Here is a 225,616-nt window from a genome sequence, read left to right as displayed (position 1 = left end):
TGGGGAGTGGCTACGCCGCTGGGTCTGACGTCGCTGATGCCAACGAACAGGTGCAACACGCTGTCCAGGCAGGCGTCCAAGGGATACGTGACGTGAAATTGTTCGACCTCGAATCCGAACTGTTCGATAGTTTCGAGACGGCGGTAGACCGGTACGTCAGCGCCTCGGTTCGGATTCGGCGTAACGCCGAGGCGATGGACAACTTCTATCAGATGATAACGGCGTTTACCGTCTTTGCGCTCATCTATACTGCCGTCACCGTCGCCTCCCTCTCGCTGGCGCGATTGGGTGTGTTCCTCTTCGCCGTCTTTCGACTCGCCCCACGCGTAAACACGCTCAACAACCTCCTGTACGAACTGGACAGTCGTCTCCCGCATCTCGTTCGGACACAGCGCTTCCAGAGACGGCTTGACGCACAACAGGAGGTCGACACAGACGGCATCCACCCGCCGATACCGACATCTGAGATCGCGTTCGAAGATGTATCGTTCGCGTACGACGACGAACGTGTCTTAGATGAGGTGTCGTTCACCGCGAAACGTGACGAGTTCGTGGCGTTCGTCGGCCCGTCTGGTGCTGGGAAGTCGACCGTCGTCTCCTTGGTCGCCCGTCTGTACGAACCAGATACTGGCCGTATCACTGCAGACGGGACGCCGATAACCGAGTTCGATATCGACGCTTGGCGCGACCGTATCGCGGTCGTCAGACAGCAACCACACGTGTTCAACGACACGTTGCGGTACAACGTCACTATCGGGAACCGAGATGCATCACAGGCCGAGGTTGACGAGGCCTGTGAAATCGCGCAGGTATCCGAGTTCCTTGACGACCTTCCGAGTGGGTACGAGACCGAACTCGGCGACGACGGCGTCCGTCTCTCTGGGGGCCAACGCCAGCGCATCGCCATCGCTCGCGCACTGCTGACAGACGCCGATTTCCTCGTGTTCGATGAAGCGACGAGCGACCTCGACACCGCGCTCGAAGCGAGGGTTCATTCAGCCCTCGAAGCGATGGACAGAGAGTGTGGCCTGTTGGTCGTCGCACACCGACTGTCGACAGTTAGCAGTGCCGACACGATACATGCGATGCGCGACGGGCGAATCGTGGAGTCCGGGACCCATACAGAGTTACTCGACCAAGACGGACTCTACACGATGCTCCACGAGAGCTAGGTCCGACTGCACTCCCCCGAACCGGGCGGAAATATCAATCCTGATGGCCGCAGGGATACAGTTACCACCGGGGAACGCAGTATGGATTCACGTTAACAGTGACTGTTCGATTCGATGACCAGCGTCCGGATGGGTATGAGATGAGCGACGCCGTCTCTATCCGCTTCGAGACGCCATCCACCCACAGCCACTTCTTCGGCTACTACGACAAGTCGCCACTCGACGCGACTGGGTCCCGCCTTCTCTGTCACCGGACCGACTTCGACGGCCGATCGATCACCGCCGACGACACGGCGACTGTCGGTTACTGGGACCTCGAAACGGAGCGGTTCGTCGCCCTCGGCGAGACGGCCGCGTTCAACTGGCAACAGGGGGCGATGCTCCAGTGGCTTCCACCTGACTACGAATCCCGTGTGCTATACAACGACCGGGCCGACGACTCGTTCGTCTCTGTGCTGGTCGACACCGAAACCGGAACCGAACGGCGACTTCCACGACCGATATACGCCGTTCACCCCTCCGGAGAGTTCGCCCTCGCTGCGAACTACGAACGTCTCTATCACTGCCGACCCGGCTACAACTATCGGGGTATCGACCGACAGAAGTGGGATCGACCGATGCACGAGGATGACGGAATCTACAGGGTCGACCTGGATACGGGTGCCACCGAACAGATACTGAGTACACCCGAAGTCTGTAACGTCGATTCGAAACCGGTCTTCGAACGTCGTGACAACTGGCTCGAACACATGCTCTGGAATCCGAGCGGCACTCGGTTCGCGTTCTTCCACCGCTGGGCCGACGGGAACGGCTCGCACGGGACGCGATTGTTCACCGCGGCCCCGGACGGCTCGAACCTCTACATGTTCCCCGACACGGAGTTCTACTCGCATATGGGGTGGCACACCGACGACCGGTTCACCATCTGGACGACGAAGCCATCGGTTTCGCAACGGACCGTCGACACGGTACAGCGGTCACCGACGCTCAAACGACTCGTGCGCCCCGTCTATCGCTTCGCTCGGGACCGCGTTCTCGGTGACCGGGCCGAACGCGCACTCCCCCGACAGGTGTTCGTCGAGTTCCGTGATCAGTCCGAGTCGTTCTCGACCGTCGGTGAGGGTGTTATCGAGGAGAACGGCCACAACACGTGGTCGGACGACGGCCGCTGGATGCTGACGGACACGTACGCAGACGAGGACGCCACCCGACGCCTGTTCGTGTGGGACGATAAACGGGACCGACTCCACACGCTCGGCACGTTCGAAACGGAGTACGCTGGGAGTGTGTATCGCTGTGATCTCCACCCTCGGTGGAGTCACGACGACGACCTCGTCGTCGTCGATTCGGCGCACGAACCGAACCGACAGATGCTCGTGTTGGAACCGGACCTCGCTGCGCTCGCTGATAAGTAATCATGGTAGCAAACGTCATTGTAGTCGTCGTCGACGCATTGCGTGCAGACCGTGTCGGCACTGGGTCTGGCCTTACACCGAACATCGACGCCGTCGCGGCCGACGGGACAGCGTTCGAGAACGCGTTCACGTGTTCGCCGAACACGGATCCGTCGCTGACAGCCATAGAGACGGGACGATACCCACTTTCGACGGTGTACCACCACGGAAAACTCGTGACCGACGAGGAGAAACGACGCGTGGAATCCGTGCGGCCGATACAGTCCGTGCTCCGCGACGACGGGTGGCGAACAGTGGTGACTGGCCAACACCTCGGCCGCTGGCACGCCCGAGGGTTCGACCACTACCCCGAAAGCGATCCCGACACCGACACGACCGACTCGCTGGTCCAGACCGCTCACTCTCTGTACCGGGCAGTGGATCGGTACGCCCCGGCCCTCGGAGCGCTTGCTCGTCGATTGTACGACGCCGCGTCCGAGTCGAAACCACAGGCGTTGATACACGAGGACCACTCAGCGACCGACCTCCTGAACCACGTCGACGAGGAACCGTTCTTCGGATTGGTGCATCTCATGGACACCCACATGCCGTATCTCTCGGCCGAGGACGACGTCGAACGACTTCTTAACACGGGGGAGTACGAGTACGGTTCTCTGGACGACCGCTTCGACGACGATGCACTGACTGACGCCCAGCGGACCCGACTCACGAGTATTGCCGAACGCTTCGACGCTCGCGAGGAACTGGGACGAGCGGTCGCTCACTACGACGCCGCTGTCGTGAGCGCGGACCGCAAAATCGGACGGCTAGTTGATGCGCTCCGTGAGCAGAACCGCTGGGAGGAGACTGCGTTGTTTATTACCAGCGACCATGGGGAGTCACTACTGGAACACGGTATCTTCTTCGACCACCACGGGTTGCACGACGCCGTCATGCGGGTTCCGCTCGTCTGTAGTCTCGGGTCCGGCCAGACCCGGAGCGAATTCGTTCAGGAGATAGACCTCGCTCCGACCGTCTACGACGTCCTCGGTGTGGAGAACCGACCGGCGACCGACGGTCAGAGTCTCCGCCCCCTGATCGACGACACGGACGACTGGGACGAACGAGACGCAGTGTATGCCGAGGAGGCCTACACCGAACGTCGGGTTGCAGTCCGGACACCGAGATGGAAGTACATACACCACGTTGAGGACGACGTGCTCGCGTCGGAGCGTGGGTCATCACTTGAGTGCGGTTACTGTGAGACTGTCCACGGTGAGGAAGTGGCTCTCTACGACGTCGAAACGGACCCGTCTGAGACAGCCAATGCCGCCGGTAATCGACCGTCAGTGGTTGCGTCACTGGACGAACGGTACGCGGCGTTCGTCGACGAACTGGAACCTGTCACCGACGAGAACGAACCCGTTGCGTACGCCGACGAGGGCGAAGTCTTGAACCGGCTCCGGTCGCTCGGGTACAAATAGCCGGTCGGTACTGTCGCGACCAGTCACGAACCCCTTGAGGCAGGATTTTTATTGGCCCATGCCGTGGGCCATCTCTATGGGTGTTTTTTCGAGGTTCTACTACAATTTGCCTTCAGGCGTCCGGTCGATTGTCGGGCCCAGATACCGCCAGATTCGGGGTATTTCATCGGCAGAGGAGCGACATGCACAGTTCGTAGACACGTTCTTCGAGGAGCGAGAGTACGCACGATACGTGCGCGAGTTCGATAACGGACCGGTGAGTGAACTGCGTGACGAGGCTCTCGAGGAACTCCAAGAGATGACTGGTTCGGGAGGTCTCGGAAGCATCGGTCTTGACTTTGGCCGTGAGTGCTATGCACTACTGCGGAAACGCAGACCGGAGACCGTTGTCGAGACCGGTGTTTGTAACGGCGTCTCGACACTCTGCCTCCTATTGGCACTACATCAAAACGGACACGGGACACTCCATTCTATCGACTTCCCGTTCTACGCAGACGAATCACTAGCCGAGTTCAAACGGGCGACGTTCGACGAGTACGGCGGTGCCGCGATTCCAAGCGACAAGTCACCCGGCTGGATCGTTCCCGACCGTCTCGAAGACCGCTGGTCACTCACGATTGGAAAGAGTCAGCGGGAACTCCCCGACGTTCTTCAGGAGACGGGTGGCATCGACGTGTTTCTCCACGACTCCGAACACTCGATACCCTGCATGTTCTTCGAGTACGAACTCGCATACGAGTGGCTCGAACCCGGTGGAGTGCTGCTCTCGGACGACATCACCTGGAACGATGCCTTCGAGACGTTCGCTTCCACGCGTGACGTCCAGTCGATGCGCATAACCAACAACACCGGTATCATGCGGAAGTCACAGTGACGTCGCGGCCCCCTGTCCCGCTGTTATTTAGTAGCTTCTCGTTCTCTCCCGATTATGAGCACTGTCCGGCCGTTGCTACTAACGGCGCGTGACGCTGGCGGGGCGGGGACCGCCACCCGTCGAGTCCACGACGCGCTCCAGACCGTCGGCGTCGACTCCCGGATGCTCGTTCGTCGGAAGTCGACGGACGACCCGACTATCGTCGGTCCGAAAGGTCGCTCCGGCAAGGTACTCGCTCGCCTCCGCCCACATCTCGACTCGCTTCCGCTCTCTCTGTACGACCCGTCTCCGGAGTTCTCTTTGAGTTGGCTTCCCGACCGTCTCGACTGCCGAATCGCGGCACTCGACCCGGATCTGCTGCAACTGAACTGGGTGGCTGGCGGGTTCATGGATACCGGCGCTATCGACGAGTTCGACCGCCCACTCGTCTGGCGACTCCCGGACATGTGGCCGCTCACCGGTGGGTGTCACTACGCCGACGGCTGTACACGGTACCGCGACGGTTGTGGCAACTGCCCACAACTCGACAGCGACCACGCAATCGACCCGTCGAGCGTGACCCTTGGCCGGAAGAAACGGGCCGTGGAACGGGCGGACATAACCGTCGTCGCGACCAGTTCGTGGCTCGCGTCCTGTGCCCGTGAGAGTGCCATCTTCGAGGATTGTCCCGTCGAAATCATCCCGAACGCACTCGACACAGCGCGGTTCAAGCCCCGCGATCAGTCCGTCGCCCGAGACCTGTTCGGTCTGCCGCCCGACACACCGCTCGTCCTCTTCGGGTCTGTCGGACCACTCAGCAACGACAGAAAGGGATACGACCTGCTCCGCGACGCCATCGAACAGGTCTCGACACGGTCCGACCAGGCTCCCGAACTGATCGTCTTCGGCGCGAGTGAGCCGGTCGATCCGCCGGATTTCGGCCTCCCGACGCACTACACCGGCTATCTCGACGACGAGGAGAGTCTCGCCCTACTGTACGCTGCGGCCGACGTGATGGTCGTCCCCTCTCGGTACGAAGGGTTCGGACAGACGGTCACGGAGGCGATGGCGTGTGGGACGCCGGTCGTCGCCTTCGACGCGACGGGGCCGTCTGACACTGTCCTCCACGAGGAGACGGGATATCTGGCGGCCCCATACGATCCGACTGATCTCGCACGGGGGATTGAGTGGGTGCTGGCCGACCCGAAGCGTCGGGAGACCCTTGGACAGGCAGCGCGGAACAGGGCGGTCGAACACTATTCGCTGGATGTCGTCGGTGAGCAGTATCGACATCTGTATTCCTCGCTGGTGTGAGGCCACAGTCGGTCACAGATGGCGCTCGACCCACTTCGAAAGCACGACGATAGCCCATGGCTCCTGCCAGTATAGCTCTCCGTTTTCGAAGGATTGGCGAACGTCTCTGGCGGCTGCAGGTTCGAGCTTCGCTCGCTGGAGCAGACAGTCGTCTTCGAACACTGCGTCCAGCACCGGTCGAAGTTCTTCGTTCAACCAGATATCCATCGGGAAGATGAACCCAGTCTTCTCACGGTCGGTTATTGAGGACGGCACTACGTCTTCGACGGCCTCTTTGAGTACTCGCTTCTCGCTGCCGGTCTTCGATTCATCTGGGATGGAGAGAGCGAACTCGGCCAACTGTGTATCGAGAAATGGCACTCGGACTTCCAGTGACTGTGCCATCGACATCGCGTCTGTATCACGGAGTAGTTGATTCTGCATGTACCACGTCAGCTCGGCTGCGGCGACAGCTTTTGTCGTGTTTCTGTCCCACTCGACGTCCTTGCCGATTCGTTCGGACCAGTCGGTCGTCCGCTGTCCACTGGTCAATCGTCGTCGCTGTGCCGTGGTAAACAGTCCCCGGGAGAGGATGTACGCGGCCCCGAACGGGGATTTCGACCTGAGGATGTCGGCAATCTTGTCAGTAGGTTGCTCAGGGAGAAATCGACCAACCCGTTCGACGGTTCGACCCAGGGGGCCTCGGAGTTTGTCCGGAAGCGCCTCAAGCCACCGAAACTGTCGATAGCGTGCGTCGATACCTTCGAACGTCGGGTATCCATACAGTAGTTCGTCGCTTCCGAGTCCCGAGAGAGCGACCTTGATACCGTCTTCGGCCGCGAGTTTCGAGACGAAGTACGTGTTGACACCGTCGACAGATGGCTGGTCCATCGCCGCCACGATGTCCGGCAGTTCGGCCGCCACGTCGTCGGCTGTGACCGACAGTGAGGTGTGCTCCGTTTCGAGGTAGTCAGCCATCTCTTCGGCGAATGTCGTTTCGGAGTACGCGTCCTCCTTGAACCCGATGGAGTACGTTCGGATATCCGCGTCGCTCGGAGCGATCTCACACATGAGGGCAACAATAGACGAGGAATCAAGCCCGCCACTCAGGAAAGCACCTACCGGCACGTCGGACCGCAACCGCAACTGGATACTCTCGGTTAGAAGGGTCCGTAGTCGGCGACTGTACTCCCCATCTGATTCGTCGAACTCCAGTTCGTAATATGACTCTATGTGTGGATCGCTACCGTCACGCTCGTAGGTTAGCGTCGAACCCGGCGGCAGCGAACGAACTCCCTCGATGATCGTCGCCGGAGCAGGCACGTAACCGAACGTCAGGAACCCGTCGACTCCGACCGGGTCGAGCGTCCTTTCTGCTATCCCGCTATCCAGCAACGACGTAACTTCGGAAGCGAACGCTACACCACCCTGCCGCGCCGTGTAGTAGAACGGCTTGATTCCGAATCGGTCGCGTGCAGCGAACATCCGGTCGGCGTCCGAGTCGTAGACCACGAACGCGAACATCCCTCGGAAGTGTTCGACGCAGTCCGTACCGTACTCCTGATAGGCTTTCAGCACGACTTCGGTGTCCGTATCCGATTCGAACGTGTATCCGTCGTCGCGAAGTTCCTCCCTGAGTTCTCGATAGTTGTACACCTCGCCGTTGTACACTATCCAGTGACCGTCATCAGTGCACATCGGCTGGTTGCCCGCGGCGGAGACATCGAGAATACTCAGACGTCTGTTTCCTAACAGTACGGAGTGTGAACCGGATGGGAGGGCCGGTTCGTCGGTGACTTTACCAACGCCGTCGACGTACAGCCCCCAATCGTCTGGCCCCCTGTCGGTCAGCGAGCATAGTCCGTCCCACGCAGCGTCGACTGTCACCGTGTCGTCCCAGCCGACGTATCCCCAGATGCCACACATATCTTTGATTCCCGCTTGTCTCCGCTATCCGCTGATGCCTCGTCTGTCGGTCTTCCGTTGGTCAATGCGCCTTGTACTGTGTATACTTTTCTCCCTCGTCGGCATACTCGTATTCGCCGGTGTAGACCTGCACGAGAATTTTGAAGAAGTTCTCGGCAAGCGCTTCGGCGCTGAACTTCGACATGACCTGTTCGCGACATGCTTCTCCGATTTTCCGACGTTCCTCGGGGTTATCGGCGAGAAACTGTAGATGCTCTTTCAGGGTGCCGACATCCTTTTCTGGGAAGACGAGTCCGGCGTCTCCCACTTGGAACGGTAGTGCACCGGAGTCGGATACCACCGTCGGGACTTCCGTCGCCATCGCCTGTACTGGGGAGAGTGGAAACGTGTCTATCCAGTCGTCGGTCGTGTGTGACCCGAGGACATAGCAGTCCATCGCGCGCATGTACCGAGCAACTTCTTTTTGTTCGACGAAGCCCATCATGTGGGCTCGGTGTTCAAACCCACAGTTTGCGATACGGTCTTCCACTTTCCCTCTCATATCACCGTCTCCGACTATGAGTAACCGCCAATCGGTTTCCTCTAACGGCATTGCCTCTATGAGATCGAAAATGCCTTTCTCCTCGACGAGGCGTCCGGTGAATCCGACGACGAACTCGTCGTCGAACCCGAGTTCCTCACGAACTGCGTTTCGGGCCGCCGTATCTGGGTAAAACAAGTTCTCACTGAGCCCGATCTGCGTCTGCATGAATATTGGTCGCTCGAATCCCGCTTGCCGGAGAGACCGCTTACAGCCAGGATAGTGTCCGAGCGCTGCCTCTGCGTTGCGCTCCAAATGCCACCAACGAAGTTTCTGATGCCACTCGTCTTTCGGTACTCCGAGTGCGTTCATAGAGAAGAATATGAACTTGGCGTCGGGACACCAGATATTTCGATACAGCAACCACTGATGATTAACAAAGATGTGTTCCTCGTGAAGTGAATAGATTACGTCTGGCTCAAGCTCTCGGAGTTCGTTGTCTATCGAGCGGAAGAAGTAGCTGGACCAATCCTCTACATCGGTCGTAGGGAGCGTGATGACTCTGAAATTATCTTCGCGAACGGGTTCTGGAGAGAGGACTTCACGTTCGTTGAACCAATAACTCTCCCATCGCTCTGGAACGACTAACGTCACGCTAACGGGATATTCGTCTGCGAGAATTCGCCACCTGTCCCAGACAAGTTCTCGTGATAGGCCGTGTGCTGTGACTAGTAGCTCGATCATCGTATTCTCTCACGAATCATGGATTCGACTCCTACTTAGCTCGTAGCCACCTCGTCGAAGTACGTTTGAATCATGCTTCATTAGGAACCCTCCTTATTTTCCATCACAGTCGATTCGACGATATTCCTCTCGTCTGGTTCGTAGTGTTTGCGGGAGGTACACAACGTTCCAGAGTACACAGTACGTCACGAGGAAGAAGTTGAAAACGACCCCCCTCGGTCGACGGCGTTGGTTAATTCTGTCGTTCATATCTCCATCAAACCACGGGTGACAACCCACATAATACAGCAACAGAATCTTTCGGAAAACGCCTACGACCGACTCGTGTTTGACAGAGAGTCTGATATGGTTCCTAATAGCGAAGTAACTGGCCTTAGTCGGTATCTCTTCTGTCGTTCCGGATGAATAGTGCCAAACTGGAACGTTAGTCTTCATCCGCTTGTACCCCGCACGTTGCCCACGTATCTCGAAATCCGTTTCGTCGGCATAGAGAAAGTACTCGTCGTCTAGCAGCCCGATATCGGCGAATACCAACGACTTGATGCACAAGGCCATTCCATCAATGAATTCGTCTGTGTAGTGTTGTGATGCTCGTTCCCAATCCTCTACTGCTCGTTCGAACTCTTCGAGTGGGACCGACGAGACCGTCCCGTACACGTCGAAGCCTATGAAACCGACATCGCTGTGGGCTTCGCCGGCTGCTACCGCCGCGGACAACCATTCGGGATGGACTCTGATATCGTTGTTTACGAGTACGATATACTCTGCACCTTTCTTGAGTCCATGCCGGATTCCAACGTTGTTCCCACCGGCCCAGCCACGATTTTGGTCCAATTCAGTAACGGAAATAGAGGGGTAATTCTCGCGTACGTACTCTACAGAGCCATCTGAGGAGTTGTTGTCGACCACTTCGATATCGTAATTTGGGTACGCCGTCTCCCGAATTGAGGGGAGTGCATAGTCCAGATGATCTTTGCCATTGTAATTCACGACTACGACCTGTACCTTTGGTTTCGTCCCGTTCATCTGTCTTCAAAAACTGACTGGCGCGGGCGTTTGTACATCGCTGATTGTGTCTCTTCCAACCGATTGTTCACCGGAGTACTTGAGCGCTACTACGGAACCAGTCAACTATACTGCCTGAAACCACATGTACGTCTCCTGTCCACCGGATCAAGGGTGACACAACAGCCTCCTGTCAGACTAGATAACAGAAAAGATGGAGAATTACCGGCAAGATTTTATTTCGGGTTTATAATATGGTCTGTATGCATCCAGTTTTCCACCTCTCTAACTATCTCCCCGAAGCAATCAAACAAAAATACAAGTCCTCGAACCATCCTCTGTTGCAGAGAATCGAAAATAGTCGCCTCTCTCAGAAAGCTGATGATAGATATGAACCGCTAACGGCCGACTACGATGCTGCCTCTGGTGCACCATCACACATCGTCTGTATCGTCGTTGATGGATTGAGACACGATGCCATCACCAAAAACATCGCACCATCTCTAACGTCTCAATCACCGATGAACGCGATTACCGCTGCGCCGTGGACGTTCCCGTCCGTCACTTCTATTCTGACGGGTAAGTATCCCCACCAGCACGGTGCAATGCGAAACGCTGACGGCTTACACCGTCCCTCACACCCGGTTCCACAACAGATGAGCAAGTCACACACGACGCTGCCACAAGCTTTGGCAGCGGCTGGATACGAGACCTATGGCGGGTTCGGGTTTATTACGCCGTTTTGGGCACTCAGGGGCAAATTTCAGACTCACAAGCTGTACCGCCACGCCGTCCGTGCCGACGAAATACTGGACGACCATCTCTCTTGGCTGTCGAAACACCGGACTTCTAGCACTTTCTCGTATATCCACCTAAACGACGCTCACGAACCGATTGACCCGCCCCAAGCGTATCACGAGAGACACGAGGTTGATGCCGACATCGACGTCTCCGATTGGGACTCATATGAGCCGGAGACAGAGAGCGAAGTCAGACGTTTCAAGACCCACAGAAAGCGGATCTACAGGGCAGCTGTCGATTACGTCACTGATTGTATCAAGTCATACCAGCGCGAAGTCGAAAACGAATTTGCTGACATCTTGTTCGTCGTGACCGCCGACCATGGAAAGGGATTCTGGGAGTGTTCCACGGTTGATGAAGAGCACTTTGACGACACACGCGGGTACTATTGTGTCGGCCATGGCGGTACTCCCTACGAATCTATCACACGTGTCCCCCTCGTCATCGAATCAGACCAAGTTACGCACCAATCGACACCTGTCTCGCTAGTTGACGTTTGTCCGACTATTTTAGACATAGTTGGACTGGAAGGCGCGCTTGCTTGTTCAGGCTATTCGCTCTCGTCCTCGATTCCGGATACGCGTGTTCCTATTGTCGAGGGAGTGAGATACGGCTACGAAAAAAAGGCAGTCTACCACGACGATTGGAAGTTGATCGTTTCCCGTGGTGACGACGCGACGGTTGGATTCTCGTTGCCTTCCGAAACTGTCCAGAGTATACCAGACGACGTAGCGAACCGACTGCACACGGCGGTACCCCGCTGGTTGGGTGAGGGTGACCAGTCTGACGACCGGACTCCTGAGTCTGTTGCTAAGCGGTTGGAGGAACTGGGTTATAAGTAGTCGTCTGTGGGTAGTTTGCCTAACAGAACGCTTTATTGTAAGTCGTCGTTGTATCGACGCCGCTGAGCGATTCAGTCAGGTATCAATGTTTATATTCCCCAGCGCTAAACCGACGCGCGTATCTGCCCAAACGTGACCACAGTCGCCCTTGGACTCGACGGTGCGGGCTTCGAACTCCTCCAGCCGTGGCTCGATGCCGGGAAACTCCCGGCGTTATCCCGCATCGTCGAGGACGGCGTCGCCGCCGACATGGAGAGCTGTCTGCCTCCGGTCACCTGTCCGAACTGGAAGTGCTATGCGACCGGGCGTAACCCGGGAAAACTCGGCGTGTTCTGGTGGGAACGTGTCGACCGATCGAACCGCACCATTACCACGACGAGTGCGGCTCACAACTTCGACGGCACGAACTACTGGGAGTACATGGACGGCCCTGTCGCCTCGCTCAATCTGCCGACGAGTTTCCCGCCCCACGAGGTAAACGGCGTCCACGTCGCCGGCGGGCCGGGCGCGGACCAGACGGGCTACACCGCACCGGCCTCGTTCGAAGCCGAACTCGAAGCGGAGTACGACTACCGCGTTCATCCGGAGCAGTTGTCGCTGCTACAGAGGGACGACCCCGAGAACGCCTGCGTCGAGGAGATATACGACCTCGTCGACACCCGGTTCGACGTTCTCTGTGACCTCGTATCCTCGGGGGAGTACGAGTTCGTCCACCTCTCTGTCTTCTACATCAACATGCTCCAGCACTTCTACTACGACCATCCGGTCGTCGAGGAGGCGTGGACGCGCATCGACGACCGCATCGCAGACCTCCGCTCGCTGGACGAACTCGACCACCTCGTCTTGCTCTCGGACCACGGCTCGAACCGGGTCGAGCGGTGGTTCCGGGTCAACGCGTGGCTGGCCCGCGAGGGGTATCTCGTCACCGAATCCGGTGCGAGTGACTGGCTCTACCGCGCCGGACTCACGAAACAGCGCATCCGGCGCGTGTTGAACGTGCTCCGAGTGGAGTGGTGGGCGCGCCGCGTCGTCCCCGAGCGACTGCAGTCGCTCCTGCCGACCGACGATGGCGTCGTAAAGAAAGCGGCGAAAGCAGGCGTCGTCGACTGGGAGCGATCGACCGCTATCGCCAGCGGACAAGGGCCGATATACGTCCTCGAACCGGACCCCGAAGACCGCCGTCGTGTCAGAGACGAACTCGTCGAGGCACTGGACGGCCTGACTGACGATCACGGGACGCCCATCGTCAGGGCGGCATTGCCTGCGGAGTCGGTCTACTCGGGGCCATACGTCGCCGATGGCCCGGACGTCGTCCTCGACCAGGCCCCACACGTCCACATCGACGGCGGCATCGGTGTCGACACCGTCTTCGACACCCCGCAGGACTGGCAGGGAGAGAATACGAAGACCGGCCTGTTCGCAGCCTGCGGGCCGGCGATAGACGGGGCGGCAGAGCCAGACGACGTTCATATCCTCGATCTGGCACCGACCGTTCTCCACCTGCTCGGCTATCCGGTACGAGAAGACATGGACGGCGAGGTACTGACGGGCGTCTTCGAGGCCGACTCTGAACCGGCGACCCGTTCGGTCGAGACGGTCCCGGGTTCAGCGACCCACGGTACTGGACGCGGCGACGTCTCAGAGGACGCGACTGACCGCCTCGCGGACCTCGGCTACCTATGAGCGACCGCCCGGGCGCGTTCGTCGTCTCGCTGGACACGGAACTCGCGTGGGGGACCTTCGACGTGGGGAAGATAGACCGGTACGAACCGGCCTACCGAGAGGCGCGGGGCGTCGTCGAGGACCTGTGTACGCTGTTCGACGAGTACGAGGTGCCGGCGACGTGGGCCGTGGTGGCCCATCTGCTGGAAGACTGCGGCGGGGTCCACGCAGCGGGGCCAGAACCGACGTACCCGTGGGTCGACGGCTGGCACGACGCCCTACCGTGTCGAACTGGCGTCGACCGTGACCTCTGGTACGCGCCGGATATCGTCGACCGGATACGGTCCTGTACGGTCGACCACGAGATCGGTCTCCACGGCTACACACACGTGTTGCTCGGCGAGTCCGGCTGTCACCGCGAGGCGGCCGAACGAGAGGTTGGCACCGCTATGGCGGTGGCGAACGATCACGGTCTCGACCCGCAGAGCTACGTGTTTCCCCGCAACCGAATCGGTCACAGAGACGTGTTGGCCGACGCGGGAATCGACGTATACCGCGGCCGAGACGCCCGGTGGTTCGAGCGGTGGTCGCTCCCGTCGCTCGCCCGGAAACCGCCACGATATCTCGAAGAGGCACTCCATAGAACGCCACCGTCCGTGTGGCCGCGTGAACGGGAGGGGCTGCTCGAACTCCCCGGGTCGCAGGTGTTCCGCCCGTACCACGACGGGTGGCAGTGGACACACCCCGACTCACAGCGGCGTCGGGCCGTCGCGGGACTGAACAGGGCGGCGGCCACCGGCGGCATCTTCCACCTCCGGTTCCACCCGTTCGACCTCGGGTTCGACCGGGAGAGATTGCTCGGGGTCTTCGAGTCGATTCTCGCCCACGCCGAATCGCTGTCGATCGAGGGGGCGCTCGTCCCGATGACGATGAGCGACGCGGCGACGGAGTACCACGCCGAGCGCTAGTCGGGATGGCCCGCGAGCGCTCGCTGGACCACGCGCACCACTTTTCGTTTCTCTGTCTCCCAGTTGTACCGGGTTTCGAGTGCGTCCCGGCCGTTCGCCCCCAACCGCCGGGCGCGTTCGGGATCGTCGACCAAGGTCTGGAGCGCGTCGGCGAGGGCGTCGACATCGGCCGTATCCACCGCGAGGCCGCACTCGGTCTGGTCGAGTATCTCAGCGAACCCGCCGAAATCCGGACCGACGATCGGGAGGGCGGCGTTCATGTAGTCGGGGATTTTCCGCGTATTCCACCGGGAGAGTTCGAACATCGGGACGGGTTGGTACGGCGCGACGCCGATATCGGCGCGAGCGAGGTGATCGTGGACCTCGTCGTAGTCCACTCGGCCGACGAACTGGACGGCGTCAGTGACGCCGAGTTCGTCCGCCCGACGACGGAGCTGTTCGAGTGTGTCGTCGACCGAGTCGCCGACGAGCAAGAGGGTCGTCTCCGGACGCGTCTCGCGGACCATTGCGAACGCCTCCAGCAGCATCGGGACTCCTTTCCGGTCGTTGATAGTTCCCGCGTACACCACGGTCTCGACGGCCTCGTCTCGCTTCGGGCAGGGCTTCAGCCGAGGGACGTTGTAGACGACTTCGAGATTCCGAGTGAAGCCACTGTATCGTTCCTCGAGTCGGTCGCCGTCAGTGTCGATGACGGTGATACCGTCGACGCTTCGGAGACAGACTCGTTCGAAGGTCGTCACGAGCGACGTAAACACCGGCGCGAGGCGAGTGTCGCGTTCCCCGTACCCCTCGCGGTACGGTTCGACAACGTCGTAGACGACCGGCGTTCGGGTGAGCCACCCGACGACGACGGCGAGGGGGAGCAGCGAGACGTGCGCACAGAAGAGGAGGTCCGGGTCCCGGTAGGCGATGGCGCGGAGAAACCGGACGTAGACCAGCGGGAGAAAGAGGGCGTTCAGAAGCGACGCACCGAATCCGGGGCTCGGGATCGGTTGGGTGGGGACGGCGCTTCCGGCGGCGTTCGAACTGCCGCCGCGACGCCAACAGAGTGCTGAAACGTCGTGGTTAGCCTCGGTCAGAGCCTCGGCGAACAGCTCCATCCGTGGGTTCAGGTGCGACCGGTGGAACAGGACGAGTACCGACGCCATTCGCTCGGAACTCACCGTCGGCGGCTAAGGGCTTTTCGCACCCGCGAACCCATACGAGGAAGTCGGACACCACCATTTATCTCCGTGCCCGGCTTTCTCGCGGCTAATGGCGATGTCGTTCTCCGTCCTGTTGCCGACCTACGCTGGCGACGATGCTGCGGAACTCGACACGGCGCTCGCCAGCTGTTTCGACCAGACGCGGCGACCGGACGAACTTCTCGTCGTCGAGGACGGCCCCCTCACCGACGAACTCGACGCCACGCTCGACGAGTGGGAACGGCGGTATCCGGACACGCTCCGGCGACACGCGCTCACCGAGAACGGCGGACTGGGGAACGCACTCCGCGTCGGCGTCGAGGCCGCTCGCCACCCGTGGGTCGCGCGGTTCGACGCCGACGACCACAACGTTCGGACCCGGTTCGAGACCCAGTGCCGGTACGTCGCCGACAATCCCGACGTGGACGTGCTCGGAGGCTACATCGCGGAGTTCGCCGACGACCCCGAGAACGTCGTCGCCCGCCGCGAGGTTCCGACGACCCACGCCGACATCGAGCGGATGGCGCGGTTCCGGAGTCCGATGAACCACGGGACGGTGTTGATGCGCCGGGCGGCGGTGCTGTCGGCAGGCAACTACCGGCCCGTCACCCGGATGGAGGATTACGACCTCTGGATCAGAATGCTGTGTGACGGCGCGCGGTTCGCGAACGTCCCGGAAGTACTGGTGAACGTTCGGGCGGGGGCCGAACTCGCCGGCCGCCGTGGCGGGCTGGAGTACGCCCGTGCGGAGGTTCGGCGGCAGGTGGAGTTCTATCGCCGAGGGTTCACCTCGCTCCCGGTCTTTCTGTGCAACGTGACGGCACGGACGACGTTGCGACTCGTTCCCGACCGGATGCGCCGTCTGGTGTACGCCCGATTCGCTCGCGAGCAAGGCGACGGCGTGGACCGACGGCAGTCCTGAGACGGCGGACAGAACGACCGAACGATATACGTCGGTGAGTGTTCGAATTGGTACGTATGTCGGGGCCACTGGTGAGTGTGGTGACACCGTCCTACGAGCAGGCCGAGTTCTTGGAGGACAACCTCCGGTCGGTCATGGAGCAGACCGGCCCGTCGGTGGAACACGTCGTGGTCGACGGCGGGTCGACCGATGGGTCCGTCGCCCTCCTCGAATCCTACGAGGACCGATACGACCTCCGCTGGGTGTCTGAACCCGACGACGGCCAATCGGACGCGCTCAATAAGGGCATCGAGATGGCGACCGGCCGCTGGCTCTGCTGGGTCAACTCCGACGACTATCTCCTTCCCGGTGCGCTCGACACCTTCGCCGAGGCTCGCCGCGATAACCCCGATAGCGACGTCATCTACGGCGACTTCGTCTTCGTCGACGCCGATGGAGAGGAGATTGGCCGGAAGTACAACACACGCCCCTCGCGGTTCGTCCACAAACACTACTACCAGTTCACCGGCAACCACAGCACGTTCTTCCGCCGTGGCGTCATAGAGGGCGTCGGTGGCATCGACGAGGACCTGCAGTACACGATGGACACGGAACTGTTCTGGCGACTCCTCGAGGCCGACCTCGAGATGACGCACGTCCCCGGGTTCCTCGGCGCTCGCCGACTCCACGAGGCGGCGAAGACGACGGGGGAGCCACCGGAGGCGCGTCTGGCGGAGATTCGGGCGCTCAAGTCGGGCTACGACCACACCGTCCCCGAACGGGCGCTCCCGGACAAACTGCTCACGGTCGCGGCCTTCGCTTTACAAGGGACGTATCACACGCTCGATGGCCGGCCCGAAGCCATCCGGCACATGCTGGCATGACCGCCCGCGGACCACACGCGCTGTTTCTCCTGTTCGTCCTCAGCGTCGTGTTCTCCGTCCAGTTCCCGCTCCCGCTGGTCGCCTCGCAGTACGCGTCGGTGAACCTGTCCGATCTCGTCTTGCTGGCGATCGCTGTGCTGTTCGTCCTCGAACGGCTCCGTGCCGACGACTGGCGACTCTCCCTCTCGCTGCCGTCGCCGACGGCGTGGTTTCTCGTCGCCGGTGGGTGGATGGTCGTCTCCCTAGCCGCCGCGGTCGTTCGCTCGCCGGACGTCGCCGCGGTCAACGCCCTGTGGACGCTGAAGTGGTTCGAGGTGACCGTCCTGTTCGTTCTCGCGCAGGCCTTCGCTGACCGTGTCGACTGGAACGCGTTGCTCGTCGTCCTTTCGGGAGCCGGCGTCGTCGTCGCGGTCACGACTGTCGTTCGCACCGTGTCGACCTCCGGGTTCACCCGGGTGACGGTGTTCTGGCACAACCCGAACACGCTCGCGGTGTTTCTCGCCCTGCCCGCGCTCCTCTGTCTGGCACACGGTGCCGGCCGGATCAGAGAACGGCCGCTAGAGGCGCTTGTCGCTGCCCTCGGAGGACTCTGCTGCCTTCTCGCTGTCGTCTCGACGGGGTCACGCTCGGGTCTCATCACGCTCGTCGCCGGTGTGGCTGTCACCGTCGTTCTCTCGTACCGTCGTCTCTCCGTCTCGCTACTCGTCGGCGGCGTCGGGACGGGTATCGCCGCCGGCGGCGTCCTCCTCACGACGCGCCCCAAACTGCTCGGGCGGTTCCTGCCGACCATCGCGTTTCGAGACGGAACTATCGTCTTCAGCGGTCCCGGAACCGGTGCAATATACTCCCGGTACGAACTCACACGAAAGGCGCTCGGCCTCTGGACGGATCGTCCGGTGTTCGGCTACGGGTGGTTCGCCTCGCCGGAGAACCCCACAGTTAGTTTTCTCGATGTCTTCTACACGCAGGTACTCGTCGACCTCGGACTCGTTGGGTTCGTCCTCGTCGGCGCGTTCTATCTGGTTTTGCTCCGGGCGTTCGTCGTCCAGCGGACGACGACGTCGCTCGCGGTACCCACTGCCGGGGCGGCGTGGCTGGTCGGTCTCCTCGCGGCGGGTATCGGCGGCGGCCATCCGCGCATTCCCCGCATCATGTTCCTCCTCGTCCTCGTCCTCGTCGCGGCTAACCGTCTCCGGCTACGCGGGATGGCTCCGAGTGGGCGACCGGGACGCCCGTCTCGCGGACGCTCGTTTCGCAACGATTAAACCGTCCCTCCCCGTTCGTTCAGATGCTATCGCACGGGCCGGTGGGGTAGCCTGGTATCCTTCGGCCTTCGGGTGGCCGTAACCGCGATTCGAATTCGCGCCGGCCCATTTTCACCCCACTTCGCAACGACGAGCGTTAGCGAGGAGTCCGTAGTGGCTGTGTGGATCACGCCGCACGAATTCGAGCCAGCAAGCCGCAGCGCGCGAACGAAGTGAGCGCGACCGTCTTGCCCAGTTCGAATTCGCGCCGGCCCACTACCTACAAACCCTTTTTCCGAGATCCTGATAGTTAGCGGCCGCTTTACGGGGTGGTCCGCACGACCCGCTCATATCCCAACGAGCGGCTCATCTGCGATCGCTGCGGAGCGTATCTCGAAGTCCCTGACCAGCCTGTCCAGCCACCGACGACGGCCGGAGGTGCCGCCCACGACGGTTACGCTTGGGCCCATGTCTCGTGTAGGGAACTGGGTCCGCCGATCGACCGACTCCCGAGGCGTCGACTGGTACGACCTCTGTGGCCAGTGTTTCCCCGACGGCTGGGACACCGTCGCCGCTGACGACGTCACTCCGAGCGAGCGGTCAGTCGTCTAGGCGCTCGCTGACGGCGGTCGGATGTACTACGACACGCTGGCCGAGGCGAGTGATACGTCGACGTCGGCGGTCTACCGGACGTTTGCCACGTTCGAGGTGTGCTGGCGTCCGCGAACGGTGTCGTCGATTTCGCCGACGAGGTCATGCGCGAGAAGTTCGAGGATCTGTTCGGGACTCGCCGACGCCGCTGGGCGGGTCGAGACGGCGAGACGGTGCTGGCTGGTGACAGTGCGCTGGCACGGTGGGCACGGCGCTACGGCGCAGCGGAACGTACCGGCCACCACTATGGCGAGACGTTCCTGAACGCGACGTCACGTTCGGCCACGAAAAGGGACACGTCGAGGGACTTGCTGTGTGAGTCCTCTCCGTTACCACTCCTCACGTGGCGGGAACCCCTCACCACAGCGCGGACAATATCGCATCGGGGCGCGCCATTCTTGACCGTCTTTTCCAAACGTGATTTCTCGCCCACAATTCGTGCATGCTATCTTTGGCATCGTAGTCCTCGTAGAGTCGCTGCCACACCGACGACCTATCAGGTACTCCTCGGCCAGCCATGTCAATGATGCACATTGTTGGGCGTTCGCGATAGAGAGTAGGATATGGCTATTCGCTCCGGCCCGCAGTACTAAGGATTTATCTCGTGATCTCTCTGATATGCCTCACGAGACGACTACCCGATTAGGGGAATACGCCCGCAAAAGTGTGGACGACGCTGTGCTCCAGTTCCCCCACGAGGCGTGCCACAGTATCCTCTTGAGCGTTGATCCAACTGTCGGATCCCGACTTCAATCTTTCATCAGCGGCTGTCAAGAGCAACTATGAGCGGCTATGTTGGAACTTCTTGCTACAACTCTTCGAGAAGCCTTTCGGCCCTCTCGTCACCGATACCGTCGGCCTGCTAGAGGTCGTCGACATCGGCCGCGTCGAGGTCGAGTACGACGCCGTCGAGACCGCACCCAGCGAGTTGACCGATACCGGGTCGGAGGTCTACGTCGTCGACGAAGCGGCATCGTTCACCGACCGGTTGGTGGCGGCGAGTACGAACGGCGACGACCCCGACGCCTTCCCGCAACTCGTTGCGACCGCCTTCTCGTGGCCGGGGTTCGAGGCTCAGTGGATCGACGGTGGGAATCTCTCGTTGGTAGCGGTCACCGGTTTCGCATTCAGTCGGTGACTACGAGAGTCCGCCAGCGCTCGAGTGCGGCAACTGACCATCAGCTATCGAGCGTTTCTGTGAGTTCGACTTCGTCGTTGTCTCCGCCACCGATGACCCGCACATGTGGGTACGCGAATCGGAAATCTTCGCCCTCGCGTTCGTTGATTTCAGTCAGCACGTTCGATTTGACGCGGCCGGTCGTTTCGGGTTCGTTCACCCAAAAATACAGACGGAGGCTGATGCCCGAATCAGCGAACGCCCGAATCTGACACGTCGGATCAAACGTTATCCAGAGGTCGTCGTCAATCTCTATTCGGCGTTGCTCGTCGACAACGTAGTCCGGATGTCGGACGGCGTCAACGACATCATCAACAGCTTGAGCCGCAAGTTCGACTTCTCTCTTTGCGGCCTCAACGTCTGAGTCGTATGTCACGAGCATATCGACGGAGATCCGCCTTGCATCACCGTTACGTGAATGATTCACGATATCTTTCGTCCGGATCTTCCAGGTCGGAATTGTCAGGTACTCGTTGTCGAGCGTGATCAGTTTGACGTGAGTCAGTGAGAAGTCGTCGACGATACCACGAACTCCACTGGCCTGCAACTCGATGACGTCACCCTCGTCGAACCGACGACCGTACTGGAGCGCGAGACCATTCATCAGAAGCCCGACGAGGGGCGCTAACACGATACCGAGCAGGAGTGCGACGATACTCGGTGACCCGACGACTGCAAAGAGGTCTACCCCGACGACGACCAGGCCGACAGCGATAGCACCAGTCAGTACTACACAGCGTGCGACGAAGACGAGGTTATGTCCGATCGACCAGGTCCAGAACGGTTCGTCGGCTGCCCGATGCAGGAACCACTCTCCAGCATACCCACTCAGCAGCCAGCTTCCAATATTTATCCCCCCGAAGAAGACAGCCAGTAGTACTGGCTCGGGAATCGCTTGCCCACCGATCTGGAGTACCCTCGTCGTTCCGGTGGCCGCTGCTTGTATGAATATCCCCGTCTCCTCAACTGTGGCCATCGAAATCGTCATAGCGACCACGAATATACCCTACTTACAACGATTACCGCTATTAAAATACCGACCGTAGCTACTGGTTATCGCAATGTGTGAGGCTACCAAAAAGAGTATATGTCATCTCTTACCATATATTGCCATCACGTAGATTGCGGTCGTATGGGGCCATGGACATGACTTGCGGTGGCGTGCAGTGTGAACCCACGAATGAGGATGCCCGAAATACTTCAACGCGTACCCGAGCCAACTGAGTCTGACATCGATGCCGGGGACAGGGCCGAGAGTTACTGGTTAGCCGATGATGCCGCGTATCACCTCAAGTTGGACGTGCGCAAAGACGACTACACTCTCTCATGGGTGACATCGTTCTCGGCTGCCCAGTTCGTGCGATCCGTCATCGACATCGACGGGATGGGAAAAAAGACTGTTCAGGGTGAGTGTACCATCGACGGCGTGACCCGTCACTTCGAGATGGGGGAGTTAGTGTTCGTCATAACTGTCGATGAGTTCCCAGAGCGGTGTAGTTACTGCAAAGCGAAAGACGAATTCGAGGGTCGGAAAGTCGAGATCGACTGGGTAGCAATCGATGAGAACGCACACATCGAACTCACTGCCAACCGTGTACCCGTCGCTGAGTTTCGTGACTTCATTCATACATCCATAGACTCCGACGTGATCGGTGATGGGCGAGTCGAGACAACCATCAAAGAAGCGGGCTCACTTGTCCGTTCGAAACAACAACTGGAATACTGAATCATGGGGCGAGGGTCAAGCGGGTGGGTTCAAAAGTTACTACCCGGCAAACACTCACAGAGTGATAACTGCGTCGACAACGCCGACACAGGTGGTGTCAGGGCAGTCACGTATACGCACAACGGGGTGCAGAAATGTACTATACTGTCCACCCAGCCACGTGCCGAACAGCAGACCGCGATTCGAACCTCCAGAAACCAGGCGTTTTTTATCCATCTCATAGCAAAGCCAGGGCCAAACTTGGGCGTCAAGCGGACTGAACGATGTAATATCGGCTTCAACACCGGTCGATCGCAGGCCCACAGTAAGCACTTCGATCTGCAGGTCCCGAACCCGGGAGCCAGTTCGGGGACAATCGAGATCGAAATTTGGGAAACGCCCGTCCGTATCTCAAATACGTCTTCGAAGCGATTCAAGCAGTTAGCACAGCTTCACGACACACTGGAAGTCGAGGTCGGAATTAACTGAATCGTGGGCAGTCGTTGCGGCTACCTGTCGGCTGTTTCTGCGCCGCACCTCGATAGATGACCTGCGTGTCAGTCTGGCATCACCCTCCGAGCTATTTTCGATGGGAGACAGTTTTGCTTCCACTCTCTGACTACTTACGTTCTTATCATTGCAATTTGGATTTATGTGTGTTGGCCGCTCTATGCTGTGAATGCCCTCTCAAAAACGATCAGAAGTCGACAATCAGTGAACATACAGTTCAAAGAGTGGGTCGGACTTTGAGCTGTTTTCCTGTGGCTACGTCAGATTCGCCGCATCGTCGTCACGTCCCCCTCCTTTCAGTCACCCGCCACTGACAACCAGTCCGGATAGCCTCAACTCGCTCGAAGCTGCCATCCGATCGCGGTTCGGACTCGACCTTTCGCTTCGGGCCACGCACCGGCTCGTAGACGAAACCGTTCGGTTCGGCGACGGCGTCGGTCACGCCTCGACACCTCGCACGAGACCGCCGACCAGAGGTCCACCGACACGTGAGCCCTCGTCCCACCTGCGCTCGTCTCGCGTGTACTCACACCATGCCCAGCATCCGGACGGGCGTCGCGGCCAGTTCGGCCCTCTCGGCGTCGTCGCCTTCCACCACAACGATTGCCTGTTCATAGCTGTCCCAGTCGTGAGCACCGCCGACGCCGCCGACGCGAACTTGTGAACGACCTCGGTTTCGAATCCGACGATGAGTGACACCCGAATCCACAACCCGATTCGACAGCACAGTGAGCACACAAGAATCCGGATTTGTTCTGAATCACGCCGCCCCATCTCAGCTATATGTCACCACGTGAGACGACGGACAGCAGTACCCGACGAAGTGGTATCAAACACGATACTAATCCATAGTTATAGACCGCTTCGTACCCGATGGCTGTACATCGATGAGGTACGAACTGGCGGGTTATCGCCGTGTCTTCGGTATCGCGCTGCTCGCCGCCTGTTACGCTGCTATCGGACTCACGACGTCGTCGACGCTGCTCGTCGAGGTGGGTATGTCGTACCGTGATTCGTCGTATCTCCTTGGCATCCTCGTGCTCACGTACATCTGTCGGCCGTTTCTCGCGGTGCCCGCGACACCGATCAACGTGTTCGTCGCGTACGTGTACGGCCCCGTCGGCTTCGTTCTTATTCAACTCGGGACGGTACTCTCGACGGTGCCCTCGTTCGTCGCCGGCCACGTGTCGAGTTCGTCCACTGGTCTCACCGGTCGCTTCGCCGACGTACAGGCGCGTCTCGGTGGGTTCCGCTCGATGCTCGTCATCACTCTGTTACCGATTCCCCTGGACGTCGTCGGGTACAGCGCCGGATTGGCACGCATTCGGCGGCGTGATTTCCTCGCCGGACTGTTCGTAGGTGCCGTCCCGTGGTCGCTGGGTCAGACTCTCGCGGGCTGGTCGCTCCAGCGCTATCGGGCGGCCACAGGAGACGGACTCGTGTGGCTCGTCGTCGTCTGCACCCTCCTCGCGTTTCTCGTTTTGGCACCGATACTGTACCAGGAGCATTCGTCTGGTTGACCGTTGTACGTCTGGTACACCGCAGTCATTATTGGTTTCTATTCGAAAGGAACGCCAATGTCGATTCTGAACGAGGACGGGACGCCGGTCAGAGCGCTCGTCGTCGCGTTGCTGCTCTCCGTCTCGGCGCTCGCCGTCCGGGCGATATACTTTTTCCGCCGGGGTCGAATTACGCCGCCGGATTCCGGGACGTATCTCGGTCTCTGCGAGGCATCCAAGACGACGCCGCTCGTGCTCCTCACCGGTGATTACGGGATCGAGTACGCGGGGTTTCTGCTCCCGTTCTGTGGGCTGACGAACCTCACCGGGTCGACACTTCCGTGGGTCACCGTACAGATTCTTCTCGGCTCTGTGACCGCTGGACTCCTCTTTTTGAGCGGTCGGCGGTTGTTCTCGTCGCGAGCGGGTATCGTCGCCGGTGGGCTCTGGGTGTTCGTCTGGGACGCCTTCAGATGGGACGTCGCACTGCTCTCCGATTCGGTGTTCGTCTTCGCTGTCGCGCTCTCGATCTACGCGTTGGCGTATTACCGCGACGAGGGGACGCTACGGGCACGAGCGGGCGTGTTCGCCACACTGGCGTTTCTCACGATAACGCGTCCGTTCGGTGGGCCACTACTCGTGGGATGGATGCTGTGGAATCTCTTGCCCGACGACGACTCCCGCCAGATACGGCTCTTCGGCCGTAAAATCGCTATCGGTGGTGCGGTCGTCGCCATCGTCGTGATGGTCGTCGTCTTCTCTACGCGGACGGCGTGGGCGTCGGACCACGTTTTGGACGTCTACCGGAACGGGTGGATCTTCTGGCAAGGACGGAATCAGGCGGTCGTCGGAAGCTACGCGTACACGCCGACGCCCGCCCCGACGCTCCCAGCGTTCGTCGTCGCGAATGCCGCTCCCGTCGCCGTGATGGGCCTCATCAAGACCGTCACGTTGTTCTATCCCGGTCCGCTGTACGTCCGAGCGAGTCCGTTCTGGTTCGCGATGCATCTGGCATCGTTGCTTCCGGCCGTCGTGTTCGGGTGGGTCGGTATCGTCAATCTCGTCCGGAACCGACATCCGAGTGTCGGCGTCGTCGTGACGCCCATCGCCGTCGTCACCGGTATCGTCGCGCTGACGTTCATCGACGCGGGATGGCGATACCGGGCGCCGTTGCTCCCGGCGCTGTTCCTCACAGCGGGGTACGGAGTGGCGACGAACGTGCGACTGATGCGTTGCTGGGATTGGGTCGTTCGACAGGGGATCCGTGTTCTGGGAACGCCGCCGGCACCACGTACGAGTCCCTACCGACCCGACGAGGAGCGCCTGCACGAAACCGTCCGAGGCCTCTCTCACGACGACCTCTCAGAGATAGCGGTGTACGGCTATCTCCACCCGATGCAGGCCGTACGTGAACTGTTCTTCGCACGGGGGCATCTCGTGATGGCGCTCCTAGACGACCCCGACCGGTTCGTCGATGTCGGCTGTGGACCGGGACTCCTCCTGAACAGCGAGTCCGGTGGCATCGGCGTCGACATCCGACCGCACGTCGGTCGGTCGTACCTCGACGCCGTCGGTGACGACTCGCCCATCGTCGCGGGGACCGTCACCTCGATCCCGCTACAGACGGGTTCCGCCGACGCTGTCGTCGCGATGGACATGCTCGAACACATCTCGGATCTGGCGCACGCGAGCGACGAGATTGCCCGCGTCATCGACGAGGACGGACAGTTGCTCGTCTGTGGGCCGACAGAGAACGTCATCTACGAACTCGGTAGACGGTTCGGTGGCTTCAGCGGTGCCGACCACAAGACGACCGTCGGTGACATCGACGATCAATTGCAGGCCAACGGGTGGACACGCGTGAAGAAGCGAGACCTGCGAATCGTGTTCCCGCTGTTCTCGGTGTTCGTCTACGAACGGCGGACCTGATCTCGCCGAGCGGGAAACATTACAAAAGCCCATCGCGGAACACCGTGAGAAAGTACCGCCCGAAGCGCGTCGCCGTCTCCGCGGGCAGCTAGGAGACTGCCGTCGGGAACTCGTGAGCAATCTCGCGTTCGACATCGACGAGTCACGTACTGGAACTCGGAAGCCGAATCGACGCCGGCCAGATCGTCGTCGGCCTCCGCCGCCGTTCGCGGACCGACCGCATCGGCTACGGCAACGTCTCGCACGTGCCCCTCCAGACTGTCACTCGCCCGGTCGCCACGGTACCGCTTCCGGAGTACCAGACGACGGCGGCGTGAAGGTGGCTGGGCAGGCAGTCTGCGGACGCCCGGACACGACACACCTAACAGCCCCGACAGCCACCACCGACTATGCGCCAGTTCGTCGTCGTCGGTCACGACGCTCCCACGACGCCCGACTTCTCGCTCGACGACCTCGCCGGGGCCGCCGGCCGTCTCGACGTGCTCTGTCGCTGTGTCAACAGCGCGTTCTTCCTGAGCCACGACATCCGCGAGGACGTCCGTACGCACCTCGTCCTCGCCGACGAGTACACCGTCACCTTCGAGGGAAGCGACCTCCGTCGGCTGAACCCCGACGAGCGGTCGACGGCGGCGCTCGTCCGCAACGCCCTCGAAGAGCGCGAGGAGGCTATCGGCCACATCCCCGTCGAGACGTCGCCCGGTGTCTCGCTCACCCGTCGCGGATTCGAGGCGACGCTCGACGACGTTGCTCGGGACGGCACCGTCGTCCAACTTCACGAAGACGGCGACTCTGTCGTCGACGTCGAGACGCCGACAGACCCGGTGTTCGTCCTCTCGGACCACCACGACTTCGCTGCGAGCGAGGCCGACCTACTGGCCGAGGCCGCCGACGAGCGCGTCTCACTTGGCCCCGAACGACTGCACGCCGACCACGCCATCACGGTCGCACACAACTACCTCGATACGGCCGGCTTTACGCGGTACTGACCGGCCCCAGAAGACATTTCCCTCGCGCTCCCGACGACGCCGTATGATGCAGGACGGCGCTCCGAACGGCCGGGTTCCGCGAGGCACCGCGGCGCTATACGCACAGTGGGGTGGCTGACCGGATGGCGGAGCCAACACTCGACCGGCGGACGCTGCTGGCGTCGCTGGCGGGTGCCGGCGCGGCGTCGGTCGCCGGTTGTTCGGTCTTCGACGGCGGCGAGGACGGCGACGCGAGCGAGGTAGAGAGCGACCGAGCGAGGGAACTCGCCACCCGCTTTGCGCCGACGCTGTACTTCGACGAGAACGAACCGTGGTTCCCGACCGATCCACGACCCTACACCAGCGAGCGCGACGGCGAGACAGTCGTCGACGGGTTCGACGCCTTCGACGGCTATCACGAGCGGTTCACCGGCGAGCAACCACCGGACCCGACGGTGTTCTATCACGCCGTCGAGTACGAGGACTCGCCGCTGGCGGTCGTCCAGTTCTGGCTGTACTCCGCGTTCGACCAGTTCACGACCAACTTTCACTGGCACGACTGGGAGGTACTGCACGTCTTCGTGGATAGCGAGGGACAAAGTCCCTCGGACAGTCGGACGCAGTCCGACGATACGGAGACCGACGAGCCCCAACTGTACGTCGCCAGTTCCCACTCCCGGAAGGTGCCGAACAACGAGTTCCTCGATCCCGACCCGGAGGGGGTGCCGCGCATTCTCTCGGAACTGGGCTCGCACTCCAGTGCGCTGTCGGTCAACGACTCGCTCGACGAGTTCCAGCGACTCCCGGAGGGGGCCGCCCTCGCCGACATCACCAACAGCGCTATCGAGACGCTGGAGGACGTGGCGGCCATCCCCTTCGCCTACGGGTTGCCGCGCGACGAGGGGTATCGACTGCCGTACGTCGTCCCCGAGTACGAGGGCGCGCCGCTGTACGACCACCCCGACCTCCCGTCCGTCGAGCGCTCGGACCTCGTCAGCGACGCGCTGACGGTGCGCTCGCTGGACTCGCTCTCGTCGCCGCCGACGGACCTGCCCGACCGGTCGACGGGACTCGTCTTCAAACACGCCGAGCGCGAGGGCGGCGACGAGGCCGATATCGAGTACGACCTCGTTCCGACCGGCGAGCTAGAGTCCATCGCGGATTTCACCGGGCCGCAGTTGAGCTTCGAGTTCGCCGTCCCCGAGTTCGGCGAGGACGCCGTCGCGGGCCACATCACGACGACGGGTGCGCCGTGGGGCCAACCCCGCTACGAGAACCCGGCGGCGGACATCACCGAACCGAACCACCGGGCGGCGCTGGCCGAGCGCTACGACGCCATCGGCGAGGCCGCCTCCATCAACACCGTCGTCGCCAGCATCTCCGAGGCCGTCCCGAGCGGCGACGCGCCCGAAGACGAGGGCCTGACCACGCAGTCGTCGACCGTCGAGGCGTTCGCGCTGCTGGAGAGCGACCCCGAGGCCGTCCCGACGTTCAACGGCGTCGCCGCCGTGCGGGACGTGCCGGCGGGCGAGCACCGCCTGACGGTCAACCGCGCGGGGGCGGCCCCGCACAGCGAACCGGTCTCGGTCGCCGACGAGGGCGGCCCGACGCTCGCCGGTGTCGACGGCGAGATACCGACCGTCGCAACCGAACGCGCCCGGAAAGTCGAACTGGACCCGGCCGAGGCCGACAGCGACCTGACCGACCTCGCCGTCGAGGACGACTTCGCGGGCCGACTGTACGACGCGCCGCTCTCCGGCCCGGACGCGGTGTACGTCCACGACGGCGGTGCCTACACGGCGGCGGTCCGGGACGCCGACGACGCCGTCGGCGCGTTCCGCGTGAACCCGGACCCGGCAGCCGACGAGGCCGTCCGCATCGAGCGACCCAACACCGGGAAAGCGTCGCTGTCGACGTTCCTCGCGGACATCTCGGCGGAGACGCAGACCGAAATCCAGGACCTCACGGAGACCGACACCGCGACCGAAGTCGGCGGCGCGGCGGCTATCACCGGCCTCACGCAGGCGCTCGGTGCCGTCGCCGACGCGGCGCGGCGGGCGGCCGAACGGGCCGAGGCCGGCGACGCCGCCGGCGCTGACAAACGACTCCGGGGCCTCCGGACCGCGCTGGAGCAGGTCCGCGACCGACTGGCAGAAGCGCGCGAGGCACTGCCGCCGGCACTCGCGACTGCCGCCGAGAAGCGGCTGAATCAGGCTGACAGGCGAGCCCAACAGGCACTCGACCAAGCGAAGCTCTGAGTCACGCTCGACGCTGCTCCGCGTCGGCGGTCAGGACCCCAGCCAGCGCGCGGCACCGCCGGCCAGCATCACGAGTGCACCGGCGACGAACGTGCCGGGAATCGGGAGCGCGAACAGGAGCGCGCCGCAAACGAGCACTATCGAGGATACTCTCATCGGGATCACGCTACAAGCGCCGCCCGGATACGCACTGGCCTTGCAATCGCCACGGGTTTATCAGTCGCCACCCCAGACCCGCGCATGGCAGACGACCTCGCATGGGAGACGCTAGCGACGAAGACGGCCTACACCTGCCCGGGGTTCGACGTGGTCCACGAGGACGTGCGCCTGCCCGACGGGACCGAGTCGGACTTCGACTTCCTCCGGGAGGGCGACAGCGTCGTGATACTGCCGTTCACCGCCGACGGCGACGTCGTCGTCATCGAGGAGTGGCGGCAGGCGGTCAAGCGGGTCAACCGCGCGCTCCCGGCCGGGAGCGTGGAGGCCGACGACGACGCGCCGCGGGCGGCCGTGTCCCGTGAACTCCGGGAGGAGACGGGCTACGAGGCCGACGAGGTCAGCCACCTCTACACGGCGGAACCGGCCAACGGCTACGCGGACTCGGTGTTCCACTACTTCCTCGCCGAGGGGTGTACGCCGACGGCCGAACAGGACTTAGACTTCAACGAGTCCATCCGCGTCGAGACGACGGCCTTCGAGGCGCTACTGGCGTCGCTGCGAACCGGTGACCTACAGGACGGCCGGTCGGCGGTCGGGGTGATGTACTACGCGCTGTTCGAGCGGTAGCGACGGCCGGAGGCCATGTGTCTCCTTGACGGGGGCGAGCCAAACACTACACTGTTATATTTCTGCGTTTCGAACCGTGAATTAGCTTCCGGGGTGGGGGCCCCAATGTCGGCACCGTCTATCGGGTGAGCGCCCTGCATCGAGCGGCCACTGCCTCGGCACAGCGCCCGCTCGCATGATTCAGGACCCGACGATCGCCCTCGTGATGGGAACGCCGTATCTCTCGCCCAACCCCGCGATTACGGCGTTGACCGTCCTGTTTGGGGTCGTCTGGACGCTGGCGAACTTCTACACGTTCTATCCGCTCGTACAGGCGCTGGTCCTCGCCGTCGCCGACCGCGTCCGCGGGTCGACAGACGACAACGGTGTGCCCGCCGCCGACGGCGGAACGCCGATCATCGACGTGTTGCTCGCGGCCTACGACGAGGCGGCCGTCGTCGAACAGGCAGTCGTCTCGGTACTCGAAGCGAACTATCCGGCCGACTCGCTCCGGCTGACCGTGTTGCTGGAACCGGGCGACGAGGCGACTCACGACGCCGTCGCGGCGTTGCGAGAGCGGTACGACTTCGACGTGCTGACCGTCCCCGAAGGGTACCCCGGCGACCCGAACAAACCCCGGGCGCTGAACTACGGGTTCGAACACACCGACGGCGACGTCGTCGGCGTCGTCGACGCGGAGGACGTCGTCGCGCCGTCGGTGTTCCGGGAGGTAGCGGCGGCCATCGCGGAGGGCGCGGACTACGCACAGGGCCGCCTCGACATGGCCAACGAGGGCGACGGCTGGCTGAACCTCCTCTTTCGCGCCGAGTACGGCTACTGGTACACCCTCGTGACGCCGGCGTTCGCCCGCGTGGACTATCCGATCCCGATGGCCGGGACGACCTGCTTTTTCTGCCGGTCGGTGCTGGAAGCCGCGAGCGAGGCCCGTCTCGAACAGCGCGGCGACCCGTGGGACGAGCGAGCGTGGGCGTGGATGCGCGACCACGGCCTCGCCGGCGTCCGGCCGTGGGACCCGCGGAACGTCACCGAGGACTTCGAACTCGGTCTGTTCCTCTGGGAACTGGGGTACGACTTCGCCTACCTCGACGCCGTGACGACCGAGGAGTCGCCGCCGAGTCTCGACGGGTGGTTGGACCAGCGAACCCGGTGGAAGAAGGGGAAGGTGTACACGTTCCTCGACCGGCGGGCGCACCCTCCGGCGACGACGGGCGACCGGGCACACATCTACTGGCAGTCGGCCCTGCCACATCTCGGACCGCTGAACGTCGCCGGACTGGTGGTCCTGCTGCTCATCTCGAACCTCGCGGAGTACCGGCCCTCGACGCTGGTCGGCGTCGTCTTGAGTCTCGGCGCGACGTTCGCCGTCGTCACCAGCGGCCTGTTCGCGATCGGGTACTGGAGGGCCACGGACGCCCCGTTGTGGACCCGTACTCGACGTGCTCTCCTCTCGACGGCGACCCTGCCGCTGTACTGGTTGCTCCAGTGGGGCGCGGACATCCGGGCGCTGGTCCGCCTCTACGGCGGGAACCTCTCGTGGGAGCACACCGACCACTTCGGCCGGCAGGTAGCGAGCGACGACGGGCCAGCAGAGAGAACGGGTCGACGCGCCGGTCGAATCACGCTCCCCCGGTACCAACGCTGGGGGGCGCTCGTACTCGTCCTCGTCGTCGCCGCGACGCTTCGCCTGTTCGCACTCGGCGGGTGGAGCCTCTGGACCGACGAACTGTACTCCGTCGCCGTCCGCGGTGACCTGCCCGTCTGGGACCTCCTGATACTGCCGAACGATCCGCACCCGCCGCTGTACTACCTCCTGCTCCACTGGTGGATGGACCTCGTCGGCGAGAGTCGCGTCGCCGTCCGCTCGCTGTCGGTGCTGGCGGGGCTGGCGACGACCGTCGCGGTGTACCTCCTCGGGACGGAACTGTTCGACGATCGGACCGGCCTGCTGGCGGCGGTGATGGTCGCTGCGTCGACCTTCTTCATCCACTTCTCGCGGGTCGCTCGGATGTACGCCCTCTTTACATTCCTGACCGCGTTCTCGTGGTACTGGTACGCCCGGTTACGGGACGACACGACGACCAGCGCGACGGGGTACGTCATCACGACGGCGCTGCTGGTCTACACCCACGTCTACGGCCTGTTCGTCCTCTTCGCACAGCACGTCTACACCTCGCTCTCCGAGGTCGACGGGGGTATCCGCCGACGGCGGTGGGCCGGCGTGACCGCTGCCCTCGGCGTCCTCACCCTCCCGTGGGCCGGCCTGTTGACCTATCGCGTCGTCGGCATCCTCTTTGGCACGGGCGGGGCGAACATCGAGTGGATTCCCGAACCCTCGTCGGTGTTGCTCACCCAGACGGCCCTCTCCTACGTCGGATTCCCGGACTTCTACCCGCTCCGGGCGGGGACGACGCTCGTCTACCTCCTCGCGTCGGCGCTCCTGTTCGTCTTCGTCGCCCAACTCGCCGCCGCCGTCGTCCGCGTCGACGAGACGGGCCTGACGCTCGAAGACCCCCAGTCGGTCGGCCAGATGGCCGCACTCCTGTTCGTGCCGACGCTCGTCCCACTGCTCATCTCGCTCGCGGTGCCCATCTACGTCCCTCGCTATGCGGCCCCGGCCGGCGTCGCGTTCGTCGTCCTCGCGGCACGGGGCCTGCGAAACATCCCGACCGAGCGCGTCCGATTCGGGTTGCTCGCCGTCGTCCTGTTGAGTTCGCTCGCGTTCACCGGTGTCTACTACACCGCCGACTCCGTCGAACCGTGGTCGACCGTCTCGACGAGCATCGAGGCCGAGGCCGGCCCGGACGACGTCGTCGTCTACCAACCGGGCGGCGGGTACGTCGAACACTACGCCGAGGGCGCCGCCGTCGAGACGACGACCGTCCCGTATTCGGCGCGCATCACCAAGGACGACCTGCTGTACCTCGGGAACCTCTCGGCCCGGCATGATACGGTGTTCCTGGTCCAGTACTACGGCGAGGACGGCCCCGCCGTGCGGTATCTCGACGCCTGTCACGGCGAGCAGTCCCGGCGGGCGCTTGGCGTCATCACGGTCCACCGGTACGCCGATCGAGCGACCTGCCCGGCCCCGGGCCGGATTCTCAACACGACCGGGACGGTGAGCGAGTGACCCGTCCGGGAACACAACCCTTAGGCGCGCGCCCCGCCGACGACGGACAATGACGAACTTCGAGGTCCGGGCGTACGACGCTGCGGGCCGACTCGGCGACCTGGAAGTCCCGCGGGCCGGCGTCACCGTCCAGACGCCGACCATCCTCCCCGTGGTCAACCCCCACGTCCAGACGGTCGATCCGTCGGCGCTCGAATCCGAGTTCGGCGCGGAGATTCTCATCACGAACAGCTACATCCTCCACGGCTCCGAGGACCTGCGCGAGCCCGCCCTCGAACGGGGTCTGCACGACCTGCTGGACTTCTCGGGGGCCATCATGACCGACTCGGGGTCGTTCCAACTGGCGGAGTACGGCGATATCGACGTGACCACCGAGGAGATTCTGCGGTTCCAGTACGACATCGGGTCCGACATCGGGACGCCGGTGGACATCCCGACGCCGCCGGACGTAGAGCGCGAGCGCGCCGAGTCGGAACTGGCGACCACGCAGGACCGTCTGGGGCGGGCGGCCGAGGTGGACACCGGCGAGATGCTCGTCTCTGCACCCGTCCAGGGGTCGACGTACCCGGACCTCCGCGAACGGGCCGCCAGAGACGCCACGTCGACCGGGCTGGACGTGTTCCCGCTGGGTGCCGTCGTCCCGCTGATGAACGAGTACCGCTATGCCGACCTCGCGGACGTCGTCGCGGCCTGCAAGCGCGGCCTCGGCGAGACGGGACCGGTCCACCTGTTCGGTGCCGGTCACCCGATGATGTTCGCGATGGCGGCGGCGCTGGGCTGTGACCTCTTCGACTCCGCCGCGTACGCGCTGTACGCCCGCGACGACCGCTATCTCACCGTTCGCGGGACGGAACTGCTTGACGACCTCGAACAGTTCCCGTGTCAGTGCCCGATCTGTACCGATCACACGCCCGCGGAACTGCGTTCGATGGCCGACGAGACGCGCGAGGACTTGCTGGCCCGGCACAACCTCCACGTCACCTACGGCGAGATTCGTACCGTCCGGCAGGCCATCCGCTCGGGGAACCTCATGGAACTGGTCGACTCGCGGGCCCGCGGGCACCCGACGATGCTCGACGGCTACCGCGCCCTGCTCTCCCACGCCGAGCAACTCGAACGTACCGACCCCGTCTCGAAGGACGCCTTCTTCTATACGTCCGCCGAGAGCGCCCGCCGGCCGGAAGTCCTGCGTCATCACGAGCGACTCGACCGGTTCGACCTCGACGCCGACTCGGTGTTGCTGACCGAGGGCGGGTCGAACGACCGCTACGACGAGACGTGGGGCGTCGTCCCGCCGTTCGGTCCGTATCCGCGGGACCTCGCGGAGACGTATCCGCTGACGGCGGAGGTTCCTGACCGGACCGACCGGGCGGCCTACGAGGCCGCCGCCGACGGCGTTGCCCGCCTCGTCGGCCTGCATCCCGACGTCGAGTTCACGCTGGTCCACGACGACTGGCCCGCGACGGCGCTGGAGACGGTGCCGGACGGGGTTCGATTACGTGACCTGCACGCGAGGGACTAGCGAGGGGCGCGACGGAGGGAGCGGCCCTCGAAGCGAGACGGCGACAATCGGGAGCCGTAGAGCAGTAGCGAGAGCCCGAACGAAGTGAGGGGTCTCGAAGCGACGCGGTGACCGCAGGGAACCGCGGAGCAGTAGCGAGGGTCTGAGCGACGCGAAGACCCTCGGAGACGAGCGGGGAACGAAGCGATCCGTGAGCAATAGCGAGGGTCTGAGCGACGCGAAGACCCTCGGAGACGAGCGGGGAACGAAGCGATCCGTGAGCAGTAGCGAGGGTCTGAGCGACGCGAAGACCCTCGAAGCGAGACGGCGACCATCGGGAGCCGTAGAGCAGTAGCGAGAGCCCGAACGGAGTGAGGTGGTCTCGAACTGCGAACGGGGAGCGAAGCGACCCGTGAGCAGTAGCGAGAGCCTGCGCGAACCGTGAGAACGGCAGCGTCCTACGAGTGGTGCGAGCGGGTCCGTCGACGCCGAGACGGACGTGGGGGCGATTCAGGTCGTCGGCTCCCGGCGGTCGTCCAGTTGCTCACGCTGGCCCCGATGGACGGCCTCGAAGACCGGGGCCTCGACCACCTCGTCCGCGAACAGTACGACCTCTCACTGATCGCGCACGGCGCGCCGTCGACGGCGGTTCGGCCGAACCCGAAATCTGTCGCTATCGCCCGTCACGATTCGGTTTAGCCGGCGTTAATCCGCGTTAACCGTCGTAAAATCGGCCCGAAACCGGCCGGCAATCGGATTCACGGCCACCCCCCACTTTACACCTGTCCCCGGAAGACCGAGTTGCAATGTTCGAAGCAGACCCGCTCACGATGGCAGCGTTCGCAAACGACGCGGTGCGGATGGCGATGCAGGCCGGCCCGCCCACAGACCTGCCCGCACAGGTACCGGACTTCGTCGGCGACGTCCTCGGCGAAGTCGGGTCGTCGGCCGGCGAGGCCAAAGACGGCCTCGGTGAGACCATCAGTGGTCTGACACCGGGCGGCAGTGAAGCCGCCGAAGGCGCCGACGCGGCCAACGCGACCGACGCGAGCGAGGCCGCGGCCGACGCCGCCGGTACGTAGAGTCCCGTACCCGCTGACGCTCCCACACGCGTCGGCCCCGTAACGACCGGCGCGTGACCCCACTCCACGTACCCACCCCTCTCGTCTCCCTGTCCCCGTTCGATCCCTGCCCTCTCGGATGTCTCTCCCACGGCCCGTCCGCATCCGCGGCGCCTTTCACGCCGCCGTCCGTAGCGGCGGGTATGAAGAAGTCGCTGGACGAACACGCGGACCGCTTCTCCGACCACGCCGTCGACTACGACGAGAGTCAGGACTCTCCGGAGTACCGGGCCTGTGCGGACCTCGTCGTCGCCCACGCCGACCCCGACTCCGGGGACGTGGTGCTGGATTTGGGCACCGGGACGGGCGCTATCGCCTTCGGCGTCGCCGACGAGGCCGCCGAGGTCGTCGGCCGCGACATCAGCGAGGGGATGCTCGAACAGGCCCGCGAGAAGGCTGCCGAGAACGGCGTCGCGAACGTCACGTTCGGCGAGGGCCGCTTTCGCGACCCGCAGGTGCCCGACGGCGTCGACGTGGACGTCGTCACCTCGAACTTCGCGATGCACCACCTCGGCGACGACGAGAAGCGCGAGGCCATCGACGTCATCGCCGAACTGGGGCCGCACCGCATCGTCCTCGGCGACGTGATGTTCTTCGGCGAACCGAACCCCGACGACCCGTTCTACAGCCCCGAGGTGGACGACCCGGCCACCGTCGGCGTCCTCGCCGACGCCTTCACCGACGCGGGCTACGCGCTGACGGCCGTCGAGATGGTCTCAGAGCAAGTCGGCGTCCTCGTCGCCGAACGACCGGACTAGAGCGACTTGGCGTAGACGTAGCCCTCCACGTCGAGGAACTCGTCGTAGTGGTCGTCGACGCGGCGGAACCCCCGCGACTCGTAGAACTCGACGGCGTCGTCGTTGTCGGCCATGACGACCAACCGCAGGCGTCTCCCCCCGCGGTCCCGGACGCCGGACTCGATGGCGTCGAGCAACGCGGTGCCGATGCCCTCGCGCCAGTACTCCGGGTCGACGTAGCAGCGCGCGAGTGACCACGTCCGGTCCGCCTCCGCCGGTCCGGCCTCGGCGAAGGCGACCACGTCGCCGTCGACCATCGCGACGCGGAACACTCGGTCGGCGTCCGTGACGGCGTCGTCGAGTCGCGACGGCGTGTAGTACCGCTGGAGGAACGCGTCGACGGTCGCCGCGCCGACGATGTCGTCGTGGGCGGCGTGCCACGCCCGGTGAGCGACACGCTGGACCGCCGGGACGTCCTCGCACGTCCCCCTTCGAACCCCCGGCATACGCCACCATATCCATCCCCTGCTAATAAGTGCTTGTCAGGAGCGCGTTACCGTTCGGACGCCGGTTCCAGCCGCGTGCCGTCCCGCGGGCAGTAATCGTACGAGTCCACGGTCGCCTGAAACCCGCAGTGGGGACACTCCTGCACGACGGTCGGTTCGCCGTCGCCCAGCCCCCGGAAGAGGAACGGGACGAACGGCAGGAACAGGAAGACGAACAGGCTCTCGAAGTACCACCAGAGCGCCGCGGTGACGAGGAGGCTCACGACGAGGCCGACGACAGCCGTCGCGGTTCGGGACCCGACCATGCCGGGGAGTTACCGTCCGAGGGGCAAAACCCCACGGCCGTCCGGTCGTGTCACGTGTCCACACCGCACGCTTTTGTCGCATGCGGGACGATACTCGATCAGGTATGTCCGACGACGACGGGTACTGGCGGTTCTGTGCCATCGTCGAGCGAGAGGTCATCACGACGCCGACGGTGACGGCGCCGCCACACACCGAACGGGCCGTCCTCGAACAGCACACCGACTCTGGCGAGTACCGCCTCCGACCGCTGGACGACGTCACCGACGGCGCCGAGCGGATAACGTAGTCTGCCGCGTGAGCGCCGTCGACGAGCGCCGCGTCGTGCTCAGCCACCCTGCATCGGTGGATGGACGCTGAGTTCGGCGTCGGCCGGACAGTCGGCTTCTGGGTCCACCGCGGCCCCGTCGACGGACAACCGCACGCTCGATTCGAGGGCGCCGTCGTCGAAGAGATGTCGTTCCGCACGCGGGTACGCTTCGACGAGCGCCGACACCGCCTCCCGGACCGTCCCGCCGTCGAAGTCGACGGTCACCGTCTTCTCGCCGGTGGCACCCCGGAGGTGGCCGTACACTGTGACCTCCATGGGCGGGGTTTCGGATGCCGCGGGGATTACCGTTGCCCGTCTCGGCCCTCGAAGAGCAAGATAGTTACTCGCCCGTGGCCGAGAAGTGGGCATGACCGACTACTTCGAGGTCCACGAGCGCGACGGTGCCGCGCGACTGGGCGAGTTGCGCCTCGCCGAGTCCGTGACGACCCCGGCGCTGGTCGACGACGTGGACGCCGACACGCCCGGGGACGTCCACCGTCTCCTCCGCGACGCCGGCAGTCGCTGGCCCACGGAACAGGCACTGCCGGAAGGCGACGAGTCCCGGGTGACGGTACTTCCACACCGCGGCCTGCCCGCGGGCACGCCCGAGGAAGTCACAGAGGCCTTTGCCCCCGACTACCCCGACGTCGACTTCCCGAGCGGTGCCGTCGTCTCGCCGGACACGGCCGCGGACGTCGGCAGCGACGTGTACGTCCTCGCTGGCGCGCCGGGCTACGTGGGCCACGCGTCGGCGTTCGTCGACGCGGTGACGACGACGCGCGAGGCCATCCCCGCCGACACCGCTCTCTATCTGCCCGGCGTCGCCACGCCCCGGAACGTCGCGACGCTCGTCTATTCGGGCGTCGACGTCGTGGACCCGCACCGCGCCGTGATTCGCGGGACAGAAGGGCGCTACCTGACGACGGACGAGGCGTACTTCCTCGAAGACTTAGACGAACTCCCCTGTTCGTGTCCGGCCTGCCAGACGCCGCGAGAAGCGTTCACGCGCGAAGACTGCGTCGAACACAACGTCAACGCCCTCGCGGCGGAACTCCGCCGGGTCCGCCGCCGCATCCGCGACGGCCGCCTCCGGGACTACGTCGAGGGACAGGCCCGACAGGACAACTGGCTGACCGCGACGTTCCGCCGACTGGACCAGCAGTACGGCTACGTCGAACAGCGAACGCCCCTGATTCGGCGCGCACAGCTATCGGCGGCGAGCGAGGACTCGATTCGCCGCGTCGAGATTCAGCGCTTCGCCGAGCGAGTGACCGACCGCTACGTCCCGCGGTTCGACGACCGGCCGCTCGTCATCGTCCCCTGTTCCGCCCGGAAACCCTACAGCGACTCCCAGAGCCACAAGCAGTACCACGACGCCGTCCACTGGCGCGCCCACATGGTGTCGATGACCTCGCCCATCGGCGTCGTTCCCCAAGAACTCGAACTCACCTACCCCGCCCAGCACTACGACTCGGTGGTGACGGGCCGCTGGACCGCAAACGAGATAGAGTTCGTCTCGCAGGTCCTCGAACGGTATCTCGACGACGCCGACTACCCCGACATCATCGCGCACGTCCCCGGCGAGGGGTACCGCGACATCTGTGAACGCGTCGAGGATTCGCTCGGACTGGACTTTACCTACACCGTCTCCGACCACCCGACGACGGCCGACTCGCTGGGCAACCTCGCGGCCGAACTGGAGGGGTGGGACACCTACCGGAAGTCGACCCGCGAGGCCAACACCATCCGGGCCGTCGCCGACTACCAGTTCGGCGCCGGGGCGGGCGACGAGCTGTTCGCCGACATCGGCACGCAGGGCCGCTATCCACAGTTGCGGGCCGACGACGAGGACGGCGAGCAACTGGCGGCGCTGGCCCAGCAGTACGGCGTCCTCTCGCTGACGCTCGCGGGCGCGCGCCGCTGGGTCGAGAGTAGCGTCCCGACCAAGACGGTCGAGATAGAACCCTTCGTTCCCCACGGGTCGGTCCTCGCGCCGGGCATCGTCGACGCCAGCGACGACATCCGCGTCGGCGACGACGTCGTCGTGCGGGGCGACGCCGCCTTCGGCGTCGGCCGCGCCGAGATGAACGGCTCGGAGATGCAGTCCTCGACGCGGGGCATCGCGGTCCAGATGCGCCACGTCGAGGAGCGGTAGGCCACCCCACCTTTTTGCCACGCCGTCGACTACCGAAACCGGATGGCAGGAGCGCTGACGCTGTATCTGCTGGTCCTCGCCGGGATGGTCGTCTGTCTCGCCGGCGCGTACGTCTACTACGAGGCGGCCGCGATGCCAAACAGCGCACTTCCTGCTGGACTCACACCGCGTGACGGCGCGGCAATCACCGTGGTCACGCTCGTCGTCGTCGTCGCGATGGGGTTTCTCGGCGACGTGACGTTCTTCGACCCCGAGACGGACGTCCGTGGGGTCGGGATGCTCGTCCTCGGGTCGTCGATACCGCTCGTCCTCGGACTGGCCGGCCTCGCCAGTTGTCGGACCTTCGTCCGGCGGTGGCGACGACTCAACCCCGACGGCGACGTGCCGACGGGGTCGCTGTCGCCCGGTGTGGCGGCCTGTACGGGCGAGGTTACCGACGCCGCCGTCGACAGCGCACCGGTCACGGGCCGCGAGGCGTGTTGCTGGTCGTGGAACGTCGAGGTACTGGACCCCCACGGCATCGGTGACGTCGGCCAGCGCGAGCAGTGGGTCGTCCGGGACGGTGGCGTCGGCGGCGTCCGCTTTGCCGTCGACGACGGGAGCGGGCCGGTGTGGGTCGACCCCGACGACGCGACGGTGGACCTCGAAGCGACGCGGACGCTGTCACTCGACGCCGACCAGCGACCGCCCGACGACTTCCCGAACCCCGCGCCGAAGGTCGAACGCAATCACCGAGACAAGCCCCGTCGGTACGAGGAGTCGGTCGTCGGGCCGGGCGACCACGTCGCCGTCGCGGGGACTGCGCGGCCAACCGACCACGGACTCGTCCTCGGCGGGGACGTCCACGTCGCCGTGGGGTCGCTGTCGACAGCGGCATCTCGGTACCGGAACCGCGCGGCAATGTACGGTCTGGCCGGCGTCGTCGGCGTCGTCGTGGGCCTCCGGGCGCTGGCGTTGGTCCTCGGCGTCACGTTACTCTAACGGCCCTATTCGACGCACGCGTTCGCCGCGCTGTGCGGTCCCGACTAGCCCGACGCGGTCGCTTCGCGCTCTGCGGGTTCGGTCGACTCGGGTTCGGTGATACGGACCCGTTCGATGCGGGTCCTGTCGACGGCCTCGACGGTCAGTTCCGCGCCGTCGTAGTCGATGGCCTCGCCGGCCTCGACCAGTCGACCGGCGCGATTGAAGACGAACCCGGCGACCGTCTCGAACTCCTCGCCGTCCGGCAGGTCGACGCCGACCACGTCGTTGACGGCCTCGACGCCGACGGCTCCGTCGACCACCACGGTTCGTTCGTCGACCACGTCGATTGGGTGGTCCTCGCCGACGTCGAGTATCTCGCCGACGACGGATTCGACGATGTCCTCGGTCGTGACGATACCCTCCGTCGTCCCGAACTCGTCGACGACGACCACCTGCTCGACGCGCCGGTCGCGCATCTCGCGAAACAGGTCGTCGACGTGCTTGCTCTCGGGGACGTGGAGCGTCTCTCGCACGTACCCGTCCAGCGAGTCGTCCGCGGCGTCGTCGCGGCCGACGAGGGTACGGAGTTCGACGACGCCGACCACGCTGTCGAGGTCGCTCTCGTAGACGGGTAGGCGGGAGTGGCCGCTCTCGACGCAGGCCGCCACGGCGTCGTCGACGGTCGCCGTCCGGGGGACGGCGGTCACGTCGAGTCGCGGCGTCATCACCTCCTTGGCGATGGTGTCGTCGAAGCGAAACACCCGCTGGAGCATCTCACGCTCTTCGCGCTCGATGACGCCCTCACTCTCGCCGGTCTGAATCAACTCCCGTATCTCGTCGCGAGTCACGTAGGACGTCTCGATGGCGCTGGTGCCGCCGCTCAGGCGGTTGACGACGCGGGTCAGCCTATCGAACGTGACCACCAGCGGATACAGCACGTACTCCGAGAGTTGCAGCGGTCGGCCGACGGCCAGTGCCCACGATTCGGTGTTCTCGATGGCGTAGGATTTGGGCGCGCTCTCGCCGAACAGCAGGACGACGGCCGTCACGCCGAACGTCGCCGCGAGTACCGCCTGCCCCTGTGTGAGGGACATCGCGAGCAGTCCCGTCGCGATGGAGGACATGGCGATGTTGACGAGGTTGTTCCCGACGAGGATAGTCACCAGTAGCCGGTGCGGGTCGTCTTTCAGCGACGCGACGGTCTCCGCGCCGGTGGCGCCGTCGGCCACGAGCGACTCGACGCGGTGCCGGGCCAGCGAGAACATCGCTATCTCCGCCGAGGAGAAGAAGCCCGACAGCGCGAGCAACGCGACGAGCGACGCGACGCCGACGGCAGTCGCGGCGTCCGTCGAGAGGCCCCCGACGACCGACACGACGCTCGTCTCGAACCCTGCCATGGCGTCAGTCGCTCAGCGAGTCGGCGTCGACCGGCGTCTCGAAGCCCCCGTCGCCGGCGGTCCCCTTGGAGGCGGGCGACTCGCTCTCGTCGTCGGGGACGTAACACGCGGCCCGGTGGTCGGCGTCGCCGGCCTCGTCGAGGCCCGGTTCGGCCTCCCAGCACGACTCCTCGGCCTTGGGGCACCGCGGCGCGAACGCACACCCCGAGGGGAGGTCGACCGGGTCCGGCGGTTCCCCGTCGAGGAGGACCCGCGTCCGGTCGGCCGTCGGGTCTTTCTCCGGGGCCGCGGCGAGCAACGACGTCGTGTAGGGATGTTTCGGCTGCGTCGCGATGCGGCCGACGTCGCCCTCCTCGATGATCCGCCCGAGGTACATGATTGCCAGTCGGTCCGACACCTGCACCAGACTCGCGAGGTCGTGGGAGATGTAGACGATGCCGATGTCCTCGGCGTCGGCCAGTCCCCGGAGCAGGTTCAGCAGGTTCACCTTCAGCGAGACGTCGAGCATCGACGCCGGTTCGTCGCAGATGAGGAAGTCCGGGTCCAACACCAGCGCCTTCGCGACGGCGACGCGCTGGCGTTGCCCGCCCGAGAGTTCGTGTGGATACTGGTCTAGGAACTTCTCGGCGGGCGTCAGCCCCACCTTCTCTAAGGTCTCGACGATGGCCCGTTCCCGCTCGTCGGTCCGGTAGTCGTGGATGGTCAGCGGTTCGCCGACCAACTTCCGGACGGTCTGTCTCGGGTTCAGCGAGTCGAACGGGTCCTGGAAGATTATCTGGACCTTCCGGCGGAACTCCTGTAAGTTCCCGTCCTGATAGTACTCGAAGGGTTCGCCGTCGAACACCATCTCGCCGCCAGTGGGGTCCTCCAGCAGGGCGATCGTCTCGCCCAGCGTGGACTTCCCGCACCCGCTCTCGCCGGCGACACCGAGCACCTCCGACCGGCGGACCGACAGCGAGACGCCGTCGACGGCCTTCACGTAGTCGGGGTCCTCGCCGCGGAACTGGCTCACCAGCGACTGGCTCTGCTCGTAGTACTTCTCCAGCCCGTCGGTTTCGAGGACGACCTCCCCGCGGTCGGAGCCGTCGGCGTCCGAGTCGGGGATGTCCCACGTCTCCGGGGCTTTGGCGTCTCGGCGCATCTGGGCTGCTTCCTCGACGTTGTGACAGGCCGACCGGTGGTTCCGGTTGGGGAGGTCCACGAGGTCGGGATGGGACTCGCCGCACTCGTCGGTGGCGAACGGACAGCGGTCCTCGAACACGCAGGCGGTCGGTTCCCGATTCAAGTTCGGCGGCGACCCGGGAATCGCCACCGGGTCGGCGTCGCCGTCCTCGATTTCGGGGAAGGAGTTCTTCAGCCCCATCGTGTACGGGTTCGTGGGGTTGACGAGGACGTTGTCGACGCTGCCCTGTTCCATCACCTTCCCGCCGTAGAGGATTGACAGTTCGTCGCAGGTCTCGGCGATGACGCCGATCTCGTGGGTGATGAGGAGCAGGGAACTGTCCATGCGCTCCTGTATCTCCAGAATCTTGTCGATGATCTTGTCCTGGACGATGACGTCGAGGCCGGTGGTCGGTTCGTCGGCGATGATGAGGTCCGGTTCCAGCGCCAGCGCCATCGCGATGGTGACGCGCTGGCGCATCCCGCCGGAGAACTCGTGTGGGTAGTCGTCGATGCGGTCGGGATCGAGTCCGACGATTTCGAACAGTTCGCGGACGCGGTTCCTCGCCTTCGCATCCGAGACGTTCCGATGGTTGTGGATGGCCTGTGCGATCTGGTCGCCCGTGGACATCACGGGGTCCAGCGAGTCCATCGCGCTCTGTGGGATGTACGCGATGTCCTCCCAGAGGACGTCCCGGCGTTCGGCTTCCGAGAGCGAGGTGAGGTCTTTCCCGTCGAACTGGATAGTTCCGCGTTCGACGGTGCCGTTGCCCGGAAGCAAGCCCAGCAACGCCTCCGCGACGGTGGACTTCCCGGACCCGGACTCGCCTGCGAGGCCGTAGTTGACGCCCTCGTCGATGCTGAACGAGACGTCGTTGACGGCGTGGACGCTCTCGTCGTCGGTCGTGTACGTGACTTTGAGGTCTTCGACTTCGAGTAGGCTCATTGGTCGGTCTGGATTTCGGGGTTGATGACTTCCTCGTAGGCGCGGCCGATGAGGAACACCGAGGTGGTCACGGCGGCGATACCGATGGCGGGCGGGAACACCCACCACCACGCGATGCGCATGTTGCCGGACTCGAACACCTGTCGGAGCATCCGGCCCCAACTGGTCATCGTCGGGTCGCCGAACCCGAGGAACGCGAGGCTGGCCTGCGCGGCGATGGCCCACGCGACGCCGTAGGCGGTGTACAGGAAGCCGATGGGCAGAACGTTCGGGCCGACGTGGTAGAACATCGTCCGGAAGTCGCTGGCGCCGCTCGCGCGCGCGGACTTGACGAACGTCCGTTCGCGCACCGACAGCACCTCAGAGCGGACGACGCGGGCCGGCATCTTCCAGAGGAACCCGGCGATGATGGCGGTCATCAGCCAGATGTTCGGGGTGACGAACGTCAACAGCAGCAGCGCCATCGGCATGAACGGCAGCGAGAACGTCAGGTCGGTCAGGCGCATCAGCACCTCGTCGACCCACCCGCCGTAGTAGCCGCTGACGAGGCCGACGAGGAAGCCGATAGCACCGGTGCCGAGGCCGCCGAACAGGCCGACGATGAGCGTCGGCCGCGCCCCGGCGAGGAACTGGCTCAGGACGTCCTTCCCGTAGGCCGTCGTCCCGAGGACGGCGGCCCCCGTCGGCCCGGAGAGACGCAGGATAGACCCGGCTTGGTCCCGGACGGTGTACTCGATGGGGTCGTGGGGTGCCAGTAGCGGTCCGAACACGCCCGTGAACACGAACGCACCGACGACGAGGACGCCGGCGAAGGCCAATCGGTCCTGTCGCAGGAACGCGAACTGGTCGCGGACGAGCGACTGAATCCGGTCGACGCGCTTGTACAACTCCGCTTTGGGTTTGGTCTCGGTACTCATGCGGACCCACTCCCGTTGGTCGAGACGGTCGGGTCGAAGTACGCGTACAGCACGTCGGCGGCGAGGTTCGCGATGATGACGGCGAGCGCCATGATGAACACCGCGGCCTGCACCAGCGGGTAGTCCTGTTGCTGGATGGCGAGGACGAGTTCGCGGCCGATGCCCGGCCAGCCGAACACCACCTCCAGCAGGATGAGGCCCTGAAATATCATCCCGAGGCGGAGCGCGAAGTACGTCAGGATGGGCAGCATCGAGTTCCGCCCGGCGCGGGCCAGTTGCTGCATCTCCGAGAGGCCCTTCGCGCGGTGGAGTTTCAGGAACTCCGAGCCGCGCTTCTCGACGACGCCGTTGCGGGCCAACAGCAGGAAGTCGCCGCTGTAGTACAGCACGGCGACGGTAAAGGGCAGGACGTAGTGGTAGGCGAAGTCGACCGAGAGGAACGTCTCTGCGTACCCCTCGGGCGAGGCGGTCACCGACCGCATCCCGAAGGCGGGCACCAGTTCGAGGTTGTAGGCGAACACGATGATGAAGAAGATGCCCGTGATGAACACCGGCGTCGACCGGAGGAACGTCGTCGAGATGATGCTGAACTTCTCGAGGAAGCTCCCCCGGTTCCAGCCGACGTACATCCCGAGCGAGGAGCTCAGAACCGCCGTCGTGACGAGTGCCGGGACCAGCAGGATGAGCGTGTTCACCAGTCGCGGTTCGAGGACGCTCCAGACCGGTTGGCTCCGCAGGATGGAGTAGCCGAACTCGAAGGTCAGGATGCTCCCCATGTAGCTGACGTACTGCTGCCACAGGGGCTGATTCAGGCCGTACATCGAGCGAATTTCGTTTATCTGTTGCTGGTTGAGGTTTCCTGAGGTGACCAGCGCCTCGAACGGACTCCCCGGGAGGAGACGCAGGACGACGAAGATAACGGATACCGCTACCAGCGTCAACAGCACGGATATCGCCAGTCGCTTGGCGAGGAACCGCTGGAACTTCGTCATCGGTCACCCTCCTCGGTCGGTCGCGTGGTCGTCGGCTGTACGTCTGTTCGGGCCGTCCCGAGCGCGGCGAGCGGCGCGCTACCGGGCCGTTCCGGCCGTCCTCTCGTCTCTGTGTGTCGGGGGCAGTCGGTGTGCATTGTCCTGTGTAGTTACGAGAAGTCCGGTTGGCCGAGTTCGGAGCGGCGTTTGTGGGCGTTGCCGGGCTGGATGCGCTCGACGAACGCGCCCCACGCGTCCCCGTTTGGGAACCGCAGGTTCTCGTCGCCGTCCCACGTGTAGCCGGCTTTCTTCAGCACCGCCCGGGCCTCGTCTACGTTGAACTCGTAGCCCGGCGTCTCGCCGTTGTGCCACTGCGTGAGGTCCGAGATGGGGTTCTCGCCGTTTGGCACGGTCGCCCGACCCTGCAGCACGCCTTCGGCGAACCCGCCGGAGTCGACGGCCTTCGCCAGCGCGACGCGGAACTCCTTGTCGCGGACGAGCGGGCAGGAGAACATGAGCTTCGTGTCGAGCGGCGCGAAGTTGCCGCTCGTCATCTTCTCGACGCCGCTGGTGCCGGCCGCGCGGTCGGCCTGACTGTTCGAGAGCGTCGCGCCGACGGCGTCGATCTCGCCGCCCTGCAGCGAGCCGATCATCGAGTCGATGTTGCCGACGTTGATCCAGATGACGCCCTCGACGCCGGGGCCGCTCTCGGCTTGGTCGCCCAGCGCGTCTGCCCGCCAGTCGTCGTCGAACATCCAGTGGCCGTCGTTGCGTGAGACTTCGAAGCGGGTCCCCTGCTCCCAGTTCTCGAACTGGAAGGGACCGGTTCCGACGGGGGCGTCGGGGTTGTGCTGAGACGGGTTATCGACGTCCTCCCACTTGTGTTTCGGGATGATGACGCTGCGGACGACGCGCTGGGTCATGAACGCCGCGTCGGGGTTCTTCAGGTTGAACCGGACCTCGTGGTCGCCCAGCACTTCGACGGACTCTATCGGCTCGTAGAACGGCGTCTGACTCGTCGAGGAGTGTTCCGTGTACAGTTCGACGGTGAACTTCACGTCCTCGGCGGTGAACGGTTCGCCGTCGTGCCACTCGACACCCTCGCGGAGCGTGAGTTCGACGGTGGTATCGTCGACGAACCCGCCGCCGGTCGCCAGCGCCGGAACCACGTCTAAGTCGGGCGTCGCGTCGAACAGGCCGTCGTAGATGAACGTCAGACGCTTCGCTTCCGCCCCGCCGGCGGCCCACGGCAGGTTCAGGGAGTTCATCGACGTCGTGACGCCTTTCACGTAGGTCTTGTCGTCGGTCTGCGGTTGGAGATTGACCTCCGACCAGACGAACGAGTCCTTCGTCGGGCCGTTGCCCGGCGTCTTCACGTAGCCGCTCCACTTGTCCGTGTTGACGGCCGTGATGACGTCCGGGAACAGCGTGATGAGCGCACCCACGTCGTCGGCGAATATCTCCTGTGCGCGGTCGACGAGTTCCTCGCGCTTCGCCCGGTCGGTCGTCTGGGCCTGTTCGGTGAGGATTTCCTGTAGCTCAGGGTGGTAGTAGTTGTCGTAGTTCGAGAGACTCCCGGCGCTCCGGCGCATCAACAGCGGGTTCGGGTCCAACCCGCGCTGTGGGTCCGGGCCGTGGGTACTCATCGAGATGACCGCTTCCAGCCCCTTCGTCGCCCAACTCTGGGCGTACAGTTGGTTGAGTGGCCGGTCGTTGAGTTCTGTACTGATACCGAGGTCGCTGAGTCCTCGCTGGACCATCAGCGCGTGTTCGCGCATCCACGGGTCGTCCTCGCTGGAGAACTCGACCGGAAGCGGGTCCAGCACCGCGCCCGCGGACGCACTGTAGTCGAGCGGCGGCGAGTCGGCGTCGACGGTGTCCCACTCGCGCCAGTACTGGGTCTGGACCGTCTCCGGCGTCCCCTCCGGCACGTTGGGCGTGAGGCTCTCGCCACCGCTACCGCCGTCGCCACCGTCGCCGCCACACCCGGCGAGTGCGCTCGTCGCGAGGGTCGTCCCCGTCGCCGCGAGGTAGCCACGTCGGGTCAGTCCTGAGCCGGTTCCGCTGCCGTATTCATCATCATCTTTCGGCGCCATCTCGCCCCCATCTTCCGGGCTATCTAGAATCGTTTTACTCCCTATGCCGACCGATATCTATCGAATTTTAAAACGGGGTGGATATTTTCGGGCCGGTTTGCGTGTCTGTTAGAACATTCCCACACACGTCACTCTCTCGGGCCGTAGATGAGTTCGAGGAGCGACCGCTCGGCCGTCCGGAGTCGTTCGCTGACCGTCGACTGCGCGACGCCTAGTTCCTCGGCCAGTTCCGTCTCGGACGTCTCCCGTGGCACGTCGAAGTACCCCCGGTTGTAGGCCGTCTCCAGAATCTCCAGTTGGTCGTCGGTGAGTTTCGAGACGAGTACCTCGGTCAGTCGGCCGCTGTCCAGCGGTTCGCCCGGGTCCTCGTTCTGTGTGACCGACAGCAACTCGAACTCGCCGAGGGTGTCCTGCACCTCGTCGGCCATCGAGCGGAACTGGTCCCAGTCCCGCGTCGTCGTCACGACTTCGAACCCGCCGTCCTGGAGGACGATGCGGTTCGGAATCGCCTCCTGTCGGAGTACCAACCCGAGGATGAACGGGTACGACTCCGTCGCGAGGATGGTGAGTCGTCGGATGTCCACGTCGGCGGACGCCGTCGGTATCTCGCTGGTGTAGAACAGCGACGCCCCGGAGATGTCGTCGACGAGGGCGTCGGCGTCGAAGTGCTCGCTGGCGACGACGGTCAGCGACTCGATCCACGTCCCGTCCTCGACGTAGAACGCGTTGTCGAGTTCGATGCTCCGCACGGACGGCAGTCGCTCCGCTAGCTTCGCCATCACGCCCGTCGGCATCGTGGTGAACTCGACGCGGAGAATGGTTGCCTCCTCTGTCGGGAAGAACCCACTCGCCTATATATGTCTCACGGCATCACGCGACGAGCGGCCAGTATGCCACCCACGCGACGGCGACGACGAGGAGCGAAAGACCCATCGTCAGCAGGCCGAACGAGGCGACGTCGCGGTGCGAGAGCGGTCCGCGGTCCATCGATATCAGTACCGCCGTCGTGTTGAACGGCAGGAGCGTCGTCGACCCGACGACGAGCAACGCCGAAAGCGCCAGATACAGCCGGTCGACGCCGAAGGCACCGCCGAACTCAAGCAGGATGGGGAGTGCGACGACGATAGCGGCCGACCCGGTCGAGAACAGCACCCGAATCCCGACGGCGAGCGCAAGTAACACCGCGACGACCTGCCAGTGGGCCAGCGCTCCGAAGGGGACGACCCGAGTCAGCACGTCGACGACGACGTCGATTGCGCCCGTGGCCTCCATCACCTCGAGTATCGAGAGCATCGCTCCGATGAGGAAGATGATACCCCAACTCACCTCCGTGACGTCCTCGGTCGTGATGACACCGATGCCGGGGAGGGCAAGCACCGTCACCGCGACGGCGGCCGGCACGACCGTCGGGAGGCCGACGAACGACCCGGCGACCCAACTCACAACGGCCCCGGCCACGACGACGGCGACGAGTCGCTGGTCCCGCGTCAACTGGCTCCCGTCGCCGTCCGTCGCCAACGGCGCGTTCTCCGCCTCGGCGACCGTCGTCGTTCCGTCGACGGTCGTCACGACGCCGGCGGCGACAGTGGCCAGCGCGTACAGGAGCACCGTCGGCGGGAGCATCAACACCGCCCACTCCACCCACGTCACCGGTCGGACGCTGTTGCTGACGATTTCGGAGGTGACGAGCGCCATCCCGCCGCCGGTCATCAACGCCATCGACGCGATCGGGTTTACGTGCCCGAGCAAGAGGAACCCGGCCCGCTCGAACCCGCTGTCGTCGGCCAGTCCGAACCCGCTTTCCAACTGTTCGACGATGGGGACGAACGTGACCGCACGGGCCATCGCCGACGGCATCACGAACGCCAGCGCGAGCATGCTTCCCGCGACCGAGCGCAGCGCCGCGCGCGGCGTACTCTCCGCCGAGAGTAGTCGACGAGCCAGTTGCCTGTCCAGACCGACCGTCCCGATGGCGTTGCCCAGCAGCAGGAGCAACAGGAGAAAGAAGACCAGTGTCGAGGTGTATCCGGTCGCCGCGGCCTCGAAGGAGTCTACGGTCCCGAGTGCGAACAGGAGCGTCACGCTGAGAACGCTCGAAACGACGTAGGGAACGGGTTCGGTCAACCAGAGGACCAGTGCGGTCAGAAACACCGCGAGCACGCGCTGGGCCGACATCGTCAGGTTGCCGGGCGGCGGGAGCGTTGCCCCCGCGAGGAGGACGAGCGCGGCCGCCACGAGTCCGAGTGCCTCCGGTGACAGGAGTACACGGCGGGTCGGTATCCTGTCCGTTCGCCCGTCGGTCATTAGCTTCGCTCTCGGGGGTCCAGATGAAGTATCTGATGGCAGGCGCAGTCGTTGGCCGGTTCTCGCGTGCGGCCGAGACCGGTGACCGCCCTGCTTATGCGGCGCCACCCCCTCTCTCGGGTATGGACTCGTCGCGGTTCCGTCGGTACGCGCCCGCCGTCGCGTTCGCCGCCCTGTTACTCGTCACGTCGCTCGTTCCGGTGCCGGAGAGCGGCACGGAGGCGGTACCGACACTGCTCGGTGTCGCGCTGGACAAGTGGGTTCACGCCGGGAGCTACGGAACGCTGACGACGCTACTCGCGTGGGGGAAGCGAACCCGGACCGCCGCCGTCGTCGCCGCCCTCGCGGCCGTCGCCGTCGGCTACGGCGCCGGCATCGAGATACTGCAGGGGCTCGTCGCCACCCGTGATACGAGCGGCGCGGACTTCGTCGCCAACGCCGTCGGGGCTACCCTCGCCGGCGTCGCGTGGCTCTGGTACGGACGGTGACCGCCGTCGCCCGATGGCGAGCGCTCGGACTGGTCGGGACAGCGGAAGCCACACGCGAGAGTATCAAATCTGATCTGGCGGAGTACACCCGTCTACCCCATCCCTCTCCCAGTTACCATGCACGATAACTAGAGGGTAAGTTAATCGTACACGAGTGGCATGTTGGTAGTAGGTATATGTCGGGGACCCCACTCTCGTCTCGGCACCGAATGCTCGTTCCCCGGCTACTCGTCGGTTTCGGCAGTCTCGTGTTTCTCTCGCAGGTCGCCGTCCAACTCGCCTTCGACGGCGTGGGCCAACTCGATTCGGTGCAGAATCTCTCCGCGTACGCGGTCAGTGCCGTACTCGCCGGCACCGTGATAGCCGTCGGCCTGTTCCTGACGCGGTCCGCCACTAGCCCCGCCCGCTACCCCCGAGTCGCGCTCTGGTGTCTCGGTACCGCCTCGATACTCCTTGCCATCAACGTCCCGCTGATAGTGGTCAGGCCCGGGTTGGACACCGTGGAAATCGTCGGCTGGGTCCACATCGTCTCCGCCACCGGGGCGGCGGGTGGGGCCGTCATCGGGTTCATCGAAGCGCGGGCCATCGAGCAGGCACAGGCCGCCGAACGCGCTCGGGTCAGAGCGGCGGCGACCGAGGCGGAACGGGAACGACTCGACTACCTCAACAGCCTCCTCCGTCACGAGGTGCTAAACAACGCGCAGATCATCATGGGACGCACCGAGTTGGTCCGGGACGAACACGAAGCGGACATCGAGGACCACTTGCGAACGATTCAGCGCCAAAGCGAGGCCATGACTCGCGTCATCGACGACGTACGGACGCTCATCAAAGCGTCACGAGACGACAGCTCACTCGACGAAATCGACCTCTCGTCGCTTCTCGAAGCCGAAATATCGGATCTGCAGGCGAAGTACCCCTCTGTCGAGATTACGGACGAGGTCCCCGAAGACGTCTCCGTTCTCGGCGACGAGATGATGCGGCGCATCTTCGGCAACCTCCTGTCGAACGCCGTCGAGCACAACGACAGTCCGACCCCCTGCGTCGAGATAACCGTCGAGCAGACGCCCGAAGTAGTCGCCGTCCACGTCGCCGACAACGGCCCGGGGATCTCGGCGGCGGAGCGTGCGACCCTCTTCGAGCGAAGCCAGAACGAAAACCACCAGGTCGGGTTGTTCCTCGTGAGCGTACTCGTCGACCGATACGACGGCACCATCGACCTCGCCGAAACCGGTCCCGACGGGAGCGTGTTCACAGTCGAGTTCCCCGCCGTCGACGGGGACCCCGCCCCGGAGAAGCAGTCCGAAGACGAGACTGCGCGGACTACCGCCCGCTCCCGTCTGTAACCGGTGTCGGAACGAGTCGGTGCTCGAAGAGAGCTCCGTCGGTCAATCGGACGGGCGCTCCCATCCAGCCGTCCAGACCGATCAGAGACCGTTCCGCTACTGGCGGCCGCAGTGAGAGGTCGAAGCGGATTTACGCGCTCGTCGGCTACCCCGGCACAATGAGCAAGCCCAGTCCCGACGTCTACGAGCAGGGCAAGGGCATGGACGCCCACAATTCGGTGATGCGCGACATCCGGTCGCGCAACGACTCGACCTACGACCCCCGGGAACCCACTCGCGTCTGGCTAGACGAGGACAACACGCCCGACGGCGTGTATCAGAGCCTGACAATCATCCTCAACACCGGCGGCTGTCGGTGGGCCCGCGCCGGCGGGTGTACGATGTGCGGGTACGTCGCCGAGTCCGTCGAGGGCGGGAGCGTCGCCCACGAGGACCTGATGGCCCAGATTCGGCACTGTCTGGATCACGAGGCCGAGGAGGCCGACGAGAAGAGCGGCCTCATCAAGATTTACACCTCCGGGAGTTTCCTCGACGAGCGCGAAGTCCCCGCCGAGACGCGGCAGGCCATCGCCGAGACGTTCGCCGACCGCGAGCGCATCGTCGTCGAGTCCCTGCCGGACTTCGTCGAGGAAGACCGCGTCAGCGATTTCGTCGACGTGGGACTACAGACGGACGTGGCCGTCGGCCTCGAAACCGCGACCGACCGCGTGCGCCACGACTGCGTGAACAAGTACTTCGACTTCGCGGACTTCGAAGAGGCCTGCGCCGCGGCACGGGACGCCGGTGCCGGCATCAAGGCCTACCTCCTGCTGAAGCCGGTCTTCCTCTCCGAGCGCGAGGCCGTCGAGGACATGAAATCGTCCGTCCGCCGCTGTGCGGCCGTCGACGGCTGTCACACCGTCTCGATGAATCCCTGTAACGTCCAGCGCTACACGATGGTCGAGGAACTGTACCACGACGGCGGCTACCGCCCGCCGTGGCTCTGGTCCGTCGCCGACGTACTCGAATCGACCGCCGAGGAGGACGTCATCGTCGTCTCCGACCCCGTCGGCCACGGCAGCGACCGCGGGCCGCACAACTGCGGCGAGTGCGACGACCGGGTCCAGCGCGCCATCAAGGACTTCGACCTGCGCCAGGACCCGAGCGTCTTCGAACAGGTAGAGTGTGAGTGCAACGCGACGTGGGACGCGGTCATCGAACGCGAGAAGAGCTACTCGATGCCGCTGGCGCGGTAAGTTTCCCGGTCGCACGTACGTTTATATCGGATTTCGTCCAACCAGCCGACGTGCACTATCGGACACCGCTCGCCGCGGTCGGTGGGGCCGTCACGACCTTCCTGCTAGTGACCGTGACCGTCATCGAACTCGTGAACGTCGAATTCTCCGCACTCGTCGCGCTCCCGCTCGGCCTCCTCGCCGGTCTCGGGACGCTCATGGCAGTGGCGCTCAACCTCGCGGACCTGTCGCCGGAGCGCCGTCGCCTGCTGTTCGCCTACGCCGCGTTCGGCCCGGCGGTGCTGCTGGTACTCGCGCTCTCGTACGTGAACGTCGGCCGGTCGCTGTTATCCGCCGAGGTGGCCGTCGGCGTCGGACTGCTCGCTACTGTCGTCGTATACGTCTCACTGTGGCGTCGCGAGAGCGCCGCGTAGACGGCGGCGTCGGGACCGCAGGAGTCGGGCAGTCTCAGAGTACGTCGTCCGGGTCGTGTTTCGCCTGCATCCGCTCGGCTTCCCCGGCGTAGCGCTCGCGCGTCTCGGCGTCGTCGACGCGCCCGAGGTTGTCCGGGTCGACGGCCATCGAGACGGGCGTCTCGCGGTGGTCGCCGGTGTAGGAGGTCAGCGCTCGTTCCTTGCGGAAGTCACGCTCACCGTCCGGCGTGGCGTACGTGAGGATGATGAGGTTCTGTTCGTCGTCGGAGTAGGTCCGTTCGACCAGCCAGACCCGGACGGACTCGTCGTCGGCAGCGGTGGTCTCGTCTGTACGCATACTGTCGGGTAGGCGCCGACAGGAAAAGAGTGTGGTGCCTGTTCTCACGCACCGAGACGACCAGTTTCACTTTCACTCCGGTAGGATGGCGTTTTTACGTCCGGGGGCTATACTGATTCATAGGGGCCGCGGACAATGTCACACGCTCCACTGGCCCCGCTCCATTCCTATCCCCTTTGGACTACGTCCGTAGTGACCGGACAGAAGACAGTTACCGACCGGGAGCGACGGCGCCGATATGCGCCGACCACTCGCTATCGCCACCCTCCTCCTGAGCGTCGCCCTCGTCGCCGTCGGCGGGGCCGCCGTCGCCGGCGTCGGCCCGTTCCAGACGCCGCCGGACGTCCGGATCACGGACGACCACCCGTCTGAGCCCGTCCTTCAGCCGTTCGAGTACGACGGCCGGTCGGCACAGCCAATCGACTACGTTCACGTCGGAACCCCGTCCGACGGCCGCCCGAAGCCGGTCGGCTTCGTCGTCGTGAACGCCGGCCCGGCCCGAGAGGTTCCGATGTCTGTCGGCCACTCGCCGACGGAGACAAACATCGTCGACCGGACGGTGACGATGCCCGAGAACACGACCGTCGTCTTCCTGTTCCACGAGGCCGCTACCTATCGAGTGACTGTTCAGACGGAGCGGGGGGTCGGCGAGTACGTCGTCGAGCCATCGGATTTCGACTGTAACGAGCGGTCCTACGGCGTTCGAGTCGAGGCTGGCGGGCAGACACTCCTGACGCAGAAAGCGACGACGATGGCCTGCGGTTAGTCGGCAAAGCCCTGCAGCACGGGCTTTCCGTCGGTGCGGCCCAGATCGTCGAGCGACGCGCGTTCGGGGTGGGGCATCATGACGGCGACGTGGTCGGCCTCGCCGGTGACGCCCGCGACGGCGTGTTTCGAGCCGTTGGGGTTGGCCTCCGGAGTCACGTTGCCCTCGGCGTCGCAGTACTTGAAGATGATGCGGTCGTCGGCTTCGAGGTCGTCGAGACGCTCGTCGGTTATCTCGTAGCGGCCCTCGCCGTGAGCGATGGGGAGTTCGACCACGTCGCCCTCCTCGTAGTGGCGGGTCCACGGCGTGTCGGCGTTCTCGACGCGGAGGTGGACGTGTTCACACTGGAAGCGGGCGCTCTCGTTGGTGGTGAACACGCCGGGCGTGAGCGAGGACTCACAGCCGATTTGTGCGCCGTTGCACACCCCGAGGACGGGCGTCCCGTCGTCGGCGGCGTCGCGCACCTCCTCCATGATGGGCGAGCGAGCGGCCATCGCGCCGGCACGGAGGTAGTCCCCGTAGGAGAACCCGCCGGGGAGCATGATGCCGTCGACGTCGGCGGGCAGGCCGTCCTCGTGCCAGACGAGGTCGGCGTCGAAGCCCAGCGATTCGAGGGCTTGTACGGAGTCGCGGTCGCAGTTCGACCCGCCGAACTGGATGACGGCGATGGTCACAGTGACCACCCCGTGTGGGAACCGAGCATCGGCGTCAGTGTGACGGCGATCATTCCCGTTCGGCGACCTCCACGTCGTAGTCGTGGATGGTCGGGTTCGCGAGGAGTCGTTCGGCCATCTCCTCGGCGCGCTCGGCGGCGTCCTCGGCGGACTCGGCGTCGAGGTCGATCTCGAACCGGTCGGCCGAGCGGAGGTCCGACAGTTCGAAGCCGAGGCGTTCGAGCTGGCGCTGAGTCGTCTCGGCCTCGGGGTCTAAGACGCCGCGCTTCAGGCGAACGGTGACGGTCGCGGTGAAGGCAGTCATTACTGAGAGCGCGGCGGGGGGCGGAGAAAACGCTTGTGTTATCGGAGCGCAGGCACCGCCGTCCACTCCCGTGGCTGGTCGGGGAGGCCCCGCACCCGGATGTCGACGCCGGCGTCGGCATCGCGCACCTCGATGCGGGCGTCGAACGACTGGGCGATACTGCCGACCACCCGGTCCTCGTGGGCCTCGGGGTCGATGGCACAGACGCCCAGTCCGTCCGCGGTCCGGATCCGGCTGGAGACGGTGTTGATGAAGCGAAACACCGGCCGCACGTCGTCGCTGTAGACGAGCAGCGGCGTCAGCGTGTAGATGCCGGTCCGCACCGCGTCGTAGCCCCGGGCGTAGACGGACTCGTACTGGCCGGCGTACTCGATGCCGATGCCGGTGAGGTCGGCCGGCGTCCCGACGGCCGAGACGAACTCGCCGCCGTCGCCGTCGTCCTGCGTGCAGTCGACGACCCGGACTCGCTCGCCGGGGGCGCTCCCGCCGAGGCGCTCGAAGTCGGACAGCGTCTCGCGGGCGCTCGTATCCGCCGTGATGATGACGACGGCGTCCCCGCCGAGTAGGAGTCGGAGCAGCAACTCTCGGGTTCCCCCCAGCGCCGGCCCCGTCACGAGCAGGTTCGTCCCTGTCTCGACCGGTTCCAGCGGGAGGTTCTCGAACTCGTAGACTGCGTCGCCTTGCAGCGACATCTCACTCACGCTCCTCGCCGAGTCGGCGGCGCAACAGGAGCTGTTCTTCGACCTCGTCGGCGAACCGTCGGAGGTCGTCCAGTTCCGCCCGCGTGTACGAGCGTGGTTCGTCGTCGGTACAGCAGACTGCGCCCAGCGCGTTCCCCTCGCTGTCGGTGATGCGGGCGCCGGCGTACGACCGGATGTGCAGTTCGTCCAGTCGGTCGACTTCGGCAAAGCGGGGGTCCTCGTGGGTGTCCTCGACGACCATCTCCTCGTCGGTGAGGATGGTGTGGGTACAGATGCTGTCCTCCCGCGCCAGCGTTCGCCAGTTGGCCCCCGTACAGGCGACGAACCGCTCCTCGTGTTCGTCGACCAGACCGACGAAGGCCACGTCGATGTCGAAGTGAGTCGTCATCAGTGCCGTCAGGCGGTCGAACGTCGCCTCCGCGGACAGTTCGGCCACGTCGTACGCCCGGACCGCCGACAGTCGCTCGGTCTCGTTCTCGGGGAGCGGATAGGCCGCCTGCGTCACCTCGGCGGTGGCCCCCTCGACGACGTCGACGAGGCGGTCACGGGCGTCCGGGACCGACCGCGGGACGTACTCTACGACCTGCTCTCGACCGCCACGCGGCAACTCGGAGAGCGATTGCGAGGTGAAGAGGACACAGGCACAGTCCGGGTGCCGGTCACGGACCGCGGCTACCACGTCGAACCCGTCGCCGTCGGGGAATCTGAAGGCGGTCACGACACAGTCGATGTCACCGCCGAGCGCGGCCTCAACGGTGTCGACGGACGATGCGGTGACGACGTCGAAGCCGGCCGATTCGAGCGCGGTGGCCGTCGCCGAGCGGTGTTCTTCGTCGGCGTCGGCACAGACCACAGTCGACAACTCACGGCTCACGTGCCCCACCTGTGGGCGGAACAACTAAGCTATACCGCCACAGGAGCGGAAAACGAAGGCTTTTGCATCGCGCACGTCGAACCCACTGGCAATGAACCACGGTACCGTCCGGAGGTGGCAGGCATGACACACGGTCTCACCGAGATAACGGTCGTCGGCGACGACGACACGGGTCTCATCGCCGAGGTCACCTCGCTGTTGTTCGAACGCGGCATCAACATCGAGGACCTGGACCAGGCGGTCCGTGAGGGGGTCTTCCGGATGACGATGCACGTCGACACCGGCGACATGGTGACGACGGAAACGAAACTTCGGGAGGACCTCACCGAACTGGGCGACGAACTGGGCGTCGACGTGCAGGTCCGGTTCCCCGCCGACCGCGAGACTCAGTCCATCGCCGTCCTCGTCACCAAGGAATCGCACTGTCTGGAGGCGCTGTTCGAGGCGTGGGCAAACGGCGACCTCGGCGCGGACATCGAGGTGGTCATCGGCAACCACGACGACCTCGAACCGCTGGCCCGGAAGTACGACGTCCCGTTCCACGACATCGGGGACGAGAAGGGAACGCCCGACGAGGAGAAACTGCTCGAACTGCTCGCGGAGTACGACGCAGACCTCATCGCGCTGGCCCGCTACATGCGCATCCTCTCGCCGGACGTCGTCTTCCGGTACGAGAGTCGCATCATCAACGTCCACCCGAGCCTCCTGCCGGCGTTCCCCGGCGCATCGGCGTACATGCAGGCCATCGAGGAGGGCGTCCGCATCGCCGGCGTCACGGCCCACTACGTGACGACCGACCTCGATCAGGGCCCCATCATCACCCAGCGGGCGTTCAACGTCCCCGACGACGCCACCGAGGAGGAACTGCAGGAACTCGGCCAGCCACTCGAAGCCGAGGCGCTCATCGAGGCCATCAAACTCCACCTCAACGACGACGTCACGGTCCACCGCGGCCGGACGAAACTGCGGGACCCCGAGGAGACCGACGTGCAGCTGGGCGCGCCGGCGGCGCTGGACGAGGAGAACCCGGACCGACCCATCGACGGCCTCGGCGAGTTCGTCGCCGGGGACGACTCGGAACCGGAGGCCAAAGCGGACGACTAACCCGCACGAGCATCCGCGGGATGCTCGGTACGGACGAACGACTGGCCTGCGCCGTACGTGGCGAGGCGCACGGAGTAGCGAGCACCGAGCCCCGAGGCGCTGCAAAACCGATTTCGCCGCTCACATCTCGTACCGGGAGATGCGGCCGGACGCACAGTGCGGACACTCCGCGACGTGGCCCTCGACAGAGGCGCCACAGCGCCGGCACTCGTGGACGACCGTCGTCGTCTCGCCACAGCGGTCACACGTCGCGGTGTCGACGCCGACGTACGCGACGAACCGCTCGACGAGCGTCACTGCTCGTCCCCTCCCTCGACCCGTCCGGCCGACCCGCCGTCGGCCGTCGTTCGGACCGCTCCCGTACTGCGTCCCCACATCGGTTATCCCTCCGACTCCACCTGCACGCGGTGGACCGTGACGTACAGTTGCTCTAGCTCCGAGAACGGCGAGCGTATCCGGGTCTTCCCCTTGAGGCCGTAGTCGTAGTGGGCGGCCCCGTACTGGCCGACGGTGAGGTTCCCGGTCACGGCGAGGCCGTACAGGTCGCCCTGCTTGATGTAGACGTAGCCGCTCCCGTCGGTCCCGGCGGGGGCGTAGACGAGGCCGTCGAACGTCGCCTTCTTGCTGTTCGATCCGGCGATAGTCGCGTTGAACTCCCGGGTGCCGTACACTCTGAAGCTTCGCGAGTCCTCGCCGGGCACGTGGACGGCGCTTTTCTTCCCGACGTGGAAGTTGACCGCTTTGCTCCCCAGTCCCGTCGGGGAGACGGTCGTGTCGTTCTCGCCGGCGACGACGAAACGGGCGATGCCGTCACCCTCGACGGTGATGTTGCCCCCCTGCTCCAGTTTCACGTAGTCGCGAACGACGACCGTCACGTCGCCGTCGGTGGTGTTCAGCGTCATCGACTCGCCGTCCAGCGTGACGTTGTGGACGTAGTATCGGCCCGCGTCGAGTTCGGTGGACGAACCGGTCGTCGTGAGTTGGTCGTCGGTGATGGCCGACGTCTCGTCGTTCTCGTTTTCGTCTTTGACCTGCTCGGCGTACGTCGCGACGAACGTATCGATGGGCATGACCGACCGGACGCCGTCGATTCGCTCGACGTCGCCGGCGACTTTCGACTTCTCGGTGCTGTCCGGTTCGGGAGCCTGCGTCCAGTAGGCGCTCCCGTTGATCTCCGTACTGCCCTGCAGGTCGACCGTCCCGCCCGACTTGACGTCGCCGTCGACGAGTGAGTCCCCCGTGGCCGTGACGTCGCCAGCCGACTGTATCAGCCCGTTCGCCGAGTTGGTCTGTGAGTAGTTCCCCGCCGACGAGTCGTAGCTATTGACGTAGGCACCGGTCCCCGCGACGGCCAGTTCGCCCGTACTCGACGTCGCGATGATGCCCGCGTCGAAGGTCGTGTGGCCCGGCAGGACGACGAACGTGGCGGTCACACGTTCGCCCACGTGGTCGTAGGTCACGATGGCGTCCGTCTCGTCCTCGAAGTAGCGCCCCCACGCGTCGTAGTACGCGCTCTGGACCGTCACCGTCACCGACCCGCTGTCGGGCGGGTTCGAGAACCCGGCCGTTCGGTTCGGATACTGCTGGGTCAGCGGGCCGTCGGGCCGACTGTCGAGACGGCTCGTTAGCCCCGTCTCACCGTCGATGGAGACGACCGGGAGCGTCAGGGTCCGGTCGCGGTAGTGGAACTCGGGCCGGGAGAGCAGCACCGACCCGTCGCCGTCACTCCGCCAGACGCCGCCGCCCTGTGACGCGACGGTCGTCTCGCCTTGTCTGTACTCGACCGTGCCGAGCGACTCGTTCACGACGACTGTCTCTGCGCTCGTCTCGTTGTCGACCGCGACGCGAATCCAGCCCGTGTCGTGGTACCGCACCTCGCCGTCGTTGGCACGCAGGCCGAGGTCGGTGGTCGCTCGGGACTGTCCGAACGCGACGGCGCTCACGTCGGTATCGAACGCCGCGAGCGCGTGTTCCGCCGCCCCTATCTCCGCTCTGTCGCGCGACTCGACGATAGCCGTGGTGCCGCTGGCGACGAGGACGGACAGGCTCAAGACGACGATCACCAACAGCAAGACGACGGCGATGACCTCCGATTGGCCGCGCGTGGTCGTCCGGCCGCCGCTCGTGGCGGCCGTCTCGTCGGATCGTCGGGTCGTGTCTGCGTTCATGGTGTCTCTTGTCGTCTCCTGTCGCGTGTGTCGCCGTCCCCTGTGCCCGGAGTTATCCGTCACCGACGACGGATACCGAACGCCGAGCGGGGACCAGGACGGAATGTTACTACGCCTGTGCGCGTGCGGTCACGGTGCCGTCGACGTGGCGAGGACCGCGCTCTTGTCGCTGTTCGGGGAATTGTAGACGACCTTGATCGTCTCGCCCGAGTCGTAGGTGCCGCCGGACACGAGTTCGTTGCCTGCCGATATCTCCGAGGGGGCACCTGCCGATATCGAAAGGTCGTCATTGGTGCTGTCCGTGACTTTCAGATTCGCCTTGCTCAGCGTATCGCCACCGTCGTGCGTTATCGTCACTTGGGTAGCGCCGGTGTCGTAGTCGAACGTGAAGCTCGCCTGCGGCGTCGCGTTAGTCGTGCTGCCCAGTCCGATGACGAACGATCCGATGACGGCCGCGAGGATGACCGTGATTGCGACCATCAGCACGACGCCGATAACCGGCGAGACGGCGTCGTCGCTTTCAATCAGTTCTTTGATGTTTCGTAGTTGCATGGTTCTGTGGTGGATGGTCCACGAGTACGATTCGGCAGTCGTGTCGACATCTCACGTCGTCCGACACTGGTCTCGTCGGTGGTACACGCACTCCGCCCGCGACGTCGCGGGCGAGCAGTGCGGTACCGCGTCCCGTCTCCCCACCGCGCCGACTCCCTTGCACTCTCGACCATCGCTGCACCTCATCCAACCGCTCATGGTGACATTGTTATTGGATAAATACCAGCTTACCAGTGATACGCCAGTCGAAACGACCTGCTACTGTTCAAGACAGTTCAGCGTTGTTCAGGTTAGTAGCCCGTTTATTCCCACCCCGCGTCTGTCGTATGGGGGGGTGTAACAACGTGCGTGCTGGCGAAAGCCGACACAACGATGGAACAACTCGGTACAGATCCGTCGATTGGTGACAGACTGCGCGCGCGGGCGTACGAGAGCGCGTGCGACGACCAGCAGGTGGGACGATGACTCGCCTCCTCCGCACGGGCATCGACGTGCTAGACCGGAAACTGAACGGGGGCGTGCCGCCGGGGAGCCTCGCGCTGCTCTCTGCGGACCCCGCGAGCCAGTCCGAGCAGTTCCTCTACGAGTTGACCACCCCGCGCCGGACAGTCTACGTCACGACGGCACGGTCACAACGGGCGATCCGTGTCGCGATGGAGAACGCTGGCGGGACGCTCGATACCACCGACGTGTACGCGATCGGCGAGCGACCGCTGAAAGAGACCTATCAGGTCATCCGCGATAGCCCGGCCCAGTCGACTATCGTCGTCGACACCGTCGATATGCTCGAAACGGGGAACACACAGGAGTTCCTCCACTTTCTCAACGACGTCCGCGACGAGCTATCGGAGAAAGGGAGCTTCGCGGTCATGCACGGCCTCGACGGTCGGCAGGTCCCCGTCCAGCGCGACGTCACCGAGTACCTCGCGGACATCATCTTCGAACTCTCGACAGAGGTCCGAGGTGAGAGCATCGAGAACCGCCTCATCGTGCCGAAGTTCAGGGGCGGTGCGCCGTTCGACGAGACGGTGAAACTCGAACTGACACAAGAAGTCGCCATCGACACCAGCCGGGACATCGCCTGACGACCGGTCGGTTCCCGTGTTACAGAGACCGGTTACTGCCAGAGCGCCGTGCGCGTTCCGCGACGGTGTATATGATAGCTGACAATCGATAGTCGCGCTGTTCGACGCCGAGATAACGCAGTGCCTTCCACCGCCGATACACATTCTCACCTCGAATGCCGGTGTAGACGCCCGCTAACCCCACACGAGATCGCATCGAACACGCCGTCGCTCCCGGCAGTCACGGCGGTATACACTTTCTACTTTCAGGTAAACCACACATTACCAACAGGGAGTAGGTGTGTGGTGATACCCAGCCACACGCGCTTCGGCGTCGCCGTGTCAGGCACCGGTTTATCGGTGGCCGGCACCGCCGGGGGCCGTGTGTTGGGACCACAATGAGTGAACACAGCTATCCGAACGGTGGGGACTCGCAACGGCGAGGTGATGGGCCGTGACGTCCGAGTCCGGACCGTCCACAGACGACGACCAGCAGGACCGCCCGGTCGCGGTCGGCACGTACACCTGGGACGACCTGCTGGCCGAGATGGGGTACAACGCGGACATCGAGCGGACCGTCGAGACGGACCACTCCGACACCGACGGTAGCGGTGTCCTCGGGACCTTCGGCAAGACGGAGACGGCGGAGACGCCCGTCCGGACGCGAGACTGGAGCGCGACCGAGTTCTCGCCGGCGGACTTTCTCGGGTGTCACCCCGACGAGTTCCCGGCACGCGTCGGTCACGCGAAGGGGAACGCCCGACTGCTCTACGAGCGGTACGCCGAGTGGATTGGGGCCACGCCGGTCACGAAGGACGCGTACACGTGGGAACACTTCAAGTGGGAGCACTACTACGACGAGGACGGTCACCCGCCCGAAGACGGCGACGGGAACACCGAGCCGTTCGACCCGGCGTCGTTCCTCGGGTTCCCGCCAGCGGAGATCGAAGACCGGCTCACCCGCGCCAGCGACTTCGCCGAGGTGCTCGACGAGATCGTCGACCGGCGAACGGTCAACGTCAACCCCGAAATCGACGAGGACGCGTTCTTCTCGACCCACGACGGTCTGACGACGCTCGCCAACCGCTACGACCTGGAGAAGACGGTGTCGATGGACAAGAAGCGCCACTTCGTCGAGATGGAGCGCTACTGGGTGAACAAGCCCTACGCGTTCGTCGTCGTCTTCCACTCCATCAAGGAGAACGAGAAGAAGTACTGCGTCGTCGAGCCGTACATGAACGACATCGAGGCGCGGGTCAAGGAGTACCTGACCGGCCGCCTCAGGACGGCGGTGAAGTACTCCGACGAGGACGCGCTCATCGACGGGAACGAGGCCGACAGGGTCGAGGTCATCCAGTCGGAGACGCTCCGGCTCTTAGACCAGTACGACCTCCGCGAGGGCGTCACTGGCGACAGCGTCGTCGGACAGTTCAAGGACCTGTTCGGTATCGACGAGGCCGAAGAGCGCCCCGACCGGGAGCTACAGGGGCTCTCGGCGCGGCCGGAACCGGCGGTCATCGAAGAGGACGCCGGGACGCTGACGGAAGCACAGGTCGAACGGCTCCTGTACGAACTCGAACGGGACTTTCTGGGCTACGAGCGCATCGACGCCATCAAACACGACATCAACGTCGAGGACGTCTCGTGTGACGGCTACGACTCGCCGGTCTTCGTCTACCACACGGAGTACGAGAACGTCATCACGAACGTCACGCACGACGAGACGGGACTGGACAACTTCGTCGTCAAACTCGCCCAGCGCTCGGGGAAAGGCATCTCGAAGCGACGACCGCAGGTCGACGCGACGCTGCCGGACGGCTCTCGCGCCCAGTTGACGCTGGGTCGGGAAGTCTCGGACCACGGGACGAACTACACGATTCGGCAGTTCAAGGACGTCCCCTTCACGCCTATCGACCTCATCAACTGGAACACGTTCTCGCTGGAGGAGATGGCGTTTCTCTGGCTGGCCATCGAGAACAACCGGAGCCTCATCTTCGCTGGCGGAACGGCCTCCGGGAAGACCACGAGTCTGAACGCCGTCTCGCTGTTCATCCCCTCGAACTCGAAAATCGTCTCCATCGAGGACACCCGTGAAGTCGAGTTGCCCCAGCGCAACTGGGTCGCGAGCGTCACCCGCCCCTCCTTCGGCGAGGACGACGTCGGCGACGTCGACGAGTTCGACCTGCTGGAAGCGGCGCTCCGCCAGCGGCCGGAGTTCATCGTCATGGGCGAGGTCCGCGGCGAGGAGGGACGGACCCTCTTCCAGATCATGTCGACGGGGCACACGACGCTGACGACGTTCCACGCCGACTCCGTCGGCGAGGTGTTGAAACGGTTCACGACCGACCCGATCAACGTCTCGAAGACGATGTTCACCGGGCTGGACCTCGTCTCGATCCAGACCCAGACCCGCGTGCAGGGCCGGAAGGTCCGGCGGAACAAGACGATAACCGAGGTCAACCACTACGACGCCGAGAACGACGAGATAAACATCCGCGACATCTTCGAGTGGCAACCCGAGAGCGACGAGTTCCTGCAACTCGGTCGGTCGAACACCTTACAAGAGATACAGTTCGACCGGGGCTGGGACCGCGACCGTCTCGAAGAAGAACTGTTCAAGCGCAAAGTCGTACTGGCCTATCTCGTCGAAAACGACCGCAACGACTACGCCGAGGTCGCGGCGACGCTGCAGGCGTTCATCAACGACCCCGAGTCGATTCTCGCGCTGCTGGCCCGCGGGGAACTCGGAGAGAGCCTCGCTGACCTCCGTGAGATGGAGAGCGTCGAGATCGACATCGACCCGGAGAAGGAGGCAGTCGTCCCGCGACCCGACCCCGACCCGGAGACGAGACAGGTTGCGAAAGAGATTCTCGACACCGCCGACGGGACGCTCTTCGAGGAGTACCGCGACCGCGACGCGTTCTCGCTGATGGACGCGCTCCCGGAGCACGCGCGGGCGAAGGGCGCCGAGATACGGAGCGGATTGGCGGCCGACGGGATGGGGACGGCCCCGCTGGCCGACCCCGTGGTCGTGGAACAGGGCGACGAACAGACCGACGACGACACGGAGTGAGACACCATGGAATACGTTTACGCAGCACTCATCCTGCACGAGACCGGCGCGGAGATCAACGAATCGAACCTGACTGCAGTCCTCGAATCGGCGGAGGCAGACGCCACCACGTCACGAATCAAGGCCGTCGTCGCCGCACTCGAAGACGTCGACCTCGCCGCGACGAAAGCCAAGACGATGGCGACGGGCGGGGCCGCCCCCGCGGTGCCCGAGGCGGACGACGATGCGGATATCGAACCCGAGGCGGTGCCGGACGACGAGGAGACGGCCGACTCCGGTTCGCTCGATACGCTGTTCGAGGACTCGGACGAGGACGACGGAACGGACGACGTCGGGGCCGCGTCGGACGGCGAGCAATCGCCCGACGCCGGCGAGGACGCGGCGTCCGACGACGAGACGGGGGCATAGATGAGTACCGAGACCGGTGACCAGCCGACGGTCCGCACGTTCGAGGGGAGCGCGGACAGGCTCGGGAACGCGTTCTATCCGGTCTACGACTACGTGTTCGAGGACGACGACCCCTTCGTCACCGCCGTCGAGCGGAAACTCGCCGAAGCCCGGATGCCCGCGACCGTCGAGATGTACCTCTCGCGGGCCGTCGGTGTCGGTCTCGTCACGGGTGTCGTCCTCTGGTTCGTCGGCATCTTCCTCGGGTACCTGCTCGCCACCGTCGGCGTCCTCTCGGGCCCGTTACTGGGCGTCCCGCTCCCGGAGAACGGCGTCCTCGTCACGCTCGTCCGGACGCTTCGCGTCCCGTTTCTCGTGGTCGTCCTCGGGTTCGTCCTCGGTGGCCTCGGGTTCGCGCTCGGCTTCGGGAGCGTCCTCGCGATTCCGTACTCGCGTGCGAGCGCCCGTCGTCGGGAGATCAACATGCTCCTCTCGGACTCGGTGTCGTTCATGTACGCCCTCTCTATCGGCGGCCTCAACCAACTCGAACTACTGGAAGCGATGGCGAAGGCCGAAGACACCTACGGCGAGGTGTCCCAGGAGTTCCAGGCCATCGTCAGGGAGACGAACTCGCTCGACACCGACTACCGGACGGCGATTCGCCATCAGCTAGAACAGACCCCAAGCGACGAACTCCGGGAGTTCCTCGTCGACATGCTCGCGGTCATCAACAGCGGCGGCGACATGACCGGGTTCCTCGACGACAAGAAGCACAAGTACATGCGGGCGGCCAAACAGGAGCAAGAGCAGACGCTCGACGTCCTCGAACTGCTCGGGGAGATGTACATCACGCTCTCGCTGTTTCCGTTGCTGCTCGTCATCATCCTCGTCATCATGAACATGCTCGGGAACGCCTCGCAGATGATGCTCTACGTCACCGTCTACGGGCTGATTCCGCTCATCGCTGCCGCCTTCCTCGTCCTCGTCACGACGGTCAAGCAGGACGAGTTCGGCGACGGAATCATCCGACCGCGCGAGCAGAGTGCGTGGCTCGAAACGCAGAGCAAGCGCGGGCTCCGTGACCTCGGGTTCATCACCGCCTTCAGCGGCACCTACCACATCTTCGACCGCATCGAGCGCAAGAAGGGGCTCCAGGAGACGGTCGACCTGTTGCGGAACCCGCACCTGTTCTTCCGGGACAACCCGCTCTACACGCTCGCGCTCTCCGTGCCGGCCTCGATTTCGCTCGTCGTCGCGGCGGCCCTGTCGGGGGCCGTCCCGCTCTCGTGGGACGGCGTCGTCGCACAACCGGTGTGGGCGACGTTCGTCTACTGCTACGTGCCGCTGTTCCTCGTGGTGACGCCGCTGGCGGTGTTCCACGAGTGGGACCGCCGCTCCCGTCGTGCGCTGCTCGGGAACCTCTCGGACACCCTCCTGAAACTCTCGACGGTCAACGACACCGGAGCGACGACGCTCGAATCCATCAGGACCGTCTCGGAGACGTCCTCGGACAAACTCGCCGACGAGTTCAGAATCCTCTACCGGAAGGTCAACTACGGGATGAGCCTCAAAGAGTCGCTCATCGAGTTCAACAACAAGTACCAGATTCCGCGACTCGCGCGGACGGTGAAGCTCATCACGAAGGCACAGGAGGCGTCGAGCCACATCTCCGAGGTGCTGTCGACGGCCGCGAAGGCGAGCGAGGTGCAGGACGATCTGGCGCGAGAACGCCGGTCCCGGACGCTGATGCAGGTCGCCATCGTCCTGATGACGTACGTCACCCTGCTGGGCGTGATGGCGCTGCTGAAAGTGCAGTTCATCGACGTCATGGCGGATTTCAGCACCGGACAGGCCAGCGGGGCCGGCGCGGGGATGGCTTTCGGCGGCGTCGATGCCGACCTGCTCTCGCTCATGTTCTTCCACGCCGTGACGATACAGGCAATCTCCGCGGGCCTCATCGCGGGCTACCTGCGGGACGCGAGTCTCCGGGCCGGAGCGAAGTTCGTCGTAGTCCTCCTGACGATTTCGCTCGTCGTCTGGATGGTGGTGGGGTGAGATGGTGCCAACGTCGACGCGGGGGCAGATGCCCATCGACTTCCTGACGGGGATGGCGGTGTTCTTCGTCGTCGTCGGGTTCGTCCTCCTGTTCGTCCCGGACCTGCTCACGCCGACAGCGGGCGGACAGGAGACAGCACTGGTCGCCGACAGGGTCGGGACCCAACTCGTCGAGTTCCACCTCGGGGACCCCGGGACGACGACGCTCTCGACCTGTGCCCTCTGGTTCTTCAACCAGAGCGGCGCGAACCCGTGTGCCACCTTCGATACGAGCGCGACACTCACCGACCAGGTCGGTATCGACGATAGCTACGGCATGAACGTGACGCTCCGACGGGACGTCGGCGGTGACTCGGCGCGTGAGATACTGTGTGCCGACAGCGGGAGCGTCGTCCCGTGTTCGAGCGGCGGGTCGCAGTTGGCAGTCGGGCCGCCGCCCTCCGCCAGCGACGCGTCGGTCGCCACGGCACGGCGGCACGTCTCACTCGACGACACGGACGCGGTGTTACAGGTGGAGGTGTGGTGACGATGTCGACCCGCGCGCAGGCGTACACGCTCGAAGCGTTCGTCGCCGCATTGCTCCTCCTCGGTGCCGTCGTCTTCGCGCTTCAGGCGACGGCCGTGACGCCACAGACTGCGAGTACGGCGAGCGAGGCCCAGCAGCGCCAACTCGAACGCGTCGGGAGCGGCGTGTTGGACGCCGCCGCCGCGGACGGGTCGCTCCGCCGGACGGTGCTGTACTGGAACAACTCGACCGGGACGTTCCACGGCCTCGAACCGTACGAGTCGGCCTACAGCAACGGCACGCTACCGACCGACGTCGGGGACCGACTCGACCGGAGCGTCGGCGCCGACGGCGTGGCCTACAACGTCAACGTCCAGTACCGCGACGTTTCGGGCGCGACTACCACGAAACCGGTCGTCGACAGCGGGACCCCGAGCGACGACGCCGTCAGGGTCGCCGCGTTGCTCACGCTGTACGACGACGACGTGCTGTATACGGCTTCGGAGGCGCCGACAGAGCACACGCTGGCGAACGCGTCTTTCTACGCACCCGACAGCGCTCCCGACAGCGGCGTCTACAACGTGGTTCGGGTGGAGGTGGTGCTGTGGTCGACCTGACGGGCCCCGAACGAGCGGACCGCGGACAGGTGTTGCTCGTGACGACGTTCGGCATCGCCGTCCTGTTCGTGGTACTCGCGCTGGCGTTGAACGCCTCGGCGTACTCCCAGACGATGGCCGCGAGCCACGGCGACGACGGCCGGGACGCCGTCGGATTCGCCGACGCGGCCGTCGAGGGGACCGACGGGACGCTCGCGTACGTTAACCGGCACAACGACACCGACTACGCGACGCTCCAGACCGAACTGGACGAGGGCGTCGCCGACTGGAGCGACCACGCCGACGGCTACGCGGCCCGACGCGGGGCGCGAGCGACCGTTTCGGTCACTGGGACGACCAACGGGACCCGAATCGTGCAGGCCAACGCGACGCGCCCGATGACGAACGTGTCCGGGGCGGACAACTGGACGCTCGCCAGCGGCGTCTCCGGCACCCGCGACGCCCGACTGAACGTCTCCGAAAGCGCGCTCGTCGACTCGCCGGACGACACCAACGCGACCACGTTGCACGACGACCACGTGTTCCACCTCGACGTGACCGACGGGTCCGACGTGTGGCGACTGTTCGTCTACCGGAAGAGCGGCGACGTGGTCGTCAGAGTGCAGGACACGAGCGGGTCACTACAGCCCCGCTGTGCCGTCTCGGCTGGCGGGGACGGTTACGCCGTCGTCGACCTCTCGAACGGGTCGGTCGAAGGCACCCACTGTCCGCAGGTCGCCGAGTTCGACGCCGTAGGGGGGTCCTACGACGTCGAGTATCACTGGGGGTCGAACGCCGCCGGCAACTACACCATGACCGTCGACCGGTCGCGCCCCTTCGTCGAGGACAGCGACTACGGGACGGCGGGCAGCGGCGACCCGCACGTGACCGAGCGCCTCTACAGCGCATCGGTTCGCGTCACGTACGAGACGCCACAGTCCTCGTACGTCACCGAGACGACGGTGCTGGCGGGTGATGCAGATGAATGACCGCGGCGCCTCGACGGCCGTCGGGTACGTCCTGACGCTGGGTATCACGCTGTTGCTCGTCGTCGCCCTGCTCTCGGTGTCCGTCTCGCTCGTCGAGGACGAGCGCAGTAAAGCGGTCCACTCGGAACTGTCCGTCCTCGGGAACCGTCTCGCCGCGGAGTTGACCACGGCGGACGGCATGGTCCGGGCGGCGGACGCGCCGGGGACGGTCACGGTGCGAGCGACGCTTCCCGACCGCGTCGCGAACGGGCAGTACCGACTCAGCATCGACGAGCGAGCGGCCACCGGGTCGTTCTATCGGTATCGCATCGTCCTCGAAAGCGACGTGGCCGACACCTCGGTCGCGGTCCACCTCAAGACCGGGACCGAGGTCGCGGAGACGACCGTCGACGGCGGGCCGGTCGTCGTGACCTACGACGACGGGACCGACACGCTGGAGGTGGTCGCGTGACCGACCGCGCCCAGAGTACGACGGTCGGGTTCGTCGTCATCTTCGGTACCGTCCTCGTGATGGTCGGCCTCGTCAGCGTCAGCGGATTCGCGGCCCTCGAAGACGTGCGCGACGAGGAGCGGGTCACCAACGGCGTCCGGTCGTTCGAGGTGCTGGCGACCAACGTCGACGACGTGGCCATCGAGGGTGTGCCGAGTCGGACGACGACGGTGAAACTCGATGGCGTCTCGCTGTCGGTCGGGCCGAGCGTGACCTTCGAGGTCCGCGTCCCGGCCGATGGCTTCCGGAAGACAGTCGAGACCCGGCCGCTCGTACTGGACGCCAAGAGCGGGACGCGGGTCGTCTACGCGAACGGGGCCGTCCTCCGCGAGGACCGGGCCGGACAGGTGATGGCCAGACCGCCGCGACCGCTCGTCACGGCCGACTACGCGCGGCTTCACCTCGTTCGCACTCGACCAGTGGCGGCGACGTCGGTCGGCGGCCAGACCACGGCCAGCGTCCGGACGACCGCCAACGGGACCACGGTCGCGTCGACCGGGACGGCGGGCGAGACCGTCTACCTCAACGTGACCTCGCCGCGGCACGAGGCGTGGGGCCGCTCCCTCGATAGCCACCCACAGGTGAGTTGTGCGCCCGTCGGCGGCGAGACGGTCTCGTGCGTGCTGACGACCGACGAGACCACGGTGTCGGTGACGGACGTGGACGTGCGACTCGGCGACTGAGTCGGTGCTTTTCGCTCTCGTTACAGGTCCCGAACCGCGTCGACGGCGGCCGAAAGCGACGGCGCGTCGAAGACGTCGCCGCCGACGTAGGCGTTGGTCCCGGCACAGTAGAGGTCCCGAGCGGCCATGATAACCGACTCGTCGAGCGGTTCCGGTTCGCGGTCACACAGCGACTTCCAGTCGGCGGTGCCCTCCTCGGTCGCCCGCTGTTTGGCCGTGGAGACGGCCTCGACCCACTCCGGCTGGGTTCGCTTGTGGTACTGGCGGATGACCTCCTTCGAGACCTGCTGGCCGTCGTAGGAGAAGCGGTTCTCGTCGAAGGTGCCGACGACGTCGGCGACGCGAATCTGGCCCTCGTGGTAGAGACACTCGATTTTGCCGTCCTCGTGGACCAACTCGGCATCTGCGGCTTGGTCCGTGACGACGTGGTTGACCACGAGCGCCAGTTCCTCCAACTGATCGACGCTGGCGGCGCCGGCGATGCGGTCGGCCGCCGCACGGTCGAGGTAGCTGTCCTGTTCCTCGTACTTCGTCGAGAACTCGACGATTGGCTGGTCTAAGTCGACCACCTCGTCGGGCCACGCCTCGAAGTCGAGGCCGTGGTCCGCGGGGTCCGTGCGCGTGCGGAGCGACGACCCGACGGGGACGCGGTTCCGGAAGACGATTTCGAGCGGAATCAGGTAGTTCTGCCCCGCGGCGTCGTGGTAGGCCTCGTAGTCGTACTCACCGTCCGCAAAGGGCAGGTCCGGCACCTGCGTCAGCGCGATGACCATCTCCTCGGGGGCGTGGCCCGCCGAGAGCGCCTCGCCGAGGTCCAGCACCTCGTCGCTGTCGCCGGCCCGGACGCCCTCGTAGTGGGTCGGGATGTGGTTCTCCTCTAGCAACTGGAAGTTGAACGCGCCCATCGTACACAGCGACGCCCCCTTCTCGGGAATCGTGTCTGGCATCTTCCCCCAGTCGAACACCGAGTAGTCGTCCGTGAACACGAACGCGCCGCGACCGAGATCGGTGGCCGTCGCCGCCTCGTCGATACGGAACTCCTTGACGCTCGTCATTGCCGGCGCTTTGCGGGCGGGGACAAAGACGTTTCTCACTCGGCGCGAACAGTCTCCGCGGCAGATAACCGAGCCGCGGCGTCTGGGAGTCTCGACGGCAAGTCACCGGGCCGGAGAGTCCGTTGGCCTGCGGGCCCGGTCCCCGATACCCGGCGTCGGCGGCAGCGACCGTTTGTGCGCCGTCGTCGAACACATCGAGACGAGGCGGGCCGCCGTGTCTTCGGCCACGTCGAGCGCCGCAGCCACGCGCTCGACCGACTCATCCTGTTCGACGACGCGCCACAACACGGCGTCGACGACGTCGTAGGTCGCGCCGAGGTCGTCGGCGTCGGTCTGACCCACGCGGAAGCCGGCGGTCGGCGTTCGCTCGACGATGGCGTCAGGGAGGCCGAGGTGTCTGGCGAGTTCCCGGACCTCGGTCTTATAGAGGTCGCCGAGGGGGAACAGGTCCGCGCCGGCGTCGCCGTGTTTCGTGACGTACCCCAACAGGAGTTCCGACCGGTTGGCGGTGCCTACGACGAGGCGGTTCGTCCGGTTGGCGACGTAGTACGTACAGGCCATCCGGAAGCGGGCAATGGCGTTCCCGAGCGCCCGGTCTTCGGTCGGCGCCGAGCCGTCCGTGACGTCGGGGTTTAGCGTCGGGACGACCGCCTGATGGAACTGCTGGAGGAGCGGTCGCAGGTGAACTCGCTGGAACGCGATGCCGAGGTGGTCGGCGACCGTTTCGGCCTCCATCGCCGCGCAGGCGTCGGTCTTGTGACAGGGCAACGCGAGGCCGAGCACCCGGTCGGGGCCGAGGGCTTCGGCCGCGAGGGTCGCTGTCACCGTCGAGTCGAGGCCGCCGCTCATCGCGACGACGACGCCGTCCGCGTCGGCGGCCCGCACGCGCTCACGGAGGAACGCGGCGACGGCCGATTCGACCGCGGCCACGTCGTCACGGGGGAACTGCACTGGGCTGTCTGGGTACTGCGTCTGGTCCGTCATTGGTGTCCGTCTGTCGCTCCTACGAGCGGACCTGACGACCGGCGACATATACGACTAGTCCTTAAACACCTGTGAGAATCGGAGGATGCTAGCGGTTCGGGCCGCCGACGGAGGGGAACCCATTTGCCGTCGCCGCGACATCCACGACCACATGGCTGGGAACCTGCTCGTCGCGGTGGGTGTCATCGTCGCCGCGACGGTGGCGATATGGAAAGGCAGCGAGTGGCTGGAGGCGGCGAGCGAACGGCTGGCGGCCTACTACGGCCTGCCGGACGTGGTACAGGGGGCGATACTCGTCGCCGTCGGGTCGAGCTTTCCGGAACTCGCGACCGTCGTATTCGCGGCGCTCGACGGATCGATGCCGCTGGGCGTCGGCGCTATCGTCGGGTCGGCCATCTTCAACGTCCTCGTAATTCCCGCCGTCGCCGGCATCGCCACCGACGACGACATCGAGTCGAATCGGACGCTCGTCTACAAGGAGGCGCAGTTCTACATGTTGGCGGTGTCTGTGTTGCTCATTACGTTCGCGCTCGCGGTCATCTACTACCCCGGCGACGTGGCGCTCTCGGGCGAGGTCACCCGGCCGCTGGCGGCGATACCGCTGGCGCTCTACGGCCTCTACGTCTTCATCCAGTATCAGGACACGGCCGACTACGAGAGCGACGGGAGCGAGGCCGTGGACGTCGCCGTCGGACGGCAGTGGCTCTTCTTGCTGGCCGGCCTCGCGGTCATCCTCGTCGCCGTCGAGAACCTCGTCCACTCGGTGTCGGTCATCGGCGAGGCGGTCGGCGCCGACGAGTTCCTGCTCGGCGTCACCATCCTCGCCGGGGCGACGAGCCTTCCGGACACGCTCGTCAGCGTTCGCGCCGCCCGCCAGAACCGTGGCGTCACCTCGCTGGCGAACGTCCTCGGCTCGAACACGTTCGACCTGCTCGTCGCGATTCCGATGGGCGTGTTCATCGTCGGCGCGTGGACCGTCGACTTCGAGATGGCGGTGCCGATGTTCGGCGTCCTCACGCTTGCGACCATCCTCCTCTTTACCGCCCTGCGGACCGACCTCGCCTTGAGCACGGTGGAGTCCTACGGACTGCTGGCGGCGTACGTCACGTTCGTCGCGTGGGTGGTCGCCGAGACGGTCGGTGCAGTCACCGGCGTCCTCCCGTCGGGATAGCCCGCCGTGGGCCCGGGAACGCGCTGTCCGCACACACCCACACGTTTTTTGCCGTCGTTCCCGTTCGGACGAGCAATGCCGGACGCCTTCGACGCCGCGGACCCTGCCGGGGAGTTCGACTTTGCCCACCGGCCGGTGACGGACCAGTCCTTCGAGAACGCACTCGCGAAGGCGCGCGACGGGGCGCGTCTGTCCGTCGCCGACGGCGTCGAACTCATCACCACCGGAACCGACCACGACGGCATCGACCGCCGGCGGAAAGAACAGGTGTTAGAGGCCGCAGACCGACGGCGGGCCGAGGTGGTCGGCGACGAGGTGACGTTCGTCGCCAACCTCAACAACAACGTCACGACGGCCTGCAACACCGGTTGTCTGTTCTGTAACTTCAAGGACCGCTCCGAGCAGTTCCGTAGCAGCTATCAGGACGACCACGGCGGGTTCACCAAGACCCCCGAGGAGTCTCGTGACATCGTCAGTGACGCCATCGACCGCGGCATCTACGAGGTCTGTTCGGTCTCCGGCCTCCACCCGGCACTGGCGCTCGATGCGGAGCATCTGGAGATGCTGGAAGCCAGCGACCGGGGCGACCTGAACTACCGCCCGGCGAGCGAATACGACGTCGACCCGGGCACCTACTGCGAGCAGATACGCGCGATGGACGTCGGCGGCGTCCACGTCCACTCGATGACGCCGGAGGAGGCCTATCACGCCCGCCGGGGGACCGACTGGTCCTACGAGGAGGTGTTCGGTCGCCTGCAGGACGCCGGCCTCGACAGCGTCCCCGGCACGGCCGCCGAAATCCTCGTCGACGAGGTCCGCGACGTCATCTGCCCCGGAAAGATAGACAGCGGCGAGTGGCTGGCGGCGATGGAGGCCGCCGCAAGCGTCGGCCTCGATACCACGGCGACCATCATGTACGGCCACGTCGAGAACGCGACACACCGCGTGGAACACCTCCAGAAGGTCCGTGACCTACAGGACCGGACCGGGGCCATCACGGAGTTCGTCCCGCTGTCGTTCGTCCACGCGGAGACGCCACTGTACGAACGCGGCATGGTCTCGGGCGGCGCCAGTCCCGACGAGGACGAACTGATGATCGCGGTCTCGCGGCTCTTTCTGGACAACGTCGACCACATCCAGTCTTCGTGGGTGAAATACGGCGACGCTCACGGCCTGAAGATGCTGACCTGTGGCGCCGACGACTTCATGGGGACCATCCTCTCAGAGGAGATAACGAAACGCGCCGGCGGCGGCTACGGCGAGTTCCGCTCGTTCCGCGAGTACACGGACATGATAACTGCCATCGGCCGGACGCCCGTAGAACGGTCGACGGACTACGAACAGCGCCGCGTCGTCGACCCCGACGCCGACGTGGTCGGTCCGGAACTCGGTCCGCGGGCCGACGGGACGCCACTTCTGAACTGAGGCGCCGCTACGGGGCGAGTCGTTCCGTCGTAAAACCGAGGCGACCACGTCCTAGGTCGTAGTCGCCCCGAAACGACGTCGTTGCCCGGGTTGGCTGTCAGAGGCACGCCCCGGACATGTTACACATAGGCGCTCCAGAGGGTATATAACTAGGACCTAGCTGTCTAGGCGATTCTCAGTACTTGTAACTGCGTGAGGGAATTCCCTCACAGTTCACGCACGGCACACGGCGTTTCGGCTGACCGGACAGCACGCACAAAGCCCAGCTACGACCGACTGCGGGGCGCTGGATGGACTGTCCTCAGGCGTCGACCGGGTTCTCGCCCCGTTCGAGGACCGACCGGAAGCGCTCGCCAGCGGCCGTGTCGGCGCCGATAGCCTCGCGAATCGGCGGGGAGAGCCACTCGTCGTCGGCGAACCGCTCGTACACCGGCAGGCGCTCGGTGAGGGGCACCGACGCGCTGTCGGCGACGGCCCGCAGTTCCTGCAGGGCGGGCCACTCGTACTCGGGGTTGATGTGGTCGACCGTCACCGGGGAGACGCCGCCGAGGTCGTCGATGCCGCAGTCGGTCAGGTCGCGGGCCGGCGCGAGGTTGGGCGGCACCTGTACCGATACCTCCTCGGGCAGGCCCGAACGCGCCATCGCCGTCACGCGGCGCATCGTCGCGAGGTCCGGCGACCCGTTCTGCCAGCGCTCGTTTTCGACGACCGGTTGGACGATGACCTCCTGTACGTGACCGTAGCGGTCGTGCATCTCGCGGATAGCGAGGATACTCTCTGCTCGGTCTCGCCAGTCCTCGCCGAGGCCGACGAGGATACCGGTCGTAAACGGGACGCCGAGTTCGCCGGCGGTGCGAATCGTCGCCAACCGCTGGCCGGGATTCTTCGCCCGGGGGCCGCCGTGGGCCTGTACGTCTGCGGTCGTCTCCAGCATCACGCCCATCGAGGCGTTCAGGTCCGCGACCGTCGCCATCTGCTCGCGCGTCTGGTCGCCGGGGTTCGCGTGGGGGAGAAGCCCCTCCTCCAGCGCTATCTCGCAGGCCTGTCGGAGGTACTCGTGGATGGTCTCGTGGCCCAACGCGGCCAGTTGGTCGTACATCTCCGTATAGCGGTCGTCCGGGTCGTCGCCGAACGTGAACAGCGCCTCCGTACACCCGGCGTCGGCCCCCCGCTGGCACGTCTCGCGTATCTCCTCGGGGGTCATGAGGTCGGCCTGTCCGGGGGGGTCGTAGTACGTACAGTAGGTGCAGGTGTACCGACAGGCGGTCGTCAGCGGGACGAACACGTTCCGACAGTAGGAGAGTTCGTCTGCGGCGTCGACGTCGGCCGGCGTCACTGACACCAAGCGCTCTATCGCGTCGTCGTCGATGGTCACGTCGACGTCGTAGGCCTCGGCCCCGGGAATCACGTCCGCCGGTCTGTGCCGGACGACCAAAAGGGTTCACTCACGGGCGACGCCCACGCGGCCGTCGTCGTCGAACGACAACTCGAAGCCGGCGTCGGCCAGCCAGTCGGCGGCCGCTCCGTCGCCGTGGAGCAGGACCTCCGCGAGGTCGGCCGGTTCGTCGACGTCCGTCGCCAACACTCGCGAGTCAACCTCGGCGAGACTGGCTCCGACAGTCCGCGCGATGCGGCGGTGGTCCCGAATCGACGCGCCGTGGTAGTCCACCCGGAAGTCCGGGTGCCGGCAGACGACGGCGTTCGTCCCGCCGCCGAGTCCCGGCGCCAGTACCACGTCGGCATCGGGAGCGAACAGGCGGTCGACGGCCTCGGCAGTGAGAAGCGGCAGGTCGGCCATCACCACCGCGAGTGGTCCCGCCGAGAGGAGGTCGTTGACGAGCGCGTCGAGGCCCCGGTCGTCGACGGTCACCGGCGCGTCACACTCGACCGGTCCGGTCGAGACCACTTCGGGGCTGTAGCCGGCGCTCCCGAGCGCGGCCACGACGTCCGCGAGCATCGCCTCGGTGAACTCGCGTCGCTCGGCGGGACTGAGAACGGGCGAAAGCCGCGTTTTGGGGTCTCTCCCCGAGACGGGGACGACGGGTCGCATTACAGTTTGCTGTAGTCGTCGCCTTGGGTCTGCGTGTAGATGTAGTATCCGCCACCCGCGAGCAGGAGCAGGACGACGAGTCCGCCGCCGGCCAGCAGGAGCGTCTGGGTCGTCTGCTGGCTCTGCTGGGCCTGCTGGGCCGTGTCACGGGCCTGATTCGCGAGGTTGATCGCGTTCTGGAAGTTGCCGTTCTCGTAGGAGGAGACGGCACTGTCGACCAGTTGCTCTGCCTCCTGGTTCCCACCGGCGTTGTCGATGGCCGTCTGGGCGCTGTCGATGGCCTGTCGGGCCTCACGGCTGTCGGCGGTGTAGTGGTGGGCCGTGCTGTTCTGGAACTCCTCTTTGTTGCTCCCACTCACTCGCGTGAGGCTGGCGACGACGTACTGCTCTTCTGGCTGGTAGGTGTAGTTCTCGACGGCCGGCGTCGTGCCGGTGAGTTCGACCCGGACCTGGTCGCCGTTGTTGTCGATGTCGAGGCCCTGACTGAACGACTGGTCGCCGTAGGTCTGCTGGCTGACCTGACTGCCGGCGCGCAGGACCGTCACGGTCCAGCTAACGTTTTCCAGTTCCGTCTCGCCCGCGAGCGTCCACTCGTTGGACGTCCCGGTGAAGGGGTCGTCGACAGTGTAGGTGACCGTTACCTCCTCCCCGACGGCGGATTCGGAGGGCACGCCCTCTGCAGAGACAGTAAAGGCGCTGGCCGTACCGGCGAACGCGAGCAGGCCGACCACACAGAGGACGGTGACGATGCCCCTAGAAGAGTGGATCGAGTTCATCCTCATCGTCTTCAACCAAGTCCTCTAAGTTATCTTCGCTTTGCTTCCTGATGTCGTCGATGTTGTCCTGTGCCTCGATTGCGACCTGCTGGAGTTCCTTGATTCGCGGGACGTTGTGGACGCCCGCCAGCAGGATGGAGGCGGCGACCTTCGGCGCGTTGGTCGGGTAGTCACCACCGCGGACCTCCATCGAACCGGTCTGCTCCTCTAGCCACTTGCGACCGCGCTCGATACCTTTCCGGTTGAGGTGTTCGGGCGGGCCGGCCATGACGAGGAGGGCGCGTTCGGCACCCTCGATTTCGCAGGGGAGCGTCAGCCGACCGAGTGCGGCCTTCCGGACGAGCGACGTGATGCGGTTGGTCGTGTTGGCGGTATCCATCCCGTCGTCGCCGCCGTTGTCGCCGCCCTTGAATCGGGAGAGGAGGCCGCCGCCTCCGGAGGAGAGTTCGACGTCCTCGGAGGCGTAGCCGACGGTGGAGACGCCACCGCCGTCGAGCGTGTTGATGATCTCGGAGGAGTCGACGACGCTCTCGGCGATGTTGTCGCCGGCCTCGACCTCACCGGCACCGAAGAGGACGCCGAAGCGACGGACGATCTCCTCGTTGATGTGGTCGTAGCCGCCCTCGACGGACTCGCCGGTCTTGCGCCAGGCGTCGTTGTCGAACACCATGAGGTTGTCCACCTCGCGGACGAACGTCTGGAACGACCGGGCGGCGTTCAGCGTGTAGATGCCACCCTCGTCGCTCCCGGGCAGGACGCCGAGTCCGTAGACGGGTTCGGTGTAGATGCGTTTGAGGTGTTTCGCGATGACCGGCGAGCCACCGGACCCGGTCCCCCCACCGAGGCCGGCGACGACGAGGAAGGCGTCGACTTCGTGGACCGGGATGTTGTCGATAGCGCCCTGTATCTCGTCGATGTCCTCCTCGGCGATCTCCGCGCCGAGTTCGTTGTCTGCGCCCACGCCGTGGCCCTTGACGCGGGCCTGGCCGATGAGCACTCGATTCTCCTCCGGTATGTGTTCGAGTCCAAGCAGGTCTGCCTTCGCTGTGTTGACCGCCACAGCGGAGCGGACGATTCCCGAGTTCGTGTTCTGATCGTACTCGAGGAACTTGTCCACGATTTTACCGCCGGCCTGCCCGAAGCCGATCATCGCGAGTTTCATTGATATGGTCCTCCGCTTAAAAGCCTCAAGTAGGATTGCGCGTATAAGTTTTTTGCCCAAATCTCACCGATGAAAGTCCGACTGAAAAACAAAAGAATACTGATGTTAGGGGGCCATTATTCCCGCTCTGTCTCGGACAGACCGATTTATCGCGGCTGCGGGTCGGCGCCCGTCGGAGACAATCCACTATTAGGTCTGAAAAACCGCTGCTCGAGTCGCTACTCGACGCCGAGATAGTCCCCGTACGTCCGCATGGCGTTCGGGTCGACGCCGAACGCCCCGACGTCGTTTTCTCTGGGGGTGTTGTCGAAGTCCAATCCCTCGTACTGGTCGCTCCCCATCGGGAAGCCGAGCGCCCCCAGTACCGGCAGCCCGATCTTCGCCAGCGGCATCGGCAGCGGGACGATGGTGATGGACTTGCCCTCGGCCTCGAAGACGAGTTCGGTCGCCTCCTTGAGACTCAGCGTCTCCGGACCACCCACCTCGTATATCTGGCCGACGTGTTCGTCCCCTTCCAGGGCGTCGGCCAGCATCGGCACGAAGTCCTCGACCCAGATGAGCTGGAAGTGGGCCTTCTCGCCGCCGCCGGGCAGCGGATACAGGGGGACGCCGGGGGCGAATATCTGCTTGAGTCGCTTGGTGAAGTAGGCGAACTCGTCACCGTCGCCGAAGACGATGGAGGGCCGGAAGATGACCCAGTTGAGGTCCGAGTCTTCGACCACTTCCTCGGCCTTCCCCTTCGCGCGGAGGTAGTGGGTCGCGGCGTTCCGGTCCGCGCCCAGCGCACTCATCTGGAGGAATCGGTCGACGCCGTGTTCCTCGGCGGCCCTGACGCTGTTCTCGGTGCCGCCGAGGTGGACCACCTCGTGCATCTCGTTGCCGCTGTCGGGCTTGAACAGCGGCGACAGAGCGGGGAGGAAGACGACGGCGTCTTGCCCCTCGAAGGCCCCCTCGATGCTGTCGTAGTCGGTCACGTCGCCTTCCTTTCGGGTTACGCCCGTCGGCAGGTCGGCGTCGTGTGGGTTCCGCGCCAGTGCGGTGACCTCGTGGCCTCGGTCGTCGAGTTCCCGACACAGATACTGTCCGATGAAGCCGGTCCCGCCGACCACAAGTACGTCCATACCCGTTTCGTCGCTGGGCGAGACCGTAAAGGTAAGGCGCAACTGGTTTGGTTTTCCCCGCTCGGCCCGTATCAGAGACGGCCAGACCACGCTCCGAGGTGCTTACGTACCCCGGCGCCGACGGTCGGATATGCTCGTCACGCTCGAAGGCCTCGACGGCAGCGGCAAGACGACGGTCTGGGAGCGACTCCGGGCCGGCGACGCCCTGCCGGGAGACGCCACGTTCACCCGCGAACCGACCGATAGCTGGTACGGCGAGGCCGTCCAGCGCTCTATCGACGACGACGATGCGGACTCGCTTGCGGAACTGTTCCTCTACACGGCGGACCACGCCGCCCACCTCGCCGACACCATCCGACCGGCGCTGGCAGACGGCCGTCTCGTCGTCTCGGACCGCTACTCCGACTCCCGGTACGCGTATCAGGGGGCGACGCTGTCTGGCACCGACCACTTCGAGGACCCGCTCGAGTATGTCCGCGAGGTCCACGCGCCGTGGACCCGACCGCCGGACCTGACGGTGTATCTCGACCTCGACCCCGAGACGGCCGCCCGACGGAGCGGTGCCACCAACAAGTTCGAGACGGCGGACTATCTGGCGGACGTTCGGGAGAACTACGAGCGCCTCATCGAGGACGACTCCGAGCGGTTCGTCCGCGTCGACGCGACGGCCGACCCCGACGACGTGTACGACCGCGTCCGGTCGGCGATTCTCGACCGACGCGACTAGTTCGTCGACGTCGGGAGGTCGATCTCGTCGGGCGAGGGCATCCAGACGTAGTCGAAGGTCATCCCGACGACCAGCGGCAACACGACGCCAAGCGAGAGGAACGTTATCGTCCCCAGCGTGATGAACGGGCCGACGGGAACCGACAGGAGGACCGAGAGGAGCAAGAGCACGAACGCGCCGAACAGAACCGAGTAGAGCGCACCGCCCCACCGTGTGTTCATGCGGACGCGGAAGAAGCGGGTCACGAGTGCCGCCACGGCGCTGTTCACCAGCACGATGACGACCAGTCCGACGAGGCCGACGACGCTGACCATACCCGCTCTAGGGTGGCGACGCTCTTTGCCGTGTCGGAATCGCTCACTCCAGACAGATGTACGTCCGCGTGTCCGATACACCTTCGAGGTTACGGACTCGCGTCGCGACCGACTGCATCACGTCGTACACTTCGGGGCCGGTCGCCTCGGCGATGATGTCGTACTGGCCGGCGACGATGTGTGCCTCGGTGATCCCTTCGGACTCTTCGACCGCCGAGAGCAGTTCGTCTGACTTGCCCGCGACGGTCTTTATCATGATGAACGCGCTGACCATACAGTGGTATGCGATACCATGACCCAAAAAGTTTCGCGCGACCGACCAATGGGAGCGCTCCGGGTCTTCGCGGGCCCGGCGTGTCCGAGACCGACTCCCCGAACGCTGGTGGTTCGCCGGGATACTTTTATTCACTACCGTCTCGTACGGCTTCACATGCGATTTGTTATCGTGGGTGCAGGACGCGTCGGTATCCGAACCGCACGCGTGTTGCGAGAGAGCGGGCACGACGTCGTCCTCATCGAACAGGACGAGGGCGCTGCCGAGCGAGCGCGCACTGCCGGCTTCGAGGTTATCGAGGGTGACGGCGCCATCGAGACTATCCTCGACGAGGCCGACCTCGATGCCGCCGACGCACTGGGCGCGCTCACCGGCGACCTCAACGACAACTTCGTCGCCTGCATGATCGGCAAAGAACACGGCTGTCGGACCGTAATGCGCATCGACGAGGACTACCGCGAGGAGATATACCGCCGCTACGCCTCGGAGGTGGACGAGGTCATCTACCCCGAACGACTCGGTGCCATCGCTGCGAAGAACGCCCTGCTGGGCGGGAACATCCGCGCCGTCGCGGACATCGCCCAGAACCTCCAGCTCGTCGAGTTCACCATCACCGAATCCTCGCCGATGAACGGCTACACCCTCTCTGAACTGGAACTGCCGGCCAACGCCAAACTGATGGCACACGGGAAAGGCGAGTCGGCGCTGACGATTCCCAACCCCGACGAGACGCTCGAACTGGGCGACCACCTCGTCGTCCTCGCCGACTTCGACACGCTCGCCGACGTTCGCTCTATCGTCGTCGGCGAAAGCGGCCGCGCGACTGCACTCGGAGGTGCCTAACGATGGTCACTGCTTACGTCATGGTCAAAGCTCACACCGGCGACGCGGACCGTCTGAAGAACGAAATCGAGGCTATCGACGGGGTCACCGAGGCCCACATCGTCGCCGGTGACGTCGACCTCATCGCGAAAGTAGAAGTAGAGACGCCCGCCGAAGTCAAGGACGTAGCCGCTACTCACATCCAGGAGATATCGGGCGTCGAGAGCACCCAGACGTACATCGCGATGGACTGACCCACCGGCAGGTTTCGGCGGAAATCCAAACAGTCGAATAGCCTTACCGACAAGCAGGGTGTAGTGACACATACGCAAGTCACGCTACTGCAAATCGATAACTACGGGCCGTGGACGGTGACGCCGTCGCCGCGGCGCGAAGTCGACCTCCAGACGCTGCAGTCACGGCTGTACGCGGACCTCTCACAACTCATCGGCAACCGCGAGGGGTACGTGTTCTTCTCGCGATTCGACAACATGATCGCGGTCACCAACGGCCTCACGATGGCCGACCTCTCGCTGATCCAGGAGTCCATCCGCAACCGGTATCCCGTGACCCTCAGTATGAGCGTGGCCGTAGACGGCTCACCTGCCGAGGCCCTCGAAGTCGCCACCTCGCAGTTACAGGACGAGGGGTCCGCACAGGACGAGACGCGGACCGAGGTACTGCGTGGTGACCCCATCTCGGAGGTCGAACGCACTGCCCAGGACGTACAACTCGCACACTTCGACGTCGACAACGCGACGGAGAAGTACACGGACCAACTCAACGAGTTCGACACGTTCATCGAGATAGAGCAGGGCTACGCCGAACTCATGCAGTACATGCGCCGGGCCCACGACGCCCTCTCTTTCTTCGTCGGCGGCGACAACGTCATCGCCGTCTGTCCGAGGATGGACGCCGAGGCGTACGCCGACGCCATCGACCACGTCGAGGACGCCGTCGGCGTGGAGTTGAAAGTCGGCGTCGGCCGGGACCGCACCGCACAGGGCGCGGGCATGGCGGCGAAACACGCGCTCGAAACCTGTCGCGAGGCCGGCACCGCCGTCGAGATGAACCTGTAGTCGCTCGCCTACAGCGGCGTGCCGCCGCGGGTCCCTTCGCTCCCGCCGGTACTCGCCGAGTCCAGCAGGTCCGCGACGGTACCGACGTAGTCGTAGCCGGGAACGATACCCTCGACGTAGGTGCCTTCGACGTACTCGACGAACGCTTTCGCCGCGTCGGCGGCCTCCCGTTCGCCGCCGAGACTGAACCGGTAGGTGACGACGACGTCTTCGCCGTCGCGTTCGACGGTGTACTCGTCTAGCTCGACGGCCACGCGGGTCGACTTCGGCGCGTCTTCGAGGCGGCGCTCGAAGGTCTCGAACCACCCGTCGGCGACGGCCGGCCCCACCTCGTCGGCCGTCGCGGCCTGCAGGGACGGGGCTCGGACCGTCACTTCGTAGTCAGTCTTCCACGCCTCGCCCTCGCTCGCCGTCACTCGCCCGTCGAACCGCGTCGTCTCCAGTGCGTAGCCGTCGCCACCGGCGACGAATCCGTCTCGGTCGTTAAAGACCCGCTCGACGTCCGCTGGCACGTCAGTCATTGCACGTCTCTAGCCGTCTCGGCAGGAAAAACGCATCGTGTCGCCGAGGACGGCAACAGACACGTCGTCGTCCGCGTCGGAAAATGCGAGGGATGGGATTCGAACCCGATGCAAACGCTCGCTTCGCTCGCGTTTCCGCGATTCGAACCCATCCGATAGATTCACACGGTCCTCACGTCCGTTCGGACCGATTTCATGCGAGGGATGGGATTCGAACCGAACTCAGACGGTCCGGGCGTGCGGCGCGATGCACCGTTCCGGGGCTGCGTCTGATAGGCTTCGAACCTATCCGGTAGATTCACACGGCCCTCACGTCCGTTCGGGCCGATTGCATGCGAGGGATGGGATTCGAACCCATGGACCCCTACGGGAGCGGGTCTTAAGCCCACCGCCATTGGCCAGGCTAGGCGACCCTCGCGCATGCACCTCTCCACACTCAGAGGGAAAACGGGTTTCGGTTACCAGTCGACCGAAAGGGTGCCGTCGCCGTTGGGGTCGGGGGCGATCTCCTCGTCGGTCCGCCGGTCGACGACGTGGATGACCCCGCGGTCCTTCTTCGCCGGGCACGCCTCGGCGGCCTTCACGTTGTGGTCGAGTTCCGCCTCGCCGAAGAAGTACGTCTTCGGCTTGGCGATGCCCGTATCGAGGTCCAGCGACCAGTTGGCCGAGACTTCGGCGCACTTGCCCGCCCCGAAGCACTTGTTGGCCTCGAAGATTATCTTGTAGGGCTTTTCCTCGACCGGCGGCGCGTCCTGCTCGCCGACGTCACTCGGGTCGACTGGCTCGTCGGTCTCTGTCATGTGTGGGGATTATCGGTCGACAGTCTTTCCCCTGTCGGTTTCCGCTACGTGATGACTGTCACGTCGTCGCCGACCGCCAGCGACTGCCCTCGGTCGGCCTCCGGCACTCGGCCGATGAGCATCAGTGTGTAGAAGTGGTCGAAGGCGTCCCGGTCGGCCCACTCGGGGAACGTCGCCCGGCGGCGCTCGATGAAGCGCTCGCGGAAGTCGGGGGTCCGGTCGCCGGTCTCCGGGTCGCGCTGGGGGACGACACAGCGGCCACACGGCGTGACCCCCTCGATGCGGACGCCGCCGGCCTCGAACGCCGGGGCGTCCGCGCCGACGAAGCGGTCCTCCCAGAACGCCGGGACGCCGCCCACCTCGACGTTCGCGCGGAGGCGGCGGCGCATCCCGTCGACGGTCACGTCGTCGAACCACCCGGCCACCGTCTCCAGCGTCGCGGTGCTGACGACGGAAGGGCCCATCTCTCGACGGTCGACGTGTCCGCGATCCGCATCTCGTACGATGGTCAGGTCGACGTCGAACACGTCGCCGAACCACTCGGCCGCGCGCGCCCGGTCCGATTCGGTGTCGAGGGCGAACTGTTCGCGTCCCACGTCGGGGACCGACGCGCCGAGCGTCCGGGTCTCGGGGTCGTAGGTCGTCGTCACGTCGTGGACGCGGGCGGTTCGCTTGCCGTTGACCACGTCGCCGTCGGCGTCGAATAGCGCGAACTCTCGGTCGTGGGCGAGGGTGCCGCCCGGGAGGACGGTCGAGTGCTCGACGTCGCGGCCGTCCAGTGCCTTTACCGGATAGACGGTGAGTCGCTCGATGTGTGCCACTGTTCGGAGACAGAGGCGCAACGGGCATAGCCGTTACTCACCGCGTGGGTCGTCGTCGACGCCGGCATTCGCTCGACGGCGTGTCGCGTCACACGTGGCCGAGCGCGACCACTAATATAGGGGGGCTGACAAAAACCCCGAAAGCGACAGGATTAGGTGACGGGTGGAACAATCGGTGTGCAGACGAATGGTCGAACACACCCGGACCTTGGACTTCAAAATCGCCTTCGCTATCGGTCTCGGGACGATGATTGCCGCGGGCATCTTCTCGCTGTCTGGCACCGCCGTGGCGGCCATCGGGTCCAGCGCCGTCGTCGCGTTCGTCATCGCCGCGGTCATCGCCAGCGTGACGGCGGCGGCGTACTCCGAGTTCGCTTCCATCTACTCCGAGAACGGCGGCGGCTACCTCTTCTGTTCGCGGACCTTCGAGGACCGCGACCTGCTGACCTACGGTATCGGGATGTCGCTGTTTCTGGGCTACACCGGCACGACGGCGTTCTATCTGGCGACGATGGACGAGTGGTTCTTCGAGTTCGTCCTGCCCGAGTCGCTACACGTCCTCCCGCACGGGACGACGGGCGTCCTCGCCGCCGTCCTGCTGGGCGTGCTAAACGCCCGCGGGACCGAGGAGAGCGGCGGGTTCCAGCTCATCGTCACCGGCGCGAAAGTCGCGGTGCTGTTCGCGTTCATCGCCGGCGCGTTCGCGTTCCGCGGGCCGTCGACGGCGGTCACCGAGTTCGCGACGAACTTCGGGGGCGGCCCGCTCGACATCCTCACCATCTCGGCACTCGCGTTCATCACGTTCTTCGGCTTCTCGGCCATCGCGGCCAGCGCCGGCGAGATTATCGAACCCCAGCAGACCGTCCCGCGAGCCATCGCGGCGAGCATGGTGACGGTGACGATACTGTACGCGCTGGTCATCGTCGCCATGGTGAACTCCCCGGTGCCACCGGAGGTCATCGCCGAACAGGGCGAGACGGCGATGGGGGAGGTCGCCGCCGGGTTCCTCGGCCCCATCGGTCGGTCGCTCATCGTCGCCGGCGCCATCTTCTCGATGGTGTCGGCGTCGAACGCCTCGATACTGGCGGCCAGTTCCATCGGGTCGCTGATGGGGCGACAGGGGCAGGCCCCCCGGCGGTTCTCCCGCATCCACCGCGAGTACGGCACGCCGTTCTGGAGCGTCATGACGGCGACGGCCACCATCGTCGCGCTCATCGTCCTGTTCATCGCCGTCTTCCCGGCGGAGGGCGGTCTCGGGTCGCTCCTTGGACTCCAACTCGGCCTGACGGCACTGACCGGGTTCGCGACGCTGAACCTCCTCCTCCCGCTGGCGGTCGTCAACATCGCCCTCATCTACTCCCGGCGGAAGTTCCCGGACGTCGAGCGCGGGTTCAGTGTCCCGGGCGTCCCCGTCGTTCCCGTCGTCGGCGTGCTGGCGAACGTCGGACTCATCTACAACCTCCCGCCGAAGGGCGTGGTGACCGGCCTCGTCCTGACCGCCGGCCTCGTCGTCGCGTACCTCGTCTGGGGCGGCACCCCGGTGGAAGAGGACCTCCTGCGGGAGGTCGTTCCGGAGTCGACCGCCGCGGCGGGTGAGGACCAGTCCAGGGGTCGCTATCGCGTCCTCATCCCCATCGCCAGACCGGACCGGGCGTTACGCTACGCGCGCCTCGGCGAAGCGCTCGCAGCGGTTTCAGACGAGGACCCACTCCTCCACATCCTCAACGTCACGCAAGTACCCGACCAGACGCCGTGGGAGACGGTACAGGACACCGCACAGGCCCGTACCGAGCGCATCCAGGAAGAACTCGACGACACCGGCCTCGACGTCGACTACACCGTCGAGGGACACACCTGTCGCGACGTGGCCTTCGACATCGTCCAGACCGCCCGTGACGACGAGGCCAACCTCGTCCTGATGGGCTACCCCGAACGCCACCGGGACGTCACCGAGACGGTCGAGCGCGAGGCGCCGTGTGACGTGTTCTTCGCCGACAAGACGGTCACCGCGGAGGACCTCGACGTCGTCAACATCGGCGCCGGCGGCGGCCCGCACCATCAGGCCCTGCTCCCACTCGTGAACAAACTGGGACAGAGGGGCAGCGAACTCCACCTCGTCAACGTCTCCTCGGGGGACCGCGGCACCGACGAGACCTCCGGGACGACGCTGGACGCGCTGGAGGGCGTCGAGACGACACAGGTCCACAACGTCACCGCCGAGTCCGTCGCCGCGGGCCTCGTCGAGACGGCGGCCGACAACGGGGGCGTCCTCATCCTCGGCGCCTCGCGCGACCGCTGGCTCAGACAGGCGCTGTTCGGCAGCACGCCCGACGAAGTGGTCACACTGGCCGAGGAGATGGACGTTCCCGTGTTGGTGTACGCCAGCGAGACGGGCGTCTCCGACCGGATGAGCGAACGGCTGTTCCCGGTCGTGCGCTACCTCAGAAAGCGGTTCCCGCGGCGGCGGTCGAGCCACGGCGGCACCCCCGAACGGAGCTAGTGTCGCTCGTTCTTATCGGTGAATCTCGACGGACTCGAGGAGAAGCTCGCTCGTCGGCGCGTCGTTTACGTCCGTGTCGGCGTCACCGATCTCCTCGACGACGTCCATGCCGTCGACGACGTCGCCGAAGACGGCGTGTTTGCCGTCCAGATGTGGCTGTGCGCCCAGCGTGATGAAGAACTGCGAGCCGTTGGTGTTCGGACCGCGGTTGGCCATGCTGAGGACGCCCGGGCCGTCGTGTGAGAGGTCGTCGTGGAACTCGTCGTCGAACGTGTAGCCGGGGCCGCCGCGGCCGGTGCCGGTCGGGTCGCCCATCTGAATCATGAAGTCGTCGATGACCCGATGAATCTCGATGTCCGTATAGAGCGGGTCGATGCGCTTCTCGCCGGACTCGGGGTCCTCCCAGGCGCCGGTGCCGGGGCCGACCTCGGTCCCGTCGTAGTCGTCGGCGCCCTCCGCCAACCCGACGAAGTTCTCGACGGTGTTGGGTACCTTCTCGTCGTACAGTTCGACTTCGATGTCGCCCGCTGTCGTGTGGAGCGTCGCTGTCAGGTCGCTCATACCCGGCCGGACGGATGCATGAGTCAAAAGCCTGCCCACTACGGCGCGGCACTCACAGATGGGTCGAGACCTGCTGGCCGCTTACCACCTCCGGGATGACGACTTCGTCGGCCCCCGCGCGGAGTGCGATGGACTCGTGCATGCTGTCGCCGGCACGGACGACGATATCGACGCCCGGGGCGAGCTGGCAGCCGGTGATGGTTATCTGGATGTTCGTATCGGCGTCGTCGATGGCGCCGACGACTGTCTCCGCACGGTCGATGCCGGCGGCTTCTAACACCTCCTCGCGGCGTGCGTCGCCGGTGAGGGCCAGATAGCCGTCGTCGATGGCTCTGTCGTACTGGGTCTCCTGTCGCTCGATGACGACCACGTCCCGGTCCTCGTCGAGGCCGGCACAGACGGTCTTTCCGAACGTGCCGTAGCCACAGACGACGACGTGGTCGTCCAGTTCGTCGATACTGCGTTCTATCTGCATCTGTCGTAGTTCCGCTTGAATCCTGCCGCCGAACGTCGCCGAGACGAGCGTCTCTCCGATCCAGAGGCCGGCGACGACGAGTCCGGACAACACCACGATGGCGTACGCCTTCACGAGCGTCGCGGGGCCCTCGTGGGTCTGGAAGTGGAGTTCGATGCTGGTGGGGTCTAACAGCCAGAACAGCGCGTCGACGACGCCGACGCCCCCGAGGGTGCTGAACCCGAGGACGCCCGCGACGACGACGGTAGCGAACCCGCCGACGGGCCGGAGCATCCGCCGCAACAGCGGCCGGTCGACGAACGCGCCGAGGGGAAGTCTCGCCCCGCTCATCCAGCCCCAGTCGGCGCAGCGACGGTGCCGTCCCGGTGGACGGGGGGCGCGATGACGACGACCCGAACCACTCTGGCATTCGCCCCCCCTGTCGTCCCGCCGACCGACCGTCCGCTGCTCCGAACGTGCTGTTCATCGAATGGCCAACTTCTGGTCTGTTCGTTCACAAACGACACACAGTAGTGGTCGATAGTAACGATATTTACGCGTTCTCATTAAACACTTCAAACACTATCAGGTACTCCATCCGATCTAGTCCCTGCGGCGTCACTCCCTAGATGGGCCAGCAACTCCTCGGTCACTCGGTCGGGCGCGTCGAACTGCACCCAGTGGCTCGCGTCCGGAAGCCGTTCGACGCGGAGGTCCGACACCCACTCCTCTAGCCCCTCGCTGAGACGCACGTCGAGCGCGTCGTCCTGTTCGCCCCAGACGAGCAGCGTCGGCACCCGAACGGGCTGGTCGCCGACGCCGCCTCGTGTCAGTGTCCGTCTGGCGTTTCGGCGGAACAGCGCCCGGTAGTAGTTCAGCGCCGCCGTCCGCGCGCCGGGTTGTGCCAGCGCGGTCTTGTACCGCCGGATGTCCGTCCGGGTGAACGCGTCGGGATGGACCGTGCCTTCACCGAGGGCGTGGTCCAGCAGCGCGTAGTCGTCCCACGCGAGACTGCACTCCGGGAGCCACGGCAGCTGGACGTACAACGCGTACCACGACTTCCGCAGTTGGGCCGGCGAGCGGCGGAGCAGTCGCTCGTAGGCGGTCGGATGCGGCGCGTTCAGCACGCCGAGACGGTCGACCACGCCCGGCCGGTCGATTGCCGTCTGCCACGCGACGACGCCGCCCCAGTCGTGGCCGACGACGTGGGCGGACTCGCGGCCGAACGCTCGAACGAGGCCGACCACGTCGCTGACGAGTTCGTCGATGTCGTAGGCGGCGACGCCGCCGGGCTTCTCGGAGTGGTTGTACCCTCGCATGTCCGGCGCGACGACGCGGTAGCCCGCCGCTGCCAGCGCCGGAATCTGGTGGCGCCACGCGTACCAGAACTCCGGGAAGCCGTGCAGGAGGACGACCAACTCGCCGTCTGCCGGCCCGGCGATGACCGCGTGCAACTCGACGCCGTTCGTCTCGACGGTGGTGTGAGACCAGACGTCGCCGTCGGCGGGGACCGTCCACTCGGGATCCGAGTGGGCGCCTGTCGAGGGCATCGGTGGGTGTTCGGCCCGCGCGAGAAAATGGGTTCCGGCGGGATGGCCGCCTCAGCGAGTGAGTGGCCCGCGCTCGACCCGCGTCCGGTGCCGATTTCCGATTCGCGGACGTGAGAGTGGCTCCCGGACGAAAAACGTCGCGGCGACTCAGAACTCGCGCAGAGCGTCGAGTTTCGCCGCCGCACTGCCGTCGGCGATGGCCTCGCGGGCCTGCTCTAGTCCGTCCTCGATGCTGTCGGCGTCCTCGCGGGCGTAGATGCGCAGAGCGGCGTTCAGGGCGACGGCGTCGGCGAAGCCGTCCTCGCGCGCACCGGTGAGTACCGCTTCGGTGATGGTCGCCGAGTCTCCGGCAACGTCTTCGACCTGTAGATCCTCGCCCGTGACGTCCATCCCGTACTCGCCGGTGCGAATCTCGAAGTCGGCGATGTCCTCGTCGTCGCTGTCCTCACTGACGGGCCACTCGGCGACGACAGTCTCGCCGGGGCGCACGTCGTCGTACCCCTCCATCCCCTGGAAGAACAGCGCACGCTCGACGGTGCTGGACTGGGCGTTTTTCAGGGTGCGAACCATCTTCTTCGCGAAGGGAAGGTGGTAGAAACTCCCGAGGTGGACGCTCGCGCCGGCGGGGTTCGCCAGCGTCTCGACGGTGTTGACGAACGTTCGCACACCCATGTTGTCGCGGCGCTCGAACAGTGCGTCGATGCCGGGGTTGAACTCTGGCTGGTAGTAGTAGCCGAAACCGACCTCGTCGACCATGTCGGCGCTCTCTTCGGGGGCGAGTTCCGTGCGGACGCCCAGTTCGTCCAGGACGTGCTTGTAGGCGTCCTGTTTCTGTGTCGGCACCCGGTCGCCCGAGTGGACGACGACGGGCGTGCCCGCGGCGGCGGCGACGAGGCCGGCCGCGACGCCGAAGATGGCCGACCGGCCCTTCCCGTCGTAGTTGGCCCCGCAGTCGACGGGGTCGGCGTCGGGTTCGGCCGTGACGACCGACTCCTCGGCCATGACGTCGACGTACGCGCCCAGTTCCTCGGGCGTGTTGCGCTTCCAGCGGTTGGCCAGCCAGAACGCGCCGAGCGTCGTGTGGTCCGGTTCGCCGTCGAGGATGCGCTGGAACGCCTCCGTGGCCTGCTCGCGGGTCATGTCGTCGGCGGACTTGTGACCGGAGCCGACGACCTCGGTCATCAGCCGTTTGAGTGGCCATTCGCCGTACTCACGGGTCGCTTGTGCCATGCGAACCAGTTCGGGACCGAGTTTGAAAGCCCCTGTGTTTCGTTCCTAACTTGCGGGAATTCGGGACGCTCCCGAAAGTGATACACCCGTTCACGCCTAATTCTGGACAATGAGCCTCCGGTCGGGTGACTGGCGCGAGCGTATCGACGACGTGGACGCCGCTCTCATCGACGAGTTCCAGAGCGACTTTCCCGTCTGCGAGCGCCCCTTCGAGGCGGTGGGTGAGCGACTGGGCGTCTCCGAGTCCGAGGCCCTCGAACGGGTGCAACGACTCCGCGAGGGCGGTATCTTTCGGCGGTTCGGCCCCGTGTTGAACCCGCCGGTCATCGGGTCGTCGACGCTAGCGGCCGTGGCCGCCCCCGAAGACCGCTTCGAGGAGGTCGCCGAGGTGATCAACGAGTACCGGCAGGTGAACCACAACTACGCCAGAGACCACGAGTGGAACATGTGGTTCGTCGTCACCGCCGGGTCCCGCGAGAAACGCGACGAGATTCTCGACGACATCGAGGTCAGGACCGGGTGTGACGTCCTCGTCCTACCGATGCTGACCGACTACTACATCGACCTCGAATTCCCGGTCGTCAACGGGGACCGGTTCGCGAGAGAGAGCATCGAGGGCACCGACGCGAGCGCCACGCGCATCAGCGAGGACGCCACCGCGGATTTCTCGGCGCTCGACCGGCGAGTGCTGCTGGAGATTCAGGAGGGGTTCCCGCTGACGGCCACGCCGTATCGAGACGTGGCCGACGCCGTCGACGCCGACGTCGACGACGTTCTCGTCGCTATCGAACGGTTGCGGGAGGACGGCTGTATCAAACGCATCGGCTGTGTGGTCAACCACATCACGACCGGGTTCGACAACAACTGCATGGTCGTCTGGGACGTCCCCGACGAGCGACTGGACGAACTCGGGCAGCGAGTCGGCGAACTGCCCTACGTCACGCTCTGCTATCACCGCCCGCGCCGGCCCGACCAGGACTGGCCGTACGACCTCTTTACGATGATTCACGGCCGCGACGGCGACGCCGTCGACGAGAAGATAGACGAGTTGTCCGGCGAGTACCTTCCCTTCGACCACGACCGACTGTACTCGACGGAGACGCTGAAACAGACGGGCGCGCGGTACGACGACATCGTGGGCGAGTAGCCACGACGGTCAGTTGGCGTTCTAACCATTCCCGGAACCCTTTTGCCGCTATTCACATCTAGTAGTTTGTGAACAAATGACGCCCTGTGGTGAGGGAAGCGTTCTCGTCGTGGACGACGAGATCGACGTCGCGGACGCGTACGCGAGCCAGCTACGCGAACGGTACGACGTCGAGACGGCCTACAGCGGCGAAGCGGCGCTGTCGATGCTGGACTCGTCGATAGACGTGGTCTTACTCGACCGGCGGATGCCGGGCATCTCCGGCGACGAAGTCCTCGAAACCATCCGCGAACGGGGACTGTCGGCTCGGGTGGCGATGGTGACGGCCGTCGACCCGGGATTCGACATCATCGAGATGCCGTTCGACGACTACGTCGAAAAACCCGTCTCTCGGGACACGTTGTTCAGCACTATCGAACGGCTCCAGCGGTGTTCGGCCTATCAGGACCAGTTGCGTGAGTACTACGCACTGACGGCGAAACAAGCCGCGCTAACCGCACGGAAGTCCGAGGCGGAACTGGCGGCGAGCGAGGAGTTCCACTCGCTCGAAGCGGCCATCGAGGCGGCCGAGTCGTCACTACACGACATCGTCGCCGGGTTCGAGGAGACGGACTACGAACGCGTGTTCGCGGATTTCGCCGACCCGGTGAACGCGGGCCAGACGGACTGACTGGGCGAGCGCGACGATTAGGGGTTCCGAAAACACTAACCGAGCCTCTCCCTAAGACGGGCCAATGAGTCAGCAACTCCCGGACGTGCAGGCGTCGAGTCCGGACGTGACAGTCGGTCTCAACCGCGTCGGTGTGACGGGTGTCGACAAACTCGTCAAACTGGGGCGACGAGACCGCGATCCCATCGTTCTCATGGCGGAGTTCGAAGTGTTCGTCGACCTCCCGTCGTGGCGGAAGGGTGCGGATATGTCCCGCAACATGGAGGTCATCGACGAGACGCTCGAGACGGCCGTCTCCGAGGAGGCCTACCGCGTCGAAGACGTCTGCGGTGACGCCGCCGAACTGCTGCTGGAGAAACACGACTACACCACGAAGGCAGAGGTCCGGATGGAGGCGGAGTACGTCACCCACGAGACGACCCCCGAGAGCGACGTGGCCACGCAATCGACGGCCGACATCATCGCCTCGGCGACGGCCACGGAAGACGGTACCAGCGAGGAGATCGGCGCTCGCGTCACCGGGATGACGGTGTGTCCCTGCTCACAGGGGATGTCGGCCTCGCGCGCCCGCCAGACGCTCCGGAACCTGCAGGTCGAGGACGAGGTCATCGACGACTTCTTACAGAAGATGCCACAGGCCGGCCACTCACAGCGCGGCCACGCCACGCTCACCGTCCAGAGCGACGGCGCGCCGGAGGTCGACCTCAACGAACTCATCGAGGTCGCTCGCGACTCCATGAGTGCCCGAATCTACAACCTCGCGAAACGTCCCGACGAGGACCACATGACCTACGAGGCCCACAAAGACGCGAAGTTCGTCGAGGACTGCGTGCGTGCGATGGCCGAGGGCGTGGTCGAGGAGTTCCCGGACCTGCCGGACGACGCCATCGTCACGATGAAGCAGTCAAACGACGAGTCCATCCACCAGCACAACGCCCACGCCGAACGGGTCGCCGAACTCGGGAACCTCCGGACCGAACTCGGCGAGTAACAGGCGCTTCGGGCAGTCAGGGGGGGTTGATAGTCGTCGCTTCTCGCCAGTGTTCGTCGAACGCCTTGCTGATGTCGGTCGTGAACTCCGGGTCCTTGAGGTCGATGACGCCGAACGTCTCCTCGCGGCCGAGCGGATGTGGCACCTCGATGCACACCTCCGTGTCGTCGATGAGTTCGAACGTCGTCGTGATGTTCGGCGTCGCCCGAGCGCTGTAGTTCTCGTAGGGTGAGAGGCGTTCGTAGTACTCGCGGTTGGCCTCGCGAGGCAAACTCTCGAAGAGGTCGGGCCGCACCAACAGCGACACCTCGACCCCTCGTTCGAGGGCGGCCACCAGTTCGTCGACGATGCGTTCGGTCGCTTCGATGATGTCGACCTGTCTGGCCGGCGAGGACCCCACCATGACGATGCGGGAGTCGGCGGCGGCCAACCGTTCCAGCAGCAAGTCCAGCGTCTCCTCCGGGCCGACGGCGGCCGTCCAGAACGGTTCGTCGACCGGGTCGGCCGTCTCCAGTTGGTCCGAGAGGTCGTCGACGATGTCCTCGTACTGCTGGGCCTTCGCTTCGAGGTCCTGTTTCTTGTCGTCTAACAACCGGTCCAAGGCCGTGTCGGGTTCGACGGCGACGTACTTCTTCGGCCGACTCGCCGTCTGGCTCCGAACCAGATTGTAGGTCTCAAGACTGTTGAGCACGTCGTAGATACGCCCCATCGGAACGTCACTAGCCCGTGACAACTCTTTGGCCGTGGTCGGCCCGGTTTCAAGCAACGACCGGTACGCTCGCGCCTCGTACTCAGAGAGCCCCAAGTCTCTCAGACTCGCCATATCCCTCTCTATCGGCCCACCACTAAAAACTCATCGCAGGTTTACCGTTTCTTCAAGTTTCTCACCGTTCTCTCGTGCCCGCTGGTTCGCTTTCGGGCCGCTCACTCCGTTCGAGCCCCCGTCTCCGCTCCACGGCTCCCGATAGTCACCGTTCCGCCGCGGGCCGCGATTCGCGCGCCCCGCGCTACTCTGTCAACGCCGCTTCGAGTTCCGCAGGCGTCTCGCCTTCCGCCGTCACCGTCTCACCCTCGTACCGCCGAGCGACGCCGTCGCCCTCGGGGTCGGGGACGATCGTCGTCTCGTGGTCGGCCAGTCGGAGCGCCGCCCGGTGGAGGTCCGTCCCGGCCTCGGTGCCCACCCGTAAGGTTTGTGGGTCCCGCAGTCGGGCCGCGACGCTGGCGTACCCGGCCACCTCGACGCCCATGCGCTCTGCGGCGCCAGCGAAGGACTCGACGGCCTCGGTTGCGACGGTCCGGTAGCGCTCTTCGCCGGTGAGCGCCGCCAAATCGACCAGCGCGTCGGCGAGTTCGACGGTGGCGTCCAGCGGGTGAAGCGAGCGCCCGCAGAGCCCCGCACCCGTGTCGGGGCCGTCCCGAAACGCGCCGCTGTCCTGCTGTCGGTGCCCGATGGTCCAGTCGGCGACGGCCTCGGCGGGGCCGCTCTCGCCAAGTACCTGCCAGCTCGTCGTCAACCCTTGCAGGAACTGGGCCTGATCCAGCAGGAGGCCCGTGTCGCTCTCGTCGGCGGCGTAGTGGGCCACCTCGCCGTCGTCGACGAGCGTCTCGCAGACGTGGTCGCGGGCCCGCACCGCGAACCGGCGCGCTCGCTCGTCGTCCGTGTACGCGTACACCCACAGGAGGGCGTCTATCGCGAGGCCGTTCCGGTCGGCCAACACCGTCTCGTCGACGTAGGGTGCTTCCCGGTCCTCGCGCTCGGTCGCGCCGAGGCGGTAGTAGTCGTCGTCGCCCGCCTGACTGCCGGCGAACGCGTCGCCCGTCCAGAGGTCCGTCGAGAGGTACTCGACGGTCCGCTGGGCGGCGTTCCGGTAGGATTCGGTGCCGGTGTAGCGGTAGCCGTGGGCGAACGCCCGCACGAGCGCCGCGTTCTCGTCCAGTAGCTTCTCCCGGCGGGGGTTCGACCAGTCCCGCCCCGTCGCGTAGCGGAAGAACCCGCCGTCGTAGGTGTCGAACAGGTGGGTCTGGATGGCTTCGAGCGTACGCGTCGCCTGATCGCGAGCGCGCACCAGCGCGAACTCGACGGTCCGGGGCAGCGGGAACTTCACGTCGGAGCCCCACCCGCCGAACTCGTCGTCGAAGGCACCGAGTAACTGCTCTATCATGTGTTCCTCGATGCGGGCGCGCAACTCGCCGGCCGGCGGCGCTTCGTCCCGTAACTGCCGCGGAATCGACCCGGCGGCGGTACCCTCGGCGTCCCACGACTCGCGCACGCTGTCGAGGATGCCGCGGAACCCGTCCGGCCCGAGGAACGTCGCGCCGCTGATGACCTCGCCCTCCGGGGTGAGAAAGACGGTGGAGGGGAACCCGCCCATCGTGTAGCGCTCCCGGACTCTGGGGTTCCGGTCGGCGTCGACCCGCACCGGGACGAACCCGTCGTTTACGTTGGCCGCGATGCGCGGTTCGCCGAAGGTGCCCCGGTCCATCGCCCGGCACTCCGCGCTCCACGGTACGGTCAGCGACAGCAGTACCGGCTTGCCGCTGTCGGTGGCACGTTCGAACGCCTCCGGCCCCCACTCGCGCCACTCGACTTTCGTGTCCGCCGCGAACTCGTCCATAGTGGTGGTCGGTGGTGGGCGTACAAATGGGCTGTCACTCCGGCATCGCCGGTTGGCTGTCCGAGACAGCCACCACTCACCCATCCCCTGTGTCTTTCCGACCCCGAGTCCAACGCAACGACAGACCGATTTGTCGGACGGCCCTACGTCGAACCATGCCCACTCAGCAGGCCGAGACCGAGTATCAGGAACCGGTCACACCGGGCCAGCGGCCGCCCCGAATCGGTCGCGTCCCGCTCGTCGAGAACACGCTCTCGATGATCCGTGACCCGCTGGGCTTCTACGCCGAGGCCGACAGCGTCGACGCCGACGTGGTGCGGTTCAACGTCGCCGGGACGACGGGCTACTTCGTCACCCACCCGACCCTCGTAGAGCAGGTGCTGGTCACCGACGAGGCGGATTTCGAGAAGGGGCGACTCCTCCGGGACACGCTCGGCGAGTTCATCGGCGAAGGGCTGTTCCTGCTGGAAGGCGAGGAGTGGCAACAGCAACGTACGGCCCTCCAACCGGCGTTCTACCGGGAGCGCATCGCTACCTACGGCGAGACGATGACCGACTTCGCGCTGGCGACGGCCGACGACTGGCGTGACGGCGAGCGCGTCGACCTGCTGCCGGCGATGCGGTCGTACACGCTCCGGGTGCTCGGGAAGACGCTGCTGGACGTGGACATCGAACGCACCGCCGAGTCGCTCGAACCGCTCCTGTCGGCACTCCGCCACCGCGTCGACCCGGCGAACCTCTCGGCGTACCTCCCGCTGTGGGTGCCGACGCCGAACAACCGCCGAGTCCGACGGACGCGGGCGGCCTTCGAGGCGACGTTGGACGACATCATCGCCGAACGCCAGACTGAGGCCGCCGCCGAGCGCGAGGCCCGCGACGACGTCCTCTCCTTGCTGCTCTCGCTCGACGAGGAGACGATGGACCGCGAGCGACTGGGCCACCAACTCTTGACGTTCCTCGTCGCCGGCCACGACACGACGGCGCTGACGCTCACCTACGCGTGGTTCCTGCTCGCGACCCACCCCGACGCCCAGCGTGAACTCCACGAGGAACTCGCCGCGACGCTCGATGGGGCGGACCCGACGCCGGCGGACCTCTTCGAGTTGCCGTTTCTGGACCGGGTGCTGACCGAGACGCTGCGGCTCTACCCGCCGGCGTTCACCACGTTCCGCCAGCCCACCCGTCCGGTGACGCTGGGCGGCTACGACATCGAGCAGGACGCCCAGTTGACCATCCCGCAGTGGCTCGTCCACCGGGACGAGCGGTGGTACGACGCCCCCGACGCGTTCCGTCCCGAGCGCTGGACCGACGAGTTCGAGGCCCAGCTACCGGACTACGCCTACTACCCCTTCGGCGGCGGCCCCCGCCACTGCATCGGGATGCGCTTTGCCCGGATAGAAGCGAAACTCGCGCTCGCAGCCATCGCCCAGCGCTTTCGCTTCGAGGCCGTCACCGAACCGCCGCTGGAACTGGGGATGCGCATCACGCTCTCGCCGACCGACCCCGTCGCGGTTCGGGTCCACGAGCGCGAGTGAGTAGCCGGGCGGCCGTTCTCCGCCGTCGCTCAGCACCGGCGAAGCGATGCATCTCCGCGCGGCTTCACGGGTCACTCCGTTCCCCGTGTCGCTTCGAGGAATCGAGATTCCTCGCCACCTCTCGAAAGGCGTTTGGGGCCTGACCTGCAAGCGAGGGTATGCTCCGGGTCATCGGGCTGCTGTTGCTCATCCCGCTGTTCGACGCCGTCCTCTTGGTAGCGCTGGCCACGGGTGTCATCTACCCGATTCGGCCACTCGTCGTCGTCGCGCTCGTCGTCCTCACCGCGCTCGTCGGGATGTTGCTCGTCCGCGCCGAGGGCCGGGCGACGCTCCAGTCTATCCAGCGGAAACTGGCGACGGGCGAGGTGCCGACGAACGAACTCGTCGACGGCGGCCTGCTCATCGCCGCCGGCGCGTTCTTCCTCACGCCCGGCCTCGTCACCGACGCCGTCGGCCTCTTGCTCGCGATTCCGGTCACGCGCTACCCCATCCGCGCGGCCGTCCGTCGCTGGGTCATCGAGCCCTACATCGACGCCAAGACCGGCGGCTTCGCCAGCGGGCAGGTGTACGTCGGCGGCTTCCCGAACGAAGACGGTCAGGGCCCAGCGACGGGCGCTGGCGGCCCCACCGGCGGCGGTTCGGCGGGCAGTTCCGGCTTCGACCCCGACGACGCCACCGACGTCGACTTCGAAGACAGTGAGAACTGACTCCGTGTTGCGGTTTCTCACGCAACGCGCCCTCGAAACGTTACCCTTTTCTATACCCCTCGGATACACCAAGATGCGCTCACCTGGGCCAATAGCTCAATCAGGTTGAGCGCTCGGCTGATAACCGGGAGGCTCTCGGTTCAAATCCGAGTTGGCCCACTCCCACTCCGGGTGGCTTCCAGCTATCCGGAATCTGGGGGCAAAACTCCCCAGCCATATCATTTCAACCCTTTCAGAAGAGACCTATAGGGGTCGCTCTGCACAATTCGTACGGGTTCCGTGCGGACCCCGAAGCCGACCGCCGAGTAGCGCTGGCCAGTCCACGACGCGGTGGGGTCACAGTCCCAGCGAACCGAGTCTCGAAATCGCACACACACAGATCGATGGGGGTGTGTGCAAAACGGCTCGTCTTAACGGCCAGTAGACGACGCCGGTTTACTCGACAGACACCCGAGATAGCGGTTTACTTCGAGGAGAAAGTACGATGAACAGCCGGGGTATCGGCGGCGAAAACGGCGCGTTTAGACAGGTGGTAAGTCGGGTGTTTCACGTGAAGGGTCACAGGTGTCTAAGAGGGCGCGACGACACCTACGTCTATGAGCGAGGAGACGAATCACACCCGGAGGAGAGCCCTCCAATCAATCTGTAGCGTCGCCATCGTCGGTCTCGCTGGCTGTACGTCTGGCTCCTCGGAGTCGGCACAGCAGCCGGCCCAGACCGCGACGGAGACCTCGAGCAACACCGCCACGCCGGAACGCACGGCTACCGAAGCGCCCGAATCGGCCCAGTTCGTCGAGAACCCGGAGGAGATTCACCCGGCACTGGTCGAGGCGACGTCAGTCCCTTCGGACGAAGTCCTGATCGGCTTTCGCCTCGAGGACTCGTCGCTTCCGTTCACGACCGAGGTGTATCACGCCCCGGACGACGCCGAGATCCAGGCCACGAAGACTTACGACACACAGGAGCTATCTCAGGTGGGACTGGTACCCGACCCACCACGGGCCCTCGACACCGTCGAGACCGACCGGGAGGACGTCCACTACGGGACGACGACCATCGGTGAGCCACTGACGGTTACCCTCGTCGCGCGCCACGACGGCGACACCTTCGACTGGAGCGCCTGGTCGCGCACCGGCTACCCGCACGACGGCCACGACGAGGCGAACCCCGCGCTGAAAGTCGATTGTTACTGCGGCGGTATGATCTACACCGCCCCGGGTGGTGGTACGTGGGCACGGGTGATTCAGGTGACGCCGACCGAGCGCGTCGACCCCGGTACGACTATCGCGCTCAACTGGACTTCGAGCCGGGCCTGAACCTACCAGCCGGAGACGCGTAGGAACACGCCCGTTGTATGCAACAGCGCAGCGTGGTCCGTGTCCCGCTATCGACGCCACGTTCTTTCACCCGTGCCGGGAAGTCCCATTCAACCGCTTCTCAGTGATGTAGATGCAGCAAGCGAGGCATTGATTGTGGGGGCGGTTGAGAGAAGACGTAGCCCTATCACGGTTCGTCGGCGAGGCGGCGCAGTCACTCGCCGTCGTCGGCCGTCGCGATCGACCACGACCGACTGGTCACTGTCCGTATAGCTAGCTGACACCGTCTGAAGTCGATCTGAACTGTCATAAGTTATTTACACGCATGCGAAGATTGCTATCATGACATGATAGAAGACAGCATCAAGTACCAGACGCAGGGTGACAGTTGGCTAAAGCGGATTCTCATCGGTGGGTTGTTACTTTTCCCGGGAGTCTTCCTCATCATCCCGCTGTTCACGTTCAACGGCTACATGCTCGAAGTGATGCGCAGGGTCATGGGCGGCGACACGCTGAACCCGCCGGAGTGGGGTGACGCCGACCTCGCTGACCTGACAGTCGACGGCCTCAAACACGCGGTCATCGTGCTGGCGTACACGCTGGTCGTCCTTCTCGTCGCTGGCATTCCGTTCTTCGGGCTGGTTCTGGCCGGTGTAGGAGCGGACGTCGGTGGGTTGTCGGTTCTGGGCTTCCTCATCGGTGGCCTCGTATACCTCGTCGGCGCACTGGCGCTTGCAGTGGTCCTCCCAGTCGCGACGGGTAACTTCGTCCGGGTCGACAGCATCTCGGCCGCGTTCGACCTCGACGTCCTGCGAACGCTCGTCACCAACGGGACGATGCTGAAGGCCGTCGTCTTTGGCTTCGTGGTCAACGTCCTCATGCAGGTGGTCAGTAGCATCCTCGGCATCACCGTCGTCGGTTACCTCGCGGTGCCGTTCCTCGTGTTCGCCGGGCAATCGGCCATCTTCTACATCTGGGCCGAAGGGTTCAGCGACGCCTACGAAGCGGAGTACGGCGAACCGCCGCTCGCGGGTGTGGGTGGTACGACCACGCCGACGGCCGCGACCGACGAGACGTGGGGCACGGACACCGACACGACCGTCGAGGACGGCGGGTTCGACGACGACGACCGTACCGACGACCGGTTCTGAGTGGCCTCGGAGACCGGATTCGGCGGGGATACCGGCCGTAGCGGGCCTGAAAAACCCGCCAAATCTGGGGTGTGTGGTTTTCGGTCCCCCGATGGTTCGTTTCGACACCGTGGCAGAGTACTGGTTCACCTGCCCCGAGTGCGGGGCGCACGTGGCCGTCGACGACGGGGCTCGCGACCGCCTCCTCTCGGCAGGGTGTGCCGTCTGTGGCGTCCCCGTGGGACCGGCGGCGTTCACCGAGTCGAACACGTTCGGCACAAGCGCCTGACCGACACGACCCGACAGTCAGTGTATGCCCTCGGAGCGATCGAACGTGCGCGAACTCGACGTCCGGGACGTCGACGGAGAGCCGTTCTCACACATCATGGACGCCCTGTCGGACCTCGGGACCGGCCAGACGCTACGACTCGTCAACAGCTTCGAACCAGTCCCGCTGTACGGCGTGTTAGAGGAGCGGGGGTACACGCACGACAGCGAACGGGTCGCCGACGACGAGTGGCACGTCTACGTCGAACCGGCGTGAGATGAGCGCCCGGCGGGTCACCCGGTGGAGTCGGGCGTTCGTCGCCGCCGGTGTCGCGTTTTTCCTCGCGACGCACCTCGCGATAGCGGCCGGCCTCGGCCGCCGGTCCGTCGTCACGGTGGGGCTGTACGGGTTCGTGTTCCACGTCCTCTTCGGGAAGGCCTACGCGTTGGTCCCGTCTTTTTTCGACCGGGAGCTTCAGACGGCGACGCCGCTCCCGGTCCACGCTGCGCTGTCGGTGAGCGGGACCATCGCGCTGGCGCTGGACAGCGTCGGCGTCACCGGCCGGTCGTGGCTCGGCTCCGCCGGTGGCGTCCTGTGGGCACTCGGCGTTGCCGTCTTCCTCGGTACGCTCTCGTGGTCCGTCAGAGACAACCTCTCCGGGGCGGCCACGGGCACCGGCGGTGCGAACGCCGACCGCAGACTCGTCGACCGGCGGGCGAACGCCGTGGTCCCGGTCGCGTGTAGCTACCTCGCCGTCGTAGCGCTGGTCCGACTCCTCGGTCCGGTCGGCTGGCCGGCGCTCACCACGCCACAGGTCTCACACTTGCTCGCGGCGGGAACAGCGGCGTTGCTTGTGTTCGGGGTCGGATTCCGTCTGTTTCCCCGGTTTCTCGGCACACACCCGCCGCAGCGATCGGTCCCGGTCGTCCTCGTCTCGGGTGCGGTCGCGCCGGTGGCACTCACAGTCGGCCTGTTCGATCGCCGACTCCTGGTTCTCGGCGGCGTCGTCGAAGCGGTCGCAGTCGTGGGTTTCGCGGTCACTTATCTCGTCCTGTTCCGCCGCTCGGAGCGCCACAGAGTTGGGCTGTGGGCCGTCGCGTTCGCCGTGCTGGCCGGCGTCGGCGGCGTCGCGCTCGGTCTCACAATCGCGCTCGTCGGTCGTGACCCGGCGCTGGTGACCGCCCACTACCGGACGATGCTGCTGGGGTTTCTGGGGTTGACCGTGGTGGGCGCGACGTTCCAGTTCTATCCGCCCTCGGTCGGACGGTGGCCGCTGGCGTCCGACCGGACGGCGCGGGCCGCGGTGGCGCTGCTCGCGGCTGGGCTTCTCGGACAGGGACTCGGGCTTCTCGTCGACGTCTCCCCGGTCGAGACGCTCGGGCAGGGCGTGGGGGTCGTCGGCGCGGGGCTGTACGCGTGGCTGGTGGCGGCTGCCTTCCGGAGCCGGACCACCTGACTCACACGTCGAGGATGGTGTCGAGCAGTTTCGTCTGGGCCGCCGCGAGGTGTTCGGCGAACGTCGAGACGGAGATGTCCAGTTCCTCGGCCACCTCGCTGGCGTTGGCGCCTTTCGGGTACCGGAAGTACCCCATCTCGATAGCCGTCTCCAGCACCTCACGCTGGCGGTCGGTGAGACGGCTCCGGTCGACGAGCACCGAATCCGTGGGGTTCGTCTCCCCGTCGCGACGCAGCGACCGAAGCGAGACGTCGCCGTAGAGCTCTTTCAGCCGCGTGACGATAGCGCGGATGCGGTCGACGTCCGGCGCGTGGAAGGTGAGTCGCAACTGCCCGCTCTCGGCGCGGATGTCCGCGACGGGGCAGGCGAACTCCTCGACTGTCTCACAGACACAGCCCGTTCGCTCGCGCTCGAACTGATAGCGAGCGCCGCCGCCGCCGGCGAACACCTCCGCTATGTCGCCCCGCGACTCGATGGCCTGTGCGCCGCCGTCGGCGGTGAACTCTTCGACGACCTGTCCCTCGTCGTCGTCCAGCGGTGCGCTGCGCGCCACGTCGGTCACTGTCGTGCCGGCCTCCTCGGAGACGGCGGCGACCGGGCACGCGCCCGGCGAGTCCACGGACAGTTCGACCCTGATGCCCGAGTCGGTCATACGCGTATGTCACCACTCCCGGGATAAAACGGGGTGCCAGCGTTCCCAGCGTGTGAAAAACCCCCTCAATCGGCTGGGTGCTGGTCGGGTATCGACCCCTCGAAGCCGTCCGGTTCGTAGGTACAGAGCGGGTCGGCCGCGAGCGGGTCGCCGGTCGTCGCGTAGGCCCGCGAGCGACTGCCGCCACAGACGCCGCGGAACTCACAGGCCCCGCACTTCCCGGTGAGGGCGTCGTCGTCGCGCAAGCGTCGGAACAGCGTCGAGTCCCGGTACACGTCGACGACGCTCTCCTCGCGGACGTTGCCCGCCGACTCGGGGAGGAACCCGGAGGGGTACACCTCGCCGGTGTGGCTGACGAACGCGAACCCCTTGCCGGCGCGGACGCCGGTCCGTCGGCGAACGCCCTCGTCGTCCTCGCCGTTCTGGAGACCGACCCGTCGGTAGTGGGGGGCCTCGGTGGTCTTGACGCCGAACGGCGCCTCGTCGCTCACCTCGTGGAGCCACTCCATCACGCGCTCGGCCCGGTCGGGGTCGACGGGCGTCAACACCCGGCCGCGGCCGACTGGGACGAGGAAGAAGACGGACCACAGCACCGCCCCGAGGTCCGCCACCAACTCGCGGATGGCCGGCAATTGCTCGACCGTCTCGGCACAGACGGTGGTGTTGACCTGTAGGGGAATGTCCAACTCGCGGGCCGTCTCGGCGGCGTCCATCGTCGCCGCGAAACTGCCCGATTCCCCGCGGAACCGGTCGTGGGCCGCCTCGCTCCCGCCGTCGATAGAGAGCGCCATCCGCCGGAGGCCGGCCTCGTCCAGTTCGGCCAGTCGCTCGCGGGTCAGCGAGTGGGTCCCGCTGGGGGTCAGCGTCATCCGCAGGCCTCGGTCGGTGCCGTAGTCGACCAGTTCCGCCACGTCGTCGCGGGCCAGCGGGTCTCCCCCAGAGAGGACGACCAGTTGGCCCTCGCCGAACTCGCGGGCCTCGTCCAGCAGGGCCTTCCCCTCGGCCGTCGTGAGTTCGTCGGGATGTCGCCGTTGCTGGGCGTCGGCCCGGCAGTGCTTGCAGGCCAGTTCGCAGGCCTGCGTCAGTTCCCAGATGAGCACCAGCGGTCGCTCCTCGAAGTCCATCTCGCCGAACATCACTCGCTCACCCGTGCGCGGACGACGTAGCCGCCACAGCCACACTGGTCGACGTAGGTCAGATCGACCCGCTCGCCGAACCGCTCCCGGAGGGGGTCGTAGAGGTACGTTTCCGGATGTCCGTGGGCCTCGTGGGTCACCAGATTGACGTGGTTGCCGACGGTGGTCTTCTCGACGGCCTCGCGGGCCTGTGCGACGACTAACTCGCGGTCCTCGGCGTGTTCGGGGCCTTCGAGATTCGCCGACCACGAGTTGTCGTGAATCTCGTCGGTCACCGACGGCGTGTCGTCGTGGGCGTGGCTCATACGGGCGAGTTCGGGCCCGCGACCGCTGTGTCCTGTCCCGAAGACGTTCGGGTCTTTAGGTGACCTGTGCCTCCACCCAGTCGAACTGGCTGTTCAGTTCCTTCCGGCGCTGGCGCTCGACGACGGTGCTGTCGAGTACCGGCCCGATGACCGCGAGGTCCAAGGCGGTGTACTCGGTGGTCGCGGTGACCTCCGTCCCCCCGTCGACGGGCGTGACGTAGTACTCGGTGCGCATCGACTCGAAGACGCCCTCACGTTGCTCGTAGGCCAGCACCGCGTCCTCGACGTCGACGATTTCGAGGTCGAGTGCTATCTCGAAGAGGCCGACCCGGTTGCGCATTTCGATGGTGTCGCCCTCGACGGTCACCCCGTCGACGCCCGTCGCCGTCATGAACGGGCCGATGTCGGCCATCGCGGCCCGCACCGTCTCCTCGTCGGCGTCGACGACGCGGGTCAGCGAGACGCGTTCCATACCGGATGGCGACCGGCGAGCGAGATAAGCGTTCGGTGACCCCGAACTGGTTCGGGTCGCCTTTCTCGTGGCTGCCGTCAGTAGGGTCGGACATGTGCCGACGGTTCATCCGACGGGCCAACCGGGCGGTACTGCGGGCGATAGAGACGCCGCCGGACTCGGGCGTCGAAGACCGTCTCGACGAGGTCGCAGCGAGGCTCTGGTACCTCGCGGAGGCGCACCCGGAACCGCCGGACCCCGGACAGGTCTCCCGGCTCCGGGCGACGCTCACGGACCTCGAAGAACGGGTCGCAGACCACCGAGCGGCGAGACTCGCCGACGCGCGGCACTGTCTGGCGGCCTACGGGCGTCACCTCGACCCGGTCTGAGGCCCGCTTCGACGCTGTCCCGACCGCTCCGGGGCCGCTGTCCGTGGGTTCGGCCCCGCCGGCCCGCTACCGGCGACTGCCACCGAACTCCAGTATCCGAGTGTGGACGCACCGAGCGAGAGCAGGACCGGGTCGACCATCCCCAACACCTGAGGCCGTGGGATTCGTTCGCACCACTCGACTTGTAAGACGACGGTACGTTCTTCCGTGCCGAGGTGCATGTTCGAACATGTTCGGGATAACTGGCCCCGCCGTTCGGGCGAATATATTCGGATAGACAGATGCCTCGCGCAGAACTCACGCTCACGATACCGGACGACATCTGGATCGGCGACGTCTCGCGGACCAACGCGGACGCGACGTTCCGTATCCTCGCGGCGCTTCCCGGCGAGGAGTCGGGCGTCGGCCTCGCGGAGGTGACCGCCGAGGACCTGCCGGCGGTGCTTCGGGACGTCGAGTCCCGTGAGGCCGTCCTCACGATGGAGATACTCTCCCACCGCGACGAGACGGCGCTGATACAGTTCGAGACGTCGACGCCGCTGCTCCTCTTCCCGGTGCAGGGCTCTGGGATTCCGCTGGAGATGCCCTTCACGCTTCAGGACGGCAAAGCCGTCTGGGAGATTACGGCGCCACAGGACCGCCTCTCCGAACTGGGCGAGCAACTCTCGGACTTTGGCATCCCGTTCAGCGTCGAACGCGTCCAACAACACGTCGAGTCCGAGCAGTTGCTCACCGAGAGCCAACTGGAACTGCTGGAAGCGGCCGTCGAGGAGGGGTACTACGACACGCCCCGGAACTGCTCGCTGACGGAACTGGCCGAGTCCGTCGGCATCGCCAAATCCACGTGCAGCGAGACGCTCCACCGCGCCGAGGAGAAGGTGGTCAAACAGTTCGTCGACGACCTGCGGTAGGCGCGGCAAGTCGAAGCGTGTAAGAATCCCCTCCGAGATTGATAGGCCATATGAGTACGGACGCGGACGAGACACACGAGAACGCGGAGCAGGACGTCATCGCCGTCGATTCCGACGACAACGAGGAAGGTCTGGTCAACCGACTCGACGCCCACACGGGCGATGGCATCCGCCACCGGGCGTTCACCGCACTGCTGTTCGACGAGGACGACCGGGTGTTGCTGGCCCAGCGAGCGGCCACGAAGCGCCTCTGGGACACCCACTGGGACGGCACCGTCGCCTCCCACCCCGTCGAGGGACAGACCCAGGTCGAGGCCACCGAGGAGCGCCTCGAAGAGGAACTCGGCGTCACGCCCGACCAGTACGACGACCTGCGCGTGACCGACCGCTTCGAGTACAAGCGCTACTACGAGAACGCCGGTCTGGAGTGGGAGGTCTGTGCCGTGTTGCAGGCCAAGCTCACCGACACCTCGCTGGACCCGAACCCCGAGGAGGTCGACGGCATCATGTGGGTCCCCTACGACCGCCTGCGCGAGCACCCGGAGTACTACCGGCAACTGCGTCTCTGTCCGTGGTTCGAGATCGCGATGCGCCGCGACGAGGAGCGGTAGGCTAGTTTTTTGCGGTCGTAGCGAACAGGGGAGATATGCTCAGTGGGTTCCTCTGGGACTTCGCCCTCCCGTTCGCGCTCGTGGCGGTTCTGCTCGCCGCCGTCGACCGCTATCAGGACACGCGCCTGCTTGCGTACCTGTCCGCCGACCGGGAGCGGACGGTGCTGTTCGTCGGCGGGATAGCGCTCGTCGTCGCTTTCGTCGCGAGTACCTACGCCCTCGGGTCCCCGCCGCCACTGGAGGGGCGGTACGACTTCTCGCTGTATCACGTCGGGTTCGCCGTCCTGCTAGTGGGGGTGTTCATGACGGGCCACGGCGGGCGGCACTACGCCACCGCGACGACGCTCCGGGACGCCGCCCACGTCGCCCCGAGTGACCTGCCGACCGAGGGGACGGCCGCGGTCACCGGTACGGCCGAACCGGTCGCTGGAACGGTGACGGCCCCACACAGCGGCGAGTCGGCGCTGGTCGCGGAGGCCGGTCGCTTGGTCGGCGGCGAGACGTACGCCGCCACCGCGGACACGAGTCGAGCACAGCAACTGCTCGACGCCGAGCGAGTCGGCGTCCCGTTCGAGGTGACCGACGAGTACGGCGGCGTCCGGGTCGACCCCGACGCCGTGAGTCTGGCCTTCCTCGTCGGCGAGACGGACGGCGCGACGCTCGAACGCCGCGTCGATAGCGGCGACGAGGTGACCGTCGTGGGCCGCGCCGACGGCGGCCGACTGGTCGACCCACTCGTCGTCGCCCACGCGGGCAACCCGTCGCTCAGGCAGTTCGCCACCAACGTCCCTCGCGTGGCGACACTCGGCCCCGTCCTCGTACTCCTCGGAGTCGGCGTGATGCTCCTGACTGCCGGCGTCGTCTGACTTTTCGGCACGGCCGTCCTACAGCAGGGTATGGACGTGTCGCTCTACGAGTCCCTCGACGGACAGGTCGCACTGGTCACCGGGGCCACGCGGGGTATCGGGACGGCCATCGCGGACGGCCTCGTGGAACAGGGCGCGACGGTGTACGCCGGGGCGCGGGACCCGGCCGACGTGACGGCGACGGACCGCCGCCCGATCGAACTCGACGTCACCGACGACGAGGAGATGACCGCCGCCGTCGACCGCATCGTCGACGAAGCGGGTCGTCTCGACGTCCTCGTCAACAACGCCGGCGTGATGGACTCCCGGGAACCGCTCGACGCGATGCCCACCGAGGTCATCGACCGCACGCTGGACACGAACCTCCGGGGGCCGACGGTACTGACGAAACACGCCCTCCCGCTACTGCTCGACCGCCCCGGCGGCCGCGTCGTCAACGTCGCCTCGGGACTCGGGGCCATCACCGAGCGCCAGTCCGGCGGGACGCCGGCCTACCGAATCTCGAAGACGGGACTGAACGGCCTCACGCGCTATCTCGACGGCGAGTACGCCGACGACGGCCTGCTCGCGAACTCGGTGTGTCCGGGGTACGTCCGGACGGACATGACCGAGGCGTCGGCCCCACGGTCGCCCGAGAAGGGGGCCGAGACGCCCGTGTGGTTGTCCCGGTTCCGGCCCGACGCGCCCCGCGGGCGGTTCTGGCGCGACCGGGAGCCAAAGCCGTGGTAGTCAGCGGTCCGTGGTGGTCCGTGCGTTCACGTCCGTGATGGCGTCGGGGTCGTTCGGGTCGGCCACCGGCAGTTCTACCTCGACGGTGGTGCCCGGCCCCTCGGCGAACGATAGGGTCCCACCCGCGTTGCGGACGACCCACTTCACCAGCCACAGACCGACGCCGGAGCCGTGTTGTAGCGGCGTCTCCTCGCCGGCGAGGATGACCTCTCGTTCGTAGGGGGCGATGCCGGGGCCGTCGTCGGAGACACGGACGACGACTCCCGTATCCGGGCTGGCCGGTTCGACGGTGACCTCGACGGTTGGCTGCCCGTCACTGTGTTCGATGGCGTTGTCGAGCAGTTCCTCGACAGCGAGGGTGAGCGACGGCCCGCCCTCGACCCAGCAGTCCTCGGGACAGGCCAGCGAGAGGTCGGCCCCCGGATTCCGGTTCCGGACGGTGTCGACGACCGGAGCGAGCAGCGGCCGTAATCGAATCGGCCGCGGATCCTCGCTCTCTAAGGCTTCGGAGACGCGCCCTATCTTGTTACTCCGGTCGACGATGTCGTCGACGGTTCGGATGATGCGGTCGACCCGGTGGTCGTCTGCCGACTCGACGCTGCCGGCAAGCAGATCGGCATTCCCCCGGACGACGTTCATCTCGTTACGGATGTTGTGCCGCAGGAGGCGGTTGAGCACGTCGATGCGCTGTTCGCGTTGCCGGCGATTGGTGACGTCGCGGAGACTGACGAGGTGGCCCGAGACGACGCCGTAAGCCCGGTACAGCGGCGTCACGCGAACGTCGAAGTAGCGGACCGCCCCGTCGTGTTCGAGTCGCGTCTCCGTCTGGATTCGCTCGCCGACGTCGGGCAGGGTCGCGGCCAGCGTCGGCAGTTCGCCCTCCAGTGATCGCCCCAGTAGCGCGCCCGGGTCCTCGTCGAACAGGGAGGCGGCGGCCGCGTTCACGTCGACGATGCGGCCGTCCTCGTCGACGATGACGACCCGGTCGTCCATCTCGGCGAAGATCGCCTCCCGGCCGAGGTCACGGGTCACCGGCGCCACGTCGAGCAGTTGGCCGCGCAACAGCGCCACCGAGAGGACGATGCCCGAGACGACGTAGCCCAGACTGGTCGGGTCGACGACCGTCCCGAGGAAGCCGAGTGCGTGGAGCGACTGGGCGGCGGTCGGGATGGTGATAGCCACAAGCAGTGCGAGACTCTGGCCCCGAAAGAGGCGGTTCGTCCGCAACATCTGACGGATGAGGAGGACGCCGCCGCCCAGAATCAGTCCGAGCATGTACGCCAGATGGCCCCAGTAGGCCAGCCCCCAGACCGGGGCCAGCGCGCTCGCCTCGGCGACGACGACGGTGTCGGACCCGACCCAGACGAGTTCGTGAGCGTCGTTCGACCACACGAGCGTGACGAAGGCGGCGGGTTCGGCGAGTAGCAGGGCGACCCGCCGACGCGTGAGCCAGTGGGGGTGGCCGGTGTACTCCAGTACTGTGACCAGCCACGCGACGGGGACGACCACCGAGAGCGTCAACTGCACTTGCTGGAACCACACCATCGTCTGTACGTCCGGCACCGCCAGTTCGAGGCCCTGCGCGACGGCCCAGAGGCTCGCGGCGACGACGAACGCCGCCAGCGGGCCGGCGCCGGGGTTGTCGCGGTGGAGCCAGACGAGGACGGCGACACCCATCCCGACCACGGCCGCGAGGAGGACCACAGACAGGGGCGACAGCAGCATCTGTTCGATCGTTGGGAGACTGTTTGATAAACGTTCTCGGCCGAGTATCGTCGGCGATACTAGGAGCGCCGCGAGCGCAGCGCGGACCACACCGCGACGGCACCGAGCAGGAACGCCGGAACCAGTGGCAGCGCCAGATAGGCGGCCCGAAGCGTCAGGCCCAGCGAGCGGACCACGCCCTGTGCGGCCGGTAACACGAGGATGGCGACAGGAATCACGAGGAAGCCGACGACGACCATCCCGACGAGGGCCCACCCCTCCCAGCCGAACTCGTCGCTCGTCTCGGCCTGTCTCGGCGGTTCGCCGCTGGGGCGGTGGACGTAACGACTGTCCTCGGCCGTGTCGCCGTCGTCGGCCCGCGACTCGTCCGGCGTCACCATCACGGTCTCGTCCCCGTTCTCAGGCACCGTCCTCACCGCCCAGACCGACGTCGCCGGACAGCCAGTCGCCGCGCTCGGATGCGTCTGACAGTTCGAGGCCACGTCCGCCGCCATCCGTGCGGACGGCACGGCCGCCGCGGTCGGTGTACTGGACAGCGTGCATACTCCGAGTTCAGGATAGCGTGTGCAAAACGCTGGCGGTCCGCCGTTCAGGCCGGCTTGCGGGGGGACGGTCGGTCGATTTCGAGGATGCTCACTCGGTGGTCGTCGTCTCGTTCGTGTTCGTTCCACTCGTCGAGCGCTGTTTGGTGGTCCTCGAATACCCCCTCGAACGTGCACTCGTGACACGTGACGTGGTAGACCCTCTCCATACGCTGTTTCATACGTGTACTTATAATAAAACTTCTGGGCGAGCGATGAATAAAAGCCATCGCGTGGGGCACCCCTGTAGCCGGAAAGACTTACCACCGGCGGGCCGTCGTATCGGTATGGTCGATTTCCAGTCCCGCGATACACGTCGGGCGAGCAGCGACGATGGGGACGAAACCGACGACGAAGACGACGCGGAGCGAGACGAGACGGCGGCCGACCAGTCCGGCGACGGGACGACGGACGGAGAGCGTACAGCAACCGACAGCACGACGACGGCCGAGACGGCTGTCGAGTCCGACGAGGCGACCGAGCAGACCGACGCCGACCACCCGACGGCGGACGCGGCGGAGTCGTCGGCCGCCGACCCACTGGGCGACCGAGGGTCGACCGGTGCGGTCGAGTCCGACTCGGCGGCGGCCACGGAGTCGACTGCGGAGACGCAGTCCCGACCGGCAGGCCACGACGACTCGACCGACTCGTCGGCGACGGCCGACACGGCCCAGTCCGCGGAGCGACACCCGGCCGGCGGCGCGGCAGGGTCGAAAGTCGCTAGCGGTAACCCGTCGACAGCGGCCGACCGCCCGTCGCAGACGCCGGCCGTCCGCCCGGTCGAGGTGGCGCTCGTCACCGTCGGCACGACGACCGGGCAGGGCGAGGACCCGACGGGTGAGGCGCTGACGACTGCACTCGAGTCGGCCGGTCACACGGTCACTGCACGGGAACGACTGCGCGGGGACTACGACGGCATTCAGCAGGCCGTCGACAATCTGGTCGGCCGCGACGACGTCGAGGCGGTCGTCACCGCTGGCGGCGTCGGTATCTCGGCCAGCGAGGTGACTGTCGAGGCGGTCCACCCGCTGTTCGAGAAGGCCCTCCCCGGGTTCGGCGAGGCGTTCAGGACACTCCTGTTCGAGCACATCGGGACCGGCATCGTCGCCGTTCGGGCCACCGCCGGTATCACAGCGGCGACGCCCGTGTTCTGTCTCCCGGCCGACGCCGAAGCCGCGACCCTCGCGGTCGACGAGATAATCGCAGCGGAGGCCCCGGAACTGGTCGACCACCTGCAGGAGTAACCCGTACCGCTCGCGGGTCGGGTCCACCGACTGCGACCGCGTCCGGTGCGACCGGCTAATTATGAAGCCCCGCCGATTTCATTCGTTTCATACCGTTTACTCCGCCGCAAACGGCCGAACGCCCTCGGTTTCGCGGAATCCCCGGTCTCGGCGGCGGTCGCCGGTCGAAATCGTCGGTTTCCGGACTCACAAACCGCGAAAAAACGACTTAATCGCGACCTTCCTTCAAGTGGGACGCTCCTCACCCCCCGAGTGCAATGTCCGAACGCGAAGCCACCCGACGTGGCGTCCTGAAGGGTATCGGTGCGTCAGTCGCTGCTGCGATGGGGACGGCGGCCCTCTCCGGGTCCGCCGCCGCGAGTAGCCCGTGGGAGTCCGTCGAATCGCCTACGGGCAACACGCTCTACGACGTGGAGTACACGGACGCGGGGGCGTACGCCGTGGCCGGCGGTGGCATCGTCCTCGAACGGACGGAACTGGGCTGGCAGAAGATTCTCGACGGCGGCCCGACGGGCAACGGCAACAGCCTCTACGGCGCGGACGTGACAGACGACGGCGAGCGCCTCTGGTTCGTCGGTAGCTCCGGCGCCATCGGCGAGTACGACGTCGAGTCCGGCGTCCTCACCGACCACAGCGCGCCCATGGACGTGACCAACAACTTCAACGACGTCTCGGTCACGGGGCAGGCCGGCGAGGCCAACGTCTACGTCGCCGGCGACTCGGGGAAGATGTACTACTCCTTCGAGAACGGCGCCAGCGAGACGTGGGAGTACGTCACGCCCGGGTCCGGGTCGGCCATCAACGCCGTCGACTTCTTCGAGGACCGCAAGGGCCACATCGTCGACGGCAACAAGTCCGTCTTCCGCACGCAAGACGGGTCGACGTGGAACAAGATAGGGCTGGCAGACGCCAACGTCAACTTCTACGGCGTCGACTCGGACGGCTTCGACGACGTCTGGGTCTCGGGCGGCGGCGGCATGCTATTCCACTGGGACGGCGTCGAGTGGACGCCCCACGACACCGGTGACGCCGGCCTCCGGGACATCGAGGTCACCGACGGCGACGGTGACGGCTACACGGTCGGTGGTGGCGGCAAGGTGTACGAACTCGATAGCGAGTGGACCCAGAACCAGACGCCGACCGGCCAGAACCTGAAAGCCGTCGTCCGCGGGTCGGTCGACATCGCCGTCGGGGCCGGCGGCACCATCATCGAACGGTAGCGTCTCGGCTGTTCGACGGTCCGCCACCGCCCCCACTCTCGGCACGCCCCATCTGATGCCCCCTCGTCGTGACGGCTCGGCTGTCACCGTCACGAACGCCCGCCGCCCGTTCTGTGTCTTCCGTCCCGGTTCCCGCTGGCACTGCCGTTTTGCCGCTGGCCGACTAACTGCCACCATGGAGACGATTCAGGTGCAGGGCGAGTCCGTTCCCGCACTCGGCCTCGGCACGTGGCAACTGACCGGCCCGGACTGCCGCGAGACGGTCCGGACGGCGCTGGAGATGGGCTATCGACACGTCGACACCGCACAGGCCTACGGCAACGAACGGCAGGTGGGCATGGGCATCGACGCCGCCGACGTGGACCGCGAGGACGTCTTTCTCGTGACGAAACTCGACGGGCGCAACCGGAGCGCGCGGCGGGTCCGCCAGTCCGCCCGCGAGAGTTGCAACCGACTCGGGACCGACTATCTCGACCTCCTGCTCATCCACTGGCCGAACACGCCGTGGATGGCGCCCCTCTCGGAGACGCTCGGCGCGATGAACGACCTCGTCGACGACGGCCTCGTCGAACACGTCGGCGTCAGCAACTTCTCGCGGTCGCTGCTCGACGAGGCCCGAGAGCGCTCCGACGCCCCGATTCTCACCGATCAGGTGCAGTATCACCCCTACTGTGACCAGCGAGAACTGCTCGATTACTGCCGCATCCACGACGTCCTCCTGACGGCGTACAGTCCGCTGGCCCGCGGCGGCGTACTGGAGGACCCGGCCCTCGTCCAGATCGGGAACCGCTACGGGAAGTCACCGGCACAGGTCGCGCTCCGATGGCTCGTCCAGCAGGACGGCGTCGCCGCCATCCCGAAGGCGTCCAGCCGCGACCACCTCGAAGCGAACCTCGCAATCTTCGACTTCACGTTGACCGACGCGGAGATGGCACACATCCGCTCGCCCTCGAAGGCCAAGACCGGCTATTACTACTTCCGGTCGCAGTTGCCGTTCTGAGTGTGCCATTCGGCCCCATATATAACGTTTTCGCGGCCCGGATGTAGGTGTGCAATAGTAACCCAGTTTTAGATAGTAACCCTGCGTCTCTCAGTACGTCATGGCAACCGAAACGCCACCGACGATGGAGACGTACAGCCCGGAGACCATCCTCTCGACGATGGGGTCGATACAGAAGATGCTCGTGGTCGGCGCCGTCTTCGCGGGCGTGGGATATTTGCTCGTCGGGGCCGCGTTGTTCCTCGAGTTCACGCAGTTCCACCCGCTCATCGACCAGTTCTTCGCCACGCAGACGACTCACAGCATCGCCGGCGGTGGCCCGGACCGCGCCGGTGCGTCCCTGCTGAACGCGCAACTCGCGACCATCCACAAGTTCCCGTCGCTGTTGCTCTGGCTGAAACTCGGCGGTATCGCCCACATCCTCGTCGGCATCTTCGTCGCGCTGGCGGCTATCGTCCGCACGCTGACGCTGGTGCCCCACCGACTCGCCTACGCGATGGACGAGTGAACAGCCGGTCGTCTCGTACCTGTCTCTGGCTAGCTGGTCGACGCCGACGGCTGGTCGAGCGCCTGTTTCTTGCCGCGATAGTACAGCCAGACCAGCACCGCGATGGTCAGTGGAAACAGGACGAGCGCGAGGATAGCCAGCGGCGGACACAGGAGGAACAGGGCGAACGTCCGCCAGGAGACGACGGTGTCGCGGGCCATGGTTGGCCGCTCTGTCGGACAGTCTATGGGTGTTGTGGTCCCGCCGCCGAGAAGGGTTTTGCCGTCGGCGGCCCAAAACCCACGTATGGTGACGCCGCTTTCGGACGACGTCTGGTGGTACGACCTCTCGGGAGTCAACGCGTACCTCGTCGACGACGACGGGACGTTGACGCTGGTCGACGCCGGGATGCCGTGGCACGGCAACTCGCTCGTCGCCGGCGTCCGAGAGGCCGGTTTCGAGTTGCGCGATTTGGAGCGGATTCTGGTGACCCACTACGACCTCGACCACGTCGGCGGCCTCTCGGCGTTCGACGGCGTCGACCTGACGATATACGTCGGCATGGCCGACGCGCCGTACGTCACGGGTACCGACAAACCGCCGCTGACGAACCACAAAGGGACGCTCCAGCGACTGACTCGCCGTCTCGTCTCCGCGCCGTCGAACCCCGTCGAAACCGTGGCCGACGGCGATACGGTCGGTAGTTTCACGGTCTACCACACGCCCGGTCACACGCCGGGCCACGTCTGTTACGTCAGCGAGGCGCTGTCGACGGCGTTTCTCGGCGACCTCGTGCGGGAGAACCGCGGGGCCCTCTCGGCGTCGCCGTGGCTCCTCAGCTACGATACGGGCGCGGTGACGCGGAGTCTCCGCGAGTTCATCGACCGCGTGCCGCCGTTCGAGGTGGCCGCGATGGGCCACGGCGTCCCGTTCGAGAAAGGGGGGAGCGGGCGCGTCGCAGAGTTGGCGGCGACGGTCTGAGGCGGGACTACAGTTCCTCGGCGACGGCCTCGGGACCGAGCAGGTTCGGGTCGACGACGAGGTCGGTCTGTCTGCTGGCGAAGTCCGGCAGCGACCCCTCGGCGTAGACGACGATCCGCAAGTCGGGCACGAGGTCCTTCGCGACGGCGATGGAGGTGGCCTGTGCCATCTCGGTGAGGAGGTAGACGTCGGCGTCGTGGATGCCGGCCTCCTCTAGCCCGGGGCGGTTGCCCACGTCGGCGACGGTGACGCTGTGGCCCTCCGCTTCGAGTGCGTCGGTGATGCCGTCGGGGTCGGACCCGACGATGATGACCTGCATCGTCACTCGTACTCGATCGTCGCCGGCGGTTTGTGGGTCACGTCGTAGACGACGCGAGCGACGTTCTCGTGGGCGCCCGTGATGCGGCTTTGCATCCGTTGGAGGGTCTCCCAGTCGAGTTCCTGTGCGCGGGCGGTCATGCCGTCACGTGACTCGACGGACCGCACCGCGACGACCCAGCCGTGGACGCGGTTGTCGCCCTTGACGCCGGTGGCCTTCCCGATGACGGCCGCGAGGGCCTGCCACGGCTCGTACTCTTCGAGTTCCTCCTCGACGACGTGGTTGGCCTCGCGGGCGACTTCGAGTTTCTCCTCGGTGACCTCGCCGATGATGCGGACGGCCAGACCGGGGCCGGGGAACGGCATCCGCTCGGAGATAATCTCCTCTAGGTCGAGTGCGCGGGCGACTTCCCGGACCTCGTCCTTGTAGAGGTCGCGCATCGGTTCGACGATGCCGTCGAAGTCGATGCGCTCGGGGAGGCCGCCGACGTTGTGGTGGGACTTGATGGTCCCCTCGCTCTCGATGCGGTCGGGGTAGATGGTCCCCTGGACGAGGTAGTCGGCGTCCACCTCGCGAGCGACCGTCTCGAACTCTCTGATGAACTGCTCGCCGATGATGTGGCGCTTCTCCTCGGGGTCCGTCTCGCCTTCGAGTTCCTCTAAGAAGCGGTCCTGGGCCTCGACGATGCGCAGCGAGTCCATGTAGTCGAACGTCTCGCGAATCTCGTCGGTCTCGCCTTTCCGCATCAGACCGGTGTCGACGTAGACAGCGGTGAGCTGGTCGCCGATGGCCTCGTAGGCCAGCGCCGCGGCGGTCGAGGAGTCGACGCCGCCCGAGAGGCCGATGACGGCGTTCTTGTCGCCGATTTCCTCGGCGATCTCGGCTGTGGCCTCCTCGATGAACGCCTCGACGTCCACCATCAGTGGCTCACCTCCTCGGTCTCGGCGGCGTGGGGGTCGTCGCCCAGCACGGCCTCCAGCAGGCCGACGAACGGCGGGCTAGCCCGTGTCGGGCGCGAGCGGAACTCGGGGTGGAACTGCGTCCCGATGAAGTACGGGTGGTCTTCGGGCGCGAGTTCGAGTATCTCCATACGGTTCCCGGAGCGCCCGGAGAACTTCAGCCCGGCGTCTTCGAGTCGGTCGAAGTACTCGGGGTTGACCTCGTAGCGGTGGCGGTGTCGCTCGGTGCAGGACGTGCCGCCGTACAGCGTGGCGGCGAGCGTCCCGGCCTCGATGTCCGTCTCGTGGGCACCCAGTCGCATTGTCCCGCCCATGTCCTCTATCTCGTACTGCTCGGGTAGGATGTCGATGACGGGGTGGGGCGTGTCCTCGTCGAGTTCGGCCGAGTGAGCGCCCTCCAGTCCGAGGACGTTCCGGGCGTACTCGATGACGGCGAGCTGGAAGCCCAGACAGAGGCCCAGATAGGGCACGTCGTTCTCGCGGGCGTACCGGATGGCGTCGATCTTGCCCTGCGTGCCGCGCGTGCCGAAGCCCCCGGGGACGACGATGGCGTCGGCCTCCTGCATCCGCTCTTCGTGGTGGTCGGGCATCTTCTCGGAGTTGACCCACTGGACGTTCACGTCGACGTTCTTCTCCAGTCCGGCGTGTTTCAGCGCCTCGTGGACGGACATGTAGGCGTCTTCGAGGTCGTACTTGCCCACGAGCGCGACGTCGACTTCGCCGTCGGTCTGCTGGGTGACGAGTTCGCGCCAGCGGTTCTCGCGTTCGTCCTCGGGCAGCGCCTCGTCGGCGATGTCGAGTCGCTCCATCACGTACTCGTCGAGGCCCTCCTCCTCGACCATCAGCGGGACGTGATAGATGTCGTCGACGTCCGGGTTCGAGAAGACGGCCTCGGTCGGCACGTCACAGAACAGGGCTATCTTCTCTCGCGTGTCGATGTCGAGTTTGTCCGAACAGCGGCCGACCAGAATGTCCGGCTGGAGACCGATAGAGCGCAGTTCCTTCACGGAGTGCTGGGTGGGCTTGGTCTTTTGCTCGCCGTTCTTCGAGTAGGGGACGAGCGTGACGTGGGTAAAGAGGATGTCGTCCTCGTCCTCCTCGTGGGCGAACTGGCGCAGGGCCTCCAGATAGGGCATCCCCTCGATGTCGCCGACGGTGCCGCCGACCTCGATGATACAGACGTCGTTGCCCTCGGCGGCCTCGCGGATGCGCCGCTTGATGTCGTCGGTGATGTGCGGGATGATCTGGACCGTGCGACCGAGGTAGTCGCCCGCGCGTTCCTTCTCGATGACGTGCTGGTAGGTCTTCCCCGTCGTGACGTTGTGGTCGAAGGTCATGTCGATGTCGAGGAACCGCTCGTAGTTCCCCAAGTCGAGGTCGACCTCGCCCCCGTCTTTGAGCACGTACACCTCGCCGTGCTGGAAGGGGTTCATGGTACCGGCGTCGACGTTCAGATACGGGTCGATTTTGACCGCTGTAACGTCGAACCCGGCGTTCTTGAGAAGCCTGCCCGTGCTGGCGGCGGTGATGCCTTTCCCCAGGCCAGACATCACGCCACCGGTGACGAAGATGAACTTCCGACCCAGTTCCGGGTCGTAGTCCGTTTCGGGTTCGGTCGGCATACCGACCGTGGACAGTGTGTCGCCAAAACGGTTTCGGGACACCCGTCGTTCGTCACGCCCTGTCAGTCAGACACTGGACGTTTGTGTCCCCGCGCCGGTCACTGACGACCGCCGTCACCGAATCAGCGTCCGGCTGACGGTGACGACCAGCGCGAGCGATAGCGCCGAGAAGACCGCGTCGTCAGCGGTGGCACCGACGGCGAGGAACAGCGCCAGACCGGCGAGAAAGCCGGTGACGAGCGAGACGGCCCCGTGGGTGACCCGCGGACCGATGGGTAGCGGTCGTGCTGTCGACATAGCTCTCTATAGTACATTATTGATGATAAGGGTATGCCCGAGTTCACTGGCGATGGTCGACTCCTCAGTTCGCGACCGGCTGTGAGATGATCCACAGCGAGAGTACGGTGTACCCCACCATGACGACGACGAGCGGGAGGTGTGCCCGCCGGGCGGCGCGGCCGTACCGCCCGACTGCGACGGTGTGGGCGGCCACGACGGCGACGAGGTGGCCCCCGACGACGAGTGCCACCTGCGACCCCCAGAACGCCGCCAGCGAGAGGCCCGCGACGGGGTCGGGCGCGAACAGGCCGGCGGTCGTCAGGTCGGCGAGCGTCCCGAGGTTCCGGAGGACGAACGGGTAGGTGTGGGCCACCTCGTAGGCCCCCGCGATGGGGAGCAACGAGGCGGCGAAGGCCGTCGCTGTCCGGCCGACCGGCCGCGACTCGCCCGCGGCGGCGTCGACGAGCGAGACGGCGGCCCAGTAGCTCCCCAGAAACAGCGCGAACCCGGCGAGATACAGCACGGTTGCGGCTGGGGTCGGACCGAGCGCGTCGGGCATCGCGGCCAGCAGCGCTCGGAACGTCGTCGTCTCGGCCATGCCGTCGAAACTGACAGTGTACAGCGCGAGGACGACGAACGCCACCGTCGAGCTATCGGTCACGGTGCGGGTGCAGGCCCGCCACGGTGCTCGGAGCGTTATCCGGTAGCCACTGTCGACGTGTACCGGTGCGATTCGGCCCAGCAGTCGGTAGAGCACCGCCAGCGGGTCGGCCCGGCGGAGCCACGTCGGCCCGAACGCGAGCGCTCCGACGACCATCACGAGGGCGTAGCCCGCGACCAGCGCGGCGGTGAGACGCGGGGAGCGCGGGAGCGTCGTGAGGTTCTCGACGACGCCGACCAGCAGCGCGAACCCGGCGACGGCGGGCCAGTCGCCGAGCGGTTCGGGGTACTCGCCCAGCAGTGCCGGCGGGTCCCCCTCGAGCCACGCGAGGCCCGCATACAGCGTGCCCCACGGCGAGACGACGCGCCACGGACTCCCGGCGACGACGGCGAGGAGGCCGAGCCCCTTCAGCCACACCGGCCAGAACAGTACCGTCGCGACGTTCTCCGACGCGATTTGCTGACCGAAGACGCCGCTCGCGAGGACGGCAATCAGCGCGAACAGGCCGACGGTCCGCCCGGCGTTGGCGAGCGTCTGTACGGCCCAGAAGGGGAGGGTGAGCGCCGGTGTCTCGTGGCCGCCACCGGCCTCTCGCTCCCCTATGGCCAGCCACCCCGCGGTGACGGCGACGGTGCCACCCGCGCCGGTGTACAGGAGCCACAGCGGAATCGGTGCCTCGACGCCGCTGCCGACGCTTCCGTGCGCGCTCGCGACACCGGCGAACCCGAGGGCCGCGAGCGTCGTGACTGTGAGCGCGAGCGCCCGACAGCGGCGGCGGTCCATACCCCAGACTGGCCCGCCGCCGGGCAAGTACGTACCGCTCTCGCTCGCCCGGCGCAGACGATAGCCGACCTTATGCTCGCCGGCCGTCGAGTGTCGACAATGCGACCCCGGACGACCCTCGTCGCGCTGCTGGTCTGCGGTGCGCTGGCCGCCGTCCTCGCCGTCGGCGTGATGGCCAACGGCGGCGCACTCGCCCAGACGTGGGTGAGCGACACGGCCCGCCAGAACGAGGTGAACCACCACGCCGTCGGCGTCGGTCCGCGCGGCGACGTTCTCGTCGCGCCCGTCGCGGCCGTTCCCAACGCCGAACCGATCGGCCCGAACTCCTGTTCGCTCGTCCGTCTCCGACCGAGCGACGGGGCGACGCGCTGGCGGTGGAGCGTTCCCGCCGAGGACTGTTTCACCCACGCGCTCACCCAACCGGCCGTCGCGGACGTAGACGGCGACGGCGGGTTGGAGGCCGCCGTCGGCACGACGGAGAACGCCGTCGTCGTCCTCGACGCGGCCACCGGAACCGAGGAGTGGCGCGTGCCGCTGTCGACGTACGGCTACGGCCAGCCCTCGGTCGGGAACGTCACCGGCGACGCGGGCCCGGACGTCGTCACGAGCGACATCGCGGGGACGCTCGTCGTCGCCCACGGAAACGGGACCGTGGCGTGGCGACGAGACGCGAACATGACCGTGTGGGCGCGGCCGCGACTGGCCGACGTGGACGACGATGGGGCCTCTGAGGTGGTCCTCGGCGGCGACGGCGGCGTCGTCGTCTACGAGGGCGACGGTGCCGAGCGGTGGCGTACCGACGTCGACGCGACGACGCTCGCCGTCGGCCCGGACGGGACGGTGCTGGCGGGCAGTACGGGCGAACTGACCGCGCTCGACGGGGCCACCGGCGAGCGGCGGTGGACGGCCGACATCAGCGGGACACCCCGAATCCACGACGTGGGCGACGCCGACGGTGACGGCCGCGCCGAGGTGTACGCCGGCGTCGCGGGGAACTCGGTGCTGGCTATCGACGTGGACGCCGGCGAGACCGAGTGGCGAACGTCGCTGGGCGGCGGCGAGCGCCAGACGGCCTACGCGCCGGTGCTGGGCGACGTGGACGGCGACGGCACGCAGGACGTGATTGCAGTGACGAACGACGGCACCGTCGCGGTTCTCGACGGCCGGACCGGCGAGGAACGCGCGGCCTACGAACGCTCGGTCCCCATCTGGACGTTCGCCACGTCGGCGGACCTCGACGGTGACGGCGGGGCGGAGGTGCTGGTCCGGTACGGCGACGGCCGCGTCGTCGCGCTCGACTGGACCTCGTCCGGCGGGAGCGCGCTCGCCGTTTCGCCGGTCGCTACAGGTGCGCCCTGAGGAACGTTGCCACCACGTCGGCGACGTCCTCGGCCTGCCCGACGAAGTGATGATCCGCGGCGACCGACTCGACGGCGTGGTCGAGTTCCTGTGCGCGCTCGACCACGGGTTTCCAGTCGACGGTGTCGTCGCGGTCGCCGTAGACGACCTGTACCGGGCAGTCGATGGCGTCGAGTGCGGTCACGGCGTCGCCGTTCGATAGGGCGGCGGGCGGGGCCAGTACCGAGAGGGCGGCGGGGGCGTCGTCCTCGCTCACCTCGGCGGCCGCCCGGAGCGCCACGTCGGCGCCGAAACTGTAGCCGAACAGGCCGACGGCGTCGTAGCGCTCGCTCGCCCACGCCAGCGCGTTCTCGGCGTCGACGCGCTCGCCCCGCCCCCCGTCCCACGGGCCGTAATCGAACCGGAGACAGGCGACGTCGGGACCGAGCGCGTCGCTCACCGCGCGAAGCCGCTGGTCCGACCGACTGCCCCCGTACCGGGGGTGTGGCGGGCAGGCGACGACGGCCCGGTCGGTCTCGGGCGAGTCGAGGGTCGCCACGACCCGCCGACCACCGGGGACGTGAACTGTCTCGCTCATGCCCACACCGTCGGCGGGTGCGGCCCTGTATCTGTCGCCGCAGCACGCGCCGCGCGGTCGTTCGAAGCGTCGTCGCCTCCGTTGGCCTACCCGGTGACGGCCGTCTCACGACGGCCAGTAGTGGAAGAAATTTAAGTCGACAGCACCGAACTTTGAGCCATGGGAATCCTCTCGCGTGCCTCGTACATCATTCGGTCGAAGGTGAACGCGGTGCTCAACCGTTCTGAAGACCCCGCCGAGACACTCGATTACAGCTACGAGCAGATGCGAAACGAGTTGCAGGACGTCAAACAAGGCATCGCGGATCTGACGACCCAGAAGAAACGACTGGAGATACAAAAGCGTCGGTTAGAGGAGAACGTCGAGAAACACAACGATCAGGCCCGACAGGCCGTCAAGCAGGACCGTGAGGACCTCGCCCGGCAGGCCTTAGAGAAGAAAAAGCAGAAGATGACCCAGATAGAGGAACTCGACTCCCAGATCTCTCACCTGGAGTCCCAGCAGGACCAACTCGTCGACCAGAAAGACGAACTCCAGCGCCAGATAGAGCAGTTCCGCACCAAGAAGGAGACGATGAAGGCCCGCCACGAGGCCGCGAAAGCCTCGAAGCGAGTCAACGAAGCCATGACCGGGGCCGGCGACGAGATGGAGGACGTCAACCGCGCCATCGAGCGCGCAGAGGAACGCACCGAGGACATGGAGGCTCGCGCACAGGCGATGGACGAACTCCGCGAGGACGGCGTACTGGAGGATCAGCTCTCCGATAAGAGCTCGCTGGAGCAGGAACTGGAGGACATCCAGCAGGAGGGGGCCGTCGACGCCGAACTCGACACGCTGAAACAGGAGATGGGCAAGGCCGACGAGGTGACCAGCGAAACCGAATCCGCGGACGCCGAACCCAGCGACGCCGAGACGGAACTCGAACAGGAACTCGCCGAGGACACCGCCGCCGACGTGGAGACGCCCGACGTCGACGAGAGCGAGGTCGAGTCCGAACTCGAAGAGCTCAAAGACGACGAGCAGGCCTGACGTTCCGTTTCCCGCCGTTACTGCGTGGGCTCACAGCGGCCAGACGAACGCGACCGCCACCGTGGTGACGACACAGAGGAGCAACTGCAACGGCGCGCCGACGCGGGCGTAGTCGGTGAACCGGTAGCCGCCGGGACCGTACACCATCAGGTTCGTCTGGTACCCGACGGGGGTGAGGAAGGCGGTTGCGACGGCGAAGGTGACGACGAGTAAGAAGGGCGTCCCGTCGACGCCGACGTCCTGTGCCGTCGCGACGGCGATTGGCGCCATCAGCACGACGGTCGCGACCGGGGTGATGAGGCTGGCGAGAACCGCCGTCAGGAGGTAGAACAACGCGAGCAAGACCAGCGGCGGCACGACCACGGCCACCTCGGCGAGTAAGCCGCCGACGAACGCCGCGCCGCCGGTGGCCTGCATCGCCGCGCCCAGGGGTAAGAGCCCAGCCAGCAGGAAGACGACGTTCCAGCTAACCGCGTCGTAGGCCCGCGAGGCCGGGATCGACCCCGTCGCGACCATCGCGACGACGCCGCCGAGTGCGGCGATGTAAATCGGAACCACCCCGACCGCGGCGAGCGCGATGACGGCGACGAGGATTCCCAGCGGGAGCAGCGCTCGCGGACTGAGCCTCGGCGGGGGGGCCGCTCCCTCGCCGTGGATGACGTCGAACAGTTCGGGCGGCCCCTCCGTGAGGACGAGATATCCCTCCTCCTCCAGATGCGCTATCTCGTCGACCGGCGTCTGCAACAGCAGCGTGTCCCCGGCGGCGAGTTCGACGCCGGCGAACGCCTCCCGGATGACGGTGTCGCCGCGTCGAATCGCCAGCACCGTCACGTCGAACCGCGAGCGCAGGTCCACGTCTCCGAGCGTGCGGCCGCGCAGTCGCGACTCCCCGTGGACGACGGCCTCCGCGAGCACGCCGGAGTGGCCGCTCTCGGCCAGTAGTTCCTCGGTCACGGACTCGCGGGGGAGTTGTCGCAGGCCGTAGCGTTCGCCGAACTGGTTGACTGCCTGTGTGCTGCCCCGAACCGTCAGCACGTCGCCCGGTTCGAGCGGTCGGTCGGTCGCCGTCGCGAAGAAGGACTCCCCGTCCCGGTCGATCTGGAGCACGTCGACGTCTATCGGCTCCTGTTCGGTGGGTTCGCCGTCGGCGAGTGCGACCTCGCCGTCGTCGGCCGCCACGACAGCGTCCACGCCGTCGCTGTCGAGGGCCTCCGCGACGGTCAGACCGACCAGCGGCGAGGACTCGCGGACCGTCAACTGTGCGAGGTGGCGGTCCATGTCGAACTCCTCGGTGAAGTCCGCGAACGGGCGTATCCGCTCGGGGACGAGCACCCGGCCGACGGTGAGCAGATAGCCGACGCCGACCAGCAGGACGACGACGCCGACCGGTGTGAGCGTAAACATCGAGAACGGTTCGTTCAGCAGGTCTCGGGAGATGTCGCTCGCGAGTAGGTTCGTCGCGGTGCCGACGAGGGTGAGCGTCCCACCGAGCATCGCCGCGAAGGAGAGCGGCAGGAGGAACTTCGACGGCGAGATGCCGTACCGTTCCGAGAGACCGGTGACGAGGGGGATGAACACGGCGACGATGGGGGTGTTGTTGACGAACCCCGCGCCGACGCCCGTGGTGCCGACGATGGCCGCGAGCAGTCGGCCCTCGTCACCGCCCGTGAGGGCTGCCAGTCTTGCCCCCAGCCAATCGACGACGCCGGCCTCCTCGACGCCCGCGCTGAGGATGTACATCGCGACGATAGTGACCACCGCAGGACTGGCGAACCCCGCGATGGCCTCGCGTGCGGGGACGCCGGTGTACGGTTCGAGGACGGCCAGCGAGACGAGGACGGCGATAGCGGTGATGTCCGGGGGGAGCCACTCGGTGACGAACAGCGTCAGGGTGGCGGCGACGAGTGCGAACACTACCAACGCACCCGTCGAGAGCGCTGCCATACTCCAGCCGAACGTTCGGCCGTGTGATAAATACGGGTGGCGTCGACGGTTTTCCCTCGTAGGAGACGCTCCCGCTCAGTCCCAGTTTACGTCCACCGAACGGTCCGTCTCGCGGAGGATGAACGGGCCGATAGAGAGGGTCCGCTTGGTGATGGTGACGATGCGGAGGATGTACGCGAGCAGGAGCGTGAAGGGCAGCAGGGAAACCGTGGTCGTAATCGCCAGTATCCATAGCGAGTTGCCGACGCCGAACGTGAGGCTCGTGAAGTCACGTGGGTCGAAAAACACCTGTGCGGAGATGGCGACGGCCAGCGCTGGCACCGCGACGTACAGCAGCGTCCGAGAGAGGTTCGACAGTTCCCACTGGAAGTACAGCGTCTTGAAGTGTTCGCGGGCCGGCCCGAACAGTTCCAGCGTGTCGACGAGCGTCCCGAGTCGGTCCAGTGCTTCCTCGGAGAGTTCCTCGGCGTACTCCTCGCGGATGCGCCGGCCGGCGTACAGTTTCCACGAGTAGTTGTAGTTCAATGCGGCCTTCACGACGTCGAACTCGCCGAAGTTCGCGCCTTCGAGTTGGTCGGTGACGGTGTCGGCGTTGCCGACGACGGAGTCGAGGTACGTCGACAGCAGATCCGTCAGGTTCTGGTCCAGGTCGTCGGTTTCGACGGCCTCCTCGACCGCTTGGGCGTGTTCTTTCGTCGCGCGGACGAGCGACCGGAGGAACGCCGACGGTTCGGCGGGGCTGACGGCCGCACCGACGGCGTCGGCCACGTCCGAGCGGAACTCCATCGCGCCCGCCATCCGGTCGCGCTGGTCACCCACGGCGCCGAGTTCCTGCGAGAGGACGAGTTGGCTCAGCGTCAGCACCAGCGTGACGCCGGTGATGGTACCGGTGATGAGCGCCTGATACAGCGTCTCGACGGGGTCGCCACGCGTCAGTAGTTTCTGTCCGGGAGTCGGGTGGAGGACGCCGACGACGACGAGCGTCGCGAACAGGCCCGCCGAGAACAGGCCGGCGACGAGCCGCCGGTCGGCGTCGAGCAACACCCAGAGGAACCACGTACTCTCGTCAGCCCGCTCCCGCATGGTGTCGCTGGGCTGGTCCCGGTCGGCGTCGGTCATGCTGGAGTCGTCGCCCGCCAGAGATAAAAGGGACCGCCTTGCTGTGATGCAGTCACAGCCACGGCGGTCGGGGCCGGTTCGTTACCGACCGGCGAGGAACGTCACGGCGGTGCGCTGCTGTTCGACCTCGGTTTCGAGGTGGTCGCGGAACTCGTCGAGGTCGATCTCCGTCTCCTCGCGCTCCTTGCGGTCGCGCACCGAGATGTTGCCGGCGTCTTCCTCGTTGTCGCCGATGATGAGCATGTAGGGCACTCGGTCGTCGTGGGCCTGCTGAATCTTACGGCCGACGGTCCACGAACGGTCCTCGATTTCGACGCGGAACTCGCCCAGTTCGTCCTGTAACTCCTCACAGTACGGGATGTTGTCGTCCGAAACCGGGAGGATGCGGACCTGTTCCGGGGCGAGCCACGGCGGGAACTTCCCGTTGTAGTGTTCGGTCAGCACCATGAAGAACCGCTCGTAACTGCCGTAGAGCGCGCGGTGGATCATCACCGGGCGGTGGTCCTCGTTGTCCTCGCCCGTGTAGGTCAGGTCGAAGCGCTCGGGCATGTTGAAGTCCAGTTGGACCGTCGGACCGTCCCAGTTACGGCCCAAAGCGTCCTCGAAGGCGAAGTCTATCTTCGGGCCGTAGAAGGCGCCGTCGCCGGGTTCGACCGCGTAGTCGATGTCCTGTTCTTCGAGGACAGATTCGAGTTGGGATTCGGCACGTTCCCAGATCTCGTCGCCGCCGACGGACTTCTCGGGCCGGGTGGCGAACTGGACGGTGTAGTCGAGGTTGAACGTATCCAGCGTATCGAGGATGATGTCCACCGTCGCAAGCACCTCCTGTTCTATCTGGTCGGGGCGGACGAACAGGTGGCCGTCGTCGATGGTGAAGGCCCACGTCCGGGAGAGCCCCGAGAGTTCGCCGCGCTGTTCTTTCCGGTAGACCTTCCCGTCCTCGAAGTAGCGGACCGGGAGGTCCCGATAACTCCAGGACTTCTGATCGAAGATGGTCGCGTGGCCCGGACAGTTCATCGGCTTGAGGCCGTACTCCTCGTCGTTGACGTCCAGCAGGAACATGTCGTCGACGTAGTTCTCGTAGTGGCCGGACTTCTTCCACAGTTCGGTGCGGAAGACGTGGGGCGTCTCGATCTCGTCGTAGCCGGCGTCGCGGTTGAGTTCGGCGGCGTAGTCCGACAGTTCGTTGAGAATCTTCTTCCCGTTGGGTTCGTACAGCGGGAGGCCCGGCCCGGTGGTGTCGTCGATGGAGAACAGGTCCATCTCCTGTCCGATCTTGCGGTGGTCGCGCTCTTGGGCCTTCTGACGGCGTTCGAGGTACTCGTCGAGTTCGTCCTGCGTGGGGAAGGCGGTGCCGTAGACGCGGGTGAGCGTCTCGTTGTCTTCCTCGCCGCGCCAGAAGGCTGCCGAGATTTCGAGCAGGGCGAACCCGCCGATTTCGCCGGTGGACTCGACGTGGGGGCCCTGACAGAGGTCGTAGAACTCCCCTTGCGTATAGAAGGAGACGCGCTCCTCGCCGGCGGCCTCGGCTTCGAGGATGTCCTGCTTGAACGGGTTGTCCTCGTACCGTTCGAGGGCGTCCTCGCGGTCGAGGAGTTCGCGTTCGATGTCGTAGTCCTCCTCGATGATGGCCTCCGCTTCGGCCTCGATGTCTTCGAGGTCGTCCTCGTCTAAGTCGACGTCGGTGACGTCGTAGTAGAACCCGTCGTCGGTCCACGGTCCGATAGTCAGTGTCGCCTCGGGGAACTCCCGCTGAAGCGCCTGCGCGAAGACGTGGGCGGCGGAGTGCCGAAGCACGTCCACGTACTCGTCGCTGCTCGGTGTGACGATGACCAGTTCGACGTCCTCCTCGATGGGGGTGTGCTTGTCGACCAACTCGCCGTCCACGACGCCCGCGACGGTGTCGTCACCGAGTCCCGGTCCGATTTCGTAGGCGACGTCTTCGACCGTACTGCCGGCATCCATCTCTAAGGTGGACCCGTCCGGCAGCGTGACCGTGACCGTACTCATACCCGTGGATACGATAGCGGCCGGGGATAAGTGTATTGAGACGCGGACGGCGACTCATTCAGTCGTCAGGAGTTCTTCCTCGTCGCCCTCGCGAGGGGGCCGTGGCCGGTCGTCCCGGTCCGGAGACGCCTCGACGGCCGTTGCGTCGAGCGGGTCGAACTGCCGTTGGTCGCCGGATTCGAGCGCATCGAGGCGGCCGGGAACCGTGGTGACGTCGCCGTCGACGGCGTGAGGCGAGACACAGACGAGTGAGTCCCCGAGGAACTCTACGAGCAATACAGACGGGAATCGGATGGCACGGAACTGGTCGTCGACGAGCATGTCGTCGACCTCCCGAAGTTCGAACGCCGGTGACAGCGAGCACCCGTTGGCCGCCGCCCACTCCCGGAAGACGGTGACGCGGTCGAGGACGTACTCTCCGACGGTCGTTTGGGCCGATTCGGCCGTCGCTGGCACCTGTTGCCCCCAGACGTGCACCTGTCGGTCGGTGAATGTCTCTGTCTCGACCAGTTCCGTCACGTGTTCGAGGATACACTCCTGTGACTGGTGGTACCCCTCTGGTAGCAGCGAACGAACGTACAGTTCGACAGATCGGCCCGCCGGCAGGTCACTCCCTTGCATCGTGGTACCACACATGATTCCCTCTGATAAAATTCCACTAGTTGACAAGTCATGCCGGAACGGCCGTTCGATTGAACGATGGTAACTCGCCGGTCGTCGGACGGTGGAGTCAGGCCGTCCCGAGCGTAGTCGTGTGGTGTGCCAACAGGGAGTACTATGTATCGTCGGGACGCAGTATCGACGTGCCGATGTACGATAAGGTACTCGTCGCGACCGACGGCAGTTCGGGGACGACCGAGACGCTCGCACACGCCGTCTCGATTGCCCGCGACAACGACGCGGTGTTGCACGGCCTCTACGTCGTCGACAGACGCCTCTTCCTCGCGGCCGATAAGGACACGCAAGACGACGTCCGCGACTCGCTCCGCGAGGAGGGAGAGGTAGCGCTCGACGACATCGCGGTCGGCGGCGAGGAGGCAGCCCTCGAAACCGTGACGCGGATGGAGGAGGGCATCCCACACAAGGTTATCACGCAGTACGCTGCCGACGAGGACATCGACCTCGTCGTGATGGGGACCCACGGCCGGACCGGTCGTGACCGGGTGGCGAACCTCGGGAGCGTCACCGAACGCGTCGTCGAGAGTTCGCCGGTGCCCGTCCTCGTCGTCCACATCGAGTGAGGACAGTCTCAGTCCTGATAGTTTGGCACTACGCATTTACCACGTGCTGTCCAACTGAGGACAGAGACTACGATGTCGGTACCCACCGGTAGCGAGACGCTAGACAGTATCCTCGACGGTGGCCTTCCGAAGGGCCGCACAGTGTTGGTCACCGGCGGTCCGGGCACGGGCAAATCGACGCTCGCCATGCAATTCCTGCAGGCGGGGCTCGACCGCGGCGAGGAGTGCCTGTACATCAGCACCGAACAGACGTTCGAAGAGCTATCGGACGCGTTTGCGGACTTCGCGTTCGACCTCCACGACGACGACCTGACGGTCACGTCGATTCACGCGACGCCGGGTCAGACCGTCGAGGGCGGCGACGAACGCGAACTCACGCTGGAGACGCTGGAAGGCGGGAAGATGCTCGGTGGCGACTACTCGGCCCCCTTCGAGTCGAAGTACATCACGCGCTACCTCGAACAGTTCGGGCCCGTCGACCGGGTCGTCCTCGACTCCGTCTCGGGGCTCTCGGCCATCGGCGAGAACCAGGACGTGTTCCGGCGGACGTTGCTCGACTTCATCCGGTTGCTCAACGACGAGTTCGACGCGACGGCGCTGTTCACCGCCGAGGAGTCCCAACCGGACCTCATGCAGGACGACGTCAAGACGGTGGCCGCGAGCGACGCCGTCCAGTTCAACACCCACGGCGTCCTCCGCCTCTGGCGGGAGAACGTCGGCGGCGACTACCACCGTTTTATCGAGGTGGTGAAGATGCGCGGCGTCGACCACGATACACGCGTCCACGAGGTGTCGTTCACCCACGAGGGGTTGCGCGTCGCACCGCGCCTCCGGACCCACCCCGGCGAGTTCGTCCCCGGCGACCACATGTCGACGGGTATCCCGGGGCTGGACCACCTCATGGGCGGCGGCATCGTCCAGGGCGGGACGCTCTTACTGGAACACGACGGTCGGGCGAGTCCCCACTCCATCCTGACGAACCTGCTCGTAGAGGCCCGCGACGACGGGAGCGCTATCACCATCGTCCCCCCGGTGGAACTCCCGCCCAAGCGCCTGCGCAGCATCATCGACGAGCGCATCGGTGACATGGAGGAGTTGCTGGCGACCGACCAGTTGTTCCTCATCGACTTCGCCAACATCTGGGAGAACACCAAACGCAACGTGTTCAAACCGCAGGAACACGACACGGACAACCCCGCGTCGGTGTTTCGCACGGTCGACGACAGGCGGGGCGACCAGTCGATGTTCACCGTCCTCAACGTCGAGGCGCAACTGCCGGTGCTGGACGACGACGAACTCCGACAGATGCGCTTCTGGGAGGAGGAGAACCTCTATCGCGAGGGCGACACGACGATGTACCTGTTCAACCCCGCGACGCTGGACGACGAACTCGCCGCCTTCTACGAGAACGGGTCGTGGCAGACGCTGAAGACGTGGGTGACCGACAACGGCCTCCAGTACATCGAACTCCAGAAGTCGCCCAGCGGCTACATGGGGTCGACGCGACTCGTCGAGTACATCGAGGACAAACCGTACATGCGCGTCCAGCAACCGCCGGGTGCGGGGTCCACGGCGGCGACGCTCGACGGGGACGGGGGTGCCCAGTAGATGGATCAGACGGGTGCTCGTCCGGGGACGAACGTCCTCGTGTCTGCACCGTCTCTGAGTTCGAGCAAGCAGGAGACGTGTCTGGACCTGCTGGCACCGGCCCCGCCCGAGACCCTCGACGTGTTGCAGGTCACGTACTCCGCCGCGCCGCCCGAACTGATCGCCGACTGGCGCGAGCATCACGGCGACCTGCCGGCGCGGATGGGCATCGTCGTCGTCGGCGACCACGGGGGGCTCCGAGGGGACGACCACGACGTGCCCGACAACGTCTTCGTCACGACGGCGAACCCGAACGACCCGACCGGTCTGGGGATGCGGCTGAACAACTACCTCACCGACCACGACGACAGCATGCAACTGGTCGCCTGTTTCGACTCGCTGACCGAACTGCTCCAGTTCGTCGACTTGCAGTCGGCGTTCAAGTTCCTCCACATGCTCGCCGGACAGCTGCGCGAGGTGGACGCCGTCGGGCACTTCCACGTAGACCCCGCCGCACACGACGACCAGACGATCAGCCGCCTGAAACCGCTGTTCGACGATGCCGTCGACCACACCTGACCCGCCTGACCGGTATCTTTTCGGATGGGCAACACGCTGTATCGCATATGGACAGTCGCGAATACGAGTTCGAGGGGGCGGCGCCGGACATCCACGGCTACGCACACGTCAGTCGAGAAGCGACCGTGGTCGGAGACGTGACGATCGGCCCGAACGCCAACGTCTGGCCGGGCTGTGTCCTCCGTGGCGACGTCGCCCCGGTCGAAGTGGGACGCGAGACGGCCATCGGCGACGGCGCTATCCTCCACGCCTCGACGGTCGGTGAGAAGGTGATGGTCGGTCACGGGGCCGTCCTCAACGACGCGGAAGTCAGAGACGGCGCGCTGATCGGGTTCAACTCCACCGTCAGCGACGCCGTCATCGGCAAGGGCTCTATCGTCGCGATGGGCACCGTCGTCCCGCCGGGCTACGAGGTGCCGGCCGAGTCGTTCGTCCGCGGGAGTCCGGCGCAGGTGACGCCGCTCTCGGAGACGACTATCGACCCCGACGAAGTGTTCGAGGCGTTCTCCTCTGGGGATTACGCGAACCTCGCCGCGCGCCACGAGGACCTGTTCGAGTAGTAGCGAGGGGCGCGAACGAAGTGAGCGGCCCTCGGAACCGCGAGCGGGGAACGGAGCGACCCGCGAGGAGTAGCGAGGGGCGACGACCGAACGACAGTGAGGGAGTCGGCCCTCGAAGCGGAACGGCGACCGGAGGGAGCCGTGGAGCAGTCGCGAAGTGCGGACGCGGAACGCCGACCGGAGGGTGCCGTGGAGCGCGAACGCGGCCGAAACCTTCGCCGACGACGGGGTAGTTATAAGGGAAGAACCGCCACAGTTCACGGTATGGACGACATCGTCGACCTGGTGCGCCGCTCGCTGGCTGACGAGACGTACGAGGAGTTCGCCGACCGGGTCGACGACCAGGCGGCACAGCTACGGACCGCAATCGAGACAGGGGAGTTCGACAACGAGTCGTTCTCCGTCGGCCTCGAAATCGAGTTGTACGCTATCAACAGTGTCCCGGAGCCACCCGAACCCGACGAGGACGAGGAGACACTGGACGAGAGCGACCTAGACGCCGACCTCTCGGGCGGCGGCGGAAACGCGTGGGACGGGTCCCTCGACGCCCCGGCGGAACCCGCCGACGGGGGCGGGGCCTCGCTCGACCCGACGGACGACGATCCGCTGGCACCCGACGATTCGTCGGACACAGACGACGATACCGACGACGGCGACGACCGGTTCGGCCCCGGCGAGGGGCCGTCGCTCGATATCGATCCCGACAGCCCGCTCGCCGACGACGGCCCGGAGACGCCCGAAGACGAGGGGGAACCGGCGGTCGAGGCGGTGGCCGACGAGGACGGCCCCTACATGGACCCCGACGAGTGGGAGGGGCGACTCACGCGCCTGCCCGACGTCGTCTTCGAGGGCGAGGCGAACAAGGAACTCGGCCTGCACAACGCCGAGGTCAACACCGAACCGAACAGTTTCGATCAGACGGGCATGGAGGTCCAGACCACGGCCGTCGAGATGCAGACCAAGCAGGCCCGCGCGCAGGCGAGCAACCAGCACTGCGAACTCGTACTGGACGCGATGTGGACGATTCCCCCCGAGGAGGGCAGCGAGTCCTACCTCTCGGATCACGAGGACCGCGACGGCGTGGTACTCGCCGAGAACATGCGACAGGCCCCGCGATACGTCGCGCTGGACAACGAGGCGCTCCGGCACGCTGGCGGCGAGATTCCGTTCGACGTGCCCGGCTACGACGGCGCGTTCCCGACGATCCTCTTCGAGTCGCTGGCCACCTCCATCCAGCCACACCTCCAGATTCCCGACAGCGACGCGTTCCCGGCCTACTACAACGCCGCCATCCGGACGCTCGGGCCGTTGCTCGCCATCTCGGTGAACTCGCCGTTCCTCCCGGCGGACATGTACGACGGCGTCGACGGCGAGTGGCTCTGTGAGCAAACCCACCACGAACTCCGCATCGCCGCCTTCGAGCAGTCGGTCAACACCAGCGAGAACCCGAAGGTCCGGGTGCCCGAGGACATCGACACAGTGACCGACGTGGTCGACCGGGTGGTCGCAGACGACCTGTTCGCCCCGTTCCTGCGGGAGTGGCTGGAAGACGACGACCGGAACGGCTTCGAGGACGAGTTCTGGGAGTTCGACCACAAGCGAGGGACCTACTGGCGGTGGCTCCGCTGTGTTATCGGCGGCACGGCCGTCGACGGGGCCGCCAGCGAGCGCTCGCTCCGCATCGAGTACCGGCCGTTGCCGACGCAACCCCACGTCACGGACATGATCGGCTTACAGGCGCTGACGGTCGGTCTCATCCGCGGCCTCGTCGCCGCCGACCACCCGCTGGCCGAACTGCCGTGGCAGGAGGCCCGTCGGAGTTTCTATGCCGCCGCCGAGGACGGACTGGACGCCGACCTCGCGTGGGTCACCAGCCACGGCGAGCGCACCACCGACCGCGACGTCATCTTCGACGAGGTGTTCCACTACGCACGCCTCGGCCTCGCCGAACAGGACGTGCCGGAGGAACGAATCGACGAGTACGTCGACCCCATCGAGCGGCGCTACGAGGCCGGCGAGACGCCGAGTTCGTGGAAGATAGACCGCGTTCGGTCGTACCTGAACGACGGGTACGACCTCACCGCCGCTATCGCGGCGATGCAACGGGACTACTTCGAGTGTAGTCGCGAGCACCACGAGTTCGCCGAGTGGGTGTAACCGCGTCAGGGCGTCGCCCGGACTGTGGGCAGTGGTTCCCGGGTTACTACCATTTATTCGGCTCAAGCGATAACGAACAGCCGATGGTATCCACAGGCGATTCCGCGCCGAACATCTCGGCGACAGTCGCGAACGGAGAGGTAGAGACGTTCGAACTCGACGAGCAGGTCGGCGACGGTCCCGTCGTGCTCGCGTTCTTCCCCGGGGCGTTCACGCCGCCGTGTTCGAACGAGATGGTCGCACTGCAGGAACACCTCGAAGACTTCGAGGGCGCCGGTGCGACGGTCCTCGGTCTGAGCGCGGACTCGGCGTTCTCGCTCAACGCCTTCCGCGACGAACACGACCTGTCGTTCGACCTCGTCAGCGACATGAGTCGCGAGGCGATTCAGGACTACGACCTCGAGATCGACATCGGTGACCTCGGCCTGCACGGCGTCGCCAACCGCGCCGTGTTCGTCGTCGACGACGACGGCGACGTCTCTTACAGTTGGGTCGCCGACGACCCGACCAACGAACCCGACTACGAGGAACTGCTCGACGCCGCCGAGAGCGCCTGAATCGGCCACGAAGCAGATACCGTTCCGTCACGCCGCGTCCAGCCACGCTTCGAACTCGTAGAAGCAGTCCGAGCAGAACGCTCCTTCCAGCGTGGCGACGTCCTCGGAGACGTGTTCGACCATGTAGCGCTGGTGGCGCGCTTGTGATGGATCCAGTTCGGTCCCGCAGTTGTCACAGTACTCGGGCATGTGGACGGCTTGACGCTCCCGCGGGGTAACACTCCGGCTTTCGTATGCAGGGTCGGTGTCAGTCCCCGCCGTCGAATCCGGGGTTCGGCCGGACGCCGGTCCCCGATTCGACGGCCTGCAGTTCGAAGACGTCGTCGTCGATAGGGACGCCGTCGTAGGGGTCGTCGTCGAGGAGGAGTGCGCCGTCGAGGTCGGCGTAATCGACCAGCGGTGCGAGGTGCGCCGCGGCGGCGATAGCGGCGTTCGACTCCACCATGCACCCGAGCATCGTCGCGAGGCGATGGGCGTCGGCGGCGTGGACGAGGCGCGTCGCGGCCCGCAGGCCACCGCACTTGACGAGTTTCACGTTGACGACGTCGCAGGCGTCGGCGACCCGCGGGACGTCCGTCGGGACCACGCAGGACTCGTCGGCACACACCGGCATCGCCGTCGACCGCGTGACCCGCCGGAGGCCTTCGATGTCGTCGGCGGCGACCGGTTGTTCGAGCATCGTCACGTCCGCGTCTTCGAGCCACCCGGCTGCCGTGACCGCTTGCTCGGGGTCCCACGCCGCGTTCGCGTCGACCCGGATGTCGGCGTCGGGGACCGCCTCTCGGACCGCCTCGAACCGGTCCCGGTCAGCGTCGGTGCCGAGTTTCACCTTCAGCGTCGAGAACCCGGCTTCGACGGCGGCGACGGCCTTCTCGGCCATCCGCTCGGGCGGGTCGATACCGACGGTGTAGGAGGTCGGTGGTACCCGCTCGGGGTCGAGTCCCCACTGGCGGTACAGGGGGACGTCGAGGGCACGGGCCGCGAGGTCGGCCAGCGCGATGGAGACGGCCGTGCGGGCTGCCGGCTGGTGGGGGGCCTGCTCGTGCAAGCGGCGCTCGATGCGCTGGCCCGCGTGCGGGTCACCCACGGTTTCGACCGTCGTCAGCAGGTCCGGGAGCGTCTCGGCGACGCTACTGGGCGTCTCGCCGTAGTACTCCGTCGGCGTCGCCGCGCCGACGCCGGTGGTGCCATCGTGGGTGAGTTCGACGACGACGGTGCTGGTCGTCTCGCTGGTCCGCCGGGCGATACCGAACGGCGTCGAGAGCGGGAGGTCGTACCGTTCGACGTGCCACTTCATAGGATTGCGTCGAGCACCTCGTCGGGGACGCCGTCACGAACCGGGTCCGTCGCCGGGACGCCCAACGCCTCGCGATACGTGGCAACCGCGTCCACCGCGTCCGCCGCGTCGAGGGCGCTGGTGTTCAGCATCCCGGCGTCGACGGTCGCATCCGAGATCGGGGCCGCGAGTCGCTCGTAGATGTCGACGTACTCGTCCAGCGGCGGGATGGCGAACGACTCGTAGCCGTGAATCGCTTCCTGTCCGGCGTTGTGACACAGCACCAGCGCGTCCGGGGCCGAGCCGTGGAGGATGCTCGTCGTGACCCCGGAGTACGCCGGGTGGGCGAGCGCGCCCTGTCCTTCGACGATGAGCACGTCTTTGTCTTCGGGCGTCTCGACGAGACGTTCGACGGCGCCGGCGGCGTAGTCGGCGATGACCCGGTCGACGACGATACCCCACCCGGTGATGGCGACGCCGGTCTGGCCCGTCGGCACCACGGCGGCGTCCAGCCCCCGTTCGCGGGCCGCGTCGCGTATCTCGAAGGAGGCGGTCATCTTCCCCGTCGAGCAGTCGGTGCCGACGGTGGTGACGACGGTGGCGTCGACCTCGCCGGCGGTGCCCTCGGCGACGGTGAGGTCGTCGGGCGGTTTCCGGAGGTCGTGGAGTTCGCCGCCGTGTTCCTCGGCGAGGCGGACGAACTCGTCGTCGTCTTCGAGGAAGTCGTGCAGTCCCGCGAGGACGTCACAGCCGCGTTCCAGCGCCGTCCGCACGTCGTCTCGCCAGGACTCGTCGAACGCACCGCCGATGGGAGCGATACCGATGAGTAGTGCATCGACCTCCGGCACGTCGTCCATCGACGCGACGATGGGGGCGTCCTGCACCCCGGGAAGAACGTCGGCGACGTGCTTGCCGGCGTGTTCTCTGTCGACCAGCGCGCGGACTTCGTGGTCACCGTAGCGGAGCAACCCGACGGCCGTCTTGGCACGGTCGGGGAACGATTCGTGGGCGAGGACGGCGACCTGCATACGAGAACTGTCGCGGTCCCCGGGCCTAAAGGTATGGTCGGACGGTCGCGTCTACGGACTGCCGGTGGCCGACAGTCCGTCGCAGTTGTGTGGTCTGAGCGTCGTCGACGCGGCGACGCGACCGGGGGCACGCAGTATCAGCCGTGCTAACGCGTAAACTATGACTAATTATCGTCGTGGAGAAAGAATATCTTCGCGGCCAACCAACCCCGCACAGAGACGTCCGGCCACCGCATGTATTCGATACTCCCCCCGTCGAGTGAACCGCTCGCAGACATCGCCGTCACGCTTGGATTGCTCGGGCTGACGTTCGGGATGTTGCTCGGCGTCCCGCTTTTCGCCACCGTTCGGACGCGAGTGCCCGGCTACGACGAGACGGCACCGCGTGACACGAGCGAGTCGCGACGGCGCCGATAACGCTCTCGATAACCGTTCAGCGACACGTTTCGCCGTGGATAGGCGCCCGTGTCACCGATCCAGCATCGAGAGGATTCGCAGGACCCACTGGAGGACGTGGACGAACACGCCCATGACGGCGACGTAGATACCGATGGCGTTGCGCAAGTCGCTGGCGTAGCGGTTCTCGCGCACGGCCCATATCTCGTAGGTCAGGTCGACGATAAACCCGAGGAAAAAGAGGAGGCCGGCGACGACTACCAGCAGCGGACTCAGGAACACGCCGGCGGCGCCGACGACCAGTCCGCCGATGAAACACCCGAAGGCATAGCGTTGCCACCCCGAGAAGTCGTAGTTACTCTTGAAGACGACGGTGGCGATGACGGCGGTGATAGCGCCGGTGATGACGGTGGTGATACCCAGCGCCGGTATCCGGATCCCCCCACCACCGTAGATGTACAGTATCGCCGCGCCGAACAGGCCGTAGCCGCCCTGAATCAGGAGGACGCCGGCGCCGGCCAGCCCCATATTCCCGCGCTCGACGCCCTTCGTCGCTATCCAGAAGCCGCCCCCGACGGTGACGGCGAAGACGGCGATGCCGACGAAGAAACTGGAGAACAGCGCCGCGCCGAGCGGTGCTATCGGCGTGTAAGACAGCCCCAACATCACGAGGATGTTGACCGCGACCAGCGCGGTACCCATCCCGATTATCTTGCTAATGTTTCGGTCGACCGTCGCCCCGACGGTGCGGGTTCCGCGGTCGAAGGTGCTACTCATGTTTGAGAGCCACTCGACTGTCACACATGGGCCTTTTCCCTCCCAGACGGCCGAAAACTACAAGCGTCGTCAGTCTCGCCCGTGCCGGGTGACACACGTCGAGAGGCCGATGAGTTCGACGGGTTCGGAGTTGTCCGGGGAGTAGACGACCCGTTGGCCCTTCTCCATGTAGGGGACCTTCGATTCGAGGTTGCTGGGGATGTTCACGGCCTTGATGGCGTCCTCGTCGCCCAAGTTCAGCACCATCGTCGTGTTGATCTGCTTGAACACCGGGTCGGCGATGTCTTGGGGGTCCTGCGTGATGAGGTAGAGGCCCAACCGCTCTTTTCGGCCCTGTTTGGCCGCCTCGGTGAACTTCCCGATGACCTTCCGGGCCTGTACGCTGTCGGCGTCGGTGAGGAAGTTGTGTGCCTCGTCCATCCCGAGGACGAGCGGCGTCTCCTTGATACGGTCGTAGGTGGGGTCGTTCGAGAGTTTCTGGTCGATGAGGAGACTGGAGACGGCGAGTACGATAGTGGAGGCCGTCCGCGAGTCCGTGATGTGGTAGGTGGGGATGACCGTGAGGCCGCCGTCCCGGACGAGTTGGGTAATCTGGTCGGTGATGGGCCGGGCGTCCTGGTCGAAGACGGCGCCGAAGCCGCGCACCCGCCGCTTCACGGCGTCGAAGGTGGCCTCGTGGACGTCGCCGGCCTCGTGGAGTTCCTCCTTCAGCGCCGGGTCGTCTAAGAAGGTGAGGAACTGGTCGTAGGTGCCGCTTTCCCCGTACTCGCGCTTGAACCGCTTGAGGAACGTGTTGACCAGCGCCCCGTACTGGTTGTCGTTGAGGCTGGACCCGGCGATGAGCCACGGGTTCTCGTAGACGAGCGAGAACGGAACCGTGAACTCCACCTGTTCGGCGCGGTGGTGGCTGGCGTTGTACTCGGTGCCCGCGACTTTCGGGACGAACGCGATGGTGTCGTCGTAGCCGCCGTAGGCCACCCCCTCTCGCTCGCACCGCCGGGCGAACTCGTCGGTCAGTTTCGGGTTGTCGTCGTGCATCTGGGCGTACTCGTCCTGCGGGTCGAACTGGACGACGGCCAGTTCCGGCGAGCGCCCGTCGGTCATCTCGTAGGTGCGGCCCAGATACTGTCGGAGGACGTTCTTCGAACTGTGGGTCTTCCCGGACCCGGTGCCACCGGCGACGAGCGTGTGCCGGAAGACGAGGGGGTCGCCGTCCTCGTAGTCGTCTTTCAGGCGGTAGTCGATGGTCGGCGGTTCGGCGCTGGTCCTGACCTTCTCGCCGCCGACAGAGAGGTGGCCCAGAAAGACGCCGTCCTCGGGAATCTTCAGGCCGGTCTTTATCTCGGACTTGTCGGTGGCCTCCCGAACGACGGTCTCGGGTTTGGGCACCCGGTCGGTCATCCGCCGTTTGAGTTCGTCGCCGTCCTGATACAGCACCGCCACGGGGTCCAGTTCCGCCATGAACTTGAAGTCCTGTTCGTCGATGCCCTGCTGGCGCATCGCGCGGCGGGCGTGAATCTCCGTGGCGTCGTCGGCGCGGAACTCCTGTGCGTACTCCAGCGCCGAGATGCGACAGAAGAGGCGCTCGCCGTCCGGATAGGGGACGAGGAGGTACTTCCCGATGCGGACCGCAGAGCGGTTGGCGGCGGTGACGTACGCGCGGAGATGACACTCCTCGGCGTCCTCGCTGATGCGCAGGCCGTCGGCGGCCGAGAGCACGCCGAGGCCGCTGTCGGCACCGACCGGGTCGACGTCGATGTCTTCGAACCCGTCGTCGCTCTCCGCGACCGTCTCGTCGGCCGTGCCGGTAGACGAGGTAGCCGACGCCTCGTCGTCGGCCGCGTCCTCGCCGTCGAAATCGGTGAAATCCCCGAGGTCGGACATATCGGGACCCACGGTAGCCGGGGATTAACACCTTTCCCCAGCGTGGCGGAAGTGAAACCTTACGCTCGTGGGTATTGGAGAGGTGGTATGGAACCGGTACGGGTGATGTCGTTCAACGTCCGCTACGACGCCCCCGAAGATGGACTGGACAACTGGTCCCATCGGCGCCGCCTCGTCGCCGGGACGATTCGGTACCACGCCCCGGACGTCGTCGGGGTACAGGAGGCACAGAGACACCAGATATTGGAACTGGAGACGCTCCTCCCGACGTACGACTGGGTCGGCGACCCGCGCGATACGGTCGAAGCGGGCGGCGAGCACACGGCGATTGGCTACCGGACGGCGCGTTTTGACTGTGAGGGGACGGACACGTTCTGGCTCTCGGAGACACCGGAGACACCGGGCAGCGTCGGGTGGGACGCCCGACACCCCCGGGTGGCGACGTGGGGGCGACTCCGGGACCGGGCGACCGGGGACGCGCTGTTGGCGGTGAACACCCACCTCGACCACATCGGGGCCGAGGCGCGCGAGAAGGGCATCGACCTCGTGTTGTCGCGGCTAAACCGCGTCGTCGAGGGCGAAGCGGTCGTCCTGAGCGGCGACTTCAACTGCGTCGTCGGTGCCCCCGCCCACCAGCGAACGGACGGCCACACGCTCCCCGACGGGCGCACGCTGGAGGACGCCCGCGACCGCACACCCGTCCGGCACGGCCCGACGACGACGCGGACGGACTTTCACGACCTCGTTCCGGAGATGGGCATCGACCACGTGTTCGTCAGCGAGGGGGTGGCGGTGGATAGCTGGGCGGCCGTCACCGACCGGGACGACGACCACTACGCCTCGGACCACCTCCCCGTGGTCGTCGACTGCCGGTTCTGACCCGCCCACGCCGCCCGGATCGCCGGACCTGTCAGCGGCGACGACGGTCCTCGGGGAGTTTTTGCCGTCAGAGCGCGTAGCTACGGCCATGTTACTCGTTCGCGGGACCGCCGGGGGGACCGGACTGACTGGCACGCTGTACGAACCGGGCGAGGAGCCCCCCTCGTACCGCGGTGCACCGGACGAAGGAGCGCCCTACGTCTGGGTGTGTGACTCCTTCTACGAGGTCGAGAGCGGCGGACAGGCTCAGACCGTCGGCGACCGGGAGCTACGGGTCGCCTTCGAGTCGCCGATGCCACGGGGGTTCGAGACCCGCGAGGCGGCGCTCTCGGCGGCCAGAGAGCACGTCCGCACCCAGTTCGTCCGCCTCGGCGTCGACGCGGACGCCGTCGAGGTGTCGGTGCTCCAGCCAGAGGAAGCGTAGCTCAGAACGTCTCTTCGATGGCCCCCCAGCGGAGGTCGTTGTACGACGAGTCGCGGTCGATGTCGAACTCCCGTTCGATGCGGCGGGTGAGTTCCTCGCTCCCCTGTCGGTCGATGCTCGCGAGTTCGTCGGCCTTCGCGATGGCCAGCGGCGGGCCGCGCTCGGCGGCCACGTCGTGGAGTACCTGACGCGTGAGCCGTTCCCGTCGGTCGGGGTCCTTCGTGAACGCGTAGGGGGCTTCGACGCGGAAGACGAGGTCGGTGCGGGGGTCGTAGCAGACGAAGAACGTGACCTCGTACAGTTCGGAGTCCAGCGTCCGCTCGATGCCCAGTGCGTCGCCGTCGGCGGCCATCGTCCCGTCGGTGCCGGCCCGCGAGCGGAACCAGTTGGTGCAGGTGAGTGCGTCGTCCTGCCGCTCGCCATCGTCGTCCTGACGCTCCAGCACGTGGCGGAAGAAGGCGCTGTCGTTCGTCCACGGGGCAGTGGTCTTCTTGCGGACGGCGCGGGTCAGGGGCTTCCGCGAGGAGTTCTTGACGAACCCGACGAGTGGCACGTCTCGCTCGACGAACCGTTCGACGAGTTCGACGTAGTTGCCGACCACGCTCTTCGGGCGGTCGTCCTCGGCCAACACCTCCGCGAGTTCGGTGTCCCTGTCGGCCCACCGGAGGAGTCCGGTCGGGTAGATGGGGCCGTCCAGCACGAACAGGTCCTCGACTGAGTCGGCGTTCAACAGCGCGTGCTCGCTCTCGGCGAGATACAGCGCCAGCGCGTGGACGACGCGCTGTTCGAAGCGGTCGACCTGCGGGGCGTCGAGGACGCGACGGCGGGCGTACCCCCGGTCGTCGGCCCGCCAGTCGCCGTCGAACTGGAGCGTCGTGTCGTTCGAGTGGACGGCCATGATGATGGTCCGCCCGCGGTGGAGGTCCACGTCGGAGGGCGTCGCGCTCATCGCCGCCTGTGCGACGTCCAGTACGAGGCCGTTCTTGAACGTGGTCGGGTTGATGGTCCCCGAGTCCAGCCCGTGTTGGGTCGGGAACGGGGGGTCTTCCAGCGCGATGTCGGCGATGGGGACTTTCCGACGGCGTCGCTCGCCGAGTGGGACCAGTATCTCGCGGCCGGTGGTGTCGTACAGCGGGTCCAGAAAGTTCGCCCATACCTCCTCAGCGGCGGCCCCTTGGTCACTCGACTCGACGGTCGCACCCACCTGTCCGGCGAGTTTCGCGATACCGTCGACGTGTACCGGGTCCAACGTCATGTGCGTGGGTTCGCTGGCGGGAGCATAACTCTGGTGGGGTCTACCCACTGTAACGGACGGGGTTTCGATGGGCAGCGGCGACGCTTCCGACAGCCAGCAACCCCGTGATTTCGACGCCGGTACCGGACGAGACGGTCCGGCTATCGAACCTCGTGCCGCAGGACCGGACGGACTCCACAGATTGGCACAACGGTTACGTGGGTGCTGGGGGTAGCCGGCAGTATGTCGCCAGCATCGGCCGTGAACGTCGCCCCGAACTCGTCCCTGTGCTGAGATGGTGCTGTTCGACGCGCTGTTCGTCGGCGTCGCCGTCGTCGCGCTCTGGTTCGGCGCGGACCGGTTCGTCACCGGCGCTGGTCGTATCGCCCGCCAACTGGGAGTTCCGGGCCTCGTTGTCGGCCTCACCGTCGTCGCTTTCGGCACCTCGGCGCCGGAGTTCGCCGTGACGATAGACGCCGCACTCGCGGGCCAGACGGACATCTCCGTCGCGAACGTCGTCGGGTCGAACGTCCTCAATCTGGGGTTCGTCCTCGGCGGGGTCGCCCTCGTCCGGTCGCTTGCGACCTCCAGAGCGCTCGTCCGCCGAGACTCGGTGTTGCTCGTCGTGACGACGGTGGCCCTGCTCGGTCTGGTCGTCGACGGCCGCCTCGGCCGCCTCGAAGGGGCGCTCCTGTTCGCCGGACTGCTGGGGTACCTCCTCTATCTCGCTCGGAACGGGGGCGACCAGATGGCCGCCGCCGTGGACCAGCCGTTCCACTGGCCCGACGTGGGCCGCCTCGTCGCCGGCCTCGGACTGGTCGTCGGCGGCGGGCACCTCCTCGTGCTGTCGGCCGTCGACATCGCACAGGCACTGGGTATCTCCGAGTGGGTCATCGGCATCACCGTCGTCGCCGCCGGCACCTCCCTGCCGGAGTTCGTCACCTCGCTGGCGGCGGCCAGACAGGGCCGGACCGGCATCTCGGCGGGCAGCCTCGTCGGGAGTTGCATCTTCAACGTCCTCGGTGTGCTGGGACTCGCGGCCGTGGTCCACCCGCTCCCGGTGACGCCGGTGGGCATCGAGGGGACGGCGTGGCTACTCGGGACCGTCGTGCTCGTGACGGTGCTGTTCTACACCGACGCCGCCCTGTCGCGGCTAGAAGGTGGGGTGCTGGTCGCGCTCAACGCCGCCAACTGGCTGGCGAACCTGTTTTGATCACTCCTTGCCGGATTCCTCGCGCAGGAGCCGTTCGATGGCCTCTGCGATCTCCTCGTAGGAACTCATCGAGAGCCCGTCGGTGGTGATGAGAACGCCCTGTCGGTCGGTAGTGGCCCGCAAGAGGTAGCCGTTCTCGAAGGCCCGAACGGTGAATCTGTACTCGCCGAGTTCGGAGTCCTGATAGGCGTTTTTCGTCTGCTTGTACCCCTGCCACTCGTGACCCACGAAGTCGTTGAGGTCCGCGTCCTGCTCTAAGTCCTCCCGCAGATACAACTGCTCGAAGTTCGCACGCGTGAAGTAGGTGACCGACCGCAGCGAGTCGCCAGTGGCGGTGCGAGCCGTCGTGACGATGCTGTCGGCGAGATCGTCCGAGAGGATGTTTCGTGTCATGCCCGTAGGGTGACGGGCCAGCCTCTTAACGTCGGGGTTCCCGGCACCCCCGGACGGCGACCCTCTGGGACGGTTTTCACTCGCCTCGTTCGTCTTCCAACGCTTCGAGCGTCTCGTGGGCCTCGACGGCGTAGGTCAGCGCTGGCCCGCCACCCATCACGACGGCGACTTTCAGCGCGTCGACGACTTCCTCGTGGGTCGCGCCGGCTTTCAGCGCCGCGTCGGTGTGCCAGAGGATGCAGTTCTCACAGTGGACGACGACGCTGATAGCCAGCGACACGAGTTCCTTCGTCTTGTGGTCCAACGCGTCGTCACCTTCTGCGGTTTCGAGGAACCCCGTGAACTGTTCTATCTCCGGTGCGTCCGTCAGCAGGTCGCCGAGCGCCTTGTTGAACGACGCCAGTTCGGCAGTTCGTGTCATCAAGTGTGAATTTGTTCACTGGGGTGAAAGAGCTACCGTCGGTGAAGAAATCCGGGGGCTTGCGAGCGACCGAAGGGCTATTAGGCCGGTCACGCCACCCTCCGAGTATGCAAGTCGGGCTCGTCATCCTCGACGGCTGGGGCCGCAACCCGGACGACGACGTACGGGACGCCGTGGCCGCGGCCGACACGCCGAACTTCGACCGGTACTGGGACGCAGGCGCACACTCGACGCTGGAGACCCACGGCCGCCGCGTCGGTCTCCCCGAGGGACAGATGGGGAACTCCGAGGTGGGCCACCTCAACATCGGCGCCGGCCGCGTCGTCAAGCAGGACTCCGCTCGCGTCAGCGACAGCATCGCCCGCTCGCGGGGCGAAAGTCCGCCGGACGACGACGCGCAGGACCCCGCGTTCTTCGAGAACCCCGAGATACTGTCGGCGTTCGAGTACGCCGAATCACACAGCGGGCGCGTACACTTCATGGGACTGGTCTCCGACGGGGGCGTCCACTCCTATCAGGACCACCTCCACGCGCTCGTCGAACTCGCCGGCGAGCGGGGCGCCGACGCCGTGACACACGTCTTCACCGACGGTCGGGACACCTCGCCGACGGGCGGCGAGGACTACCTCGCGGAACTGGCGGCTCACGCCGACGAACACGGCACCGGCCACGTCGCCACCGTCTGCGGACGCTACTACGCGATGGACCGCGACCAGAACTGGGAGCGGACCCGCCGTGCCTACGACGCCATCGTCAACCGCGAGGCCGAGTTCACCGCCGAGACGGCCGTCGACGCCGTCACCGAGTCCTACGAGCGCGGCGAGACCGACGAGTTCGTCGAACCGACGCTCGTGGCGGGCGGTCCCGCACTGGCGGACGGCGATTCGGTCGTCTTCTTCAACTTCCGCTCGGACCGCGCCCGACAACTCACTCGGATGCTCGCCGACATCCGCCCCGAGGACTGGGGCGCCGACACCGAACCGCCCGAGACGCGGCTGGTGACGATGACCCAGTACGACGCCACCTTCGACGTGCCCGTCGCCTTCCCGCCGAACCAACCGGAGAACGTGCTGGGCGAGGTGCTGGCCGAGGCCGGCGAGACGCAGCTCCGCATCGCCGAGTCCGAGAAGTACCCCCACGTCACGTACTTCCTCAACGGCGGTCGCGAGGTGGCGTTCGAGGGCGAGATTCGCCACATCGTCGAGAGCCCCGACGTGCCCACCTACGACCTCCAGCCGGAGATGAGCGCCCCGGAGGTCACCGACACCGCCGTCTCGGTCGTCGAGGACGAGGACCCCGGCGCGATGGTGCTCAACTACGCGAACCCGGACATGGTCGGCCACACGGGCGACTACGAGGCCGCAATCGAGGCCGTCGAGGCCGTCGACGAGCAACTGGGCCGCCTCGCCGAGGCTGTCCAGTCGGCCGGCGGACACCTGCTGATCTGTGCCGACCACGGCAACGCCGACGACATGGGCACCGAGGACGACCCCCACACCGCCCACACGACCAACCCGGTGCCGTTCATCTACCTCTCGGCCGACGGCACTGCCGACGGGAAGACGGCCCGCGACGGCGGCACCCTCGCCGACCTCGCGCCGACGATGCTGACACTGATGGGTATCGACCGCCCCGAGGAGATGACCGGCACGCCGCTGGTCGAGTGAGGAGTCACGCGCGCTCGCTCGTCCGTATCCGTCTGCCGCGTCTGAGTGCGGCGAGGCCGACGAGGACACCGAGCGACGAGACCCACCACCTGCCTTCGACGCCGCCGTCGACCTGTCGCGCGGCGACGTAGTAGTAGCGCCCGTCCGCTTCGACGAACTTCGCTCCGTCTTCCTCGACGTGTGAGCGGGCGGTGCCGTCCTCGATGGCGGCGGCGACCGGCGGGCTGACGTATTCGAACGAACTACTCACGGTATCGAGAACCGTCGCGGCGGAGACACGCTCTAGAGACAGCGTCACCGCCTCCCCGTGCTCCGTGGCGCTCCTGCGGTAGAACCCATCGTCGAGACGGACGTATCGCGCGCGAGGCGTCGTCTCGTACCGGGTGACGTTGACTGTCGCGCGCCCCCGTTTCGCGAGGGACTCCGACAGGTAGCAGGAGTACGACCCACGGAGTCGGACGCAGTCGACGCCCCGGACCGGTTGCATGCGATACGCCGGATGCGGCCGCGTCTCGAACTCGACGCTGTCGCCCACCGGCGTCACCTCGACCGCTCGGTACTCGTAGGTCGGTTCGCCGAGGCCGAGCGTGTAGACGAACAGCGGGTTCAAGACCAGCAGGAGGCCGAGACCGAGGGAGACGACGGCCCGCTGTCGTTCGCTGGGGGACCAACCACGATAGAGCATACGCTGGTTGCAGTTGTCGTATCGACGGAATATTCGTTTCGTCTGAGCGCCACGAACCGATCAGTGCTCCAACTTCTCGTTGGCCTGTGTGAGTTCGTAGCGAATCACCAGCGGGTCGATGTCCTCGACCAGTTGTTCGCGCTCTCTCCGGATAGCGTCGGCGTCGCCCGGCGGGAACTCCGCGGCCAGTTCCACGGCCCGGTCGAAGTCGTCGCGGGCCGCAGAGAGCAGGTCGTAGGCGGCCTCGTCGTTGCCCGCTTCCCACTCCCACTCGCCGGCCGCGCGTCGCTCGCGGGCGCACTCGACTCGCGCTCTCACGAGGTCGGCGATGACCGCTTCGGTCTCCTCGCGGACCGTCTCGGAGTCGCCGTCGAAGGGGCGCTCGCCGGCGGTCACGACCCGCGCCACCACGCGGTAGGCGTCCAGTGCGTCTTCGAGCGCCGCGACGCGGTCGGCGGGGTCGCCCTCGTCGTCCACGGCGTCGTAGGCCTCGCGAGCGGCTTCGATGGGGCGTGCGGTGACGGACGCTTCGAGGTCGTCGGCCGCCGCGAGGCCCGCCTGTGCGGGTTCGTCGTCGACGTCGTGGGCGGTCGCCACGTCGGTCGCGTCCTGAAACCGCTCGCGGGCGGTCTCGACGCGGTCGTGACTGGCTTCGAACGCGCCGTCGTCGAGCAAGCGCTCGGCCTCCGAGAGGAGTTCCTCGCCGCGTCCGACGTGACGGTCCCGGACGAGGCGGTAGAGGTCGGTCGAGAGCCGTTCGACGCAGTCGACGACGCCGTCGATGGGCGCGTCGTCGGCGCCGTCGCGGGCGGTTTCGAGCGCGGACTCTGCGGCGGCCCGGCGGTCGTCGAACGCCGCCCAGTTCGCCGCATCGAGCGCTGCCGCGAGGGCGTCACAGTGACCGTCGAGTTCGTCCAGTGCAGTTGTCACCTCGCCCCACCCGTCACAGGCGTCGGCGAGGAACTGTGCCACGTCGTCGACGTCCGCCTCGCGGGCGGTGAACGACCACGTCGCGCCTGCCGCCGTCTCGAACCGAAGACTGGCGGTGAGCATCTCGGTGACTGCCGTCGCGTCGGTGACGTCGGCGTACGGGAGTGACGCGACGAAGTCCCCGTCGTGCCCGTCGGGGTCGCCCACGAGGAGGAGGACCCGTCGGTCGGTGAGGCCGGCGACGGCACCACAGTCCGCTGCTGGTCGTATTTGGACCGTCTCCTCGCGAGTCCGTTCGACGCCGACGCGCTGGTTCAGCAGGACGTAGAACAGTTCCTCTTCGCCGCCGAGATAGTCACGGAGCGGCCGCTCACGGAGGTGTGCGTCGGTCCGCGTTCGGTCCCCTGCCTCTCCAGATACCATCGCTACGGTCGGACTGCCGTCCGGCGCGCCCGGTTTCGTGTCTGTCGTATCTGACTGATAATTCCAGCATAAAGCTAGTGATTCGGGGACGGTCTGCCGGGACCAACGCAGCCATATATGATCAGTCTCCGTCACGGCGAGTCAGGTACCGCGGCGGCACCGCGTCGGTCGTGTACGTCCCGGTGCCGCGGCGAGTGACGTCGCGCCCGTCGGCCTCCATCGCGGCGGCGTCGACGGCGAACACCACGGGATCGCTCGCGTGGCGGCGACCGACTTCGCGGGCGTCCGCGACGCTCCCCGAGAGGTGGACGTGCTGGCGGCCCATCGGCTTCAGTCCGTCGCGCTCGATGGCGTCGACGTTCCGCGGGGCGGTGCCGTGGTACAGCGTCTCCGGTACCGTTTCCTCGCCGGTGTCCAGCGAGACGCCGACGGAGTGGCCGTAGGCCGCGCGAATCCGGTCGTCCTCGCCACCGTCGCCACCGGTCCGCTCGAACCGGCCTTTCAGGTCCGTCGCGACGACTCCTGCGAGCATCTCGCGGTCGCCCCAGTCGTAGGTCCGTTCGACGGCGGCGACCAGCGCCGCGAACGGCGTCCATCCCGCCGCGTCGAGTTCGAGGCCGGCGTCCTCGGGGAAGTGTCTGAGCGCTCCCGAGACGAACTTCGAGAGCCGTCGTCGTCGGTCGCCCCGGAGGACGAGGCGGCCGCTGTCGCCACAGTTCGGACACTGCTCGCCCTCGAAGAACCCGTGGTCGTCGCAGGTTCGCACCTCGGCAGGCATCACCTCACGGTCGGCCGGTGACCGACAAAAGCGTCCCGCTCACCCGGTGCGGAAGGAGAGGTCCAGTGTCGGCGCGGAGTGGGTCAGCGCCCCCATCGAGATGACGTCGACGCCGGTGGCGGCGTAGTCGGCCACGTCCGCGACGGTGATGCCGCCGCTGGCCTCCGTGAGCGCGTCGCCCTCGGCCGCGGCCACGAGGTCGACCGCTCGTTCCGTCTCGGCGACGCTCATGTTGTCGAGCAGGACGACGTCCGCGCCCGCTTCGACGGCCTTCGGCGCGTCTTCGGGCCTCTCGACTTCCACGTCGAGTTGCGTGGCGAAGGAGGCCCGTTCACGGAAGTGGGAGATGGCACCGTCGAGTCCCATCTCCGCGACGTGGTTGTCCTTGACCATCACCATGTGCGAGAGGTCGAGGCGGTGGGTGTCCCCGCCGCCCGCGGCGACGGCCCGTTTCTCGACGCCGCGCAGGCCGGGCGTGGTCTTGCGAGTTCCCGCGATTCGCACGTCGTCGTCGACGGCACGCGCCTCGTCCACGGCTTCCCGCGTCTTCGTGGCGATACCCGAGGCGTGCCCGACGACGTTGACGGCGACGCGTTCGCCCCGCAACACCTCGCGGGCGGGTCCCTCGACGCTGAGGACCACGTCGCCGGTCGCTATCGACGTGCCGTCGTCGACGGCCTCGGTGACGGTCACGTCTACGTACTCGAACACCGCTCGCGCGGCGTCCACCCCGGCAACGACGCCGGCTTCCTTCGCGACCAGACGGCCCTCGGTGTCGCCCGGCACGTCGTTCGTCACGTCGTGGTGGCCCACGTCCTCGCGGAGCCACCGTTCGACGTCGGCGTCCGTAATCATCAGTCGTCGGCCGGGGGTTCCGGCTGGTCGGGTTCGACGAGGTTGTGAGTGCCGACGCTCTCCGTGTTCTCGGCGGCGTGGCGGGCCACCAGCAGCGCGGTGACGCTGGCGTGCCGGAGTTCGTACAGCGACCGGGACGTTCGCGTGCGGACGTAGGCGTCGACCTCGCCCTTGAGACGGCGCAGAACCGCCATCGCGCGGTTCAGTTCTTCGGGGTCGCGCTCGACGCCTAACTGCTCGTCCATCACGCGACGCAGGCGGTGGAACTTATCGCGGGCGAACTTCGGCGGGAGGTCCGGGTCCCGTTCCAGCAGGTCCGGTGCCTCGATCGGCGCGACGGGCCGGCCGGCGGCGTCCTCGCCGGCGCGCAGGCCCCACACCAGTCCTTCGAGCAGAGAGGTCGACGCGAGGCGGTTCGCGCCGTGGACGCCGGTCCGGGAGCACTCCCCGACGGCGTAGAGACGGTCGAGCGTCGTCCGGCCGTACTCGTCGACGGCGACGCCGCCACAGAGGAAGTGTTCGGCCGGGGCGACCGGAATCCCCGTCTCCCAGTCGACGCCGTGGTCTTCGCACCGCTCTGCGAGGCCGGGGAACTCCTCGGCGAAGTCGACAGGTGAGACGTCGAGCGTCACCTCGCCAGTCGCCTCTCGTTCGGCCTTCACGGCGCGGGCGACCACGTCCCGCGGCGCGAGTTCGGCGTCCGCGTGGTAGTCGGGCATGAACCGCTCGCCCTCGCCGTTCCGCAGGAGACCGCCCTCACCGCGGACCGCCTCGCTGACGAGGAAGGCGACGTCGCCGTCCGCTCCGGCGGTTCCACCGCCTCCGTCCGAGCCACGGGGTGGCTCGCTAACACACGCAGTCGGGTGGAACTGGACGTACTCCATGTCCTCGACGTCGGCGCCGGCGAGCGCGGCCATCGCGATGCCGTCGCCGGTGGCGTTATCGGGGTTGGTCGTCCGCGGGTACAGTTCGCCGATGCCGCCGGTGGCGAGGACGACGCTCCCCGCGTAGTGTGGGGTCACCTCGCCGTCGGCTTCGAGCATCGCGCCGTGGACCCGCCCCTCGTGGCGAATCAACTCCAGCGCGGCGGTGTCGTCCAGAATCTCCACGTCGTCGTGGCCGTCCAGGTAGTTCAGGAACGGGACGTGGATGTGCTTGCCCGTCGCGGCGTCGACGTGGAGGATGCGGTCCTCGCTGTGGGCGGCCTCGCGGGTGTAGTCGGGGCCGTCCCCGTTCTGGTCAAATTCGACGTCGAGCGTGTCGAACAGCACGTCCTCGACGGCTTCGTTGGCGTTCTCGACCAACACGTCGACGGCGTCGGGGTCGGCGGTGTCGTCGCTGGCGGCGACGATGTCCCGTTTGAACTGCTCGGGGTCGTCGCGGGAGACGGCGATGCCGCCCTGTGCCCACCACGAGGAGGCTCCCTCGGGGCGGGTGGCCTTCGTCGCGAGGGTGACCTCGCTGCCCTCGCTGCTCGCGGTTCCACCGCTCGCTCGTTCCGAGCTCTCACGCTGTTCGAGCTCGCGAACGGCCCCCAGCGCCGCCGCGAGCCCGGCGATGCCGGACCCGACGACCAGCACGTCCGAAGTGTCGTGTTCGCTCATGATCAGATCTCCAGCATCCGGTCGAGCGCGACCTGCGCCAGTTCCTTCTCCTCGGGCGCGACTTCGATGACGTTGCGCTCGCGGCCTGCGAGGAGTTCTTCCAGTACCCACGTCAGGTAGTTCGGGTCTATCTGTCGCATGGCGTTGCAGTCCATGCAGGCGTCGCCACAGAGCGGAACCACGTCCACTTCTGGGTGCCACCGCTGGAGGTGGTTGGTGAGGTGAATCTCGGTGCCGATGGCCCACGTCTCGCCGGGGTCGGCGTTCTCGATGGTCTCACAGATGGTCGCCGTCGACCCGACCACGTCGGCGGCCTCGACGACTTCGCGGCGGCACTCGGGGTGGACGATGACGTTCGCCTCGGGGTCGTCGGCCCGAATCTGTTCGATGTGGTCCTCGCGGAATCGCTCGTGGACCTGACAGTACCCCTCCCAGAGGATGACGTCGTTCTCGACGGCCTCTTCGGCGTCGGTGCCCTCGGGGTCCCACGGGTCCCACTCGACCGTTTCGTCGGCCATATCGAGTCTGTGGGCCGTGTTCTCGCCGAGGTGCTTGTCGGGCAGGAACAGTACCTTATCGCCCCGCTCGAAGGCGTACTCGAAGGCCTTGTGGGCGTTCGAGGACGTACAGACCAGCCCGCCCTGTTCGGCGCAGAACGCCTTCAGGTCGGCGTAGCTGTTCATGTACGTGATGGGGATGATGTCCTCGTCCGTCGCGGCGGTCAGTTCCGCCCACGCCGCGTCGACCTGCAGGGCCTCGGCCATCCCCGCCATCGGGCAGGAGGCCTCCATCGACGGCAGGATGACGCTCTGGTCCTCGTCCGTGATGATGTCGGCGGACTCTGCCATGAACGTCACGCCGCCGAAGATGACGTAGTCGGCGTCGCTCTCGGCCGCCTCGACGGAGAGTTGGTAGGAGTCGCCGATGAAGTCGGCGTGCTCGACGATTTCGCGTCGCTGGTAGTTGTGGCCGAGGATGACCACGTCGTCGCCGAGTTCTTCGAGCGCGGCTTCGATGCGCTCGGTCCGTTCGTCCTCCTCGAGGTCCCGGTACGCCGGGGGGAGCTGTTCGAGGTTGTCGTACTTGAAGAGACTGAGGTCGGTTTCGAACTCAGCCGTTTCCATTTCGGGCACGGTTGACGCACCTATCGGTACTAAACCGTTCGGACTGTGGTGTTGAAAAGATTTCTCCTTCAATACGTGTTCGTGTTGGGAATCGCACCTCGATACCGGCGATTGTCGAATTGTGGTGTCTGTTACCGCGGTGCAAATAGCGGGGATGACCGTCCCGATAAGCCAGCCCTATCGCGGTTGTCGGGTCGCTAATCCTCCGTTTACTTAGTGCATCTCGGCCGTCCGGCGGGCTATGCCACAGACGGACGACGTCGACTACGGCCGTAGGACCGTCCTCGCGGCGGTACTGGCGGCGACACTCCCCGGGTCGGCCGCCGCACGCGCACACGACGTCTCGTCGTTCCCCCGGGCGATGATGACCGCCGCCGGGCCCCCGTCGTCAGCGGTGTTTCCACAGGGCGTCGCCAGCGGCGACCCCACGCCGACCGGCGCCGTCCTCTGGACGCGCGTCTCGCCCGACGCGCACCGCGAGGGGGTGCCCCTCCGATTGACCGTCGCCCGCGACGCCGCCCTCTCGAACACCGTCGGGTCGTGGCGAATCCCGGCGGACCGCGTCGCAGACCACGACTACACTGTCAAGGCCGCCCTCGACGGCGAGTTGGCGCCCGGTCGGCGCTACTACTACCGGTTTGCCTACGACGGCGCGACGAGTCCGGTCGGGCGCTGTCGGACCCTCCCCGCGCCCGACGCCAGTCCGAACCGGGTCGCGTTCGCCCTCGCGACGTGTCAGGACTACCGCAACGGCTACTACGGCGCGTACCACCACGTCGCGAACGAGGACGTCGACTTCGTCGTCCACCTCGGCGACTTTATCTACGAACACGGCGGCGGGCAGTTCGACGACCGCTCGCTCTCCCTGCCCAGCGGCGAGAACGTGGCGATGGACCTCGACGACTTCCGTTATCTCCACCGCACCTACCGCACGGACCGGTTTTTGCAGGAAGCGCTGGCCGCCCACTCCATCATCCAGACGTGGGACGACCACGAGATAGTGAACAACCGCTACTGGGACTACGAGGCGGGTCGCCCCTACGCCGGCCGCGGTGACCACCCGCGCAACGACGACCCCGAGTTCATGACGCAACTGTTCGCCGACGGTATCCGGGCGTGGTGGGAGTACACGCCGACGCGGGTCACCTACGACCCCGACGCCGACTCGCTGCTGGACCAGATAGACCTCTGGCGACGCTACCGCTTCGGTGACCTCGTGGACCTGTTCGTCACCGACGAGCGACTGTACCGGACCGCGCCCGCCGACGGCGCACAGTTCGGCGCCCGCATCGGCGAGAGCGACGGCGAGATAACCGAGACGATGCTGGGCGAGCGCCAGCGCCGGTGGTTCACCGACCGACTCGCCGGCAGCGACGCGACGTGGTCGGCGTGGGCCAACGAGGTGTTGGCGATGGAGTTCGACCTCGATTTGGGCGGCGTCGAACTGCTCAACGCCGACGCGTGGGACGCCTTCGCCGCCGAACGCGACCGGATTCTCCGGGCCGCAGCGGAGAGCGACAGTTCGCTGGTGGCGCTCACCGGCGATATGCACACCGCGCTCGCGGGCTACATCGAGGGGCGGGACCGCCGATACGGGGTCGAGTTCATGACGCCCGCGATAACGAGCCAGAACCTCCGCGAGTTGCTGGGCCTGCCGAACGACCCCGAAGTTCGGCGCCTCGTCGAGCGATACGTCCAGGAGTACAACCCCCACGTCCGGTTCTTCGACAGCCACGACTGGGGGTACGCCACCGTCGAGTTCACGCCCGACGCCTGCACGTACAGCGCCTACGGCGTCGACAAACGGACGAACTCGGCGAACGCGAACCGACGGTTGCTGGCCCGGTTCCGGTGCCCGGCCGGGGAGTACTCGTTGCAACGACGCGGATGACGTTCTTCGGTCGGGCGAACTCACACCTGCACAGCCAGACCGTCCCGAGCGTCTCGGCTCGCGTCGGTAAGAGCAACTGTTAGGGCCCTCCCCACCCACGCGCCTGTATGACCGACATCGACGCCGAAACCCTCGCCGACCGAGTCCGCGAGGGCGAGTTGCGCCTGTACGAACTCGAAGCCCACACCGACGCCGAGACGGCCGCCGCCGCCCGCCGGCGCCTGCTGGCCGAGGAGACCGGCGTAGACCTCGACGTGATCGCCGAGTACGCCTTCGACGCCGCCGACGCCGAACCGAACATCGAGAACATGATCGGCGCGGCCCAGATTCCGATGGGCGTCGTCGGCCCCCTGCCCATCGACGGCGGCGCGGCCGAGGGCGAGCACTACCTCCCGCTGGCGACTACCGAGGGCGCCCTGCTGGCCTCAGTCAACCGCGGCGTCTCGACCATCCGGAACGCCGGCGGCGCTACCGCGCGCGTCCTCAAGTCCGGGATGACTCGCGCGCCGGTGTTCCGGGTCGAAGACGTCGCCGAGGCCGGCGAGGTGTCTGCGTGGGTCCGAGAGAACGTCGACCGACTCGCCGAGGCCGCCGAGTCGACGACCAGCCACGGCGAACTACAGGACGTGACTCCCTACGTCGTCGGCGACAGCGTCTTCCTGCGTTTCTCCTACGACACGAAGGACGCGATGGGGATGAACATGGCGACCATCGCCACCGAGGCGGCCTGCGACGTGGTCGAGCGCGAGACGCCCGCGGACCTCGTGGCCCTGTCGGGGAACCTCTGTTCGGACAAAAAACCCGCCGCCATCAACGCCATCGAGGGCCGGGGCCGAACCGTCTCGGCGGACGTGCTGATTCCCCACGAACAGGTCGAAGAGCGGCTCGACACCACGTCGGCGGCCATCGTCGAGGCAAACACCCGGAAGAACCTCGTCGGGTCGGCCAAAGCCGGCGCGCTGGGCTTTAACGCCCACGCGGCCAACGTCGTCGCCGCCGCGTTCCTCGCGATGGGACAGGACGCCGCGCAGGTCGTCGAGGGGAGCAACGCCATCACGACCGTCGACGCCCGCGAGGACGGCCTCTACGCCTCCGTCACCATCGCCTCGCTGGAGGTCGGCACCGTCGGCGGCGGGACGGGCCTGCCGACCCAATCGGAAGCACTCGACGTACTGGGGTACGGTGGCGGCGGCGACCCCGCCGGGAGCAACGCCGACGCGCTGGCGGAGGTCATCGCTGCGGGTGCGCTGGCGGGCGAACTCTCGCTGCTGGCGGCGCTGTCCTCGCGACACCTCTCCTCGGCCCACGCCGAACTCGGGCGGTAACCGGACCCACCGGACGGACGACCACTTTCACTTTCACTCCGGAGGTGTGGCTCCGGTTTATCCCCCGACGCTCACAACGTCCGAAAGCGTCCGCCGGGCAGCACCCGCGGGCGCGCCACTACTATGTCCCCACCACCGACCGACGACGAGTCGACAGTATCGCTCACACATCGACTCCTCCACCTGCTGAAGTTGCTCGCGACGACGCTCGCGGCGCTGGCGGGACTGGCGAAGACGCTCGGGTGGGTCTGACGGCCCACCACCGTTTTCAGCGTCCCTGCGTGACCAGAAAGCCGACGCCGGCGACGAGGACGACGACGCCGGCGACCAGCACCGTCCCGCTCCCGAGGAACGGGCCGAGCGCCAGCAGTGCCCACGCGACGGCGAAGATACCGTGTGCGGCAGCGAACAGTCGGTGGCCCCGCCGGGCGAAGACGACGAATCCGAGCGAGAAGCCCAGCGTCAGGACGACGGCCGACAGCGCGACGACGCTCACCGAGAGGCCGCCCAGCGACACCGGGCCGACGACCGGCACGAGCAGATACAGCAAGCCCGAGAGGCCGACGAGCGACCCGACGGCGACGGGGCCGGGTTCGAGGTCCAGCGAGGAGTTCATAGCAACCGGTAGACGCCACGGGACTTCGACGCCTGCCCCGACCGGACGAGTTTGCGGAGCGTCTTCTCCGTGTAGTCGGCGGGGACGCCCCGTTCCGCGGCGTAGGCCACTACGTCGTCCTCGGTCGGACCGTCGAGTTCGCGCAGTGCCGACAGCACCGTCTCCTTGCGACTCGACCCGCTGGTCGCCCCCTGTTCGGCACGCTCGCCCGCGGCCGCCACCTCGTCGCTGTCGAGGCCCGACGCTTCGAGGTACGTCTCGTCGTCGATGCCCGACGCCTCGACCTGACGGTCCATCTCGGCGTAGGAGTCCAGTTCGGCGAAGGCGTCGCCCTCGCCCTGCCGGTTCGCGAGCATCGAGGCCCGCACCTCGCGAGCGTGGGCCTCGTCGTCCGTCTCGACGAACTTCCGCCGTTTCGCGTGCTTGCGGCGCTTCCCACAGCGGGGACACTGCGTGGTCTCCGGTCGTCCCTCCACGACCCAGAGGGCGCTACACTCGCTACACCCGACCACCGCGTACATACCGGTGCGTTGGGCCGGTTCGGGGTTGAACGTTCGGATTGTGCGCATCCGTGGATTTACGCTGTCGTCCGCCGATACCCCGCGCATGCAGGAAGTTCCACAAGCCGCGAGCGAGACGGTCGAAGTCGTCGACGGCGTTCACCTCACGCAGATGGCCGCCGGCGAGGCGATGAGCGTCCAGCACTTCCACATCGAACCCAGCGCCGTAGTACCCGAACACAGCCATCCCCACGAACAGGTGGGCTACGTGATCACGGGGACGCTCACCTTCGAGGTCGACGGCGAGGAGTTCGTCGTCGGCCCGGGCGACTCCTACGTCGTTCCCGGCGACGAGCCACACGGCGCGGAGAACCGCCGAGACGACCCAGTCAGCGGTATCGACGTGTTCAGCCCGCCCCGAACCGACCCCGACTGGCTGGACTGACGCGAGTCGACGTAAGACACTTCTCCGCACGCGGGCAACCGCCGCGTGTGTCAAGGTCACACACGCTCGCGCTCGCAGTCGCACTCCTGTTCGTGACCGCGGGGTGTCAGAGCCTCGGGACAGAGGCTGCGGACGGCCCCGAGACGGTGACCCCGGCACCCGTGCCGACGACCACCACGACGCCGGTCGGCGGGGATACGGGCGTCGACACGGGCCGCATCGCCGACCGCCACCGGGCCGCCCTCGACGGCCGGTCGTACACCATCACGGTGGCCTTCACCGTCCAGTACGACAACGGCTCGACCGGCCGCCTGCGCGACCGGTTCGTCGTCGGACCCGAGGAACGGTACCGCTGGAACCGTCGCGTCGCCGGGCCGTACCCCGAGAGGGTCCGCGACCACGCCGCGTGGCAGAGCGAGTCGGGGTCGGCCGTCCGCCGGACGCTGGAGAACGGCACCACGAGCGTCGGCCGCGGCGACGTCGTCGGTCCGAGCGACCCGTCTCTGTCGTTCTACGTCGCCCGGTTGATACGGGGGTTCGACGTCTCCGCCGAGGGGACGCCGGAGGGGCGGCGACTCTACGGCACCAGCGACGAGGCCCGGTCGGTCCCGCTCCCGTCGGGCCTGACCGACGGGCACGACAGCGCCATAAACGTCCGTATCCGCGACGGCGTTGTCACCTCTCTCGCCATCGGCTGTCGGGCCAGACTGCGCGAGACGGGGCAGCCGGTGTGGTTCCGCTTCGACTTCTTCGTCAGCGACGTCGGCGGCGCGCCACCCACGGAACCGTCGTGGGCGACGACGCCGACGGCTACGCCGGCCGCTGACCGGACCGAGACTGTGACCCCCTCGTGACCCGGCGAGCGCCGCGTTCGCCCCGGTTTCGCGATAGACGTTTGTGTCTCGGGCACCTGTACTGAACGATGCGGCTCCGCGTGCTCGTGCTGGGCTGTGCGCTCGTGCTGGCCGGCTGTAGCGGTTTTACTCCGTCGGGGAGTTCGGAGACGGTGACCCCGGCGCCGGTGCCGACCGACGGCCTTCGCTATCCGCCCGGCGTGACCGACGACGGCGTGGTGCCGTCCGCGCTGGCGAGCGCACACGCGGGGGCGCTGTCGACCGACGGGTACACGCTGACGAGCGAACAGCGGGTCTACGACGAGGACGGCGACCTCGAACGCCGGACCGACCACGTCCGCTGGGTCGCCGCCAATACCTCGACCTACCGCGGCCGGTTCCAGCAGAACGCCAGCGAGTACCGGGCCGGGTGGCGTACGACGCGGGTGGACTACTGGGCCAACCGCTCTATCGTCGCCACTCGCTACGAGAACCAGCGCGGCGAGGTGACGCTGCTCCGCTGGCCGGCCGAGAACAGCGACCTGCTCACCGACCTCACCGACCAGCAGCGACTGGAGGGAGAACTCGCGGCCGTCGAGATGCGCGTCGCGCGCCGGGAAGCCGACGGCGACGTGGTCCTCGTCGGGTCCCGCCCGCGGGACACCGACCGACTGGTGACGCCGCTGTTCGCCCGCGACGTAACGAACGTCTCCGTCCGGATGCGGGTCCGCTACGACGGGACCGTCGTCGCTCGAAGACTCAGCTACGACGCCGCCCTCAGCGGCGACCGGGTCCACATCGTCCGGGAGGTCCGAGTCACCGACGTCGGCGAGACGGCCGTCGAGCGCCCCGACTGGGTGCAGAACACGACCGTCACCCAGCGGCGATAGCGGCCGCTCGCCGGCGAGTGCGAAAGAATGTGGAGTGTTAGCGAGGGTCGCTTACGCGAGCTTCTCGACGTTCTGACGGCTTCGCCGTCAGAGTACCAGCGACTCTCTATGAGAGTCGCTCGCCGTCTTCGCGGCGACGCCGCGAAGGTCAGAGAAACTGTCCTCAGGCCAGTTTCTCTATGTTCTCGACGACCTTGTCGGCGAACTCGGAGGTGGCGAGCTTGTTGCCGCCTTCGATCTGCCGTTCGAGGTCGTAGGTGACGTCGCCGTTGGAGATGGTCTCCTCGACGGCGTCGCGGACGAGCTGGCCGGCGTCCTTCCAGCCCATGTACTCCAGCATGAGACGGCCGGAGAGAATCATCGCGGTCGGGTTGACCTTGTCCTCGCCGGCGTACTTCGGGGCGGAGCCGTGGACCGGTTCCGCGAGACAGCGGGCCTCACCGAAGTTCGCACCGGGGGCGATGCCGAGGCCGCCGATCTGTGCGCCGGCGGCGTCGGACATGTAGTCCCCGTTGAGGTTCATCGTCGCGATGACGTCGTACTCGTCCGTACGAGTGAGGAGCTGCTGGAGCATGTTGTCGGCGATGCGGTCGTTGACAACGAGGGTGCCCTCGGGCTGTTCGCCGTCGTACTCCTCCCAGAGTTCGTCCTCGGTGATGACGTCCTCGCCGTACTCCTCTTCGGCGACCTCGTAGCCCCAGTCACGGAAGGCGCCCTCGGTGAACTTCATGATGTTGCCCTTGTGGACGAGGGTGACGGAGTCACGCTCCTCTTCGAGGGCGTAGTCGATGGCCTCGCGGACCAGCCGCTTGGTGCCGAACTCGGTAATCGGCTTGACGCCGATACCGACCGGGCCGTCGTGGATGGTGCTGTCGAAGCCCATCTCCTCCTCGACGAACTCCTTGACCTCCTGCACTTCGTCGGTGCCGGCCTCCCACTCGATGCCGGCGTAGACGTCTTCGGTGTTCTCCCGGAAGGTGACCATATCCATCTTCTCGGGTTCCTTCACGGGGGACGGGACGCCGTCGAGGTGGTAGGTCGGTCGAACGTTCGCGTACAGGTCGAGCGTCTTCCGGAGCGCGACGTTCAGCGAGCGGAAGCCGGCACCGACGGGGGTCGTCAGCGGCCCCTTGATGGCGACGTTGAACTCCTTGATGGCCTCGACGGTGTCGTCGGGCAGGTTCTCGTCGTACTTCTCGCGAGCGGACTCACCGGCGTAGACGCGCATCCACGAGATGTCACGCCCGGTGGCGTTCGCGGCGGCCTCCAGCACCTTCTGGGCGGCCGGACCGACGTCGGTCCCGATACCGTCCCCGTGGATGATGGGGATGATGGGGTTCTCGGGAACGTCGAGTTCGTTGTCGTCTGTGACCTCAATCTGCTGGCCCTCTTCGGGCACCTCCACTTTCTCGTAGTCGTAGCCCATACCTCGCGCATCGATAGTCGCGCCTAAAGGACTGCCGTTTTCCCGTAGACGTGGTAACGAACGGCATTAAAAACTCAGCCGACACTACCGCAGTGCGTCGACCATCGCCTTCAGTTCCATCGGACCGTTCGTGAGGAGCGCTCGCGGGAACCGTCGCCGGGCCCCGTCGATAGCGTCTTCGAGTGCGGCGTCGGCGTCCTCGAACACCCCCGCGCCGTGGCCCAGCAGGATTCGCTCGGGGTCGAGATCCGCGAACGTCTCCCGCGGCGGGAACAGGCGACTGAACACCCGCATCGAGAGGCGTTCAGATCCGACGGTGTAGGGCCCGCCCGCGAAGAAGTCGGGGACGTACAACGTCCCGTCGGCCTCGCGGTAGGCGACAGTCTCGCGCCACGCGCGGAGTGGGTTGAGCCGTCGGAGTTCGAAGCCGGCGAGCGAATGGGTCGCCCGCTCGGTCGGGACGTCGAGACGGTCGGCGACCCGGTCTAGCCCCGTCGGCACCGTCACCGGAACGCCGTGTCGCTCGGCGAACACCGCCGCGTCTCTGGCGTGGTAGTCGGCGAGGACGGCGACGCCGGCCACCTCGCCGAGGTCGGCGTAGCAGTCGTCGACGCCGGGGGCGTCCAGCGGGTCGACCAGCCAGACGCCGCCGTCGGGGCCGCGGACCGCGTGACTCGTTCGCTGGCCGCCCTCCTCGGGGAAGGCTTGCCAGCCGACGCCGCCCTCCCACCGGTCGAGGACGCGGTACGCCTCGGCGTCGTCGCGCGCGTACATCGGCACGTCGATACGCCGCAGTGGGCCGGGGATATATTTTCCGTCTGGCGCCCGAGAGGTGTCGTATGTACGTCGTCGTCCACGGTGGCGCGGGCGGGCCGCCCGACGAACCGGCCGACCGACTGTCGACGCTCGCCGACGCCGCCGACACCGCCGCCGACGCCGAAGGGCCTCTCGATGCGGTTCTCGCGGCTGTCCGACCGCTGGAGCGCGACCCGAGGTTCAACGCCGGCGTGGGTGGGGCGGTCCAGAGCGACGGCGTCGTCCGCACCGAGGCGGGCCTCGTGACCGACGACGGGACGACTGGCGCCGCGTGTTCGATGGCCGGCGTCGCCCACGCTGCCGACGTGGCCCGCGTCGTCGCGACGGACGGAGACCGACTCGCGGCGGCCACGTCGACGGCCGGCCGGTGGTTCGCGCTCGCCGGTCGGGTCGGCGACGTGCCCCAGATCGGCGCCGGGTTCTACGCCGACGGGCGCGGCGGTGCGAGCGCCACCGGCGAGGGGGAGGCCATCGCCCGTTTCGGTCTCGCGCGGCGGGCGGTCGACCTGTTGGAGACGTTCGGCCCGCGGCAGGCCGCCGAGGAAGCCCTCGCGGAGTTCGAGCGTGCGACCGACGGACAAGCGGGCGTCGTCGTCCTCGACCACGCCGGCCACGTCGGCAGCGAGTACAACACCGCCGCGATGCAGACGTCTCGGGCCGGGCCGGACTGACATCCGGCCCGCGGTCCGTCGCTGCGGGACCGACTATCCGCCGGCGGTCGATTGGCTGCCGGCCAACGACAAACGCTTTCACGCACAGCGCCCAACGCCGGGGCATGAGCGACGTGGACTTCGAGTCCGAGCAGTACGAGAAGTGTCGCGAGGCCGGCGAGATCCTCGCGCAGGTGCGCGACGAGGCCGCAGAACGCGTCGAGGTGGGGGCGTCCCACCTCGAAGTCGCCGAGTGGGCCGAGGAGGAGATTCGGGAGCTGGGCGGCGAACCCGCCTTCCCGGTCAACATCTCCATCGACGAGGAGGCCGCTCACGCGACGCCAGAGCGCGACGACGAGACCACCTTCGGCGAAGAGATGGTGAATCTGGACATCGGTGTCCACGTCGACGGGTGGCTGGCCGACACCGCCGTCACCGTCGACCTCTCGGGCCACGACGAACTGGCGGCGGCCTCCGCCGAGGCGCTAGACGCCGCACTGGAGGTCGCCGGTCCCGGCGTCGACGTCGGCGAGATCGGTGCGGCCGTAGAGCGGGTCATCGAGGGGTACGGTTTCAACCCAGTGGTCAACCTCACGGGCCACGGTCTCGGCCACTGGGAACAGCACACCGCGCCGAACATCCCCAACCGCGAAGTCTCGCAGGGGGCGACGCTCCAGCCCGGCGACGTCGTCGCTATCGAACCGTTCGCGACGGACGGCCGCGGGAAGGTCCAGGAAGGGTCCGACGAGGAGATCTTCGCGCTCGAACGCGAGGGGAGTGTGCGTGACCGGAACGCTCGGCAGGTCTTAGAACAGATCACCGAGGAGTTCAAGACGCTCCCGTTCGCCGCCCGCTGGCTGGACTCCCCGCGGGCGAAGATGGCGCTGCGCCGCCTGAAACAGCAGAACATCGTCCACGGCTATCCGGTCCTCAAAGAACGGGAAGGAACGTTCGTCAGCCAGAAGGAACACACCGTCATCGTCACCGACGACGGCGTCGAAGTGACCACGCGCTAACGGTACGGACGTCTTTTGCTGCGGCGTCAGTACGGGCGGTGTCGCCGCCACCGAAAAGGAAGCACTGGCCACGTAATCGGGGCCGCGCGGCGGGGGAACCGTGGACGGATGCGGATGGAACTCGTCCGGGATGGCCTATGCGTTGTTCATGCGCGTGCTTGTCGTCTCACCGCAGACCAGACACTCGCTGACCCGATACGGTTCGCGCGAGAACTCCGCGTTCTCGCGTTTGGTGCTCTCGGTCTGTATCTGGAGACTGACTTCGTGCGGTGTCTCTCGCCCACAGTTCGAACACGACTCTGACATATCGACGCCGTCGTTTGTGGTCGCCATCCCGTCTCTCCCTTCCCCCAAGAACCGCATAAAAACCCCCTTTCGTTGGACTCCGTTCACACCGTTTATCGCAAGACGTGGCCGGTTTTCGTAAACCGCTGCCAGAGACGGCTGTAGACGATTCAAAAGCGACTCTCCGAACTTGAACGGGGTATTTACCTCGTGAACGGCCGACAGATTTAAATACTGAGTTTGGCTCCGTTCGAAGTCGTTTAGGTCGGGGGGCCGAACGGTGGCTGTATGGACTCTGTGTTCGCGCCGTGGCGCATCGACTGGGTCGAACGCGAGAACGAGAACCCCGACGCCGACTGCGTGTTCTGTGCGTTTCGGGAGGGCGACGCCGACCGGGAGAACAACGTCGTCGCGCGGAGCGACCACGCCTTCGTCCTCCTGAACAACTACCCGTACAACCCGGGTCACGTGATGGTCGTGCCCCACGACCACACCGGCGAGTACGGCGAGTTAGACGACGAGACGCTGTTAGACCACGCCCACCTGAAACAGCGCTGTTTCGACGCGCTGGAGGCGGGGCTGGGGCCCGACGCCTACAACGCCGGCCTGAACCTCGGCGGGTCCGCGGCCGGCGGGTCCATCGACGACCACCTCCACACCCACGTCGTCCCGCGCTGGGAGGGCGACACCAACTTCATGCCCGTCGTCAGCGACACGAAGGTCATCGTCGAGGCCGTCGAAGACACCTACGACCGCCTCCACGACGCCTTCGCCGCCCAGGACGACACCACCGTCACAGACCCCGACGCCGCTGTGCGTATCGACGCGCCTCCAAAGCGGCTTTAGCCTCCCCCCGTTAGTTCCGAGTAGATGTCGCGCCGTGCCACTCTCAGGCGGGTCGGCCTCCTCGTCCTCGGCGTGAACCTCGCGCTGGTGGTGCTGAAAGGCGGGGTCTGGCTGACCACCGGGAGCCTCGCCGTCCAGTCGGAGGCGGTCAACAGCGCCGCAGACACGGCCTACTCGCTGGTCATCGTCGCGGGCCTCTATCTCACCACCCAGCCACCGGACTTCGAACACCCCCACGGCCACGAGCGCATCGAACCGTTCGTCTCGCTGTTCGTCGCCGCCGGCATCTTCGCCGCCGGCGGCGTCGTCCTCTGGCAGGCCGGCCGCGCCCTGCTGACCGGCAACGTCGCGGTGACACAGGGGCCCGTCGCCGTCGGCGTCCTCGCGCTCTCGGGGGCCGCGAAGTACGGTCTCTATCGCTACTGTCTGGCCGTCGGGCGGGACAGCAACTCCCCGGCGCTGGTCGCGACGGCGAAGGACAACCGCAACGACATCCTCACGGCGGGGGCCGCACTCGTCGGGGTCCTCGGCGCCACCGCCGGCTATCCGCTCGCGGACCCCCTCGCCGCTATCGTCGTCGCCGTCGGCATCCTCTACACCGGCGTCGAAGTCGTCAGGGACAACGTCGCCTATCTGGTGGGGGCCGCACCGCCCGAGGACCTCCGCCGGGAGATTCTCGAACGCGCGCTCGACCACCCGCAGGTGCAGGGGGCCCACGACGTCATCGCCCACTACGTCGGCCCGGAAATTGACGTGAGTCTCCACATCGAGGTGGAGGGCGACCTGACGCTGACCGAGGCCCACGACATCGAGACGGCGGTCATCCAGTCCGTACAGGAACTGCCCGAAGTCGACGACGTGTTCGTCCACGTCGACCCGAAGGAACTCGGCGAGTGGAAAGACGACGACGAGGTCGAACGGTTGGCGGACTTAGAGTGAGCGCTCGTGTCGTGACGCTCTCGAACCCCGGGAAACCATGTCGCAACCGCGATCGGCACCCGTGTCGGTTTCCCTCCCCGGACCGTAGTGCCAGACAGCATGGCACACATGACAGCAGAGATGAGCGACGGGACCGAAATAAAAGAAGTCCTCGAAGTCGTCGAGGGATCCAACGGCGTGCATCTGAAAAAAGCGGTTCAGGGGGGCGACATCGAGCGTGTGGCCTACATCCCCTATCGGAACCTCACGTACGTATACTACGACCAGTAGCCGTCGCGGCGCGTCGGTGGGTCGGGGCGTCTGACCCACCGATAGGCTGCCTCAGTCCGCCAGCGCCGCCCGCTCGATCGGTTCGCCGAACGCGTACACCGTGTTGTGGCTCGTAATCTCGACGTCGACGAACTCGCCGACTTCCAGTCCGCGCTCCTCGGCGTCGGCGACGACGACCTGCCGGTAGGCCTCGTCGTAGCCAACCAGCGACTCGTCGGTGCCGTCCTCTACGAGCAACACGGAGGACGTACGGCCGACCATGTCCTCGTAGGCTTGCCCCGTCGTCTCCATCTTCAACTCGGTCATCGCCTTCGAGCGGTCCTTCTTCGTCTGGCCGCCCAGTCCCTTCATGTCGGCTGCGTCGGTGCCGGGCCGCTTCGAGAAGCGCGTGACGTTGATCTTCTCGGGGCGGGTCTCCCGGAGGAGGGCCATCGACTGCTCGTGGTCCTCGGGGTCCTCGGTCGGGAACCCGACGATGAAATCCGTCGAGAGCGTCCAGTACTCCAAGGCGTCGTCGAACGCCTCGACGACCTCCAGATACTCGGAGACGGCGTGTTGCCGGCGCATGTCTGCCAGCACGTCGTCGGACCCGGACTGGACCGGCGCGTGGATGAAGTTGTACAGTTCGTCGTGCTCGGCGAACACCGCGGCCAGTTCCTCGCGGACGCCGTGGAGGCCCTTCGGGTTCGCCATGCCGACCCGAACCCGAAACTCGCCGTCTATCTCGGTGCAGATGCGGTCGAGCAGTTCGGGAAGCAGGCTCGTCCCCTGATTGGTGTCCCAGCCGTAGACGCCGGTGTCCTGTCCCGTGATGCGAAGCTCCTTCGCGCCGGCGTGGACGAGCGCGCGAGCCTTCTCGACGTTCTCGGAGACGGGAGGCGAGTCGATGCGGCCGGTGGCCTGCTTCGTGATGCAGTACGAGCAGTCGCTCATACAGCCGCGGGCGATGGGGAGGATGCCGACGACGCCGTTCAGCACTGTCTCGGTGTCGGGCGTGACCGTCGGACACTCCCCGTTGAGGACGTGTTGGGGCACGTCGTCCCAGTGAAGCACCTCGGCGTCGACGTCCGCGTCGTGGAATTCCTCACCCTGTGCGAGGGCCATACAACCCGTGACGACGAGATCTGCGGGGGTCTCCTCGTCCAGTTCTTTGGCCCGCTGGAGCATGTTGCGCTCGGTCTTCTCCAGCACCGTGCAGGTGTTGAGGATGGCCACGTCCGCCGACTCGGGACCGTCGGCGGGGTGGTGGCCGCCCTCGCGGAGCGCTTGCTCTATCTGCTGGGTTTCACCTCGGTTGGAGGTGCACCCGTACGTCTCGATGTGATAGCGGGCCATTCGTCCTAGCGATACGGCTTGCCGGCCAAAAGCGCGACGGATTCGTCCGGCCCGTCGGAACGGCAATGGTCAGATCGACAGTCTGGAACTGTCCCATAGCCGTACGGACTCCGGTCAGCGACCGATTGCGCATAGTACTATATGTGTGTGTGCAGTGACGTTTACCTGTATGCGTGTCCGGCATCTCAGAACGGGGGGATCGCCGGTTACCGTGACCGACCGGGACGTCGCCGGTGCGGCGCCGCTCTCGCCCGACGGTCGGGGGGCCGACACGACGCGCGGTCTCGGTGAGTGGCGCGGCTATCCGGCGGGTCCGGTCGTCGCCTGCACCGACGGCGCCGGGGACGGTTTCGGCGAGGACCCCGACCGCTACCGCCTCCTCTGTGAACAGGTCCATCGCTACGGCGTGTTCGTCCTCGACAGCGACGGGCGGGTCACCGAGTGGGGCGACGGTGCCGGGCGGCTACTGGGCTACGACGGCGACGGGGCGCTCGGCGAACCGTTCGCGGCGTTCTACACCGACGGGGACGTGACGGCGGACCACCCCGAAGCGCTACTCGACCGGGCCGAGACGGAGGGCGAGGTCGTCGACGAGGGATGGTTGGTCCGGGCCGACGACTCCCGCTTTTGGGGGCGACTCGCCGTCGTCGCGCTCCAGTCGGACGGTGAACCGGCAGGCTACGGCGTCGTCACGACGGACCTCTCAGCGGCACCGGACAAACTCCGGTCGTACGAGACGCTGACCGAAGCGCCCGTCCAACTGGTCGGACTGGCCGAACCGGACGGGACGCTCGTCGAGGCGAACAAGACGGCACTGGCGTTCGCCGGCGTCGAACGGGAAGACGTCGTCGGCACACCGCTCTGGGAGACCCACTGGTGGTCCCACTCCGAGACCGCCCGCGAGCGCCTGCGGGATGCCGTCGAGACGGCCGCCACGGGTGAGTTCGTCCGCTACGAGGCGACGGTGGTGGGTGCGGACGGCGAAGAGATAACGGTCGACTTCTCGCTGACTCCCGTCACGGACGACGACGGGCGGGTCGTGGCACTGGTCCCCGAGGGCCGGGACGTGACCGAACGCAAACGAGTGGAGGCGGAACTGCGAGAGCGCAACCGGATGTTCTCGACGCTCGTCGCCAACCTGCCCGGCATGGCCTACCGCTGTGAGAACGAGGTCGGGTGGCCGATGTCGTTCGTCAGCGCCGGGTGTGCGGACCTCACGGGCTATGACCCACCGGAGATAGAGTCTGGACACGTGAGTTGGGGCGAGGACGTCATCCACCCCGACGACCGGGAGCGGGTCTGGAACGAGGTGCAGGCGGCCATAGACGAACGCGACCCGTTCACACTCACTTACCAGATACGCCGCGCCGACGGCACCGAGCGGTGGGTCTGGGAGCAAGGCGAGGGCGTCTTCGAGGACGACGAACTGGTCGCCATCGAGGGGTTCATCACCGACATCACCGACCGCAAGGAGCGCCAGCGCCGCCTCGAAGCAGTGTTCGACCAGACCTACCAGTTCACTGGACTGTTGGACCCGGACGGAACCGTCCTCGAAGCCAACGAGACGGCGCTGGACTTTGGCGGTCTGGACCGGGACGACGTCGTCGGGAAACCCGTCTGGGAGACGGCGTGGTTCCAGACGAACGGCGACATCCGGAAACGGGTTCGAGCGGACGTCCAGCGGGCGGCCGACGGGGAGTTCGTCCGCCACGAACTGGACGTACAGGGGACCGACCGCGTGGCGACTATCGACTTCTCTATCCGTCCCATCACCGACGAACGGGGCGACGTGGAACTGCTCGTCCCCGAAGGCCGTGACATCACCGAGCGGACGCGTCGGGAGTCCCAACTGGAGACGCTCAACGAAGTGTCACGGGAGTTGACCGAAGCGGCGTCAGAGCAGGCCGTCTGTGACATCGCCGTCAGGGCGGCGCGTGAGACGCTTGGACTCGAACTGGCTGCCGTCGAACTCTACGACCCCGAACGGAACCGTCTGGTCCCACGTGCCCGGACTGACGCCGTCGCCGAACTGGTCGGCGACGCGTCGCTGTTCGAACCGGAGGACGGCGAGTCCTGGCAGGTGTTCGTCCAGAGCGAAGTGACCGTCCACGAAGACATCGAGTTCCGGGCCGACGTCTCCGGCCCGGGGACCCCACTCGACAGTGCTATCGTTCTCCCGCTCGGCCAGCACGGGGTGTTCATCACCGGCGAGACGACCCCCGAATCGTTCGCCGACGCGGACGTCGACCTCGCCAGAGTGCTCGCGGCCCACGTCGAGACGGCGCTTGACCGAGTCGACCGCGAGGCCTCGCTCCGGGAGCACACGACGACGCTCGAAACGAAGACCGAGCGCCTGACCCGGATGGAGCGGGTCAACGGGGTGTTACGCGACGTCACGAGCGCGCTCGTCGACGCGGACTCTCGGGAGGAGATAGAGACGGTCGCCTGTGAGACGCTCGCGGCGACCGGCCCCTATCAGTTCGCGTGGTTCGGGGCGCGTGACCCCGTCAGCGACGAGGTTCAGCCGACATCGTGGGCAGGTGACGAGTCGGGATACCTAGACGCCATCACGGTCGCCGTCGGGGGAGCGGAACCGGCCGGTCGTGCTGTCGGCGAACACACCACACAGGTCGCATCGCCCGCCCGTTCCGACCCACCGTTCGACCCGTGGGAACAGGCAGCGCTGGAGCGTGACTACCACACCGTCGTCTCGGTACCGGTGAGCTACGAAGGCGCACTGTACGGCGCGCTGACCGTCTACGGAAGTGATCCGGCCCACCTCGACGACGTCGAGCAGTCGGTCCTCGCGGAACTGGGCGATACGGTGGGCCACGCCATCAACGCCGTCGAGCGCAAGACGACCCTGATGAGCAACCGACGGGTCGAACTGGAGTTCAGCATCGAGAACCCGGACACGGCGCTGTTTCGGTGTGTGAAGGCGGTCGACGGCGAGTTCGAATTCGAGGGCGTCGTCGCGGAGGGGAGCGGCCCGCTCCGGGTGTTCGTCACACTCGAGGCCGTCGACCCCGACGAAGTCCGCGAGTCCGCGGCGGAGACGCCGGGGGTCGGCGAGGTCAGACACGTCGCCAGCGACGACTCCGAGAGCCTCTTTGAGTGTTCGGTCGTCGGTGAGAGCATCGTCGGCGCCGTCTTCGACCACGGCGGTACAGTGCAGTCGCTCACCAGCGACGGCAAGACGGGCCGTCTCGTCGTCGAACTGGCCGCCGACCGTGACGTCAGAGAGTTCACCGAGATGTTCGAGACGGCCTTCGAGGGCGCGACGTTGCTCGCTCGACGCGAACGCGACTGGCCGGTACAGACGGCGACGGAGTTCCGATCCGAACTCCTCGATCGGTTCACCGACAAACAGCGAGAGGCGGTCGAGACGGCCTACCTGAGTGGGTTTTTCGAGTGGCCCCGCGAGAACACGGGCGAGGAGGTGGCGGCGGCCCTCGGCGTCTCACAGCCGACGTTCAACCGCCATCTGCGGGCGAGTCAGCACAAACTGCTGACGCTGCTGCTGGACGAGTGAGCGCGGTTTCAGTGTATAGTGGGTGTCGACGCGGCGGCCCTATCCACGTACCGACGTCCGTTTTCCCTCTGTAGGACTGGCGTGTATACACGCCGACAGTTGGACCGTGCGATAGACGCCGCCCCGATTTCACTACTGTATGGCCGGTGACCACCCCGAAGACACGACGACAGCGACGGACCAGCCCCGTATCTGTACCAGTTGCGGTGCCGGAATCGACACCACGGAGTGGTACCCGGTGGTCGCAGACCCGGAGGAGGGCTACCGTATCTACGCGTTCTGCGATGAGACCTGTCGCGAGCGCTGGCGGCAGGAGACTGGTGAGTGACCGTGCCCGCTACTGACTCTCTCGGCGTCGCCTCCGAGACTGACGTGAACGGGTCGGAACGCCCGAATCTAAATGTATAGTGTGTCCCGGTCCACGAGGCGTGTCCATGTAGCAGTCATCTCTATCCTCGCATAGTGCGTCCGCTGACTCGATGAGTCAGCGCGAGACACGAGACCAGCACGTCGAACGGACCGTCGACGACGTCTCCTCGACAGAGCAGTTGACACAGACGATCGTCGGTGCCGTCGTCGAGACGACGGGGACACGCCCCACGGACGTCGATTCGCTGTTGTACGATGTCGTCGAACCGGACGCACTCTCGAGCGTGCTCGCGGCGTCTACGAACGGCCACGTCGCGTTCGTCTACGAGGACTGCGGTGTCTCCATCTCTAGTGACGGCACGGTCCTCGTGGTCCCCGACCCGGCGTGTGTCGGTCACGCCGGCGGGACGCTCCTCGGCGTCACAGAGCCACCATGACCGGTGAATTCGAACCGCAGCGAGAGTTGTCTAGGGCCCCGGTCGACGACCGGTACACAGCGCTTCGGGTCGACGACGAACTCCTCATCTACGACCACGAGGAGGACGGCGCGTGGATACAGTCGACCGAGACCTGCGAACTGCGGGCGTGAGCGGCCTACTCCGGTCGCTGGTCGCGCCACTCGGAGACGATGACGTCCCCGCTGGAGGCCCCGATGCGTTCGGCCCCGGCGTCGAACAGCGCCGTCGCGTCCTCGTAGGACCCCACGCCCCCGCTGGCTTTCACCGGGAGGTACTGGCTCAGAATCTCCACGTCGTGGACGGTGGCACCGCCCTCGCAGAACCCCGTCGCCGTCTTGAGGTAGGCGGCGTCGGCGTCGGCGACCAGTCGACCGACGCGGTGGAGTTCCTCGTCGGTCAGCAGCGGTGCCTCGACGATGACCTTCACGGGGACGGGAACGGCGGCGACGACTTCGGTGAGGTGGTCACGGACGGCGTCGTCCTCGCCGGCTTTCAGCAAACCGACGTTACAGACCACGTCGAGTTCGTCGGCGCCGTCGTCCCACGCGCGCTTGGCCGCGTGACAGACCGTGTCGGTGCTTCCCTGTCCGTGCGGGAAGTCGACGACCGTCGCCAGCGGGACGTTCGCGTAGTCGCTCGCGAGTGAGAGGTAACACGGCGGGATACAGGCCCGCATCCCGTACTCCAGTGCGTCCTCCAGACACGCTCGCACGTCGTCGGGCGTCGTCGTCGGTCCGAGGACGGTGTGTTCCACCCGGTCGGGAAGGTCGTCCATACCGGGTCCAGAGGCGGCGAGCACCTAAACGTCCCGACGACGCGACGCGAGGCCGGAACCTTTTCGGCGTGCCGGGTCGGCGTGCAGATATGGTATTGCCTACGGGGTTCGGACTGCCGCCGGTGCCGTATCTGGCGGCGCTCGCGGGTGGGACGCTGGTGGTGTCGGCTCTGTTGGTCGCGCTGGACCCGCCGATAGACCAGCGGATCGTCGTGGCGCTGGCTCCGTGGATGGCGATCGGCGGGACGCTCCACGCACTCGGCCAACCCCCGATCGAGGTGTACGACCCGGTCCTCAGACCGTTGTTCGGGACGCCGTCGGTGTATTTCACGACGTACGTCACGCTGGGGACGGTGTGGGTCCTCCTCTCGCTGTTCGGCGTCCGGCGGGGCCACGACGAGACTGTCTCGCGGAACCTCGGGCTGACCGGCACGGGCATCCTGACGGTGTTGCTGGTGCTCGCGGCTATCACGGCGCTTCGCTCGGAACTGCTGGCACTCGTCTGGCCCACCGTGGCCGTGGTCGGCGCTGTCGTCCTCTCGGCGATAACGCTGTTGCTCGTCGCACTCTGGCGGACGCCGATAATCGTCCGTACGCGGTACGCCGCGCCCGTCGTCGTGTTCGCCCACGCCTTCGACGGCGTGTCGACGGCCATCGGGACGGACGTCATCGGCGTCGGCGAGCGCTCGCCGGTGCCCCGTGCCATCATGGACTTCGCCGGGACGCTCCCGACGGCCCCTCTCATCGGTGAGGGGTGGCTGTTCGCGCTGGTGAAACTCGTCGTCGCTGTGGCCGTCGTCGTCCTCATGCACCAGTATCTGGAGGACGAACCCGCCGAGGGAAGCCTCCTACTGGCGTTCATCGCCGCCGTCGGCCTCGGTCCGGCGACGAACAACGTCGTGCTGTTCCTCTTTACTCCGGTGTAGGTTCCAAACGCTCATTGTGCCCCCCAGCGAGGTGTCGGATATGTTGTCGTTCTCGCTCGGCCAGTGGGGGCTCATCTGCGTGCTTTCCGGCGTCTTCGCGGCGGTTCTGCTGAACATCCCGATGTACGTCCAACCGGAGGGATACCTTCCGGCGTACGTCGCCGCCGGGGGACTGACCGCTGTCGACCCGGCCGATGTGAGTACTCCACTCGCAGTGGCCGTCCACCACGTCACCGGCACCGCCGCGGCGCTGCTGTACGGGGCTCTCGTCTACGCCTTGGCGGCGATACTGCCGGCCGGACTCTCGCTCGCCGGCGTTCCGGCGATTCCGCATCTGCTGGGGGCCGTCGGTGTCACGCTGTTCGTCTACTACTTCTTCGAGCGCGTGGCGATGCCCCGCGCCGGCGGGAGTCTCAGTGGCCGGCGAGACGACGTCGTCCAGCAGTGGGCGCTCTCGTCGTTCATCTACGGGACGACGCTGGCGCTCGTCGTCCCGGTGTTCGTCACGCAACTCTGACTCAGCCGTACTGTTTCGAGAGGTTGCGGTACATCACACCGAACAGGAACGCCGCCGCCAGCGCGCCGAACGGGAGCGCGTACACCCACGGCACGTCCGCGCCGGTGCCGGTCCGCTGGGCGAAGACGGCGACGAACCCGAGGCCGAACCCGGCGACGGCCGAGACGACCGCCGGCCAGCGCATCCGCCTGTCGAACGGCGAGAAGTCGTCACTCATACCCACACCGTTGCCCTGCCCCTACCTCATTGTTCCGACGAATCCCCGGCGTTCTTACTGGGTCGGGTCGAACGACCGCCATGGCGAAACAACCCCATCTGCTGGTCGAACCGGGCGATCTGAACGACGTGGCGCTCCTGCCGGGCGACCCCGGCCGCGTCGACCGCATCGCCGGCCACTGCGACGACCACGAGGTGGTCGCCGAGAACCGCGAGTACAAGGTCGTCAACGCCACCTACGAGGGCACCGACCTGACGATCTGTTCGACGGGCATCGGGTCGCCGTCGGCGGCTATCGCCGTCGAGGAACTGGCCGCCGTCGGCGTCGAGACGTTCCTCCGCGTCGGCACCACGGGGGCGCTCCAGTCCGGCATCGAAATCGGCGACATGGTCGTCGCCACCGGCGCCGCCAAGGACGAGGGGACGACCGACCGCTACGAGGCCACGGCAGTCCCGGCCGTCCCGGACTACGACGCCCTGTCGGCGCTGGTGGACGCGGCCGAAGCCAACGGCGAAGACGTCCACGTCGGCCCAATCGCCACGGACGACGCCTTCTACGCCGAGACCGACGCGTACGTCGAGAACTGGGAAGCCGCCGGCTTGCTGGCCGTCGAGATGGAGGCCGCCGCCATCTTCTCGCTGGCCCGACGGAAGGGACTGGCCGCCGGCGCAATCTGTACCGTCGACGGCAATCTCGTCGAAGGGACCCAGAAGGGGACGACCGACGCCGAGGAACTCCCCGAGAAGGCCAAGAACAACGTCGAACGCGCCATCGAAATCTCGCTGACCGCCGCCACGTCGCTCTGAGGCGGCGACCGCTGGCATCCCCACGTCGCCCGGCGGTGAACTTACGGCCTCGTCGTGTGACTGTGTAGATATGCTCGACCAGTTGGCCCGGCGAGTCCGGACGCTGCTTTCGCGTGCCCGGCGGGTCGAGCGTCGGGAACTGCGAGAGTTCCGCCGCTGGGCCGAGACGACGAACCGCGTCGTCCACCTCTCGATGCTCGTGTTCGTCCCGTTGCTCATCGCCGTCGTGACGACACTGGCCAACGCCGTCCCGCAGCTGACGTTCCTGCTGTTCCCGCCGCTGGCGTCGGGCACCTACACGCTGTTCGTCGACCCGACGGCGAAGTACTCCGACCCGAAGCGGTTCGTCGTCGGTCTCACCATCGGTGCCGTCTGTGGCCTCGGCGCGCTCAACGTGTCGAGCGCCGTCCTCGCGCCACCCACTGGCCAGTTCGCGGTCAGCGCCACCGCCGCCGGCCTCGCGGTGCTTGCCACCGGTCTCGTGACGTGGCCGCTGGACATCGAGGAACCGTCGTCGTACTCGACGGCGTTGCTGGCGTTGCTGGTCCAACCGAACCAGCAACTCGCCTTCGTCGGGAGCATCTCCCTCGCGAGTGCGCTGGTCGCCAGCGTCTTCGTCGTCTGGCGGGCCCGGTTCTACGACCGGCGGGCGACGTATCTCTACGGGTCGACGACCGGCGACGACCACGTGCTGGTGCCGATGCGCGGCGAGACTGCGGGCCGGACGGCGATGCTCGGCGCTCGTCTCGCGGCCGCACACGAGGCCAGCAAGGTCGTCTTGCTCGACATGGTCTCCGATTCGGAGGCCGCGGCGACGGAGCGGGAACTGCTGCAGGACACCGTCAAACTGGACATGTTCTCCGAAACGGACACCGACGTATCGGGCACGGGGCGAACCGAGTTGGCCGGCCGTATCGCCGGGGACGGCGGTGACGCCGTCGACGCACAGACGACAGAGGCCGCCGACTTCGACGCACATGTCGACTGGCTCGAAACCCACGCCGCCCGAATCGAGACGCGGACCGGCGTCCCGTGTCAGGTCGTCGTCGCCATCGACGACGGCAACCCGGCGGCGACGACGCTCCAAACGGCCGCCGAGACCAACTGCGACCTCGTCGTCGCGCCCTACGAGAGCGAACACGGGGCACTGTCGCCGTACCTCCGACGCCTGTTCCGGGGGAACACTGACGTACTCGTCCACCGCTCGCGTGCCGAGCGGTCCCACTGGAAGCGGGTGCTAGTGCCGGTTCGCCGCACCAGCGACGTGGCCCACAACATGGTCGACTTTGCGACCCGACTGGCGGGCAAGAGCGGTCACGTCGCCGTCGCGACCTGTATCGACGAACACCAGAACCGCCGCCCTGCCGAAGAGATGCTCGCCGACCTCGTCGAACCGTTCGACGGCGCCATCGAGACGCGCGTCTCCCGTGCCGGCATCAACGAGTTTCTGGAGACGAGCGGGACCCAGTACGACCTCGTCATGATTGGGGCCAGTCGGGACCGGAGTGCGGCGTCGCGGTTCGTCTCACCGCCGACGTTCGAGCGGTTGGACGACGTCGATACCGACGTGGCTATCGTCGACCGGAGCCACTAGATGTCGGCGTCGTCCTCGCGTTCGATGTCCAGCAGGTGGTCGGCGATGTTCTCCATCCCTTCGCGACCCAGCGCCGACTGGACGAGGAGGTGGCCGCCGATGAGCGCGGGGCTGATGACCGTACTCGCGCCCGCCCGACGGAGTTTCTCGATGTTCTCTCGCTCCGTCGCGGCGGCGACGATGTTCAGGTCCGGATTGAGCGAGTGGGCTGTCAGAATCGCCAGCGCGTCCTGTGCGTCGTCGTTCGTGGCCGCGACGGCCGCCCGCGCGTCTTCGATGCCGGCCCGCCGGAGCGGTTCCTCGTCGCTCGGGTCGGCGGTCAGCACCGCGATGTCCCGTTGCTGGAGGCGGGCCGCCGTCTCCGAGTCCGGCGTGATGACGACGAAATCCGTCGCGTCGACGAGTTCTTCGAGTATCGGTTCCGTCAGGTCGCCGTAGCCCAGAACCACCACGTGGTTCTCGAGCAAGTCGAGTTGTGCGTCAGTCATGTTCCCGAGTACCTCCGCGAAGCGCTTTTCGAGTGCCGGGCCGAGCAGGGACCCCAGCGCGATGGCGAAACTGGCCGTCCCCAGCACGACGACGGACATGCCGAACAGCGTCGCCCGCTCGCTCACCGGCGTCACGTCACCGTAGCCGACGGTGCTGGCCGTGACGAGCGTGTAGTAGAACGCGTCGGTGAGCGTCTCGACGTTGACGAACTCCTCGCGGAGCGCCCACGTCCCGACGGTGCCGTACACCTGCGCGCCCAGCAGGGCCGCCCCCGCCGCGAGTTGCGTCGTCGAGAGGTCCAGTTTCCGGTCGAACCGCCGGCGGTTCAACAGCACCGTCGGTAGCGACACCAGCGAGAGGACGACCAGCGGCAGGGAGAGCGGCGAGGACTGCACCACGCCCTGCAGCGCCGAAACTGGGAGCAACACGACGGTAACGTACCACGCGATACGCAGGCGGCGGCGGAGGCCGAGGACGCTCAGGAGCAGCGAGAAGCCGGTCAGCGCACCCGTGAAACCGGCGGCCTGCTGCAGGCTCTCGGGGACGGTGGTGCCGAGTATTCCACTGATGGGGGCGGTGATGTTGGCGACGCCCGTCGCGAACGACAGCACGGCTACCAGCGTCGGAAGGAGTATCGTCGCCCGCGTCCCCAACCACTCCCGCGACCAGTCCATATCACCCCTGTGTCGATGGGGTGGTGTAAATGTACTGTCCCACCACCTCCGGGACGAGGCCGGGTGAACCGTCGGAAGCGATTTACCACCGGCCGCGCAGGATGGGGACATGGCTTCGCTCCCCATCGAGATTCTCCTGGGCATCTATCTTGGCCTGCTGGTCGGGGTCATCCCGGCGCTGGCGTCGTGGGCGCTCGGCTTCGGGTTCAAGTACTTCACTGGCGTCACCCTCCCCGGATTCGCCGTCGCCGTCCTCGCGATCGCGCTGGCAGGGGTCAGCGGCGGGTTGCTGGCGCTTGCCGACGAGTCCATCACGCAGGCGCCCAACGCCGAGCGAATCATCACTGCCATCGTCCTCGTCGGGATGGTGTCGATGTACGCCCACAGCAAGGGCGACCAGATGGGGGCGACGTTCCCGAAGCGACTTTCGTTTCAGGGCCTCCGGGACAGGACGCTCTCGGCCGACGTGGTAGAGCGGTTCGGCGGGCGCGACGAGGTCCGTATCCGCGTCGTCGGCGAAGTCGCCGACATGGAGGGGTACCCACCGCTGTCGGAACCGCTCCGGGCCGATATTCGGGGCGGCGAGTGGACGTTTCCCGCCGACCTCCGTATCGGCGAACTCGAAGCGGAGATGGAGCGGCGACTGAAGACGGAGTTCGACCTCGGCGACGTGGCGGTGACCATCGACGAACAGGGGCGGGCCACCGTCGTCGCCGCGCCGCCGTTTTCGGGACTCTCGAAACGCGTCACCGACGGGCGACACGCCGTCTCCGTCGATGCACTGCTCCCGACCGGACTGGCGCGAAACGACGAAGTGACGGTGCTCACGACGGACGCACAGGTCAGAGGGACCGTCGTCAGTGCCCGGTCGAAGGGGTCCGAAACGTCGGTCGAGACGCCCGACGACCCGGAGCTAGCCGACGACACCGAGGCGCCGCCGGCACCGGTCGGGGCGCCGACGACTGACGGCGGCGAGGGACGCCTGACTATCGCGGTCAACCGGACGGACGTCCAGCCACTCCTCCGAAGCGAGTCGGCGAAGGTGGTCGTCGAGCCACGGGGCACCCGGCGGGAGTACGAACTCGTCTCGCTGTTGCGACGGGCAGGCAACCGGTTCCGTCGACTCACGGTCCGCGACGACGGCGCTCTCGACGGGACGACGCTCGGAGAGGCGCGGGTCCGAGAGACGTACGGCGTCGCCGTCGTCGCCGTCCGCGAACAGGGTGGGTGGCGACTCGCGCCGCGGGGGGAGACGACCATCGAGGCGGGCGAGGAACTGTACGCCGTCGGGCCACACGACGACCTCGACGCCTTCGAGGAGGCGGTCGCATGACGCCCGCGACACCGTTGCAGGGGGGAGTGGTACTGCAGAGTGGCTTGCGAACGGACGATCCGCTCGTTCTCGGTGCACAGTTGCTCGGCCTCGGCATCGCCGCCGCGTCGGCCGCCGGGATGGTCGCGATGGGGTACCGGTGGTACGTCCGCGAACGCGTGCCGACTGGCCTCGGCGTCCTCTTCGGACTGAGCGCGGTCGCGCTGTACCTCGGGACGACGGGCTCACTCGGCGACGTCATTCTCGGGAAGGAACAGGTCCTCGCGTCCAGCGATGTCCTGCCGAACCTCGCGGCCTTCGCCGTCGGCGGGGCCGCCGCGTTGACCGGGACGAAGGTCGGTGACCGCCTCGGGACGGACCTCTTTGCCGCGACCGGTGGGCGCGACGTCGACGCCGACGTGAGCGAAATCGTCCAGACCGTCGGGCGAGTCACCTCGGTCCACCTCCCCGAGGAGATTGCCGACATCGTGGGTTACGACCCGATGCCCGACGCCACGAAGGCGCAACTCGCCGAACGCCGGTTCCTCTTTCCCCGTCGGTTGACGAAGGGGGAACTGCGAGACAGACTCGTCACGCGACTCAAGACGGACTACGGCGTCGGCCACGTCGACGTCGAGTTCGGCGACGACGGCGACGTCTCCTATCTCGCCGTCGGGTCACGGGCCGCCGGTATCGGGCCGACCCTGCCGCCGTCGACGAACGCCGTCGCCGTGCGGGCCGACCCCGCACACGCCGCCAGTTCGGGCGACCTCGTGCAGGTCTGGGCGGACGACCCGCCAAAGCGCGTGCTCACCGGCGAACTCCGTGGTATCGCCGACGAGGTGGTGACCGTCGCCATCGACGCGGCCGACACCCCGAAACTCGACCCGGCGGAGACGTACAAGTTGGTCACGCTCCCGGTACAGGACCGACCGGACCGGGAGTTCGCCTCGCTCCTCCGCGCCGCAGACGAGACGATGGGCACCGTCACTGTCGAGGCGGGGAGCGACCTCGTCGGAACGACGGTTGGGAGTCTCGGCGTGACCGTCGCGGCCATCACCCGCGACGACGCGAGTCCGGAGACGATTCCCTCCAGGGACCGCGTGCTGGCGGCCGGCGACGTGATCTACGCCATCGCCACCCCCGACGGCCTCCGACGTGTCGAGACGGCCGGGACGGCAGAGACAGAACCCCGAGTGAGCGACGCAGCAGACGAACCACCGACCGACGACGCGCAGACGGCCGCCCCCGACCCCGACGAGGAGCGCGCGGACGCCGACCCCGACTCGGCGGTCGACACCGACGACGCGCAGACGGCCGCTGGGACCGACTCTGCGGAGGTGCCCGTCGAGACTGACTCCGACTCGTCCGATGCCGACGACGAGCGTGACGACAGCGCGCTTCTGGAGGACGGCACGTCGGCGGACGCGGAGTCGGTGGCCCAGTCGCACACAGACGCCGACGACACTATCCCGGTGTGGGACCCCGACGAACAGGTCGACGCGGCCGATATCTCCGGCACGGACGACTCGGACGGCGACGCGGCGAGAGACGACGCCGAACCCGCGGATGCCGAAGCGACTGGCAGCGACGAACGGGGCGACACGGCCGCGGGCGACGACGAGTTGGCCGACGACAGCGACGACACCGACCGCGGTGGCACCTGACCGGTCGCAACGCTCTTAGTCACGGCCGGCCCCGATTCGAGTATGGAGTGGAAACTGTTCGCGCATCTGCGGACTGCGGCCGACGGCGGGACCGTCCGCGTCGACGTGGCGGAGGGTGCGACAGTCGAGACGGCACTGGACGCGTTGCTAGCCGAGCGACCGGCGCTGGCCGAGGACCTCCTCGAAGACGGTGAACTGGCCGACCACGTCCGCCTCCTCGTCGACGGCGAGGACCCGTTCGCGGACGGCGACGGCCTCGCGACGACGGTGGACTCGGAGTCGGAACTGGCGCTGTTTCCGCCGGTCAGCGGCGGCTAATCGGCGGTCTTTTGTCGTCACGTGAGGTCGGCCGAGAGCACGAAGTCCGGCCAGTCCGCGAGGTCGGCCCGGACGAAGGCCGCCTCGGCGACGTGACGCGGCGTCTCCGGAATCAACACTCTGGTCCCGTCGACGTCCAGTTGGGCGGCGTCGGCGCGTATCGCGTCGAACAGGGACGCTGCGGCGTCGGCGTCGACCCACGTCCCGAGGGCGTACTCCGCGAGCGTCTCGTCGGCGGTGGGGTCGACGGTCTCTCGCACCCGGGCGGCCATCCCGCACGTCCCGTCGTCCTTGACGGCGAAGACGGCCTGTTCGTCGGCTAGCGTGTACAGTCGCTCCCGTGTCAACTCCGAGAGCGCCCACGGCTGGCCCGGGTCGAGTGCGAGGCCGGAGAGCGCGCCTCGTCCCTCGCTCCCGGTCCAGTAACTCCACGCCGCCGCGGGGTCGTTCTCGACGGCCGGCCCGTCGGCGTCGGGCCTCACGTCGCGTGGCTCGGGGTGCGCCCAGCGGAACGCGGTGTCCGGGTCGAACCCGGTGGCGACGGACTGCCCGAGGCCGGCGTCGTTCCACGAGAACACCATGTTTCGGCCCACGGTCGCGCCCTGCCCGCGGGCCCACTCGAAGAGGTGTCCGACCATCGCTTTCCCGAGGCCCTCGCCGCGGTGGTCGGGGTCGACGCGGATGCCCTGAAACCACGCCTCGTGGTCGGTGAGCATGACTGCCTGACAGAGGCCCGCGGCCGCGCCGTCGACCTCGGCGACGACGGTATGTTGGGTCGGCCCGTCGGTGTCGACCCACTGCCGGAACACTTCGGGGATGTAGTCGACGGTGTCGGGCCGGTCGGCCCATACCTCCTCGGCGAAGGCGACGACGTCGTCGTAGTCGTCGGCCCGTGCTTGACGGACGGTCGGTGACATGTCTCGTCCGTCGGACGGCGGGGGGAAAAAGCTACGAGTCAGGTGGTCAGTTCGACGCTTTCGACGGCCGTCTCGCCGCTGTCGTCGGTGACGCGAACCGTGACCGTCAGCGTCCCACAGTAGTTCAGCGGGACGGTGATGGACTCGCCGGACTGTTCGAACTCGCCGTCCTCGTCGCCGTCCCACTCGATGGTGGTGACGTCGCCGTCGGGGTCGCTGGCGTCGGCGGTCAGCGTGACGTTCGTCCCCGCGTCTAAGTCGCGGTCCCCGGCGTTTGCCGGGTCCGTCTCGATGGAGACGAACGGCTTCGTCCGGGGGTCGTCCTGCAGGATGAACCGACTGTCTGCTGGCGTGGCGTTCGCTGTCGACTCCAGCGCGTACACCCGCCCGTCGTCGCTGTAGACGTCCCAGGTAGTCGTGCGGACGTACAGTGCCCCTTCGGCCGGCGCGGCCGACAACCGACTGCTGTGGGCGAGGCCGGGGAGCGCGTAGGTCCAGCGGATCTCACCGGAGGTGGCGTCCAGTGCGAAGACGCCATCACGAGGCGCGGAGCCGTACTGCTGGCCTTCGACGGTCACCTGTTCGGCCGGGAGGAACACGGTATCGTTGCTGACGGTCGGTGCGAACAGTTTCGCGTCGTTGTACGCTTGCCACTCCGTCTCGCCCGTCGTCGCGTTCAGAGCGAAGACGGTGCTGTTGTCACCGTCGTCGCTCCCGTGGAGCGTGCTGACGTACACTGTGTCGTGCTTGACTGCTGGCGGGGAGAGCCACTGGGTCTCCAGGTTTCGCTTCTCGTTGGTGACTGTCCGCTCCCACTCGATCGACCCGTCGTCGAGCGAGACGGCCGAGAGCGTCCGGTCGCCGACCGTGAGGTAGGCGGTCCCGTCGGCGGCGCTGACGGTCGATCGCTCGGGCACGACGTAGTAGTTGTCGAACGTATCGGTGCCGGTGAGCGTAGCGTTCCACCGTACGTCACCAGTCGAGGCGTTCACGCCTCGCAGGGTGGTTTCGTTCCCCGACGGCCCCCCTTCTCGACGAACCAGCGTTCCGTCGTCCACGGCCATGTCGAAGGCGTCCTGCTCGGCGGGCCGGGTCCACACCGTCTCGCCGGTCGAGGCGTTCAGCGCGGTGAGGTTCGCCCCGGTCTCTACGTACATCCGACCGTCGCTGACGACGAAGTTACCCGCATCGGAGCCGGTCCGGGTCCACGCTATCTCGCCGGTGGTAGCGTTCAGGGCGTAGACCCCGGCGGTCTGATTCGCCGGGTCGTCGTCCGTGTCGGCCCCGTCGCCCGAACTCGTCACGTAGACGTAGCCGTCGGCGACTGTGGGGGTTTCGGTGAATCCGGGGATGTCGCTCTGGTTCCACTCGACCTCGCCGCTCGCCGTATCGTAGGCGATGACACGGCCCTTGCTGACGTAGGTCGCACTGGATCCAGAGTCGTCGTAGCCGACGTACGCCGTCCCGTTGACGACGGCGGGCACCGACGGTCGGCCGATGTCTGACTCCGCGCCACCGTCCGGAAACTGCCGAGCGACGGTCGCATTCGGGCCCGTCGGCCCGTCGGCGTCGTTCGCGTTCGTGTTCTGTGCGTCGCCCTGACTGGCCGTCCAGTCGTCTGCCGACGCGTCCGTCGCGGTCGGCCCTGCGACGGCGACGGCGGGGACCAACGACCCACAGACGGCGACGACCACTGCGACTGTCAACAATTTGTTTCGTACCATCAGCTGCCGTTTCAAAGAGAATGAGGTTTACTATCTGAGAGATAACCCGTGATAATGTCGCGTTAGACGGCCATCCGAGTGCGCACGTCGGGGAGATTCGGGCGTACCGACGACGTATCGACAGGCCACCGCGTCGCCGGGGTCAGGTCGAGAGCCGGATCCACTCGCTGACGGTCTCGCCGCTGTCGTCGGTGACTCGGACCCTGACGACCAGCGTTCCACAGTAGTCCAGCGGCACGGTGATGTGCTCGCCCGACCGGTCGACGGTACCGGTGTTCCCGAGGTCCCACTCGATGGCCGCGACGGTGCCGTCGGGGTCGCTCGCGTTCGCGGTCAGCGTGACGTTCGTCCCCGCGTCTAAGTCCCGGTGCTCTGCGTCGGGCGGGGTCGTCGTGACAGTGAGGGTCGGTTCGTAGGTCACCGGCTGGCCCTCTCTGAACCGGTGTCGGGGGCCGACGGCCTCGTCGGTCGATTCGAGCGTGTACAGCGAACCGCTGTTGAAGAATATCTCCCGTTCGCGGACGGTGACGTACACCTTCCCGCTGGCGGGCGTGGTCGAGACGACGCTCCGGTCGATGAACTCCTGGCGGGCGAAGTTCCACCGCTCTCCACCGTCGGTCGCGTTGAGGGCGTAGACGCCGTCGGCCAATAGGTGACCCGCTTTCGCCGCCTGTTTCGCGCCGACGTAGACGGTCCCGTTCGCGACGGTCGGGGCGAACAGTTCCGCCTCGGCCCGTTCGAACCGCCACGCGGTCGCCCCCGTCTCGGCGTCGACGGCGTGGACGGTGCCGACCGCATCGTCGGTCGTGCTGACGTAGACGACGCCTGCTGCTACCGCCGGTGCGGACGCCGACTCGGCCGGGACGTCACCCGTCTCGGAGCGCAACGCCGTCGTCCACTCGACACTGCCACCGTCCACGGCGAGTGCGGAGACGTTGTTCTCACCGTCGGAGACGTAGACGGTGTCGTTGGCGACGGCGACGCCACCGGGATCGACGTACTCGTCGTCGGTGGACGTCGTCGTCGCCCAGCGCTGGTCGCCCGTCGCCGGGTCCAGTGCGGTGACCGTCGGGCCGTCGCTCCCCTCGGAGACGGCGACGAGCGTTCCGTTACCCCACGCCATCGCGTCGGCCGAGACGTCGCTCCGGGACCACACCGTCGCTCCCGTCGTCGCGTTCAGTGCGCGCAGGACCCTCGGTTGCTGGACGTAGACGCGACCGTCGGCCACCAGATGGCCGGTCACCCGGTCGAAGTCACTCCCGTTGCGCGCCCAGCGCACGTCGCCGGTGGTCGCGTTCAGCGAGAAGACGCCGCCGCGAGTGTCGCCGGTGACTTGCCCCATCCCGCTGTCGTACGGCCCGCGGCCCGAGACGTACACCCGTCCGTCGGTGACGGTCGGCGTCTGGCGAATCTTCGGGAACCGACTCCGGTTCCACAGGACGTCGCCGGTCGAGGCGTCGTAGGCGACGAGGTGGCCCTTGCTCTGGTAACTCACGTCGCCGCCGGTATCGTCGTAGCCGACGTACATCGTGCCGTCGACGACTGCCGGAGCAGTCGGCTCACCGAACTCCGTCCCCGTACCGGGGTAGTCTCGTTCGACTGTCGCGTTCGGGCCGGTCGGCGCGTTACCCGCGTTCACACCGGTCCGTCCGAGATCGCCGCGGTCGGTGGGCCAGTCGTCGCCCGTCTCCGCGAGTGTCGGTCCCGCGGCGGCGACGGTCGGCACGACCGACCCACAGATAGCGACGACGGCTGCGATTGTCAGGAGTTGGTTTCGTTCCATCTGTGGGAGAATTTATCGCAGTTCCCATTTACTATCCCTCTGTTAAACAGACATAACGTCGCGTTTTCGACACCGTACGCCGGGAGACGCAGTGGCCTCTCCGAGTACGGTGCCCACCCCGGCCTCGAACGCCCGGACTCCGTGGCCGCTTCGAACTGGCGGGCGCGCTATACCGTCGACAGCACGATACGGTCGGTTGCGACGTTGCCGTCGTCGTCGGTGACGCGAACCGTGACCGTCAGGGCCCCACAGTAATCAAGCGGAATCGTGACGGACTCGCCGGACTGCTCGAATTCGCCGTCCGCGTCGACGTCCCACTCGATGGCCGTGACGGTGCCGTCGGTGTCGCTGGCGTTCGCGGTCAGTGTGACGTTGTACCCGCCCGGCAGATTCTGGTCCTCGGCGTTCGGCGGGTCAGACGCCAGGGTGACAGAGGGGGCGGGGTCGTCGTCGATTCTGTCGACGAACCGGTTGTAGTCGGCGGGCGCCTCGTCCGAGGCGTTCAGGGCGTACAGCGCCCCGTCGTTGTAGAATATCTCTCGCTCGCCGAGCGTCACGTACACGTGGCCCTCCGCGGGCGTCACGGCCACCGTACTCCGGTCGATGGGTCGGTCGTCGGCGTACGTCCAGCGCCGCTCGCCGGTGCTGGCGTTCAGTGCGTACACGCCTTCGGAGGTGCGGTCCCCGGACGCCAGTTCCTGTTTCGCGGGGACGTAGACGGTCCCGTTGGCGACGGTCGGGGCAGCGAACGCCGCGCCCGCCGGGTCGAACTGCCACTCGGTCGCTCCCGTCTCGGCGTCGTGTGCGTACACCGCCGAGTGTCCGAGCGTCTCGCTCACGTAGACGGTGCCGTTCTGGACCGCCGGTGCAGTGAGGCCGCTTTGCTCGCCGCTCTGGCCGTAGTCTCGCCGCCACTCGACGGCGCCGTCTGCGAGCGAAAGCGCTCCGAGCGTGTCCTCGCCGTCGGAGACGTAGACGGTCCCGTCGTCGATAGCGAGGCCGCTGGGGTCGGCGGACTCCGCGGACGTGTCGAGGGTGGCGTTCCACTCGACCGTGCCGGTCGTCGCGTTCAGCGCGACGACAGAGACGTTCCGGGACGCCTCGGTCAATACGAGGGTCCCGTTCGACAGCGCGAGGTGGGTGGGTCGAACGTCGTCGGGACCGTCCCACACCGTCTCACCGGTCGTCGCGTTCAGCGCGACCGCGCGACCGGTGTTGACGTAGAGTCGGTCCTCGCCCAGCACCTGCCCCTGACCAGAGACGTTTCGCGACCACTCCATCTCGCCGGTCGTCGCATTCATGGCGAACGTCCCGCCCGGGCGACCGCCGACAGCACTCGCCTCCTCCGGGTGCTGTCGGTCGTAGATGGGGCCGGTTCCGGTGACGTAGACGCGGTCGTTGCCCACCGAGGGCGTCGACCGAACCTTCGGCAACGCGGTCCGGTTCCACACCATCTCGCCCGTCGTCGTGTCGTACGCCACGACGTCGCCTCTGCTGTGATAGCCCGGCGAACCGGTGTGGTCGTAGCCGACGTACATCGTCCCGTCGACGACGGCCGGCGTGGTCGGTTCGCCCGCGCCTCTCGTGCCGTTCTGGTGGACGACCCCCGCTCTGGAGTCGCCGGCCGGATACTCGTGGGCCAGCGTGACGTTCGTGCCGCTGGGGGCGTTCCCCGCGTTGGACCCCGTCGCGGCGGGCCCACCGCGTTCGCCGGGCCAGTCGTCCGCGTCGGTCGGGCCCGCCACGGCGACGGGCACCAGCGATACACAGACCGCGACCGTCAGGACGAGCGCGACGAGTTGCTGTCGAGACATGTCCGCACGCTCGGGTGTGTGCGAAATTACTAGTCGTGTGGTAACCGTCGCAAAACGCGGTTTTAAAACGTCAGTTCGACCCGGCCGGCGGTGTCGCGAGCGCTACAACCAAGGGGTCGACCGCTGCTGAATCTCGCCGGCCAGCGGTTCGCTCATCGCGTCGGCGGCGTCGTCGGCGTTTTCGAGCGCCCACATCAGTTTCACTTTCGCGGTGCCGGGGAGCATATCCTCGCCCTCGATTACGCCGGCCGCTAACAGGTCTCGGCCGGTGTCGTAGACGCGGTCACACACCCGGCCTTCGAGGCACTGGCTGGTCATCACGACGGGGATGTCGAGGTCGTCGAGCACCGAAATCCACTCGGTGTTGACGTGGCCCAGTCCGGTGCCTTCCAGTACGAGACCCTCGGCCCCCTCGGCGGCGGTTTCGAGCAGTTCGGTGTCCATCCCGGGCGTGAACTTCAGGAGTTCGACGTCTGTTGCGAGGGCGTCGTGGAGCGCGAGGTCCGCCTCGCCCCGTTCGGTGTACTCGCGGCGGAAGGTCACCGCGTTGTCGCCGTCGGTGTCGTAGTCGACGTCGCCGAGCGGTTTCGCGCCGACCGTCTCGAAGGCGTCCCGGCGGGAGGTGTGGTTCTTTCGGACGCGGGTGCCGCGGTGGAGCGCACAGCGGTCGTCGGACTCGTCGGCGTGCATACAGACCAGCACCTCCGCGCAGTCGCTCTTGGCGGCCTCGACGGCGCAGACGGCGTTCATCACGTTGTCCGAGGACGGGCGGTCCGCGGAGCGCTGACTACCCGTGAAGACGACCGGCACGGGCGTATCGAGCATGAAGGCCAGCGCAGAGGCCGTAAACTGCATCGTGTCGGTGCCGTGCATGACGACGACGCCGTCGGCGCCGGCCTCGATCTCCGCTTTCACGGCGCGTGCGAGGTCCTGCCACACGTCGGTCGTCATGTTCTCCGAGAGGATGTTGGCGACGACGCGGCCCCGGTAGTTGGCCATCCCCGCGAGGTCCGGCACCGCCCGGAGGACGTCCTCGGCGTCGAACTGCGCGGTGACCGCGCCGGTGCGGTAGTCGACGGTCGAGGCGATGGTGCCGCCGGTAGAGATGAGCGACACCGTCGGGAGTTCCTCGTCGAACTCGATCTCGGAGTGACTGTCCTCGTCCTGTGCGCTCTCGACGTCGTAGACGTCGGATTCGAGGACCTCGACCGACGCCTCGTCCCGGTCGATGCCCACGTTGTACCCGCCGTCGAGTTTGACCACGACGTGGTCGGGCGTACTGGAGGGCAGCAAGACGCCCTCGTAGCTCTGGTCCGCGCTGTCGACGCGAACACGGTCGCCTGCGTTCATGCGCGTGGGTTCCTGCCGGCGTGACTTGAACCCATTTGTTTCGGCGCTCGCTCCGGGCGGTGGGGGCGCCTGTTCCAGTCGCCCCCGCCGCACCTCCACAAAGGCCATAGGTCCAGCGAGCCGAACGAAACGTATGTCCGAGCGAACGGCAGAGCGGACCCGCGAGGCCGACGCGGAGGCCGATACAGCCGAAGAGAGCCCCGGTATCGGCCGTCTCGACGGGTTCTCGACGACCACCGAGACCGAGTCCGAGTCAGCAGGCGGGAGTTACTTCTCGCTCCGGGCGCTCCTGTTCGCGCTCGTCGCCGTCGGCGGCGGCGCCGTCGCCGGGAGTCTGGTCCCCCTGCTTCCGTTCACCGCGCTACTCGGGATTCCGGCCGGCGCGTTCGTCTACGGGCTGGTGGCGAGCGAGCGACGCTACGCGGAGACGGCGCTGGCCGGTGGGGTCACCGCTGGCCTCCTCTCGGTCACGTCCTTTCTCTCGCAGTTCGTCGTCCGTGGCATCGCCGGCGGTCAACTCGGGATGGGGCGCCTGTTCGCCGTCGCCGCCGCCGTGGGGCTCGTCCTCGCACTCCTCGGTCACTACTTCGGCCGGGACCTGCGCGACGGCCTGACGCGGGACCTATCGTAACTGCCACCCGTCGCGGGTCTGCTCGACGACGCCTTCATCGGCCAGTCGTTCGAGCGCCTCGTCGACCATCTCGGGCGGTGCCTCGATAGTCCGTGCTAACTTCCGGACCGACGCCGGCCCGTGGGACAGCGCACTGACGAGTTCCGCGTACAGGCGGCCGTCGCCGTCATCTACGCGCTGGTCGAACTGGTCGCGGACGTCGGTGACGCGACCCTGTACCCACCGCTGGGCCAGCGAGAGTTCGTTCTCCAGCTGTTCGAGGTGTTCGAGTTCGTGGGCGAGGTCACGCAACTCGCCGTCGCCCTCCTCGTCGACGTCGATAGAGAGGTGCCGACAGGTGGAGATGTCGAGTCCGGGATTGGCCGGGTAGGCGCTCTTGGTCCCGAACTCGTAGGGGGAGACGCGGACCTCCAGACGGAGGTTCCGGGCGATAGAGAAGTACTTCCGGCGCTGATCGTCGGTGCGAGATTCGACGAGGCCGGCGTCCTCCAGTTTCTGGAGGTGATCGATGACGGCCTTCGGGCTGACGCCGATGTACTCGCTTATCTCGGTCACGTAGCAGGGTTTGTGTGCGAGCAAGCGGAGGATACGTCGCCGATTGGCGTTCCCCAGCAAGTCGAGCAACTCGGCGGAGTCCATTCACCCGAGGGTAGCGGGTCGCAGTAGAAAAGGGTGACTCCTGCGGCCGTCAGTTAGCGCGGCCACCGGCGGCCGACCCGTCCCCACTCCCGCCGTCGCCACCGTCGCCAGCACTGCCAGCGCCGCCGTCACCAGCACTGCCAGCACCGCCGTCGCCACCAGCACCGCCGTCGCCACCAGCACCGCCATCACCAGCACTGCCAGCGCCGCCGTCGCCGCCATCACCAGCACCGCCATCACCAGCACTGCCAGCACCGCCATCACCAGCACTGCCAGCACCGCCGTCGCCGCCAGCACCAGCACCGCCATCACCAGCGCCGCCAGCACCGCCGCCCGCGTTTCCCGCGCCGTCGCTGCCGGCCGTCTCGTTCGCGGAACTGTTCGTCGCGTTCGAGTTACGAGGGTCCGTGTCATCACCGGCCGCTGGACCGGGCTCGTCGGCCGGTACGGCGCCGCCGTCTCCGGGTTGACCGTCAGCGCCTCGGTCACGGCCTCTCGCCGACGTGTTTCCCTCGTCGGTACTCGCCTCGGATTGGCCGGGAGCGTCGACCGGTGGGCCGCCGCCGTTCCCACGCACGATAGCGGCGACGTCCGGTCCTGATAGCCGACTGGCGTTCTCTTTGAGCCGTTCGATTCTGCTATCCTCGACGCCGGCCACTGCTGCGGCCTCGTCCGTGTCGTTCACTGCCGTTTCGAGTGCGTCCATGCGGGCGGCGAGACGGCTCTGCTGGGCGACGTAGGCCTGCCGGGGGATGGTTCCGTTTTCGTACCGTTCGCGGAGGCTCTCGTTTCGCTCGCGAAGCCGTTCGAGGCGCTGTTCGAGAGCGCCCGTTCGACTGGTCACCATCTGCGCCCGTTTATTCTCGTTCGCACGCTCGAACCCGGCCTGCCACATACCGTTCTCGACCGTGTCGTCGGTCGCGGCCGAACTGGACTGCAGGAACGCGGTCAGTTGCGCCCCGAGACCCGGTCCGCCGTCGGTGTCGTTGGCCGCGGTACCGTTCGTCGCGGTGTCGGTGGTCGCAGTCTCGTTGGTCGCGGTGTCGGTGGTCGTCTCCTGTGCCGCGGCCGCCGGTAAGCCCAGCATTGCAGCGGCGACGAGACACAGCACGAGTCCCACAACGTACCGTCGAGTCATCTCTACTCGCTCATTGCCGACCCACCCTAAAAAGCGGCCCCTTCGTTCGCTCCGTTCAGCGCCGAGTGAAACGAGTGCAGACGGTCCAAGAGCGTTTAGGAGCGTCTCTCGTCCAGCCTCGGCATGATCTTCCATGCCACTCCGACCGAGAGGACTGACAGCGCCACCGTCGCGACGACGAGCGTGAGGCCCGGATCGTACCGGAGCGGCGGGTAGTAGCCAAAGCCGTAGTCGACGACGTCGTTGCCGAGTGCAACGACCAGCGCCGTCAGCAGCGCACCGCGAGTCGTTCGGGCGTAGTGAGGGACTAACAGCCCCTCCGCGATGAACCCGACGTGGGTCACGATGATACCGAAGTACGCCCACGGCTCCGGGAAGTACGCACTAAAGCCGAGGTTCAGGGCGACGAACGTCCACACACCCATCTTCAGGAGCCACACGAGCGCGATAGTGTGGAGGTACGCCAGCGGCAGGTTCGCCGGCACGTCGTCGAGCGAGCGCCCGAGAAACGGGAGCAGCGTCACGAGCGACAGCGTCAGCAGGAACAGGGCGGTCGGCGAATCGGCGTACAGCGGCCAGAGGAACGTCGAGACGCCGGGCATCGTATCGACGTAGTACCGGACGCCGACGAGGATTCCTACGACGTTGACGACGACCAGCCACACGAGACTCGGCGTGTTCTCCAGATAGTACCGCGCGTAGCGACGCGGCAACGGCCCCCGCTCGTTGTCCATGGGGGCCTCTCGGCCCCGCCCCGCAGAAACCCTATCGGTCCCGGCGCGCGAGAGCTACGGCCTGAAAGCCCGACGGCAAAAGGGTATCGGCGAAAGCTTATGTGTGTGACTACCACACGTACGACCGTACCGATGTTCGAACAGTTCTCCCGCGGCTACTACCTCGGTCGCCTCTACGTCGAACCACGTCAGGACGGGGCGGCCGCGATGTGTCGGGACCAACACGAGCGAGTCAACCAGCAACTGTACGCCTCTGGCGAGGGAGTCGAACGCACAGACCTCCCGCTCGTAATGAAACTCGGCCCCCGACACTTCCCGGTCCACGGCGACGACCGGGTCCCGGCCGACACCCTCGCCGTCCCGGACGAGGTGCTCGAATCTGCGAACGTGCGGAACCCGCCCAGCCTTCGTGAGGTGTTCCTCGCGAAGGCGGACCACGCGGCCCAACTGCTGTCGGTGACCGACACGACGTCGGCGCTGCCCGATAGCGCCGTCTGAGGGCAACCACTTTTAAGCCCGTCCCAGTCCGCAGTCCAGTCGATGCTGGACCGGTTGCTGGGGCGTGCCTCGCTCAAAGAGCGCGTCGCTGACCTCGAAGCGGAGAAACGCCACCTCGAACGGCAACTCGACGCCGAAGAAGAGCGCCGCGCCGAGGCGTCGACGGCCAGACAGCAGGCCGAAGCCGAGGTCAACCGGCTAGAGGACCGCGTTACCGAACTCGAGGACCGCGTCGAGCGACTGCAGGCCGACGACGGCGAGTACGCCTACCGCGCCGAGGACCGCCTCAACGGCCGACGAGTGGGCGAGATACTGGACCGACTCTCGTCGGTCGAGAGCGAGCCAGAGGGCGTCTTCACTGCCTACGTCGCCGACGAGAGTCACTTACCCGGCCCCGTCCGAGACGCCTTCGGTGACCGCGCGTCGCTGGTCACCCGCGCCGCCCCGTGTCTCGCGGTGACCGACGACGCCGGCCTGCTGTCGGCCTGTCTCTCGGTCCCGGTGCCGCCCGAACCGTTCGCGACGTGGAGCGCCGGCGTCGAACTGGAACGGTCGTGGTTCGAACCGACGGGTCAGTACACGGTCGCTCTCGTCCGCTCGGACCTGTTCGCGCTCGGCGAGTACGAGGACGGCGAGCGCACCGCGTTCCACGGCTTCGACGCCGACCTCAAGAGCCAGCACTCGAAGGGCGGATTCTCTCAGTCCCGGTTCGAACGGTTGCGCGACCAGCAGATAGCGAGCCACCTCGAACGCTGTCGGGCCGCCATCGAGGCGGTCGACCCCGACACCCTCTACGTCGTCGGCGAGGGGTCGGTCATCCACGAGTTCGAGGCCGACGCCGCTGTTACCCGGACCGTCGACGCGACGGGCGACCCGGAGGGCGCGCTGGCCGACGCCGTTCGGTCGCTGTGGACGGTCCGATTGCGCGTCCCCTGACGCAGTCGCTGTCACAGGCCGAAGATTCAAGCCGTCGGCCGCGGGCAGGGAGTGTATGGGAAAGCGTATTCTGGTCCCCGTCGACGGGTCCGACCAGGCGAAGGCCGCCTCCGAGTTCGTCGTCGACAACTACCCCGACGCCACGGTCGTCCTCTTACACGTCATCAACCCGGCCGAGGCCGGGTACAGCGCGCAGGCGTCTGTTCCCTCTTTCTCCGAGGAGTGGTACCAGCAGAAGAAGGCGGCCGCCGAGTCGCTGTTCGACGACCTCGAAGCGGCGGCCCACGACGCCGGCGTCGAAACGGTCGAGCGAGTGCTGGAGGTCGGTCGGCCGACCCAGACCATCGTCGACTACGCCGACGACCACGACATCGACCAGATCGTGATGGGGAGTCACGGGCGCTCCGGGGTCTCGCGAATCCTGCTCGGGAGCGTCGCCGAGACGGTGGTCCGCCGGGCGACGGTGCCCGTGACGGTCATCCGCTGACGGCCGAGGCTACCGATACGCCGCTGTTTCGCGGTTCACCTGCCGCGGTTACGCGTGACAAAGCGCCGGCCACATCGCCGACATTCGGGCGTGCGCAATCGCGGCTCACCTGCCGCGATTACGCGTGTCGCACGATGTGAATGTCGTATCGCGGGTCCTCGGAGACGGGGGCACCGACGCTGGAGACGGGCGTCGAGACGCGGCCGGCGTTCTCGCTGCCGACGAAGACGATAGACGCGTCGACGTCGTGGGCGACCGATCGAATCGTCCGGACCACGTCGGTGGTGATGGAGGCCATCGAACTGACGTCTTCCGGGACTTCCGCGCGGAACTCCGCCTCCGGCGCTATCTCGGCGACGCGCTCACGCAGGGTGTCGGCGATGTCGTCCGGATCGAAGGGGTCGTTCGGGTTGAGCCAGTTGCGCTCCAGAGCGTAGTCGGGTTCGTCGGGGATGACGACCAGCGCGAGGACGTCCTCACCGGTGTACTCGGAGAACTCCGTCGCGCGTTCGAGGGCGGCCTGTGAGAGCTCCGAACCGTCGAAGGGAACGAGCAGCACCATAGCGGTGACTCGACAGGCAGCGGCTTAAAATCACACGGCCGGTCGTGATACGTGTGGTTCGTGATGGCGCCGGCGTCCCGAATCACGCCGACTCCGGTCCCGCCGTCAGAAGATATTGGCTTGCTGGTAGACGCTGATGCCGTCCATGGTTATCTCGTAGGGTTTCGTCTCTCGGGAGTGATTCGCGTTCCGAATCTTCTGAATCTCGACGGCGAGACGGGTCTCGCGGGTCTCCGAGCGGACGTACTGAAGGATGAACACGCCGTCGGTCAGGTACTCGATGACGCCGTAGCGGGAGGCGTAGGGGTTGTCTTCGTTGGCTTCGGAGGTGAGCATCGTCGTCACGCCGGCGTCCTTCAGCGACCGCGTGAAGTCGAACACCTCGGTCCGGCGCTTCGAGGGCTTGTCGTACATCATCTCGAGCAGCGAGACGGAATCAAGCACCAGTCGGTCCGCGCCGAAGTCCTCGATGAGGTCCGGGAGTTCGCCCCGGATGTTGTCGAGACTGTTCGCCATCTCGACTGGGTCTAAGTCGATGACGGCCAGTCGACCCTCGGCCTCGTACTCCTCGAACCCCCACCCACGGTCGTCGGCGGTGTCCATGATGGCCTCGTGTGACTGTTCGAGCGTGATGAACACGCAGCTCTCGCCGTTCTGGAGGCCGTGGTGGAGGAACTGCAGGCCGAACGTCGTCTTCCCGGTGCCTGCCGACCCGATAGTGACGAGGAGGTGTCGACGGGGAATCCCGCCCTGTATCATCCGGTCGAGCCCGTCGATACCGACGTCGATGCGCGGGATGTCGGAGTCGAAGTCCTCGTCCTCGAAGTCGGCGCCACCGCCGCCACCGGGGTCACCGGCGGACTCGAAGGCCGACGCGAAGTCGTCGTCGAACAGCCCGTCGCCGCCGGATTCGTCGAACGGGCTGTCGCCACCAGCGTCCCCGAACGGGCTGTCGCCGCCAGCGTCCTCGAACGGGCTATCGCCGCCAGCGTCCCCGAACGGGCTGTCGCCGCCAGCGTCCCCGAACGGGCTGTCGCCGCCAGCGTCCCCGAACGGGCTGTCGCCGCCAGCGTCCCCGAACGGGCTGTCGCCATCAGCGTCCTCGAACGGACCGTCGTCACGCTCCGCGTCGGTCGACTCCTCGCGCTCCGTGTCGTCGGCGTCGGTATCGTCTTCGGGTTCGCTCTGGACAGCGCTCTCGAACCAGTCGTCGTCCCGTCGCTCGTCGTCACTCATCGCCCCGACCACCGGCCACAGACCCGGGCCATGGAGTGACGTTCTCGCCCAGATAAATATAACCTTGCCGTCGTGGAGGGTTTATACCCGCCCGCGGGAAACACACGGGCAATGACCGTCGGTATCGTCGCCCAGCGAGACAACGACCGGGCGATGTCGCTCGCAAGCAGGCTGACCGGCCGCCTCGCCGAGGTGGGGGAATCGGTGGCCGTAGACCAGACGACCGGAGCGGCCTTAGACGACCACGAGGCGTGGGACGCATCACAGCCGTCGAGTCGTCCGGTCGAGGAGATGCGTGATTGTGACCTCGTCGTCAGCATCGGCGGGGACGGGACTTTCCTCTATGCCGCCCGCGGTGCCGGGTCGACGCCGCTCATGGGCGTCAACCTCGGCGAAGTCGGCTTTCTCAACGCCCTCGCGCCCGAGGAGGCCGTCGAGACGGTGGTCGCCGAGGTCGAACACATCCAGAAGACCGGCAGTGCCCGCACGCGAGCGATGCCGCGGCTACGGGCCAGCGGCCCCGGATGGACGCTCTCTCCGGCGCTCAACGAAGTGGTCGTGCAGGGGTCCCACCGCGGTTCCGGCGGTGGCGGGACGTTCGAGGTGCGCGTCGACGGGTCGCTGTACACCAGCGGGCACGCCGACGGGGTACTCGTCGCGACGCCCACGGGGTCGACGGCGTACAACCTCAGCGAGGGCGGGCCGCTCGTCCACCCCGACGTCGCGGGCCTCGTGGTGACGGGGATGGCCGAGGTCGACGGGATGCCGCCACTGGTCGTCGACGCGGACAGCGACGTGGTCGTGACGCTGACGGATGCAGAAAGTGGCGTCGTAGTCAGTGACGGACGGGTCCGCGAGGAGATAACACCGCCGGAGCGCGTGACGCTGTCGCGGGCGAGCGAACCGATCCGGCTGGCCGGGCCACCGCTCGATTTCTTCACCGCGCTGGGGAAACTGGGTTAGCGGCGGCCAACGGCGTAGAGGACCGGCGCGACGGCGAGCAGTACCAGCCCGAACAGTTTGTACTGGAACGACGAGGCGAGGACGCTGCCGGCGTTCGGTTCCATCGCTGCTGCGGGCGTGATGAGGAGCAGGGCACCCATCGCGATGGTGTGGACGCCCAGCATCCGGAGCGAGCGCATCGGGAGGATGCCGACAGCGCCCACGACGAACCCCAAGAGCAGGATATCACCGATGGTGTAGTTCAGCAGGAAGCTGTCGATGACTTGCAGCGGTGGCGCGAGCATTCCTATCCCGAATCTGGCCGTGACGCAATCTTTAAAGTTCCGTTCCGTCACCGCTCGTTGGCACACACCGAGACGGCCCTCGACACCGCTCCCGACCGGCAGTACCGGGACTCAGACGGTGACGAATAGTTATATGTACGCAGCTAGCAGTAGATAATATCGTGTCAGACTCCACTGCGGATGCGACCGTTCTCGTCGTAGACGACGAGGAAGAGGTCGCAGACGTCTATGCGTTGCGTCTCCGCAACCAGTACGAGACAGAGACGGCCTACGGTGGCGAGGCCGCACTCGCCCGGGTCGACGAGGACGTCGACGTCGTGCTACTGGACCGACGGATGCCAGACATCTCTGGCGACGACGTCCTCGCGGAGATACGGGACCGCGACATCTCGACCCGCGTCATCATGATAACGGCGGTGGACCCGGACTTCGACATCATCGACATGCCGTTCGACGACTACCTCTGTAAGCCGGTCGATAAATCGGACCTCGTGGCGGCTATCGACCAGCAACTGGCCGCGCGCCGGTACGATGACAGACTCGCGGAGTATCTCGAAGTCACGTCGAAACTCGCGCTGCTGGAAGGCGAGAAGACTCCGCAGACACTCGAAGACAGCGACGGTATCGAGTCGCTCGAACGACGTGTGGAGGAACTCAAATCGGAGATGGACGAGGCGCTCTCGGAGTTCGAGAGCATCGACACCGCGTTCAAAGAGATCGGCCGCCGGCCGAGCTAACTCGCTCAGTCGTCTAGCGGAGTGTAGAGGACGTACCCGCTCGTCTCGGAAGCGACAGTCCTGAGTCGGAACGACGCCGCCCCACTGTCAGTCTCGCAGGTGACGACGGCGTCGAACCCGTCCGTGTCTAGCTGTGTTTCCGCCGCCGTCTCGGCACCGGTAACGAGCACTGCCTCGGAGAGTGGTGTCCCCGCCAGTTGGTCGGCCGGAACGCCGAACGTCGCGGCGAACGCCTCGTTGGCCGCTCGAATCACCGGCCCGTGACCCTCGTTCGCGTAGTAGAGGACGGGATCCGGGTGACCGTCAAAGAGGTCCGCTGGTTGTGGCGCCGGCACGGACGAGTCGTCGACGTCGACGGTCATCGTCTCGTCCGCTATCTCGGCGTCGTCCGCAGTCTGGAGGAAGTGAACCACGGCGCCGAGACCACCGCCGAGTGCGACGCCGAGACCGAGTCCGACCGTTCGCGAGACGGGGAGATCAGCTACTGTGTCGACCCCGAGTATGAGCACAGCGAGCGTTATCGCTCCGGCGCCGATGTAGCCGACGACGACAGCGAGGCTCCCGAATCGTCCGGACGCCGCGGCGCCGTTACCGGAGGTGTCGTCCATCCTACTTCGGAGTCGACGGGCCACGAGTTAACCTTTTTCGAGACGCCGCCGGGCGATAAGACATATGCGTCTCTCCGTCCTACTGGAGGGACGTGTCCCCCGGCACAGACAGACGTGGGCATGTCCTGATTGTCGACGACGAACACGACATCGCGGACACACAGGCGCTTCGACTCCGTGAGCGCTACGAGACGAGCGTCGCGTACGGGGGCGAGGCGGCGCTGGAACTGGCCGGACCGGACGTGGACGCGATTCTACTGGACCGTCGGATGCCGGACGTACACGGTGACGAGGTCCTCGACCGACTCCGTGAGCGAGGCTACGAGGGCGCTATCATCATGCTGACGGCCGTGGATCCGGATCTGAACATCCTCGAGATGGCGTTCGACGACTACCTCAGGAAACCGGTCGACCGGGAGACCTTACTGTCGACGCTCGATCAGCATCTCGACTCACCTGGTGAGGACGAGCGACTGGACGAGTTCTTCGAGATAACGTCGAAGATAGCCGTGCTGGAGGCCGAGAAGTCGGTGTCACAGCTCGAAGACAGCAGCGAGTACACCGCGCTCAAAGCGCGTGCCGACGAACTGGAGTGGCAGCTTCGGACCGAACTCGACGACTTCGACGACATCGTCGAGACGTACCGCGATATCGGCCGAAACTCCGGGTAATCAGAAGGGGCTCAGTCCGTCGCGAAGTAGCTTGAGAGCGATGATTGCGAGCAACAGGCGTACACGGTGCCTCGGTCGGGGAGGCGTCGACGTCGCTGGTCTGCCGTGACGTCGACGAGACCGGATGGCTACGACTCGGTGTGGTCCTCGACCAGCAGTTCGTTTTCGATGTAGGACTCCATGGCCTCGCGCATCTGCGGGAGCGGGTTGTCGTCTCGCGTCGCGTTCTGGAGCGTGATTCCCTCTAGCGTGGTCAACAGGAACTGTGCGGTGCGTTCGGCGTCGACGTCTCTGAACGCACCGTCCTCGCGACCCTCCTCGATGAGGGTGGCGATACGGTCGGTGAACTTCTGGTCCGTCTCCGTGAACTTCGCCCGAAAGTCCGGGTTACGGACTGCCTGTGCCCGCAATTCGACGTACGTCGCCAGTATGTCCTCTTGTTCTGGCATCCCGTCGACCGTGGGAAAGTCCCCGAGGAGGAGGCCGAAGAACGTCTGGAGGTCTGTCGCCGGGTCGCCGGTCGACTCTAGCTTGAAGATGCGGTCGAACTCTTCGAGGGTGAACTCGAGGAACGAGAGCAGCAGATCCTCTTTCCCGTCGAAGTGGTGGTAGAACGTCGACTTGCTGAGGTCTGCCTTGTCGGCGATACGCTGGATAGAGAGTCCTGCGTAGCCGTGTTCTTGCAGTGCACAGAACGTCGCACGCATTATCGCCTCGTGCGAGTCCTCGGGTTCGCCCGCGAACGGAAGCGCGTCGGTCATCCCGACCGAATATTCGTTTGGTAGACTAAAGTGCTTCGTACCAGTCGGTAACCGGAACGTTGATATTTGACCGAACGTTCGTTCGATACGAGATGACCGATAGGTGGTTCGGGTTCGACGACCCTAAAGGCCCGAACACGGACTTGCCCGTCCCAACGATCCCCGTATCGGCTGACGAACTCCCCTCTATCACTGTCCCCACGCAATGAGATTCCGAACACCACTGACGCTGATCGTCGTCGCGCTCTTGCTATCCGCCGGTACCGCCGCCGCCGCGGTGAGCGGGAGTCCCGACATCGACGTGACGTTCGCTGACAACACCGTCTCGCCGGGCGAGGAGACCACGCTCGACGTGGTCCTCGTCAACAGCGGCGACCTCGACTCCGGATCTGCGAGCAACCCGAGCCTGAACAGCGAGGTGACGACTGCTCGCGGACTGACGGTCGACGTGAAATCGGGCGGTGCGCCGGTATCCGTCACGACCTCCCGGCAGTCGCTCGGGACGCTCCCACAGGGGCCCTCGAAGACGGTCTCGTTCGACGTCAGTATCGACGAGGACGCAAACCCCGGCAAGTACCAGATACCGGTGCAACTGGCGTACGAACACACGAGCTATATCTCCGAGAGCGACGGGAGCCGCGACGAGAACGAAGTCACGCGAACCGCGATGGTCACGGTTCACGTCACCGACGACGCGACCTTCGACGTGACGAACGTCGAGTCCAACGCCCGCGTCGGGTCGACCGGCACGGTCGCCGTCACCGTAGAGAACACGGGCAACGAGGTCGCGCGTGACGCCGCCGTGACGCTCGCCAGTCGGAGTGGCGACCTCGGCGTCGGTGGCGGCACGGAGAGTTCGCGGTACGTCGACGTCTGGGAGACCGGCGAACAGCGGACCTTCCGGTACCGCGTGAGCGCCTCCGAGAACGCCGAATCGGAACCCTATCAGTTCGACCTCTCGGCCACGTTCGACGACGCGGACGGCGCCCGAAAGCAGTCCGTCGGCTCGTCGGTCGGTATCGCGCCGCAGCCAGAACAGACGTTCTCGGTCGTGAACACGTCGAACGCCGTCGCGGTCGACAACACCGGTTCCTACGCGGTGACCCTCCGAAACGACGGTCCGGTGACGGTCCGCGACGCGACGGTCACGGTCACCTCACAGAGCTCCGATATCACCTTCGGTGAGTCGAGTTCGACGACGCAGTACGTCGGAACGTGGGCACCCGGCGAGACCCGGACCGTGGTCGTCGACGCGACGGCCAGTCCCGACGCCGAGACGCGCTCGTATGCCCTCTCCACGTCGGTCCAGTACGAGGACCCGGAGGGTGACGCGGGCGTCGACGAGGGCCTCTCGCTGGGCCTCCAGCCCCAACCGGAGCAGCGGTTCTCCTTCTCGAACGTGACCGCAACTCTGCAGGCCGGTGAAGACGGTCGCCTCGAAGCCACGCTGACCAACGACGGTCCGCGTGCGGTCAGGAACGTCGTCCTGAACTGGAACAGCGATCACAGCAACCTCTCGCCACAGGAGACCCAGTACGCCGTCGGGAACCTCGAACCCGGCGAGTCAGCGACGGTGGATTTCGGCGTCGACGCCTCAGAGAACGCCGACGCCGGCCCGCGACAGTTCGACTTCACCGCGGTGTACCGGGACGACAACGGTGACCGCCGTGAGAGCGATACGATGGAGGTCCGGACCGACGTCGCGGCCAGCGAGGACGAGTTCGACATCGAGTCCGCCAACACGACGGTCGACGCTGGCGGTACGGCGACCCTCGAACTCACCGTGACTAACGCGGAAGACGTGCCGCTGACCGACATCTCGGCGAAACTGTTCGCCGATTCGCCCATCTCCGTCACGGACGACAAGGCGTACATCGACCGCCTCGAACCCGGCGAGTCGACGACGCTGCGCTTCGGTATCAGCGCGAGCGGCGGGGCGATGCAGAAAGATTACCCCGTCTCGCTCGACTTCCGGTACGAGGAACCCGACGGTGACACACCGGTCTCGGACACCTACCGCGTCGCCGTCGGCGTCACGTCGCAGGGCGGCGGTGGGTCGCCGCTCGCGACTATCGGCGGCGTCGCGCTCGTGGCCGTACTGGCTATCGGCGGCTACTTCAGGTTCAGATAAGATGGAGTATCAGCGGTACATCGACTGGATAGACGACCGCATCGTCGAGGACTCCCGTCGGGTCGTCGCCGTCTTCCTCGTCGCGACGCTGATCTTTACCGCCGGACTGGGCAACATCTCGACCAACGCCGGGACCTCGCAGTTCACGACGGGCCTCCCGGCAGAGGAGGCCTTCGAGCAGGTCAATCAGGAGTTCTCGCCCGCGTTCTCGCCTGACACCGGGTCGACACAGCTCATCCAGCGCGGCGACAACGTCCTCTCGAAGGACGGGCTGTTGCGGATGCTCAGGTCCCAGCATCGGCTGGAACAGAAGCCGGACCTCAGGGTGCAGAGCACCTCCAGTGCGGCCAGTATCGTCGCCACCAAGCTGGACCCGACGGCCACCTCGACCGAGGCACAGATTCGAGCCGTCGAGTCGGCCACCGAGAGCGAAATCGACGCGGCGGTCCGGACCGCGGCCGACGAGAACCCTCGATTCACGTCGCTGGTCAGTAACGATTTCAACCGTGGGTCCGCCTCGGTCTCGGCGACCATCGGCCTCGCGACCCACGAGGTACCCGCTGGCATCTCCTCTGGGTCCGGCCAGGGCGGTTCCAGTCCGCTGACGGGTATCCAGCAGCGCGCCGACTACGTCGTCCAGTCGGCGGCCCACGGCAGTATCACCGTCTTCGGGAGCGGTATCATCGCCGACGAGAACGCCCGCGTGTTGGTCGACTCGCTGTTGCTCGTGGTCCCGGCGGCCGTGCTGTTCATCATCTTCTTCCTCATCGTCGCCTACCGCGACCTCGCGGACTTGGTTCTGGGGATGGTCACCCTGCTGATGGCCATCATCTGGACGTTCGGGTTCATGGGGCTCGCGGGCATCCCGTTCTCACAGATGCTCATCGCCGTCCCACCGCTGTTGTTAGCGGTGGGTATCGACTTCGGTATCCACGCGATCAACCGCTACAGGGAGGAGCGCCAGGCGGGGGCCTCTCTCGAGAAGGCGATGCGCATCACGACCGACCAACTCATCGTCGCGTTCTTCATCGTCACCGGGACGACCATCATCGGCTTCGCGGCGAACCTCACGAGCGCGCTCCCACCGATTCGGGACTTTGGCGCCGTCGCGGCCATCGGTATCACGTTCACGTTCCTCCTGTTCGGTATCTTCCTCCCCGCCGCGAAGGTGGAGATCGACCGGCTGCGCGAGCGGTACCCCATCCCGACGTTCAGCACCCATCCGCTCGGTGAGGAAGGCGGTGCACTGGCGCGAATTTTGGAGGGCGGTATCACCGTGGCCAATCGCGCGCCGCTGGTGTTCCTCGCGCTGATGCTCCTGCTGAGCGCCGGGTCCGGCGCGTACGCGACGGACATCTCGACGACGTTCGACCAGACGGACTTCCTCCCGCCAGAGGAGAACCCCGACTACCTCATGCAGTTGCCCGAACCGTTCAAGCCGGGCACCTACACCGTCACCGAGCAGATAAACTTCCTCGAAGACAACTTCGGATCGACACAGAGCGGACAGACGACGGTGTACTTAGAGCGGCCGATGCGACAGGACGGGGCGCTGGAGTCCATCTACCGCGCTAGCGAGGACCCGCCGGATTCCTTCGTCCGGGAAGACGGCCGGGCGAAGGCGACGTCCATCGTCACCGTCATCCAGGACCGCGCTGCGCGGGACCCCGAGTTCCGCCGTCTCGTCGAGCGCAACGACGCCAACGACAACGGCGTCCCCGACGACAACCTCGGGACGGTATACGAGTACCTGCTCGACTCCTCCTCGCGCGATCGGACGCTCCAGTACCTCGGTGACGACTACCGGAACGCCCGCATCGTCTACACCGTCGAGGCCGACGCGGACAACGGTGACGTGACTGACGACACGCAGGCGCTGGCGAACGAATTCCGCTATACCGCCGTCGCTACCGGGAGTATCGTCGTCTTTCAGGCCGTCTCCAACCTCATCCTCGAATCGGCGATCACCTCGCTCGCGGTGGCACTCGCCGGGACCGGCATCTATCTCGTCCTCGTCTATCGCCTCTTCGAGGGCCGGCCCTCGCTGGGCGTGGCGAACCTCGTGCCCATCGTCGTCACCGTCTGTCTCATCGCCGGGACGATGCGGTATCTGGGCATCCCGTTCAACGCCATCACCGCGACCATCCTCGCTATCACCATCGGTCTCGGGGTGGACTACTCCGTCCACGTCACACACCGGTTCGCCGACGAGATACACCAGAAACCCCTCCAGCAGGCACTGGAGGCGACGGTCCGCGGGACCGGCGGCGCGCTACTGGGGAGCATGCTCACGACCACGTCCGGCATCGGCGTGCTGGCCCTCGCTATCTTCCCGGCGCTGGGACAGTTCGGCATCCTCACCGGCATCTCCATCGTCTACGCGTTCCTCACGTCGGTGTTCCTGCTCCCGTCGGTGCTGGTTGTCTGGGACAGCGTCACCAACTACGACCAACCGCTCCGGCGTCTGTTCGACCTCGGGAGCCCCCAGCAGCCAGTGAAACCGACCGAGGGCGACGACTGACGCGTCTGTCGGTTTTGTCTCTCGGCGACACGCCACTGAAGCCTTTATCCGGAACCACCGCTAGCCTACCGATATGACCCACGTCGTCATCATCGGCGCGTACGGGAGCGCCGGCGCGGCCGTCGCCGGCGAACTCGTCGAAGCGGACGGAATCGAACTCACGCTCATCGACAACGGCGACCCCGGCGGCGGCCTCTGTATCCTCGAAGGGTGTATGCCCTCGAAAGAGGTGCTCTCCGCAGGCGCTCACCGGTTTCAGGCCCGGCACGACCACCGACTGGTCGGCGACGTGCCGGACGTCGACCTCGAAGCCGTCGTCGAGCAAAAGAACGACCACACCCGCGGGTGGGCCGGCCACCGCCGCGACTCCATTCACTCGATGGCCGAACGCGACGGCGTCGAGTTCGTCCACGACACGGCCACGTTCGTCGACGACCACACCGTCCGGGCCGGCGGCGAGGAGTACGAGGCCGACTACGTCGTCGTCGCCACCGGGTCCTCGGTGAACGTCCCGGACCTCCCCGGTATCGACGAGGTGGAGTTCATGACGAGCAAGGACGTCCTCCACGCCACGGAGTTCCCGGACTCGGGCATCGTGATGGGCTTTGGCTACATCGGCATGGAGATGGTCCCCTACCTCGCCGAGGCCGGCGGGATGGAACTTACCGTCATCGAACACGACGACCGGCCCATCGACGAGGCCGACCCCGCCTTCGGCGACGAGGCCCGGCAGATCTACGAGGACAACTGGGACATCACGATTCCGACGAACTGCTACGAGTGTGAGTTGGAGGAGACGGCAGACGGCGGTGTCCGCCTGCACGTCGAGTTCGAGGACGGCACGGAGGACACCTACGAGGCCGACCAGCTATTCCTCTTTACCGGCCGCCGCCCGACGCTCGAAGGCTTGGGCCTCGAAAACACGTCCGTCTCTGCCGAGGGCGACTGGGTACGCGAGACGATGCAGACGGAAGACGCAGATCACGTCTACGCCGTCGGCGACGTAAACGAGAAAGAACCGATCCTCCACGTCGCCAAAGAGCAGGGCTTTACCGCCGCAGAGAACATCCTGCGACAGGAGGCCGGGGCGGAGCCACAGGCCTACGAGAACGTCCACCACCACGTCATCTTCTCGGGACTGGGCATCTACCCCTTCGCCCGCGTGGGCCACAACGAGGAGACGGCCCGCGAGGAGGGGTACGACATCGTGACGGCGACTCGGCAGGCCAGCGACGACGGCGTGTTCAAGTCGAAGGACGTCCCCGAGGGGCTCTCGAAACTCGTCGTCGACGCCGAAGACGGCACCGTCCTCGGATGGCAGGGGCTGCACTACCACGCCGACAGTTTCGCGAAGACGATGCAGATCGTCGTCGAGATGGGGCTGGACGTGCGTGACCTGCCCGACCGGGCGTACCATCCGACCCTGCCCGAGAACCTCGACGGCCTCATCCGGGACTGCGTGGCCGAACTGGACGACTAGTCCCGCATCGACGGATAGTTCTGTATCTCGACGAACCCGGATCCACCACAGGCCGCACACTCGTCCGGCGGCGTGTAACTGTGGTCCGGCGGGTCGCCGTGGACGGTGCCCGCGAAGACGGCGTGACACTGCTCGCAGACGTACTCCTGTGGTCGCTCTGGCTGGTGTGCCATGTTATGTATTTGAACCTACACGTCCATAAGCGTGTGTCCGCCGCCTGCCGGCCTCACTCGACGTCGAGGCCGTGGATTTCGAACCGCGCCCCACCGCTCTCGCTTTCGGTTATCGTGACGCGTGCGCCGTGGGCCTCCGCTATCTCCTCGACGATTCTGAGCCCGAGCCCCGTCCCGTCGCCGCTGGTGGTGTAGCCGCTCTCGAACGCGGACTCGCGCTCGTCGACGGGGATGCCGGGGCCGTCGTCGGCGACGTAGAGGCCGCTACCGTTCGACAGGGTGCCGACGCGGACGGTGACGCCGGGGTCGCCGTGTTCGACACTGTTTCGAAAGAGGTTCTCGAACAGTTGGCGGAGACGACTGTCGTCGCCCGAGACGGTCACCGTCTGGTCGGGGACGGTGAGGGTCGCTCCGTCGTTTTCGATGACGGCCCACGCCTGCTCACAGAGAGGTCCCAGTTCCACGTCGCTCGGCTCGACGACCTGATTGCCCGAGCGAGCGAGGGCGAGTACGTCGTCGATGAGCGTGTCCATCCGGGTCAGCGCTCGCTCCATTCCGACGACGTGGTCGGGGTCACCGTCGTACGCTTCGGTGAGGAGTTCGAGGTGGCCGGTGGCGACGGTGAGGGGGTTGCGCAGGTCGTGTGAGACGACGCTTGCGAAGTCGTCCAGTCGGTTGCGCTCCCGGGTGAGTTCGCGCTCGCGCCGTTCGCGCTCCAGTTCGTAGCTTATCCAGTTACCCATCAACTCAACGAGCGTGACTTCCCAGTCGGCGAACGCCTCGTGTCTGGGATTGCGGTCGTAGAAGCAGAACGTCCCGTACACCTCGTCGTCGACGACGACGGGCATCCCGACGTAACAGGCGATGCCCATCTCGGTGAAACCGGAGCGCTCGGCCAACTCGGGGGCGTCGGCGGCGATGTCCTCTATGACGAGCGTCTCCCGTTCGACGATGGCCCGCTCACAGTTAGTCGACCCGAGCGGAACCACGTCGCCCGTCTGTGTCCGTCCGGTGGGGTCGATGACGGCCTCGAAGACGTAGTCGGACCCCTCGACACGCGAGAGTGCGCCGAACTCCGTTCCGAGGGCGTCCCGGCCGACTTCGAGGAGGTGTTCGACCTTCTCCCCGAACGGGGTCTCTTTCTCGGCGATGACGCGGTACATCTCCGTGAGAATCTCCTCCCGTTCGGCGAGCGAGTCCTCCCGCTTCCGTCGAGTGGTCACGTCTCGGAAGTACACGGAGAGGCCGGTCTCGGAGGGGTACGCTCTGACGTCGAACCACGTGTCGAGGGGGTCGTAGTACGCTTCGAGCGATTCGGGTTTCTGGCTCTCCATCGCGCGGTGGTAGATGTCGTAAAACTCCGTATCGACGATTTCCGGAATGACGTCCCAGATTCGACGGCCCACCAGTCTCGAGGTGGCGTCTGTCACGTCTGCGGCCTCGCGGAGTATCTCTCGGCCGCGCTCGTTGAGGTAGGTGAACCGCCAGTTCTCGTCTAGCGCGAAGAACGCGTCGGTCATCCGTCCGAGGATGGCTTCACGGTCGGACTGTTCGGTCATCGCCGTGTGAACCCGGTCGGTCAGCGTGGCTAGCTGTTCGTCCAGTGGATCCTTGCGAACGTACTCCGTCGCACCGGCGGCGATGGCGTCGCTGGCGATAGCCTCGCTCCCGTCGCCGGTGAACACCACGACCGGCATATCCGGGTATCGGTCCCGGAGACTCCTCAGCAGGTCTACCCCGGTACCGTCCGGGAGCGTGTACTCCGTGACGAGACACTCGACGGCGTGTTCGACGACGAGTTCGAACGCCTCGGTGACGCTCCCTGCCGTCAGGACTTCGATACCGTCGCTGGAGGCAGTCAACGCGCTCCCGACTGCTGCCGCGGCGTCCGCGTCGGCGTCGACGTAGACCACACGCCGGGTGCCGTGGCCGTATCCGAGTGAGTCGTTCTCGGCCTCGGCGTCGTTCATAGCGTCCCTTAGACGTAATGCCCTAAATCGATGTGGGTGACGATTTTTCACTCAGTTGATCGGCCTTCCGGCGCACGCGCGGCCAGCACCGGCATCTCGGCCACCCGCTGGGGCGAGAGCGCCCCCCAGTCGACACCCTTCGGTCGGCCGTACGGCGTCGCTGTCTCGACGGTCCGCTCGGGCGTCACGACGTAGTCCATCGGCACGTCGTGGGCGTCGACGGGCACCTCGACGTCGGCGACGGCCCCGTCGGGCCCGCCGACCACCTGCAGTTCGTGGACGGTCGTCAGCACCGGCGTCGTCTCGGAGACGAGTCCCAGTTCCCGCAGGACCGCGTACTCCAGATCGCTAAAGCCCTCGCCTTTCCCGATGCGAGCGCCGTCTTCGGTGACCGCCACCGATCCGGACACCACGAGGTCGACGTCGCCGACGGCCTCGGGACCCACCTGTCGGGCGTGGTCGGCGACGTTCGACACCGCCGGCGCGGCCTCGATGTCGTCTAACTCGTCGGGGTCGAGTTCGTAGAAACACCGCTCCTCTCGCAAGCGCGGCACAGCCATGTAGACGGTCTTTCCGGCCCGCAGCGCCGCGCGGCGGAGCGGCAGTTGCGGCGAGTCGGGGTTGGCTTTCACCGTCTCTGCGTCCGCCCAGACGGCCGTCTCGGTCACGCGCTCTGCCGCCCGTTCGGCCCCCTCGTAGTTCGGAATCCGGTCGTGGGGTGGGAACGGGAACCGGGCGACGCCGCTCTCTTCGAGCGCGTCCCACACCGCCTCGCGAATCGCCTGCTTGTCCATGTCCGACCTTCGACCGCCGACTCGCAAAAGTGGTCCGTCCTAACTCACGATAGTCCCGGCGTGCGTTCTGGGGTTCAGTTCGGCGAGGCGTTCCTCACAGTCCGTGCAAGCCACCGCGAGCACCTCGTGAACCCCACAGCAGGAGGTCTGGACGTCGCTGGCGCGTTCGACTGGGCCGCCACAGGCCGGACAGACCGTCCGGTGTGCGCGGACCGTCTCCAGCATCTCGACGCGCTGTTCGAGGGGCAGGTCCGCCCAGCGCTCGGTCCACTCAGCGAGCGCTTCGTGTGCGGCCACGTCGACGCGGAGCGCGCTCCACGAGGGCCACTCGCGGACACGGTGGCCGACGGTCACTGCGGGATGTGGGTCGCGCTCGACGGTCACGTCCTCGGCGTCGGTCCCGAAGACGTTCGCCAGCGGCCCGGTCAGGTCGGCGTCGGCGGGTCGAGCAGTCAGTCGTTCTCCGAGCGCGGCGGCGAACGCCTCGGTGAGTTCGCGGCCGTCGTCAGTCTCGGCCACAATTCCCTCGTCGGCGAGGAACGCGTCGGCGTCGACGGCGTTCTGGCGGTAGTGTTCGACCCGCTGGACCACCTCGAAGTCGTCGGGATCCGTGTAGCCCGGCGCGTTTCCGAACGCTCGCAGGACACGCTCGGGGAGGTACTGCTGTGTCAGTCGCGGCGTCCCCGGAACGAGGTAACCCCGAAGGGCGATAGCCACGAGCGAGACGACGGCGACGACCGCGGCGAGTTCGACGGCGACGAGCGCCGAGAGCCCGCTCAGGACGGCTGCGATGGCGACGTTGGCGACGGTACACGGCCAGCACCGGCGCTCGCCAGTGTGTTCGGGGTCGCGTATCCGTCCGAGCAGCGACGACCCGCCGGTAGGCATGGTCCGTGGTACCGTCTCGATAGTGAAAAGCGTATGCCGTGTGCGCGCCCCAGTTCGGGCCGCCCGGTGGCTACTCCGGTTCGATTCGCACCGTCGTCTCGGCGGCCAGTCCCTTCCCCGCGGCGTCGTCGACGTCGACGTACGCGCCGAGGGTGTACTCGCCGGGCTCCGCTGGCTCCCACTCCGTCTCGCTCACTTTGAACAGACCCGTCCAGCGCCGGCGGAACTCCTTGCGCTCGCCCCGGTCGAACGTGAAGACGCGCTCCTCCTCGGGGAGCGACTCGGGGACTCGGGAGGCCTCGGGCGCGCCGTCGACGTGCCACGTCCACAGGCGCGGCGTCCGGGTACGGACGCTGACGGGGAACGGGAACGCGTTCCGAAGGGTCACCGTCACCGGGACGGTGGTCCCGGTCGGATACGACGACTGCGGCGTCTCGACGGCGACGCGTATCGCACGGTGGGCAAGCCACGCCGGGACGAGGTACCGACTCAGCGACTCGCCGGGCACCGACCGCATCGCCGCCGGCTTGGGCGTCTCCTCCCGTCTGCGCGGCGTGAACGCGTCGTCGTCCCGTTCGAGCGCGTCCGACTCGTAGATGCGGCGCATTGGTGGTCGTAGCCCGTGAGATCTGTAAAGCGTTGGGGTGGTCAGTCGTCGGCGACGGCGTCGCCGCCCTCCGTCACGTCAGTCGGGCCGTCGGCGTACTCGTCGTCGTGGAGGTGGCAGGCGATGCGGTGGGTGTCGCCGGTCCGGGCCGCTCTGGGTTCGTCGGCCTCACAGGGCGAGACGAACGCCTCGTCCAACTGCGCCGACGCGCCTTCGACGTCACCGCCGTGGAGGCGGTCGATGGCCGCCGAGAGGGCGTCCTCGGCGTCGGGGTCGGAGAGTCGGTCCGGCAGGCCGAACTCCTCGCGGACCAGTCCGCCGAGGACGTCTCTGGACGCTGACTCGGGGTCGGCGCGTTCGTCCTCGGTGACCGCGGTCAGCGAGTCGACGCCGTCGGCCTCGGCGGCCCGCAGTTTCAGGTCCATCACCGCGCGCCACGCCGGCTGTTCGAGGTCGTACGCCGGCGGCTGGATGACCTTCGGACAGCGAGTGTGGAACCGACACCCGCTGGGCGGGTTCAGCGGCGACGGCACCGCCCCGGGGAGGAAAATCTGGTCGCCCTCCCACAGCGGGTCCGGTTCCGGCACCGCCGACAGCAGCGCCTCCGTGTAGGGGTGATAGGGCGGGTCGAACACCTCCTCGGTCGTCCCGACTTCGGCGAACTCCCCGAGGTACATCACCGCGATGCGGTCGGAGATGTGCTCGACGACGGAGAGGTCGTGGGCGATGAAGATGTACGAGAGGCCGTACTCGTCCTGTAGGTCCTCCAGCAGGTTCAGAATCTGGGCCTGCACGGAGACGTCCAGCGCCGACACCGGTTCGTCACAGACGATGACCTCCGGGTCGACGGCCAGCGCTCGGGCGATGCCGATACGCTGGCGCTGGCCCCCCGAGAACTCGTGGGGGTAGCGGTTGGTGTGGCTGGGGTTCAGCCCGACCGTCTCCAGCAGGTCGTAGATGCGCTGCTCGCGGGTCTCGCCCTCGGCGATGCCGTGGATGTCCAGCGGTTCGCCGACGATGTCGCCGACGGTCAGCCGGGGGTTCAGACTGGAGAAGGGGTCCTGAAAGATGTACTGCAGGTCCTTTCGCAGGTCGCGGAGGTCGCTGGACCCCAGTTCGGTCAGGTCGTCGCCCCGGTAGTACACCGACCCGTCGGTGGGTTCGGTCAGTCGCAGGAGCGCGCGGCCGAGCGTCGTCTTCCCGCACCCGCTCTCGCCGACGACCCCCAGCGTCTCGCCCTCGCGGAGTTCGAGGTCGACGCCGTCGACGGCCTTCACTTGCTGGGCGTTCCCCAGCAGGGCGTCGACGAACCCGCTGCTCGAGTCGTAGTACTTCTCGAGACCCTCCACGCGGAGGATGGGCTCCTCACCGGGCATCCTGTTCCTCCTCTACGAGCGGGTCCTCGCCCTCGACGGTGACCTCGAAGTCGAGGCCGTTCTCTAGGTCGCCGGTGTACTCCAGACAGGCCGCGGCCCGGTCGTCGGCCGCTGTCGACGCGTCGCCCGTCTCCGGGTCGACCAGTGGCGGTCGTTTCCGGGCGCAGCACTCCTCGGCGTACGGACACCGGGGGTGGAACGCACACCCCGGCGGCACGTCCACGAGGTCCGGCATCGTCCCCGGAATCGTCTGGAGGCGGTCGCGCTCGTCGCCGATGCGCGGAATCGAACTCATCAGCCCGACCGTGTAGGGGTGTTTCGGATCGTAGTAGAGGTCCTCGACGCTCGCTTTCTCGACGGGCCGACCCGCGTACATCACCATGACTCGTTCGCAGATCTTCGCGACGACGCCGAGGTCGTGGGTGATGAGCTGGACGGCGGTGTCGAACTCGTCGGCGAGGTCCTGAATCTGATCCAGGATCTTCGCCTCGGTGGTCACGTCCAGCGCCGTCGTCGGTTCGTCGGCGATGAGCAGGGCCGGGTCACAGGACAGCGCCATCGCGATGACGGCCCGCTGTTGCATCCCGCCGGAGAACTCGTGTGGGTAGTCGCCGTACCGGCTCTCGGCGTCCGGGATGCCCACCCGGTCGAGCAACTGGACGGTCCGGTCCCGCGCCGCGTCGTCGTCGTAGCCGAGGTGGTGGCGAATCGCCTCCGAGATCTGCTCGCCCACCGAATAGACGGGGTTGAGCGCGGTCTGGGCGTCCTGGAATATCATCGCGATTTCGTTGCCACGGACCGACCGCACCTCGGACTCGCTCATCTTCAGGATGTCTTCGCCCCTGAACAGAATCTCCCCGCTCTCGATGCGGCCGGGCTCCTCGATGAGACGCATCAGCGAGAGGGCGGTGACGGACTTGCCGGCCCCGCTCTCGCCGACGACGCCGAACGTCTCCCCGCTCTCGATGCGATACGAGAGGTCGTCGACGGCGGTGACGACCCCCTCCTCGGTGTAGAAGGTCACCGTGAGGTCGTTCACTTCGAGGAGCGTCATTCGGCACCTCCGGCGCCGGCGGCGCTTATCTCCTGTGCGTCGAGCGCGTCGTTGATGCCGTCACCGATCATGTTCATCGCCATCACGAACAGGAAGATGGCACCGCCGGGGAAGACGGTCACCCACCACGGGATGGTCCCACCCGGCCCCGTGATGATGGTCGAGCGAGTCTGGTTGAGCATCGTCCCCCACTCGGGCGTGCCGGGCGGGAAGCCCAGTCCGAGAAAGCCCAGTGCCGCGACGCCGATGACGACGGTCCCGATAGAGAGCGACGCCTGCACGATGAGCGGCGCCATCGCGTTCGGGACGATGTGTCGAAAGATGACCGACCGGTCACGTGCGCCCAGCGCCTGTGCGGCCAGCACGTACTCGTTTTCCTTGACCGACAGCACCTCGCCCCTGATGAGGCGGGCGTAACTCGCCCACCCGGGGACGGTAAAGGCGACGACGAGCGGCCAGTAGCCGCCGCCCAGCAGCGCCACGATGACCAGCGCCAGCACCAGACCCGGGAACGCGAAGATGACGTCGACGAACCGCATCATCACCTCGTCGACCCAGCCACCGTAGTAGCCCGCGATGGCGCCGTAGGCCATCCCGATGGTCGCCGTGATGCAGACGACGACGAAGCCGATTGAGATGCTGATTCGCCCGCCGACGAGCAGTCGCGAGAAGATGTCTCGGCCGTTGGCGTCGAGGCCCATCGGGTGGGCGAGCGTCGGCGGATTGAACCGTTTGAGGCTCGGGTTCTGCAGGTAGAGAATCTCGCCGGGTTCGTAGGGCGCGATGGCGAACGGCTGGATCGGGACGCCGGCGACGACGACCTTCTGTGAGAACAGCGCCAGCAGCGACATGATGGCGACGGTGTAGACGCCGAGCATCGCCGCTCTGTTCTCCCTGAACCGCCGCCACGCGCGCTTCCATCGGCCGTCGGTCCCGCCAGTCGTCGTCGCCTCGCGCCAGTCGGAGAGGCGTTCGCGGTCGGTGACTCGGTCCGTGTCGAATCCAGTTATCCGGATGCGTCCTCGTTTCGTAGACATAGTCAGTCGTATCGTATCCGCGGGTCCAGCACCGCGTACAGGATGTCGGCGAGCAGGTTCGCCAGGATGATGGCGACGCCGGTAAACAGCGTGATGCCGAGTATCAGATCGACCTGTCGGTTCCTCACGGCGGCGATGAGTTCACGTCCCAGTCCCGGCCAGCCGAACACCTGCTCGACGACGACGGACCCGGAGACGATGGCCGCGGTCAGGAACGCGGCGACGGTCGTCACCGAGATGAGCGAGTTCCGGAGGACGTGCTTCAGGACGACGGTTCGCTCGGGCAGCCCCTTCGCTCTGGCGGCGGTGACGTACTCCTTGTTCATCTCCTCGGCCATCGAGGAGCGCATGATGCGCATCAGGTTCGACGCCGAGGCCGTCCCGATGGTGATACCGGGCAACAGGAGGTACCACAGCGTCGCCGGGTGCCACAGGGGCTTTCGCGGTGCGCTCACCGGGAAGAGGTTCAACACCAGCGCGAAGACGAGAATGAGCATCAGTCCGAGCCAGAAGTTCGGCAGCGAGATGCCCGCCAGCGCGACGAACCGGCTGACGTGGTCGCCCAGTTCGTCCTTCCGGACGGCGGCGTAGATTCCGGTCGGGATGGCGATGGCGAGTGCGAACACCCAGCCGAACAGCCCCAGCACGACGGTCTCGGGGAGTCTGTTGGCGATGATGTCGCTGACCGCTCGCTCGCGAGCGCCGTAGGTCGACCCGAAGTCGCCGTGCAGGACGATATCGCCCAGCCAGTTGAGGTACTGCTTCCACGCCGGCTGGGTCAGGCCGTATCGCTGCTTGAGGCGGGCAATCTCCTGTGGCCCCATGTCGGGGTTCAGTCCGATGGCCACCTGTACCGGGTTTCCGGGGGTGAGCTTCACCAGCGAGAAAGTGACTATCGAGACCCCCAACAGGATGGGGAACACCAACAGCACCCGCTTGAGTATAAATCGACGGAGGCTCATGCTGGGTGAATCTCACCGGTCCAGATACGTAATCTGTTCGTCGGCCGGGTTGTACAGCCCGTACCCGACGATGTTCTGTACGCTGGGATAGCTGTTGAACCCCTTGACGGCGTTCGAAACCACGCCGACGGTGGTGCTGTGAGTCCCGTAGGAGTTGGCATTCTCTTCTAAGATTATCTCCCAGACCTCTTCGTACCGCTCCTGACGCAGTTCCGGGTCCGTCGCCACGTCGACGCCGTAGCGCGCGTTCCGGAGCTTCTGGTTGAGTCGGTCGATATCGACGTTCTGGAAGTTACAGCACTGCGCGAAGTTGTCGGGGTGGTGGATGGACTTCGCGTACCCGTGCGGGCCGAAGCCGCCGGAGAGGCCGATGAACGCGATGTTTCCCTTCTTGTAGTAGTTCTTGCTGAGCAGTTGGCTGATGAAGGTGAGGAACTCCGTCGTGTTGATGGAGGCCTCGAAGTACTTCGTCCCGTTTATCTCCTGGTTCAGCGACTGGACGATGAGTTCGACTGTGCGAACCCGGTCCTTGTTGTCGGAGTTGGTCTCCAGGGTGACCTCGATGGGATACTCGATGCCCGCCTCCTCGCCGACTTCGTCCAGCATCTCGGCGGCGGCCTCGGGGTCGTAGGTGTTGTACGACTGCAGGTCCTCGACCAGTTGCTCGTAGTCGGCCGTTCCCTTCCCGGCGGCGAGCGGCGGGAGTGGGACCCACGCGGGGTTCTCCCACCCCTGAAAGATGTTGCTCGCGATGCTCTCTCGCGGGACGAGTTTGTTCACCGCGCGCCGGAGTTTGGCGTTGTCCCACGGCGTCTGGGTCACGGGGAACTGCATGAACGTGAAGCCGGCCCCGTCGGTCGGTGCGGTCCGGAAGTCCTCGGAGTTCTGGAAGTTGGTCTGCGCACTGGAGGAGAGGCCGCGGGTCATGTCGATTTCTCCCTCCTGTAGCGACCCGGCCCGTTTCGACGGGTCGCTGGTGACGGCGATGTCCACCTCGTCGACCACCGGGCCGTTGGGGAAGTCGCTCGGTCCCTCGAACCAGTCTTTCATCGCCGTGTCGAACCAGTAGTCCTCGAACTTCGAGTACGTCGCGTAGCTCTCGTTCTCGTAGTCCGTGAGCGTGAACGGTCCGGTGCCCATCGGCTCGTGGCTCTCACGCGGGTCCATCTGGCCCAGCGGGACGTTCTGGGATTGACCGGGCTTCCCGGTTATCTCCGTCGGGTAGATGCTGAAGTCGCTGAGTTCGCGGATGGCGGCGGCGTCGGGAATCTGTACGTACAGGTCGACCGTGTAGTCGCCGTCGCGCTGGACGTCCAGCAGGGAGTCGAACACCTGTCCGGACAGGGCGGACCCGCGGAGGCGCTCGTAGGAGGCCACGACGTTGTCGGCGGTCAGTTCCTCGCCGTTGTGGAACGTGATCCCCTCGTGTAACTGGAACCGGTACTGCATCCCGTAGGTGCCGTCGGCGATGGCGTCGCCGACTTCCGCGACGGTCAGCACGCGCGCGGTGTCGCCCGCCGACGGGTCGCTGGGGTTGTCCGGGTGCTGGATGACGATCTGCTCGTCCGTATCGATGAAGACCGTCCCGTCGTCGGTCTCGGCGTACTGCACCTCCGTCATGTAGTCGGTGTAGGCCGTCCGCTTGATGTCCTGTACCTCTTCCTGTTCGTAGGACTCCGCGAGCCACGGATAGATTTCGCCGCTGGCACCGGTCGTCGTCATACCCTCGTACAGGAGGTTGTGGTGGACCGAGGACGTCGCAGAGGTACTCTCGGGCGGGTCGAACGTGTCGACTGCCGACCCGAGCCCCGCTCTGAACGTCCCGCCACGCTTGATGTCGGCGGGGTCTACACTCACTCGGTCCTGTACGGGGTCGACAGTCCCGCCGCCACCGCCGCTGTCGAGACCCGAACACCCGGCGACGGAGGCGACGCCGAGGCCGGCGACCGTTTGCATGAGGTTTCGCCGCGATAAGACGCTGGACAGACCCTGGTTTTCGTTGTCAGTCATGCGATATCACAAATGGTCTATGATGATGGATATCTCCCTAAACAAAAAATTTTGCGCAAATTTACACTGTACAATCACGCGACATGCCGAATATCTTGGGTGATAACGGCGACCGAACTATCCGTGTCGGTCGACGTTCGATAGTGACAGGACAACGCCAACTCGTCCGACAGTCGGTGTCCCCCGACGGGGCTGCTTACCGGCGTCTGCCGACCAGTGCCGCCACAGCGAGCGCACTGACCAGCGCACCGACGGCGGTGAACCCGGGGCCGTTTCCGCCGGTCGTCGTCGTGCCGTCCGACGCCGTGGCGGTGGCCGTCTGGGTCGTCTGCTGTTCGCTCGTCTCGTTCTCGACGGCCGAGCGCGGGACGTAGCTCTCCTCGTCGTAGCGCTCCGGGTAGAGCTGTCGCGTGGCGTCGTGGACCGTGTTGACGACGCTCCGGGGGGCCGGCTGGTTGAGGTCACGGACCCGAAGCCGGACGGTCGCGTTCGTCTCCCCGGCGGTCGTACTCGCGTACGGTTCCTCGTCGACGAGGCCCGCCGTTTGCTCGGTGACGACCAGTACCTCCGGGTCCAACTGGAGGAGGACCTCGTTGCTCAGTTCCGGGTACCCGGTGTTGTTACGCGCGGCGACGTTGTCGGCACCGGCCACGTCCAGCAGGGTGTCGATGAACGTCCCGTTGGCGGCGACGTACCCGCCCCCGAGGGGATAGAGGACCGTCTTGCGGTCGTCGATGCCGGCCGTCGTGTCCCGCACGGCGTCGACGTTCCGCGTCATCCACGCGTTGGCCTCGGCCGCGCCCTGACAGTTCCCGGTCAGGCGGCCGATGGTCGTCGTCTTCTGGCGGATGTCCTCGACGGAGGTCGAAGCCGGCAGGTGATACACGGTCAGTCCGGCCTCCCGAAGGCCCGCCACGTCGCCCGCGCTGGCGTTGGGGGCGATGACGAGGTCGGGGTTCGTGCCGACCACCTTCTCGACGCTGACGCCGAATCCGGCGGAGACGTTCGTCCGGCTCTCGGCCCCCTCCAGATACGACGCGAACTTCGTGAGACCGACGACCTGCTCGCGGCCGCCGATCTCCCACATCGTCTGTGCCGCCGAGGGGTTCGTCGTCGTCACGCGCTCGGGGCGCTCTTCGAGGGTTATCTCGGTTCCCGTGGCGTCGGTCATCGTCACCGGGAACGAACACGTCTGTGCCGACGCCTGTGTACTCGTCGCGGCCCCCGGCGTCGCGCCGACGACAGAGAAGACCAGCAGAACTCCCAACACTGCGGTAGCGAATCGTCGCATCGTCTGTGTGGGGGTACAGGAACAATAAATATTTACCTACTGCAAGTGCCGTTTCAATCATGCATCCGTCGGGACGGACCCTCTTCTGGTCGCTGGCGCTCGCGGGTCTATTGGGTGCTGTGATCACCGTAAGCGCCGGCATCGGCCCGGTGTGGATTCCGCCCGACGCCGTCGCGAAGGTGTTGCTCAACGCCGTCGCCCTCCCGACGGCCGTCGACCTCTCGGGCGCGACGCCGGCCGTGACGACACAGCCACTGTTCCGGTTCCCGGTCGAGGACATCCAGCGCCAAATCGTGTTGCAGGTCCGCCTGCCACGTATCCTGCTGGGGGCGATCGTCGGGTTCTCGCTCGCGGCCGCAGGGACCATCATGCAGGGTATCTTCCGCAACCCGATGGCCGACCCCTCGATTATCGGCGTCTCCTCGGGCGCGGCCGTCGGTGCCGTCGGCTTCATCGTCGCGCCGGTGGCCCTGCCGTTCGGCCTCGGCCTGCGCGCCGCGGCCTTCTCCGGGGCGCTACTCTCGGCCTTCGGCGTCTATCTCATCGCGACACAGAACGGCCGGACGCCGGTCGCGACCCTCCTGCTGGCGGGCGTCGCCGTCCAGACCTTTCTGGGCGCCGTCGTCTCTTTTCTCCTCCTCCAGAGCGGTGAGAGCATCCGCCGGGCGCTGTTCTGGCTGATGGGGCACCTCAAGGGCGCGGCGTGGCCGGAGGTCTGGACGAGTCTCCTCCTCGTCGCCGTCCCGTTCGTCGTCCTCCTCGTGTACGCCCGCGACCTGAACGTCATGTTGCTGGGCGAGGAAGACGCCCAGAGCCTCGGCATCGACGTCGAGCGGACCAAGCGAATCCTGCTGGCGTTCTCCTCGCTCGTCACGGCGGCGGGCGTCGCCGTCGCCGGCATCATCGGCTTCGTCGGCCTCATCGTCCCACACGTGATGCGACTGGTCGTCGGCCCGGACCACCGGGTCCTCCTGCCGACGGCGGCGCTTGCGGGGTCGTCGTTCCTCGTGGCGACCGACACCCTCGCTCGCTCGGGGAGCGCGGAGGTGCCCGTCGGCATCGTCACCGCCGCCCTCGGCGCCCCGTTCTTCCTCTATCTCCTCCGTCAGCGGGAGGTGCACGAACTGTGAGCGACCACGACGGCCACGCGGGCGAGGCGATACCGATGCTCGAAGCCAACGGCATCGCCGTCTCGCTGGGCGGCACGCAGATTCTCTCCGGCGTGGACCTCACCGCCGAGTGTGGCTCCGTCGTCGGTCTGGTCGGCCCCAACGGCGCGGGCAAGACGACGGTCCTGCGGACGCTCAGGGCGACGCTGTCGCCCGACCGCGGGACAGTGCGGGTCGCCGGCGAACCCATCGACGACCTCTCGACGAAGGAAGTGAGCAGGCGCGTGGCCAGTACGCCGCAGGCGACGACGCTCTCGTTCGACTTCACCGTCGAACAGACCGTCGAGATGGGCCGGACGCCGCATCTGGGCCGGTTCGACCGCGCCGACGAGGACGACTACGACGCCGTGCAGGCGGCGATGGAGCGCGCGGAGGTGGCGCAGTTCGCCGACCGCCCCGTCACGTCGCTCTCCGGCGGCGAGCGCCAGCGAGTCCTGCTGGCCCGCGCGCTCGCACAGGAGACGCCGGTCTTACTGCTGGACGAACCGACCGCCAATCTGGACGTCAACCACGCCGTTCGCACGCTCGAACTGGTCGCCGACCTCGCCGCCGAGGGGAAGACGGCCGTCGCGGCCATCCACGACCTCAATCTGGCCGCCCGGTACTGCGACGAACTGGTCGTGCTCTCCGACGGCGAGGTCCGTGCGGCCGGCGATCCGCGCGAGGTGCTCACGTCGGAGACGCTCGGTGACGCGTTCGACGCCGAGGCGCTCGTGACCCGCCAGCCCGGCACCGACGCGCCGCTGGTGACGCCGCTCCCCGACCGCGACCCTCTCGACGCCGCGGTCCACGTCGTCGGCACCGGCGGGCAGGCCGCCGCCGCCGTCGCCCGCCTCGTCGCCGCCGGCAGTTCCGTCACCGTCGGCGTCGTGCCGGCGGGTGACGCCGCCGCCGAACGCGCCCGCGAACTCGACTGTCCGGTCGTCACCGTCCCGCCCTTTGCCGGCGTCGACAGCAACGCGCGGGAGCGAGCGACGGAACTGGCCCGCGAGGCCGACGCCGTGGTCGTCGCGGGCGACGTGGGCGACGCGAACCAGTCGGTGGTCGCCGCCGCCTCGCGTCTCGTCGCCGTCGCCGGCGAGGGCGTCCCCCGCATCGAGTCCGAGCGGACCACCGTCACCACCGTCGAGTCGCTCCCCGAGGCCGTCGCAGACCTCCCGCCAGCGGAGGACCGCGACGAGCGTGCGGTCCCGTCCGGGGAACAGCAAGACCGATACTGACCCGTTCCCTAGCCCGCCCGTGGACGACACTATCGCGTGGCTCCGCGACCGACCCTACTACGAGGGCCAGATAGTCGACGAGCGGAGGGTGCCGGGCCGGGACGCCACCGTCGCCGACTGTGCGCTGAACGCGCGCCTCGCGGACGTGCTGGCCGGCGAGGGGATCACGGACCTCTACGCCCACCAGACCGCCGCCGTCGAGTCGGTTCGCGACGGCGAGAACGTCGTCCTCGCGACGGAGACGGCCAGCGGGAAGAGTCTGGCCTACACCGTCCCCGCCTTCGAGCGGGCGCTCGATCGGCGGGCGACGACGCTGTACGTCGCCCCGCAGGTGGCGCTCATCAACGACCAGACCGAGACCCTCTCGGAACTGGCACGGGGACTCGGCTTCGCCTCCGGCGTCTCCGTCGCCCAGTACACCGGCCGGCAGTCAAAATCCGAGAAGGAGGCCATCCGGGAGCGCCAGCCGACCGTCCTCCTGACGACGCCGGACATGCTCCACTACGGCATCCTGCCCCACGCTCACCGCCTGTGGGACTGGTTCTTCCAGCGACTGGAGACCGTGGTCGTCGACGAGGTCCACGGCTACCGGGGGGTGTTCGGCAGTCACGTCTCGCTCGTCATGCGTCGGCTCCAGCGCATCGCCGAGCGGTTCGACAGCGACCCCGAGTGGGTCTGCTGTTCGGCGACCATCGGCAACCCCGTCGACCACGCCGCCACCGTCACCGGCCAGTCCGAGGCGTCGTACACGCTCGTCGACGAGGATACGAGTGCCAGCGGCCCGCGCCACTGGCTCCTGTGGAACCCGCCCGAGTACGACGGGGGTGATGGGTGGGGGAGCGGCCGCCGGAAGTCCAGTCACGTCGAGACGAAGAACCTGTTCGTCGACTTGGTCGAACGCGGCCTCCAGACGGTGGTGTTCGCGGGGTCCAGACAGACCGCCGAGCGGTACGCCAGCGACAGCGCGGACGCGTTGCGGGACAGAGGGCACCACGACCTCGCCGACGCCGTCGGGGCGTATCAGGCGGCGCTCACGGACGAGAAGCGGCGGGACCTCGAAACCCGGTTGCAGTCCGGGGACCTGCGCGGCGTCTGGTCGACCAGCGCGCTGGAACTGGGCGTCGACGTGGGCGGCCTCGACGCCGTCTTGCTGGACGGCTACCCCGGTACGCGGATGCGGGCGTTCCAGCAGGCCGGCCGCGCCGGTCGCGGTACCGACCCGGCGCTGGTCGTCCTCGTCGGCGGCGAGGACCAACTCGACCAGTACGTCCTCCGCAACCCGGCGACGCTGTTCGAGAAAGACGCCGAGCAGGCGGTCACCAACCCCGAGAACGAGCAGTTGCTCCCGAACCACGTGCTGGCCGCCGCCGGCGAGAACTGGCTCTCGCCCGACGACGACCGGCACTTCGGCGAGACGTTCCCCGACGTGGTCGCGACCCTCGAATCGGCGGGGGACCTCGACCGCCGGACGACGGATAAGGGAGTGCGCTGGACCTCGAACGGTCGCCCGCACCACGACATGAGCCTGCGCACCGTCGACGACCGCGAGGTGAAACTAATCGCGAAGGGCGACACCATCGCCAAACTCCCGTTCGAGGACGCCCTGCGGGACGCCCATCCCGGCGCCATCTACCACCACCAGGGGCGGCGCTACGAGGTGACGGACCTCGACCTCTCGACGGGGGTCGCCGAACTCGACCGGACGTGGGCGAACTACTACACCCGCGTCCTGCACGACAAGACGATCACCGTCGAGGCCGACCTGCAAGAGCGGCCGCTCCCGACCCGCGAGGACGTCCCCGTCCGGTTCGCCTCGGTGACGATGCGCAAGCAGATAACGGGCTACGAACGGCGCGACGGATCCTCGGGCGAGGTGCTCGGCCAGCGCCCGCTCGACCTGCCGGAGACGGCGTTGGAGACGAAGGCGCTGTACTACACCATCCCCGAAGACCTCGAACGCGACGTCCTCGCGGGCGACTACGGCGACAGCGACACCGCGGACTTCCCCGGCGCTATCCACGCGGCCGAGCACGCGATGATCTCGATGTTCCCCTTCGAGTACCTCTGTGACCGCGGCGACGTCGGCGGCCTGTCGACGCCGCATCACCCCCATACCGGCGAGCCGACCATCTTCATCTACGACGGCTATCCGGGTGGCATCGGCCTGACGCGGGCGGGGTACCACGACGTCGGCCCGCTGATGGACACCACGCTGTCGATGCTTCGGTCCTGTGACTGTGCCGACGGCTGTCCGGCCTGCGTGCAGTCACCGCACTGTGGCAACGCCAACGACCCGCTGGACAAACACGGTGCCATCCACCTGCTCGGCGGTCTCACCGGCAACACAGGCGGCTGACTCACTCCGCCGGGGCGCCCGAGTCGTGGACCGTCACCTCGCCGGAAAGCTCCGTGTGCGGCGTCTCGCTGAGATCGATCCCCTCCGCTCGACAGGCCTCGTGGACGCCGCGGACGAACGCGGACTTGACCGACAGCGCGCGGTTCTTCCGCTCGACGGGGAGCCACACGCGCCCAATCAATAGGACGGAACTGCTCGTCAACTCCGAGACGGCGACGCTCGGCGCCGGTTTCTCGCGGACGTGGTCCAAGTCGCGGGCGACGTTGCGGATGATGGCCTCCACCTCGTCTAGGTCCGCGTCGTAGTCGACGCCGAACTCGTAGGAGACGCCGACGGGGTCCGTCGACGTGTGGTTCGTCACCGCCGTCGTCGCAAGCGTCGTGTTCGGGACGAGGATACGCTCGTTGTCCGGCGTCCGCACGCGAGTCACCCGGAGGTCGATGTCGACGACGGTCCCCTGCTTGCCGTCCCACTCGATGGTGTCGCCGACGTTCAGGTCGGGGTCAGTGACGATGAACGCGCCCGAGACGAAGTTCCCCAGCACGTCTTGGGCGGCCAACCCGACGGCGACGGTGATGCCGGCGGCGATGAGCGTCGACCCGGCGAGGCTCCCCCTGAACCCCGCGAGGCTGGCCGCGACGACGACGGTGACGACCACCACGAGCAGGTGGGTCGCGCTCACCAGCGCACTCACGACGGTCCGGTTGAACTGCGAGCGCTCTACCCCCCAGCGAACGCCCGGAACGACGACGAGACGGCCGATGGCGTACAACAGGACCGCCACGGCCAGAAACTCCGCGCCGTCGTTCGCGAGTTGGACGTACGTTTCGGTGATGTC

Annotated in this window: 224 protein-coding genes, 3 tRNA genes and 1 pseudogene (2 of these 228 running past the window's edge); 118 read left to right on the top strand and 110 right to left on the bottom strand. The window is 66.3% G+C overall.

The window, feature by feature from the left end:
• From NDI85_RS11810 to NDI85_RS11790, 5 genes are all read left to right on the top strand, one after another.
• Nucleotides 1-1,172 carry the 3' portion of an ABC transporter ATP-binding protein gene (locus NDI85_RS11810; RefSeq protein ID WP_310915869.1) on the top strand. Its footprint begins 604 nt before the window's first position, so 1,172 of the gene's 1,776 nt are visible here — the last part of the coding sequence; its start codon lies beyond the left edge, outside the window; the stop codon is at nt 1,170-1,172.
• Nucleotides 1,173-1,312: 140 nt separating this feature from the next.
• Nucleotides 1,313-2,587 carry a hypothetical protein gene (locus NDI85_RS11805; protein WP_310915868.1) on the top strand — a complete coding sequence of 425 codons (1,275 nt, stop codon included), beginning with the start codon at nt 1,313-1,315 and terminating at the stop codon, nt 2,585-2,587.
• A gap of 2 nt (nt 2,588-2,589) precedes the next feature.
• Nucleotides 2,590-4,050 carry a sulfatase gene (locus NDI85_RS11800; RefSeq protein WP_310915867.1) on the top strand — a complete coding sequence of 487 codons (1,461 nt, stop codon included), beginning with the start codon at nt 2,590-2,592 and terminating at the stop codon, nt 4,048-4,050.
• Between the two features lie 58 nt (nt 4,051-4,108).
• Nucleotides 4,109-4,924 carry an O-methyltransferase gene (locus NDI85_RS11795; protein WP_188996255.1) on the top strand — a complete coding sequence of 272 codons (816 nt, stop codon included), beginning with the start codon at nt 4,109-4,111 and terminating at the stop codon, nt 4,922-4,924.
• Between the two features lie 54 nt (nt 4,925-4,978).
• Nucleotides 4,979-6,217, top strand: coding sequence for a glycosyltransferase family 4 protein (locus tag NDI85_RS11790; protein WP_188996257.1), 1,239 nt, complete (start codon nt 4,979-4,981; stop codon nt 6,215-6,217).
• Nucleotides 6,218-6,229: 12 nt separating this feature from the next.
• Here NDI85_RS11790 and asnB read toward each other — a convergent pair whose 3' ends face one another.
• The 3 genes from asnB to NDI85_RS11775 all read right to left on the bottom strand — a co-directional run bounded on the left by asnB (nt 6,230) and on the right by NDI85_RS11775 (nt 10,412).
• Complete coding sequence (gene asnB, locus NDI85_RS11785; RefSeq protein ID WP_310915866.1) at nt 6,230-8,122, bottom strand: asparagine synthase (glutamine-hydrolyzing); 1,893 nt, start codon at nt 8,120-8,122, stop codon at nt 6,230-6,232.
• Nucleotides 8,123-8,183: 61 nt separating this feature from the next.
• Nucleotides 8,184-9,386, bottom strand: a complete 1,203-nt coding sequence (locus NDI85_RS11780) for a glycosyltransferase family 4 protein (RefSeq protein ID WP_188996261.1) — start codon at nt 9,384-9,386, stop codon at nt 8,184-8,186.
• A gap of 93 nt (nt 9,387-9,479) precedes the next feature.
• Complete coding sequence (locus NDI85_RS11775) at nt 9,480-10,412, bottom strand: glycosyltransferase family 2 protein (RefSeq protein ID WP_310915865.1); 933 nt, start codon at nt 10,410-10,412, stop codon at nt 9,480-9,482.
• A gap of 242 nt (nt 10,413-10,654) precedes the next feature.
• Here NDI85_RS11775 and NDI85_RS11770 point away from each other — a divergent pair, with 242 nt between their 5' ends.
• The 3 genes from NDI85_RS11770 (at nt 10,655) to NDI85_RS11760 (ending at nt 14,664) form a co-directional block, all read left to right on the top strand.
• Entirely contained in the window at nt 10,655-12,034 is a 1,380-nt protein-coding gene (locus tag NDI85_RS11770) for a sulfatase (RefSeq protein WP_188996265.1), read from the top strand.
• A 132-nt stretch (nt 12,035-12,166) separates the two neighbouring features.
• Nucleotides 12,167-13,717, top strand: a complete 1,551-nt coding sequence (locus NDI85_RS11765) for an alkaline phosphatase family protein (protein WP_310915864.1) — start codon at nt 12,167-12,169, stop codon at nt 13,715-13,717.
• The gene (locus NDI85_RS11760; protein ID WP_310915863.1) at nt 13,714-14,664 is read left to right on the top strand and encodes a polysaccharide deacetylase family protein; all 951 of its coding nucleotides are present in this window, start codon (nt 13,714-13,716) and stop codon (nt 14,662-14,664) included. The genes NDI85_RS11765 and NDI85_RS11760 overlap by 4 nt, the downstream gene beginning before the upstream one ends.
• Here NDI85_RS11760 and NDI85_RS11755 read toward each other — a convergent pair.
• Entirely contained in the window at nt 14,661-15,812 is a 1,152-nt protein-coding gene (locus tag NDI85_RS11755) for a glycosyltransferase family 4 protein (protein ID WP_310915862.1), read from the bottom strand. The two genes, NDI85_RS11760 and NDI85_RS11755, sit on opposite strands and share 4 nt — an antisense overlap.
• A gap of 106 nt (nt 15,813-15,918) precedes the next feature.
• On the opposite strand from NDI85_RS11755, the gene NDI85_RS11750 reads away from it, so the two are divergent.
• From NDI85_RS11750 to NDI85_RS11730, 5 genes are all read left to right on the top strand, one after another.
• Nucleotides 15,919-16,770: a glycosyltransferase gene (locus NDI85_RS11750; RefSeq protein WP_310915861.1), complete on the top strand. Its 852-nt coding sequence runs from the start codon at nt 15,919-15,921 to the stop codon at nt 16,768-16,770.
• A gap of 56 nt (nt 16,771-16,826) precedes the next feature.
• Entirely contained in the window at nt 16,827-17,633 is an 807-nt protein-coding gene (locus NDI85_RS11745; protein ID WP_188996275.1) for a glycosyltransferase family 2 protein, read from the top strand.
• Complete coding sequence (locus NDI85_RS11740) at nt 17,630-18,898, top strand: O-antigen ligase family protein (protein WP_310915860.1); 1,269 nt, start codon at nt 17,630-17,632, stop codon at nt 18,896-18,898. Before NDI85_RS11745 ends, NDI85_RS11740 begins: the two co-directional genes overlap by 4 nt.
• A 35-nt stretch (nt 18,899-18,933) precedes the next feature.
• A tRNA-Pro gene (locus tag NDI85_RS11735) sits at nt 18,934-19,006 on the top strand.
• Nucleotides 19,007-20,333: 1,327 nt separating this feature from the next.
• Nucleotides 20,334-20,666: a hypothetical protein gene (locus NDI85_RS11730; RefSeq protein ID WP_310915859.1), complete on the top strand. Its 333-nt coding sequence runs from the start codon at nt 20,334-20,336 to the stop codon at nt 20,664-20,666.
• 40 nt (nt 20,667-20,706) lie between these two features.
• On the opposite strand, the gene NDI85_RS11725 is transcribed toward NDI85_RS11730, so the two are convergent.
• On the bottom strand, nt 20,707-21,681 hold the full coding sequence (locus NDI85_RS11725; RefSeq protein WP_310915858.1) for a mechanosensitive ion channel domain-containing protein: 975 nt from the start codon (nt 21,679-21,681) through the stop codon (nt 20,707-20,709).
• Nucleotides 21,682-21,891: 210 nt separating this feature from the next.
• Here NDI85_RS11725 and NDI85_RS11720 point away from each other — a divergent pair, with 210 nt between their 5' ends.
• Nucleotides 21,892-22,431: a hypothetical protein gene (locus NDI85_RS11720; RefSeq protein ID WP_188996354.1), complete on the top strand. Its 540-nt coding sequence runs from the start codon at nt 21,892-21,894 to the stop codon at nt 22,429-22,431.
• 749 nt (nt 22,432-23,180) lie between these two features.
• Here the strand turns inward: NDI85_RS11720 and NDI85_RS11715 are convergent.
• Nucleotides 23,181-23,362 (bottom strand): annotated as a pseudogene (locus tag NDI85_RS11715) (hypothetical protein).
• 445 nt (nt 23,363-23,807) lie between these two features.
• On the opposite strand from NDI85_RS11715, the gene NDI85_RS11710 reads away from it, so the two are divergent.
• The 10 genes from NDI85_RS11710 to NDI85_RS11665 all read left to right on the top strand — a co-directional run bounded on the left by NDI85_RS11710 (nt 23,808) and on the right by NDI85_RS11665 (nt 36,864).
• Nucleotides 23,808-24,440, top strand: coding sequence for a VTT domain-containing protein (locus NDI85_RS11710; protein ID WP_310915856.1), 633 nt, complete (start codon nt 23,808-23,810; stop codon nt 24,438-24,440).
• 57 nt (nt 24,441-24,497) lie between these two features.
• On the top strand, nt 24,498-26,348 hold the full coding sequence (locus NDI85_RS11705) for a methyltransferase domain-containing protein (protein ID WP_310915855.1): 1,851 nt from the start codon (nt 24,498-24,500) through the stop codon (nt 26,346-26,348).
• A gap of 389 nt (nt 26,349-26,737) precedes the next feature.
• Nucleotides 26,738-27,334 carry a tRNA (pseudouridine(54)-N(1))-methyltransferase TrmY gene (gene trmY, locus NDI85_RS11700; protein WP_310915854.1) on the top strand — a complete coding sequence of 199 codons (597 nt, stop codon included), beginning with the start codon at nt 26,738-26,740 and terminating at the stop codon, nt 27,332-27,334.
• Nucleotides 27,335-27,456: 122 nt separating this feature from the next.
• The gene (locus NDI85_RS11695) at nt 27,457-29,571 is read left to right on the top strand and encodes a hypothetical protein (RefSeq protein WP_188996362.1); all 2,115 of its coding nucleotides are present in this window, start codon (nt 27,457-27,459) and stop codon (nt 29,569-29,571) included.
• A gap of 240 nt (nt 29,572-29,811) precedes the next feature.
• Nucleotides 29,812-30,357, top strand: coding sequence for an NUDIX hydrolase (locus tag NDI85_RS11690; protein WP_188996364.1), 546 nt, complete (start codon nt 29,812-29,814; stop codon nt 30,355-30,357).
• Between the two features lie 175 nt (nt 30,358-30,532).
• On the top strand, nt 30,533-33,484 hold the full coding sequence (locus tag NDI85_RS11685) for a glycosyltransferase (protein ID WP_310915853.1): 2,952 nt from the start codon (nt 30,533-30,535) through the stop codon (nt 33,482-33,484).
• Nucleotides 33,485-33,533: 49 nt separating this feature from the next.
• Entirely contained in the window at nt 33,534-35,006 is a 1,473-nt protein-coding gene (gene tgtA / locus NDI85_RS11680; RefSeq protein ID WP_310915852.1) for a tRNA guanosine(15) transglycosylase TgtA, read from the top strand.
• Between the two features lie 420 nt (nt 35,007-35,426).
• Nucleotides 35,427-35,684, top strand: coding sequence for a hypothetical protein (locus NDI85_RS11675; RefSeq protein WP_310916063.1), 258 nt, complete (start codon nt 35,427-35,429; stop codon nt 35,682-35,684).
• A 107-nt stretch (nt 35,685-35,791) separates the two neighbouring features.
• Nucleotides 35,792-36,067 (top strand): hypothetical protein, encoded by a 276-nt coding sequence (locus tag NDI85_RS11670; RefSeq protein ID WP_310915851.1) that lies wholly within the window; start codon nt 35,792-35,794, stop codon nt 36,065-36,067.
• A 182-nt stretch (nt 36,068-36,249) separates the two neighbouring features.
• Nucleotides 36,250-36,864 (top strand): class I SAM-dependent methyltransferase, encoded by a 615-nt coding sequence (locus tag NDI85_RS11665; RefSeq protein WP_188996372.1) that lies wholly within the window; start codon nt 36,250-36,252, stop codon nt 36,862-36,864.
• Here NDI85_RS11665 and NDI85_RS11660 read toward each other — a convergent pair.
• Both NDI85_RS11660 and NDI85_RS11655 read right to left on the bottom strand, forming a co-directional pair.
• Entirely contained in the window at nt 36,861-37,349 is a 489-nt protein-coding gene (locus tag NDI85_RS11660) for a GNAT family N-acetyltransferase (protein ID WP_310915850.1), read from the bottom strand. The genes NDI85_RS11665 and NDI85_RS11660 overlap by 4 nt on opposite strands.
• A 47-nt stretch (nt 37,350-37,396) precedes the next feature.
• Nucleotides 37,397-37,654 carry a hypothetical protein gene (locus NDI85_RS11655; protein WP_188996375.1) on the bottom strand — a complete coding sequence of 86 codons (258 nt, stop codon included), beginning with the start codon at nt 37,652-37,654 and terminating at the stop codon, nt 37,397-37,399.
• A 104-nt stretch (nt 37,655-37,758) separates the two neighbouring features.
• Here NDI85_RS11655 and NDI85_RS11650 point away from each other — a divergent pair, with 104 nt between their 5' ends.
• Entirely contained in the window at nt 37,759-37,941 is a 183-nt protein-coding gene (locus NDI85_RS11650; protein WP_188996377.1) for a hypothetical protein, read from the top strand.
• 39 nt (nt 37,942-37,980) lie between these two features.
• Here NDI85_RS11650 and NDI85_RS11645 read toward each other — a convergent pair whose 3' ends face one another.
• Nucleotides 37,981-38,238 (bottom strand): ubiquitin-like small modifier protein 1, encoded by a 258-nt coding sequence (locus tag NDI85_RS11645; protein ID WP_310915849.1) that lies wholly within the window; start codon nt 38,236-38,238, stop codon nt 37,981-37,983.
• Nucleotides 38,239-38,329: 91 nt separating this feature from the next.
• On the opposite strand from NDI85_RS11645, the gene arcS reads away from it, so the two are divergent.
• Nucleotides 38,330-40,117 (top strand): archaeosine synthase subunit alpha, encoded by a 1,788-nt coding sequence (gene arcS / locus NDI85_RS11640; protein ID WP_310915848.1) that lies wholly within the window; start codon nt 38,330-38,332, stop codon nt 40,115-40,117.
• Nucleotides 40,118-40,159: 42 nt separating this feature from the next.
• The gene (locus NDI85_RS11635; RefSeq protein WP_310915847.1) at nt 40,160-41,098 is read left to right on the top strand and encodes a hypothetical protein; all 939 of its coding nucleotides are present in this window, start codon (nt 40,160-40,162) and stop codon (nt 41,096-41,098) included.
• A gap of 44 nt (nt 41,099-41,142) precedes the next feature.
• Here the strand turns inward: NDI85_RS11635 and NDI85_RS11630 are convergent, their stop codons facing one another.
• The 7 genes from NDI85_RS11630 to NDI85_RS11600 all read right to left on the bottom strand — a co-directional run bounded on the left by NDI85_RS11630 (nt 41,143) and on the right by NDI85_RS11600 (nt 50,872).
• On the bottom strand, nt 41,143-42,477 hold the full coding sequence (locus NDI85_RS11630) for a hemolysin family protein (protein ID WP_310915846.1): 1,335 nt from the start codon (nt 42,475-42,477) through the stop codon (nt 41,143-41,145).
• A gap of 4 nt (nt 42,478-42,481) precedes the next feature.
• On the bottom strand, nt 42,482-44,584 hold the full coding sequence (locus NDI85_RS11625; protein WP_310915845.1) for an ABC transporter ATP-binding protein: 2,103 nt from the start codon (nt 44,582-44,584) through the stop codon (nt 42,482-42,484).
• The gene (locus NDI85_RS11620; protein WP_166972411.1) at nt 44,581-45,501 is read right to left on the bottom strand and encodes an ABC transporter permease; all 921 of its coding nucleotides are present in this window, start codon (nt 45,499-45,501) and stop codon (nt 44,581-44,583) included. Before NDI85_RS11620 ends, NDI85_RS11625 begins: the two co-directional genes overlap by 4 nt.
• Nucleotides 45,498-46,493: an ABC transporter permease gene (locus NDI85_RS11615; RefSeq protein WP_310915844.1), complete on the bottom strand. Its 996-nt coding sequence runs from the start codon at nt 46,491-46,493 to the stop codon at nt 45,498-45,500. The genes NDI85_RS11620 and NDI85_RS11615 overlap by 4 nt, the downstream gene beginning before the upstream one ends.
• 149 nt (nt 46,494-46,642) lie before the next feature.
• Entirely contained in the window at nt 46,643-48,568 is a 1,926-nt protein-coding gene (locus NDI85_RS11610) for an ABC transporter substrate-binding protein (protein ID WP_310915843.1), read from the bottom strand.
• A gap of 128 nt (nt 48,569-48,696) precedes the next feature.
• On the bottom strand, nt 48,697-49,347 hold the full coding sequence (locus tag NDI85_RS11605) for a helix-turn-helix domain-containing protein (RefSeq protein WP_396275529.1): 651 nt from the start codon (nt 49,345-49,347) through the stop codon (nt 48,697-48,699).
• 91 nt (nt 49,348-49,438) lie between these two features.
• A complete protein-coding gene (locus tag NDI85_RS11600) occupies nt 49,439-50,872 on the bottom strand; it encodes an SLC13 family permease (RefSeq protein WP_188996393.1) in 1,434 nt (477 codons plus the stop codon).
• Between the two features lie 122 nt (nt 50,873-50,994).
• Between NDI85_RS11600 and NDI85_RS11595 the strand changes: the two genes are divergently transcribed.
• The 4 genes from NDI85_RS11595 (at nt 50,995) to NDI85_RS11580 (ending at nt 54,354) form a co-directional block, all read left to right on the top strand.
• Nucleotides 50,995-51,360 (top strand): VanZ family protein, encoded by a 366-nt coding sequence (locus tag NDI85_RS11595; protein ID WP_310915841.1) that lies wholly within the window; start codon nt 50,995-50,997, stop codon nt 51,358-51,360.
• Between the two features lie 209 nt (nt 51,361-51,569).
• Complete coding sequence (locus NDI85_RS11590) at nt 51,570-52,706, top strand: HAMP domain-containing sensor histidine kinase (RefSeq protein ID WP_310915840.1); 1,137 nt, start codon at nt 51,570-51,572, stop codon at nt 52,704-52,706.
• 158 nt (nt 52,707-52,864) lie between these two features.
• Complete coding sequence (locus NDI85_RS11585; RefSeq protein ID WP_310915839.1) at nt 52,865-53,941, top strand: archaeosine biosynthesis radical SAM protein RaSEA; 1,077 nt, start codon at nt 52,865-52,867, stop codon at nt 53,939-53,941.
• Nucleotides 53,942-53,991: 50 nt separating this feature from the next.
• Nucleotides 53,992-54,354 (top strand): hypothetical protein, encoded by a 363-nt coding sequence (locus tag NDI85_RS11580; protein ID WP_188996401.1) that lies wholly within the window; start codon nt 53,992-53,994, stop codon nt 54,352-54,354.
• Between the two features lie 34 nt (nt 54,355-54,388).
• Here NDI85_RS11580 and NDI85_RS11575 read toward each other — a convergent pair whose 3' ends face one another.
• Nucleotides 54,389-54,691, bottom strand: a complete 303-nt coding sequence (locus tag NDI85_RS11575) for a hypothetical protein (protein ID WP_166972394.1) — start codon at nt 54,689-54,691, stop codon at nt 54,389-54,391.
• 238 nt (nt 54,692-54,929) lie between these two features.
• Here NDI85_RS11575 and NDI85_RS11570 point away from each other — a divergent pair, with 238 nt between their 5' ends.
• Entirely contained in the window at nt 54,930-55,457 is a 528-nt protein-coding gene (locus tag NDI85_RS11570) for a hypothetical protein (protein WP_188996403.1), read from the top strand.
• Here the strand turns inward: NDI85_RS11570 and purQ are convergent.
• Genes purQ through NDI85_RS11550 form a run of 4 tightly spaced genes read right to left on the bottom strand, consistent with a single transcriptional unit; the run spans nt 55,454 to nt 58,010 of the window.
• On the bottom strand, nt 55,454-56,131 hold the full coding sequence (gene purQ / locus NDI85_RS11565; protein WP_188996885.1) for a phosphoribosylformylglycinamidine synthase I: 678 nt from the start codon (nt 56,129-56,131) through the stop codon (nt 55,454-55,456). The two genes, NDI85_RS11570 and purQ, sit on opposite strands and share 4 nt — an antisense overlap.
• Before the next feature lie 49 nt (nt 56,132-56,180).
• On the bottom strand, nt 56,181-56,435 hold the full coding sequence (gene purS, locus NDI85_RS11560) for a phosphoribosylformylglycinamidine synthase subunit PurS (RefSeq protein ID WP_166972388.1): 255 nt from the start codon (nt 56,433-56,435) through the stop codon (nt 56,181-56,183).
• A 38-nt stretch (nt 56,436-56,473) separates the two neighbouring features.
• Nucleotides 56,474-57,127, bottom strand: a complete 654-nt coding sequence (locus tag NDI85_RS11555; RefSeq protein ID WP_188996405.1) for a hypothetical protein — start codon at nt 57,125-57,127, stop codon at nt 56,474-56,476.
• Between the two features lies 1 nt (nt 57,128).
• Nucleotides 57,129-58,010, bottom strand: a complete 882-nt coding sequence (locus tag NDI85_RS11550) for a GAF domain-containing protein (RefSeq protein ID WP_310915838.1) — start codon at nt 58,008-58,010, stop codon at nt 57,129-57,131.
• Nucleotides 58,011-58,133: 123 nt separating this feature from the next.
• Between NDI85_RS11550 and NDI85_RS11545 the strand changes: the two genes are divergently transcribed.
• On the top strand, nt 58,134-59,114 hold the full coding sequence (locus NDI85_RS11545) for a formyltetrahydrofolate deformylase (RefSeq protein ID WP_310915837.1): 981 nt from the start codon (nt 58,134-58,136) through the stop codon (nt 59,112-59,114).
• A 120-nt stretch (nt 59,115-59,234) separates the two neighbouring features.
• On the opposite strand, the gene NDI85_RS11540 is transcribed toward NDI85_RS11545, so the two are convergent.
• The 3 genes from NDI85_RS11540 to NDI85_RS11530 all read right to left on the bottom strand — a co-directional run bounded on the left by NDI85_RS11540 (nt 59,235) and on the right by NDI85_RS11530 (nt 61,834).
• Nucleotides 59,235-59,489, bottom strand: coding sequence for a hypothetical protein (locus NDI85_RS11540; protein ID WP_310915836.1), 255 nt, complete (start codon nt 59,487-59,489; stop codon nt 59,235-59,237).
• A gap of 5 nt (nt 59,490-59,494) precedes the next feature.
• Nucleotides 59,495-61,282, bottom strand: coding sequence for a hypothetical protein (locus NDI85_RS11535; RefSeq protein WP_310915835.1), 1,788 nt, complete (start codon nt 61,280-61,282; stop codon nt 59,495-59,497).
• A gap of 129 nt (nt 61,283-61,411) precedes the next feature.
• Nucleotides 61,412-61,834: a type IV pilin N-terminal domain-containing protein gene (locus NDI85_RS11530; protein ID WP_310915834.1), complete on the bottom strand. Its 423-nt coding sequence runs from the start codon at nt 61,832-61,834 to the stop codon at nt 61,412-61,414.
• A gap of 461 nt (nt 61,835-62,295) precedes the next feature.
• On the opposite strand from NDI85_RS11530, the gene NDI85_RS11525 reads away from it, so the two are divergent.
• The 9 genes from NDI85_RS11525 to NDI85_RS11485 all read left to right on the top strand — a co-directional run bounded on the left by NDI85_RS11525 (nt 62,296) and on the right by NDI85_RS11485 (nt 71,676).
• Entirely contained in the window at nt 62,296-62,919 is a 624-nt protein-coding gene (locus NDI85_RS11525; protein ID WP_188996411.1) for a transcriptional regulator, read from the top strand.
• Nucleotides 62,920-63,352: 433 nt separating this feature from the next.
• Nucleotides 63,353-65,971, top strand: coding sequence for a type II/IV secretion system ATPase subunit (locus tag NDI85_RS11520; protein WP_310915833.1), 2,619 nt, complete (start codon nt 63,353-63,355; stop codon nt 65,969-65,971).
• A gap of 6 nt (nt 65,972-65,977) precedes the next feature.
• Entirely contained in the window at nt 65,978-66,379 is a 402-nt protein-coding gene (locus NDI85_RS11515; protein WP_310915832.1) for a 50S ribosomal protein P1, read from the top strand.
• The gene (locus NDI85_RS11510; RefSeq protein WP_310915831.1) at nt 66,380-68,413 is read left to right on the top strand and encodes a type II secretion system F family protein; all 2,034 of its coding nucleotides are present in this window, start codon (nt 66,380-66,382) and stop codon (nt 68,411-68,413) included.
• Between the two features lies 1 nt (nt 68,414).
• The gene (locus NDI85_RS11505) at nt 68,415-68,939 is read left to right on the top strand and encodes a hypothetical protein (RefSeq protein ID WP_188996417.1); all 525 of its coding nucleotides are present in this window, start codon (nt 68,415-68,417) and stop codon (nt 68,937-68,939) included.
• A 2-nt stretch (nt 68,940-68,941) separates the two neighbouring features.
• Nucleotides 68,942-69,535 carry a hypothetical protein gene (locus NDI85_RS11500; RefSeq protein WP_188996419.1) on the top strand — a complete coding sequence of 198 codons (594 nt, stop codon included), beginning with the start codon at nt 68,942-68,944 and terminating at the stop codon, nt 69,533-69,535.
• A complete protein-coding gene (locus NDI85_RS11495) occupies nt 69,523-70,503 on the top strand; it encodes a hypothetical protein (protein WP_310915830.1) in 981 nt (326 codons plus the stop codon). The genes NDI85_RS11500 and NDI85_RS11495 overlap by 13 nt, the downstream gene beginning before the upstream one ends.
• On the top strand, nt 70,490-70,954 hold the full coding sequence (locus NDI85_RS11490; protein WP_188996423.1) for a hypothetical protein: 465 nt from the start codon (nt 70,490-70,492) through the stop codon (nt 70,952-70,954). Before NDI85_RS11495 ends, NDI85_RS11490 begins: the two co-directional genes overlap by 14 nt.
• The gene (locus NDI85_RS11485) at nt 70,951-71,676 is read left to right on the top strand and encodes a hypothetical protein (RefSeq protein ID WP_310915829.1); all 726 of its coding nucleotides are present in this window, start codon (nt 70,951-70,953) and stop codon (nt 71,674-71,676) included. Before NDI85_RS11490 ends, NDI85_RS11485 begins: the two co-directional genes overlap by 4 nt.
• Before the next feature lie 20 nt (nt 71,677-71,696).
• On the opposite strand, the gene NDI85_RS11480 is transcribed toward NDI85_RS11485, so the two are convergent.
• Together NDI85_RS11480 and NDI85_RS11475 are read right to left on the bottom strand one after the other, a co-directional pair.
• Complete coding sequence (locus NDI85_RS11480) at nt 71,697-72,731, bottom strand: phosphoribosylaminoimidazolesuccinocarboxamide synthase (protein WP_310915828.1); 1,035 nt, start codon at nt 72,729-72,731, stop codon at nt 71,697-71,699.
• A 102-nt stretch (nt 72,732-72,833) separates the two neighbouring features.
• Entirely contained in the window at nt 72,834-73,715 is an 882-nt protein-coding gene (locus NDI85_RS11475; protein WP_310915827.1) for an NAD+ synthase, read from the bottom strand.
• A 151-nt stretch (nt 73,716-73,866) separates the two neighbouring features.
• Here NDI85_RS11475 and NDI85_RS11470 point away from each other — a divergent pair, with 151 nt between their 5' ends.
• Nucleotides 73,867-74,886 carry a sodium:calcium antiporter gene (locus NDI85_RS11470; protein WP_310915826.1) on the top strand — a complete coding sequence of 340 codons (1,020 nt, stop codon included), beginning with the start codon at nt 73,867-73,869 and terminating at the stop codon, nt 74,884-74,886.
• A gap of 75 nt (nt 74,887-74,961) precedes the next feature.
• Nucleotides 74,962-76,311 (top strand): 7,8-didemethyl-8-hydroxy-5-deazariboflavin synthase subunit CofH, encoded by a 1,350-nt coding sequence (gene cofH / locus NDI85_RS11465; RefSeq protein WP_310915825.1) that lies wholly within the window; start codon nt 74,962-74,964, stop codon nt 76,309-76,311.
• 301 nt (nt 76,312-76,612) lie between these two features.
• On the opposite strand, the gene cofG is transcribed toward cofH, so the two are convergent.
• The 5 genes from cofG to NDI85_RS11440 all read right to left on the bottom strand — a co-directional run bounded on the left by cofG (nt 76,613) and on the right by NDI85_RS11440 (nt 81,420).
• On the bottom strand, nt 76,613-77,719 hold the full coding sequence (gene cofG, locus NDI85_RS11460; RefSeq protein WP_310915824.1) for a 7,8-didemethyl-8-hydroxy-5-deazariboflavin synthase subunit CofG: 1,107 nt from the start codon (nt 77,717-77,719) through the stop codon (nt 76,613-76,615).
• A gap of 33 nt (nt 77,720-77,752) precedes the next feature.
• Nucleotides 77,753-78,361 carry a 2-phospho-L-lactate guanylyltransferase gene (gene cofC / locus NDI85_RS11455; protein ID WP_310915823.1) on the bottom strand — a complete coding sequence of 203 codons (609 nt, stop codon included), beginning with the start codon at nt 78,359-78,361 and terminating at the stop codon, nt 77,753-77,755.
• Nucleotides 78,361-79,137, bottom strand: a complete 777-nt coding sequence (locus tag NDI85_RS11450; protein WP_310915822.1) for a hypothetical protein — start codon at nt 79,135-79,137, stop codon at nt 78,361-78,363. The genes cofC and NDI85_RS11450 overlap by 1 nt, the downstream gene beginning before the upstream one ends.
• A complete protein-coding gene (locus NDI85_RS11445) occupies nt 79,115-80,299 on the bottom strand; it encodes a tubulin/FtsZ family protein (RefSeq protein WP_166972349.1) in 1,185 nt (394 codons plus the stop codon). Before NDI85_RS11445 ends, NDI85_RS11450 begins: the two co-directional genes overlap by 23 nt.
• A gap of 218 nt (nt 80,300-80,517) precedes the next feature.
• Entirely contained in the window at nt 80,518-81,420 is a 903-nt protein-coding gene (locus NDI85_RS11440) for a complex I NDUFA9 subunit family protein (protein ID WP_310915821.1), read from the bottom strand.
• A gap of 130 nt (nt 81,421-81,550) precedes the next feature.
• Here NDI85_RS11440 and tmk point away from each other — a divergent pair, with 130 nt between their 5' ends.
• A complete protein-coding gene (gene tmk, locus NDI85_RS11435) occupies nt 81,551-82,147 on the top strand; it encodes a dTMP kinase (protein WP_188996443.1) in 597 nt (198 codons plus the stop codon).
• Here the strand turns inward: tmk and NDI85_RS11430 are convergent.
• Both NDI85_RS11430 and NDI85_RS11425 read right to left on the bottom strand, forming a co-directional pair.
• Nucleotides 82,144-82,461: a hypothetical protein gene (locus NDI85_RS11430; RefSeq protein WP_310915820.1), complete on the bottom strand. Its 318-nt coding sequence runs from the start codon at nt 82,459-82,461 to the stop codon at nt 82,144-82,146. The genes tmk and NDI85_RS11430 overlap by 4 nt on opposite strands.
• Nucleotides 82,462-82,504: 43 nt before the next feature.
• Nucleotides 82,505-82,735: an Lrp/AsnC family transcriptional regulator gene (locus NDI85_RS11425; RefSeq protein WP_166972341.1), complete on the bottom strand. Its 231-nt coding sequence runs from the start codon at nt 82,733-82,735 to the stop codon at nt 82,505-82,507.
• Nucleotides 82,736-82,891: 156 nt separating this feature from the next.
• Between NDI85_RS11425 and NDI85_RS11420 the strand changes: the two genes are divergently transcribed.
• The 3 genes from NDI85_RS11420 (at nt 82,892) to NDI85_RS11410 (ending at nt 84,636) form a co-directional block, all read left to right on the top strand.
• Entirely contained in the window at nt 82,892-83,578 is a 687-nt protein-coding gene (locus NDI85_RS11420; protein WP_188996447.1) for a TrkA family potassium uptake protein, read from the top strand.
• Between the two features lie 2 nt (nt 83,579-83,580).
• A complete protein-coding gene (locus NDI85_RS11415) occupies nt 83,581-83,811 on the top strand; it encodes an Lrp/AsnC family transcriptional regulator (RefSeq protein ID WP_166972336.1) in 231 nt (76 codons plus the stop codon).
• Between the two features lie 63 nt (nt 83,812-83,874).
• Nucleotides 83,875-84,636, top strand: a complete 762-nt coding sequence (locus NDI85_RS11410; protein WP_188996449.1) for a GTP cyclohydrolase III — start codon at nt 83,875-83,877, stop codon at nt 84,634-84,636.
• A gap of 8 nt (nt 84,637-84,644) precedes the next feature.
• Here the strand turns inward: NDI85_RS11410 and NDI85_RS11405 are convergent, their stop codons facing one another.
• The 4 genes from NDI85_RS11405 to NDI85_RS11390 all read right to left on the bottom strand — a co-directional run bounded on the left by NDI85_RS11405 (nt 84,645) and on the right by NDI85_RS11390 (nt 86,778).
• On the bottom strand, nt 84,645-85,157 hold the full coding sequence (locus NDI85_RS11405) for a DUF5813 family protein (protein ID WP_310915819.1): 513 nt from the start codon (nt 85,155-85,157) through the stop codon (nt 84,645-84,647).
• A 333-nt stretch (nt 85,158-85,490) separates the two neighbouring features.
• Nucleotides 85,491-85,575 (bottom strand) — tRNA-Leu (locus NDI85_RS11400).
• A gap of 40 nt (nt 85,576-85,615) precedes the next feature.
• Nucleotides 85,616-85,957, bottom strand: coding sequence for a ferredoxin (locus NDI85_RS11395; RefSeq protein ID WP_166972330.1), 342 nt, complete (start codon nt 85,955-85,957; stop codon nt 85,616-85,618).
• A 44-nt stretch (nt 85,958-86,001) separates the two neighbouring features.
• Entirely contained in the window at nt 86,002-86,778 is a 777-nt protein-coding gene (locus NDI85_RS11390; protein WP_310915818.1) for an MOSC N-terminal beta barrel domain-containing protein, read from the bottom strand.
• 187 nt (nt 86,779-86,965) lie between these two features.
• Here NDI85_RS11390 and NDI85_RS11385 point away from each other — a divergent pair, with 187 nt between their 5' ends.
• Entirely contained in the window at nt 86,966-89,278 is a 2,313-nt protein-coding gene (locus NDI85_RS11385; protein WP_310915817.1) for an amino acid permease, read from the top strand.
• A 12-nt stretch (nt 89,279-89,290) separates the two neighbouring features.
• Here the strand turns inward: NDI85_RS11385 and NDI85_RS11380 are convergent, their stop codons facing one another.
• From NDI85_RS11380 to NDI85_RS11365, 4 genes are all read right to left on the bottom strand, one after another.
• Nucleotides 89,291-89,839 (bottom strand): peptidylprolyl isomerase, encoded by a 549-nt coding sequence (locus NDI85_RS11380; protein WP_188996457.1) that lies wholly within the window; start codon nt 89,837-89,839, stop codon nt 89,291-89,293.
• A gap of 52 nt (nt 89,840-89,891) precedes the next feature.
• Nucleotides 89,892-90,644, bottom strand: a complete 753-nt coding sequence (locus NDI85_RS11375; protein ID WP_310915816.1) for an NAD-binding protein — start codon at nt 90,642-90,644, stop codon at nt 89,892-89,894.
• A gap of 224 nt (nt 90,645-90,868) precedes the next feature.
• Complete coding sequence (locus tag NDI85_RS11370) at nt 90,869-91,843, bottom strand: alpha/beta fold hydrolase (protein ID WP_310915815.1); 975 nt, start codon at nt 91,841-91,843, stop codon at nt 90,869-90,871.
• Nucleotides 91,844-91,990: 147 nt separating this feature from the next.
• The gene (locus NDI85_RS11365) at nt 91,991-93,073 is read right to left on the bottom strand and encodes an anthranilate phosphoribosyltransferase (protein ID WP_310915814.1); all 1,083 of its coding nucleotides are present in this window, start codon (nt 93,071-93,073) and stop codon (nt 91,991-91,993) included.
• Nucleotides 93,074-93,182: 109 nt separating this feature from the next.
• On the opposite strand from NDI85_RS11365, the gene NDI85_RS11360 reads away from it, so the two are divergent.
• From NDI85_RS11360 to mptA, 3 genes are all read left to right on the top strand, one after another.
• Nucleotides 93,183-94,220 carry an AsnC family transcriptional regulator gene (locus NDI85_RS11360; protein WP_188996465.1) on the top strand — a complete coding sequence of 346 codons (1,038 nt, stop codon included), beginning with the start codon at nt 93,183-93,185 and terminating at the stop codon, nt 94,218-94,220.
• Between the two features lie 76 nt (nt 94,221-94,296).
• A complete protein-coding gene (locus tag NDI85_RS11355; RefSeq protein ID WP_188996467.1) occupies nt 94,297-94,890 on the top strand; it encodes a response regulator transcription factor in 594 nt (197 codons plus the stop codon).
• Between the two features lie 64 nt (nt 94,891-94,954).
• Complete coding sequence (gene mptA / locus NDI85_RS11350; protein WP_188996469.1) at nt 94,955-95,881, top strand: GTP cyclohydrolase MptA; 927 nt, start codon at nt 94,955-94,957, stop codon at nt 95,879-95,881.
• Nucleotides 95,882-95,897: 16 nt separating this feature from the next.
• Here mptA and NDI85_RS11345 read toward each other — a convergent pair whose 3' ends face one another.
• Together NDI85_RS11345 and NDI85_RS11340 are read right to left on the bottom strand one after the other, a co-directional pair.
• The gene (locus NDI85_RS11345) at nt 95,898-96,704 is read right to left on the bottom strand and encodes a TrmB family transcriptional regulator (RefSeq protein WP_188996471.1); all 807 of its coding nucleotides are present in this window, start codon (nt 96,702-96,704) and stop codon (nt 95,898-95,900) included.
• Nucleotides 96,705-96,888: 184 nt separating this feature from the next.
• Nucleotides 96,889-98,496, bottom strand: a complete 1,608-nt coding sequence (locus tag NDI85_RS11340) for a DUF255 domain-containing protein (protein ID WP_310915813.1) — start codon at nt 98,494-98,496, stop codon at nt 96,889-96,891.
• 155 nt (nt 98,497-98,651) lie between these two features.
• Here NDI85_RS11340 and NDI85_RS11335 point away from each other — a divergent pair, with 155 nt between their 5' ends.
• From NDI85_RS11335 to NDI85_RS11300, 8 genes are all read left to right on the top strand, one after another.
• Entirely contained in the window at nt 98,652-100,031 is a 1,380-nt protein-coding gene (locus NDI85_RS11335) for a cytochrome P450 (protein WP_310915812.1), read from the top strand.
• A gap of 158 nt (nt 100,032-100,189) precedes the next feature.
• Complete coding sequence (locus NDI85_RS11330) at nt 100,190-100,738, top strand: FxsA family protein (RefSeq protein WP_188996477.1); 549 nt, start codon at nt 100,190-100,192, stop codon at nt 100,736-100,738.
• Nucleotides 100,739-100,823: 85 nt separating this feature from the next.
• Nucleotides 100,824-100,897, top strand: a tRNA-Ile gene (locus NDI85_RS11325).
• 437 nt (nt 100,898-101,334) lie between these two features.
• On the top strand, nt 101,335-102,054 hold the full coding sequence (locus tag NDI85_RS11320) for a hypothetical protein (RefSeq protein ID WP_188996521.1): 720 nt from the start codon (nt 101,335-101,337) through the stop codon (nt 102,052-102,054).
• A 347-nt stretch (nt 102,055-102,401) separates the two neighbouring features.
• Nucleotides 102,402-103,205 (top strand): DUF4013 domain-containing protein, encoded by an 804-nt coding sequence (locus NDI85_RS11315; RefSeq protein ID WP_188996523.1) that lies wholly within the window; start codon nt 102,402-102,404, stop codon nt 103,203-103,205.
• A 91-nt stretch (nt 103,206-103,296) separates the two neighbouring features.
• Entirely contained in the window at nt 103,297-103,473 is a 177-nt protein-coding gene (locus NDI85_RS11310) for a hypothetical protein (RefSeq protein ID WP_220639394.1), read from the top strand.
• Between the two features lie 24 nt (nt 103,474-103,497).
• Entirely contained in the window at nt 103,498-103,728 is a 231-nt protein-coding gene (locus tag NDI85_RS11305; RefSeq protein ID WP_310915811.1) for a DUF2249 domain-containing protein, read from the top strand.
• 1 nt (nt 103,729) lies between these two features.
• A complete protein-coding gene (locus NDI85_RS11300) occupies nt 103,730-104,908 on the top strand; it encodes a hypothetical protein (RefSeq protein ID WP_310915810.1) in 1,179 nt (392 codons plus the stop codon).
• Nucleotide 104,909: 1 nt separating this feature from the next.
• Here the strand turns inward: NDI85_RS11300 and NDI85_RS11295 are convergent, their stop codons facing one another.
• From NDI85_RS11295 to NDI85_RS11280, 4 genes are all read right to left on the bottom strand, one after another.
• Nucleotides 104,910-105,560: a helix-turn-helix domain-containing protein gene (locus NDI85_RS11295; protein WP_188996531.1), complete on the bottom strand. Its 651-nt coding sequence runs from the start codon at nt 105,558-105,560 to the stop codon at nt 104,910-104,912.
• Between the two features lie 65 nt (nt 105,561-105,625).
• Nucleotides 105,626-106,696: a radical SAM/SPASM domain-containing protein gene (locus tag NDI85_RS11290; RefSeq protein ID WP_188996533.1), complete on the bottom strand. Its 1,071-nt coding sequence runs from the start codon at nt 106,694-106,696 to the stop codon at nt 105,626-105,628.
• A complete protein-coding gene (locus NDI85_RS11285) occupies nt 106,696-107,001 on the bottom strand; it encodes a CGCGG family rSAM-modified RiPP protein (RefSeq protein ID WP_188996535.1) in 306 nt (101 codons plus the stop codon). The genes NDI85_RS11290 and NDI85_RS11285 overlap by 1 nt, the downstream gene beginning before the upstream one ends.
• A gap of 55 nt (nt 107,002-107,056) precedes the next feature.
• Nucleotides 107,057-107,473, bottom strand: a complete 417-nt coding sequence (locus tag NDI85_RS11280) for an SRPBCC family protein (RefSeq protein ID WP_188996537.1) — start codon at nt 107,471-107,473, stop codon at nt 107,057-107,059.
• 92 nt (nt 107,474-107,565) lie between these two features.
• Here NDI85_RS11280 and NDI85_RS11275 point away from each other — a divergent pair, with 92 nt between their 5' ends.
• From NDI85_RS11275 to NDI85_RS11255, 5 genes are all read left to right on the top strand, one after another.
• Nucleotides 107,566-107,841 (top strand): hypothetical protein, encoded by a 276-nt coding sequence (locus tag NDI85_RS11275; RefSeq protein WP_188996540.1) that lies wholly within the window; start codon nt 107,566-107,568, stop codon nt 107,839-107,841.
• Between the two features lie 281 nt (nt 107,842-108,122).
• A complete protein-coding gene (locus tag NDI85_RS11270) occupies nt 108,123-108,752 on the top strand; it encodes a helix-turn-helix domain-containing protein (protein ID WP_188996542.1) in 630 nt (209 codons plus the stop codon).
• 50 nt (nt 108,753-108,802) lie between these two features.
• Entirely contained in the window at nt 108,803-109,363 is a 561-nt protein-coding gene (locus NDI85_RS11265) for an NUDIX domain-containing protein (RefSeq protein WP_310915809.1), read from the top strand.
• Nucleotides 109,364-109,398: 35 nt separating this feature from the next.
• Nucleotides 109,399-110,229 carry a hypothetical protein gene (locus NDI85_RS11260; RefSeq protein WP_310915808.1) on the top strand — a complete coding sequence of 277 codons (831 nt, stop codon included), beginning with the start codon at nt 109,399-109,401 and terminating at the stop codon, nt 110,227-110,229.
• 30 nt (nt 110,230-110,259) lie between these two features.
• Nucleotides 110,260-110,958, top strand: coding sequence for an SDR family NAD(P)-dependent oxidoreductase (locus NDI85_RS11255; protein ID WP_310915807.1), 699 nt, complete (start codon nt 110,260-110,262; stop codon nt 110,956-110,958).
• Here NDI85_RS11255 and NDI85_RS11250 read toward each other — a convergent pair whose 3' ends face one another.
• Genes NDI85_RS11250 through NDI85_RS11235 form a run of 4 tightly spaced genes read right to left on the bottom strand, consistent with a single transcriptional unit; the run spans nt 110,959 to nt 113,434 of the window.
• Nucleotides 110,959-112,683, bottom strand: coding sequence for a histidine kinase N-terminal 7TM domain-containing protein (locus NDI85_RS11250; RefSeq protein ID WP_310915806.1), 1,725 nt, complete (start codon nt 112,681-112,683; stop codon nt 110,959-110,961).
• A 59-nt stretch (nt 112,684-112,742) separates the two neighbouring features.
• Nucleotides 112,743-113,090, bottom strand: coding sequence for a hypothetical protein (locus NDI85_RS11245; RefSeq protein WP_227015598.1), 348 nt, complete (start codon nt 113,088-113,090; stop codon nt 112,743-112,745).
• Nucleotides 113,083-113,226: a hypothetical protein gene (locus tag NDI85_RS11240; protein WP_188996551.1), complete on the bottom strand. Its 144-nt coding sequence runs from the start codon at nt 113,224-113,226 to the stop codon at nt 113,083-113,085. Before NDI85_RS11240 ends, NDI85_RS11245 begins: the two co-directional genes overlap by 8 nt.
• Before the next feature lie 46 nt (nt 113,227-113,272).
• Nucleotides 113,273-113,434: a hypothetical protein gene (locus tag NDI85_RS11235; RefSeq protein ID WP_310915805.1), complete on the bottom strand. Its 162-nt coding sequence runs from the start codon at nt 113,432-113,434 to the stop codon at nt 113,273-113,275.
• A 117-nt stretch (nt 113,435-113,551) separates the two neighbouring features.
• On the opposite strand from NDI85_RS11235, the gene NDI85_RS11230 reads away from it, so the two are divergent.
• The 4 genes from NDI85_RS11230 (at nt 113,552) to NDI85_RS11215 (ending at nt 117,236) form a co-directional block, all read left to right on the top strand.
• Complete coding sequence (locus tag NDI85_RS11230; protein WP_310915804.1) at nt 113,552-114,508, top strand: molybdopterin-binding protein; 957 nt, start codon at nt 113,552-113,554, stop codon at nt 114,506-114,508.
• Nucleotides 114,509-114,765: 257 nt separating this feature from the next.
• The gene (locus NDI85_RS11225; protein ID WP_188996557.1) at nt 114,766-115,728 is read left to right on the top strand and encodes a hypothetical protein; all 963 of its coding nucleotides are present in this window, start codon (nt 114,766-114,768) and stop codon (nt 115,726-115,728) included.
• 175 nt (nt 115,729-115,903) lie between these two features.
• Nucleotides 115,904-116,728, top strand: coding sequence for an aldo/keto reductase (locus tag NDI85_RS11220; RefSeq protein WP_310915803.1), 825 nt, complete (start codon nt 115,904-115,906; stop codon nt 116,726-116,728).
• Between the two features lie 100 nt (nt 116,729-116,828).
• Nucleotides 116,829-117,236 carry a hypothetical protein gene (locus NDI85_RS11215; protein ID WP_310915802.1) on the top strand — a complete coding sequence of 136 codons (408 nt, stop codon included), beginning with the start codon at nt 116,829-116,831 and terminating at the stop codon, nt 117,234-117,236.
• Between the two features lie 29 nt (nt 117,237-117,265).
• Here NDI85_RS11215 and NDI85_RS11210 read toward each other — a convergent pair whose 3' ends face one another.
• Nucleotides 117,266-117,436 (bottom strand): hypothetical protein, encoded by a 171-nt coding sequence (locus NDI85_RS11210; RefSeq protein WP_310915801.1) that lies wholly within the window; start codon nt 117,434-117,436, stop codon nt 117,266-117,268.
• 85 nt (nt 117,437-117,521) lie between these two features.
• On the opposite strand from NDI85_RS11210, the gene NDI85_RS11205 reads away from it, so the two are divergent.
• On the top strand, nt 117,522-118,196 hold the full coding sequence (locus tag NDI85_RS11205; RefSeq protein ID WP_310915800.1) for an MBL fold metallo-hydrolase: 675 nt from the start codon (nt 117,522-117,524) through the stop codon (nt 118,194-118,196).
• A 7-nt stretch (nt 118,197-118,203) separates the two neighbouring features.
• Here NDI85_RS11205 and NDI85_RS11200 read toward each other — a convergent pair whose 3' ends face one another.
• The 5 genes from NDI85_RS11200 to NDI85_RS11180 form a co-directional block, all read right to left on the bottom strand.
• Nucleotides 118,204-118,515, bottom strand: a complete 312-nt coding sequence (locus tag NDI85_RS11200; RefSeq protein ID WP_166972249.1) for a CTP synthetase — start codon at nt 118,513-118,515, stop codon at nt 118,204-118,206.
• 2 nt (nt 118,516-118,517) lie between these two features.
• Entirely contained in the window at nt 118,518-119,435 is a 918-nt protein-coding gene (gene guaA / locus NDI85_RS11195; RefSeq protein WP_310915799.1) for a glutamine-hydrolyzing GMP synthase, read from the bottom strand.
• Complete coding sequence (locus NDI85_RS11190; RefSeq protein ID WP_310915798.1) at nt 119,435-121,096, bottom strand: CTP synthase; 1,662 nt, start codon at nt 121,094-121,096, stop codon at nt 119,435-119,437. The genes guaA and NDI85_RS11190 overlap by 1 nt, the downstream gene beginning before the upstream one ends.
• Before the next feature lie 114 nt (nt 121,097-121,210).
• Nucleotides 121,211-121,393, bottom strand: coding sequence for a hypothetical protein (locus tag NDI85_RS11185; protein WP_188996570.1), 183 nt, complete (start codon nt 121,391-121,393; stop codon nt 121,211-121,213).
• 64 nt (nt 121,394-121,457) lie between these two features.
• Complete coding sequence (locus NDI85_RS11180; protein ID WP_310915797.1) at nt 121,458-122,819, bottom strand: hypothetical protein; 1,362 nt, start codon at nt 122,817-122,819, stop codon at nt 121,458-121,460.
• A gap of 99 nt (nt 122,820-122,918) precedes the next feature.
• On the opposite strand from NDI85_RS11180, the gene NDI85_RS11175 reads away from it, so the two are divergent.
• A complete protein-coding gene (locus tag NDI85_RS11175) occupies nt 122,919-124,178 on the top strand; it encodes a PQQ-binding-like beta-propeller repeat protein (RefSeq protein WP_310915796.1) in 1,260 nt (419 codons plus the stop codon).
• On the opposite strand, the gene NDI85_RS11170 is transcribed toward NDI85_RS11175, so the two are convergent.
• Complete coding sequence (locus NDI85_RS11170) at nt 124,162-124,755, bottom strand: dienelactone hydrolase family protein (protein WP_310915795.1); 594 nt, start codon at nt 124,753-124,755, stop codon at nt 124,162-124,164. The two genes, NDI85_RS11175 and NDI85_RS11170, sit on opposite strands and share 17 nt — an antisense overlap.
• Before the next feature lie 159 nt (nt 124,756-124,914).
• On the opposite strand from NDI85_RS11170, the gene NDI85_RS11165 reads away from it, so the two are divergent.
• Entirely contained in the window at nt 124,915-125,784 is an 870-nt protein-coding gene (locus NDI85_RS11165) for a PspA/IM30 family protein (protein WP_188996579.1), read from the top strand.
• Between the two features lie 30 nt (nt 125,785-125,814).
• On the opposite strand, the gene NDI85_RS11160 is transcribed toward NDI85_RS11165, so the two are convergent.
• From NDI85_RS11160 to NDI85_RS11145, 4 genes are all read right to left on the bottom strand, one after another.
• Nucleotides 125,815-127,728, bottom strand: a complete 1,914-nt coding sequence (locus NDI85_RS11160; RefSeq protein WP_310915794.1) for an SLC13 family permease — start codon at nt 127,726-127,728, stop codon at nt 125,815-125,817.
• Between the two features lie 75 nt (nt 127,729-127,803).
• Complete coding sequence (locus tag NDI85_RS11155) at nt 127,804-128,847, bottom strand: hypothetical protein (RefSeq protein ID WP_188996583.1); 1,044 nt, start codon at nt 128,845-128,847, stop codon at nt 127,804-127,806.
• 81 nt (nt 128,848-128,928) lie between these two features.
• Nucleotides 128,929-130,857: a threonine--tRNA ligase gene (thrS, locus tag NDI85_RS11150; protein WP_310915793.1), complete on the bottom strand. Its 1,929-nt coding sequence runs from the start codon at nt 130,855-130,857 to the stop codon at nt 128,929-128,931.
• Between the two features lie 54 nt (nt 130,858-130,911).
• Nucleotides 130,912-131,478, bottom strand: a complete 567-nt coding sequence (locus NDI85_RS11145; RefSeq protein WP_310915792.1) for an HTH domain-containing protein — start codon at nt 131,476-131,478, stop codon at nt 130,912-130,914.
• A 188-nt stretch (nt 131,479-131,666) separates the two neighbouring features.
• On the opposite strand from NDI85_RS11145, the gene NDI85_RS11140 reads away from it, so the two are divergent.
• The 6 genes from NDI85_RS11140 (at nt 131,667) to NDI85_RS11115 (ending at nt 137,538) form a co-directional block, all read left to right on the top strand.
• Nucleotides 131,667-132,098: a universal stress protein gene (locus NDI85_RS11140; RefSeq protein ID WP_188996588.1), complete on the top strand. Its 432-nt coding sequence runs from the start codon at nt 131,667-131,669 to the stop codon at nt 132,096-132,098.
• A 54-nt stretch (nt 132,099-132,152) separates the two neighbouring features.
• Complete coding sequence (locus NDI85_RS11135) at nt 132,153-133,706, top strand: ATPase domain-containing protein (protein WP_268239430.1); 1,554 nt, start codon at nt 132,153-132,155, stop codon at nt 133,704-133,706.
• Entirely contained in the window at nt 133,707-134,264 is a 558-nt protein-coding gene (locus NDI85_RS11130) for a hypothetical protein (RefSeq protein WP_188996592.1), read from the top strand. It begins immediately after the preceding gene.
• Nucleotides 134,265-134,311: 47 nt separating this feature from the next.
• On the top strand, nt 134,312-134,824 hold the full coding sequence (locus NDI85_RS11125; protein WP_188996594.1) for a gamma carbonic anhydrase family protein: 513 nt from the start codon (nt 134,312-134,314) through the stop codon (nt 134,822-134,824).
• 264 nt (nt 134,825-135,088) lie between these two features.
• Nucleotides 135,089-136,981: a hypothetical protein gene (locus NDI85_RS11120; RefSeq protein ID WP_310915791.1), complete on the top strand. Its 1,893-nt coding sequence runs from the start codon at nt 135,089-135,091 to the stop codon at nt 136,979-136,981.
• 83 nt (nt 136,982-137,064) lie between these two features.
• Nucleotides 137,065-137,538: a redoxin domain-containing protein gene (locus NDI85_RS11115; RefSeq protein WP_166972214.1), complete on the top strand. Its 474-nt coding sequence runs from the start codon at nt 137,065-137,067 to the stop codon at nt 137,536-137,538.
• A 27-nt stretch (nt 137,539-137,565) separates the two neighbouring features.
• Here the strand turns inward: NDI85_RS11115 and NDI85_RS11110 are convergent, their stop codons facing one another.
• From NDI85_RS11110 to NDI85_RS11100, 3 genes are read right to left on the bottom strand one after another with little or no spacing between them, the layout of a single operon-like run.
• Complete coding sequence (locus tag NDI85_RS11110) at nt 137,566-137,727, bottom strand: hypothetical protein (protein WP_188996598.1); 162 nt, start codon at nt 137,725-137,727, stop codon at nt 137,566-137,568.
• A 58-nt stretch (nt 137,728-137,785) separates the two neighbouring features.
• Complete coding sequence (locus tag NDI85_RS11105) at nt 137,786-138,835, bottom strand: dipeptide epimerase (protein ID WP_310915790.1); 1,050 nt, start codon at nt 138,833-138,835, stop codon at nt 137,786-137,788.
• Complete coding sequence (locus tag NDI85_RS11100) at nt 138,832-139,842, bottom strand: DUF1611 domain-containing protein (protein ID WP_310915789.1); 1,011 nt, start codon at nt 139,840-139,842, stop codon at nt 138,832-138,834. The genes NDI85_RS11105 and NDI85_RS11100 overlap by 4 nt, the downstream gene beginning before the upstream one ends.
• Before the next feature lie 234 nt (nt 139,843-140,076).
• On the opposite strand from NDI85_RS11100, the gene NDI85_RS11095 reads away from it, so the two are divergent.
• Nucleotides 140,077-140,259: a hypothetical protein gene (locus NDI85_RS11095; protein ID WP_188996604.1), complete on the top strand. Its 183-nt coding sequence runs from the start codon at nt 140,077-140,079 to the stop codon at nt 140,257-140,259.
• A 51-nt stretch (nt 140,260-140,310) separates the two neighbouring features.
• Here the strand turns inward: NDI85_RS11095 and NDI85_RS11090 are convergent, their stop codons facing one another.
• A complete protein-coding gene (locus NDI85_RS11090; RefSeq protein WP_310915788.1) occupies nt 140,311-141,015 on the bottom strand; it encodes a Bax inhibitor-1 family protein in 705 nt (234 codons plus the stop codon).
• 69 nt (nt 141,016-141,084) lie between these two features.
• Entirely contained in the window at nt 141,085-142,899 is a 1,815-nt protein-coding gene (locus NDI85_RS11085; RefSeq protein ID WP_310915787.1) for an ATP-binding protein, read from the bottom strand.
• Nucleotides 142,900-142,986: 87 nt separating this feature from the next.
• Here NDI85_RS11085 and NDI85_RS11080 point away from each other — a divergent pair, with 87 nt between their 5' ends.
• On the top strand, nt 142,987-143,778 hold the full coding sequence (locus NDI85_RS11080) for an endonuclease/exonuclease/phosphatase family protein (protein ID WP_310915786.1): 792 nt from the start codon (nt 142,987-142,989) through the stop codon (nt 143,776-143,778).
• A gap of 88 nt (nt 143,779-143,866) precedes the next feature.
• Nucleotides 143,867-144,202 carry a hypothetical protein gene (locus NDI85_RS11075; protein WP_188996612.1) on the top strand — a complete coding sequence of 112 codons (336 nt, stop codon included), beginning with the start codon at nt 143,867-143,869 and terminating at the stop codon, nt 144,200-144,202.
• Between the two features lies 1 nt (nt 144,203).
• Here the strand turns inward: NDI85_RS11075 and NDI85_RS11070 are convergent, their stop codons facing one another.
• Nucleotides 144,204-145,457 (bottom strand): DNA double-strand break repair nuclease NurA, encoded by a 1,254-nt coding sequence (locus NDI85_RS11070; protein WP_310915785.1) that lies wholly within the window; start codon nt 145,455-145,457, stop codon nt 144,204-144,206.
• Between the two features lie 274 nt (nt 145,458-145,731).
• Between NDI85_RS11070 and NDI85_RS11065 the strand changes: the two genes are divergently transcribed.
• Nucleotides 145,732-146,649 (top strand): sodium:calcium antiporter, encoded by a 918-nt coding sequence (locus tag NDI85_RS11065; RefSeq protein WP_188996616.1) that lies wholly within the window; start codon nt 145,732-145,734, stop codon nt 146,647-146,649.
• On the opposite strand, the gene NDI85_RS11060 is transcribed toward NDI85_RS11065, so the two are convergent.
• Together NDI85_RS11060 and NDI85_RS11055 are read right to left on the bottom strand one after the other, a co-directional pair.
• A complete protein-coding gene (locus tag NDI85_RS11060; protein ID WP_166972191.1) occupies nt 146,650-147,042 on the bottom strand; it encodes a hypothetical protein in 393 nt (130 codons plus the stop codon).
• A gap of 76 nt (nt 147,043-147,118) precedes the next feature.
• The gene (locus NDI85_RS11055) at nt 147,119-147,463 is read right to left on the bottom strand and encodes a carboxymuconolactone decarboxylase family protein (RefSeq protein WP_188996618.1); all 345 of its coding nucleotides are present in this window, start codon (nt 147,461-147,463) and stop codon (nt 147,119-147,121) included.
• 107 nt (nt 147,464-147,570) lie between these two features.
• Between NDI85_RS11055 and gpmI the strand changes: the two genes are divergently transcribed.
• Nucleotides 147,571-149,130, top strand: coding sequence for a 2,3-bisphosphoglycerate-independent phosphoglycerate mutase (gpmI, locus tag NDI85_RS11050; RefSeq protein WP_188996620.1), 1,560 nt, complete (start codon nt 147,571-147,573; stop codon nt 149,128-149,130).
• A 4-nt stretch (nt 149,131-149,134) separates the two neighbouring features.
• Here gpmI and NDI85_RS11045 read toward each other — a convergent pair whose 3' ends face one another.
• From NDI85_RS11045 to nadA, 6 genes are all read right to left on the bottom strand, one after another.
• On the bottom strand, nt 149,135-149,815 hold the full coding sequence (locus tag NDI85_RS11045; RefSeq protein WP_188996622.1) for a hypothetical protein: 681 nt from the start codon (nt 149,813-149,815) through the stop codon (nt 149,135-149,137).
• A gap of 60 nt (nt 149,816-149,875) precedes the next feature.
• Nucleotides 149,876-151,168: a hypothetical protein gene (locus tag NDI85_RS11040; protein ID WP_310915784.1), complete on the bottom strand. Its 1,293-nt coding sequence runs from the start codon at nt 151,166-151,168 to the stop codon at nt 149,876-149,878.
• A gap of 121 nt (nt 151,169-151,289) precedes the next feature.
• Nucleotides 151,290-151,946 carry an RNA 2'-phosphotransferase gene (locus NDI85_RS11035; protein WP_310915783.1) on the bottom strand — a complete coding sequence of 219 codons (657 nt, stop codon included), beginning with the start codon at nt 151,944-151,946 and terminating at the stop codon, nt 151,290-151,292.
• A gap of 39 nt (nt 151,947-151,985) precedes the next feature.
• Nucleotides 151,986-152,801 (bottom strand): carboxylating nicotinate-nucleotide diphosphorylase, encoded by an 816-nt coding sequence (gene nadC, locus NDI85_RS11030; RefSeq protein WP_310915782.1) that lies wholly within the window; start codon nt 152,799-152,801, stop codon nt 151,986-151,988.
• Entirely contained in the window at nt 152,801-154,405 is a 1,605-nt protein-coding gene (locus NDI85_RS11025) for an FAD-binding protein (RefSeq protein WP_310915781.1), read from the bottom strand. Before NDI85_RS11025 ends, nadC begins: the two co-directional genes overlap by 1 nt.
• A gap of 2 nt (nt 154,406-154,407) precedes the next feature.
• On the bottom strand, nt 154,408-155,529 hold the full coding sequence (gene nadA / locus NDI85_RS11020; RefSeq protein WP_188996632.1) for a quinolinate synthase NadA: 1,122 nt from the start codon (nt 155,527-155,529) through the stop codon (nt 154,408-154,410).
• A 241-nt stretch (nt 155,530-155,770) separates the two neighbouring features.
• Between nadA and NDI85_RS11015 the strand changes: the two genes are divergently transcribed.
• The 3 genes from NDI85_RS11015 to NDI85_RS11005 all read left to right on the top strand — a co-directional run bounded on the left by NDI85_RS11015 (nt 155,771) and on the right by NDI85_RS11005 (nt 158,997).
• The gene (locus tag NDI85_RS11015; RefSeq protein ID WP_310915780.1) at nt 155,771-157,420 is read left to right on the top strand and encodes an alkaline phosphatase D family protein; all 1,650 of its coding nucleotides are present in this window, start codon (nt 155,771-155,773) and stop codon (nt 157,418-157,420) included.
• 107 nt (nt 157,421-157,527) lie between these two features.
• On the top strand, nt 157,528-158,745 hold the full coding sequence (gene hmgA / locus NDI85_RS11010; protein ID WP_310915779.1) for a hydroxymethylglutaryl-CoA reductase (NADPH): 1,218 nt from the start codon (nt 157,528-157,530) through the stop codon (nt 158,743-158,745).
• 123 nt (nt 158,746-158,868) lie between these two features.
• Nucleotides 158,869-158,997, top strand: a complete 129-nt coding sequence (locus NDI85_RS11005) for a hypothetical protein (protein ID WP_255491950.1) — start codon at nt 158,869-158,871, stop codon at nt 158,995-158,997.
• 16 nt (nt 158,998-159,013) lie between these two features.
• Here NDI85_RS11005 and NDI85_RS11000 read toward each other — a convergent pair whose 3' ends face one another.
• Together NDI85_RS11000 and NDI85_RS10995 are read right to left on the bottom strand one after the other, a co-directional pair.
• On the bottom strand, nt 159,014-159,361 hold the full coding sequence (locus tag NDI85_RS11000) for a hypothetical protein (RefSeq protein WP_310915778.1): 348 nt from the start codon (nt 159,359-159,361) through the stop codon (nt 159,014-159,016).
• Nucleotides 159,358-159,882, bottom strand: coding sequence for a DUF5817 domain-containing protein (locus NDI85_RS10995; RefSeq protein WP_188996638.1), 525 nt, complete (start codon nt 159,880-159,882; stop codon nt 159,358-159,360). The genes NDI85_RS11000 and NDI85_RS10995 overlap by 4 nt, the downstream gene beginning before the upstream one ends.
• A gap of 85 nt (nt 159,883-159,967) precedes the next feature.
• Here NDI85_RS10995 and NDI85_RS10990 point away from each other — a divergent pair, with 85 nt between their 5' ends.
• The 3 genes from NDI85_RS10990 (at nt 159,968) to NDI85_RS10980 (ending at nt 162,029) form a co-directional block, all read left to right on the top strand.
• Nucleotides 159,968-160,306 carry a cupin domain-containing protein gene (locus NDI85_RS10990; protein ID WP_310915777.1) on the top strand — a complete coding sequence of 113 codons (339 nt, stop codon included), beginning with the start codon at nt 159,968-159,970 and terminating at the stop codon, nt 160,304-160,306.
• 47 nt (nt 160,307-160,353) lie between these two features.
• Complete coding sequence (locus tag NDI85_RS10985) at nt 160,354-161,160, top strand: hypothetical protein (protein WP_310915776.1); 807 nt, start codon at nt 160,354-160,356, stop codon at nt 161,158-161,160.
• 68 nt (nt 161,161-161,228) lie between these two features.
• Nucleotides 161,229-162,029 carry a hypothetical protein gene (locus tag NDI85_RS10980; protein ID WP_310915775.1) on the top strand — a complete coding sequence of 267 codons (801 nt, stop codon included), beginning with the start codon at nt 161,229-161,231 and terminating at the stop codon, nt 162,027-162,029.
• A gap of 163 nt (nt 162,030-162,192) precedes the next feature.
• On the opposite strand, the gene icd is transcribed toward NDI85_RS10980, so the two are convergent.
• The gene (gene icd / locus NDI85_RS10975; protein WP_188996645.1) at nt 162,193-163,455 is read right to left on the bottom strand and encodes an isocitrate dehydrogenase (NADP(+)); all 1,263 of its coding nucleotides are present in this window, start codon (nt 163,453-163,455) and stop codon (nt 162,193-162,195) included.
• 84 nt (nt 163,456-163,539) lie between these two features.
• On the bottom strand, nt 163,540-164,229 hold the full coding sequence (locus NDI85_RS10970; RefSeq protein ID WP_244995539.1) for a hypothetical protein: 690 nt from the start codon (nt 164,227-164,229) through the stop codon (nt 163,540-163,542).
• Nucleotides 164,230-164,294: 65 nt separating this feature from the next.
• Here NDI85_RS10970 and NDI85_RS10965 point away from each other — a divergent pair, with 65 nt between their 5' ends.
• Nucleotides 164,295-164,942 (top strand): isoaspartyl peptidase/L-asparaginase, encoded by a 648-nt coding sequence (locus NDI85_RS10965; protein ID WP_310915774.1) that lies wholly within the window; start codon nt 164,295-164,297, stop codon nt 164,940-164,942.
• Between the two features lie 104 nt (nt 164,943-165,046).
• Nucleotides 165,047-165,937, top strand: a complete 891-nt coding sequence (gene map, locus NDI85_RS10960) for a type II methionyl aminopeptidase (protein WP_188996651.1) — start codon at nt 165,047-165,049, stop codon at nt 165,935-165,937.
• A 135-nt stretch (nt 165,938-166,072) separates the two neighbouring features.
• Here the strand turns inward: map and NDI85_RS10955 are convergent, their stop codons facing one another.
• Nucleotides 166,073-166,270 carry a hypothetical protein gene (locus tag NDI85_RS10955; protein WP_188996653.1) on the bottom strand — a complete coding sequence of 66 codons (198 nt, stop codon included), beginning with the start codon at nt 166,268-166,270 and terminating at the stop codon, nt 166,073-166,075.
• Nucleotides 166,271-166,510: 240 nt separating this feature from the next.
• Here NDI85_RS10955 and NDI85_RS10950 point away from each other — a divergent pair, with 240 nt between their 5' ends.
• From NDI85_RS10950 to NDI85_RS10940, 3 genes are all read left to right on the top strand, one after another.
• Entirely contained in the window at nt 166,511-167,068 is a 558-nt protein-coding gene (locus NDI85_RS10950; protein ID WP_188996655.1) for an HIT domain-containing protein, read from the top strand.
• A 24-nt stretch (nt 167,069-167,092) separates the two neighbouring features.
• Complete coding sequence (locus NDI85_RS10945; protein ID WP_310915773.1) at nt 167,093-168,007, top strand: cation diffusion facilitator family transporter; 915 nt, start codon at nt 167,093-167,095, stop codon at nt 168,005-168,007.
• Nucleotides 168,008-168,106: 99 nt separating this feature from the next.
• Nucleotides 168,107-168,277 carry a hypothetical protein gene (locus NDI85_RS10940; RefSeq protein WP_188996659.1) on the top strand — a complete coding sequence of 57 codons (171 nt, stop codon included), beginning with the start codon at nt 168,107-168,109 and terminating at the stop codon, nt 168,275-168,277.
• A 51-nt stretch (nt 168,278-168,328) separates the two neighbouring features.
• On the opposite strand, the gene NDI85_RS10935 is transcribed toward NDI85_RS10940, so the two are convergent.
• Complete coding sequence (locus NDI85_RS10935) at nt 168,329-169,612, bottom strand: tRNA (N(6)-L-threonylcarbamoyladenosine(37)-C(2))-methylthiotransferase (RefSeq protein ID WP_310915772.1); 1,284 nt, start codon at nt 169,610-169,612, stop codon at nt 168,329-168,331.
• Nucleotides 169,613-169,823: 211 nt separating this feature from the next.
• Here NDI85_RS10935 and NDI85_RS10930 point away from each other — a divergent pair, with 211 nt between their 5' ends.
• From NDI85_RS10930 to NDI85_RS10915, 4 genes are all read left to right on the top strand, one after another.
• The gene (locus tag NDI85_RS10930) at nt 169,824-173,144 is read left to right on the top strand and encodes a PAS domain S-box protein (protein ID WP_310915771.1); all 3,321 of its coding nucleotides are present in this window, start codon (nt 169,824-169,826) and stop codon (nt 173,142-173,144) included.
• 139 nt (nt 173,145-173,283) lie between these two features.
• On the top strand, nt 173,284-173,472 hold the full coding sequence (locus tag NDI85_RS10925; RefSeq protein ID WP_188996664.1) for a hypothetical protein: 189 nt from the start codon (nt 173,284-173,286) through the stop codon (nt 173,470-173,472).
• A 151-nt stretch (nt 173,473-173,623) separates the two neighbouring features.
• Nucleotides 173,624-173,950 carry a HalOD1 output domain-containing protein gene (locus NDI85_RS10920; protein WP_310915770.1) on the top strand — a complete coding sequence of 109 codons (327 nt, stop codon included), beginning with the start codon at nt 173,624-173,626 and terminating at the stop codon, nt 173,948-173,950.
• Nucleotides 173,947-174,102 (top strand): hypothetical protein, encoded by a 156-nt coding sequence (locus NDI85_RS10915; RefSeq protein WP_310915769.1) that lies wholly within the window; start codon nt 173,947-173,949, stop codon nt 174,100-174,102. Before NDI85_RS10920 ends, NDI85_RS10915 begins: the two co-directional genes overlap by 4 nt.
• 5 nt (nt 174,103-174,107) lie before the next feature.
• Here NDI85_RS10915 and deoC read toward each other — a convergent pair whose 3' ends face one another.
• Nucleotides 174,108-174,746 (bottom strand): deoxyribose-phosphate aldolase, encoded by a 639-nt coding sequence (gene deoC, locus NDI85_RS10910; RefSeq protein ID WP_188996671.1) that lies wholly within the window; start codon nt 174,744-174,746, stop codon nt 174,108-174,110.
• 89 nt (nt 174,747-174,835) lie between these two features.
• Here deoC and NDI85_RS10905 point away from each other — a divergent pair, with 89 nt between their 5' ends.
• Nucleotides 174,836-175,672, top strand: coding sequence for a DUF63 family protein (locus tag NDI85_RS10905; protein WP_188996673.1), 837 nt, complete (start codon nt 174,836-174,838; stop codon nt 175,670-175,672).
• Between the two features lie 40 nt (nt 175,673-175,712).
• Entirely contained in the window at nt 175,713-176,189 is a 477-nt protein-coding gene (locus NDI85_RS10900; RefSeq protein WP_188996675.1) for a hypothetical protein, read from the top strand.
• A 1-nt stretch (nt 176,190) separates the two neighbouring features.
• On the opposite strand, the gene NDI85_RS10895 is transcribed toward NDI85_RS10900, so the two are convergent.
• A complete protein-coding gene (locus NDI85_RS10895; protein WP_188996677.1) occupies nt 176,191-176,406 on the bottom strand; it encodes a hypothetical protein in 216 nt (71 codons plus the stop codon).
• Nucleotides 176,407-176,486: 80 nt separating this feature from the next.
• Here NDI85_RS10895 and NDI85_RS10890 point away from each other — a divergent pair, with 80 nt between their 5' ends.
• The gene (locus NDI85_RS10890) at nt 176,487-177,212 is read left to right on the top strand and encodes a nucleoside phosphorylase (RefSeq protein WP_188996679.1); all 726 of its coding nucleotides are present in this window, start codon (nt 176,487-176,489) and stop codon (nt 177,210-177,212) included.
• A 70-nt stretch (nt 177,213-177,282) separates the two neighbouring features.
• Nucleotides 177,283-178,806, top strand: coding sequence for an HPP family protein (locus NDI85_RS10885; RefSeq protein ID WP_310915768.1), 1,524 nt, complete (start codon nt 177,283-177,285; stop codon nt 178,804-178,806).
• Here NDI85_RS10885 and NDI85_RS10880 read toward each other — a convergent pair.
• Complete coding sequence (locus NDI85_RS10880) at nt 178,803-179,969, bottom strand: NAD-binding protein (RefSeq protein ID WP_188996683.1); 1,167 nt, start codon at nt 179,967-179,969, stop codon at nt 178,803-178,805. The two genes, NDI85_RS10885 and NDI85_RS10880, sit on opposite strands and share 4 nt — an antisense overlap.
• Before the next feature lie 109 nt (nt 179,970-180,078).
• Here NDI85_RS10880 and NDI85_RS10875 point away from each other — a divergent pair, with 109 nt between their 5' ends.
• From NDI85_RS10875 to NDI85_RS10865, 3 genes are read left to right on the top strand one after another with little or no spacing between them, the layout of a single operon-like run.
• A complete protein-coding gene (locus tag NDI85_RS10875) occupies nt 180,079-181,302 on the top strand; it encodes a potassium channel family protein (protein WP_188996685.1) in 1,224 nt (407 codons plus the stop codon).
• Complete coding sequence (locus tag NDI85_RS10870) at nt 181,299-182,948, top strand: TrkA C-terminal domain-containing protein (RefSeq protein ID WP_310915767.1); 1,650 nt, start codon at nt 181,299-181,301, stop codon at nt 182,946-182,948. The genes NDI85_RS10875 and NDI85_RS10870 overlap by 4 nt, the downstream gene beginning before the upstream one ends.
• A 42-nt stretch (nt 182,949-182,990) precedes the next feature.
• Nucleotides 182,991-183,266: a ubiquitin-like small modifier protein 1 gene (locus tag NDI85_RS10865; RefSeq protein WP_166972116.1), complete on the top strand. Its 276-nt coding sequence runs from the start codon at nt 182,991-182,993 to the stop codon at nt 183,264-183,266.
• Between the two features lie 17 nt (nt 183,267-183,283).
• Here NDI85_RS10865 and NDI85_RS10860 read toward each other — a convergent pair whose 3' ends face one another.
• From NDI85_RS10860 to gatD, 5 genes are all read right to left on the bottom strand, one after another.
• Complete coding sequence (locus tag NDI85_RS10860; protein ID WP_188996689.1) at nt 183,284-184,183, bottom strand: GNAT family N-acetyltransferase; 900 nt, start codon at nt 184,181-184,183, stop codon at nt 183,284-183,286.
• Between the two features lie 38 nt (nt 184,184-184,221).
• Nucleotides 184,222-185,907 carry a PQQ-binding-like beta-propeller repeat protein gene (locus NDI85_RS10855; RefSeq protein WP_310915766.1) on the bottom strand — a complete coding sequence of 562 codons (1,686 nt, stop codon included), beginning with the start codon at nt 185,905-185,907 and terminating at the stop codon, nt 184,222-184,224.
• A gap of 142 nt (nt 185,908-186,049) precedes the next feature.
• Nucleotides 186,050-187,690, bottom strand: coding sequence for a PQQ-binding-like beta-propeller repeat protein (locus tag NDI85_RS10850; protein WP_310915765.1), 1,641 nt, complete (start codon nt 187,688-187,690; stop codon nt 186,050-186,052).
• Between the two features lie 167 nt (nt 187,691-187,857).
• Nucleotides 187,858-189,504, bottom strand: a complete 1,647-nt coding sequence (locus NDI85_RS10845) for a PQQ-binding-like beta-propeller repeat protein (RefSeq protein WP_310915764.1) — start codon at nt 189,502-189,504, stop codon at nt 187,858-187,860.
• A gap of 102 nt (nt 189,505-189,606) precedes the next feature.
• Entirely contained in the window at nt 189,607-190,854 is a 1,248-nt protein-coding gene (gene gatD, locus NDI85_RS10840; RefSeq protein WP_188996697.1) for a Glu-tRNA(Gln) amidotransferase subunit GatD, read from the bottom strand.
• A 133-nt stretch (nt 190,855-190,987) separates the two neighbouring features.
• Between gatD and NDI85_RS10835 the strand changes: the two genes are divergently transcribed.
• A complete protein-coding gene (locus NDI85_RS10835; RefSeq protein ID WP_310915763.1) occupies nt 190,988-191,485 on the top strand; it encodes a hypothetical protein in 498 nt (165 codons plus the stop codon).
• On the opposite strand, the gene NDI85_RS10830 is transcribed toward NDI85_RS10835, so the two are convergent.
• The 3 genes from NDI85_RS10830 to NDI85_RS10820 all read right to left on the bottom strand — a co-directional run bounded on the left by NDI85_RS10830 (nt 191,477) and on the right by NDI85_RS10820 (nt 193,996).
• Nucleotides 191,477-192,124: a metalloregulator ArsR/SmtB family transcription factor gene (locus NDI85_RS10830; protein ID WP_188996701.1), complete on the bottom strand. Its 648-nt coding sequence runs from the start codon at nt 192,122-192,124 to the stop codon at nt 191,477-191,479. The genes NDI85_RS10835 and NDI85_RS10830 overlap by 9 nt on opposite strands.
• A 49-nt stretch (nt 192,125-192,173) precedes the next feature.
• Complete coding sequence (locus tag NDI85_RS10825; protein ID WP_310915762.1) at nt 192,174-193,262, bottom strand: hypothetical protein; 1,089 nt, start codon at nt 193,260-193,262, stop codon at nt 192,174-192,176.
• A 95-nt stretch (nt 193,263-193,357) separates the two neighbouring features.
• A complete protein-coding gene (locus NDI85_RS10820; protein ID WP_188996705.1) occupies nt 193,358-193,996 on the bottom strand; it encodes a DUF1405 domain-containing protein in 639 nt (212 codons plus the stop codon).
• A gap of 132 nt (nt 193,997-194,128) precedes the next feature.
• Here NDI85_RS10820 and NDI85_RS10815 point away from each other — a divergent pair, with 132 nt between their 5' ends.
• Genes NDI85_RS10815 through NDI85_RS10805 form a run of 3 tightly spaced genes read left to right on the top strand, consistent with a single transcriptional unit; the run spans nt 194,129 to nt 195,917 of the window.
• Entirely contained in the window at nt 194,129-194,494 is a 366-nt protein-coding gene (locus NDI85_RS10815; protein ID WP_310915761.1) for a DUF5802 family protein, read from the top strand.
• A 42-nt stretch (nt 194,495-194,536) separates the two neighbouring features.
• On the top strand, nt 194,537-195,430 hold the full coding sequence (locus NDI85_RS10810) for a Vms1/Ankzf1 family peptidyl-tRNA hydrolase (RefSeq protein ID WP_310915760.1): 894 nt from the start codon (nt 194,537-194,539) through the stop codon (nt 195,428-195,430).
• Between the two features lie 55 nt (nt 195,431-195,485).
• Complete coding sequence (locus NDI85_RS10805; protein ID WP_166972089.1) at nt 195,486-195,917, top strand: universal stress protein; 432 nt, start codon at nt 195,486-195,488, stop codon at nt 195,915-195,917.
• Between the two features lie 118 nt (nt 195,918-196,035).
• Here the strand turns inward: NDI85_RS10805 and NDI85_RS10800 are convergent, their stop codons facing one another.
• Nucleotides 196,036-196,479: a universal stress protein gene (locus tag NDI85_RS10800; protein WP_166972087.1), complete on the bottom strand. Its 444-nt coding sequence runs from the start codon at nt 196,477-196,479 to the stop codon at nt 196,036-196,038.
• 105 nt (nt 196,480-196,584) lie between these two features.
• Entirely contained in the window at nt 196,585-197,715 is a 1,131-nt protein-coding gene (locus tag NDI85_RS10795) for a KaiC domain-containing protein (RefSeq protein WP_310915759.1), read from the bottom strand.
• Between the two features lie 111 nt (nt 197,716-197,826).
• Between NDI85_RS10795 and NDI85_RS10790 the strand changes: the two genes are divergently transcribed.
• Nucleotides 197,827-198,678 (top strand): NAD(+)/NADH kinase, encoded by an 852-nt coding sequence (locus NDI85_RS10790; RefSeq protein ID WP_188996713.1) that lies wholly within the window; start codon nt 197,827-197,829, stop codon nt 198,676-198,678.
• On the opposite strand, the gene NDI85_RS10785 is transcribed toward NDI85_RS10790, so the two are convergent.
• The gene (locus NDI85_RS10785; RefSeq protein WP_166972080.1) at nt 198,675-198,962 is read right to left on the bottom strand and encodes a hypothetical protein; all 288 of its coding nucleotides are present in this window, start codon (nt 198,960-198,962) and stop codon (nt 198,675-198,677) included. The two genes, NDI85_RS10790 and NDI85_RS10785, sit on opposite strands and share 4 nt — an antisense overlap.
• A gap of 161 nt (nt 198,963-199,123) precedes the next feature.
• Here NDI85_RS10785 and NDI85_RS10780 point away from each other — a divergent pair, with 161 nt between their 5' ends.
• Nucleotides 199,124-199,699 (top strand): response regulator, encoded by a 576-nt coding sequence (locus NDI85_RS10780; RefSeq protein WP_188996715.1) that lies wholly within the window; start codon nt 199,124-199,126, stop codon nt 199,697-199,699.
• A 5-nt stretch (nt 199,700-199,704) separates the two neighbouring features.
• Here the strand turns inward: NDI85_RS10780 and NDI85_RS10775 are convergent, their stop codons facing one another.
• Complete coding sequence (locus NDI85_RS10775; RefSeq protein ID WP_229783097.1) at nt 199,705-200,307, bottom strand: hypothetical protein; 603 nt, start codon at nt 200,305-200,307, stop codon at nt 199,705-199,707.
• A 92-nt stretch (nt 200,308-200,399) separates the two neighbouring features.
• On the opposite strand from NDI85_RS10775, the gene NDI85_RS10770 reads away from it, so the two are divergent.
• A complete protein-coding gene (locus NDI85_RS10770) occupies nt 200,400-200,978 on the top strand; it encodes a HalX domain-containing protein (RefSeq protein ID WP_166972074.1) in 579 nt (192 codons plus the stop codon).
• A gap of 128 nt (nt 200,979-201,106) precedes the next feature.
• Here NDI85_RS10770 and NDI85_RS10765 read toward each other — a convergent pair whose 3' ends face one another.
• Nucleotides 201,107-201,739, bottom strand: a complete 633-nt coding sequence (locus NDI85_RS10765; RefSeq protein ID WP_310915758.1) for a TetR/AcrR family transcriptional regulator — start codon at nt 201,737-201,739, stop codon at nt 201,107-201,109.
• Between the two features lie 205 nt (nt 201,740-201,944).
• Between NDI85_RS10765 and NDI85_RS10760 the strand changes: the two genes are divergently transcribed.
• The 3 genes from NDI85_RS10760 to NDI85_RS10750 all read left to right on the top strand — a co-directional run bounded on the left by NDI85_RS10760 (nt 201,945) and on the right by NDI85_RS10750 (nt 207,871).
• Nucleotides 201,945-203,870 carry a COG1361 S-layer family protein gene (locus NDI85_RS10760; protein WP_310915757.1) on the top strand — a complete coding sequence of 642 codons (1,926 nt, stop codon included), beginning with the start codon at nt 201,945-201,947 and terminating at the stop codon, nt 203,868-203,870.
• A 1-nt stretch (nt 203,871) separates the two neighbouring features.
• Complete coding sequence (locus NDI85_RS10755; RefSeq protein WP_310915756.1) at nt 203,872-206,391, top strand: MMPL family transporter; 2,520 nt, start codon at nt 203,872-203,874, stop codon at nt 206,389-206,391.
• Between the two features lie 73 nt (nt 206,392-206,464).
• On the top strand, nt 206,465-207,871 hold the full coding sequence (locus NDI85_RS10750; RefSeq protein ID WP_310915755.1) for an NAD(P)/FAD-dependent oxidoreductase: 1,407 nt from the start codon (nt 206,465-206,467) through the stop codon (nt 207,869-207,871).
• Here the strand turns inward: NDI85_RS10750 and NDI85_RS10745 are convergent.
• The 11 genes from NDI85_RS10745 to NDI85_RS10695 all read right to left on the bottom strand — a co-directional run bounded on the left by NDI85_RS10745 (nt 207,868) and on the right by NDI85_RS10695 (nt 220,033).
• Nucleotides 207,868-208,044 (bottom strand): hypothetical protein, encoded by a 177-nt coding sequence (locus tag NDI85_RS10745; RefSeq protein WP_188996725.1) that lies wholly within the window; start codon nt 208,042-208,044, stop codon nt 207,868-207,870. The genes NDI85_RS10750 and NDI85_RS10745 overlap by 4 nt on opposite strands.
• A gap of 53 nt (nt 208,045-208,097) precedes the next feature.
• Nucleotides 208,098-210,014, bottom strand: coding sequence for an ATP-binding protein (locus NDI85_RS10740; RefSeq protein ID WP_310915753.1), 1,917 nt, complete (start codon nt 210,012-210,014; stop codon nt 208,098-208,100).
• 47 nt (nt 210,015-210,061) lie between these two features.
• Complete coding sequence (locus NDI85_RS10735; protein WP_310915751.1) at nt 210,062-210,808, bottom strand: 5-formyltetrahydrofolate cyclo-ligase; 747 nt, start codon at nt 210,806-210,808, stop codon at nt 210,062-210,064.
• 39 nt (nt 210,809-210,847) lie between these two features.
• A complete protein-coding gene (locus NDI85_RS10730) occupies nt 210,848-211,696 on the bottom strand; it encodes a hypothetical protein (protein ID WP_310915750.1) in 849 nt (282 codons plus the stop codon).
• 70 nt (nt 211,697-211,766) lie between these two features.
• On the bottom strand, nt 211,767-212,303 hold the full coding sequence (locus NDI85_RS10725) for a hypothetical protein (RefSeq protein WP_188996733.1): 537 nt from the start codon (nt 212,301-212,303) through the stop codon (nt 211,767-211,769).
• Between the two features lie 41 nt (nt 212,304-212,344).
• Nucleotides 212,345-213,679, bottom strand: a complete 1,335-nt coding sequence (locus NDI85_RS10720) for an ABC transporter ATP-binding protein (protein WP_188996735.1) — start codon at nt 213,677-213,679, stop codon at nt 212,345-212,347.
• Nucleotides 213,669-214,733 (bottom strand): ABC transporter ATP-binding protein, encoded by a 1,065-nt coding sequence (locus tag NDI85_RS10715; RefSeq protein ID WP_310915749.1) that lies wholly within the window; start codon nt 214,731-214,733, stop codon nt 213,669-213,671. The genes NDI85_RS10720 and NDI85_RS10715 overlap by 11 nt, the downstream gene beginning before the upstream one ends.
• The gene (locus NDI85_RS10710; protein ID WP_310915748.1) at nt 214,730-215,770 is read right to left on the bottom strand and encodes an ABC transporter permease; all 1,041 of its coding nucleotides are present in this window, start codon (nt 215,768-215,770) and stop codon (nt 214,730-214,732) included. Before NDI85_RS10710 ends, NDI85_RS10715 begins: the two co-directional genes overlap by 4 nt.
• A 2-nt stretch (nt 215,771-215,772) precedes the next feature.
• Complete coding sequence (locus NDI85_RS10705) at nt 215,773-216,732, bottom strand: ABC transporter permease (RefSeq protein WP_166972047.1); 960 nt, start codon at nt 216,730-216,732, stop codon at nt 215,773-215,775.
• Nucleotides 216,733-216,744: 12 nt separating this feature from the next.
• On the bottom strand, nt 216,745-218,688 hold the full coding sequence (locus tag NDI85_RS10700) for an ABC transporter substrate-binding protein (protein ID WP_188996741.1): 1,944 nt from the start codon (nt 218,686-218,688) through the stop codon (nt 216,745-216,747).
• 250 nt (nt 218,689-218,938) lie between these two features.
• Entirely contained in the window at nt 218,939-220,033 is a 1,095-nt protein-coding gene (locus NDI85_RS10695; RefSeq protein WP_188996743.1) for a PGF-CTERM-anchored ABC transporter substrate-binding protein, read from the bottom strand.
• A 59-nt stretch (nt 220,034-220,092) separates the two neighbouring features.
• Between NDI85_RS10695 and btuC the strand changes: the two genes are divergently transcribed.
• The 3 genes from btuC to NDI85_RS10680 are packed head-to-tail and all read left to right on the top strand — an operon-like array spanning nt 220,093 to nt 224,778.
• Complete coding sequence (gene btuC, locus NDI85_RS10690; protein ID WP_310915747.1) at nt 220,093-221,163, top strand: vitamin B12 ABC transporter permease BtuC; 1,071 nt, start codon at nt 220,093-220,095, stop codon at nt 221,161-221,163.
• A 35-nt stretch (nt 221,164-221,198) separates the two neighbouring features.
• A complete protein-coding gene (locus tag NDI85_RS10685) occupies nt 221,199-222,422 on the top strand; it encodes a heme ABC transporter ATP-binding protein (RefSeq protein WP_310916059.1) in 1,224 nt (407 codons plus the stop codon).
• Nucleotides 222,423-222,441: 19 nt separating this feature from the next.
• Complete coding sequence (locus NDI85_RS10680) at nt 222,442-224,778, top strand: DEAD/DEAH box helicase (RefSeq protein ID WP_310915746.1); 2,337 nt, start codon at nt 222,442-222,444, stop codon at nt 224,776-224,778.
• A gap of 1 nt (nt 224,779) precedes the next feature.
• Here NDI85_RS10680 and NDI85_RS10675 read toward each other — a convergent pair whose 3' ends face one another.
• On the bottom strand, nt 224,780-225,616 hold the 3' portion of the coding sequence (locus NDI85_RS10675) for a mechanosensitive ion channel family protein (RefSeq protein WP_310915745.1). Its footprint extends 27 nt past the window's final position; 837 of the gene's 864 nt are visible here — the last part of the coding sequence; the start codon falls outside the window, past its right edge; the stop codon is at nt 224,780-224,782.

The organism is Haloarcula sp. S1AR25-4, assembly GCF_031624555.1.
GTDB lineage: Archaea > Halobacteriota > Halobacteria > Halobacteriales > Haloarculaceae > Haloarcula > Haloarcula pellucida.
Note: the sequence above shows the minus strand (reverse complement) of the source record. Positions and strands in the feature narration are given on the sequence as shown.

Coding starts and splice junctions, on each gene's coding strand:
- NDI85_RS11805 (WP_310915868.1), top strand. CDS start 1,313: ATGAGCGACGCCGTCTCTATCCGCTTCGAGACGCCATCCACCCACAGC.
- NDI85_RS11800 (WP_310915867.1), top strand. CDS start 2,590: ATGGTAGCAAACGTCATTGTAGTCGTCGTCGACGCATTGCGTGCAGAC.
- NDI85_RS11795 (WP_188996255.1), top strand. CDS start 4,109: ATGCCGTGGGCCATCTCTATGGGTGTTTTTTCGAGGTTCTACTACAAT.
- NDI85_RS11790 (WP_188996257.1), top strand. CDS start 4,979: ATGAGCACTGTCCGGCCGTTGCTACTAACGGCGCGTGACGCTGGCGGG.
- asnB (WP_310915866.1), bottom strand. CDS start 8,122: ATGTGTGGCATCTGGGGATACGTCGGCTGGGACGACACGGTGACAGTC.
- NDI85_RS11780 (WP_188996261.1), bottom strand. CDS start 9,386: ATGATCGAGCTACTAGTCACAGCACACGGCCTATCACGAGAACTTGTC.
- NDI85_RS11775 (WP_310915865.1), bottom strand. CDS start 10,412: ATGAACGGGACGAAACCAAAGGTACAGGTCGTAGTCGTGAATTACAAT.
- NDI85_RS11770 (WP_188996265.1), top strand. CDS start 10,655: ATGCATCCAGTTTTCCACCTCTCTAACTATCTCCCCGAAGCAATCAAA.
- NDI85_RS11760 (WP_310915863.1), top strand. CDS start 13,714: ATGAGCGACCGCCCGGGCGCGTTCGTCGTCTCGCTGGACACGGAACTC.
- NDI85_RS11755 (WP_310915862.1), bottom strand. CDS start 15,812: ATGGCGTCGGTACTCGTCCTGTTCCACCGGTCGCACCTGAACCCACGG.
- NDI85_RS11750 (WP_310915861.1), top strand. CDS start 15,919: ATGGCGATGTCGTTCTCCGTCCTGTTGCCGACCTACGCTGGCGACGAT.
- NDI85_RS11745 (WP_188996275.1), top strand. CDS start 16,827: ATGTCGGGGCCACTGGTGAGTGTGGTGACACCGTCCTACGAGCAGGCC.
- NDI85_RS11740 (WP_310915860.1), top strand. CDS start 17,630: ATGACCGCCCGCGGACCACACGCGCTGTTTCTCCTGTTCGTCCTCAGC.
- NDI85_RS11725 (WP_310915858.1), bottom strand. CDS start 21,681: ATGGCCACAGTTGAGGAGACGGGGATATTCATACAAGCAGCGGCCACC.
- NDI85_RS11720 (WP_188996354.1), top strand. CDS start 21,892: ATGCCCGAAATACTTCAACGCGTACCCGAGCCAACTGAGTCTGACATC.
- NDI85_RS11710 (WP_310915856.1), top strand. CDS start 23,808: ATGAGGTACGAACTGGCGGGTTATCGCCGTGTCTTCGGTATCGCGCTG.
- NDI85_RS11705 (WP_310915855.1), top strand. CDS start 24,498: ATGTCGATTCTGAACGAGGACGGGACGCCGGTCAGAGCGCTCGTCGTC.
- trmY (WP_310915854.1), top strand. CDS start 26,738: ATGCGCCAGTTCGTCGTCGTCGGTCACGACGCTCCCACGACGCCCGAC.
- NDI85_RS11695 (WP_188996362.1), top strand. CDS start 27,457: ATGGCGGAGCCAACACTCGACCGGCGGACGCTGCTGGCGTCGCTGGCG.
- NDI85_RS11690 (WP_188996364.1), top strand. CDS start 29,812: ATGGCAGACGACCTCGCATGGGAGACGCTAGCGACGAAGACGGCCTAC.
- NDI85_RS11685 (WP_310915853.1), top strand. CDS start 30,533: ATGATTCAGGACCCGACGATCGCCCTCGTGATGGGAACGCCGTATCTC.
- tgtA (WP_310915852.1), top strand. CDS start 33,534: ATGACGAACTTCGAGGTCCGGGCGTACGACGCTGCGGGCCGACTCGGC.
- NDI85_RS11670 (WP_310915851.1), top strand. CDS start 35,792: ATGTTCGAAGCAGACCCGCTCACGATGGCAGCGTTCGCAAACGACGCG.
- NDI85_RS11665 (WP_188996372.1), top strand. CDS start 36,250: ATGAAGAAGTCGCTGGACGAACACGCGGACCGCTTCTCCGACCACGCC.
- NDI85_RS11660 (WP_310915850.1), bottom strand. CDS start 37,349: ATGCCGGGGGTTCGAAGGGGGACGTGCGAGGACGTCCCGGCGGTCCAG.
- NDI85_RS11655 (WP_188996375.1), bottom strand. CDS start 37,654: ATGGTCGGGTCCCGAACCGCGACGGCTGTCGTCGGCCTCGTCGTGAGC.
- NDI85_RS11650 (WP_188996377.1), top strand. CDS start 37,759: ATGTCCGACGACGACGGGTACTGGCGGTTCTGTGCCATCGTCGAGCGA.
- NDI85_RS11645 (WP_310915849.1), bottom strand. CDS start 38,238: ATGGAGGTCACAGTGTACGGCCACCTCCGGGGTGCCACCGGCGAGAAG.
- arcS (WP_310915848.1), top strand. CDS start 38,330: ATGACCGACTACTTCGAGGTCCACGAGCGCGACGGTGCCGCGCGACTG.
- NDI85_RS11635 (WP_310915847.1), top strand. CDS start 40,160: ATGGCAGGAGCGCTGACGCTGTATCTGCTGGTCCTCGCCGGGATGGTC.
- NDI85_RS11630 (WP_310915846.1), bottom strand. CDS start 42,477: ATGGCAGGGTTCGAGACGAGCGTCGTGTCGGTCGTCGGGGGCCTCTCG.
- NDI85_RS11625 (WP_310915845.1), bottom strand. CDS start 44,584: ATGAGCCTACTCGAAGTCGAAGACCTCAAAGTCACGTACACGACCGAC.
- NDI85_RS11620 (WP_166972411.1), bottom strand. CDS start 45,501: ATGAGTACCGAGACCAAACCCAAAGCGGAGTTGTACAAGCGCGTCGAC.
- NDI85_RS11615 (WP_310915844.1), bottom strand. CDS start 46,493: ATGACGAAGTTCCAGCGGTTCCTCGCCAAGCGACTGGCGATATCCGTG.
- NDI85_RS11610 (WP_310915843.1), bottom strand. CDS start 48,568: ATGGCGCCGAAAGATGATGATGAATACGGCAGCGGAACCGGCTCAGGA.
- NDI85_RS11605 (WP_396275529.1), bottom strand. CDS start 49,347: ATGGCGAAGCTAGCGGAGCGACTGCCGTCCGTGCGGAGCATCGAACTC.
- NDI85_RS11600 (WP_188996393.1), bottom strand. CDS start 50,872: ATGACCGACGGGCGAACGGACAGGATACCGACCCGCCGTGTACTCCTG.
- NDI85_RS11595 (WP_310915841.1), top strand. CDS start 50,995: ATGGACTCGTCGCGGTTCCGTCGGTACGCGCCCGCCGTCGCGTTCGCC.
- NDI85_RS11590 (WP_310915840.1), top strand. CDS start 51,570: ATGCTCGTTCCCCGGCTACTCGTCGGTTTCGGCAGTCTCGTGTTTCTC.
- NDI85_RS11585 (WP_310915839.1), top strand. CDS start 52,865: ATGAGCAAGCCCAGTCCCGACGTCTACGAGCAGGGCAAGGGCATGGAC.
- NDI85_RS11575 (WP_166972394.1), bottom strand. CDS start 54,691: ATGCGTACAGACGAGACCACCGCTGCCGACGACGAGTCCGTCCGGGTC.
- NDI85_RS11570 (WP_188996403.1), top strand. CDS start 54,930: ATGCGCCGACCACTCGCTATCGCCACCCTCCTCCTGAGCGTCGCCCTC.
- purS (WP_166972388.1), bottom strand. CDS start 56,435: ATGACTGCCTTCACCGCGACCGTCACCGTTCGCCTGAAGCGCGGCGTC.
- NDI85_RS11555 (WP_188996405.1), bottom strand. CDS start 57,127: ATGTCGCTGCAAGGCGACGCAGTCTACGAGTTCGAGAACCTCCCGCTG.
- NDI85_RS11545 (WP_310915837.1), top strand. CDS start 58,134: ATGACACACGGTCTCACCGAGATAACGGTCGTCGGCGACGACGACACG.
- NDI85_RS11535 (WP_310915835.1), bottom strand. CDS start 61,282: ATGAACGCAGACACGACCCGACGATCCGACGAGACGGCCGCCACGAGC.
- NDI85_RS11530 (WP_310915834.1), bottom strand. CDS start 61,834: ATGCAACTACGAAACATCAAAGAACTGATTGAAAGCGACGACGCCGTC.
- NDI85_RS11525 (WP_188996411.1), top strand. CDS start 62,296: ATGACTCGCCTCCTCCGCACGGGCATCGACGTGCTAGACCGGAAACTG.
- NDI85_RS11515 (WP_310915832.1), top strand. CDS start 65,978: ATGGAATACGTTTACGCAGCACTCATCCTGCACGAGACCGGCGCGGAG.
- NDI85_RS11510 (WP_310915831.1), top strand. CDS start 66,380: ATGAGTACCGAGACCGGTGACCAGCCGACGGTCCGCACGTTCGAGGGG.
- NDI85_RS11505 (WP_188996417.1), top strand. CDS start 68,415: ATGGTGCCAACGTCGACGCGGGGGCAGATGCCCATCGACTTCCTGACG.
- NDI85_RS11500 (WP_188996419.1), top strand. CDS start 68,942: ATGTCGACCCGCGCGCAGGCGTACACGCTCGAAGCGTTCGTCGCCGCA.
- NDI85_RS11490 (WP_188996423.1), top strand. CDS start 70,490: ATGCAGATGAATGACCGCGGCGCCTCGACGGCCGTCGGGTACGTCCTG.
- NDI85_RS11480 (WP_310915828.1), bottom strand. CDS start 72,731: ATGACGAGCGTCAAGGAGTTCCGTATCGACGAGGCGGCGACGGCCACC.
- NDI85_RS11475 (WP_310915827.1), bottom strand. CDS start 73,715: ATGACGGACCAGACGCAGTACCCAGACAGCCCAGTGCAGTTCCCCCGT.
- NDI85_RS11470 (WP_310915826.1), top strand. CDS start 73,867: ATGGCTGGGAACCTGCTCGTCGCGGTGGGTGTCATCGTCGCCGCGACG.
- cofH (WP_310915825.1), top strand. CDS start 74,962: ATGCCGGACGCCTTCGACGCCGCGGACCCTGCCGGGGAGTTCGACTTT.
- cofC (WP_310915823.1), bottom strand. CDS start 78,361: ATGCGACCCGTCGTCCCCGTCTCGGGGAGAGACCCCAAAACGCGGCTT.
- NDI85_RS11450 (WP_310915822.1), bottom strand. CDS start 79,137: ATGAACTCGATCCACTCTTCTAGGGGCATCGTCACCGTCCTCTGTGTG.
- NDI85_RS11445 (WP_166972349.1), bottom strand. CDS start 80,299: ATGAAACTCGCGATGATCGGCTTCGGGCAGGCCGGCGGTAAAATCGTG.
- NDI85_RS11440 (WP_310915821.1), bottom strand. CDS start 81,420: ATGGACGTACTTGTGGTCGGCGGGACCGGCTTCATCGGACAGTATCTG.
- tmk (WP_188996443.1), top strand. CDS start 81,551: ATGCTCGTCACGCTCGAAGGCCTCGACGGCAGCGGCAAGACGACGGTC.
- NDI85_RS11430 (WP_310915820.1), bottom strand. CDS start 82,461: ATGGTCAGCGTCGTCGGCCTCGTCGGACTGGTCGTCATCGTGCTGGTG.
- NDI85_RS11425 (WP_166972341.1), bottom strand. CDS start 82,735: ATGGTCAGCGCGTTCATCATGATAAAGACCGTCGCGGGCAAGTCAGAC.
- NDI85_RS11420 (WP_188996447.1), top strand. CDS start 82,892: ATGCGATTTGTTATCGTGGGTGCAGGACGCGTCGGTATCCGAACCGCA.
- NDI85_RS11415 (WP_166972336.1), top strand. CDS start 83,581: ATGGTCACTGCTTACGTCATGGTCAAAGCTCACACCGGCGACGCGGAC.
- NDI85_RS11405 (WP_310915819.1), bottom strand. CDS start 85,157: ATGACTGACGTGCCAGCGGACGTCGAGCGGGTCTTTAACGACCGAGAC.
- NDI85_RS11395 (WP_166972330.1), bottom strand. CDS start 85,957: ATGACAGAGACCGACGAGCCAGTCGACCCGAGTGACGTCGGCGAGCAG.
- NDI85_RS11385 (WP_310915817.1), top strand. CDS start 86,966: ATGGTCGAACACACCCGGACCTTGGACTTCAAAATCGCCTTCGCTATC.
- NDI85_RS11380 (WP_188996457.1), bottom strand. CDS start 89,839: ATGAGCGACCTGACAGCGACGCTCCACACGACAGCGGGCGACATCGAA.
- NDI85_RS11375 (WP_310915816.1), bottom strand. CDS start 90,644: ATGAGCGGGGCGAGACTTCCCCTCGGCGCGTTCGTCGACCGGCCGCTG.
- NDI85_RS11370 (WP_310915815.1), bottom strand. CDS start 91,843: ATGCCCTCGACAGGCGCCCACTCGGATCCCGAGTGGACGGTCCCCGCC.
- NDI85_RS11365 (WP_310915814.1), bottom strand. CDS start 93,073: ATGGCACAAGCGACCCGTGAGTACGGCGAATGGCCACTCAAACGGCTG.
- NDI85_RS11360 (WP_188996465.1), top strand. CDS start 93,183: ATGAGCCTCCGGTCGGGTGACTGGCGCGAGCGTATCGACGACGTGGAC.
- NDI85_RS11355 (WP_188996467.1), top strand. CDS start 94,297: ATGACGCCCTGTGGTGAGGGAAGCGTTCTCGTCGTGGACGACGAGATC.
- mptA (WP_188996469.1), top strand. CDS start 94,955: ATGAGTCAGCAACTCCCGGACGTGCAGGCGTCGAGTCCGGACGTGACA.
- NDI85_RS11345 (WP_188996471.1), bottom strand. CDS start 96,704: ATGGCGAGTCTGAGAGACTTGGGGCTCTCTGAGTACGAGGCGCGAGCG.
- NDI85_RS11340 (WP_310915813.1), bottom strand. CDS start 98,496: ATGGACGAGTTCGCGGCGGACACGAAAGTCGAGTGGCGCGAGTGGGGG.
- NDI85_RS11335 (WP_310915812.1), top strand. CDS start 98,652: ATGCCCACTCAGCAGGCCGAGACCGAGTATCAGGAACCGGTCACACCG.
- NDI85_RS11330 (WP_188996477.1), top strand. CDS start 100,190: ATGCTCCGGGTCATCGGGCTGCTGTTGCTCATCCCGCTGTTCGACGCC.
- NDI85_RS11320 (WP_188996521.1), top strand. CDS start 101,335: ATGAGCGAGGAGACGAATCACACCCGGAGGAGAGCCCTCCAATCAATC.
- NDI85_RS11315 (WP_188996523.1), top strand. CDS start 102,402: ATGATAGAAGACAGCATCAAGTACCAGACGCAGGGTGACAGTTGGCTA.
- NDI85_RS11310 (WP_220639394.1), top strand. CDS start 103,297: ATGGTTCGTTTCGACACCGTGGCAGAGTACTGGTTCACCTGCCCCGAG.
- NDI85_RS11305 (WP_310915811.1), top strand. CDS start 103,498: ATGCCCTCGGAGCGATCGAACGTGCGCGAACTCGACGTCCGGGACGTC.
- NDI85_RS11300 (WP_310915810.1), top strand. CDS start 103,730: ATGAGCGCCCGGCGGGTCACCCGGTGGAGTCGGGCGTTCGTCGCCGCC.
- NDI85_RS11295 (WP_188996531.1), bottom strand. CDS start 105,560: ATGACCGACTCGGGCATCAGGGTCGAACTGTCCGTGGACTCGCCGGGC.
- NDI85_RS11290 (WP_188996533.1), bottom strand. CDS start 106,696: ATGTTCGGCGAGATGGACTTCGAGGAGCGACCGCTGGTGCTCATCTGG.
- NDI85_RS11285 (WP_188996535.1), bottom strand. CDS start 107,001: ATGAGCCACGCCCACGACGACACGCCGTCGGTGACCGACGAGATTCAC.
- NDI85_RS11280 (WP_188996537.1), bottom strand. CDS start 107,473: ATGGAACGCGTCTCGCTGACCCGCGTCGTCGACGCCGACGAGGAGACG.
- NDI85_RS11275 (WP_188996540.1), top strand. CDS start 107,566: ATGTGCCGACGGTTCATCCGACGGGCCAACCGGGCGGTACTGCGGGCG.
- NDI85_RS11270 (WP_188996542.1), top strand. CDS start 108,123: ATGCCTCGCGCAGAACTCACGCTCACGATACCGGACGACATCTGGATC.
- NDI85_RS11265 (WP_310915809.1), top strand. CDS start 108,803: ATGAGTACGGACGCGGACGAGACACACGAGAACGCGGAGCAGGACGTC.
- NDI85_RS11260 (WP_310915808.1), top strand. CDS start 109,399: ATGCTCAGTGGGTTCCTCTGGGACTTCGCCCTCCCGTTCGCGCTCGTG.
- NDI85_RS11255 (WP_310915807.1), top strand. CDS start 110,260: ATGGACGTGTCGCTCTACGAGTCCCTCGACGGACAGGTCGCACTGGTC.
- NDI85_RS11250 (WP_310915806.1), bottom strand. CDS start 112,683: ATGCTGCTGTCGCCCCTGTCTGTGGTCCTCCTCGCGGCCGTGGTCGGG.
- NDI85_RS11240 (WP_188996551.1), bottom strand. CDS start 113,226: ATGCACGCTGTCCAGTACACCGACCGCGGCGGCCGTGCCGTCCGCACG.
- NDI85_RS11235 (WP_310915805.1), bottom strand. CDS start 113,434: ATGGAGAGGGTCTACCACGTCACGTGTCACGAGTGCACGTTCGAGGGG.
- NDI85_RS11230 (WP_310915804.1), top strand. CDS start 113,552: ATGGTCGATTTCCAGTCCCGCGATACACGTCGGGCGAGCAGCGACGAT.
- NDI85_RS11225 (WP_188996557.1), top strand. CDS start 114,766: ATGTCCGAACGCGAAGCCACCCGACGTGGCGTCCTGAAGGGTATCGGT.
- NDI85_RS11220 (WP_310915803.1), top strand. CDS start 115,904: ATGGAGACGATTCAGGTGCAGGGCGAGTCCGTTCCCGCACTCGGCCTC.
- NDI85_RS11215 (WP_310915802.1), top strand. CDS start 116,829: ATGGCAACCGAAACGCCACCGACGATGGAGACGTACAGCCCGGAGACC.
- NDI85_RS11210 (WP_310915801.1), bottom strand. CDS start 117,436: ATGGCCCGCGACACCGTCGTCTCCTGGCGGACGTTCGCCCTGTTCCTC.
- NDI85_RS11205 (WP_310915800.1), top strand. CDS start 117,522: ATGGTGACGCCGCTTTCGGACGACGTCTGGTGGTACGACCTCTCGGGA.
- NDI85_RS11200 (WP_166972249.1), bottom strand. CDS start 118,515: ATGCAGGTCATCATCGTCGGGTCCGACCCCGACGGCATCACCGACGCA.
- guaA (WP_310915799.1), bottom strand. CDS start 119,435: ATGGTGGACGTCGAGGCGTTCATCGAGGAGGCCACAGCCGAGATCGCC.
- NDI85_RS11190 (WP_310915798.1), bottom strand. CDS start 121,096: ATGCCGACCGAACCCGAAACGGACTACGACCCGGAACTGGGTCGGAAG.
- NDI85_RS11185 (WP_188996570.1), bottom strand. CDS start 121,393: ATGTCGACAGCACGACCGCTACCCATCGGTCCGCGGGTCACCCACGGG.
- NDI85_RS11180 (WP_310915797.1), bottom strand. CDS start 122,819: ATGGACCGCCGCCGCTGTCGGGCGCTCGCGCTCACAGTCACGACGCTC.
- NDI85_RS11175 (WP_310915796.1), top strand. CDS start 122,919: ATGCGACCCCGGACGACCCTCGTCGCGCTGCTGGTCTGCGGTGCGCTG.
- NDI85_RS11170 (WP_310915795.1), bottom strand. CDS start 124,755: ATGAGCGAGACAGTTCACGTCCCCGGTGGTCGGCGGGTCGTGGCGACC.
- NDI85_RS11165 (WP_188996579.1), top strand. CDS start 124,915: ATGGGAATCCTCTCGCGTGCCTCGTACATCATTCGGTCGAAGGTGAAC.
- NDI85_RS11160 (WP_310915794.1), bottom strand. CDS start 127,728: ATGGCAGCGCTCTCGACGGGTGCGTTGGTAGTGTTCGCACTCGTCGCC.
- NDI85_RS11155 (WP_188996583.1), bottom strand. CDS start 128,847: ATGACCGACGCCGACCGGGACCAGCCCAGCGACACCATGCGGGAGCGG.
- thrS (WP_310915793.1), bottom strand. CDS start 130,857: ATGAGTACGGTCACGGTCACGCTGCCGGACGGGTCCACCTTAGAGATG.
- NDI85_RS11145 (WP_310915792.1), bottom strand. CDS start 131,478: ATGCAAGGGAGTGACCTGCCGGCGGGCCGATCTGTCGAACTGTACGTT.
- NDI85_RS11140 (WP_188996588.1), top strand. CDS start 131,667: ATGTACGATAAGGTACTCGTCGCGACCGACGGCAGTTCGGGGACGACC.
- NDI85_RS11130 (WP_188996592.1), top strand. CDS start 133,707: ATGGATCAGACGGGTGCTCGTCCGGGGACGAACGTCCTCGTGTCTGCA.
- NDI85_RS11125 (WP_188996594.1), top strand. CDS start 134,312: ATGGACAGTCGCGAATACGAGTTCGAGGGGGCGGCGCCGGACATCCAC.
- NDI85_RS11120 (WP_310915791.1), top strand. CDS start 135,089: ATGGACGACATCGTCGACCTGGTGCGCCGCTCGCTGGCTGACGAGACG.
- NDI85_RS11115 (WP_166972214.1), top strand. CDS start 137,065: ATGGTATCCACAGGCGATTCCGCGCCGAACATCTCGGCGACAGTCGCG.
- NDI85_RS11110 (WP_188996598.1), bottom strand. CDS start 137,727: ATGCCCGAGTACTGTGACAACTGCGGGACCGAACTGGATCCATCACAA.
- NDI85_RS11105 (WP_310915790.1), bottom strand. CDS start 138,835: ATGAAGTGGCACGTCGAACGGTACGACCTCCCGCTCTCGACGCCGTTC.
- NDI85_RS11100 (WP_310915789.1), bottom strand. CDS start 139,842: ATGCAGGTCGCCGTCCTCGCCCACGAATCGTTCCCCGACCGTGCCAAG.
- NDI85_RS11095 (WP_188996604.1), top strand. CDS start 140,077: ATGTATTCGATACTCCCCCCGTCGAGTGAACCGCTCGCAGACATCGCC.
- NDI85_RS11090 (WP_310915788.1), bottom strand. CDS start 141,015: ATGAGTAGCACCTTCGACCGCGGAACCCGCACCGTCGGGGCGACGGTC.
- NDI85_RS11085 (WP_310915787.1), bottom strand. CDS start 142,899: ATGTCCGACCTCGGGGATTTCACCGATTTCGACGGCGAGGACGCGGCC.
- NDI85_RS11080 (WP_310915786.1), top strand. CDS start 142,987: ATGGAACCGGTACGGGTGATGTCGTTCAACGTCCGCTACGACGCCCCC.
- NDI85_RS11075 (WP_188996612.1), top strand. CDS start 143,867: ATGTTACTCGTTCGCGGGACCGCCGGGGGGACCGGACTGACTGGCACG.
- NDI85_RS11070 (WP_310915785.1), bottom strand. CDS start 145,457: ATGACGTTGGACCCGGTACACGTCGACGGTATCGCGAAACTCGCCGGA.
- NDI85_RS11065 (WP_188996616.1), top strand. CDS start 145,732: ATGGTGCTGTTCGACGCGCTGTTCGTCGGCGTCGCCGTCGTCGCGCTC.
- NDI85_RS11060 (WP_166972191.1), bottom strand. CDS start 147,042: ATGACACGAAACATCCTCTCGGACGATCTCGCCGACAGCATCGTCACG.
- NDI85_RS11055 (WP_188996618.1), bottom strand. CDS start 147,463: ATGACACGAACTGCCGAACTGGCGTCGTTCAACAAGGCGCTCGGCGAC.
- gpmI (WP_188996620.1), top strand. CDS start 147,571: ATGCAAGTCGGGCTCGTCATCCTCGACGGCTGGGGCCGCAACCCGGAC.
- NDI85_RS11045 (WP_188996622.1), bottom strand. CDS start 149,815: ATGCTCTATCGTGGTTGGTCCCCCAGCGAACGACAGCGGGCCGTCGTC.
- NDI85_RS11040 (WP_310915784.1), bottom strand. CDS start 151,168: ATGGTATCTGGAGAGGCAGGGGACCGAACGCGGACCGACGCACACCTC.
- NDI85_RS11035 (WP_310915783.1), bottom strand. CDS start 151,946: ATGCCTGCCGAGGTGCGAACCTGCGACGACCACGGGTTCTTCGAGGGC.
- nadC (WP_310915782.1), bottom strand. CDS start 152,801: ATGATTACGGACGCCGACGTCGAACGGTGGCTCCGCGAGGACGTGGGC.
- NDI85_RS11025 (WP_310915781.1), bottom strand. CDS start 154,405: ATGAGCGAACACGACACTTCGGACGTGCTGGTCGTCGGGTCCGGCATC.
- nadA (WP_188996632.1), bottom strand. CDS start 155,529: ATGGAAACGGCTGAGTTCGAAACCGACCTCAGTCTCTTCAAGTACGAC.
- NDI85_RS11015 (WP_310915780.1), top strand. CDS start 155,771: ATGCCACAGACGGACGACGTCGACTACGGCCGTAGGACCGTCCTCGCG.
- hmgA (WP_310915779.1), top strand. CDS start 157,528: ATGACCGACATCGACGCCGAAACCCTCGCCGACCGAGTCCGCGAGGGC.
- NDI85_RS11005 (WP_255491950.1), top strand. CDS start 158,869: ATGTCCCCACCACCGACCGACGACGAGTCGACAGTATCGCTCACACAT.
- NDI85_RS11000 (WP_310915778.1), bottom strand. CDS start 159,361: ATGAACTCCTCGCTGGACCTCGAACCCGGCCCCGTCGCCGTCGGGTCG.
- NDI85_RS10995 (WP_188996638.1), bottom strand. CDS start 159,882: ATGTACGCGGTGGTCGGGTGTAGCGAGTGTAGCGCCCTCTGGGTCGTG.
- NDI85_RS10990 (WP_310915777.1), top strand. CDS start 159,968: ATGCAGGAAGTTCCACAAGCCGCGAGCGAGACGGTCGAAGTCGTCGAC.
- NDI85_RS10980 (WP_310915775.1), top strand. CDS start 161,229: ATGCGGCTCCGCGTGCTCGTGCTGGGCTGTGCGCTCGTGCTGGCCGGC.
- icd (WP_188996645.1), bottom strand. CDS start 163,455: ATGGGCTACGACTACGAGAAAGTGGAGGTGCCCGAAGAGGGCCAGCAG.
- NDI85_RS10970 (WP_244995539.1), bottom strand. CDS start 164,229: ATGTACGCGCGCGACGACGCCGAGGCGTACCGCGTCCTCGACCGGTGG.
- NDI85_RS10965 (WP_310915774.1), top strand. CDS start 164,295: ATGTACGTCGTCGTCCACGGTGGCGCGGGCGGGCCGCCCGACGAACCG.
- map (WP_188996651.1), top strand. CDS start 165,047: ATGAGCGACGTGGACTTCGAGTCCGAGCAGTACGAGAAGTGTCGCGAG.
- NDI85_RS10955 (WP_188996653.1), bottom strand. CDS start 166,270: ATGGCGACCACAAACGACGGCGTCGATATGTCAGAGTCGTGTTCGAAC.
- NDI85_RS10950 (WP_188996655.1), top strand. CDS start 166,511: ATGGACTCTGTGTTCGCGCCGTGGCGCATCGACTGGGTCGAACGCGAG.
- NDI85_RS10945 (WP_310915773.1), top strand. CDS start 167,093: ATGTCGCGCCGTGCCACTCTCAGGCGGGTCGGCCTCCTCGTCCTCGGC.
- NDI85_RS10940 (WP_188996659.1), top strand. CDS start 168,107: ATGGCACACATGACAGCAGAGATGAGCGACGGGACCGAAATAAAAGAA.
- NDI85_RS10935 (WP_310915772.1), bottom strand. CDS start 169,612: ATGGCCCGCTATCACATCGAGACGTACGGGTGCACCTCCAACCGAGGT.
- NDI85_RS10925 (WP_188996664.1), top strand. CDS start 173,284: ATGGCCGGTGACCACCCCGAAGACACGACGACAGCGACGGACCAGCCC.
- NDI85_RS10920 (WP_310915770.1), top strand. CDS start 173,624: ATGAGTCAGCGCGAGACACGAGACCAGCACGTCGAACGGACCGTCGAC.
- NDI85_RS10915 (WP_310915769.1), top strand. CDS start 173,947: ATGACCGGTGAATTCGAACCGCAGCGAGAGTTGTCTAGGGCCCCGGTC.
- deoC (WP_188996671.1), bottom strand. CDS start 174,746: ATGGACGACCTTCCCGACCGGGTGGAACACACCGTCCTCGGACCGACG.
- NDI85_RS10905 (WP_188996673.1), top strand. CDS start 174,836: ATGGTATTGCCTACGGGGTTCGGACTGCCGCCGGTGCCGTATCTGGCG.
- NDI85_RS10900 (WP_188996675.1), top strand. CDS start 175,713: ATGTTGTCGTTCTCGCTCGGCCAGTGGGGGCTCATCTGCGTGCTTTCC.
- NDI85_RS10895 (WP_188996677.1), bottom strand. CDS start 176,406: ATGAGTGACGACTTCTCGCCGTTCGACAGGCGGATGCGCTGGCCGGCG.
- NDI85_RS10890 (WP_188996679.1), top strand. CDS start 176,487: ATGGCGAAACAACCCCATCTGCTGGTCGAACCGGGCGATCTGAACGAC.
- NDI85_RS10885 (WP_310915768.1), top strand. CDS start 177,283: ATGCTCGACCAGTTGGCCCGGCGAGTCCGGACGCTGCTTTCGCGTGCC.
- NDI85_RS10880 (WP_188996683.1), bottom strand. CDS start 179,969: ATGGACTGGTCGCGGGAGTGGTTGGGGACGCGGGCGACGATACTCCTT.
- NDI85_RS10875 (WP_188996685.1), top strand. CDS start 180,079: ATGGCTTCGCTCCCCATCGAGATTCTCCTGGGCATCTATCTTGGCCTG.
- NDI85_RS10870 (WP_310915767.1), top strand. CDS start 181,299: ATGACGCCCGCGACACCGTTGCAGGGGGGAGTGGTACTGCAGAGTGGC.
- NDI85_RS10865 (WP_166972116.1), top strand. CDS start 182,991: ATGGAGTGGAAACTGTTCGCGCATCTGCGGACTGCGGCCGACGGCGGG.
- NDI85_RS10860 (WP_188996689.1), bottom strand. CDS start 184,183: ATGTCACCGACCGTCCGTCAAGCACGGGCCGACGACTACGACGACGTC.
- NDI85_RS10855 (WP_310915766.1), bottom strand. CDS start 185,907: ATGGTACGAAACAAATTGTTGACAGTCGCAGTGGTCGTCGCCGTCTGT.
- NDI85_RS10850 (WP_310915765.1), bottom strand. CDS start 187,690: ATGGAACGAAACCAACTCCTGACAATCGCAGCCGTCGTCGCTATCTGT.
- NDI85_RS10845 (WP_310915764.1), bottom strand. CDS start 189,504: ATGTCTCGACAGCAACTCGTCGCGCTCGTCCTGACGGTCGCGGTCTGT.
- gatD (WP_188996697.1), bottom strand. CDS start 190,854: ATGAACGCAGGCGACCGTGTTCGCGTCGACAGCGCGGACCAGAGCTAC.
- NDI85_RS10835 (WP_310915763.1), top strand. CDS start 190,988: ATGTCCGAGCGAACGGCAGAGCGGACCCGCGAGGCCGACGCGGAGGCC.
- NDI85_RS10830 (WP_188996701.1), bottom strand. CDS start 192,124: ATGGACTCCGCCGAGTTGCTCGACTTGCTGGGGAACGCCAATCGGCGA.
- NDI85_RS10825 (WP_310915762.1), bottom strand. CDS start 193,262: ATGACTCGACGGTACGTTGTGGGACTCGTGCTGTGTCTCGTCGCCGCT.
- NDI85_RS10820 (WP_188996705.1), bottom strand. CDS start 193,996: ATGGACAACGAGCGGGGGCCGTTGCCGCGTCGCTACGCGCGGTACTAT.
- NDI85_RS10815 (WP_310915761.1), top strand. CDS start 194,129: ATGTTCGAACAGTTCTCCCGCGGCTACTACCTCGGTCGCCTCTACGTC.
- NDI85_RS10810 (WP_310915760.1), top strand. CDS start 194,537: ATGCTGGACCGGTTGCTGGGGCGTGCCTCGCTCAAAGAGCGCGTCGCT.
- NDI85_RS10805 (WP_166972089.1), top strand. CDS start 195,486: ATGGGAAAGCGTATTCTGGTCCCCGTCGACGGGTCCGACCAGGCGAAG.
- NDI85_RS10800 (WP_166972087.1), bottom strand. CDS start 196,479: ATGGTGCTGCTCGTTCCCTTCGACGGTTCGGAGCTCTCACAGGCCGCC.
- NDI85_RS10795 (WP_310915759.1), bottom strand. CDS start 197,715: ATGAGTGACGACGAGCGACGGGACGACGACTGGTTCGAGAGCGCTGTC.
- NDI85_RS10790 (WP_188996713.1), top strand. CDS start 197,827: ATGACCGTCGGTATCGTCGCCCAGCGAGACAACGACCGGGCGATGTCG.
- NDI85_RS10785 (WP_166972080.1), bottom strand. CDS start 198,962: ATGCTCGCGCCACCGCTGCAAGTCATCGACAGCTTCCTGCTGAACTAC.
- NDI85_RS10775 (WP_229783097.1), bottom strand. CDS start 200,307: ATGGACGACACCTCCGGTAACGGCGCCGCGGCGTCCGGACGATTCGGG.
- NDI85_RS10765 (WP_310915758.1), bottom strand. CDS start 201,739: ATGACCGACGCGCTTCCGTTCGCGGGCGAACCCGAGGACTCGCACGAG.
- NDI85_RS10760 (WP_310915757.1), top strand. CDS start 201,945: ATGAGATTCCGAACACCACTGACGCTGATCGTCGTCGCGCTCTTGCTA.
- NDI85_RS10755 (WP_310915756.1), top strand. CDS start 203,872: ATGGAGTATCAGCGGTACATCGACTGGATAGACGACCGCATCGTCGAG.
- NDI85_RS10750 (WP_310915755.1), top strand. CDS start 206,465: ATGACCCACGTCGTCATCATCGGCGCGTACGGGAGCGCCGGCGCGGCC.
- NDI85_RS10745 (WP_188996725.1), bottom strand. CDS start 208,044: ATGGCACACCAGCCAGAGCGACCACAGGAGTACGTCTGCGAGCAGTGT.
- NDI85_RS10740 (WP_310915753.1), bottom strand. CDS start 210,014: ATGAACGACGCCGAGGCCGAGAACGACTCACTCGGATACGGCCACGGC.
- NDI85_RS10735 (WP_310915751.1), bottom strand. CDS start 210,808: ATGGACAAGCAGGCGATTCGCGAGGCGGTGTGGGACGCGCTCGAAGAG.
- NDI85_RS10730 (WP_310915750.1), bottom strand. CDS start 211,696: ATGCCTACCGGCGGGTCGTCGCTGCTCGGACGGATACGCGACCCCGAA.
- NDI85_RS10725 (WP_188996733.1), bottom strand. CDS start 212,303: ATGCGCCGCATCTACGAGTCGGACGCGCTCGAACGGGACGACGACGCG.
- NDI85_RS10720 (WP_188996735.1), bottom strand. CDS start 213,679: ATGCCCGGTGAGGAGCCCATCCTCCGCGTGGAGGGTCTCGAGAAGTAC.
- NDI85_RS10715 (WP_310915749.1), bottom strand. CDS start 214,733: ATGACGCTCCTCGAAGTGAACGACCTCACGGTGACCTTCTACACCGAG.
- NDI85_RS10710 (WP_310915748.1), bottom strand. CDS start 215,770: ATGTCTACGAAACGAGGACGCATCCGGATAACTGGATTCGACACGGAC.
- NDI85_RS10705 (WP_166972047.1), bottom strand. CDS start 216,732: ATGAGCCTCCGTCGATTTATACTCAAGCGGGTGCTGTTGGTGTTCCCC.
- NDI85_RS10700 (WP_188996741.1), bottom strand. CDS start 218,688: ATGCAAACGGTCGCCGGCCTCGGCGTCGCCTCCGTCGCCGGGTGTTCG.
- NDI85_RS10695 (WP_188996743.1), bottom strand. CDS start 220,033: ATGCGACGATTCGCTACCGCAGTGTTGGGAGTTCTGCTGGTCTTCTCT.
- btuC (WP_310915747.1), top strand. CDS start 220,093: ATGCATCCGTCGGGACGGACCCTCTTCTGGTCGCTGGCGCTCGCGGGT.
- NDI85_RS10685 (WP_310916059.1), top strand. CDS start 221,199: ATGCTCGAAGCCAACGGCATCGCCGTCTCGCTGGGCGGCACGCAGATT.